The organism is Pseudomonas syringae pv. coryli str. NCPPB 4273, from assembly GCF_000972175.1.
GTDB classification, from domain to species: domain Bacteria; phylum Pseudomonadota; class Gammaproteobacteria; order Pseudomonadales; family Pseudomonadaceae; genus Aquipseudomonas; species Aquipseudomonas syringae.
Map to the genome: position 1 here is coordinate 110,948 of NZ_AWQP01000004.1, position 230,686 is coordinate 341,633.

Annotated in this window: 202 protein-coding genes, 1 tRNA gene, 3 pseudogenes and 2 riboswitches (2 of these 208 cut by a window edge); of the genes and pseudogenes, 102 read left to right on the forward strand and 104 right to left on the reverse strand. The window is 59.8% G+C overall.

Features of this window, described 5'->3' with window-relative positions:
- Both P406_RS29305 and P406_RS02380 read left to right on the forward strand, forming a co-directional pair.
- Window positions 1-103 carry the final stretch of a hypothetical protein gene (locus P406_RS29305; RefSeq protein WP_162234410.1) on the forward strand. Its footprint begins 128 nt before the window's first position, so only the last 103 of its 231 coding nucleotides appear in the window; its start codon lies beyond the left edge, outside the window; the stop codon is at window positions 101-103.
- A 197-nt stretch (window positions 104-300) separates the two neighbouring features.
- On the forward strand, window positions 301-1,539 hold the full coding sequence (locus tag P406_RS02380; RefSeq protein WP_046235213.1) for an acyl-CoA dehydrogenase family protein: 1,239 nt from the start codon (window positions 301-303) through the stop codon (window positions 1,537-1,539).
- 7 nt (window positions 1,540-1,546) lie between these two features.
- Here the strand turns inward: P406_RS02380 and P406_RS02385 are convergent, their stop codons facing one another.
- The 6 genes and pseudogenes from P406_RS02385 to P406_RS30060 all read right to left on the reverse strand — a co-directional run.
- Complete coding sequence (locus P406_RS02385; RefSeq protein ID WP_046235214.1) at window positions 1,547-2,533, reverse strand: ABC transporter permease; 987 nt, start codon at window positions 2,531-2,533, stop codon at window positions 1,547-1,549.
- Window positions 2,530-3,558 (reverse strand): ABC transporter permease, encoded by a 1,029-nt coding sequence (locus tag P406_RS02390; protein WP_046235215.1) that lies wholly within the window; start codon window positions 3,556-3,558, stop codon window positions 2,530-2,532. The genes P406_RS02385 and P406_RS02390 overlap by 4 nt, the downstream gene beginning before the upstream one ends.
- Window positions 3,545-5,116 (reverse strand): sugar ABC transporter ATP-binding protein, encoded by a 1,572-nt coding sequence (locus tag P406_RS02395; protein ID WP_046235216.1) that lies wholly within the window; start codon window positions 5,114-5,116, stop codon window positions 3,545-3,547. Before P406_RS02395 ends, P406_RS02390 begins: the two co-directional genes overlap by 14 nt.
- A 15-nt stretch (window positions 5,117-5,131) precedes the next feature.
- Window positions 5,132-6,136, reverse strand: a complete 1,005-nt coding sequence (locus P406_RS02400) for a sugar ABC transporter substrate-binding protein (protein WP_046235217.1) — start codon at window positions 6,134-6,136, stop codon at window positions 5,132-5,134.
- Window positions 6,137-6,379: 243 nt separating this feature from the next.
- Window positions 6,380-7,558, reverse strand: coding sequence for a methyl-accepting chemotaxis protein (locus P406_RS02405; protein WP_370737584.1), 1,179 nt, complete (start codon window positions 7,556-7,558; stop codon window positions 6,380-6,382).
- Window positions 7,532-8,053, reverse strand: a pseudogene (locus tag P406_RS30060) (MCP four helix bundle domain-containing protein); the annotation flags it as partial. The gene P406_RS02405 and the pseudogene P406_RS30060, both read right to left, overlap by 27 nt.
- A gap of 163 nt (window positions 8,054-8,216) precedes the next feature.
- Between P406_RS30060 and P406_RS02410 the strand changes: the two are divergent.
- Complete coding sequence (locus P406_RS02410) at window positions 8,217-8,645, forward strand: VirK family protein (RefSeq protein ID WP_046235219.1); 429 nt, start codon at window positions 8,217-8,219, stop codon at window positions 8,643-8,645.
- A 123-nt stretch (window positions 8,646-8,768) separates the two neighbouring features.
- Here P406_RS02410 and P406_RS02415 read toward each other — a convergent pair whose 3' ends face one another.
- The gene (locus P406_RS02415; RefSeq protein ID WP_046235220.1) at window positions 8,769-9,215 is read right to left on the reverse strand and encodes a DUF3237 family protein; all 447 of its coding nucleotides are present in this window, start codon (window positions 9,213-9,215) and stop codon (window positions 8,769-8,771) included.
- 178 nt (window positions 9,216-9,393) lie between these two features.
- Window positions 9,394-10,581: a XylR family transcriptional regulator gene (locus P406_RS02420; protein WP_046235221.1), complete on the reverse strand. Its 1,188-nt coding sequence runs from the start codon at window positions 10,579-10,581 to the stop codon at window positions 9,394-9,396.
- A 169-nt stretch (window positions 10,582-10,750) separates the two neighbouring features.
- Here P406_RS02420 and xylA point away from each other — a divergent pair, with 169 nt between their 5' ends.
- The 4 genes from xylA to P406_RS02440 all read left to right on the forward strand — a co-directional run bounded on the left by xylA (window position 10,751) and on the right by P406_RS02440 (window position 15,998).
- Window positions 10,751-12,067 carry a xylose isomerase gene (gene xylA, locus P406_RS02425; RefSeq protein ID WP_046235222.1) on the forward strand — a complete coding sequence of 439 codons (1,317 nt, stop codon included), beginning with the start codon at window positions 10,751-10,753 and terminating at the stop codon, window positions 12,065-12,067.
- 133 nt (window positions 12,068-12,200) lie between these two features.
- Entirely contained in the window at window positions 12,201-13,202 is a 1,002-nt protein-coding gene (gene xylF / locus P406_RS02430) for a D-xylose ABC transporter substrate-binding protein (protein ID WP_046235223.1), read from the forward strand.
- A 102-nt stretch (window positions 13,203-13,304) separates the two neighbouring features.
- Window positions 13,305-14,861 carry a D-xylose ABC transporter ATP-binding protein gene (gene xylG / locus P406_RS02435; RefSeq protein ID WP_046235224.1) on the forward strand — a complete coding sequence of 519 codons (1,557 nt, stop codon included), beginning with the start codon at window positions 13,305-13,307 and terminating at the stop codon, window positions 14,859-14,861.
- Entirely contained in the window at window positions 14,862-15,998 is a 1,137-nt protein-coding gene (locus P406_RS02440; RefSeq protein WP_046235225.1) for a sugar ABC transporter permease, read from the forward strand. It begins immediately after the preceding gene.
- A gap of 33 nt (window positions 15,999-16,031) precedes the next feature.
- Here P406_RS02440 and P406_RS02445 read toward each other — a convergent pair whose 3' ends face one another.
- The 7 genes from P406_RS02445 to P406_RS02475 form a co-directional block, all read right to left on the reverse strand.
- The gene (locus tag P406_RS02445; protein WP_003410837.1) at window positions 16,032-16,466 is read right to left on the reverse strand and encodes a RidA family protein; all 435 of its coding nucleotides are present in this window, start codon (window positions 16,464-16,466) and stop codon (window positions 16,032-16,034) included.
- Window positions 16,467-16,535: 69 nt separating this feature from the next.
- On the reverse strand, window positions 16,536-18,119 hold the full coding sequence (locus tag P406_RS02450; RefSeq protein ID WP_003410838.1) for a flavin monoamine oxidase family protein: 1,584 nt from the start codon (window positions 18,117-18,119) through the stop codon (window positions 16,536-16,538).
- Window positions 18,120-18,141: 22 nt separating this feature from the next.
- A complete protein-coding gene (locus P406_RS02455) occupies window positions 18,142-19,071 on the reverse strand; it encodes an ABC transporter substrate-binding protein (RefSeq protein ID WP_003410842.1) in 930 nt (309 codons plus the stop codon).
- Between the two features lie 28 nt (window positions 19,072-19,099).
- Window positions 19,100-19,885 carry an amino acid ABC transporter ATP-binding protein gene (locus tag P406_RS02460; protein ID WP_003410844.1) on the reverse strand — a complete coding sequence of 262 codons (786 nt, stop codon included), beginning with the start codon at window positions 19,883-19,885 and terminating at the stop codon, window positions 19,100-19,102.
- Window positions 19,878-20,867 carry an amino acid ABC transporter permease gene (locus P406_RS02465; RefSeq protein WP_003410846.1) on the reverse strand — a complete coding sequence of 330 codons (990 nt, stop codon included), beginning with the start codon at window positions 20,865-20,867 and terminating at the stop codon, window positions 19,878-19,880. The genes P406_RS02460 and P406_RS02465 overlap by 8 nt, the downstream gene beginning before the upstream one ends.
- Window positions 20,868-20,909: 42 nt before the next feature.
- Window positions 20,910-23,357, reverse strand: coding sequence for a TonB-dependent receptor plug domain-containing protein (locus tag P406_RS02470; protein ID WP_046235226.1), 2,448 nt, complete (start codon window positions 23,355-23,357; stop codon window positions 20,910-20,912).
- Between the two features lie 571 nt (window positions 23,358-23,928).
- Complete coding sequence (locus P406_RS02475) at window positions 23,929-24,597, reverse strand: DUF3313 domain-containing protein (protein ID WP_046235227.1); 669 nt, start codon at window positions 24,595-24,597, stop codon at window positions 23,929-23,931.
- Between the two features lie 484 nt (window positions 24,598-25,081).
- Between P406_RS02475 and P406_RS02480 the strand changes: the two genes are divergently transcribed.
- A complete protein-coding gene (locus P406_RS02480; RefSeq protein WP_032702917.1) occupies window positions 25,082-25,540 on the forward strand; it encodes a thiol-disulfide oxidoreductase DCC family protein in 459 nt (152 codons plus the stop codon).
- Between the two features lie 92 nt (window positions 25,541-25,632).
- Here the strand turns inward: P406_RS02480 and P406_RS02485 are convergent.
- The 5 genes from P406_RS02485 to P406_RS02505 all read right to left on the reverse strand — a co-directional run bounded on the left by P406_RS02485 (window position 25,633) and on the right by P406_RS02505 (window position 29,322).
- Window positions 25,633-25,708 (reverse strand) — tRNA-Gly (locus tag P406_RS02485).
- A 66-nt stretch (window positions 25,709-25,774) separates the two neighbouring features.
- Entirely contained in the window at window positions 25,775-26,335 is a 561-nt protein-coding gene (pgsA, locus tag P406_RS02490; RefSeq protein WP_003410850.1) for a CDP-diacylglycerol--glycerol-3-phosphate 3-phosphatidyltransferase, read from the reverse strand.
- Between the two features lie 32 nt (window positions 26,336-26,367).
- The gene (uvrC, locus tag P406_RS02495; protein WP_003400849.1) at window positions 26,368-28,191 is read right to left on the reverse strand and encodes an excinuclease ABC subunit UvrC; all 1,824 of its coding nucleotides are present in this window, start codon (window positions 28,189-28,191) and stop codon (window positions 26,368-26,370) included.
- Between the two features lie 2 nt (window positions 28,192-28,193).
- Window positions 28,194-28,838, reverse strand: coding sequence for a response regulator transcription factor GacA (gene gacA, locus P406_RS02500; RefSeq protein WP_002553344.1), 645 nt, complete (start codon window positions 28,836-28,838; stop codon window positions 28,194-28,196).
- 169 nt (window positions 28,839-29,007) lie between these two features.
- Window positions 29,008-29,322: a helix-turn-helix domain-containing protein gene (locus tag P406_RS02505; RefSeq protein ID WP_046235228.1), complete on the reverse strand. Its 315-nt coding sequence runs from the start codon at window positions 29,320-29,322 to the stop codon at window positions 29,008-29,010.
- Between the two features lie 129 nt (window positions 29,323-29,451).
- Here P406_RS02505 and P406_RS02510 point away from each other — a divergent pair, with 129 nt between their 5' ends.
- From P406_RS02510 to P406_RS02540, 7 genes are all read left to right on the forward strand, one after another.
- Complete coding sequence (locus P406_RS02510; RefSeq protein ID WP_032698596.1) at window positions 29,452-29,685, forward strand: DNA-binding protein; 234 nt, start codon at window positions 29,452-29,454, stop codon at window positions 29,683-29,685.
- 750 nt (window positions 29,686-30,435) lie between these two features.
- The gene (locus tag P406_RS02515; protein ID WP_046235229.1) at window positions 30,436-31,518 is read left to right on the forward strand and encodes a 3-deoxy-7-phosphoheptulonate synthase; all 1,083 of its coding nucleotides are present in this window, start codon (window positions 30,436-30,438) and stop codon (window positions 31,516-31,518) included.
- A gap of 81 nt (window positions 31,519-31,599) precedes the next feature.
- Window positions 31,600-31,881: a peptidylprolyl isomerase gene (locus tag P406_RS02520; RefSeq protein WP_046235230.1), complete on the forward strand. Its 282-nt coding sequence runs from the start codon at window positions 31,600-31,602 to the stop codon at window positions 31,879-31,881.
- 234 nt (window positions 31,882-32,115) lie between these two features.
- Entirely contained in the window at window positions 32,116-33,984 is a 1,869-nt protein-coding gene (locus P406_RS02525) for an extracellular solute-binding protein (protein WP_046235231.1), read from the forward strand.
- Window positions 33,985-35,049: a microcin C ABC transporter permease YejB gene (locus tag P406_RS02530; RefSeq protein WP_003364338.1), complete on the forward strand. Its 1,065-nt coding sequence runs from the start codon at window positions 33,985-33,987 to the stop codon at window positions 35,047-35,049.
- Window positions 35,049-36,071 carry an ABC transporter permease gene (locus tag P406_RS02535; protein WP_046235232.1) on the forward strand — a complete coding sequence of 341 codons (1,023 nt, stop codon included), beginning with the start codon at window positions 35,049-35,051 and terminating at the stop codon, window positions 36,069-36,071. Before P406_RS02530 ends, P406_RS02535 begins: the two co-directional genes overlap by 1 nt.
- A gap of 1 nt (window position 36,072) precedes the next feature.
- The gene (locus P406_RS02540; RefSeq protein ID WP_046235233.1) at window positions 36,073-37,650 is read left to right on the forward strand and encodes an ABC transporter ATP-binding protein; all 1,578 of its coding nucleotides are present in this window, start codon (window positions 36,073-36,075) and stop codon (window positions 37,648-37,650) included.
- A 50-nt stretch (window positions 37,651-37,700) separates the two neighbouring features.
- On the opposite strand, the gene P406_RS02545 is transcribed toward P406_RS02540, so the two are convergent.
- Window positions 37,701-38,870, reverse strand: a complete 1,170-nt coding sequence (locus P406_RS02545; RefSeq protein WP_003410864.1) for a PilT/PilU family type 4a pilus ATPase — start codon at window positions 38,868-38,870, stop codon at window positions 37,701-37,703.
- A 123-nt stretch (window positions 38,871-38,993) separates the two neighbouring features.
- Here P406_RS02545 and P406_RS02550 point away from each other — a divergent pair, with 123 nt between their 5' ends.
- Window positions 38,994-39,269 carry a peptidylprolyl isomerase gene (locus P406_RS02550; protein WP_002553334.1) on the forward strand — a complete coding sequence of 92 codons (276 nt, stop codon included), beginning with the start codon at window positions 38,994-38,996 and terminating at the stop codon, window positions 39,267-39,269.
- 74 nt (window positions 39,270-39,343) lie between these two features.
- On the opposite strand, the gene pgm is transcribed toward P406_RS02550, so the two are convergent.
- The 5 genes from pgm to P406_RS02575 all read right to left on the reverse strand — a co-directional run bounded on the left by pgm (window position 39,344) and on the right by P406_RS02575 (window position 48,202).
- Window positions 39,344-40,990, reverse strand: a complete 1,647-nt coding sequence (gene pgm / locus P406_RS02555) for a phosphoglucomutase (alpha-D-glucose-1,6-bisphosphate-dependent) (protein ID WP_046235234.1) — start codon at window positions 40,988-40,990, stop codon at window positions 39,344-39,346.
- A gap of 163 nt (window positions 40,991-41,153) precedes the next feature.
- The gene (locus P406_RS02560; protein ID WP_046235235.1) at window positions 41,154-43,481 is read right to left on the reverse strand and encodes an ATP-dependent DNA helicase; all 2,328 of its coding nucleotides are present in this window, start codon (window positions 43,479-43,481) and stop codon (window positions 41,154-41,156) included.
- A gap of 105 nt (window positions 43,482-43,586) precedes the next feature.
- On the reverse strand, window positions 43,587-44,993 hold the full coding sequence (locus tag P406_RS02565; protein ID WP_046235236.1) for an aminotransferase-like domain-containing protein: 1,407 nt from the start codon (window positions 44,991-44,993) through the stop codon (window positions 43,587-43,589).
- 91 nt (window positions 44,994-45,084) lie between these two features.
- Window positions 45,085-46,587: a hypothetical protein gene (locus P406_RS02570; protein WP_003410869.1), complete on the reverse strand. Its 1,503-nt coding sequence runs from the start codon at window positions 46,585-46,587 to the stop codon at window positions 45,085-45,087.
- 592 nt (window positions 46,588-47,179) lie between these two features.
- Window positions 47,180-48,202 carry a zinc-dependent alcohol dehydrogenase family protein gene (locus tag P406_RS02575; RefSeq protein ID WP_046235237.1) on the reverse strand — a complete coding sequence of 341 codons (1,023 nt, stop codon included), beginning with the start codon at window positions 48,200-48,202 and terminating at the stop codon, window positions 47,180-47,182.
- Window positions 48,203-48,512: 310 nt separating this feature from the next.
- Here P406_RS02575 and P406_RS02580 point away from each other — a divergent pair, with 310 nt between their 5' ends.
- Window positions 48,513-49,427 carry a LysR family transcriptional regulator gene (locus P406_RS02580; RefSeq protein WP_003347707.1) on the forward strand — a complete coding sequence of 305 codons (915 nt, stop codon included), beginning with the start codon at window positions 48,513-48,515 and terminating at the stop codon, window positions 49,425-49,427.
- A 240-nt stretch (window positions 49,428-49,667) separates the two neighbouring features.
- Here the strand turns inward: P406_RS02580 and P406_RS02585 are convergent, their stop codons facing one another.
- Together P406_RS02585 and P406_RS02595 are read right to left on the reverse strand one after the other, a co-directional pair.
- The gene (locus tag P406_RS02585; RefSeq protein ID WP_046235238.1) at window positions 49,668-54,806 is read right to left on the reverse strand and encodes a RecQ family ATP-dependent DNA helicase; all 5,139 of its coding nucleotides are present in this window, start codon (window positions 54,804-54,806) and stop codon (window positions 49,668-49,670) included.
- A 749-nt stretch (window positions 54,807-55,555) separates the two neighbouring features.
- Window positions 55,556-56,500 carry a GlxA family transcriptional regulator gene (locus P406_RS02595; protein WP_046235240.1) on the reverse strand — a complete coding sequence of 315 codons (945 nt, stop codon included), beginning with the start codon at window positions 56,498-56,500 and terminating at the stop codon, window positions 55,556-55,558.
- A gap of 193 nt (window positions 56,501-56,693) precedes the next feature.
- Here P406_RS02595 and P406_RS02600 point away from each other — a divergent pair, with 193 nt between their 5' ends.
- The 8 genes from P406_RS02600 to P406_RS02635 all read left to right on the forward strand — a co-directional run bounded on the left by P406_RS02600 (window position 56,694) and on the right by P406_RS02635 (window position 64,659).
- Window positions 56,694-57,638, forward strand: coding sequence for a choline ABC transporter substrate-binding protein (locus P406_RS02600; RefSeq protein WP_046235241.1), 945 nt, complete (start codon window positions 56,694-56,696; stop codon window positions 57,636-57,638).
- Window positions 57,639-57,711: 73 nt separating this feature from the next.
- Window positions 57,712-58,599 carry a 3-dehydrocarnitine:acetyl-CoA trimethylamine transferase CdhC gene (gene cdhC, locus P406_RS02605; RefSeq protein WP_046235242.1) on the forward strand — a complete coding sequence of 296 codons (888 nt, stop codon included), beginning with the start codon at window positions 57,712-57,714 and terminating at the stop codon, window positions 58,597-58,599.
- A gap of 57 nt (window positions 58,600-58,656) precedes the next feature.
- On the forward strand, window positions 58,657-59,622 hold the full coding sequence (locus P406_RS02610; protein WP_046235243.1) for an L-carnitine dehydrogenase: 966 nt from the start codon (window positions 58,657-58,659) through the stop codon (window positions 59,620-59,622).
- A gap of 107 nt (window positions 59,623-59,729) precedes the next feature.
- The gene (locus P406_RS02615; RefSeq protein WP_003411151.1) at window positions 59,730-60,206 is read left to right on the forward strand and encodes a thioesterase family protein; all 477 of its coding nucleotides are present in this window, start codon (window positions 59,730-59,732) and stop codon (window positions 60,204-60,206) included.
- Between the two features lie 177 nt (window positions 60,207-60,383).
- Window positions 60,384-61,103, forward strand: a complete 720-nt coding sequence (locus P406_RS02620) for a GntR family transcriptional regulator (RefSeq protein ID WP_046235244.1) — start codon at window positions 60,384-60,386, stop codon at window positions 61,101-61,103.
- The gene (locus P406_RS02625) at window positions 61,100-62,113 is read left to right on the forward strand and encodes an ADP-ribosylglycohydrolase family protein (RefSeq protein WP_046235245.1); all 1,014 of its coding nucleotides are present in this window, start codon (window positions 61,100-61,102) and stop codon (window positions 62,111-62,113) included. Before P406_RS02620 ends, P406_RS02625 begins: the two co-directional genes overlap by 4 nt.
- A gap of 160 nt (window positions 62,114-62,273) precedes the next feature.
- Entirely contained in the window at window positions 62,274-63,743 is a 1,470-nt protein-coding gene (locus tag P406_RS02630) for a purine-cytosine permease family protein (protein WP_046235246.1), read from the forward strand.
- Window positions 63,733-64,659, forward strand: a complete 927-nt coding sequence (locus tag P406_RS02635; RefSeq protein WP_046235247.1) for a PfkB family carbohydrate kinase — start codon at window positions 63,733-63,735, stop codon at window positions 64,657-64,659. Before P406_RS02630 ends, P406_RS02635 begins: the two co-directional genes overlap by 11 nt.
- Before the next feature lie 117 nt (window positions 64,660-64,776).
- Here P406_RS02635 and P406_RS02640 read toward each other — a convergent pair whose 3' ends face one another.
- From P406_RS02640 to P406_RS02650, 3 genes are all read right to left on the reverse strand, one after another.
- Complete coding sequence (locus P406_RS02640) at window positions 64,777-66,066, reverse strand: type II toxin-antitoxin system HipA family toxin (RefSeq protein ID WP_046235248.1); 1,290 nt, start codon at window positions 66,064-66,066, stop codon at window positions 64,777-64,779.
- Window positions 66,059-66,376, reverse strand: coding sequence for a helix-turn-helix domain-containing protein (locus P406_RS02645; protein WP_003411168.1), 318 nt, complete (start codon window positions 66,374-66,376; stop codon window positions 66,059-66,061). Before P406_RS02645 ends, P406_RS02640 begins: the two co-directional genes overlap by 8 nt.
- Before the next feature lie 103 nt (window positions 66,377-66,479).
- Window positions 66,480-67,685: an MFS transporter gene (locus P406_RS02650; RefSeq protein WP_046235249.1), complete on the reverse strand. Its 1,206-nt coding sequence runs from the start codon at window positions 67,683-67,685 to the stop codon at window positions 66,480-66,482.
- A 110-nt stretch (window positions 67,686-67,795) separates the two neighbouring features.
- On the opposite strand from P406_RS02650, the gene P406_RS02655 reads away from it, so the two are divergent.
- The 3 genes from P406_RS02655 (at window position 67,796) to P406_RS02665 (ending at window position 71,286) form a co-directional block, all read left to right on the forward strand.
- A complete protein-coding gene (locus tag P406_RS02655) occupies window positions 67,796-68,422 on the forward strand; it encodes a TetR/AcrR family transcriptional regulator (RefSeq protein WP_046235250.1) in 627 nt (208 codons plus the stop codon).
- Between the two features lie 79 nt (window positions 68,423-68,501).
- Window positions 68,502-70,355 carry an ABC transporter ATP-binding protein gene (locus tag P406_RS02660; protein ID WP_046235251.1) on the forward strand — a complete coding sequence of 618 codons (1,854 nt, stop codon included), beginning with the start codon at window positions 68,502-68,504 and terminating at the stop codon, window positions 70,353-70,355.
- A 58-nt stretch (window positions 70,356-70,413) separates the two neighbouring features.
- Window positions 70,414-71,286 (forward strand): LysR family transcriptional regulator, encoded by an 873-nt coding sequence (locus tag P406_RS02665; protein ID WP_046235252.1) that lies wholly within the window; start codon window positions 70,414-70,416, stop codon window positions 71,284-71,286.
- Between the two features lie 54 nt (window positions 71,287-71,340).
- Here the strand turns inward: P406_RS02665 and P406_RS02670 are convergent, their stop codons facing one another.
- The 4 genes from P406_RS02670 to P406_RS02685 all read right to left on the reverse strand — a co-directional run bounded on the left by P406_RS02670 (window position 71,341) and on the right by P406_RS02685 (window position 74,347).
- The gene (locus P406_RS02670) at window positions 71,341-71,766 is read right to left on the reverse strand and encodes a VOC family protein (protein ID WP_003364399.1); all 426 of its coding nucleotides are present in this window, start codon (window positions 71,764-71,766) and stop codon (window positions 71,341-71,343) included.
- A 178-nt stretch (window positions 71,767-71,944) separates the two neighbouring features.
- Entirely contained in the window at window positions 71,945-72,820 is an 876-nt protein-coding gene (locus P406_RS02675) for a nickel/cobalt efflux protein RcnA (protein ID WP_046235253.1), read from the reverse strand.
- 7 nt (window positions 72,821-72,827) lie between these two features.
- Window positions 72,828-73,121 (reverse strand): metal-sensing transcriptional repressor, encoded by a 294-nt coding sequence (locus P406_RS02680; RefSeq protein ID WP_003318923.1) that lies wholly within the window; start codon window positions 73,119-73,121, stop codon window positions 72,828-72,830.
- Between the two features lie 113 nt (window positions 73,122-73,234).
- Window positions 73,235-74,347: an NADH:flavin oxidoreductase gene (locus P406_RS02685; RefSeq protein ID WP_046235254.1), complete on the reverse strand. Its 1,113-nt coding sequence runs from the start codon at window positions 74,345-74,347 to the stop codon at window positions 73,235-73,237.
- Between the two features lie 139 nt (window positions 74,348-74,486).
- Between P406_RS02685 and P406_RS02690 the strand changes: the two genes are divergently transcribed.
- A complete protein-coding gene (locus P406_RS02690; protein WP_046235255.1) occupies window positions 74,487-75,371 on the forward strand; it encodes a LysR family transcriptional regulator in 885 nt (294 codons plus the stop codon).
- A 26-nt stretch (window positions 75,372-75,397) separates the two neighbouring features.
- Here P406_RS02690 and P406_RS02695 read toward each other — a convergent pair whose 3' ends face one another.
- The 7 genes from P406_RS02695 to P406_RS02725 all read right to left on the reverse strand — a co-directional run bounded on the left by P406_RS02695 (window position 75,398) and on the right by P406_RS02725 (window position 85,073).
- A complete protein-coding gene (locus P406_RS02695; protein ID WP_046235256.1) occupies window positions 75,398-76,354 on the reverse strand; it encodes a GGDEF domain-containing response regulator in 957 nt (318 codons plus the stop codon).
- An 18-nt stretch (window positions 76,355-76,372) separates the two neighbouring features.
- The gene (locus P406_RS02700; RefSeq protein ID WP_046235257.1) at window positions 76,373-80,434 is read right to left on the reverse strand and encodes a CHASE domain-containing protein; all 4,062 of its coding nucleotides are present in this window, start codon (window positions 80,432-80,434) and stop codon (window positions 76,373-76,375) included.
- Window positions 80,435-80,930: 496 nt separating this feature from the next.
- On the reverse strand, window positions 80,931-81,755 hold the full coding sequence (locus P406_RS02705) for a transporter substrate-binding domain-containing protein (RefSeq protein ID WP_046235410.1): 825 nt from the start codon (window positions 81,753-81,755) through the stop codon (window positions 80,931-80,933).
- A gap of 44 nt (window positions 81,756-81,799) precedes the next feature.
- Window positions 81,800-82,561, reverse strand: a complete 762-nt coding sequence (locus P406_RS02710; protein WP_046235258.1) for an amino acid ABC transporter ATP-binding protein — start codon at window positions 82,559-82,561, stop codon at window positions 81,800-81,802.
- Window positions 82,558-83,217 (reverse strand): amino acid ABC transporter permease, encoded by a 660-nt coding sequence (locus P406_RS02715; protein WP_011268106.1) that lies wholly within the window; start codon window positions 83,215-83,217, stop codon window positions 82,558-82,560. The genes P406_RS02710 and P406_RS02715 overlap by 4 nt, the downstream gene beginning before the upstream one ends.
- Entirely contained in the window at window positions 83,198-83,863 is a 666-nt protein-coding gene (locus P406_RS02720; protein ID WP_046235259.1) for an amino acid ABC transporter permease, read from the reverse strand. The genes P406_RS02715 and P406_RS02720 overlap by 20 nt, the downstream gene beginning before the upstream one ends.
- A 307-nt stretch (window positions 83,864-84,170) precedes the next feature.
- A complete protein-coding gene (locus P406_RS02725) occupies window positions 84,171-85,073 on the reverse strand; it encodes a LysR family transcriptional regulator (RefSeq protein WP_046235260.1) in 903 nt (300 codons plus the stop codon).
- Between the two features lie 142 nt (window positions 85,074-85,215).
- Here P406_RS02725 and P406_RS02730 point away from each other — a divergent pair, with 142 nt between their 5' ends.
- The 5 genes from P406_RS02730 (at window position 85,216) to P406_RS02750 (ending at window position 88,360) form a co-directional block, all read left to right on the forward strand.
- Entirely contained in the window at window positions 85,216-85,413 is a 198-nt protein-coding gene (locus P406_RS02730; RefSeq protein ID WP_003400770.1) for a tautomerase family protein, read from the forward strand.
- Window positions 85,414-85,499: 86 nt separating this feature from the next.
- The gene (locus P406_RS02735) at window positions 85,500-85,853 is read left to right on the forward strand and encodes a putative quinol monooxygenase (protein WP_003400769.1); all 354 of its coding nucleotides are present in this window, start codon (window positions 85,500-85,502) and stop codon (window positions 85,851-85,853) included.
- A 76-nt stretch (window positions 85,854-85,929) separates the two neighbouring features.
- Entirely contained in the window at window positions 85,930-86,544 is a 615-nt protein-coding gene (locus tag P406_RS02740) for a nitroreductase family protein (RefSeq protein WP_024639536.1), read from the forward strand.
- A gap of 85 nt (window positions 86,545-86,629) precedes the next feature.
- Window positions 86,630-87,214, forward strand: coding sequence for a carboxymuconolactone decarboxylase family protein (locus P406_RS02745; protein WP_046235261.1), 585 nt, complete (start codon window positions 86,630-86,632; stop codon window positions 87,212-87,214).
- Window positions 87,215-87,412: 198 nt separating this feature from the next.
- Entirely contained in the window at window positions 87,413-88,360 is a 948-nt protein-coding gene (locus P406_RS02750) for an alpha/beta fold hydrolase (protein ID WP_046235262.1), read from the forward strand.
- 125 nt (window positions 88,361-88,485) lie between these two features.
- Here the strand turns inward: P406_RS02750 and P406_RS02755 are convergent, their stop codons facing one another.
- Window positions 88,486-89,385 carry a LysR family transcriptional regulator gene (locus P406_RS02755; RefSeq protein ID WP_003400765.1) on the reverse strand — a complete coding sequence of 300 codons (900 nt, stop codon included), beginning with the start codon at window positions 89,383-89,385 and terminating at the stop codon, window positions 88,486-88,488.
- Window positions 89,386-89,495: 110 nt separating this feature from the next.
- Between P406_RS02755 and P406_RS02760 the strand changes: the two genes are divergently transcribed.
- The 14 genes from P406_RS02760 to P406_RS02825 all read left to right on the forward strand — a co-directional run bounded on the left by P406_RS02760 (window position 89,496) and on the right by P406_RS02825 (window position 102,753).
- Entirely contained in the window at window positions 89,496-90,125 is a 630-nt protein-coding gene (locus tag P406_RS02760; RefSeq protein ID WP_046235263.1) for an NADPH-dependent F420 reductase, read from the forward strand.
- A 30-nt stretch (window positions 90,126-90,155) separates the two neighbouring features.
- Window positions 90,156-90,989, forward strand: coding sequence for a DODA-type extradiol aromatic ring-opening family dioxygenase (locus tag P406_RS02765; RefSeq protein WP_046235264.1), 834 nt, complete (start codon window positions 90,156-90,158; stop codon window positions 90,987-90,989).
- Window positions 90,990-90,993: 4 nt separating this feature from the next.
- Window positions 90,994-91,665, forward strand: a complete 672-nt coding sequence (locus P406_RS02770) for an alpha/beta hydrolase (RefSeq protein ID WP_046235265.1) — start codon at window positions 90,994-90,996, stop codon at window positions 91,663-91,665.
- Window positions 91,666-91,698: 33 nt separating this feature from the next.
- The gene (locus tag P406_RS02775) at window positions 91,699-92,100 is read left to right on the forward strand and encodes a DoxX family protein (RefSeq protein WP_046235266.1); all 402 of its coding nucleotides are present in this window, start codon (window positions 91,699-91,701) and stop codon (window positions 92,098-92,100) included.
- Window positions 92,101-92,171: 71 nt separating this feature from the next.
- Entirely contained in the window at window positions 92,172-93,281 is a 1,110-nt protein-coding gene (locus P406_RS02780; protein WP_046235267.1) for an S-(hydroxymethyl)glutathione dehydrogenase/class III alcohol dehydrogenase, read from the forward strand.
- A gap of 70 nt (window positions 93,282-93,351) precedes the next feature.
- The gene (gene gfa / locus P406_RS02785; RefSeq protein WP_003400750.1) at window positions 93,352-93,930 is read left to right on the forward strand and encodes an S-(hydroxymethyl)glutathione synthase; all 579 of its coding nucleotides are present in this window, start codon (window positions 93,352-93,354) and stop codon (window positions 93,928-93,930) included.
- A 373-nt stretch (window positions 93,931-94,303) separates the two neighbouring features.
- On the forward strand, window positions 94,304-95,935 hold the full coding sequence (locus P406_RS02790; RefSeq protein ID WP_046235268.1) for an ABC transporter substrate-binding protein: 1,632 nt from the start codon (window positions 94,304-94,306) through the stop codon (window positions 95,933-95,935).
- On the forward strand, window positions 95,932-96,882 hold the full coding sequence (locus P406_RS02795) for an ABC transporter permease (RefSeq protein WP_046235269.1): 951 nt from the start codon (window positions 95,932-95,934) through the stop codon (window positions 96,880-96,882). Before P406_RS02790 ends, P406_RS02795 begins: the two co-directional genes overlap by 4 nt.
- A 4-nt stretch (window positions 96,883-96,886) precedes the next feature.
- Window positions 96,887-97,819: an ABC transporter permease gene (locus P406_RS02800; RefSeq protein ID WP_082100681.1), complete on the forward strand. Its 933-nt coding sequence runs from the start codon at window positions 96,887-96,889 to the stop codon at window positions 97,817-97,819.
- The gene (locus tag P406_RS02805; RefSeq protein ID WP_046235270.1) at window positions 97,816-99,459 is read left to right on the forward strand and encodes a dipeptide ABC transporter ATP-binding protein; all 1,644 of its coding nucleotides are present in this window, start codon (window positions 97,816-97,818) and stop codon (window positions 99,457-99,459) included. Before P406_RS02800 ends, P406_RS02805 begins: the two co-directional genes overlap by 4 nt.
- 242 nt (window positions 99,460-99,701) lie before the next feature.
- A complete protein-coding gene (gene ehuB, locus P406_RS02810) occupies window positions 99,702-100,574 on the forward strand; it encodes an ectoine/hydroxyectoine ABC transporter substrate-binding protein EhuB (protein WP_046235271.1) in 873 nt (290 codons plus the stop codon).
- Between the two features lie 57 nt (window positions 100,575-100,631).
- Window positions 100,632-101,309 carry an ectoine/hydroxyectoine ABC transporter permease subunit EhuC gene (ehuC, locus tag P406_RS02815; protein WP_003383635.1) on the forward strand — a complete coding sequence of 226 codons (678 nt, stop codon included), beginning with the start codon at window positions 100,632-100,634 and terminating at the stop codon, window positions 101,307-101,309.
- Between the two features lie 3 nt (window positions 101,310-101,312).
- The gene (ehuD, locus tag P406_RS02820; RefSeq protein ID WP_046235272.1) at window positions 101,313-101,963 is read left to right on the forward strand and encodes an ectoine/hydroxyectoine ABC transporter permease subunit EhuD; all 651 of its coding nucleotides are present in this window, start codon (window positions 101,313-101,315) and stop codon (window positions 101,961-101,963) included.
- Window positions 101,956-102,753 carry an amino acid ABC transporter ATP-binding protein gene (locus P406_RS02825; protein ID WP_046235273.1) on the forward strand — a complete coding sequence of 266 codons (798 nt, stop codon included), beginning with the start codon at window positions 101,956-101,958 and terminating at the stop codon, window positions 102,751-102,753. Before ehuD ends, P406_RS02825 begins: the two co-directional genes overlap by 8 nt.
- A gap of 67 nt (window positions 102,754-102,820) precedes the next feature.
- Here the strand turns inward: P406_RS02825 and P406_RS30065 are convergent, their stop codons facing one another.
- Both P406_RS30065 and P406_RS30070 read right to left on the reverse strand, forming a co-directional pair.
- Window positions 102,821-103,693, reverse strand: coding sequence for a methyl-accepting chemotaxis protein (locus P406_RS30065; protein WP_370683546.1), 873 nt, complete (start codon window positions 103,691-103,693; stop codon window positions 102,821-102,823).
- Window positions 103,679-104,749 (reverse strand): annotated as a pseudogene (locus P406_RS30070) (methyl-accepting chemotaxis protein); the annotation flags it as partial. The pseudogene P406_RS30070 and the gene P406_RS30065, both read right to left, overlap by 15 nt.
- 317 nt (window positions 104,750-105,066) lie before the next feature.
- Here P406_RS30070 and mexE point away from each other — a divergent pair.
- The 5 genes from mexE to P406_RS02855 all read left to right on the forward strand — a co-directional run bounded on the left by mexE (window position 105,067) and on the right by P406_RS02855 (window position 112,994).
- Window positions 105,067-106,308 carry a multidrug efflux RND transporter periplasmic adaptor subunit MexE gene (mexE, locus tag P406_RS02835; protein ID WP_046235275.1) on the forward strand — a complete coding sequence of 414 codons (1,242 nt, stop codon included), beginning with the start codon at window positions 105,067-105,069 and terminating at the stop codon, window positions 106,306-106,308.
- Between the two features lie 12 nt (window positions 106,309-106,320).
- The gene (locus tag P406_RS02840) at window positions 106,321-109,512 is read left to right on the forward strand and encodes an efflux RND transporter permease subunit (protein ID WP_046235276.1); all 3,192 of its coding nucleotides are present in this window, start codon (window positions 106,321-106,323) and stop codon (window positions 109,510-109,512) included.
- Complete coding sequence (locus tag P406_RS02845; protein ID WP_046235277.1) at window positions 109,512-110,909, forward strand: efflux transporter outer membrane subunit; 1,398 nt, start codon at window positions 109,512-109,514, stop codon at window positions 110,907-110,909. Before P406_RS02840 ends, P406_RS02845 begins: the two co-directional genes overlap by 1 nt.
- Before the next feature lie 142 nt (window positions 110,910-111,051).
- Window positions 111,052-112,146 (forward strand): tetratricopeptide repeat protein, encoded by a 1,095-nt coding sequence (locus P406_RS02850; protein ID WP_046235278.1) that lies wholly within the window; start codon window positions 111,052-111,054, stop codon window positions 112,144-112,146.
- Window positions 112,147-112,631: 485 nt separating this feature from the next.
- The gene (locus tag P406_RS02855; RefSeq protein ID WP_046235279.1) at window positions 112,632-112,994 is read left to right on the forward strand and encodes a histone-like nucleoid-structuring protein, MvaT/MvaU family; all 363 of its coding nucleotides are present in this window, start codon (window positions 112,632-112,634) and stop codon (window positions 112,992-112,994) included.
- A 473-nt stretch (window positions 112,995-113,467) separates the two neighbouring features.
- Here P406_RS02855 and P406_RS02860 read toward each other — a convergent pair whose 3' ends face one another.
- Window positions 113,468-114,076, reverse strand: coding sequence for a DUF4946 domain-containing protein (locus P406_RS02860; protein WP_003411236.1), 609 nt, complete (start codon window positions 114,074-114,076; stop codon window positions 113,468-113,470).
- A 100-nt stretch (window positions 114,077-114,176) separates the two neighbouring features.
- Between P406_RS02860 and gloA the strand changes: the two genes are divergently transcribed.
- Window positions 114,177-114,698: a lactoylglutathione lyase gene (gene gloA / locus P406_RS02865; protein WP_003411239.1), complete on the forward strand. Its 522-nt coding sequence runs from the start codon at window positions 114,177-114,179 to the stop codon at window positions 114,696-114,698.
- 92 nt (window positions 114,699-114,790) lie between these two features.
- Here gloA and ahpF read toward each other — a convergent pair whose 3' ends face one another.
- From ahpF to P406_RS02880, 3 genes are all read right to left on the reverse strand, one after another.
- On the reverse strand, window positions 114,791-116,353 hold the full coding sequence (gene ahpF / locus P406_RS02870; RefSeq protein ID WP_003315309.1) for an alkyl hydroperoxide reductase subunit F: 1,563 nt from the start codon (window positions 116,351-116,353) through the stop codon (window positions 114,791-114,793).
- Between the two features lie 124 nt (window positions 116,354-116,477).
- Window positions 116,478-117,041, reverse strand: a complete 564-nt coding sequence (gene ahpC, locus P406_RS02875; protein ID WP_002553298.1) for an alkyl hydroperoxide reductase subunit C — start codon at window positions 117,039-117,041, stop codon at window positions 116,478-116,480.
- A gap of 110 nt (window positions 117,042-117,151) precedes the next feature.
- Window positions 117,152-118,111, reverse strand: coding sequence for a site-specific integrase (locus P406_RS02880; protein ID WP_003417284.1), 960 nt, complete (start codon window positions 118,109-118,111; stop codon window positions 117,152-117,154).
- Window positions 118,112-118,287: 176 nt separating this feature from the next.
- Between P406_RS02880 and P406_RS02885 the strand changes: the two genes are divergently transcribed.
- Window positions 118,288-119,298, forward strand: a complete 1,011-nt coding sequence (locus P406_RS02885; protein ID WP_046235280.1) for a DNA-binding protein — start codon at window positions 118,288-118,290, stop codon at window positions 119,296-119,298.
- A 9-nt stretch (window positions 119,299-119,307) separates the two neighbouring features.
- Here the strand turns inward: P406_RS02885 and P406_RS02890 are convergent, their stop codons facing one another.
- From P406_RS02890 to galU, 3 genes are all read right to left on the reverse strand, one after another.
- Window positions 119,308-120,582, reverse strand: a complete 1,275-nt coding sequence (locus P406_RS02890) for a hybrid sensor histidine kinase/response regulator (protein WP_046235281.1) — start codon at window positions 120,580-120,582, stop codon at window positions 119,308-119,310.
- 92 nt (window positions 120,583-120,674) lie between these two features.
- On the reverse strand, window positions 120,675-122,033 hold the full coding sequence (gorA, locus tag P406_RS02895) for a glutathione-disulfide reductase (protein WP_046235282.1): 1,359 nt from the start codon (window positions 122,031-122,033) through the stop codon (window positions 120,675-120,677).
- A 102-nt stretch (window positions 122,034-122,135) separates the two neighbouring features.
- Window positions 122,136-122,975, reverse strand: coding sequence for a UTP--glucose-1-phosphate uridylyltransferase GalU (gene galU, locus P406_RS02900; protein WP_046235283.1), 840 nt, complete (start codon window positions 122,973-122,975; stop codon window positions 122,136-122,138).
- Window positions 122,976-123,349: 374 nt separating this feature from the next.
- On the opposite strand from galU, the gene P406_RS02905 reads away from it, so the two are divergent.
- Complete coding sequence (locus P406_RS02905) at window positions 123,350-123,631, forward strand: hypothetical protein (RefSeq protein WP_003400694.1); 282 nt, start codon at window positions 123,350-123,352, stop codon at window positions 123,629-123,631.
- A gap of 55 nt (window positions 123,632-123,686) precedes the next feature.
- Here the strand turns inward: P406_RS02905 and P406_RS02910 are convergent, their stop codons facing one another.
- Window positions 123,687-124,040 (reverse strand): hypothetical protein, encoded by a 354-nt coding sequence (locus P406_RS02910; RefSeq protein WP_003411257.1) that lies wholly within the window; start codon window positions 124,038-124,040, stop codon window positions 123,687-123,689.
- 167 nt (window positions 124,041-124,207) lie between these two features.
- Between P406_RS02910 and P406_RS02915 the strand changes: the two genes are divergently transcribed.
- The 3 genes from P406_RS02915 to alkB are packed head-to-tail and all read left to right on the forward strand — an operon-like array spanning window position 124,208 to window position 125,421.
- Window positions 124,208-124,513: a DUF1883 domain-containing protein gene (locus P406_RS02915; protein WP_003315318.1), complete on the forward strand. Its 306-nt coding sequence runs from the start codon at window positions 124,208-124,210 to the stop codon at window positions 124,511-124,513.
- Window positions 124,514-124,527: 14 nt separating this feature from the next.
- Window positions 124,528-124,710, forward strand: a complete 183-nt coding sequence (locus tag P406_RS02920; protein WP_003364465.1) for a hypothetical protein — start codon at window positions 124,528-124,530, stop codon at window positions 124,708-124,710.
- Between the two features lie 24 nt (window positions 124,711-124,734).
- Complete coding sequence (gene alkB / locus P406_RS02925) at window positions 124,735-125,421, forward strand: DNA oxidative demethylase AlkB (protein WP_003411258.1); 687 nt, start codon at window positions 124,735-124,737, stop codon at window positions 125,419-125,421.
- Here alkB and P406_RS02930 read toward each other — a convergent pair whose 3' ends face one another.
- The 4 genes from P406_RS02930 to gnd are packed head-to-tail and all read right to left on the reverse strand — an operon-like array spanning window position 125,422 to window position 130,599.
- On the reverse strand, window positions 125,422-127,239 hold the full coding sequence (locus P406_RS02930; protein ID WP_046235284.1) for a glycoside hydrolase family 15 protein: 1,818 nt from the start codon (window positions 127,237-127,239) through the stop codon (window positions 125,422-125,424). It abuts the gene before it with no gap.
- 51 nt (window positions 127,240-127,290) lie between these two features.
- Window positions 127,291-128,100, reverse strand: a complete 810-nt coding sequence (locus tag P406_RS02935) for a Cof-type HAD-IIB family hydrolase (RefSeq protein WP_046235285.1) — start codon at window positions 128,098-128,100, stop codon at window positions 127,291-127,293.
- Window positions 128,093-129,625 (reverse strand): glucose-6-phosphate dehydrogenase, encoded by a 1,533-nt coding sequence (gene zwf / locus P406_RS02940; RefSeq protein WP_046235286.1) that lies wholly within the window; start codon window positions 129,623-129,625, stop codon window positions 128,093-128,095. The genes P406_RS02935 and zwf overlap by 8 nt, the downstream gene beginning before the upstream one ends.
- On the reverse strand, window positions 129,625-130,599 hold the full coding sequence (gene gnd / locus P406_RS02945) for a phosphogluconate dehydrogenase (NAD(+)-dependent, decarboxylating) (protein WP_003417306.1): 975 nt from the start codon (window positions 130,597-130,599) through the stop codon (window positions 129,625-129,627). Before gnd ends, zwf begins: the two co-directional genes overlap by 1 nt.
- A 314-nt stretch (window positions 130,600-130,913) precedes the next feature.
- Between gnd and P406_RS26745 the strand changes: the two genes are divergently transcribed.
- The gene (locus P406_RS26745) at window positions 130,914-131,087 is read left to right on the forward strand and encodes a DUF6026 family protein (RefSeq protein WP_032698693.1); all 174 of its coding nucleotides are present in this window, start codon (window positions 130,914-130,916) and stop codon (window positions 131,085-131,087) included.
- Window positions 131,088-131,247: 160 nt separating this feature from the next.
- Here the strand turns inward: P406_RS26745 and P406_RS02950 are convergent, their stop codons facing one another.
- Complete coding sequence (locus P406_RS02950; RefSeq protein ID WP_032703004.1) at window positions 131,248-131,739, reverse strand: GNAT family N-acetyltransferase; 492 nt, start codon at window positions 131,737-131,739, stop codon at window positions 131,248-131,250.
- 616 nt (window positions 131,740-132,355) lie between these two features.
- Here P406_RS02950 and glgA point away from each other — a divergent pair.
- The 10 genes from glgA (at window position 132,356) to P406_RS03000 (ending at window position 146,434) form a co-directional block, all read left to right on the forward strand.
- A complete protein-coding gene (glgA, locus tag P406_RS02955; RefSeq protein WP_003411269.1) occupies window positions 132,356-133,954 on the forward strand; it encodes a glycogen synthase GlgA in 1,599 nt (532 codons plus the stop codon).
- 16 nt (window positions 133,955-133,970) lie between these two features.
- Window positions 133,971-135,785 carry a malto-oligosyltrehalose trehalohydrolase gene (gene treZ / locus P406_RS02960; protein WP_046235287.1) on the forward strand — a complete coding sequence of 605 codons (1,815 nt, stop codon included), beginning with the start codon at window positions 133,971-133,973 and terminating at the stop codon, window positions 135,783-135,785.
- A complete protein-coding gene (gene malQ, locus P406_RS02965; protein ID WP_046235288.1) occupies window positions 135,775-137,853 on the forward strand; it encodes a 4-alpha-glucanotransferase in 2,079 nt (692 codons plus the stop codon). Before treZ ends, malQ begins: the two co-directional genes overlap by 11 nt.
- Window positions 137,850-140,633, forward strand: a complete 2,784-nt coding sequence (locus tag P406_RS02970) for a malto-oligosyltrehalose synthase (protein WP_046235289.1) — start codon at window positions 137,850-137,852, stop codon at window positions 140,631-140,633. Before malQ ends, P406_RS02970 begins: the two co-directional genes overlap by 4 nt.
- A gap of 17 nt (window positions 140,634-140,650) precedes the next feature.
- The gene (locus tag P406_RS02975; protein ID WP_003364488.1) at window positions 140,651-141,052 is read left to right on the forward strand and encodes a DUF2934 domain-containing protein; all 402 of its coding nucleotides are present in this window, start codon (window positions 140,651-140,653) and stop codon (window positions 141,050-141,052) included.
- A 156-nt stretch (window positions 141,053-141,208) separates the two neighbouring features.
- A complete protein-coding gene (glgX, locus tag P406_RS02980) occupies window positions 141,209-143,392 on the forward strand; it encodes a glycogen debranching protein GlgX (RefSeq protein ID WP_046235290.1) in 2,184 nt (727 codons plus the stop codon).
- Window positions 143,389-144,402 carry an acyl-CoA dehydrogenase family protein gene (locus tag P406_RS02985; RefSeq protein ID WP_046235291.1) on the forward strand — a complete coding sequence of 338 codons (1,014 nt, stop codon included), beginning with the start codon at window positions 143,389-143,391 and terminating at the stop codon, window positions 144,400-144,402. The genes glgX and P406_RS02985 overlap by 4 nt, the downstream gene beginning before the upstream one ends.
- Before the next feature lie 13 nt (window positions 144,403-144,415).
- Complete coding sequence (locus P406_RS02990) at window positions 144,416-145,189, forward strand: PIG-L deacetylase family protein (protein WP_046235292.1); 774 nt, start codon at window positions 144,416-144,418, stop codon at window positions 145,187-145,189.
- A complete protein-coding gene (locus P406_RS02995) occupies window positions 145,186-145,812 on the forward strand; it encodes a class I SAM-dependent methyltransferase (protein ID WP_046235293.1) in 627 nt (208 codons plus the stop codon). Before P406_RS02990 ends, P406_RS02995 begins: the two co-directional genes overlap by 4 nt.
- Window positions 145,781-146,434, forward strand: a complete 654-nt coding sequence (locus P406_RS03000) for a glycosyltransferase family 2 protein (RefSeq protein WP_046235294.1) — start codon at window positions 145,781-145,783, stop codon at window positions 146,432-146,434. The genes P406_RS02995 and P406_RS03000 overlap by 32 nt, the downstream gene beginning before the upstream one ends.
- 9 nt (window positions 146,435-146,443) lie before the next feature.
- Here P406_RS03000 and P406_RS03005 read toward each other — a convergent pair whose 3' ends face one another.
- The 4 genes from P406_RS03005 to pcaD form a co-directional block, all read right to left on the reverse strand.
- The gene (locus P406_RS03005; protein WP_046235412.1) at window positions 146,444-147,484 is read right to left on the reverse strand and encodes an alpha/beta hydrolase family protein; all 1,041 of its coding nucleotides are present in this window, start codon (window positions 147,482-147,484) and stop codon (window positions 146,444-146,446) included.
- A gap of 376 nt (window positions 147,485-147,860) precedes the next feature.
- Complete coding sequence (locus P406_RS03010) at window positions 147,861-148,469, reverse strand: FMN-dependent NADH-azoreductase (protein WP_003417327.1); 609 nt, start codon at window positions 148,467-148,469, stop codon at window positions 147,861-147,863.
- Window positions 148,470-148,543: 74 nt separating this feature from the next.
- Window positions 148,544-149,503 (reverse strand): LysR family transcriptional regulator, encoded by a 960-nt coding sequence (locus tag P406_RS03015; protein ID WP_003411289.1) that lies wholly within the window; start codon window positions 149,501-149,503, stop codon window positions 148,544-148,546.
- Window positions 149,504-149,583: 80 nt separating this feature from the next.
- On the reverse strand, window positions 149,584-150,375 hold the full coding sequence (pcaD, locus tag P406_RS03020) for a 3-oxoadipate enol-lactonase (RefSeq protein WP_046235295.1): 792 nt from the start codon (window positions 150,373-150,375) through the stop codon (window positions 149,584-149,586).
- Between the two features lie 126 nt (window positions 150,376-150,501).
- Here pcaD and P406_RS03025 point away from each other — a divergent pair, with 126 nt between their 5' ends.
- Entirely contained in the window at window positions 150,502-150,870 is a 369-nt protein-coding gene (locus tag P406_RS03025) for an MmcQ/YjbR family DNA-binding protein (RefSeq protein ID WP_046235296.1), read from the forward strand.
- Here the strand turns inward: P406_RS03025 and P406_RS03030 are convergent.
- The gene (locus P406_RS03030; protein WP_046235297.1) at window positions 150,865-151,299 is read right to left on the reverse strand and encodes a DUF1294 domain-containing protein; all 435 of its coding nucleotides are present in this window, start codon (window positions 151,297-151,299) and stop codon (window positions 150,865-150,867) included. The two genes, P406_RS03025 and P406_RS03030, sit on opposite strands and share 6 nt — an antisense overlap.
- Window positions 151,296-152,126: an undecaprenyl-diphosphate phosphatase gene (locus P406_RS03035; protein WP_046235298.1), complete on the reverse strand. Its 831-nt coding sequence runs from the start codon at window positions 152,124-152,126 to the stop codon at window positions 151,296-151,298. The genes P406_RS03030 and P406_RS03035 overlap by 4 nt, the downstream gene beginning before the upstream one ends.
- A 251-nt stretch (window positions 152,127-152,377) precedes the next feature.
- Between P406_RS03035 and pnuC the strand changes: the two genes are divergently transcribed.
- Window positions 152,378-152,941, forward strand: coding sequence for a nicotinamide riboside transporter PnuC (gene pnuC, locus P406_RS03040; RefSeq protein ID WP_046235299.1), 564 nt, complete (start codon window positions 152,378-152,380; stop codon window positions 152,939-152,941).
- Window positions 152,938-153,483 carry an AAA family ATPase gene (locus P406_RS03045; RefSeq protein ID WP_046235300.1) on the forward strand — a complete coding sequence of 182 codons (546 nt, stop codon included), beginning with the start codon at window positions 152,938-152,940 and terminating at the stop codon, window positions 153,481-153,483. Before pnuC ends, P406_RS03045 begins: the two co-directional genes overlap by 4 nt.
- Here the strand turns inward: P406_RS03045 and P406_RS03050 are convergent.
- A complete protein-coding gene (locus tag P406_RS03050) occupies window positions 153,460-154,785 on the reverse strand; it encodes a sigma-54-dependent transcriptional regulator (protein ID WP_046235301.1) in 1,326 nt (441 codons plus the stop codon). The two genes, P406_RS03045 and P406_RS03050, sit on opposite strands and share 24 nt — an antisense overlap.
- 328 nt (window positions 154,786-155,113) lie before the next feature.
- Here P406_RS03050 and P406_RS03055 point away from each other — a divergent pair, with 328 nt between their 5' ends.
- On the forward strand, window positions 155,114-155,380 hold the full coding sequence (locus tag P406_RS03055) for a hypothetical protein (protein WP_046235302.1): 267 nt from the start codon (window positions 155,114-155,116) through the stop codon (window positions 155,378-155,380).
- Between the two features lie 157 nt (window positions 155,381-155,537).
- Here the strand turns inward: P406_RS03055 and P406_RS03060 are convergent, their stop codons facing one another.
- The 4 genes from P406_RS03060 to cobW are packed head-to-tail and all read right to left on the reverse strand — an operon-like array spanning window position 155,538 to window position 162,069.
- Window positions 155,538-156,149: a vWA domain-containing protein gene (locus P406_RS03060; RefSeq protein WP_026175243.1), complete on the reverse strand. Its 612-nt coding sequence runs from the start codon at window positions 156,147-156,149 to the stop codon at window positions 155,538-155,540.
- 53 nt (window positions 156,150-156,202) lie between these two features.
- The gene (locus P406_RS03065) at window positions 156,203-157,237 is read right to left on the reverse strand and encodes a magnesium chelatase ATPase subunit I (protein ID WP_080343771.1); all 1,035 of its coding nucleotides are present in this window, start codon (window positions 157,235-157,237) and stop codon (window positions 156,203-156,205) included.
- Window positions 157,237-161,001 carry a cobaltochelatase subunit CobN gene (gene cobN / locus P406_RS03070; protein WP_046235303.1) on the reverse strand — a complete coding sequence of 1,255 codons (3,765 nt, stop codon included), beginning with the start codon at window positions 160,999-161,001 and terminating at the stop codon, window positions 157,237-157,239. The genes P406_RS03065 and cobN overlap by 1 nt, the downstream gene beginning before the upstream one ends.
- Window positions 161,002-161,004: 3 nt before the next feature.
- Window positions 161,005-162,069, reverse strand: coding sequence for a cobalamin biosynthesis protein CobW (cobW, locus tag P406_RS03075; RefSeq protein ID WP_046235414.1), 1,065 nt, complete (start codon window positions 162,067-162,069; stop codon window positions 161,005-161,007).
- 119 nt (window positions 162,070-162,188) lie between these two features.
- Window positions 162,189-162,412: riboswitch (cobalamin riboswitch) on the reverse strand.
- 58 nt (window positions 162,413-162,470) lie between these two features.
- A riboswitch (cobalamin riboswitch) is annotated at window positions 162,471-162,685 on the forward strand.
- Window positions 162,686-162,784: 99 nt separating this feature from the next.
- Here cobW and P406_RS03080 point away from each other — a divergent pair.
- From P406_RS03080 to cobM, 4 genes are read left to right on the forward strand one after another with little or no spacing between them, the layout of a single operon-like run.
- Window positions 162,785-162,967 (forward strand): CbtB domain-containing protein, encoded by a 183-nt coding sequence (locus tag P406_RS03080; protein ID WP_003342053.1) that lies wholly within the window; start codon window positions 162,785-162,787, stop codon window positions 162,965-162,967.
- 10 nt (window positions 162,968-162,977) lie between these two features.
- Window positions 162,978-163,700 carry a CbtA family protein gene (locus P406_RS03085; protein ID WP_003417353.1) on the forward strand — a complete coding sequence of 241 codons (723 nt, stop codon included), beginning with the start codon at window positions 162,978-162,980 and terminating at the stop codon, window positions 163,698-163,700.
- Window positions 163,678-164,127, forward strand: coding sequence for a cobalamin biosynthesis protein (locus tag P406_RS03090; RefSeq protein ID WP_003394736.1), 450 nt, complete (start codon window positions 163,678-163,680; stop codon window positions 164,125-164,127). The genes P406_RS03085 and P406_RS03090 overlap by 23 nt, the downstream gene beginning before the upstream one ends.
- Before the next feature lie 32 nt (window positions 164,128-164,159).
- The gene (gene cobM / locus P406_RS03095) at window positions 164,160-164,909 is read left to right on the forward strand and encodes a precorrin-4 C(11)-methyltransferase (protein ID WP_046235304.1); all 750 of its coding nucleotides are present in this window, start codon (window positions 164,160-164,162) and stop codon (window positions 164,907-164,909) included.
- A 98-nt stretch (window positions 164,910-165,007) separates the two neighbouring features.
- Here cobM and P406_RS03100 read toward each other — a convergent pair whose 3' ends face one another.
- Window positions 165,008-168,490, reverse strand: a complete 3,483-nt coding sequence (locus P406_RS03100; RefSeq protein WP_046235305.1) for an indolepyruvate ferredoxin oxidoreductase family protein — start codon at window positions 168,488-168,490, stop codon at window positions 165,008-165,010.
- Between the two features lie 173 nt (window positions 168,491-168,663).
- On the opposite strand from P406_RS03100, the gene P406_RS03105 reads away from it, so the two are divergent.
- The 3 genes from P406_RS03105 to P406_RS03115 all read left to right on the forward strand — a co-directional run bounded on the left by P406_RS03105 (window position 168,664) and on the right by P406_RS03115 (window position 171,412).
- Window positions 168,664-169,131 carry an Lrp/AsnC family transcriptional regulator gene (locus P406_RS03105; protein WP_002553253.1) on the forward strand — a complete coding sequence of 156 codons (468 nt, stop codon included), beginning with the start codon at window positions 168,664-168,666 and terminating at the stop codon, window positions 169,129-169,131.
- A 492-nt stretch (window positions 169,132-169,623) separates the two neighbouring features.
- A complete protein-coding gene (locus tag P406_RS03110) occupies window positions 169,624-170,175 on the forward strand; it encodes a DUF4880 domain-containing protein (protein ID WP_046235306.1) in 552 nt (183 codons plus the stop codon).
- A 100-nt stretch (window positions 170,176-170,275) separates the two neighbouring features.
- Window positions 170,276-171,412, forward strand: coding sequence for a M14 family metallopeptidase (locus tag P406_RS03115; RefSeq protein ID WP_046235307.1), 1,137 nt, complete (start codon window positions 170,276-170,278; stop codon window positions 171,410-171,412).
- Between the two features lie 36 nt (window positions 171,413-171,448).
- On the opposite strand, the gene P406_RS03120 is transcribed toward P406_RS03115, so the two are convergent.
- On the reverse strand, window positions 171,449-172,678 hold the full coding sequence (locus P406_RS03120) for an MFS transporter (RefSeq protein ID WP_046235308.1): 1,230 nt from the start codon (window positions 172,676-172,678) through the stop codon (window positions 171,449-171,451).
- Window positions 172,679-172,784: 106 nt separating this feature from the next.
- Here P406_RS03120 and P406_RS03125 point away from each other — a divergent pair, with 106 nt between their 5' ends.
- Together P406_RS03125 and P406_RS03130 are read left to right on the forward strand one after the other, a co-directional pair.
- Window positions 172,785-173,330 carry a TetR/AcrR family transcriptional regulator gene (locus P406_RS03125; protein ID WP_003411332.1) on the forward strand — a complete coding sequence of 182 codons (546 nt, stop codon included), beginning with the start codon at window positions 172,785-172,787 and terminating at the stop codon, window positions 173,328-173,330.
- Window positions 173,331-173,408: 78 nt separating this feature from the next.
- Window positions 173,409-174,713 carry a leucine-rich repeat-containing protein kinase family protein gene (locus P406_RS03130; protein WP_046235309.1) on the forward strand — a complete coding sequence of 435 codons (1,305 nt, stop codon included), beginning with the start codon at window positions 173,409-173,411 and terminating at the stop codon, window positions 174,711-174,713.
- 20 nt (window positions 174,714-174,733) lie between these two features.
- Here P406_RS03130 and P406_RS03135 read toward each other — a convergent pair whose 3' ends face one another.
- Window positions 174,734-175,438, reverse strand: coding sequence for a YebC/PmpR family DNA-binding transcriptional regulator (locus P406_RS03135; RefSeq protein ID WP_003364547.1), 705 nt, complete (start codon window positions 175,436-175,438; stop codon window positions 174,734-174,736).
- A 326-nt stretch (window positions 175,439-175,764) separates the two neighbouring features.
- Between P406_RS03135 and tssI the strand changes: the two genes are divergently transcribed.
- Window positions 175,765-177,387 carry a type VI secretion system tip protein TssI/VgrG gene (gene tssI, locus P406_RS03140; protein WP_046235310.1) on the forward strand — a complete coding sequence of 541 codons (1,623 nt, stop codon included), beginning with the start codon at window positions 175,765-175,767 and terminating at the stop codon, window positions 177,385-177,387.
- On the opposite strand, the gene P406_RS03145 is transcribed toward tssI, so the two are convergent.
- Together P406_RS03145 and P406_RS03150 are read right to left on the reverse strand one after the other, a co-directional pair.
- On the reverse strand, window positions 177,327-178,100 hold the full coding sequence (locus tag P406_RS03145; RefSeq protein WP_046235311.1) for an enoyl-CoA hydratase: 774 nt from the start codon (window positions 178,098-178,100) through the stop codon (window positions 177,327-177,329). The genes tssI and P406_RS03145 overlap by 61 nt on opposite strands.
- A gap of 91 nt (window positions 178,101-178,191) precedes the next feature.
- Entirely contained in the window at window positions 178,192-179,400 is a 1,209-nt protein-coding gene (locus tag P406_RS03150) for an acetyl-CoA C-acyltransferase (RefSeq protein ID WP_046235312.1), read from the reverse strand.
- Between the two features lie 174 nt (window positions 179,401-179,574).
- Here P406_RS03150 and P406_RS03155 point away from each other — a divergent pair, with 174 nt between their 5' ends.
- Window positions 179,575-180,054: an LEA/WHy family protein gene (locus P406_RS03155; protein WP_003411342.1), complete on the forward strand. Its 480-nt coding sequence runs from the start codon at window positions 179,575-179,577 to the stop codon at window positions 180,052-180,054.
- Window positions 180,055-180,243: 189 nt separating this feature from the next.
- A complete protein-coding gene (locus P406_RS03160; protein WP_370737585.1) occupies window positions 180,244-181,062 on the forward strand; it encodes a glycoside hydrolase family protein in 819 nt (272 codons plus the stop codon).
- 37 nt (window positions 181,063-181,099) lie between these two features.
- On the opposite strand, the pseudogene P406_RS29980 reads toward P406_RS03160, so the two are convergent.
- Window positions 181,100-181,396, reverse strand: a pseudogene (locus P406_RS29980) (hypothetical protein); the annotation flags it as partial.
- A 582-nt stretch (window positions 181,397-181,978) separates the two neighbouring features.
- On the opposite strand from P406_RS29980, the gene P406_RS03165 reads away from it, so the two are divergent.
- Both P406_RS03165 and P406_RS03170 read left to right on the forward strand, forming a co-directional pair.
- Window positions 181,979-182,221: a hypothetical protein gene (locus P406_RS03165; protein WP_010409284.1), complete on the forward strand. Its 243-nt coding sequence runs from the start codon at window positions 181,979-181,981 to the stop codon at window positions 182,219-182,221.
- Complete coding sequence (locus tag P406_RS03170; protein WP_046235313.1) at window positions 182,218-184,959, forward strand: glycoside hydrolase family 3 protein; 2,742 nt, start codon at window positions 182,218-182,220, stop codon at window positions 184,957-184,959. The genes P406_RS03165 and P406_RS03170 overlap by 4 nt, the downstream gene beginning before the upstream one ends.
- Before the next feature lie 15 nt (window positions 184,960-184,974).
- Here the strand turns inward: P406_RS03170 and P406_RS03175 are convergent, their stop codons facing one another.
- From P406_RS03175 to P406_RS03185, 3 genes are all read right to left on the reverse strand, one after another.
- A complete protein-coding gene (locus tag P406_RS03175) occupies window positions 184,975-185,625 on the reverse strand; it encodes a TetR/AcrR family transcriptional regulator (protein ID WP_003411350.1) in 651 nt (216 codons plus the stop codon).
- A gap of 22 nt (window positions 185,626-185,647) precedes the next feature.
- Complete coding sequence (locus tag P406_RS03180; RefSeq protein ID WP_003411353.1) at window positions 185,648-187,009, reverse strand: MATE family efflux transporter; 1,362 nt, start codon at window positions 187,007-187,009, stop codon at window positions 185,648-185,650.
- A 104-nt stretch (window positions 187,010-187,113) separates the two neighbouring features.
- Window positions 187,114-187,368, reverse strand: a complete 255-nt coding sequence (locus tag P406_RS03185) for a hypothetical protein (RefSeq protein WP_003315380.1) — start codon at window positions 187,366-187,368, stop codon at window positions 187,114-187,116.
- Window positions 187,369-187,521: 153 nt separating this feature from the next.
- On the opposite strand from P406_RS03185, the gene P406_RS03190 reads away from it, so the two are divergent.
- Window positions 187,522-187,839, forward strand: coding sequence for an ElaB/YgaM/YqjD family protein (locus P406_RS03190; RefSeq protein WP_003400563.1), 318 nt, complete (start codon window positions 187,522-187,524; stop codon window positions 187,837-187,839).
- A gap of 93 nt (window positions 187,840-187,932) precedes the next feature.
- On the opposite strand, the gene P406_RS03195 is transcribed toward P406_RS03190, so the two are convergent.
- Window positions 187,933-188,274, reverse strand: coding sequence for a hypothetical protein (locus P406_RS03195; RefSeq protein ID WP_046235314.1), 342 nt, complete (start codon window positions 188,272-188,274; stop codon window positions 187,933-187,935).
- Window positions 188,275-188,542: 268 nt separating this feature from the next.
- On the opposite strand from P406_RS03195, the gene P406_RS03200 reads away from it, so the two are divergent.
- From P406_RS03200 to P406_RS03230, 7 genes are all read left to right on the forward strand, one after another.
- Window positions 188,543-189,613: a M4 family metallopeptidase gene (locus P406_RS03200; protein WP_003417388.1), complete on the forward strand. Its 1,071-nt coding sequence runs from the start codon at window positions 188,543-188,545 to the stop codon at window positions 189,611-189,613.
- A 30-nt stretch (window positions 189,614-189,643) separates the two neighbouring features.
- Window positions 189,644-189,943 carry a protealysin inhibitor emfourin gene (locus P406_RS03205; RefSeq protein ID WP_003342005.1) on the forward strand — a complete coding sequence of 100 codons (300 nt, stop codon included), beginning with the start codon at window positions 189,644-189,646 and terminating at the stop codon, window positions 189,941-189,943.
- Between the two features lie 265 nt (window positions 189,944-190,208).
- Window positions 190,209-190,838, forward strand: coding sequence for a paraquat-inducible protein A (locus P406_RS03210; RefSeq protein WP_003411359.1), 630 nt, complete (start codon window positions 190,209-190,211; stop codon window positions 190,836-190,838).
- A complete protein-coding gene (locus P406_RS03215; RefSeq protein ID WP_003315385.1) occupies window positions 190,835-191,449 on the forward strand; it encodes a paraquat-inducible protein A in 615 nt (204 codons plus the stop codon). The genes P406_RS03210 and P406_RS03215 overlap by 4 nt, the downstream gene beginning before the upstream one ends.
- Entirely contained in the window at window positions 191,442-193,121 is a 1,680-nt protein-coding gene (locus P406_RS03220; protein WP_032702949.1) for a PqiB family protein, read from the forward strand. The genes P406_RS03215 and P406_RS03220 overlap by 8 nt, the downstream gene beginning before the upstream one ends.
- Window positions 193,118-193,741 (forward strand): PqiC family protein, encoded by a 624-nt coding sequence (locus P406_RS03225; RefSeq protein ID WP_046235315.1) that lies wholly within the window; start codon window positions 193,118-193,120, stop codon window positions 193,739-193,741. Before P406_RS03220 ends, P406_RS03225 begins: the two co-directional genes overlap by 4 nt.
- Before the next feature lie 283 nt (window positions 193,742-194,024).
- Window positions 194,025-194,474 (forward strand): helix-turn-helix domain-containing protein, encoded by a 450-nt coding sequence (locus tag P406_RS03230; RefSeq protein ID WP_046235316.1) that lies wholly within the window; start codon window positions 194,025-194,027, stop codon window positions 194,472-194,474.
- Window positions 194,475-194,504: 30 nt separating this feature from the next.
- Here the strand turns inward: P406_RS03230 and P406_RS03235 are convergent, their stop codons facing one another.
- Window positions 194,505-195,416, reverse strand: coding sequence for a LysR family transcriptional regulator (locus P406_RS03235; protein ID WP_046235317.1), 912 nt, complete (start codon window positions 195,414-195,416; stop codon window positions 194,505-194,507).
- Between the two features lie 112 nt (window positions 195,417-195,528).
- On the opposite strand from P406_RS03235, the gene P406_RS03240 reads away from it, so the two are divergent.
- Window positions 195,529-196,365 carry a pirin family protein gene (locus P406_RS03240; RefSeq protein WP_046235318.1) on the forward strand — a complete coding sequence of 279 codons (837 nt, stop codon included), beginning with the start codon at window positions 195,529-195,531 and terminating at the stop codon, window positions 196,363-196,365.
- A gap of 67 nt (window positions 196,366-196,432) precedes the next feature.
- On the opposite strand, the gene P406_RS03245 is transcribed toward P406_RS03240, so the two are convergent.
- Complete coding sequence (locus P406_RS03245; protein ID WP_003422982.1) at window positions 196,433-197,296, reverse strand: aldo/keto reductase family oxidoreductase; 864 nt, start codon at window positions 197,294-197,296, stop codon at window positions 196,433-196,435.
- A 125-nt stretch (window positions 197,297-197,421) separates the two neighbouring features.
- On the opposite strand from P406_RS03245, the gene P406_RS03250 reads away from it, so the two are divergent.
- Window positions 197,422-198,318 (forward strand): LysR family transcriptional regulator, encoded by an 897-nt coding sequence (locus P406_RS03250; protein WP_046235319.1) that lies wholly within the window; start codon window positions 197,422-197,424, stop codon window positions 198,316-198,318.
- A gap of 24 nt (window positions 198,319-198,342) precedes the next feature.
- On the opposite strand, the gene P406_RS03255 is transcribed toward P406_RS03250, so the two are convergent.
- The 8 genes from P406_RS03255 to P406_RS03290 all read right to left on the reverse strand — a co-directional run bounded on the left by P406_RS03255 (window position 198,343) and on the right by P406_RS03290 (window position 207,591).
- Window positions 198,343-199,872 (reverse strand): sodium:solute symporter family protein, encoded by a 1,530-nt coding sequence (locus P406_RS03255; protein ID WP_032698716.1) that lies wholly within the window; start codon window positions 199,870-199,872, stop codon window positions 198,343-198,345.
- Entirely contained in the window at window positions 199,869-200,129 is a 261-nt protein-coding gene (locus P406_RS03260; RefSeq protein WP_003315392.1) for a hypothetical protein, read from the reverse strand. Before P406_RS03260 ends, P406_RS03255 begins: the two co-directional genes overlap by 4 nt.
- A gap of 146 nt (window positions 200,130-200,275) precedes the next feature.
- Window positions 200,276-201,211, reverse strand: a complete 936-nt coding sequence (locus tag P406_RS03265; protein WP_046235320.1) for a choline kinase family protein — start codon at window positions 201,209-201,211, stop codon at window positions 200,276-200,278.
- On the reverse strand, window positions 201,208-202,161 hold the full coding sequence (locus P406_RS03270) for an aminoglycoside phosphotransferase family protein (protein WP_046235321.1): 954 nt from the start codon (window positions 202,159-202,161) through the stop codon (window positions 201,208-201,210). The genes P406_RS03265 and P406_RS03270 overlap by 4 nt, the downstream gene beginning before the upstream one ends.
- Before the next feature lie 10 nt (window positions 202,162-202,171).
- On the reverse strand, window positions 202,172-203,452 hold the full coding sequence (locus P406_RS03275) for a Zn-dependent hydrolase (protein ID WP_046235322.1): 1,281 nt from the start codon (window positions 203,450-203,452) through the stop codon (window positions 202,172-202,174).
- On the reverse strand, window positions 203,430-204,188 hold the full coding sequence (locus tag P406_RS03280; protein WP_003417444.1) for a DeoR/GlpR family DNA-binding transcription regulator: 759 nt from the start codon (window positions 204,186-204,188) through the stop codon (window positions 203,430-203,432). The genes P406_RS03275 and P406_RS03280 overlap by 23 nt, the downstream gene beginning before the upstream one ends.
- A gap of 80 nt (window positions 204,189-204,268) precedes the next feature.
- Window positions 204,269-205,672: an amidase gene (locus P406_RS03285; protein WP_046235323.1), complete on the reverse strand. Its 1,404-nt coding sequence runs from the start codon at window positions 205,670-205,672 to the stop codon at window positions 204,269-204,271.
- A 311-nt stretch (window positions 205,673-205,983) separates the two neighbouring features.
- A complete protein-coding gene (locus P406_RS03290; RefSeq protein WP_046235324.1) occupies window positions 205,984-207,591 on the reverse strand; it encodes a M10 family metallopeptidase C-terminal domain-containing protein in 1,608 nt (535 codons plus the stop codon).
- A 464-nt stretch (window positions 207,592-208,055) separates the two neighbouring features.
- On the opposite strand from P406_RS03290, the gene P406_RS03295 reads away from it, so the two are divergent.
- Entirely contained in the window at window positions 208,056-209,420 is a 1,365-nt protein-coding gene (locus P406_RS03295) for a sensor histidine kinase (protein ID WP_046235325.1), read from the forward strand.
- A 129-nt stretch (window positions 209,421-209,549) separates the two neighbouring features.
- Here the strand turns inward: P406_RS03295 and P406_RS03300 are convergent, their stop codons facing one another.
- Both P406_RS03300 and P406_RS03305 read right to left on the reverse strand, forming a co-directional pair.
- On the reverse strand, window positions 209,550-210,176 hold the full coding sequence (locus P406_RS03300; RefSeq protein ID WP_046235326.1) for a glutathione S-transferase: 627 nt from the start codon (window positions 210,174-210,176) through the stop codon (window positions 209,550-209,552).
- A 42-nt stretch (window positions 210,177-210,218) separates the two neighbouring features.
- Complete coding sequence (locus P406_RS03305; protein ID WP_003417451.1) at window positions 210,219-211,115, reverse strand: LysR family transcriptional regulator; 897 nt, start codon at window positions 211,113-211,115, stop codon at window positions 210,219-210,221.
- A 157-nt stretch (window positions 211,116-211,272) separates the two neighbouring features.
- Here P406_RS03305 and P406_RS03310 point away from each other — a divergent pair, with 157 nt between their 5' ends.
- The 3 genes from P406_RS03310 to P406_RS03320 all read left to right on the forward strand — a co-directional run bounded on the left by P406_RS03310 (window position 211,273) and on the right by P406_RS03320 (window position 215,073).
- Window positions 211,273-212,838 (forward strand): MFS transporter, encoded by a 1,566-nt coding sequence (locus P406_RS03310; protein WP_024665002.1) that lies wholly within the window; start codon window positions 211,273-211,275, stop codon window positions 212,836-212,838.
- The gene (locus P406_RS03315) at window positions 212,835-213,812 is read left to right on the forward strand and encodes an LLM class oxidoreductase (RefSeq protein WP_017279612.1); all 978 of its coding nucleotides are present in this window, start codon (window positions 212,835-212,837) and stop codon (window positions 213,810-213,812) included. The genes P406_RS03310 and P406_RS03315 overlap by 4 nt, the downstream gene beginning before the upstream one ends.
- A gap of 82 nt (window positions 213,813-213,894) precedes the next feature.
- Window positions 213,895-215,073, forward strand: a complete 1,179-nt coding sequence (locus P406_RS03320; RefSeq protein WP_024650416.1) for an LLM class flavin-dependent oxidoreductase — start codon at window positions 213,895-213,897, stop codon at window positions 215,071-215,073.
- A gap of 50 nt (window positions 215,074-215,123) precedes the next feature.
- Here the strand turns inward: P406_RS03320 and P406_RS03325 are convergent, their stop codons facing one another.
- The 13 genes from P406_RS03325 to P406_RS03385 all read right to left on the reverse strand — a co-directional run.
- The gene (locus tag P406_RS03325) at window positions 215,124-215,981 is read right to left on the reverse strand and encodes a DUF6282 family protein (RefSeq protein ID WP_046235327.1); all 858 of its coding nucleotides are present in this window, start codon (window positions 215,979-215,981) and stop codon (window positions 215,124-215,126) included.
- Window positions 215,978-216,757: a hypothetical protein gene (locus P406_RS03330; RefSeq protein ID WP_046235328.1), complete on the reverse strand. Its 780-nt coding sequence runs from the start codon at window positions 216,755-216,757 to the stop codon at window positions 215,978-215,980. The genes P406_RS03325 and P406_RS03330 overlap by 4 nt, the downstream gene beginning before the upstream one ends.
- Before the next feature lie 86 nt (window positions 216,758-216,843).
- A complete protein-coding gene (locus P406_RS03335) occupies window positions 216,844-217,815 on the reverse strand; it encodes an NAD(P)H-dependent flavin oxidoreductase (RefSeq protein ID WP_003394687.1) in 972 nt (323 codons plus the stop codon).
- A gap of 76 nt (window positions 217,816-217,891) precedes the next feature.
- Window positions 217,892-218,254: an antibiotic biosynthesis monooxygenase gene (locus tag P406_RS03340; RefSeq protein ID WP_003315407.1), complete on the reverse strand. Its 363-nt coding sequence runs from the start codon at window positions 218,252-218,254 to the stop codon at window positions 217,892-217,894.
- A gap of 34 nt (window positions 218,255-218,288) precedes the next feature.
- A complete protein-coding gene (locus tag P406_RS03345; protein WP_003417467.1) occupies window positions 218,289-219,008 on the reverse strand; it encodes an RraA family protein in 720 nt (239 codons plus the stop codon).
- The gene (locus tag P406_RS03350) at window positions 218,992-220,182 is read right to left on the reverse strand and encodes an isocitrate/isopropylmalate dehydrogenase family protein (protein WP_046235329.1); all 1,191 of its coding nucleotides are present in this window, start codon (window positions 220,180-220,182) and stop codon (window positions 218,992-218,994) included. Before P406_RS03350 ends, P406_RS03345 begins: the two co-directional genes overlap by 17 nt.
- On the reverse strand, window positions 220,179-221,201 hold the full coding sequence (locus tag P406_RS03355; RefSeq protein WP_046235330.1) for a hydroxymethylglutaryl-CoA lyase-like TIM-barrel protein: 1,023 nt from the start codon (window positions 221,199-221,201) through the stop codon (window positions 220,179-220,181). Before P406_RS03355 ends, P406_RS03350 begins: the two co-directional genes overlap by 4 nt.
- 277 nt (window positions 221,202-221,478) lie before the next feature.
- Window positions 221,479-222,390 (reverse strand): LysR family transcriptional regulator, encoded by a 912-nt coding sequence (locus P406_RS03360; protein ID WP_082100683.1) that lies wholly within the window; start codon window positions 222,388-222,390, stop codon window positions 221,479-221,481.
- A 458-nt stretch (window positions 222,391-222,848) separates the two neighbouring features.
- Complete coding sequence (locus P406_RS03365) at window positions 222,849-224,090, reverse strand: M20/M25/M40 family metallo-hydrolase (RefSeq protein WP_046235331.1); 1,242 nt, start codon at window positions 224,088-224,090, stop codon at window positions 222,849-222,851.
- A gap of 73 nt (window positions 224,091-224,163) precedes the next feature.
- Window positions 224,164-227,217 carry an efflux RND transporter permease subunit gene (locus P406_RS03370; RefSeq protein ID WP_046235332.1) on the reverse strand — a complete coding sequence of 1,018 codons (3,054 nt, stop codon included), beginning with the start codon at window positions 227,215-227,217 and terminating at the stop codon, window positions 224,164-224,166.
- Window positions 227,214-228,347 carry an efflux RND transporter periplasmic adaptor subunit gene (locus tag P406_RS03375; protein ID WP_046235333.1) on the reverse strand — a complete coding sequence of 378 codons (1,134 nt, stop codon included), beginning with the start codon at window positions 228,345-228,347 and terminating at the stop codon, window positions 227,214-227,216. Before P406_RS03375 ends, P406_RS03370 begins: the two co-directional genes overlap by 4 nt.
- Before the next feature lie 16 nt (window positions 228,348-228,363).
- Window positions 228,364-229,212, reverse strand: a complete 849-nt coding sequence (locus tag P406_RS03380; protein ID WP_003411437.1) for a MipA/OmpV family protein — start codon at window positions 229,210-229,212, stop codon at window positions 228,364-228,366.
- A gap of 19 nt (window positions 229,213-229,231) precedes the next feature.
- Window positions 229,232-230,686 carry the 3' portion of an efflux transporter outer membrane subunit gene (locus tag P406_RS03385; RefSeq protein WP_046235334.1) on the reverse strand. 18 nt of this gene lie beyond the right edge of the window, so only the last 1,455 of its 1,473 coding nucleotides appear in the window; its start codon lies beyond the right edge, outside the window; its stop codon occupies window positions 229,232-229,234.

Consider the following 230,686-nt stretch of genomic DNA (forward strand, 5'->3'; position numbering starts at 1 on the left):
TGGCCGCACCCTGCAGCGCAAAATGTTCGAACGCTGTTGCTGGCCGAACAGCGGCGCACTCGCAGCGCATCCAGCGCAGACACAGGTATTTCAGGGCTCATGAGCTGCCGACGTGGCTGACGACGCGGTGGGATTTGCCAACCAGCGCTCATGCCACTGTTGGCTGACCAACAAGAAAAACATCTCACCAAAAATAAATGATAAAAATCAGCCAGTTACATTCAGGCACAAAGCATGCAAAGAGTCTGACGAACCTTCCACCGGCCCGTGTGCCGATCTCTTCGCGCTCAGGAGTACTGCATGACTCAAACAACCGGCTCAAACCCGCTCTCGCTGGGGACCGATTACGAAACTCTGGCCAACCGATTTCGCCCGATCTTCCGTGAGATCGGCGCTGGCAGCGTCGAACGCGAAAAAGCCCGCGCCCTGCCCCGTGAACCGATTGCCTGGCTGCAGAAAGCCGGTTTCGGCGCTGTGCGTGTACCTATCGAATATGGCGGTGCGGGTGCATCGATCAGCCAGCTGTTTCAACTGCTGATCGAGCTGGCCGAAGCCGACTCGAACATTCCGCAAGCCCTGCGCGCGCACTTCGCTTTCGTCGAAGACCGCCTGAATGCACCACCCGGCGCGGACCGTGACCAGTGGTTTGCGCGCTTTGTGGCCGGGGATCTGGTGGGTAACGGCTGGACCGAAGTCGGCGCGGTGAAAATTGGCGATGTGATTACCAAGGTCAGCCCGCAAGGCGATGGTTTCGTGCTCAACGGCACCAAGTTCTACAGCACCGGCAGCATCTTTGCCGACTGGATCGACGTCTACGCCCAGCGCTCCGATACTGGCGCCGATGTGATCGCGGTCGTCGACGCCAGGCATGCCGGCGTGCGTCACAGTGACGATTGGGACGGGTTCGGCCAGCGCACCACCGGCAGCGGCACCTCGGTCTACGACAACGTACCGCTGCCGGCCACACACGTCATACCGTTCGAGCAACGCTTCAAATACCAGACGGCGTTTTATCAATTGGTGCTGCTGGCGGTGCTGGCCGGTATTGGTCGAGCCGTCGAACGCGACATCGCTCAGGAAGTGCGCGATCGCAAACGCGTCTTCAGCCATGGCAACGCCGGGAGCGTCAGTCAGGACTCACAAGTACAGCAAGTGGTCGGTCAGATCGCCGCCCAGGTCTACGCCGCCGAGGCTGCAACGCTACGCTCCGCCGAGCCGTTGCAGCGTGCGTACGTGGCACGCTTCGGCAATGACCCACAGCGGGAAAAAGACGCCAATATTGCCGCCGAAATCGAGACCGCCAAGGCCCAGGTGATCGTCTCGGAACTGGTGCTGCGCGCTGCCAGCGATCTGTTCAACGCACTGGGCGCTTCAGGTGTCAGCGTCAACAAGGCGCTGGATCGCCACTGGCGTAATGCGCGCACAGCGGCATCGCACAATCCGCTGATCTACAAGGCGCGCATTGTCGGTGACTGGCGCATCAACGGCACCGAGCCGCCTTTTGTCTGGCAGATCGGCAGCGGTAAAGGCAACGCTTGAGGCGCACTTACGCCGTGTTACGCAGCAGTTGGCGACTGGTAAAACTGAACGCCAGCACCAGAAAGATCAGCGCCCCGGTCGCAACCTGCTGCCAATAGAAGTTCCAGCCGATCAGCAACAGGCCATTGGCGATCACGTTGATGAACAGCACCCCCAAAAGTGTACCCGGAATATTCGGACGCCCTTGACGACTGAGCGTCGTACCGATGAACACGGCGCCGATGGCATTGATCAGGTAAGCGTTGCCTGACATCGGCACGTAGGCGTTGACCGTCGAGCTGAGCAGGATACCCGCCACCGCACAGGCCAGCGCGCTGGCGAAAAACACCTGCACGGCAATGCGTCGCGTGGGCAGGCCCGAGTAATACGCCAGTTGCGGCTGCGTGCCCAGCGCAAGGATTTCCCGCCCCAGACGTCCGCGCGCCAGGATCAGCCCGTAAAGCCCTGCCAGCAACCCGACCACCAGCAGCGGCAATGGCACGCCGAGGATCGACACAGCGCTGATCCCCGGTAATACGCCCTGAGCGATATAGATCGGCTGGCCACCGTCGGATAACAACTGTTGCACGCTGGTGCCGATAAACAGCGTACCCAGCGTCGCCAGGAACGGCGAAATGCGCAGCCCGGCGATCAGCATCGCGTTGAACGCCCCGGCGATGCCCCCTGCCAGCATAGCGACGGCAATGGCCGCGCCCAGACCATGACCGCCATTCAGGGTGACGACGAAACCGAGGCTGGCAAAGTCCAGCGCCGTTCCCACCGACAGATCGATACCGCCAGCCGCAACAGCCCAGGTCATGCCGATTGCGACGATGGCCAGCAACACGAAGTTGTTCAGCACCAGACTCGACAGGTTGCCCCAACTCAGAAAGCCCGGTGCATTGATCGCGAAAAACAGCAGGATGATCAGCACCAACAGCGGCAGGACCGCTGGCAAAAGGCGCGGCAGCACCTTGACCAGCGTCGAAGAGGTACTCAGGGTCAGCGTACTCATTGTTCACCCTCCCGGCGGCCGAATGCCCCGGAAAATGCCACCACCAACAGAATCAACACGCCTTGCACGCCGTTGACCCAGAAGCTGGAAATGTTCAGCAATTGAAAACCGTTGATCAGAAAGCCCAGGAGCAGCGTCGCCAACAGCGTGCCGGGAATGTTGGCGGTCAGACGCCGCGAGAACACCACGCCAAGAAAGGCAATGGCCACCACTGACAACAACATGTCGCCGGAACCGGTCGTGCTGCCGCTGAAAAACGCTGCGGAGCAGAATGCAGCCAGTGCAGCGCAGCCACCGGCAATCAGGTAACTGGCAAACACATAGCGCCGCAGATTCAACCCGGCCGCCTCGGCTGCTTGCGGGTATTCGCCAATGGCGTACAGACGCAGGCCGAACGCGCTGTGCTGAATCAACAGCCACAACACTGCCGCGACACTCAGCAGCACCCAGGCTAACGCCGGGACACCCAGCCAGACACCGGACGCCAGGCTGTCGAGCAATGCCGAGTCGGTCGCCAGCACAGTGTTCTGGGTCAGCACCAGTTCCAGGCCGGCAATCAGGTTCATGCTCGCCAAGGTCGCCAGTAACGGCGGCAAGCGTAGAAACACCACCGCCAGGCCGTTGAACGCGCCGACCAACAGGCCGCAGCCGAGCGTCAGGCCAATCGCTTGCCAGGCATCGAACCCGGCATTGTTCAGGCTGCTGTAAACGGCCGCACACAGACCGAGATTGGCCGCCAGCGACAGGTCAAGGCCGCCGCTGACCACATTGGAACCACCACCGATAACCACGCAGGTCAGGCCCAGCGCGAGTATGCCGAGGGTTGCTGACTGGGCGAACACGTTGCTGATGTTGCCGAGGCTGAGGAAGTTAGGCGCACTGACGGCAAAGCCGAGCAGAATCGCCAGAAACACCAGCAACGACCCGCGCTGCGCCAGCTGCACGCGCCAGCGTTGCGCCAGCTGCACGCGCCAGCGTTGCGCTGGATCGCCAGCCTGTGCGATTGATAGATCAAGCGCGGACATAATGGGCCTCCGCAGGGAGTGATTGGCTGTCATGGTCGCTTTCACTGGCGTCCGTGGCGCAGGCCAGCAGCTGGTCGCTGTCAGTGCTCAGTGAGTCGAATTCGCCTGCAATGCGTCCTCTGTGCAGGACCACAATGCGCTGAGTGATGCCGATCAGCTCCGGCAAGTCAGACGACAGCACCAGCACCGCTGCGCCGCCCTCGGCAAGCTTGGCAATCAACCGGTAGATTTCCACCTTGGCGCCGATGTCGACACCCACGCTGGGCTCGTCCAGCAGGTATAACGTCGAATGGCGGCTCAGCCACTTGCCCAGCGCAACCTTCTGCTGGTTGCCACCGCTGAGCGCGTGCACCGGCGCATCATGGCCTGAGGTCTTGATTGCCAGTTCGTCGATCAGGTGTTGGCTTTCCCCGGCTTGCGCCGCAGCGTCGAGCAATCCCCAGCGGCTGAAGCGCCCCAGGCTGGCCAGCGTGATGTTCTCCAGCACCGAAAGCGCCGGTGCCACGCCATGCGTGCGGCGCTCCTCGGGGACCAGTGCGATGCCATGGCGTACTGCGTCACGCGGTGATTTCAGCTGCAACGGCTGACCGTTCAACAACAGTTCGCCGCGATCCGGCTTGAGCAACCCGAACAGGCTCCTGAGCAACTCCTTGGCACCCGAGCCGACCAGCCCGGTCAGGCCCAGCACTTCGCCACGCCGCACGCTCAGGTCAACGCCGTCGTAGAAGCGCCCTGCCCCCAGCCCGCGCAGTTGCAGCACGGGCGTGCCGGGTGATGTCCGGGCACGAAAATATTGCTCGCCGACCTCCCGATTGACCATCAGCCGGGCGATCTGCGCAGTGCTGGTGAGTGCCGGATCGACCACCGCCACATCGCGGCCGTTACGCAACACGGTGACCTGATCACACAGCGATTCGATCTCCTGCAAGTAGTGGGAAATGTAGACAATGGTCAGCCCTTCATCGCGCAGGCGGCGAACGATGTCCAGCAAGCGGTCCACCTCCTGCTTGACCAGTGACACACTCGGCTCGTCGAATACCAGCACCTTCGGCCTGGCCAGCAACGCGCGAGTGATCTGCAGTATCTGTCGCTGGGCGCTGTCCAGATCGCGTACCAGCGCCCCGGCGGGCAGGCGCATGGCAAAGTAATCGTCCAGAAGCCTTGCCGCTTCGCGCTCCTGGGCGCGGCGATCGACGAAGGGACCACGCTTGATTTCCTGCCCGAAAAACAGCGCCTCGCCGACGCTGAAATTGCCTGGCAGCAGTCGCTCCTGATGAATGAAATGCACGCCTGCGGCTTCGACCTGACGCGGTGTGAAACTGTCGAACGGCTGGCCATGAATACTCAAACGGCCGGCATCGGCGCGATGAATACCGGCGAGAACCTTGATCAGGGTCGACTTGCCCGCCCCGTTTTCACCCACCAGCCCGTGAATCGTTCCGGCCTCGACCTTAAGGTTTACGCCATCCAGCGCCTGGGTGGCGCCAAAGCGCTTGCTGATACCCTTCAAGTGCAAGGCCGGTGGCAGCGCCGCAACGTCTGTAATCGCTAATCCCATGATCGATCTCCCGCGTCAGTTATCGCCTCTGAGCTTTTGCACGTCCGGCAGATTGGCGGCCGTGGTCAGCAAGGTGGGCACCTGGGTCTCCTTTGGCAGATCGTGCTGTCCGGCCAGGTAACGGGCGACGTTCTGCACCGCGGTTTTGCCGATCAATGCAGGCTGCTGGGCAACCACGGCACCCACCGGCGAATCGTCGCGGCGCATCAGCTCGAGCACTTCCGGCGTGCCGTCGACGCCGTAGGTCTTGATTTCGGTTCTGCCGGCATCGATCAGTGCCTTGCTGGCGCCCAGTTGCGGGATGTCCCAGGCGGCCCAGATCGCCGAAACACTGCCTTTGGGGTACTTGTTGAGCAACGCCGAGACTTGCGAGTAGGCGTCCTGAACCGTGTTGGGAATGACATCGCGCAACTCGGGCTCGATGATTTTCAGCTGCGGATGATCCTTGAGCGCCAACTTGAGCTGGTCATAACGAATGGCGCAGACCGGCACGCCATAAAAGCCATTGAACACCAGCACGTTACCCTGGCCACCTGCGTCCTTGATCAGTTGCCCGGCCAGTGCCTTGCCGGTGGCCACGTTGTCGGACGTGGTGTTGTTGAGGCTGTATTGCGAGGGCGCATCGATGGTGAACAGCGGAATACCCGCCTTGCTGATGCGCTTGAGCCAAGGGTCGATAACACTGAGGGTGCCGAGGGTCTGGATCACCGCATCGGGCTTTTGCGTGACCACGGTCTGCAATTGATTGACCAGATTCTTGTCGTTGCGACCGGCATCGAGCGTGATGGGCGTGCCGCCCAGGCGCTTGACCTCATCCACCTGCGCCTGGAAGGCCTTGATATCGAAGTAGTGGCTGGTGCCGGTCATGCTGATCGCTATGCGTTTGCCGGCCAGCGAAGGCACATCGCTGTCCTCGGCATACGCGGTTGCGACGAGGCTGGTGGCCAACAGGGTCAGCACCAGAGTGCGCCCTATTGCATGCAGGCGGTTGGTCTTGGGGGTCGGGACGGCATCAGGCATTCGGGTGGCTCCGCTGGCTCAGGAAAACAATCCTGATCAGCAGTGCACAGGTCATGCCCAAAGCCTTGTAGTGCGCCTGGCGATAGCGCGACGCCCGGCGCCAGGCGGTTTCAAGCTGTCGCGCCAGATGGCGTTGTGCGCAGCAACCTGGCTTGGCCTGCGAAAACGCCGGACACTTTGTCGATTCGCTGTTGCCCGGACAACAGCGAATCGATGCGGTAACGGGCCTGCTATCGGCCCGTGTTATCTGAGCTTGAACTGCCCCAGGGTGGTCGTCAGGTCACTCGCCAGCTCGGCCAGTGACTGGCTGGCACTGCCGGTCTGGCTGGTGCGCACTGCCGATTGTGCCGACAAGTCACGGATGCGCACCAGGTTGCGGTCCACTTCCCGCGCAACCAGCGCTTGTTCTTCGGAGGCGCTGGCGATCACCGTGTTGCGCTCATCGATGACCATGACCGAACTGGCGATGCTGGCCAGCACAGCGTTGGCCGACTCGGCCTGTTGTTTGGTACGCTGCGCCTGGTCGGTACTGACTTCAAGCGCGACCAGGGTACTTTTGGTGCCCTGCTGGATGTGCCCGACCATGGTTTCGATCTCGCGAGTCGATTCGCTGGTGCGGTGGGCCAGAGCGCGTACCTCGTCGGCGACCACGGCAAAACCCCGTCCGGCATCGCCCGCGCGTGCCGCTTCGATGGCAGCGTTGAGGGCCAGCAGGTTGGTTTGCTCGGACACTGCGCGAATAACATCCAGAACCTTGGTGATATCCAGCGTGCGGGTCGCCAGCGCCTGCGCCTCGACCGATGCCGTGCCAACATTTCGGGTCAGTTCAAGGATCGACTGGACGGTTTGATTGAGCTCTTCCTGACCTTCACGGGCCGACACCGAAGAGGCTTTGGATTCCACCGAAGTGGTCACCGCATTACGCGCCACTTCATCGACCGCCTGACTCATCTCGGTGACTGCGGTGGCGGCCATTTCGATTTCGCTGTTCTGCACCACCAGATCGGCGTTGCTGTTAACCATCAGGGCGCTCATTTCTTCCGTGGCCGACGCCAACTGGTGAGCGGCATCGCCCACCTGGGTCAGGGTCTGGCTCAAATTGCCGCGCATGCGCTCCATCGATTGCAGCAACAGGGCCGCCTCGTCAGTGCCCTCACGGTTGATTGCGCTGGGACGCAGGTCGCCCGCGGCAATGGTTTCCGAGCTGTGCAGCGCCTGACTGATCGGCACTGCGAGACTTCTGGTCAGACGCCAGGCAAGCAATACGGTCAACAAGACCGTCAGAAACATGACCCCATAAGTGACGATCAGGGCGTTCTCATACACCGACGTCGCTGCAGCGCTGGATTCGGCTTCGGAGTCGTCATTGATCTTTTCCAGCTTGCCCAGGGCTGCTTCGATACTTTCCGCCATGGCCTTCATCTCGCCCCAGACGAGCGCCCTTCCGGCCTCTGCCTGGTTCTCGTTGATCAGCGTATAGACCTTCTCGGCACGCTCGATGTAGCCCTGATAAGTGCTCTTCAGTCCCTCGACGAGTGCGCGCTCGTCATCCTCGGTGATCAGCGGGTCGTAGGCCTCTACGGCCTTTTGGAACCCGGCCTTCTTTTCAAGGAGCTCGGTGTGAGCCAGAGCCACCTGCGCAAGATCATGCGTGGCAAGCATTTTGGCCACGGTGGTGCGGGTTTTCTCGACCGCCAGGGCAATATCGTCACCCAGCGCAATCCCTGGAAGCGCGTCGTTTTCGATTTCAAGCGATTGCTCACGAATACCGTGCAATTGCTGAATGCTGAAAATACCAAGCCCGAACACCAGCACCACCATCAACGCAAAGCAGGCGGAGGTCCGCGCGGCTATTTTCAGCTGTCTCAGCATCTTCAATCCCCTTCCCGTGACCGGTAAATAAATGAGTACCGTCATTCCTATCGGCAGAACAGGAAAAAGGATGAAGATGCTCCGAACAGAGAGGTGCCACTGTTATCAAGGCCCACCCGAATCGAAGCTTATGGTAGGTTTCGCGACGCTCGATAATCGCGAGATGGACGGGTGTTTCCACCCTTCAGACTGACTTCCTGGAGCTGCCATGAAACCTTGCTACGCCGCTGCACTGCTTGCTTTCTCACTGCCTGGCCTCGCTTACGCAGGTGATGCGCTACCCACCTACTCCGCCATCACCCAGGCGTTGAACACCGGAGAGTCGGTCGCTGTGGTGATCGATCTGGGACAATGCAAATCCTCGATCGCCGGTGCCGAGCCGTCCAAAACCAAAGGCGGCAAACGCATTGATGCCTACCGCATCACCCCAGACGGCACCCTGGCATTCTCGGACACCCACTTCAGCCTCGACCGCGATAACAAGCCCATCGAGCAATTCATTCGCTATCAGATACGCTCGAACGGCACCGCCACATTCAGCATGACCACGCTGAATGTTCCTGGTTATCAGCAGGTGGGCACTCCGGTAAGTTATGACTGTGCGGTCGGCAAGGGATTGAGCTTTTTTGCCGGATGAGCTGGCTCATGACCTGACCGCATAAGACACAAAGACGTCGGCGTGGGGGAAAAACCAGCCTCACGCCGTCAGAAATAAAGCTCGATGTGCGCCATCACATCAGCGTTTTGTTTCAGTGTCTGCTTACCGGTCGTTAACCTGAAAAATGCTGACACGCAGGCTGTCATCCCCCGACTTGATGCTCACCCTGCCGACGTACAGATTGCGCTGCAAGTGATCATGCGCACCGGAAGGCACGCTGAACTGCTTGCTGCATGTAAAGCGCGAGTCGGTCACAGGCGCCCGGCCCGTTTCATGCCCTGCCAGGAGTCCCTCGCCCACTACCTCTATGTTTACTCCGTGATCAGTGAACAAGGTGTAGTACAGGCTGACACGCACAAGGTCGTCGCCCTGGGGCACCAGATAAAGACTGCCTCCAGGAAGTACCTGCCCCTGCAATCGCTCGCCACGAAACTCTCCGCCCTGTATTTCACAGCTGCTGCGCTGCATCTTCGAAGGGTCGCAAAGCAATTGCGGCTTATCGATACGCAGGTGAATGGTCAATATTTCATGCAACTGCATCGTCTCTATCCCCTACGTCCCATAGTGCATGTGAAGACTGGTGACTCGTTCATAACTGTACCAAGGTGTATGTTTTAGCCCGGACGCTTGGAAACTGTCAACTTAAGCGAACCATTCGGTACTGTTATAAGGGGTATAGGAAGGAATGCATTCAAAGCCTTTCGCTCACCGCCCAGGCCTCCTGCGTTCATGACGCCGCCGCACCGCCACCCTGCTGGTACTCTCGCGGCGTGCAGCCGAACTCGCGACGAAACACGGTGTGCAGGTATTGCGCAGACCGGAAACCACAATCACGGGCGATCTCGGCAATGGCCAGCCCGGTGTTTTCCAGTCCGTTAGCAGCGGCGGCCAGTTTGAAACGCAGGATCTCGTCATGCACGCTGCAGCCCCTTACGCGGCGAAAGTGTGACTCCAGTGACGAGCGCGAAACGCCCACGTAAGCGGCTACCTGTGCAGTCTTGATGCCTTGGCACGCATACTGCCGGATAAACAGCAGCGCCTGCATGACATAGGGGTCACCCAAGGGCTGATGCAGACTCGAAGCCTGCACGTTGACAGTGTCCGGAGGTATCAGAATGTGTGTACCCGAGGACGGCATGCCGTGCAGCATCTGGTGCAGCAGGCGTGCGGCGGTGCGGCCCATTGTGTCGGTGCCCTGAACGACCGAGCTCAGTGGCACGCGAGTGAGGGTTCTGGTCAACGGATCGTTATCGATGCCGATCAGCGCCACCTGTTCGGGAACGGCGATTCCGGCGGTCAGGCAGGCTTGCAATAGCTGACGGGCGCGGGCGTCGGTCACGGCGATGATGCCGATCGGCTTGGGCAGGCTTTGCAGCCAGGCGATCTGCTGTTCTACGGCGCTGTCCCAGAGCGGCGCGCTGGTGCCCAGGCCACGATAGACCTCGGCGTGCAGGCCGTCGCGTTGCAGCAAGCGGCGAAAGGCCTGCTCGCGCTCCTGGGCCCAGCGATTGGCTTGCGCTTCTGGCAGGCTGAAGCAGGCAAAGCGCGTCAGCCCGGCCTCGATCAGGTGCTCGTAGGCCGCCTTGATCAAGGCGTAATTGTCAGTCGCCACATATGGAATGCCCTTCGGGTAGGCGCGCTCGTCCTGATAGGACCCGCCCACCGCTACCACCGGCAGTTTGATCCCGGCCAATGCCTCGCCGATCAGTGGGTCATCGAAATCGGCAATGATCCCGTCGCCCTGCCAGCGCTCGATGCCTTTCAGGCGACAGAGGAAGTCCTCCTCGAGGAACAGGTCCCAGGACACCCGGGTGCTGCTGAGGTAGTTGCCGATGCCACTGATGATGCCGCGGTCATAAATCTTGCTGCCGTTGAACAACAGCGCGATGCGGTGAACGGGAGGTACGGTTTTCATTGTTTTTATGCCGATTCGATAAGCACGACGCCGTGGGCCACAGACTAGGCCGCTGACCGACGAATCTCAACACTCAAAATCGCACTGTACGTTGACGATTTTCATAATCAGCGGATGCAGGGCCGTTGCTAGTATCCAGACACCGCCAAGAACAATAAGGAAAACGCTCATGCTGTACTTCCCCGACGTCGACAGGGTTCGCTATGAAGGCCCTGACAGCGACTCGCCCCTCGCCTTTCGCCACTATGACGCCGACAAGCTGGTCCTCGGCAAACCCATGCGCGAGCACTTGCGCATGGCGGCCTGCTACTGGCACACCTTCGTATGGCCGGGCGCCGACATGTTCGGTGTCGGCACCTTCAAGCGCCCATGGCAAGGTTCCGGTGACCCGATGGAACTGGCCATCGGCAAAGCCGAAGCGGCGTTCGAGTTCTTCTCCAAGCTCGGCATCGACTACTACAGCTTCCACGACACCGATGTGGCACCGGAAGGCGCCTCACTCAAGGAGTATCGCCACAACTTCGCGCACATGGTCGATCATCTTGAGCGCCATCAGCAACAGAGCGGCATAAAACTGCTGTGGGGCACGGCCAACTGCTTCAGCAATCCACGCTTCGCCGCAGGCGCTGCCAGCAACCCGGACCCGGAAGTCTTTGCCTACGCCGCGACCCAGGTGTTCAGCGCGATGAATGCCACCCAGCGTCTCAAAGGGTCCAACTACGTATTGTGGGGCGGTCGTGAAGGCTACGAAACCCTGCTCAATACGGACCTCAAGCGTGAACGCGAACAACTCGGTCGCTTCATGCGCATGGTGGTCGAGCACAAGCACAAGATCGGTTTCAAGGGTGACTTGCTGATCGAGCCCAAGCCACAGGAGCCGACCAAGCATCAGTACGATTACGACAGCGCCACGGTGTTCGGTTTTCTGCAGCAGTACGGCCTGGAAAACGAGATCAAGGTCAATATCGAGGCCAACCACGCCACGCTGGCCGGACACAGCTTCCACCACGAAATCGCCACAGCGGTCTCGCTGGGGATCTTCGGCAGCATCGACGCCAACCGTGGCGACCCACAGAACGGCTGGGACACGGACCAGTTCCCCAACAGCGTCGAGGAGATGACCCTCGCCACCTACGAGATCCTCAAGGCTGGCGGCTTCACCAATGGCGGTTTCAATTTCGACTCCAAGGTACGTCGCCAGAGCCTCGACGATATCGATCTGTTCCACGGCCACGTCGCCGCGATGGATGTCCTTGCCCTGGCGCTGGAACGTGCCGCCGCAATGGTGCAGAACGATAAACTCCAGCACTTCAAGGATCAGCGCTATGCGGGCTGGCAGCAGCCTTTCGGGCAATCGGTACTGGCGGGCGAATTCAGCCTTGCGTCGCTCGCCGAACACGCCTTCGCCAACGAGTTGAACCCGCAGGCCGTCAGCGGCCGCCAGGAACTGCTCGAAGGTGTGGTCAATCGCTTTATCTACGCCTGACAGGCGTAGCTGGACGTCGCCGTGACATTCAGGCGACAAATCTTCACACGCGACGTCCGGCAACGCTCTACAGTTCTATCGGTATCACCCTCAGTCAAGCAGTGTCTCAAACAACAATAAAAGGACGCACCCTATGAACACCCTGAAACGTACGCTGCTCGCCAGCGCGCTGGCCTTGCTGTCCCTGCCGGTCATGGCTGACTCCGCGCACCCGAAAATAGGTTTTTCCATTGATGACCTGCGTCTGGAGCGCTGGTCACGCGACCGTGATTACTTCGTTGCGGCGGCGGAAAAGCTGAACGCCAAGGTCTTCGTACAATCGGCGGATGCCAATGAGCAGAAACAGATCTCGCAGATAGAAAACCTCATTGCTCGCGGCGTCGATGTGATCGTCATCGTGCCGTTCAACGCCACCGTACTGACCAATGCCGTTGCCGAAGCCAAGAAGGCCGATATCAAGGTAGTGTCGTATGACCGGCTGATCCTCAATGCCGATATCGATGCGTACATTTCCTTCGATAACGAAAAGGTCGGCGAGATGCAGGCCAACGGCGTGCTGAAAGCAGCGCCCAAGGGCAATTACTTCCTGCTGGGCGGCGCGCCCACCGACAACAACGCCAAGATTCTGCGTGAAGGCCAGATGAAAGCGCTGCAACCGGCTATCGACAGAGGTGATATCAAGATCGTCGGCCAGCAATGGGTAAAGGAGTGGAACCCTACCGAAGCCCTGAGCATTGTCGAAAACGCCCTGACGCGTAATAACAACAAGATCGATGGCATCGTCGCCTCCAACGACGCCACTGCCGGCGGCGCGATCCAGGCCCTCGCCGCACAGCAACTGGCCGGCAAAGTCCCTATCTCGGGCCAGGATGCGGACCTCGCGGCGGTCAAGCGGGTCATCGATGGCACCCAGACCATGACCGTCTACAAGCCGCTGAAACTGATTGCCAGCGAAGCCGCCAAGCTTTCAGTGCAACTGGCACGCAACCAGAAACCCGATTTCAGTTCGCAATACGACAATGGCAGCAAGAAAGTCGACACCATCCTGCTGACGCCTACAGCGTTGACCAAGGACAACATCGACCTGCTGGAAAAAGACGGGTTCTACACCAAGGCGCAGATTGACGGGCAATGAGCCTCGATCGTTGATACGTCGCTGAAAGCCAGAGCACGACCCTGCGGTTAGGCAGAGTCGTCGCTCAGGCCAAGCCATCACACCTTCGTAGAGCCCTGCGCCATGTCTGACTACCTGTTGCAAATGAACGGCATCGTCAAATCCTTTGGCGGTGTGAAAGCGCTCAACGGCATCGATATCACAGTGAAGCCCGGCGAATGCGTCGGCCTGTGCGGCGAGAACGGCGCGGGCAAGTCGACATTGATGAAAGTCCTTTCGGCGGTCTATCCCTACGGCACCTGGGAGGGCGAGATTCTGTGGGACGGCCAACCGCTCAAGGCACAATCGATCAGCGAAACGGAAGCGGCCGGGATCGTCATCATCCATCAGGAGCTGACGCTAGTCCCGGACCTGTCAGTGGCCGAAAACATCTTCATGGGTCACGAGCTGACGCTCCCCGGCGGGCGCATGAATTATCCGGCCATGATCCACCGCGCCGAGTCGCTGATGCGGGAACTCAAAGTGCCTGACATGAACGTGGCACTGCCGGTTTCCCAGTATGGCGGCGGCTACCAGCAACTGGTGGAAATCGCCAAGGCGCTGAACAAGAAGGCGCGTCTGTTGATTCTCGATGAGCCCTCCTCGGCCCTGACCCGTTCCGAAATCGAGGTGCTGCTGAACATCATTCGCGACCTGAAGGCTAAAGGGGTCGCGTGCGTGTACATCTCCCACAAGCTCGATGAAGTGGCCGCCGTGTGCGACACCATTTCAGTCATCCGCGACGGCAAACATATCGCAACCACTGCAATGGCGGACATGGACATTCCAAAGATCATCACCCAGATGGTCGGACGCGAAATGAGCAACCTCTATCCCACCGAGCCGCATGATGTCGGCGAGGTGATTTTCGAAGCGCGGCATATCACCTGCCATGACGTCGATAACCCCAAGCGCAAGCGGGTCGACGACGTATCGTTCGTCCTCAGGCGCGGGGAAATCCTCGGCATCGCCGGGCTGGTGGGCGCGGGCCGCACCGAACTGGTATCCGCCCTGTTTGGCGCCTATCCGGGTCGATACAGCGGTGAAGTGTGGCTCGATGGCCAGATGATCGACACGCGCACGCCGCTCAAATCAATCCGCGCCGGTCTGTGCATGGTCCCCGAAGACCGCAAGCGCCAGGGCATCATTCCGGACCTGGGTGTCGGCCAGAACATCACCCTCGCGGTCCTCGACAGTTACTCGAACATGACCCGTATCGACGCCGAGGCAGAGCTGGGCAGTATCGACCGGGAAATCTCGCGCATGCACCTCAAGACCGCCAGCCCGTTTTTGCCGATCACCAGCCTGTCCGGCGGCAATCAGCAGAAAGCCGTGCTGGCGAAGATGCTGCTCACCCGCCCGCGCGTTCTGATTCTCGACGAGCCCACCCGCGGCGTCGATGTCGGTGCCAAGTACGAGATCTACAAGCTGATGGGTGCGCTGGCAGCCGAGGGTGTGTCGATCATCATGGTGTCTTCGGAGCTGGCCGAAGTGTTGGGCGTGTCCGACCGCGTACTGGTGATTGGCGACGGCCAGTTGCGCGGCGACTTCATCAACCATGACCTGACTCAGGAGCAGGTCCTCGCCGCTGCACTCAGCCACTCCGATGCCCCTCACGATAATGCCCGGAAGACCGCGTAGATGAACCAGGTCAAACAGTTCTTTACCCGCTACAAAATGCTCGCGCTGGTAATTGCCATCGCCGTTATCTGGCTGTTCTTCAGTTGGCAGACCGAAGGCGGCTTCCTCACCCCGCGCAACTTGTCCAACCTGCTGCGACAGATGTCCATTACCGGGATTCTGGCCTGCGGCATGGTGCTGGTGATCATCAGCGGCGAGATTGACCTGTCGGTGGGCTCATTGCTTGGCCTGCTCGGTGGCCTGGCGGCGATTCTGGATGTGGTTTACCACGTTCCGCTGCTGGCGAACCTGAGTGTGGTGGCCTTTTGCGGCCTGATGATCGGCCTCGCCAATGGCTACATGACTGCCTACCTGCGGATCCCCTCGTTCATCGTCGGGCTGGGTGGCATGCTGGCGTTTCGCGGCGTTCTGCTGGGGATCACCGGCGGCACGACCATCGCTCCGGTGTCGCCGTCGCTGGTCTATATCGGTCAGGGCTATCTGCCACATGCGGTAGGCACCGGGCTCGGCATCCTGCTGCTGGCGCTGACGCTGTTCCTGACCTGGAAACAACGGCGCAACAGAGCGCTGCACGGGCTGGCGGCACATTCGCTGATTCGTGATGTGTTGCGTGTGTTGTTGATCGGCGCTGTGCTGGGCGGCTTTGTCTATGTGCTCAACAGCTACGACGGAATACCCGTTCCGGTGTTGCTGTTGCTGGTCCTGCTCGGCGTGTTCAGTTATGTCACCAGCCAGACGGTATTCGGGCGCCGCGTCTACGCCGTCGGCAGCAACATGGAAGCCACGCGCCTGTCCGGCATCAACGTACAGGCCGTGAAGCTGTGGATCTTCGGCATCATGGGCGTGATGTGCGCGTTTGCCGGGCTGGTCAACACCGCACGCCTGGCCGCCGGCTCACCCTCGGCCGGCAACATGGGCGAACTCGACGCCATCGCCGCATGCTTCATCGGCGGCACGTCCATGCGTGGCGGTTCAGGCACTGTCTACGGCGCCCTGCTCGGCGCACTGGTCATCACCAGTCTCGACAACGGCATGTCGATGCTCGACGTCGACAGTTACTGGCAGATGATCGTCAAGGGCGGCATTCTGGTATTGGCGGTGTGGGTGGACGTGAGTACCCGCGCCGGGCGGCGCTGATCGCTGCCCGACACGCAAGCTGACAGCGCGCAATCAAGCCGGTCTGGCCGCTATCGCTTCGACCTCGATCAACGCGCCGGGCAATGGCAGCGCTACCACCTGCAACGCCGTGCGCGCGGGTTTGAGAGGTTGTTCCGGCGTGCCGAAAAATTGCGTGTAACCGGCCTGCAACCCGGCAAAATCCAGCTTGCCGGCGGTTTCCTCGGCACCGACCAGAAATACCCGCAACTGTACGATATCGCCCAGATCGAGGTCCTGTTGCTGAAGGATTCTGCGCAGTTTGTTGAATACCGAAACGGTCTGTACTTCGGTGTTGCCATAGGCTGCCGGCGTACCCGACGGAGCCTGCGGGTCGGCGAGGTCAGGCAAGGTGCCGCTGACAAATACCAGGCTGGTCGAGGCTGGCACTGTCACGGTTTGCGAGATCGGAAAATCGCCGACGCTGGTGCGTTGAATGCTGTCGCTCATGGTGTCTCTCCTTCAATGGATATTCAGGAATAAGGGTTACGTAAAACGACGGGGTCGTGCAGTTGCACGTCATGACGCGGCAAGGGTCGAAATCTGCCGCGCTTGCGTCACTCGCTCGGCCAGTTGCGCCACCACATGTCGCGCCGAGTTGGCCGCCGACTCCTGCCAGATGCCGACTCCGCTTTGCACCAGTCCGTCACCGGCGAAGTACACACGACCATGGGGCTCGTCCAGCAACGCACTGGCAGCGGCCGGAAAATGTTCGCGTTGCAACCAAGGGCCTTCGCTGTAAGGGATCTGCTCCCAGGACACGGCCAGCGGGTTGCGCAACTGCCGCGAATACCCCGGATGCAGCAGCTCTACCGCTTCTCTGGAAGCAGCGTATTGTGTGTCGAACGGTCGCGCACCGAACGCAGCGGCCCCCTCCCCGGTGACATAACCCGCCACCAGCAGACCTTCACGGGTGTTCAAATCGTTACTGGGATACCACAACAGCCGCGCCGGATGGTCGATCCAGGACAACCCGCCGTAGATGCGGTAGTCGGTTTCCCAAAAACGCGGAGATTGCCAGGCCACCTTGGTCGCCTGATCGTTGCGGGTGCTGAGCAAGGCCGCCTTGACCGGATCACTGAAATCGGTGTCCAGTCTGGCCAGCAAAGGCAGTGGCAGGGTTGACACCAGATAGTCGGCGCGCACCACATGCTCGCGACCGCTGTATCTGTCGTGATAGGTAACTGCCACGCCGTCTTCCAGTTGACGAATCTGCCGTACCTGCGCGCCCAGTTGCACCTGGTCGGTGAGGCGCTGGTAAAAGGCGTCGGTGATCCGGTCCATGCCACCGACCGGTTGAAACATGGTCGCGGAAAACTCGGGAAACTCGGTGTGTAGCAGTGCGCCCCATAATTCGGGGTGCAGCAAGCGATCCAGCGCCACCGGTTGCGCACTGCTCGGCAAGGCTCCTGGATGAGAAAGCGACGTTTGATGCCCGGAGCGCAGGCTGCCCTCGTAAGCCAGTTCCTGCGAAAGGTCGCCATACACCTGCAAGAACGCCAACAGCCGCTGACGCTCCTCGCCACTCAACACATCGTCCAGCGCGTCGCGCTGCACCGCCCTGGCCAGCAAACCGGAAAGATGGCCGCGAGCGTCATTGATCGCCTGGCCGACAGTGAACGCGGGGCGTTGCAGGTCCGGGCGTACCTGTGCTCCATGGCTGCTGTTGACCAGTACTTCAAGCGGCACACCCAGTTCACTGCAGTAGTCGAGCAACGTCCGATGCTGGCTGGGAATGCGCGCCGGACCGGCATTGAAATACACCCCTGAATCGAAGCTTGCGGTCTGTGAGCGGCCGTCCTTGTACTCCACCCGATCGCCGTTGCGCAGCGTCCAGTTACGGCCACCCACTCGCTCACGGGCTTCCAGCACTTGCACGGCAAAACCTGCGCGCTTCAGTTCCAGTGCCGTGACCAGCCCGGCAATGCCTGCCCCCAGCACCAGCACGCGAGTGCCCTGCCCCAGACCGTCGCCGAGTTTCAGAGGCTGTGGCCGTCGATGTGATGAAGGCCCCAGCCCCAGTACCGCAAGCGCATCCTTGACGGCGGTCTCGCCGCCCACCGCAGCGATACTGGAAAGCGCTTCACGTCGTGTCAGTCCCATATCGTTTGCTCCCTTCAACGCTTCAGTCCGGCAAGCCGGGCGGGTTGATCAACGACCTGTCGACGCGCTCCACATCCAGCCCCCAGCGTTTGAGCACCTGCTCGTACTGGCCGCCGGCAATCGCTCCTTCCAGGGCGGTGTGAATCGGCCTGACCAGGCCGTTGTCCTTGCGCGTGGTCACGGCGATATCCGCCTGCAGCGGCCAGCCGCCATTGACCGTGCCTACCCGCTTGATGCCGCCGGTAATCGCGGCCGAATAGGCATATATCGAATTGGGCCCGAACAGCGCATCACTGCGACCCGACTGAATGGCAAGTTGTGCGGCCGCCTGATCATCGAAGTACTGCAACAGCGCAGGCTTGATACCGGCCTTTTCATTCGCTTCGTTCCACGCCAGCAGAACCTTTTCCTGATTGGTGCCGGAGCCGACGATAATTTTCAGCCCGGCAATGTCCGACGCCTGTTTTATCTCGCTTATTTTGCTGTTGGCTTTCACGTAGAAGCCCAGGACGTCCTGACGGTAAGTGGCGAAATCGAAGCGTTTCTTGCGCGCTTCAGTGACGGTGACATTGCTGATCACCGCGTCGTATTTTCCCGAACTGACGCCCAGCGGCCAGTCCTCCCAACTGGTCTGCACCACGTTCAATTGCAAGCCCAGGCTATCCGCTACCAGTTGCGCGGTATCGGCCTCGCTGCCAATAGTGGTCTTGTCATCATTGGCCAGCAGCGCCAACGGCGGCCCCGCAACACCGGAGACGGCCACGGTGAACTTGCCAGGCTGGGCGAACTTGAAGCCCGCCGGGATCTGTGCGATGGCCGCCTCGTTACGCGGCACATGAATGCGTGGCCGGTCGGGACTCAGATCGACCGGTTGCGCGGTCGAGGCCAAAGTATTGTGGGCGACGCTGACGGCTAGCGTCAGCAAGGCCACACGGGCGATATTGATGAACATCAGCAGTCACTCCTTGATAGCGGGAAAGTCATAGCACCTTGCCGAGAAAGGCAGCCGTGCGAGGATGTCGAGGTTGATGGAACACCTGCTCCGGCGGCCCTTGCTCGATCAGTCGGCCCTCGCAGAGAAACACGACATGGTCTGCCACCTCACGGGCGAAGCCGATTTCATGAGTGACCACCACCAGCGTGACACCCAGTTGCGTCAGGCCCTTGATGACGTCCAGCACCTCGCCGACCAGCTCGGGGTCAAGGGCTGAGGTGGGCTCATCGAACAGCAGGACCTTGGGGTCCAGCGCAAGCGCGCGGGCGATTGCGACACGCTGTTGCTGCCCCCCGGAAAGCTGGCGCGGGTACGCATCTGTCTTGTCTGCCAGACCAACCCTGGCCAGCAGCTCACTTGCCCTGGCCCGGGCCTCGGACTTGCTCCAGCGTTTGTGGGCCAAAGGCGCTTCGGCGATGTTTTCCCAGGCAGTGAGGTGCGCGAACAGGTTGAAATTCTGGAACACGAAGCCGACCTCGATCCGCCGCTTGAGGATCTCGCGCTCCTTGAGTTCATAGAGCAGGTCGCCCTTGCGACGATAGCCAACGTAATCACCGTCGATGGTGATGTACCCGCTGTCGATCTTTTCCAAGTGGTTGATGGTGCGCAGCAGCGTGGACTTGCCGGAACCGGAAGGACCGAGTATCACCGTGACCTTGCCCGGCTCGATGCTCAGGTCGATGTCCTTGAGCACCTGCTGGCTGCCAAAGCGCTTGCCCACGCCCTGAATCTGAATGCGCCCTGCGCGCACTGGCGTGGAGGCCTCACCCATGGTGCTTCTCCCCGGACGCGCTGCCCTTGAGCCAGCCGCGCAGGCGCTGCAAGGGTGTCGGCGGCAGTACACGTGCCGAGCCACGGGCAAAGTGGCGTTCGACGTAATACTGGGCACTGGTCAGCACCGTAGTGATGATCAGGTACCAGACGGTGGCCACGATCAGCAACGGAATCACTGCCTGGGTGCGGTTGTAGATGACCTGCACGGTGTAGAACAGCTCCGGCAAGGCCAGCACGTAAACAATGGATGTTCCCTTGACCAGACCGATGATCTCGTTAAAACCCGAAGGCAGAATCGAGCGCAACGCCTGGGGCAGAATGATCCGGAAAATCCGCCGCGACGCAGGCAGGCCAAGTGCCGCAGCAGCTTCATGCTGACCGGCATCGACACCGATCAGCCCGCCACGAATGATTTCTGCGGTATAGGCCGACTGCATCAGGCTCAAGCCCAGTACCGCAACGGTGAACTGACTGAGCACGTCCACCGTCGACCACTCGGCGAAGACCAGCTGGGTGAACGGCACCCCGAGTACGATGTGGTCGTACAGGTAGGCGAAGTTGTAGAGGATGATCAACACCAACAGCGCAGGCATCGAGCGGAAAAACCAGATGTAGCCCCAGGCCAGTGCCGCCAGCAGCGGCGAACCCGACAGGCGCGCCAACGCCAGCGCCGTGCCGAGAATGATGCTGAACAGCGTGCTGAGCAGCGTCAACAGAAGCGTCTGCGCAAGGCCGCGCAGCACCGATGGCGAGAAGAACCACTGGCCGAAGACGCCCCACTCCCAACGCGGGTTGGTCGCCAGCGAGTGCACAATGACCAGCAGCACCAGCGCCGCGAATATCGACCCGATCCAGCGACCGGGATGCCGGGCGGGGACAATCTGCAATGCCTTTATCGGCGGCGGTGCTACGCGGCCCTGAGCAAGCGGATAATGACGGGCCTCATCAATGAAGTCATAGGGTTTGGCGACAATGGGCATAGTGGTTCCTCGCACGCAATATTGAGTTGTCAGGTGCTGGCCTTAAAAGGCGTAAGTCAGCCGGGTGTAGTAGTAGCCGCCAGTAAAACCGTAGGGCGAATAGGTGCCGTAGCTGCTGACCATGGTGCTGCTGGGAATCCCCTGCTTTTTGGGATAGACGTCGAACAGGTTCTTGGCCCCGACGGCGACGTTGAGGTTTTTGCTGAGGTTGTAGCCAAGGTCCAGATCGGTGATCCACTTGGCGCCGTAAACGCGGTCCAGATCACGATTGGCTGAGGAATTGACCTCCTTGTAAGCGCCGTAGCGGGTCAGCGCCAGCTTCAGGTTGAAGCGCTCGATACTCCAGTCACCGCCCAGAATCAGCTTGGTGCGCGGCTGCACACCGGTGATCAGATTGCGCGCTTCGCGGTCCATCAGTTCATAGGACGTACCGAGAATCGAGGTGGATTCCTTGTAGCTGAGGACCTTCGTCTGGTTCCAGTTGAACGCCGCCGTCCACTTCAATGACCCGTACGGCCCCAGGTCCTGACTGTAATTGCTGACCAGGTCCAGCCCCTTGGTACGGGTGTCGGCACCGTTGATGAAGTACTGGCCACCCGACGTCGAGTCGATGCCATTGTTGAGCAGCACCTGCGTGACCTCATCGCCCAGCAAGGTGCCGGTCAGCGTGATGCGGTCACGCAGATTGATCACGTAGGCGTCGGCGCTCAGCGTGAGGCGCTCGGTCGGTGTGAGCGTGAAGCCGAGGCTGAAGTTGGTCGAGCGCTCCGGTTTGAGGTCCTCGGCACCCAGCGCTTTCGCAGCCCCGGACCCCGTCGGCAACACGCCGTAGTTGATGGACTGATAGACCCCGTCCACCACGCCATACGTGGTCGAGCGCGCACTGAACAGGCTGTTGGCCAGAGACGGTGCACGGAAGCCATTGCTGACAGTGGCACGTACAGCGAATTGGGGAGTGAAATCGTAACGTGTGGTCAGCTTGCCGCTGCGGGTCGCGCCCACGCCCTGATTGTAATGCTCGTAGCGAAATGCGCTGCCAACGTACCAGTCCGGTACAGGGTTGAAGCCCACGTCGACATAACTGGCGACACTGTTGCGCGAGGCGCTGCTTTCTTCGTCAGGGGAAATACCGTTGGTGACTTGCGCTCCGGAAGACGCGCAGTTGCCCGGCGCAATGCAGTAGCCGCCATTGGCATAGGATTCATAGTCACCGGCCTGCACCTCGTACGTCTCACGCCGATGCTCGAGGCCATAGGACACATCCAGAGGCTTTTGCAGACCGATGTCGAAGCCGCGCTTGAAGTCCAGATTGGTGGTCAGTTCGGTGGAGACCCACGTACCGGAAGTAAAGCGATTGGGCGTGGCTTCACCCAGGGACGGGTTCTGATTGTGCGTACTGCCCTGCTCGGCTGCGTTGCGCCCATAAGTGCTGGACAGGTCCCAATCCCATTCGCCAACGGTGCCCTTGCCGCCAAATGCTGCCTGGAAATCGTCTTCATCGATGTACCAGGTCGGCGTGTATCCCGCCGGGTATCCGTTAGGCCCGGTGGTAATGGTATTGGTAATGGTCGGCAGACGAAAATTCTGCCCCTGCTCGGCCTTACGACGTGAATAAGTGGTGAAGGAATACAGGCTCAGACTGTCATCGATGGGCAGTTCGGCGTTGTACCCCAGGGTCAGCAGGTTGGTCTTTGGCGTGCCGTAGCCGCCATACGTGGACTTGCCCGCCAGGTCATAGGCCTGCTCGTAACTGTAACCATTGGCGCTGGCCTTGTTGTCATCATTCTGGCTGCGGGCGTCCAGCGCCAGTTGCACAATGCCCCCGTCGCCGATCTCGAACCCCTTGTTGAGGCTTTGCTGCACAGTCTGCTTCTTGCCGTCATAGCCGAGCCCGGCATTGGTCACCGAGGTACCACTGGTGTCAGCCTTGAGGATGACGTTGATGACCCCTGCAATCGCATCGGAACCGTATTGGGCCGCTGCGCCATCGCGCAGGACTTCAACATGGTCGATGGCGCTGATAGGGATCAGGTCCAGGTCCGCAGGGGCAGCCCCGGTATTGATGCCGTTGATGTTCAGGGTGGCGCTGGTGTGACGGCGTTTGCCATTGACCAGCACCAGCACTTCGGCGGCGCTCAGACCCCGCAAGTTGGGCGCACGGGCAATGCCGCTGGCGTCCCAGCCGGTTTTTTCCGGCAGGGTCAGCGATGGAATCACAGCGCTCAGGGCTTCCATCAGTCCGGGCTTGCCGGTGCTCTGTAATTGTCTGGCGCTGACCACATCGATCGGCACCGGGCTGCTGGTCACCGTACGTTGCTCGGCACCGCGATTACCGGTGACCACCACAGTGGACAAGGTCCGCGGGTCGTCGGTGTTGTTTTCCTGGGCTCTTATGGTCCCTGACAGCAACATGCCCCCTATCGCCAAGGCCAATGGGCAGTAGCCCATTGCAGCAGTCGATACCCGGGCACGTTGTAAGGCTTGTTTCATACCCACTCCAGACATGGCTGTCATAGCAGCCACACATCCAAATCGCGAAATCGGACACTCCCGCTGTCCTGAAGACGGCGCGGCATGCACGGTTTTAAAAGTGATCAACGACATGCAGGAAAACCTGCGGCCGGGTTTGGCACTTAGCGGTCTGAACGAACTAGCTGTGAGGCGAGTAGTCGGTGCGGAGCAGTGGCAAGGCGACGCGCCTGTCAATGACAGGGCGAGAGAAGTAAAGGCAACGGCAGGATTGAACAGGCAACATACGTTGAACTCCCTTCCAACGATTCTGCACCGGGGTCAGCGTTTCAGCGCCCCTGTCACACTGCGCAGGCTGGCGGCATGACACACAGAATCTTGATCACGATTGGTACCATCCGAGGTAAGGGGTAGGCTGTTGAAACCAAACATAACGGAATCAATTTTGAAAATATAATTCTATTTGGTCATAAGCTAATATTATTATTTCTGATCTAAATTAAACCTAATTATTTAAAAATAACATTTTCTGCATGAGAAATTTTCCAGATCGAAAAGCCCGGTTATCAAGCCGGGCTTCACGTCACGTTGCCTACTTCGAGAGCAGAAGCTCGACCAGCTCGTCCGCCCCTCTCGAAATGCCGGCCTGCGCCGCCGACAGACTTCCGAAGGTTGAGCCGATGTCATAGACCTTCGGATACTGCCGGGTGATATAGGACGCCAGCAGTTGCGAGGTGGACGCGTCGTAGATCTCGACGGCATAACTGACGGAGCCGGTAAAAGTCCCCTTACGATCTCGGGCCGCCTGAACCAAGTTATAAGAGCCCATGCCGATATCGAATCTGGAGAACGTCGACAGCCCGGCGACAGTGGTCTCGGCCCCGGTGAGTGTCAGACGAATCCTCAACGTACCGCGCCCCGGCGTGGCGGTGAATCGAAAGTGTCGCCCCAAGGCCTCGGAGAACTTGACCGTCATGTCGTTGGCCAGGGTTATGCGGTCCTTGCGCTCCAGCCCGGAAAACTGGGCATCCACGCCCGTGTAAATCACCACGGGCTCAAGCATGATTTGATCGTATTTATTCCAGTTGACTGCGGTGGTGTATTTAAACGGTATACGCCCGGTACTGTCCTGCTCGTTAGGCCGCATTTCGAGCGAGGACTCTATGCCCGAGTAAGGGGACGGCTCGTGGCTGGCACACCCCGCGACCAGAAATCCCAACAACAGAAGCACGGACACCTTCATCTGTTTAACGTAGTGCATGGGCAATTCTCCAGCGTGATCAGGTTATTGATATTCAAACGCTCACCGTCCATCAGGCACGCCTGCAGGCAACGCGCTTGAACAGCATTGTTTGTAGTGAAAAGCTCTCTGTTACCTGTTGCGGGCTATCCACGAACGGCGATACCGCATTGCACGGCTTTCAATCGTTAGCTATCTGTTGGCACTGCAAATCTTTTCAGATTTGCCGTGGCGTAGCTAAATCGGCAACGCCAAAACTGTACCAAGGTGTATACTTTTAGACGTTTGCAGAGCGCTCGTCAATCTAAAATGTACACATCGGTATACTTTTGATGGCTTCGAGATTATTGACCTGGAAAGACAGGCAGCGTGTCAGGTAAGTGGGGGCTAAACACCCCTTGGATCGGCAGTACTCGAAACCCAAGGCCCGGATGAACGCCACCGCCCATTGTCAGCACGGCCTTTTGAGCATAAGGTGTAAAAAACCTATACAAGACGATTAGTGATGTACAAGAAATTTGAATGGCCGCTGACACTTTACTTTGATGGTGACTGCCCGCTCTGCGCCCGAGAGGTCAGAACCCTGCGCGCCCATGCAAAGCCTGAGCGGCTTTTGTTCGTGGATATTCGTGATGACGCCTTTGACGCCACTTCTCTGGGATTCACACTTGAGGATATGGAGTCGTTACTGCACGCCAGATTCAACGATGGCACGTGGGTCAAGGGTCTGGACGCGACACTCTGGAGTTGGCGAGCGGCCGGCCTGGGTGCGTGGGTCGCGCCGCTGTCGTGGCGATTCATGAGGCCCGTGTTCAACCTGGGCTACCGGCTTTTTTGCCGCTCGCGCCCTTACCTTGCCTGGCTGCCCCACCCTGACGGCAGCCGCCGTTGCAGTAGCAACAGCTGTGCGGTCCCGGACGCAAAACCAGCTTCGGCCAAGCGGAATTCCAGTACGGAAAGGTAAACAAGGACTGCTTACCGCAGAAACGAAAAAAGACGCCTGGGCGTCTTTTTTTGCTGACTCACTAAGCCCGGAGGGTTCAGTAAATCAATATTTGGAGCGGGAAACGAGACTCGAACTCGCGACCCCGACCTTGGCAAGGTCGTGCTCTACCAACTGAGCTATTCCCGCATTGTCTTGATGACGGGCGCTATTCTAGCGATTCAGATAGCGGCGTCAAGCCTTTGATTCAAAAACTTATTTTTTTTCTGCAGTCGTCCTGAGGTGCGGCCATGCGGCCCTCAGGTATTGCACCATGGACCAGAGTGTCAGCCCCGCAGCGATAAGCAGCAGCGCATAGCCGAGAATGACCCAAACGGTGATGGCGGGCGGGTTGCCGAGCAGAATGACCAGCGCGAGCATCTGCGCCGCCGTCTTCCATTTACCCATGTTGGAAACGGCAACCTGCGCACGCGCGCCGATTTCCGCCATCCATTCGCGGAGTGCAGAGATTACGATTTCACGGCCGATGATCACCGCTGCGGGCAGCGTCAGCCATAGATTGGCATGCGCCTGAACCAGCAGCACCAATGCCACGGCCACCATCAGTTTGTCGGCTACCGGATCGAGAAAGGCGCCAAAGGGCGTGCTTTGTTCAAGACGGCGGGCCAGATACCCGTCGAGCCAGTCGGTCGCCGCAGCGAACGCAAAGACTGCACTGGCCGCCATGTAGCTCCAGTGATAAGGCATGTAGAACAACAAAATGAAGATCGGAATCAGTAAAACGCGTAGTACGGTGATCAGATTAGGGATATTCATCGGCACAACTGGCTACGAGGTGAACGAGCATTCTACTCGCTGTGCAGGTTTGCATAAATCGACTCTGCCAGCTTTTTGCTGATTCCGGGTGCTTTTGCTATTTCATCGATGCTGGCACGGGACAATTCCTGCAATCCGCCGAAATGTTTGAGCAGGTCACGACGCCGGGTCGGCCCGACACCCGCCACGCCCTCAAGGGTTGATGTACGCCGGGTCTTGCCGCGGCGGGCACGGTGGCCGGTGATTGCGAAACGGTGTGCCTCGTCGCGAATCTGCTGAATAAGGTGCAGGGCCGGAGAGTCGCCGGGCAGCGTGAATTCATGCGCTGAGTCGTTCAGGTACAACGTCTCGAAACCTGCCTTGCGCGTTGTGCCCTTGGCCACACCGAGCAGGATGAGCTCAGGAACCTGTAATTCATTGAGCACGTCGCGCGCCATGGACATCTGCCCCTTGCCGCCGTCCACCAGCAGCACGTCAGGCAACTTGCCCTCCCCGGCCTTGATGCGGCTGTAACGCCGGGTCAACGCCTGGTGCATGGCGGCATAGTCGTCGCCTGCAGTTACGCCTTCGATATTGAAACGCCGGTAATCGGACTTGATCGGGCCTTCGGGGCCGAACACCACGCACGACGCTACGGTCGCCTCACCACTGGAGTGGCTGATGTCGTAGCACTCCAGACGCATCGGTGGGTCTTCGAGACCCAGTACCTTGGCCAGCGCTTCGAACCGCGACGCAACATGCTGACGGTTGGCCAGCCGCGCGGTCAGTGCCTGCTCGGCATTGGTGACCGCCATTTGCTGCCAGCGCGCCCGGGTGCCGCGCACGCGATGACTGATAACCATCTCGACGCCGCGCAGCTCCTCGACGGCGTCGACGAACGCAGGGAAATCGTCGTTGATGACATTGACGATGACTTCGCCGGGCAGCTCACGGTCGATGCCGCCGAGGAAATACTGAGCCAGGAATGCCGACATTACTTCGCCGACCTCCTCTTCTATGCCCACCTGCGGAAAGAAGTTCTTGCTGCCCAGCACCCGCCCGCCCCGCACGCTGATCAGGTGCACGCAGGCACCGCCAGGGTTGACGAATGCGGCGACCACATCGACATCGCCGGTACCGCCGTCCATGCTTTGCTGATCCTGGACGCGGCGCAACAAGGCCACCTGATCGCGCAACTCGGCTGCACGTTCGAAATCGAGCGCCATCGCGGCTTTTTCCATGGAGGCGTTCAGCTCGTCGCTCAGGGCATTGCTGCGCCCTTCGAGAAACATCACCGAGTGACGTACGTCCTCGGCATACACCTCAGGCTCGACCAGCCCGACACATGGCCCTTTGCAGCGCTTGATCTGATATTGCAGGCAAGGACGTGTGCGGTTCTTGAAGTAGCTGTCCTCGCACTGCCGCACCTGGAAAGTCTTTTGCAGCAGACTGAGGCTCTCGCGAATCGCGCCGGCACTTGGGTAAGGCCCGAAATAACGACCCTTGGCCTTCTTGGTGCCACGATGAATGCTCAGCCGCGGAAAGGCGTTATCGGACAGAAACACATAGGGATAGGACTTATCGTCACGCAGGAGAATGTTGTACGGGGGCCGCCACTCCTTGATGAGGGTCTGCTCCAGCAACAGCGCTTCGGTTTCGTTGCCCGTGATGGTGGTTTCGATCTGGGCGATGCGCGACACCAGCGCTCCGGTCTTGGGCGCGTGTCCGGTCTTGCGGAAGTAGCTGGCAAGACGCTTCTTGAGGTTCTTGGCCTTGCCGACGTAAAGCAGTGTGGCTTCGGCGTCGAACATACGGTAGACGCCGGGGCGACCGCTACAGGTCGCGAGAAATGCACTTGGATCAAATGTCTGGGTCATGTTCAGGCGCTGGCATCAACCATGCCGTGACGTACAGCGAGCAAAGCCAGTTCAACATCACTGCTGATCGAGAGCTTTTCAAAGATACGGTATCGGTAGGTATTAACGGTTTTCGGTGAAAGGCACAGCTTGTCCGAGATGGTCTGGACTTTCTGGCAGCCGACAATCATCAGAGCAATCTGGATCTCGCGCTCGGACAGCAGATCGAACGGCGAATTATTGACTTGCGGCTGGAACGACTTCAACGCCAGCTGCTGGGCAATCTGCGGGCTGATGTAACGCTGACCGGCAAACACCAAGCGAATGGCCTGGACCATTTCGGCAAGCCCGGCACCCTTGGTCATGTAACCGGCAGCGCCAGCCTGCAGCAAACGGGTCGGGAAAGGATCTTCTTCACAGACGGTAACAGCGACGACTTTGATATCAGGGTGGCTGCGCAGCATCTTGCGCGTCGCTTCCAGCCCACCGATGCCCGGCATCTTGACGTCCATCAATACGACGTCAGGCTTGAGCTCGCGCGCTTTCTTCAGGGATTCCTCGCCGGAATCGGCCTGCCCGACAACCTGCAGACCATCAATGTCGGCCAGCATGCGTGTGATGCCTGTCCGGACAAGATCATGGTCATCGACAACTAGCACCTTAATCAAGCAGACACCTCGCGCAACGGTCATAACGAATGCCAATCGCCATAACAAAAACAACGAGTCAGACCTAGCACTGCGAACACCGTCTCACATCAATATGATGGCAAGCGCATGCGGGAGGGCTGCAAAAGTCTTGGCAGGACGGCAGAGCTGTGCGCGTCCCGGTCTTGTATCAGTTGCCCGATGGAAGCTTTGCAGTGCCCGATGATGGCGCCGAAAGCTCGGCAATAGTGGTTGTCAGGCGCCTGATAGCGTCCTGATCTTCCTTGCCCAGCACCCGGTAATTGCCGAGGATCTTTTCTTCGATGAGACTGAGGTTGTCAATCGGCACTGGCGTTCGCGTCCCCGTTAACACATAGAGTACGTCAACACCTTTGGCCGCAACCGCAGCCAGATAATCGGCCTTCGGCGCGCGATCACCATTTTCGTACTTCCCTTGGGCGTTGGCCTCGACCCCTCCTATCTCACCAAATGTACGCTGAGACATCCTCAGGCGCTCTCTTTCCTTTCTCAACCGGCAACCGATTCCACTCATTTGAACCTATGATCCTGTTGTAGCCATCCTAACGAATGTTAGAATCCCGCGGAATTGAATAGATTTGAACGGTTTTGAACTATGCCCGGAATACGCACCGCCGCACAAGCCAGGGCCTGGCTGGATCAACAGGGCAAATCTGTTCAGGAGTTCGCTCGTGAAAACAGCATTGATCCAGCGACCACTTACCAGGTACTGGCAGGACGCAAGAAAGGAAGGCGCGGTGAAGCGCATAAGGTAGCTGTACTGCTGGGCATGAAGATCGGGACGATCCCCGACACGGAAGCCCTGCATGAACAAGCACGTGAAGAATAGCCATTATTGGCTGGCGACAACGCATCCCGGACAAAACGCCAAAGCCGTTGCCTGATGATTAAGGTATACAGGGTTGCGAGTAAAATAGCCCGCCCGGATGCCACATGCCATCAACCGTTGAGCGGTTCGCTGTCGCTACAGAGAATCCACCTGCCTGCCTTCGCAGAAATCGATAATCCCGCTGATTGAATTTTCCAATTGAAGGCGCCTGCTTTCCTGAAGTAAGCTTGCGCTCAATCTATGGAGACCCACCATGCTGCAATCCACTTCACCGCTACTCGACGTTGCTACCGGCATTGCTTGCCGTGCGCGCGCCGTGGCTGTGCAAGCGGCCTCGGTGAGCGCATCCGTTGATTCTTATTATGGGTATTGGTTTAGCCACTGGCGCGCCTGATACCCATCCGGCGCCCATGTTAAGGGGACGCCAACCAGAGAATTCTCTAACCCCCGGTCGGCTTCCCGACCGGGGGTTTTGTTTTTTCAGGGCCACGTATTTCAACGGTCTGTTCCAGAACAGCCGTAAACAATCAATCTGCATTGCATCGAGGATCACGACATGAACTACGCCACTTATTACCGCAACGACATCGATTTTGCCTGGCGATTTAGCCACCTCCGTTCGGGACAGCCTGCCGCCTCCGTTCGGTCACTGCCAGGTGGCAAGCACATACCTCCGGTTCTAGAAAGCCTTTGTCGAACACCCCAGTAGGGTCTGCGCGGGAGCGTCCCGCCAGCCCAGGAAGCCAGAACATGAACTCGTCCGTTGCCGTAACCCCGTCCGACCTGTCCAGCCACGCCGTCAAGCTGGCAGACAACAGCCCCGCCTCGAAACGCCTGCCAGGTACTCTGGAATTGAAGATGCGTCTGCCCCTCGGCGCAGCGCTCACCGAACAGGTTGCCGCCCATCGCCGCGCCGTACGCGCCATCCTTGAAGGTCAAGACTCGCGACTGCTGGTCATCGTCGGCCCCTGCTCGATCCACGACCCTCGATCCGCCCTTGAATACGCTGAGCGACTGGCTGGTCTTGCTGCGCAAGTCAGTGATCAGATGCTGCTGGTAATGCGCGCTTACGTCGAAAAACCGCGCACGACGGTGGGCTGGAAAGGCCTGGCTTACGATCCGCGCCTTGACGGCAGCGACGACATGGCCGAGGGCCTGACGCTGTCGCGGCAATTGATGCTGGAGATGCTGGGCCTGGGCCTGCCGATCGCCACCGAGATACTGCAACCCATGGCGGCGGGCTACTTCGACGATCTGCTCAGTTGGGTCGCGATTGGCGCTCGCACCACCGAATCGCAGATCCATAGGGAAATGGCCAGCGGCCTGCCCATGGCTGTCGGGTTCAAGAACGGTACTGATGGCGGCGTGACGGTGGCCAGCGACGCGATGCGTTCGGCTGCGCATCCACATCGCCACTTTGGCATGGACCGTCATGGCCACCCGGCGATTATCGAGACACAAGGCAATCCGGATACGCACATCGTGCTGCGCGGCGGTCACGGCGGCCCCAATTACGATCACCAGAGTGTGGCCAAGGTACAGGCGAGCCTGAGCAAGAATAATGTCGCGTCGCGAATCATGGTCGATTGCAGCCACGCCAACAGTGGCAAGGACCCGCTGCGTCAGCCAGGCGTGTTCGAGGACGTGCTGGAACAGCGCTTGTCAGGCAACACCTCGCTGATCGGCATGATGATCGAGAGCCACCTGTTCGACGGCTGCCAGGCAGTGGGCGGAACGCTGCAGTACGGCGTTTCGGTCACCGATGGCTGCCTTGGCTGGGAAGGCACCGAACGCCTGCTGCGTCGTGCGGTTGACCGTCTGCGTTACAGATAAACAGAGCGAAGGAACTTTGTCGGGAAATACCGCACTGAATCCGGTAGGCTGTTTCTTTTTTTTCACAGGAGATTATTCCCCATGGCTAAAGCCACTGCCCGTCACATCCTTGTTTCGAGCGAAGACAAATGCAACGAACTCAAGACGCAGATCGAAGGCGGCGCTGATTTCGCTGAAATCGCCAAGGCCAATTCCAGCTGCCCATCGAGCCGTCAAGGCGGTGACCTGGGTTCGTTCGGTCCAGGCCAGATGGTCAAGGAATTCGACACCGTCGTGTTCAGTGCTCCGGTGAACACCGTTCAGGGTCCGGTAAAGACTCAGTTCGGCTATCACCTGCTGGAAGTGACCAGCCGCCAGGACTGATCCTGCCGCGCCGCATGCCAGACGGCTCATCTTCGGATGGGCCGTTTTTGTATGTGGCCGTTTCAACGACACAGTCGCCCAGCCTGCGCGCAGTGGCTTGGCGAAGCGCTCATTTGTCTGTAGAAGATAGCGCGATGCAGAGGCATGAGCTCTGTCATGATTGTTGTCACCGCTGTACAGCCAGTCGCCTTTAACCCTGACATTCGCTTGCGAACGTCAGTCAGGATTCGAGTCATGCGTTTTGTTTTTTCATCGTTGCTCGCCTTGACGCTGACCTTCGTTGGCGCTGCCCAATCGCTGTCCGCAGCCCCGCAACACGCTCTGACCGTTTACGGCGAAGCGCCACGCTATCCCGCCGACTTCAAGCACTTCGATTACGTGAACCCGGACGCGCCCAAAGGCGGCAGCATGCGGCGCTCGGCCATCGAAATCGGCCAGTTCGATCACCTGATGCCGTTCACCGACAAGGGCATGGGCGTTTCGCAGATCAATGGCATGCTCTACTCCCCACTGGCCACGCGCTCGATGGATGAGCCCTACACCGTCTACGGGCTTGTCGCCGAGAAAATGGAGCGTGGCGCGGATGGCCTCTCCCTGCGCTTTTACCTGAACCCGAAGGCACGTTTCGCGGACGGTACGCCGATTACCGCCAGTGACGTGAAGTACACCTACGAGCTGCTGATGACGCAGGGCAACCTGCAATACCGGACCCAGTTTGAAGCGGTCAAGGACGTGGAGGTCGAATCGCCTTTGCAGGTCCGCTTCGACTTCAAGCAGAGCGATAACCGCACCCTGCCCCTCGACCTGGCTTCGTTGCCGGTATTCCCCGAGCACTGGTGGAAAACCCGTGACTTTGCCAGCGGTGCCGGCTTTGAGATTCCGCCGGGCAGCGGGCCCTATCGGATCAGCCATGTGGACCCGGGCCGCACCGTCACCTTCGAGCGCGATCCGGACTGGTGGGGCAAGGACCTGCCGGTCAGCAAAGGCCTGTACAACTTCGACAAATTCGGCATCGAGTACTTCGGCGACATCGATGTCGCACGTACGGTGCTCAAGGGCGGCGCCTACGACTACAACCGCGAGTTTTCGGCCACCGGCTATTCAATCCGCTATGACGGCCCGGCCCTCAGCGACGGACGCCTGCAGAAAGCCCAACTGGCCAGGGGCGCGGTGCAAAGCTCGCAGGGTTTCGTCTTCAACCTGAGCCGCCCCATGTTTCAGGACCGCCGCGTGCGCCAGGCGCTGTCGCTGCTCTGGGACTTTGAATGGACCAACCGGCAGATGATGCGCAACATGTACATCCGCCAGAACAGCTTCTTCTCCAACTCGGAGCTGGCCGCCAGCGAACTGCCCACGCCTGCCGAACTGAAAATCCTCGAGCCACTGCGCGGCAAAGTCCCCGATCAGGTGTTCGACAGCGTGTTCGAGACGCCCAAAACCGATGGCACAGGCTTCATTCGCGACAAGCAGCTGCAAGCGCTGGCCCTCATGAAGGAAGCTGGCTGGACGCCAAAGGGCGATGAATTGGTGAATGCCCAGGGCGAACCGTTCAGCTTCACCTTTCTCAATGCACAAACAGGTTTCGAGCGAATGCTGCTGCCCTATAAACGCACCCTGGCGCAGATCGGTATCCACTTCGACATTCGCCGCATCGATGCCGCGCAATACCTTAACCGCGTCATGGCGCGCGATTACGACATGATTGTCACCGGCTACCCGGTCTCGACATCGCCCGGTGCCGAGCTGTACAGCAGTTTCGGCTCCAAGGTGGCGATGGACCCTGGCTCGAGCAATTACATGGCGCTGCAAGACCCCGCCGTCGATGCGCTGATTGCCGGCCTGCTCAAGGCCGACAACAAGCAGACCATGACCGACTACGCCCATTGCCTGGACCGGGTACTGCAGTGGAACTACTACTGGATTCCCAACTATTATCCGCCAGGCTCTTCAACCGTCTGGTGGAATCGTTTCGGCATCCCGAAAATTCAGGCCAGCAACAATGAGGCCATCGAAACATGGTGGGAAATCAGCCCGACACCGCTGACCAATGAGCAATTCGCTGAAAAACGCGGCGCGTCAGCCATCGTTTCGGAGATGCAGTGAATGCTCGGTTATATTCTGCGGCGCCTGCTGCTGATCATCCCTACCCTGCTGTGCATTCTGCTGGTCAACTTTTTCATCGTGCAGGCCGCACCCGGCGGGCCTGTCGAACAGGCCATCGCTCGCCTGCAAGGGATCGGCGGTGCCACCGTGGGCGCAGGTGCCAGCGAGTCCGCCGGGGCCGGTCACTCCAAGGCGTCGCGGGGGCTGGACCCGGCACTGATCAAGCAGATCGAACGCCAATACGGTTTCGACAAACCGCTGCATGAACGTCTCTGGCTGATGCTGAAAAATTACGCCCGACTGGATTTCGGCAGCAGCTTCTTTCGCGGCGCAACGGTGACCGACTTGATTCTGCAGAAAATGCCGGTGTCGATATCGCTGGGGCTCTGGGCGACATTGCTGACCTACCTGGTGTCGATCCCGCTGGGGATTCGCAAAGCGGTCAAACACGGCAGCCAGTTCGATATCTGGAGCAGCACCGCCATCATCATCGGTTACGCTATGCCAGCCTTTCTGTTCGCCATGCTGCTGGTGGTGGTGTTCTGTGGCGGCACGTCGCTGAACTGGTTTCCGGTACGCGGACTTGTTTCGGACAATTTCGAGCAACTGACCACGATCGGCAAGATCGCTGACTATTTCTGGCACCTGGCGCTGCCGGTCTCGGCGCTGGTCATTGGGGGTTTTGCCACGTTGACCCTGCTGACCAAGCATTCCTTTCTCAACGAAATCACCCGCCAGTACGTGACCACGGCCCGCGCCAAGGGCATGAGCGAGCGACGGGTGCTGTATGGCCATGTGTTTCGCAATGCCATGTTGCTGGTGGTATCGGGCATTCCGCAGGCGTTCATCAGCGTGTTCTTTGCCGGTTCGCTGCTGATCGAGGTGATCTTCTCGCTGGATGGCCTGGGCCGCATGAGCTATGAAGCCGCTGTGTCGCGGGACTATCCGGTGGTGTTCGGCTCGCTGTTCATCTTCACCGTGTTCGGCCTGTTGATAAAACTGATCGGCGATATCTGCTACACACTGGTCGACCCCAGAATCGACTTCAGCGCGAGGAATGCATGATGCGCAGCCTTTCGCCGCTGGCCCGTCGTCGCCTGGAGCGCTTTCGCAGCAATCGCCGCGGCTGGTGGTCGCTGTGGCTGTTCTGCGGACTGTTTGCCCTGACCCTGGGTGGCGAACTGATCGCCAATGACAAGCCGCTGCTGGTCAGCTATCAGCACTCACTCTATTTCCCGGTGTTCAAGCGTTATACCGAGCAGCAATTCGGCGGCGAGCTGCCCTTCCAGCCCGATTACCGCAGCGACTACGTGCGCACGCTGATCAGCAAAGGTGACGGCTGGATGCTGTTCCCGCCCATCCCGTTCAGTGACGACACGCCCAACTATGACCTGAAAACCCCAGCACCCAGCCCGCCGTCTGCAGAAAACTGGCTCGGCACCGATGACCAGGCTCGCGACGTCATGGCGCGGGTGATCTTCGGCGCCCGGGTGTCGATCCTGTTTGCGCTGGCACTGACCTTTATCAACGCGTTGATCGGCATCAGCGCCGGGGCGTTGCAGGGCTATTACGGCGGCTGGGTCGACCTGTTCGGTCAGCGTCTGCTGGAGGTCTGGTCGGGTCTGCCAGTGCTGTACCTGCTGATCATCCTGTCAGGCTTCGTCGAACCCGATTTCTGGTGGCTGCTGGGCATCATGGCGCTGTTCTCCTGGCTGACCCTGGTCGACGTGGTGCGCGCCGAGTTTCTGCGCGGCCGCAACCTCGAGTACGTCAAGGCCGCTCGCGCGCTCGGTCTGGGGGATCGCAAGGTGATCATGCGCCACATCCTGCCCAACGCGATGAATGCGACGCTGAGCTATCTGCCGTTCATTCTTACCGGTGCCATCTCGACCCTCACCGCGCTGGATTTTCTGGGCTTCGGCATGCCTGCCGGCAGCGCGTCGCTGGGCGAACTGATCGCCCAGGGCAAGCAGAACCTGCAGGCGCCCTGGCTGGGGCTGACGGCGTTCTTTGCCCTCGCGTTGATCCTGACGCTGCTGGTATTCATAGGCGAGGCGCTGCGTGACGCCTTCGACCCGAGGTCCTGACATGTCGGAAAACCTGATCGAAATCCGCGACCTGAGCGTCGCCTTCAACGGGCAGAAAGTGGTCAGCAACCTGAGCCTGGATGTGCACCGTGGCGAGTGTCTGGCACTGGTTGGCGAATCCGGTTCCGGCAAGTCCGTCACCGCCCATTCGATCCTGCAATTGCTGCCCCGCAGCGGCACCCTGACCACAGGCAGCATCACCTACCGGGGTCAACAACTGGTGGGTGCCGACGACCGCACCCTTCGCGAGCTGCGTGGCAACCGGATTGCCATGATTTTCCAGGAACCGATGACCTCGCTGAACCCGCTGCACAGCGTAGCCAGGCAAATCGGCGAGACATTGTTGCTGCATCGCGGCATCAGTGGTCGTGAAGCGCAGAAACGCATTGTCGAGCTGCTGGAGCTGGTAGGCATTCAACAGCCGGAGAAACGCCTGAAAGCCTATCCGCACGAGCTGTCCGGGGGCCAGCGCCAGCGGGTGATGATTGCCATGGCACTGGCCTGCGAACCGGAGCTGCTGATTGCCGACGAGCCGACCACTGCGCTGGACGTCACGGTGCAACGCAAGATCCTCCTGCTGCTCAAGGAGCTGCAGCAGCGCCTGAACATGTCGCTGTTGTTGATCAGCCATGACCTGAATCTGGTGCACAGCGTCGCGCAGCGCGTCTGCGTAATGCGCGCCGGCGAAATCGTCGAGCAGTCCGATTGCAAGTCGCTGTTCAAATCACCTCAGCACCCTTACAGCCGCCTGCTGCTGGACGCCGAACCTGCCGGCGAGCCGCTGCCACGCGACACCCGGGAAACGGTGCTGCAAGTCGACAATCTGAAGGTCTGGTTTTCCCTGACCGGTGGCATCCTGCGGCGGCACAAGGAATACCTCAAGGCGGTGGATGACATCAGCCTGAGCATCGAGCGCGGCAAAACCCTCGGCATCGTCGGTGAGTCGGGTTCCGGCAAGTCGACACTGGGCCAGGCGATCCTGCGTCTGCTGGAGTCGCGCGGCAGCATCCGCTTTCGCGGGCAGGCGCTGGACGGTCTGAGTCAGAAACAGATGCGCCCGTGGCGTAAAGAGATGCAAGTGGTCTTTCAGGACCCTTACGGCAGCCTCAGCCCGCGCATGTCAGTGGCGCAGATCATCAGTGAAGGACTGGAGGTGCACAGCCAGTACAACCCGGCGAAATGCGATGCAGAGGTCATTCGGGCCCTGGAAGAAGTCGGCATCGACCCGCAGAGCCGGCACCGCTACCCCCATGAATTTTCCGGTGGTCAGCGTCAGCGCATCGCCATTGCCCGGGCGCTGGTGCTGAAACCCGCATTGATTCTGCTCGATGAGCCGACATCGGCGCTGGACCGCACCGTGCAGAAACAGGTCGTGGCACTGTTGCGCGAACTCCAGGAAAAGCATGGCCTGACGTACCTGTTCATCAGCCATGACCTGGCAGTGGTCAAAGCCCTCGCCCACGACGTGATCGTGGTCAAGGATGGCAAAGTCGTCGAGCGTGGCGCCAGTCATGATGTCTTCGAGGCGCCGCAACATCCCTACACGCAGGAATTGCTGGCGGCCGCGCATCCTGAATGATCTGCCCCACAACGAAGCTTCTGCCCGGAAGGCGTAGGCGCGTCTCCGATTTACGCCTGCGGACCCGGCTCGTCATCATCGACCAGCCCCCACTCGGCGGTGCTTGCCGTGCTGCTGCCGGTCGGGGCCGGCGGCGGTGTGGTCAGGGTCCCGGCGCCGCCTTCACTGTGCAGTTTGAGGCGCAGGCGCACGTTGTTTTGCGAGTCGGCGTTCTTGAGGGCCTCTTCTTCGCTGATCGCACCTTCGACGGCCAGATTGAATAGCGCCGTGTCGAACGTCTGCATACCGAGGCTGCCGGACTTCTCCATGATGCCCTTGAGTTCGGTCAGTTCATTGCGCTGAATCAGGTCGCGAATGGTCGGCGTGCCCATCATCACTTCCACCGCCGCACGACGCTTGCCATCCGGGGTTCTGACCAGTCGCTGAGAGACGAATGCCTTGAGGTTGTTGCCCAGGTCATGCAGCAACTGCGCGCGACGCTCTTCCGGGAAGAAATTGATGATCCGGTCCAGCGCCTGATTGGCGTTGTTGGCGTGCAGTGTCGAGATCGCCAGGTGGCCGGTGTCGGCAAACGCCAGCGCATGCTCCATGGTCTCGCGATCACGAATCTCGCCGATCAGAATCACATCCGGCGCCTGGCGCAGGGTGTTCTTCAGTGCCGCATGGAAGCTGCGGGTATCGACCCCGACTTCGCGCTGGTTGACGATCGATTTCTTGTGGCGATGGATGAACTCGACCGGGTCTTCAATGGTGATGATATGGCCACTGGCGTTGCGGTTACGGTAGTCGATCAGCGCCGCCAGCGAGGTCGATTTGCCCGAACCGGTGGCCCCGACAAACAGCACCAGACCGCGCTTTTCCATTATCACGTCGAGCAGCACGGGCGGCAGGAACAGGTCTTCGAAACGCGGGATGTCCAGCTTGATATTCCGCGCGACGATGGACACCTCGTTGCGCTGCATGAAGATATTGATCCGGAACCGGCCGATGCCCGCCATCGAAACGGCGAGGTTCATCTCCAGTTCGCGCTGAAACTCGAGCTTCTGCTCCTCGTCCATCAGCCCTTGGGCAATGACTGCGACCTCCCCCGGCTTGAAGGTTTCGCTGCCCAGCGGCTTGAGCACACCGTTGAACTTGGCGCACGGTGGCGCTCCGGTGGAGAGGTACAGGTCCGATCCGTCCTGACTGGCCAGAATCTTCAACAGCGCCGGGAAATCCATAATCAATACCGTACAAAATGAAGTAAAAAGACCACGGCCGTCAGGACGGCACGCGTGACGCGCGGGCGTCGCTCAGCAAGAGCAGGCATAATGGCAGCCTTTTGCAGCAGGTGATATTGCGACATGAAAGCCCAAGCCCGCCATATTCTGGTGAAGACCGCCGAAGAGGCCGAACAGCTCAAGCTGCGCATTGCCAAGGGTGAGGCATTTGACGTGCTGGCTAAAAAGCATTCTAGCTGCCCGTCCGGCAAACGTGGCGGCGATCTGGGCGAAGTCAGGCCTGGGCAAATGGTCGGCGCCATCGATCAGGTGATCTTCAAAAAGCCGCTACGCGTTGTGCATGGGCCGATCAAGAGCAAATTCGGCTATCACCTGGTGCAGGTGTTCTATCGCGACTGAAGCACAGGTCAAAAGCTGAAAAACCCCGAACCGAGCGCGGTTCGAGGTTTTTCGGGCATTGACCAGCGCGGCAATCAGTTCGGCGAAATGGCGCCGTCTACCAGCACTTGAGCTTCTGCCACCAGACGCTTGAGGTGATCTTCGCTGATAAAGCTCTCGGCGTAGATCTTGTAGATGTCCTCGGTGCCTGACGGGCGCGCGGCAAACCAGCCATTTTCGGTCATGACCTTCACGCCACCAAACGCCTGATCGTTGCCCGGTGCATTGCTCAGCACCTGCTGAATAGGCTCACCCGCCAGCTCAGTGGAAGTCACCTGCTCCGGCGACAGCTTGCTCAGCAGTGCCTTCTGTTGCGGGTTGGCCTTGGCATCGACGCGGGTCGAGAACGGCTCGCCCAGCTGTTCGGTCATGGTCTTGTAGATCTGGCTTGGATCGCGACCGGTGCGCGCGGTCATTTCCGCAGCCAGCAAGGCCGGAATCAGACCATCCTTGTCGGTGGTCCAGACCGTACCGTCGCGGCGCAGGAACGAGGCGCCGGCACTTTCTTCACCGCCAAAACCCAGCGAGCCTTCAAACAGGCCTTGTGCGAAATACTTGAAGCCGACCGGCACTTCGTACAGGCGACGGCCCAGGCGCTTGGCCACACGATCAATCATGCCGCTGCTGACCACGGTCTTGCCGACCGCTGCATCGGCACGCCACTCAGGACGGTTCTGAAACAGATAGTCGATAGACACGGCGAGGTAGCTGTTGGGCGTCATCAGTCCGCCAGTTGGGGTCACAATGCCATGACGGTCGTGATCCGGATCGCAGGCAAATGCAACCTGATAGCGGTCCTTAAGACCGATCAGGCTTTGCATGGCGTGGCTGGAGGACGGGTCCATGCGAATCTGGCCATCCCAGTCGACGGTCATGAAGCGGAACGTAGGGTCGACAAATTTATTGACCACATCCAGATTCAGGCCGTAATGCTCGCCAATCGCCGACCAGTAATTCACTCCGGCGCCGCCCAGCGGGTCGACACCAAGACGCAGGCCCGAGTTGCGGATGGCGTCCATGTCGATCACGTTTTTCAGGTCGGCCACGTAGGTGTTGAGGTAATCATGGCGGTGCGTGGTATCGGCACGCAGCGCTTTTTCATGGCTGATGCGTAAAACGCCAGTGACTTTCTCGGCCAGCAGTTCGTTGGCCTTGTTCTCGATCCACTTGGTGACATCACTGTCGGCCGGGCCGCCATTGGGCGGGTTGTACTTGAAGCCACCGCTTTGCGGCGGGTTGTGCGACGGCGTAATGACGATGCCGTCCGCCAGCCCGGAAGTACGACCGCGGTTGTAGCAGATGATCGCGTGGGAAACCGCAGGCGTCGGGGTGTATTCGTCACCTTGCGAAATCATCACCTGCACGCCATTGGCGGCCAGCACTTCAAGCGCGGTGGCCGCGGCCGGGGTCGACAGCGCGTGGGTATCGGCCCCCAGAAACAAGGGGCCGTCGATGCCGTTGGCCTTGCGGTACAGGCAGATCGCCTGACTGATAGCCAGCACGTGCCATTCGTTGAAACCCAGGTCAAACGATGTGCCACGATGCCCGGAAGTACCGAACGCAACACGTTGAGTGGGCACCGATGCATCGGGCTGGCCGGTGTAGTAAGCCGTGACCAGTCTCGGAATATCGACCAGTAACTGCGCAGGTGCCAGCTTGCCGGCGAAAGGACTGAGACTCATACAACCTCCACGAAGAAATGAAATACGGAGAAAAAATAAAGACTTGCTGCAGCTGCCAAGATGATCGATGCCGCAGTTTACTGGCAGTTCGACAGCGCTGCTTGAGTATTGATCCCCTGCATTTGCCTCTGTTTCAGCTCAATGGCCAAAACGGCAACCGAACTCAGGCCATCGACGTTTCGGGCCGCCACCACGCTGGAAACAGCTGCTTCACCTTGTGCTCGGCAAAACGGTCATCGATGAGCATGACCACACCGCTGTCACTTTGGCTGCGAATAACCCGTCCGGCTGCCTGTATCACCTTCTGCACGCCAGGGTAAAGGTAGGTGTAGTCGTAACCGGCACCGAACAGCGCGGCCATACGCTGCTTGAACTGTTCGTTGACCGGATTGAGCTGAGGCAGGCCCAGGGTGGCGATGAACGCACCGATCAGGCGTGCGCCCGGCAAGTCGATGCCTTCACCGAACGCGCCGCCCAGCACGGCAAAACCGATGCCCTGACTGCTCAGGGTGAACCGGTCGAGAAAGGCGTGGCGCTCACTCTCGCCCATCCCCCGCGCCTGCTGCCAAAGGCTGATGTGCGGGTGAGTGCGCGCCATCAGCTCGGCGACCTGCTGCAGGTAATCGAAACTGCTGAAAAAAGCCAGGTAATTGCCCGGCCGCGTGTCGAACTGCTCGGCCATCAGTTCGACAATCGGCGCCAGCGAAGCCTGACGATGGGTAAAGCGCGTGGAAATGCGACTGACGATCCGCACGTCGAGCTGATCGTGATGAAACGGCGATTCCACGTCGATCCATGCCGTGTTGACCGGCAACCCCAGCAGGTCCGCGTAATAGTGGCGCGGGTTGAGCGTTGCGGAAAACAGTACCGTGCTGCGCGCAGCGGTCAGGCGCGGGCGGATGAAACGCGCGGGAACGACGTTGCGCAGGCTGAGGCGCGACAGAATGCGCTTGCCGCCCGCCTCGCGCCGGGTGATGTCGAAAATGAAATGCTCATCGAACAGCTCGGCGATGCGCGCAAAACCGATGGCTTCCAGGTAGAACCCCTGCAACGTGCCATCCACGGCCTGCGGGTGCTCGTTGAAATGATCACCGATGGTCGAAATGCACTGGTTGAGGCTGCCGATGAATTTTTCCGGTGCTGCCGAATAAGCCTGATAGGCGCCGGGCTGTACTTTGTGCAGCGCATTCCATTGGCGATCCAGACGCTGCAAGGCTTTTTTCACAGGTTCCGGCGCTGTCTGAATCAAGGCTTTCAGCTGGCTCTGGTCAAGGCTGGCGCTGTACATCTGGCGCGCCCGCTCGACCATGTTGTGGGCTTCATCGACCAGCACCGCAACGCGCCACTGATTGAGCTGACCGAGGCCGAACAGCAGCGCGCTCAGGTCGAAGTAATAGTTGTAGTCCGCGATGACCACGTCAGCCCAGCGCGCCAGCTCCTGGCTCAAGTAATACGGACAGACCTGATGCTGCAAGGCGACATCGCGTACGCCCGCCTGATTCAGCCACGGCGAGGTCAGCGCCGCCGAGCGAGCGGCTGGCAGACGATCATAAAAGCCGCTGGCCAGCGGACAGGAATCACCGTTACAGGCCTTGTCCGGATGCTCACAGGCCTTGTCGCGCGCCACCAGTTCAAGAACCCGCAGCTTCAGCTCCGGCGCGCTGTGATTGATGACTTCCAGCGCATCCAGTGCCAGTCGACGCCCCGGCGTCTTGGCGGTGAGAAAGAAAATCTTGTCGAGCTTCTGGCCGGGCGCGGCCTTGAGCAGCGGAAATAGCGTGCCCACCGTCTTGCCGATACCGGTTGGCGCCTGAGCCATCAGGCAACAGCCGGTACTGACGGCCTTGTACACCGACTCGGCCAGCACCCGCTGCCCGGTGCGGAAAGACGCGTGGGGAAATTTCAGGCTGCCCAGTGTCGTGTGCAGCGCCTGCGTATGCGCCAGCTCCTGCTGCGCCCAGCCGAGGAAAATCGAGCACTGTCGTTCGAAAAACGCTTGCAGTGTGGCCGCACTGAACGGCTCGCGAATCAGGGTTTCCTGCTCGCTGACAATGTTGAAATACACCAGCGCCAGCGTCACGCTCTCAAGCTGCAGGCGCTGGCAAAGCAGCCAGCCGTAGACCTTCACCTGCGCCCAGTGCAACTGACGGTGGTTGGCCGGCATCGCGTCGAGTTCACCGCGATAGGTCTTCACCTCTTCCAGCTGATTGCGACTGGCGTCGTAGCCGTCCGCCCTGCCCCTTACCGTCAGCTCGCGATAATCGCCACTCAACGACAACTCGGCCTGGTAATCGGCGCCGCGCCGCGTGGCGACCGTGCGATGCCCGGCAATGCCTTCCTGAGCCGTGGGTGACGGCGTAAAGCGCAAGTCGAGGTCGCCCACCTTGGCGGTGAACTCACACAACGCGCGCACGGCCACGACATAACGCGCAGGCAGCTCGCTGGCGAGGACAGGCTCGGGATCAGGGTTTACAGGGGCATTCGGGGTCACTGCACTGGGGAGCCGTTGGTTGTGAATACTGGACAGGCGTCCAGTTAACAACCTTGAACCACGTCTGGCAAACACAAATGGATCGACGGCCTGCGACGGCGACGTCTATGGCAGACGAGCCTGGCTCAATGCCTCTCCCAACGCACCCAGCAGCCTGGCGGGTTCACGGGTCCAGTCAGTGGCATAACTGATCCACAGATGTTGCGAGTAGCGGTTCTGCACAGTGAACAGTTCACCGGGGCTGACGACAATCGACCGGGCCAGCAACGCAATGAAGACCTGGCGCAGGTCCACGGGGTATGCACTCTCGGCCCATATGCCGCAGCCGCCCTCGGGCAACTGATAACGCAGCGCCCCGCCGGTGTGTTCATCCAATTGCCGGGTCATCGCCTGCATGCGCCCGGCCAGCGTCTCTCGCAACGCCAGCAGTTGCCTGTCCAGACGCCCGCTGCTGCATAACCTGGCGATGGCCCTTTGCCGAAGCGGCGGCAGTTCGAATGCTCGCAGGCAGAAATACTGCTGCCATCGCGTATCCAGGCTCCTGCACAGCAGGTAAGCATAGGGCGCTTCAGGCCCGAGGCTCTTCTCGAATCCGCCGATGATCACCAGCCGCTGCGGGTCGATCCAGTGGCGCAGCGGAACCTGCCCGGCAGCAAACTGCAGCTCGGCGTGACTGTCGTTTTCCAGCACCCAGACCTGATGACGATTGAGCACTTCGGCGACTGCCTGGCTGTTGCCCTGAGCACGCACGCTGCCTCGCACCGGGTTCAGCAACGAGGGCAACACGGCGAGGCCGATGTCATAGCCGCGCAGCAGGCCGTCGATCCGGGCCGCATCAAGGCAGCCGGTCTCGTCCAGCGGCAGTTCGATAATCCGGATATCGAATGATTGCAGCAGGCGCAGCAACCCCCAGGCACAGGGCGATTCCACCAGTACCGTGCCGCCGCGCAGGCCCAGCGTGCCGAGCACCGCCTTGAATGCGCCATGAAAGTCAGCGGCGACATAGACATTGTCAGCGTGCCAGCAATGCGCTGCATCGCGGGTGTAACGGGCGGCAATTGCCGTGCGAAGTTCCGGCTCACCGAATGGCTGAAAAACCGGGTCCCGCTGACGCGGGTAATGCCTGCTCAGCTCGCGTTCCATTGCTGGCAGCGGACTGTCCTGGACGTGCAAAAGCGCCGGCTCATCGCAGCCCAGCAACGCCATGCCGGGGCGCCGGGCGTTGTCGTACAGGGCCTGCAAAAGATCGCCGTCTGCGTCCGGCACTACGTGACCCTGCGCACTCAAGCTGCGCGCTACCGAGTAATAACCCGATTTGGGCAGCGAATAGACGCGCCCTTCCTTTTCCAGCAGCGAGTAGGCGCTTTGCACCGTCGATATCGATACGTTCAGTCGCTGGGCCAGCTGTCGCAATGACGGCATTTTCAGCGCCGGCTCGCCCTGCTGCTGGTCAACCAGACGCACCAGGTAGCGGTAGACCGCCTGATAGGCGAAATCCGTGTTGTTTTTCATGCAGGTACCCGCCGCTCAACCAGAACAGGCTTCAGAACATCGCTGCATGACCGACGCCGTTTGCAGGCAGCAGCCATGCCTGGCGACCGGATCAGCGTCCCGAGAGCATCTCGGCCACTGCCTGCCCCGTCGCAGGGTCGACGGTCATGATCCGGCGCTTGTCGGGGTCGGCAGCGCGGATTCGGGCGATGATTGACTGCGGGTCGTCGAAGTTCACCCGCTGCTTGCCATAGAGACTTTGCAATGACTTGAGGCTCAAACCGCTGATATCCACCAGCCACTGCATGACTTGGTCCGGCGCCGTCGAACCCGACAGCGCCTTGTGCAGATCCGGCAGCGCCACCAGCATCCCGGGGTGGCAACTGCGCAGAAACGACTCCAGGCCATGGCCATGATCCACGAACGGCGAAAACAGCATGCACACCAGCTGAGTCTCGTTCAGGCCGAAGCCCTCCTGAGCGAAGCTCGACGCCAGCTCGCGGCGCGCCTCGATGCGTGCCCGACCGGCATAAGCGCTGAGTGTCTGGTCGATCAATCGTGGCGGCATCTGCTTTCTGCGCATCAGTGACGTCGCCAGCTCAAGGTATTCGGCGATCCCGTCGGCATAAGTACGCGCTTGCAGGTACTGCGCCGTCAGGCCGCGCATGTGGGCCATCAACAAAGGGTTGGCGCAATCCGATTCACTGAAGCTGAACGACAGATCATCAAAGCGGAAATCGAGGAATTCGGTCAGCAGGTTCCAGTGCTCGTCCGCCTTGCAACTGACCAGATCGGCAATGGTGATGAACGCCGGCGAACTGCTTTTTTCAGGCAGCACCATGGCTCGGCTTGCCGGCGGGCTGTCATCGCCCTCGCCGTACAGCTCGTGATAGTAAGCCTGGCCAATCGTATCGATGACCTTGAGCACGCTGGCCAGCGTCTGCTTGCCCCAACTGCCCGAGTATTGCCCGGTACGCTGGGCCAGACGCATGATCCAGGTCGCGTACTGACGCTGCTCTCTGCGCGAGTCGCCACTGACCACCGCATCAACCCCACTGCCCCAGCTCAGGGCGCGCCCCAGAAACTCCGCCAGCCCGAGGTAACAGGTATTGCAAAACGTGGTGCGGGCGTCGCCTGCGGACAGGTGGCCACCCAGCAGCATGTCCAGACGATTCTGCTCACGCCCCGCGCTGGAAAAAGGCAGGTCCGGCTCGAAGGCCTGGGTGTACTGATTGTCGATCACCAGCATCTCGACACGTGGGTCGTCGTAGAGAAACAACGCTGAATAGGTGCGGTTGATGTTATCCATCACCGCAGGGGTCATGCCCGCGTGACGTCGATTGGCAACGCGCAGGTTGAACGTACCGGGCGAGCGGCAGGCAATACTCAACTGGGCAGCGCGCAGAAAGGCCAGCGTGTAGGCACTGTCCTTGCCACCACCGAACGCCACCAGCACCTTGAAGCCGGAAATCCGCTCGATGCCGCCGGCCGCAACAATCAGGCGCTGGATCAACAACTGCAGCGCGGTGCGCTCTGCACGCGAGAAGTACCCCAACAAGCGTTGCAGCACTTGCTGGTAGACATAATTCATTGCCTGCTCGTGAATAGAACTCATTGTGTGCCACCTGCCTGTCGCTCAAGACATGACACGGTGCAGACAGAACATTGAACATCAAGCTGACAACCAAACTTATAGTCGCGCATGACTCATTCCCTGAGTGGTAATTACCGACGCATTATCAGCATCTTTGAAACAATTACAATAGACAGTTTGACGTTGAAAAACAGTGCAGCCCCGGGCACACTTTCAACTGATTAAACACACTGTTTAATGTGTATCATTGAACGCAGGCGACAAACGATTTTTTTCAACTTAACAGCCTGCAACCCCAACAGCCAGGCCGCTCAGGCTTTACCACAAGCGGCCGAGCACCCGTCGCTGTTAATATTTCATTCTGCCTCGTAGGAAATGATATTTATAATGCCGCCTTCACTGACAGAGCTCATACACTCAAATAAACAATCCTGCCGGCCCTGTTGTCGATTTTATTTTTACCCTTCATTCAAGGTTATGCACTTCTCGGCAAACTGACAGGTGCGTCATTCGACGTCGTTTAATGCCTGGCGTCTCTTTTGCAATATGGAATGCAAAAAGCCTTCCGATCGGAAGGCTTTTCAATAACGAGCGCTGACCAGGAGGTGATGAATCAGACCGCCTCGACTTCCAGCACCGCACGCCCGCCAATCGGGCAGACATCCATGTAACGGTGCGCCTGCACTACCTGCTCGAACGGAAAGCTGCGCGTCTGCAACGGCGCCAATACCTTGTCGGCGGTCATCTGATTAATCTGCTGCAAGGCACGCTGCAGCGCTTCTTGATCCTGGGTAATGCCCAGCTCGGGCTTGCCGGTGAAATTGCCCAGGCAATGCACGTAGAACTGGATGTTCTTCTGGAACGCGGCACAGGCCGGGAACGGCGTCTGATTACCACCTTGCAGGCCATACAGCACCAGACTTCCACGCGGCGCAAGCACATCGCCCATGATCGACATCTGCGGACCGCCAAGGCCATCGAACACGGCATCGACACCACGGTTGTCGGTGTACTTGTTGATCGCCATCAACAAGTCCTGTTCTTCGGTGACCACCACTTTTTCAGCGCCCAGTGACAGCAGGTACTCACGAGCATCCTCGGTCTTGGTCGCGGCGATAACCCGAGCCCCCAGCGCCTTGCCCAACTGCACGAATGCAGGGCCGGAGCAGTGGCTGGCGTCGGTGACCAGTACGGTTTGACCGGACTTGATACGCGCCAGATCAACGTATGCAAAGTACGCCACCAGATACGGCGTGTAATGCACGCTGGCCTGGACCGGCGTCAGTACATCCGGGTAGCAGGTCAATGCCCGGCGCGGCATGACGATGGATTCGCCATAGACCGGGTGCTGATTGGCATCGGCCGCAGGAAAACTGGCGACCTTGTCGCCTACTTGCAGATCATCCACACCGTCGCCCAGCGCGGTAACCACGCCAGCCATCTCATAACCCAGACCGGCAGGCAGCCGGGCTTGGGTAGACGCGAGATTTTGCCGCCAAAGAACGTCGTACCAACTGACACCGATGGCCTGAACACGCACCTGTACCTCGCCGGTGACAGGCGACGCGACAGGATGCTCTTCGACTTTGAGCACCTCGGCCGGGCCAAACTGGTGAAAACGGATCGTGCGGGACATTTAGAACCTCGCCTGGTGAACCTTGATGCCACAAACTTTATCCGGGCATTGCCGGCAACACCATCGGTGGCTATTAATAGTCGACATGCCTGTCATCGATTGTGTCCTGTGCGCTGTACGGCGCAGCCAGACAGCGTCTGGGCGTCGATGCGCGTAATGGCCGCCATTGTTCGCATGTCGACGAAACATTGCAAGCCGTGTGGACATTCAGTAACCCCCACAGTAATTTTCGCTGCCCCCGACCCGCATTTGCTCGTACTATCGCACCCTGCTCACGTCCTCAACCGACAAATGGCCCGAGATATTCCGCATGAACCGCAACGACCTGCGTCGCGTCGACCTCAATTTGCTCATCGTTTTCGAGACCCTGATGCATGAGCGCAGCGTCACGCGTGCGGCGGAAAAGCTGTTTCTCGGTCAGCCGGCAATCAGCGCTGCGCTGTCACGGCTACGCGGCCTGTTCGATGATCCACTGTTCGTGCGCACTGGGCGCAGCATGGAGCCCACCGCCCGAGCGACGGAAATCTTCGCCCTGCTCTCCCCGGCACTCGACTCCATCTCGACAGCGGTCAGCCGCGCCTCGGAGTTCGACCCGGCGACCAGTACCTCGGTGTTCCGCATCGGCCTGTCCGATGACGTCGAGTTCGCGCTGCTGCCCACCCTGCTTAAGCGCTTGCGCTCCGAAGCGCCGGGCATTGTGCTGGTGGTCAGGCGAGTCAATTACATCCTCATGCCGCCCCTGCTCGCCTCCGGGGAGATATCGGTCGGCGTCAGCTACACCCAGGACCTGCCCGCCAACGCCAAGCGCAAAGTCTTGCGCAGGAGCAAGCCGCAACTGCTGCGCGCCGACTCGATACCCGGCCCGTTGAGCCTCGACGACTTCTGCGCCCGCCCCCACGCACTGGTCTCCTTCGCCGGCGACCTGAGCGGCTTCATCGACGAACACCTCGAGAAACTCGACCGCAAACGCCACGTCGTCCTCGCCGTGCCCCAGTTCAACGGCCTGGCCACACTGCTCACCGGCACCGACATCATCGCCACCGTGCCCGATTACGCTGCGCAGGTCCTGACCGCAGCAGGAGGCGTGCGCTCTGAAGACCTGCCGATTGAAACCCGAACGTTCGAACTGCACATGGCCTGGCGCGGCGCGCAGGATAATGATCCGGGGGAGCGTTGGTTGAGGTCGCGGATTCAGATGTTTTTTGGGGATCCGGATAGTCTTTAGGGGGCGTTGGGCAGGCTGTTTAGCTGGTTATTTTTGGCTTTTCATAGGTCATGGAGATGCAGTACTGCGCACGACACCTGGTATCAAAAATACGACAGCTGCACGGCAGCTATTTCCGGGCAGGCGTTGTAAATACGGTATGCGATTTTGGTGTCCTGGCTCCAACCACAGATCAACTCAAATAGCATCGACAGTAGCGCTATTAGCTAAACTACTGCTCGAGGTAGATTAGCGTCAAAGTTATGTATCGCTCATTACGACCCGGCCAGCGATTCTCGGCACGACTAGCTCCCACTCTTGCGAACGATGATAAGCTCGAAACGACTCTTCACACCGGTCAGAACGCCGAACCAAAATAGCCGCCACTTCACACTCCTCAATATCAAGATCTAGGCTGAATGATTTTGCTGTACGGCCAATAACATAACCGTTGGCGTCCTGAATCAGATATCTATCTTCATGAGCTTTAAACGAAAGTATGTCGCCAGGTTCAAGCGCTGCCAATACCTTGTGTATTGATGCCGTAGGGTTCTGACGCCCAGCATAATCAAGATCAATGTCCTTCAAAGAGAGTTGTAGGTAACGCTTCTCCAGCTCCGCAAGGTATTCTCCTTGGAAGGTTCGCGCCATGACCTCTTCCGTAAGTTGGCTGCAGAAAGGATTGCCTTCTGGGTATTCACACAAGGTTAAAGTCTGCTCGGCGCGAGTCATGCCCACGTAGTAGAGTCGACGCTCATCGCTAAGCGTTTCAGGCTGCGTGGACCAGCCGCCGTCAAGCACGACTACGTGGCGGAACTCCAGGCCTTTGGCGGAGTGGACAGTGCCCAGATAGAGACCCTTTCTAGGTTGCTGACGCAGCTCCCGGAAATAGTCATAGAGCCAATCGAGCAGGATCTCAGCACTTAGCGGACATTGTCCGAACTCGGCTGTTAGCTGATCAAAGGCGACGAGTAACATGTCGTACCATTCTGGCCCGAGCTGCCTCTTACCTAGATATGTCCATGTCTCGGAGGCACTCAGCGGTTCGGTAATCTCTCTTAGTATTTCAACAGCCTGCACGAAGCCACGTTGAGCGGTGAGAGGTAAGACACCTTCCTTGTCGGCTGCCAAACAATATGGAACGCCGTGAGCTTCACACCACGCCTGAAGGGGCAGCAGGTTTTGATGGGTGCGGGCTAGCACGGCACACCCATGCCAATCCTCGCTGTCCAAACTGAGCAGGCGCTGCAACTCTGTCATCGCTGCCTGGGCTTGCAGATTAGCCCGTGCGTGGCCCTGAGCGTCTATTTTGAGGCGAAGCACGCGCCCCTCCCGCTCAATGTCGAGGGTTTCCCAGTCACCGCCTTTCGGCATTGCGCGACGAACAGTATCAATCTGAATCGGATGGTCCTTTTTCAGGCGATCTGGGTTACGACCAATAACCCGGTTAGCCGCATCAATGATGCGACCGCTGGAACGGTAGTTGTCGACCAGATAGTTCTTTGTAGCCGAATACTCTTCGCGAAAGCGCTCTATATAGCGGTTATTCGTATCCCGCCAGGCGTAGATGTTCTGATCATCGTCACCGACTGCCAAAATGCACAAGCGCCCTTCTTCTTCAGACTTACGCCCGGCCAGCGCACTTACGAGCCGATACTGCAGGTCATCAATGTCCTGGTATTCATCAACGAGGATGTAGCGGTAGCCTCGCATCAATTGCTCGCGCAGATCGTCCTCCCCTTCTACCTGACGCTTGCCTTCAAGCAACTCAACAGCCTCTCCCATCACCTGGGCTAATCGCCCTTCTTCAAGCGTTTCACCTCGCTCGAAGCGAGTGCCCGTCAGGCGCATGGCCATGCGATGATACGTCATCACGTTGACCCCAAAGGCATCAGCGCCAACCAACTTGATCAGGCGCTGCTTGATCTCATTTGCTGCGTGCCGGTTGAACGTCAAAGCCACGATACAGCGCGCCGGAACGCGACGAACTCGCAACAGGTAAGCGATTCGATGCACGATCACACGCGTTTTGCCGGAGCCGGGCCCAGCCAGAATCAGGCGATTCACATCATCATCATCGGACACGATAATCCGCTGGGCAGCACTAAGCTTCTCAACAATGCTACGCCAAGATTCCTCACTCGTGGCTAGTTTAAGTACCTCCTCGCGATCTACGAAGTAGCGGCGAATGAACTCCTGTTTGGCTAGTGTGAAATAGTGCTGAACGAGATCCAGGGCATAGCCCATCGAGCCAAGCCCAACCTCGGCATACTCGCGCATGACGTGAACCTGAATACGTTTTTCTCGGTAGTGCTCATCAAGACGCTGATAATCATCTTTCAGGAATCCGGTGCGCTTTCCCCCCTCGACTTCAATCGTCATAGCCCGACGCATGACGGTCATGCCGTGGTTCAGCGTAATCACTTCTTGCTTATGCAGGTACAGCAGTACGTGCTCAACGGCCTTGCGGCGCTGCGACTCTGGGATTCTAGTGCGCAGCTCAAGATCCAGATCAATCAGGCCCATAAGTTCGCCGAACGTAGTATCCACTAACAGGTCTTTGTTGCGTGAACCCGGCGGTAATTTGCCAATCAAAAACGTGAGGACGACAGCGGCCAAAGCACGTCGACGCTCTCCCAGCCCTTGAATAGCTCTCCAGTTGTGGCCGCCGCGGATGCGCAACTTGAGGAAATCCTGAGTGATCTGGCGCAGTTCGAAACTGCTGCGCTGCTGGCTATTGCTGTCGTGATCTTGGGCCAGGCTGCGCAGCAGTCGCAACACGTGAAGCGGTATCAGGTCCTTGTTACCAGAAGCTGTTTTGAGCGTCGAGGTCAACAGTGGCACGTTCAGGTCCTGCCATTCCCCACTCTCGGCCTCAGGCGCCAGTTCCTGCAGCAGGTCGAACAAGGCAGACTCGAGCTGTAAGGTGGCTTGCAGACGTTGAGTGGAAGGGAACACGACACCATGTCGGACGTATAAGGTCAGCTTAGAGTCGTTAACCAAAAGCCCCAAGTCCTCCATCTGACGCAGTGTCGCCGTGACTTCTTCGGACGTGAGGCTAGTCAGAGCCATCAAGGCGTCGGTGTTGATTCGCTCGTCGACATTAGCCTCGTACAGATAACTCAAAATAGCCCTGAATTCTTCGAGTCGCCTGGCCGATAAATTAACGGTGGCCAGACGCTTATCGGCCTCCTCCTTAGTCAGCTTCAGGCTTGCCGGAAAGATTTGGGTCTGGTTCTCCTCTCGTTTTAAAAACTGCCCTCGCTCAAGCCAGGACACTGCCGTGACTACCTTGGTTTCAGCATCACGTTCTCCGGCTTCAAAGCTAGTATCAACATGCTCATCCATCAGCACCTCACCGGCAGTGATGACGAGCCTGCTGCCCTTGCGTCGGTCGCTCTCCTTGCGCAACTTGCGCAGGATTTGCTGGATATCACGCAGGGTCAGTTTCGAACCTTCGCACATCCCGAACTGGTTTTCGATGTCCTGAGCGTCATACAGAAGTACGCACCGAGCATGCCCTTGATCGCGACCGGCGCGACCGGCTTCTTGTAAGTAGTTCTCGAGCGACCCCGGAATATCAGCATGTATCACCAAGCGAATATCGGGTTTGTCGACGCCCATGCCAAAAGCGTTGGTGGCCACGATAATCTTCAGTTCCCCGCCCTTGAAGGCGTCCTGAATATCTTTTTTTTCATGTGGCTCCAGCCCAGCGTGGAAGTATTTGCAAGCCCATCCGTGGCCGATCAAAAAGTCTGCAAGCTCTTCAGCGCCTTTTCGGCTTGAAACGAATATCACCGCGCCACCCTTGCTGGTGCCTAGCTCTTCCTCAATTAACGTCTGAGCATGGTGGCGCTTTTCTGAGCGAGAACACGGCAGGACCTCGAAGTGCAGATTGGTACGCTCGTGGGTACCGATAAAGTGCTTGAAGGTTATGCCCAACTGCTCTTTGAAATGCTGTTCGATGTCCTCAAGCACATCAGGTTTGGCCGTAGCCGTAAAGCAGCCAATCGCCGCGAGCGGACCGTCCCCAGAGAACTGCTTGATGAAGCGCGATACATAGAGGTAATCCGGGCGAAAATCTGCGCCCCATTTGGACAAACAATGCGCCTCATCGAAGATCCAGGCGCCGACCTGACGCTGGGAGATCGCGCGGCGAAAAGCCATATTGCGAAACTGCTCGGGGGATACCAGCAAAATGCCCACATCGCCTAATTGGATCTTCTCCAGCACCTCGGCCCGCTCGGGCATGGTCAACAGACCATTCAAAGTTGCAGCGCATTGGACGTTACGAGCCAGTAGGCCGTCGACCTGATCTTTCATCAGCGACTGCAGCGGCGAGATGATGATCGTCAAGCTGCCGTTGCGGTGAAAGCGGTTCAGCGCCGGTAACTGGTAGCACAAGGATTTTCCGCCCCCTGTCGCAAGAATCGCGAGCACGTGCTTGCCCTGCATGCCTGCCAGCACCACGTCATGCTGTAAGGAGCGTCCGTCTGGTTCGGTCCGAAAGTCCTGAATAGGAGCGAAGTAGCGCCTGAGCTCGTGGCGAGGATCATGAGTGGTGCTGCAATAGTCGCAGTGGCTCTCCCCGCAAGGAATATCACGCAGTTCAGCAATCAATTTACCTGTTGCAGGAAATTGATGGCGTACCCAAGGTGCCAGAACCGAGTTGCCGCCTGACACGCGCAGCCAGGCCAGCGCATAAGCAAGTGGCCAACGCTGGCTGTCGTCCATGAGGTCGCGTTGCAACAACTGGTTCAGTCGTTTACTGCAAACCTTGGAAGTGCGCGTCAACGTTGGGTCAGTTTCCCTAAGTAGCTCTGGGATCAGGTGACGAATTTCTTTGAGGGATCTAGGCGCCTGACCAGTTATCGAGGTAAAGAACGCCCCCAGGTCGCTATCTGGCATTGGAGCGAGCAGCGCTTGGTAGCAGAGCAGTTCTGATTGCAGATTAATACTCAGATCTTTGAATGCTCGCCGCTGATCATTGAACAGTGTCAAGGTTGAGCGGCAATCGGACAGTGGTGAGTTGAGGCTGTCACGAATGAGTTTGTAATCTTTGACCAGCCGGTGATACGGGTTTTGTGGAAAGGCCAAAGGCGATAGGCGTAGGGTGTCTATCACCGGCAGCTGGTGTAATGCCAGATGCGCAGCTTGCTCTAGAAGTATGGGTAAATCATGGTCGATAACGTTATGGCCAAGTACAAAGCTAGCGCCCTGCCCTAAGCGATCAAGGGCCTCAAGCACTGCAGGCAAGTCCTTGTTGACCTTATGCTCAAGCTCCTCGTCCTTATCAGGACGCATCGCACCAACCATAAATATGCGGTCAGTTTGATTGGGTTTGCCGGGGACGACTTCCAGGTCAAAAATCAGGCTTTTAGGTTGATCCGGTAAAACCATTTGAACAGCATCCTTGTAATAAACCTCTCGCATACTGGCATTTTAACTTCAACTGGCACAGTGCGGATAGGTACGCGAGATTGCGGTGAAGTTCCAACATGGGCAGGTGGTGTCGAGGATTGGGTTTTATGAAGCAAGCGAACCCGTCTCAGAAGCGTTTACCGAGAAGCTAGAGAGCAGAAATTTTCTCCCAGTCCCCTGTGTCGATGGCCAGTCATTGGGTAATCATTACGATATCCGGGTGTTCGATGTTCAACATATCAAAGTGCTCTAGTTCGATGCGGTGTTCCTCATCGGGCTGGACGAGCTCGTCGAAGCAAAGCAGACGCTGTTCGAGCGGTTCCTACCTATGTGCTTCACCCGTGTGACGACTTATTTCGGCATTGTCTTTCACCAGAAGCTCCCACACAACCTGGAAGATCTCAGACCGTATCTTGAATCGCCATTCATGATCGTTCATGTATGCCGTCTGACTGGGGGAAAAATTGAGGGCATATGAAGATTTTTTCAAACTGAAACTACCGGCCCAGAGCCCAGTAAAAATGTTTTTGGGGAAATCCGGATAGCCTCTAAACGAATTATCTCCCCATCGCCTACACCTCTACAGGCCGCCCGCTAAACGCGCAAACATAATCACTCAAATCGGCGCTCCTGCTTCTATTGCTACCAACACTAGTCGAAGAGTACAGCTATAACCAACACCAAAACCTGCCTACGCAAAGCCCAATCTCGCCCCCTGAAAGTAAAGCTCAACCCCCCTCCCGCCGCCGATCCTCCCTAGGGCATTTCGCAAACCGCGCTCGATAGCTGCGGGTGAAATACGACGGCGATTCGAACCCGCAGGCGATGCTCACTTCCAGCACACTCAGACCGCTTTGCCGCAGCAGTTGCCGGGCTTTCTCCAGGCGCAGGCCCAGATAGAAGTTGCTCGGCGTGTCGTTCAGGTGCAGGCGAAACAAGCGTTCCAGCTGGCGCCGGGTGACGTTGATCGCTTCGGCAAGGGCCAGCGTGCTGAGGGGGCGTTCGGTTTGCTGTTCCATCTCTCCGATCACGTGCACCAACTTCTTGTTGGCGATGCCATAGCGCGTAGCGATCTGCATGCGTTGGTGGTCCTTGCGCGTGCGGATGCGGCCCAGTACGAATTGTTCGGACACTTGAATCGCCAACTCGGGGCCGTGCGCCTGGGCGATCAGGTCGAGCATCAGGTCGATGGACGCTGTGCCCCCTGCGCAGGTGATGCGGCGGCGATCGATCTCGAACAGTTCCTGGGTCACGGTGAGCTGTGGGTAGGACTCCTTGAACGCTTCGATGGCTTCCCAATGCAGGGTCAGGCGATGGCCATCGAGCAAGCCGGTTTCAGCGAGCACGCAGGCGCCAGTGTCGATGGCGCCCAGGGTCACGCCTTCATGATCAAGGCGACGCAGCCATTGCTGCAGGGCCGGCGTGGCGAACTGCAGCGGTTCAAAGCCAGCCACTACCAGCAGGGTCGCGTCTTTTTTCAGCGACTCAAGCGCCGCGTCGGCGTTGACCGACATGCCGTTGCTCGCCTGTACCGCGCCGCCATCGGCGCTCAGGACGTGCCAGCGGTACAGCTCGCCACCAAAGCGGTTGGCCACCCGCAAGGGCTCCAGCGCGGAGATAAAGCCGATGGCCGAGAACCCCGGCATCAGCAAAAAATAGAAATCCTGGGCCATGGTAACGCTCTCCTCGGACCTGCAGCGTGGCACGTTGATACTCCCGTTCATGGGCGCATTCAAGGGGCAGGTCGCCGCAGTGCAAAAGCGGGTCGCTGCAGTGCGCTTGGCCGCCCTCCAGGCAGGGTAATTTGTTTCCACGGTGCACAAAGACGCCGACACCCCACAATAACGATCTGCCGAGGGCCCCACCATGAACCGACTGATTAGTTGCAGCGTGCTTGCACTCAGCGCCAGCGCGCTCTTGAGCAGCAATGTAATGGCGGCTGATGCCGCTTCATGCCAGAACGTGCGCATGGGTGTGGTGAACTGGACCGACGTGATCGCAACCAGCGCCATGACCCAAGTGTTGCTCGACGGCCTGGGTTACAAGACCAAACAGACCAGCGCTTCCCAGCAGATCATTTTCGCCGGCATCCGCGACCAGCGCCTGGATCTCTTTCTGGGCTACTGGAACCCGCTGATGACCCAGACCATCACGCCATTTGTCGAGGCCCGGAAAGTCAAAGTGCTCGACAAACCGAGCCTGGAAGACGCTCGCGCCACCCTCGCCGTGCCGACTTACCTGGCGGACAAGGGCCTGAAGTCCTTTGCCGATATCGCCAGGTTCGAGAAGGAACTGGGCGGCAAAATCTACGGCATCGAGCCTGGTTCAGGCGCCAATACCCAGATCAAGGCAATGATCGCCAAAAACCAGTTCGGCCTGGGCAGGTTCCAGCTGGTGGAGTCCAGCGAAGCCGGCATGCTCGCCGCCGTGGACCGTGCCGTACGCCGCAAGGAAGCCGTGGTGTTTTTCGGCTGGACGCCGCACCCGATGAACGTCAACGTGGCGATGACTTACCTCAATGGCAGCGACGACGCCCTGGGCCCGAACGAGGGCATGGCTACGGTGTGGACGGTCACTTCGCCGACTTATGCCGAACAGTGCCCCAACGTGCATAGATTGCTGACTAACCTGACGTTCACCGCCGCCGACGAGAGCCGGATGATGCAGCCGCTACTGGATCACAAGGATGCTCTTGAGTCCGCCAGACAGTGGCTCAAAGACCATCCTCAAGACCAGGCGCGCTGGCTTGAAGGCGTCACCACCTTCGACGGCAAACCGGCTGCGGCAAACCTTCAATTGAGCAGCCAATAACCTGATTTTGAACGGCCGTTTCGCGATCCTCCAGGGTCGCGAACGGCGTCCTCACGCCTGTAAGGAGCCACCCATGAACCACGACGTCATCATCACCTGCGCACTCACCGGTGCTGGCGACACGACCGCCCGAAGCCCTCACGTACCGGTCACGCCCAAGCAAATCGCGGCCGCCGCGGTTGAGGCCGCCAAAGCCGGTGCCACCGTGGTGCACTGTCATGTGCGCGACCCGCACACCAGTAAGTTCAGCCGCGACGTGGCGCTGTACCGCGAAGTGATGGAGCGTATTCGGGAGGCCGACATTGACATCATCGTCAACCTCACCGCTGGCATGGGTGGCGATCTGGAGATTGGCGGCGGTGAACGCCCGATGGAGTTTGGTGCCAATACCGATCTGGTCGGCCCAATGACACGTCTGGCCCATGTCGAGGAACTGCTGCCGGAAATCTGCACCCTCGACTGCGGCACCCTGAACTTTGGCGACGGCGACACTATTTATGTGTCCACCCCGTCGCAACTGCGTGCCGGCGCCAGACGTATCCAGGCGCTGGGCGTAAAGGCCGAGCTGGAAATTTTCGACACCGGCCACCTGTGGTTCGCCAAACAGATGATCAAGGAAGGTCTGCTCGACAACCCGCTGTTCCAGCTGTGCCTGGGTATTCCATGGGGCGCACCAGCCGACACCACCACCATGAAAGCCATGGTCGATAATCTGCCCGCCGATGCGGTGTGGGCGGGCTTTGGTATTGGCCGCATGCAGATGCCGATGGCCGCGCAAGCGGTGTTGCTGGGCGGCAACGTCCGTGTCGGTCTGGAGGACAACCTGTGGCTGGACAAGGGCGTGCTCGCCAACAACGGTCAATTGGTGGAACGCGCCAGTGAAATTCTCAGCCGCCTGGGCGCACGAGTCATGACCCCGGCAGAAGGCCGCATCAAGATGGGCCTTGCCAAGCGCGACTAATGCCTTCAGGACATAAAACCCTGTGATTGAATCACCGCACTCTTCAGGAGCGTCGCCATGAGCTTTATCACTGAAATCAAAACCTTCGCCGCTCTTGGCAGCGGCGTCATCGGCAGTGGATGGGTATCCCGCGCCCTCGCCCATGGCCTGGATGTGGTCGCCTGGGACCCCGCGCCCGGCGCCGAAGCAGCGTTGCGTAACCGTGTCGCCAATTGCTGGGGTGCGCTGGAACGACAGGGTCTGGTACCCGGTGCATCCCAGAACCGCCTGCGCTTTGTGGCCACCATCGAGGAATGTGTCAGCGACGCCGACTTCATTCAGGAAAGCGCCCCGGAACGCCTGGAACTGAAACTGGATCTGCACGGCAGGATCAGCGCGGCGGCCAGGCCGAATGTGTTAATTGGTTCAAGTACGTCCGGCCTGTTGCCAAGTGACTTCTACGAAGGCTCCGCGCACCCGGAACGCTGTGTAGTCGGTCACCCGTTCAATCCGGTGTACCTGCTGCCGTTAGTGGAAGTGGTGGGCGGCAAAAATACCGCTCCGGCGGCCATACAGGCGGCAATCAAGGTCTATGAATCACTCGGTATGCGCCCGCTGCATGTGCGCAAGGAAGTCCCCGGCTTTATCGCTGACCGCTTGCTCGAAGCGCTATGGCGCGAGGCGCTGCACCTGGTCAATGACGGCGTGGCGACCACCGGTGAAATCGATGATGCGGTTCGCTTCGGCGCCGGACTGCGCTGGTCGTTCATGGGCACCTTTCTCACCTACACATTGGCGGGTGGCGATGCAGGCATGCGCCACTTCATGACTCAGTTCGGCCCGGCGTTGCAGTTGCCGTGGACCTACCTGCCGGCCCCGGAACTGACCGAAAAACTGATCGACGATGTGGTCGACGGCACCACTGACCAGTTGGGTAAACACAGTATTTCGGCATTGGAGCGCTACCGTGACGATTGCTTGCTCGCCGTGCTGGAGGCGGTAAAGACTACCAAGGCCAGGCATGGCATGAGCTTCGCGGAATGAACCTACGGTAGCTGGCTTGCCTCCGGTGGGTGGCTGTGAGTCTTCCATCACCCTGCAAAGCACGCCAGTTACCTCATTTGATCAGAACTGACCCGGAATCCTCCGACATGCCTGCACTGACCACCTACACCACCCGAGTCCAACCCGACTGGGTCGACTACAACGGCCACCTTCGTGACGCGTTCTACCTGCTGATTTTCAGCTACGCCACTGACGGGCTGATGGACGCCCTGGGACTGGATAGCGATAACCGCGAAGCCAGCGGCCACTCGCTGTTCACCCTGGAACTGCACCTCAACTACCTGCACGAAGTGAAACTCGGCGCCGAGGTCGAGGTGCATACCCAACTGATCGCCCACGACGCCAAGCGCGTGCATCTCTATCACAGCCTGCATTTGGCAGGTGATGACATGGAGCTGGCTGGCAATGAGCAAATGCTGTTGCACGTCGACCTAAGCGGCCCGCATGCAACGATGTTTACCGAGGCAACAAAGGAAAGACTTGACGCTATAAGCGCCGGGCAGTCCGATCTGCCAAGGCCCAAACTCCTCGGCCGGGTGATCGGGTTGCACGCTGGAAAATAATCGAAAAAACCCTCCTACTGCCAAAGCCTTGACACACATCGGACTGCCCTGGCTGGCACTGGAAGGTGACTTGTCGAACTGCGAGCATCATTCGCGTAACCCGTTAAACATTGGTGCCTCGCATCTCAATTTGTGCACAAAAACAGCTTGCACTCCAACCCAACATGCAACTATAAAATGTACATGACTAGACAGGTTCGATTCGACAAAAAAACCCAGGTGATCAATGAGCTGATCCGCCGCATCGAAAGCGGCCAGATGAGCTCCGGCGCCCTGCTCCCCGGGGAAAATCTCCTGGCCCAGGAATTCAGCGTCAGCCGCGGCACGCTGCGCGAAGCGTTGTCCGAGCTCAAGCGGCGTAACTTCATTGCCACCCAGACCGGTGTGGGTTCGATTGTCACCTACGACGGCTTCAGCCTGGACCAACGTGCCGGCTGGGCCCAAGCCCTGGCCGACACGGGTGCTGGCGTGCGCACCGAAATCCTGCGCCTGGTAGCGGTGCAACGGCCCGACCTGGAAGTGCGCCTGGGCACTTCCAGCCTGGTGGCCCTGGACCGCCGGCGTATCGCCGCCGATGGCAGTATCGTTTCTCTCGAGCGTGCATTGATCCCGGCGGTTGATGGTCTGGAAAACCTGCCGCAAAACGGTCTGCTGGAGCAGTCACTGACGGTGACCATGGCCGCCCACGGCTTCATCGGCGACAAGGGCGATCAGTGGATCGGCGCAGGGCCTTTGAATCGTGATGACGCCGTGCTGCTGGCACGCGAGCCCGGCACGGTGTTTCTCAAGGCCGTGCGCACGACCTTTGACCGCCGTGAACGTTTTATGGAGCACGTGGAGAGCCTGTTGGACCCCGTGCATTTTCGCCTTCATCTCGCCTTCGGATCGTCCACATGAGCGCAACATTTCTGCAAGACCGAGGCCTGGGCGCCTTTTATGGCCTGGCCTTGGGCGACGCCTTGGGCATGCCGACGCAGTCGCTGCCGCGCGCGTTGATCCTGCAACGCTATGGCCGTATCAGTACGCTGATCGGCGCCGATGCCGACCAGCCGATCGCACCGAACATGCCGGCCGGCGCCATTACCGATGACACCGAGCAAGCCATCCTGGTAGCACAGTTGCTGGTGGCCGGCGGCGGCAGCATCGACCCGACAGCCCTGGCCCACAGCCTGATCGAGTGGGAAGCCGCGATGAAAGCCAAGGGCTCTTACGACCTGCTGGGGCCATCGACCAAGCGCGCGATCGAAATGATCCTTGACGGCCACAGCCCTGAAGAGGCCGGCCGCTTCGGCACCACCAATGGCGCGGCAATGCGCATCACCCCGGTAGGCATCGCGGGCGACGTGAGCAACCGCGAGGCCTTCATGGCGCTGGTGGTGCAAGCCTGTCAGGTGACCCATAACACCACGCTGGGCATCTCCAGCGCGGCGGCGGTCGCGGCCGTGGTGTCCGCCGGGATCAATGGCGCGCCCCTGACCGAAGCTCTGGAGATAGGTACTGAGGTAGCTCTGAGTGCCGAACGCCATGGCCATTGGGTTGCGGGTGGGCGTATCGCCGCGCGCATTCAATGGGCCAAGGCACTGTGCGCCGACTGCACAGACGAACAGCTGGCCGACCGAGTGCACGACGTGATTGGCACCTCGGTCGCCTCGCAGGAATCAGTGGTCGCTGCGTTCACCCTCGCCCACCGCGTGGCGAGCAGCCAGCTCAGTCCGTTCGATGCGGTGTGCATGGCAGCCAGCCTGGGCGGCGACACCGACACGATTGCCGCCATTCTCGGTGCCATGCTGGGTGCCTGCAACGGCATGCACGCCTGGCCGGCGGCGTTGATAGAGCAAATTGATGCGGTCAACGCGCTCCACCTCGCGCCTTTGGTCGAACAGCTGCTGGCCCTGCGCACCGGTTGATGGACCGGACTGTGCTCGCCCACTGTGAACGAGATCACCCTCGCCCTCAGCCTTCCGAGCGGCGATCAGGCTGACCCGATTTCGGAAAAGCCAATTTGCACTGGATTGCACCTGCTGACGTACTGCCACAACCACAATAAAGGCAATAGGAGCAACGCAAATGACTACATCGTCCCCCTCTCAAGGTGCGGGTCAGCTGGAAACCCGCGGCATCGAGCCAGTTCCTGAAAACGAGTGCAACGGCCACCCCCTGCAGTTGTTCTGGGTCTGGTTCGCCGCCAATATCAGCATCCTGGGCTTGCCGCTTGGTGCCACACTGGTAGCGTTCCAGGGGCTGGCCATCTGGCAGGCAATTATCGTCGCCATCCTCGGTGCCGCCGGCTCTTTCGCCGTGGTGGGCGTGATCTCCATTGCCGGGCGCCGCGGGCGGGCCCCGAGCCTGACGCTGTCCCGGGCCATCTTCGGGGTACGAGGCAATATCGGGCCTACGCTGGTTTCGCTGATGTCGCGGCTGGGCTGGGAAACGGTCAACACCACCACTGCCGCGTTCGTACTGTTATCACTGTTCGCGATCCTTTTCGGCACCCCCGTGGAGGCAAAAAACTCGCCCGGCCTGACCCTGGTGTTCATCGCCTTGTTCGTGCTGCTGACTTTGACCGTCTCGGGCCTGGGCCATGCCACCTTGCTGGTCATCCAGAAATGGGCGACTTACCTGTTCGGCGCGCTGAACCTGGTGGTCGGTGGCTTTCTACTCACCCACATCGACTGGAGCCTGGTCTTCGACGCGCCGGCAGCGCCACTGAGTGCGATGATCATCGGCGTCGGCACCATGGCCGCAGGCACCGGTATCGGCTGGGCCAACGCGGGCGCCGACATGTCGCGCTATCAGCACGCCAGCGTCAAGGCCACTCGACTGGTGGCCTCGGCAGCGTTTGGCGCGGGGATACCACTGGTCTTGCTGATCACTCTCGGCGGCCTGTTGTCGGTGGGCAACGATCATCTGGCGTCAGCCACCGACCCGATCATCGCCATTCGCGAAATGTTGCCTACCTGGATGGCCGTGCCCTATCTGATCACTGCCTTCGGCGGCCTGCTGCTGTCCAACAACCTGTCGGTCTACTCGGCCGGCCTGACCACTTTGACCCTCGGCCTGAAGGTCAAGCGAGTACACGCGGTCATCGTCGATATCATCGCGATCTTTGCCGGTTCGATCTATTTCATGCTGATCGCCGACAGCTTCTACGGCCCCTTCATTACGTTCATCTCGATGTTGGCGGTGCCCATTACCGCGTGGGTCGGCATCTTTGTCGTCGACCTGCTGCACCGCCACATCTACTCCCCAAAAGACCTGCTGGACCAGACCTCACGCAGCGCTTACTGGTATCGCGGCGGCGTCGAATGGCGCGCGTTGGGTTCGTGGGCATTGGCAATCGTGCTTGGCTTCAGCTTCACCACCGTGGCCACCACTCCGGAGCATGTGCTGTTCAAAGGCTTCCTCGCCGATTCCTGGCTGGGCCATAACGGCCTGGGCTGGATCGTGACCTTCATTGTCGCCGGTGGCCTGTATGCGCTGCTCGGCGGGGCACGTGATCGCCGCATCTTTACCGAAGAGGCTGCCCATGCCCGCTAAATTGTTCTACACCGGCCAGGTCGTGGTTGACCTGGTCATGGCCATCGACCGCCTGCCGCCGTCGGGCGGAGATGTGCTGGCGACCAGCGCCACGTTCGAGGCCGGAGGCGGCTTCAATGTCATGGCCGCTGCCTGCCGCAATGGTTTGCGCACCGTTTACCTGGGTCGCCATGGCCAGGGCCGCTTCGGCGACCTTGCTCGCCAGGCCATGCGCGACGAAGGTGTGGAGATTGCTACGATGCCTGTTCCCGGTGAGGACACCGGCCTTGCCGTTGCCCTGGTGGAAGCCTCGGCCGAGCGCTCGTTCATCTCCTATGTGGGCGCTGAAGGTGGTTTGTCTGCCGCTGACCTGCACGGCGTGCAGGTCAGCGCCGAAGATTACGTATTTGTCAGCGGCTACAGCCTGGTCCACAAAAACAAGGTGACAGCGCTGCTCGCCTGGCTGGGCGGATTACCTAGCGGCACTGCCGTGGTATTCGACCCAGGCCCATTGGTTGATGCGCTTCATAGCGTCGAGATGCGCGCCGTACTTCCGCTGATCAGCTTATGGTCCAGCAACTGCGAAGAAGCCCTGCGCTTCACGCAAACCCGGACGCCAACCGACGCGCTCCACAGGCTGGCGTCCATTCTGCGCGAAGATGCGCTCATAGTGATTCGTGACGGCCCAGCCGGTTGCTGGATCCACCATGCTGGACAGACGCGGCTCATACCCGGCTTTGCCGTCACGGCAATCGACACCAATGGAGCCGGCGACGCCCACGCGGGTGTGCTGCTGGCCGAGTTGGCCAGAGGCAGCAGTGTCGACCGCGCGGCGCTGCGCGCCAATGCGGCAGCAGCGATTGCGGTCACCCGCCGGGGGCCGGCGACGGCGCCTGGCCGTGAAGAGGTAGATGCGCTGGTGGGGGCCGATTTCTAGGCTGGCTTGAGCCGCGCTGCACCGTGATGGAGACAATGACAGGCAAGTTTGCGGATGCTCAAAGTCTTCCACACGGCCCTGAGCGCTCGAAGCATACGGCAGCATCGTTTATTAAAGTCACCCGTGCCGACCGCCGTCGGCCTGACTGTGGTGTAACCGGGCTACGTTCTGATCAATGCGGCTTTGGATCATGCGCAGGGTGTCTCGAGTAATAACCTGCGGGCACAGGTTCTCGGCGATGGCTGTAAACCGGCTCGCTACATCACACATGCCGTCAATCACTCCAGTTGCAGCGTCCGGGGACATCTCGGCTTCCTCGGCAAGCCGAAGCATTTGCGCACGGGAAATCTCCAGCGCCTCTCCCATCACGTCCATCTGATGGTATCCGCTTGGCCCCTCGCAGAAGGTTACGTCGTAAGCCGGCGACAGTTTCCACTGACCGTCCTGCGCCATGATGTAGGCGAAGTTCTTGGGATGATCGTCTCGGTTGTTGAACGCAACGTTGAAAACGGCACGTTCGAACGCGCGTGCCATCTCTCGCACATCGTTGGTACACATTTGTGTTGCCCGCAAAAAGTTGACGTAGTCCAAGACACCCGGAGACTGGTAATTTGCCCCCGTAAAGGCGGCCAGGCTTTGCATGGGTATCCGTAGACCATCGCGACGGTCAAATCGCTTACTGGCAAACGCTGCCAGGCCATCAGGCAGATTGAAGTGCTGGGTGTCAGGGGTCTCGATACCGCACATGCGCAGGCACTCGGCGTAGACCATTTCGATGGCGCACACTTCTGCGTGTTCTTCTTTGGCCGGAAACTTGATCAACCATGCTTCAAATCCCGGCGTAGCCGCAGTGGTAAACCCGCCAGTTTCAGGATCGCGATAGACGAGAGCCTTGGGCCTTGCACCTTGAGGCGAGCCACCCACCAGCAGCAATGCCTGCAGGAACTCGCCACCGTTTCCACGCAGTACTTGCTTCACATCGGCGGCGAGTTGTTCCAGCGGGATGTGGACGTCAGATTCCTGCCCTTCGGGCGCCACGGGCTCAAACGTCATGGCGCCCATTGCGCTGCTACCGATGTAGGCCAGCCGTTCCAGAGGGCCGATGCGCGCGGTGGTGAGCCCGCGGCGCCTGAAAAGACGGTCCATCAACAACATGCCCCATCCATCCGGCAACGAGTCGTAAACAGGCCCTGGCAAGTACAGCTGATGGTCCGGGAAGTCTCGGCGCAACCTGGCCCCCTCCAGGGGCAGCGTATAGGAGGACAGTTCCAGGCCCCTTTGTCTGGCTTCATTGCTGTATTCGAACACGATCAGCGGGCGACCGGTCAAAGCGGTCGTCGAGACCAGCGTGCCCCACTGCCATCGCTCACCCCAGCCCTCGTAGAAGACGTTAACCTGCTCAAGCATCGCCGGGCTTCCTCTTTGTACGGAGACGATTGGCGCTGTATTCGTAGCGTCGAATGTCTTCGATGCTGTCCAGCTTTGGCAGAAACAGGCCTTCGAGTTCCTTGGTTCGGCCGAGAGCCATAGCCACCCGAACGACGTTCTCGAATCCGACATTGCGTCCGGCTTCGAGGTTGGAGACCGTATTTGTGCCGATGCCGGCACGCCCGGCGAGGTCGGCTTGTGTCATATTCAGCGCCAGACGCTCTGTGCGCAGACGGTCACAAAGGCGCTTAACGATCTCACCGGGCTTGCTGAAGCTTAAATCCAACATAATGTGTATAAAGCCCGATTCAGCCATTTAATTCACAAAATTATAGAATTAACCCCCTACATCAGCAAGCAGCTTGACGTCCATATTACGGGTCTTGAGCAGATCACCCTGCCAGACCACATTCCCGGTCCAGCCGGCTGCCCCGTGCAAAACCATGAGCACCTGCGCGCAGTGCGATCAACAGGCTCAGCAGCAAAAGCATCAACAAGACCCAGGGAAAGGAACCTGCTCCCCAGTGGCCAAGCAACACGCCCCCCAATAACCCTCCGCCTGCGATGGCGCTGTTCCAGACCACGACGTTCATCGAAAGCGCTACATCTGCGCCATCGCCTGCCGCATCGGCGAGCGCGGTTTGCAGCAGCGTGGCGGCACCGCCGAAGGTCAGGCCCCAGATAAAAGCGCCGATGTAAATGGCCGTTGCAGAGCCGGAAAACACGCCGAAGAACACTGACACCGCTGCGAAGGTTGCCAGGCTGGCAAGCACCGTCTTGCGCAGATGGCGATCAACCAACCGTCCCGTAACCCAGATGCCCGCCAGTGCGGCGACCCCGAATGCCAGCAATACCAGGTCCACATCATTCGCCAGCCCCGCCGCGGAAACGAAGGGAGCGACGTAGGTGTAAAGCAGGTTATGAGCCAGCATCCAGGTGAAAACCACGCCCAGCACCGAGCGTACGCCGGGCGTGAAAAAGACCTGACGTAACGCCATGCGCTGTGAGGAGGACTTGCCCGGATAGTCCGGCACTTTGACCAGCACCCAGATGATCAACAGCACGGTCATCCCGGACATCAAGCCAAACGCCATGCGCCAGCCCATGAACCCGCCAAGCCAGGTGCCCAGAGGCACGCCCAGCGACAAGGCGATAGGCGTGCCGACCATCGCTACAGCCAATGCGCGCCCTTGCAGTTGCGGGACCACCATGCGCCGTGCGTAACCGGCGATGAGGCTCCACGCCAGGCCCGCCGAGACGCCTGCGAAAAACCTTGCGATCAGGGTCAGTCCGTAACTGGAAGACAGCGCAGTGACGCTGTTGAAAACCAGAAAGCCGATAATCGTCACCAGCAATACCGTTCTGCGCCGCCAGCTTTGCGTGGCGATCGTCAGTGGAATGGCGGCCAGCAATGAACCCAACGCATAAACAGTCACCATCTGTCCGGCAAACGATGCGGACACTTCCAGCCCGTCGGCGATCTGCGGCAACAAACCCGCCGGCAAAGTCTCGGTGACAATGCAGATGAACCCCGTCATTGCCAGCGCCAGCAACGCCCCCAGCGGGAGTGTTTCGCCCTGCTTTTCATCTGTAGTCATTTTAAAACCCTCACTAATATACTGATCGGTACAAATATAGGCAGATGAAGTGAGGTGGTCAATGACTTATGTATCGATTAGTATTTAATTAATTCCGAAGGAGACTCGATATGGCACAGCTGGGGCGTCCGCGTACATTTGACCGTGATTTAGCGATCACTCAGGCGCTGCATCTGTTTTGGGAGCACGGCTACGATGCAACCTCCCTCAGCCAGCTCAAGGCAACCATCGGTGGCGGCATCACGGCACCGAGCTTCTACGCAGCGTTTGGCTCTAAACAGGCCCTGTTCAATGAAGTGATGGAGCGTTACCTCGACACCTACGGCCGGGTCACCGACAGCCTGTTCGATACGAACCTGCCGCCCAAAGACGCAATTGAACTCACCCTTCGCCGCTCTGCGAAAATGCAGTGCGAGCCAGGGCATCCCACGGGGTGCCTGGTGGCTTTAGGGCTGATGAGCGCCTGCTCGGACGAGAGCAAGGCCATTTCCGAACCTCTTGCGCGGGCCAGGAATCTGAACCGTACAGGTATCGTTGCCTGCATCCAGCGCGCCATTGCAGCAGGCGAGTTACCTGCAACGGTAATGCCGGAAACGCTCGCGGCCGTGTTTGACAGTTTTCTTCTGGGCTTGTCTACACTGGCGCGCGACGGTGTCCCACATGCCACACTGGACGCTGCAGTGACCCAGGTGATGAGGCTGTGGGACAGCCTGGGCAGTGTTGCCGACAATCATTGACCCTGAAACTCAATCTGGATGAGGTTCGGGAGGCGTCGAGGACGCCAGACTCTTTGCACTGATTTTTTTGGAGAACACCATGCTTCGCGCGTTTGAAAAATGGCTTGACCCCTTCCCGCCTGACGAAGTGCCGCCGCCACCTGACGGCCTGGCCCGGTTTCTCTGGGCCTGTACGCGAGGGGCACGCGGTTACATTCTTGCGTTTGCGCTGCTGTGCGCCGGTGTGTCGATTTACGAAGCCTGGTTGTTTTCCTTCCTCGGGCAGGTCGTGGACCTGCTGTCCACCTGGAAGGCTGGCGGCGATACGGCCGCGCAGGAAAGTAGCGTGCTGTGGGGCATCGGCCTGGTATTGCTGAGCAGCATCGTGCTGGTGGCGTTGCGCACAATGGTGCAGCACCAGGTATTGGCAATCAACCTGCCCCTGCGGCTGCGTTGGGACTTCCATCGATTGATGTTGCGGCAAAGCCTGTCTTTCTTCTCCGATGAGTTCTCCGGCCGCGTCACCACCAAGGTGATGCAGACAGCGCTGTCAGTGCGCGAGGTGCTGTTCACCATCGTCGAAATCGTCCTCGGTATCGGCGTCTATTTCATCGCGATCATCGCCCTGGCCGGCGGCTTCGACTTGAAACTGATGCTGCCTTTCCTTGGCTGGCTGATGCTGTTCGGCCTGGCCATGCTGTACTTCGTGCCGCGCCTGGGCAAGGTCGGCCAGGAGCAGGCCAACGCACGCTCATCGATGACCGGACGTGTCTCGGACGCGTACACCAACATCACCACGGTAAAGCTGTTCTCCCACTCCAAGCGTGAAGCGCATTTTGCGCGCGCAGCGATGGAGGACTTCAAGCTCACCGGCCTGGCCCAGATGCGTCTGGTCAGCCAGTTCGAGATCGTCAATCAGGCACTGGTGGTCGCGCTGATCATGGGTGCTGGCGGTTACGCCCTATGGCTGTGGCACCAGGGCCAGGTCGGCACCGGTGCGGTTGCGGCGATCACCGCCATGGCGTTGCGTATCAACGGCATGTCGCACTGGATCATGTGGCAGATGACCTCGTTATTCGAGAACATCGGCACCGTCCAGGACGGCATGGAGACCTTGACCCGCGGCCCCAAGGTTGAGGATGCGCCGGATGCGAAGGCTCTGGTCACCCGCGGTGGCGCGGTCACCTTCGATAACGTGAGCTTCAATTACAACGGCGAACGTCAGGTGCTCGATGCCCTGAGCCTGACCATTCGTCCTGGTGAAAAAATCGGCCTGGTGGGTCGCTCCGGTGCCGGCAAATCCACGCTCATCAACCTGCTGCTGCGCTTTTATGACGTGGACAAGGGCTCGATCAGTATTGATGGGCAAGACATTGCGCACGTTACTCAGGACAGCCTGCGCAGCGCCATCGGCATGGTCACGCAGGACACCTCGTTGCTGCACCGCTCCATTCGCGACAACATCGCCTACGGACGCCCCGACGCGACTGATGAGCAAATCCGCAGCGCTGCGGCGAGTGCGCAAGCCGACGGGTTCATCAGCCAACTGAGCGACAAACAAGGCCACAGTGGCTACGACACGCTGGTGGGTGAGCGCGGTATCAAGCTGTCGGGCGGCCAGCGTCAACGCGTCGCCATCGCCCGGGTGATGCTCAAGAACGCGCCGATCCTGCTGCTCGACGAAGCCACCAGTGCGCTGGACTCGGAAGTCGAAGTGGCGATCCAGGAAAGCCTCGATGAAATGATGCAGGGCAAGACGGTGATTGCCATCGCTCACCGCCTGTCCACGATTGCCGCCATGGACCGGCTGATTGTCATGGATGACGGGCGCATCATCGAACAAGGCACCCACGCCGAACTGCTGGGCAAAAACGGAACCTATGCGCGGCTGTGGCAGCACCAGAGCGGCGGGTTTCTCGGTGAGGATCAGGGTGTGGCCGAGGACATGGGATAGGCAGCAACAACAAAATAAACAAATGTGCTTTCAGTAAAAATACAATTATTCTTTGCCCATGATCAAAGAACTGAAAACGTTTATTGCCGTGGCGAGAGAAGGCACGTTCGCTGCGGCGGGCAGCAAGATCGGGCTCACCCAGGCCGCTGTCAGTGCGCAGATGCAGCGCCTTGAAGCTGAACTGGGCGTCGAGCTGTTCGACCGAAAAGGACGTTCAGCCCAGCTCAACCGCATGGGGCAGCAAGTGTTGCTACAAGGTCAGGATCTGGTGCGCCAGTTCAGCAGCCTGGGCACTACTACGGTCGGATTGCCCGCCAGCGTGCTGGTGACCATCGGCGCAATTGCCTCTGTGCAACGCTCCTTTCTGCCGGAAGCGCTCGCTCGGTTTCATCAGCAATTCCCAGCGTGCAGGACGCGCGTCATTCCCGGCCTGTCCATGGATCTGGTCAATCAGGTGGACGCTGGCGAGATCGACATGGCAGCGATCATCCGCCCGCCCTTCTCACTGCAAAGCGACCTGCGCTGGACGACGCTGGTCCGTGAGCCCTACCGCCTTATCGTGCCTGCCGACATACCGGGGGATGACTGGGCCGAGCTGGTTTCGGCTCATCCCTTCATTCGTTACGATCGATCGTCGTTTGGTGGTCGACAGGTCGACCGGTTCCTGCGCCAGACCCATGTCTCGCTGCGCGAAGTCTGCGAGCTCGATGAACTGGATGCGATTATGAAACTGGTCGCCAACGGCGTCGGCGTAGCCTTGGTTCCGGAAACGGCAACCCTGCAGACATGGCACGCCGGTGTGCGCTCTATCGACTTGAAAGCGCATACCTTCCATCGCGATATCGGCCTGGTACATCGTGCTCGCCGCAGCCTGACCGAACCGGTGAGCACGCTGGTGCAACTGATTAATGACCATGTGCTGACTGGTTAGCGTTGCGCCCACTCAAGCAAGCCTGGCGCGACGTGGTGCGCGCCAGGCCTTTTACTATTTTGCGAACAGCTGACTCATGTCCTTGAACGCCTTGAACTCAAGCGCATTACCGCAGGGATCGAAAAGGAACATGGTGGCCTGTTCCCCCACCTGCCCCTTGAAGCGAATGTAGGGTTCGATGACGAACTCGGTACCGAAGGATTTCAAGCGCTCGGCCAGGGCTTCCCACTGGGCCCATTCCAAAATGATCCCGAAATGCGGAACCGGCACGTCGTGACCGTCTACCGGGTTGCTGTGCACGCTCTCTTGAGAGGCGGTTTTCGGGTGTTCATGAATCACCAACTGGTGCCCGTAGAAATCGAAGTCGACCCACTGGTCGCTGGAGCGCCCTTCGGAAAGACCGAACACTTCACCGTAGAAGGCACGTGTCGCGGCCAGGTCATAAACCGGGATTGCAAGGTGGAAAGGAGAAAGACTCATCAGGACTCCGATTGCAGCTCTTGGTGGCGGGTGAAGCCGGACGACGCGCTCGCTGTCCGGCGACTTCTTCGAGTTCCACTCATGCTAAAGCCGGTCGATACCAATAAAAATCAATATATATTTTTCAGATGCACAAATTATTTTTGTGATAGCTGCTTCGCTCAAGCACCAGTCCAGCTCACGAATGCAGGCTTATCCAGCCGTTGATCCCTACATACATCCCGACACAGATAATCAGGACGCTGGACAGGTAAGGTGCGCGTCGAGCGGCGGCACTGAGCCAGGGAAAACGATTCGAGGCTTTTCGCGCACCGATGGCGGCGGCAGCGCCAACAGTGACCAGCGTAATGGCGAGCCCCACGCTGAAACAGATCACCATCATCGCGCCCAGGGTCACCTGCTGCACCTGCAGACACAGCAGCAGCACGGTGATGGCCGCAGGGCAAGGGATAAGGCCCCCGGTCAAGCCGAACATCAGGATCTGGCCATTGCTGACCTCGCGATGGGTGAAGCGCTTGCGAATGTCGTCGGCATGGGCCTTTTCATGGGCGTCCTGATAGCCTTCGGCGCTCAGGTTCAAGCCGTCCAGATCGCTGTGGTCATGGCTATGGCTGTGACCGTGCTCATGCTCATGGGAGTCCACGTCGTGCTCATGGCCATGGCCTGCATGCCCGTGACTCAGCCGGGCACTTTCGAACTGATACAGCTGCTCGCCACGCCAGGTGCGCCATAGCATCCACAAGGCAATGGCGATGATCACGGCAGATGACGCGAGCTGAAAGTAAGGCTCCGTGGTTTCAGCATCCAGCCCCTGGCCCAGATACATGCCGCCGATGGCCACCAGCCATACAACGGCGGTGTGCGAAACGGTGGCGGCGACACCGAGCATCACGGCCTGTTTAACAGAGCCACGAATGGCCACAATGAACGCCGCCATCATGGTTTTCGAATGCCCGGGCTCTAGCCCGTGCAACGCGCCCAGCAAAATGGCACTGGGAAAATACAGCCAGGCATGCGAACCACCTTGCTGGAGCAACTCGACGAAGTTGGGCATGCGAGACCTAAAGGTATTTGGTGATTTGCTTGAAGGCTTCCAGCGGTGCCCGCTCGCCCCTGGCGAGTGAACCGAGCGTGTCTTCGAGGCAGTGATCGATATGATCCTGAATCAACGTGCGCTTGGCCTGGCACACCGCTTTCTCGACCGCGTGCAGCTGCTGGGCGATGTCCACACACTCGCGCCCTTCTTCGATCATGGTGATGATGCCGCGCAAATGACCGTCGGCCCGTTTCAGGCGCTTGATGACAGCTTCGTGGGACTGGTGCGTATGGCCGTGGGGATGGTCGTGTTCACTCATGGATCGAGCTCCAGTCTGGGTGATTCAGACCGGCACTCTATCCCCCCAGGGGGGATAGAGTCAAAGGTAATGCAGGATTGGAACCGGAAGCGAGCCCACCGGTGAAAACCTGTTCAACTCATCCCGTTGAATGCCAGCTCACTGTCCTTGATATTGGCAATCGGCCCGAGAATGGCTGGATCGAAGTCGCGGAGTGGCGCGCCCTGACGCAACAACTCTGGCAGGTCCGGATTGGCCAGCGCGCCCTTGCCCACCGCGATGATGTCGGCACCGTCGCGAAGCAACTGTTCGGCTTTTTGCGGATCGTGCAGGCCGCCATTGGCGATCAGCGCAACATCCGGCGCGTAACGACGGGCCAGTTCGACCAGGCTGGCTTGACCTTGGGCAAACGCCGGCTGCCATGCTTCGTGTTCGGTCACATGGATGTAATCGACGCCGGCATCGGCCAGCGCAGCGAAAATGACTTCGGCATCGCGTTCGCCCCCTGCCCATTTGTGCTGAAAGTCGTTGACCTTGCCTTGTGAAAGACGCACGCCCACCGGTGCCTGCCCGGCGACTTTTTTCACTGCGGCGATGACCTCGAGCGTCAGTCGCAGACGCTGTCCGACCTCACCGCCCCATTGATCGGTGCGCTGATTGCTGTAGTCGGTCAGAAACTGATCCAGCAGGTAGCCGTTCGCACCATGTATCTCGACACCGTCAAAGCCTGCAGTGCCGATAGCCAGTTGCGCAGCGCGAGCGAACCCGTCAATGGCCTCGGCAATATCCTTGTCACTCATCGCCCGCGGAATCCGGTAGCTGCCCGCGCCGTAATAGAACGCCATCTGTTCGCCCTTGGGACGAATGGCCGAAGGACCCACCGACTCGCTGACGAAGCGATTGGCCTGACTGAGCGCACCGGCGTGCATGAGCTGCGCAATCATGACACTGCCATGCCGGTGCACAGCATCGGTCGTGGCACGCCAGGCCTGAGCCTGCTCGTCATCGGTGAGCCCGGGCTGGAAGCGGTAGCCTTGGGAAGAACTGCGATCGGTGTAGTTGCCCTCGGTAATGATCAGGCCAAAACCGCCTTTGGCGAACCGCTCGTAGTAGCGCGCCATGGTCTGCGTTGCACTGCCCTGCTCGTCCGCGCTCACGCGTGTCATGGGCGCTACCGCAAATCTGTTCTTCAGTTTCAGATGACCTCTATCGAACGGCGCTGTAACGTGTTTGTTTGTCTCGCTCATACTGCAAATCCTCACTGTGCAGACCGGCTGCGAATTGCCCGCAGTCATTGACAGAACCTGCAGCAACGGTAAGGGCTGGCGCAGCCCATTGGAACCCGGCCGTGCAGATAAGGCGCTTTAACGAAAATGGATAGAATCCGTGCAAATATCTGATATAGAGGTGTTCGCCGCCATTGCCTCCAGCAGGAGCCTGTCGGAAGCGGCGCGTCGACTCGGGTTGTCGCCGATGGCAATCTCCAGACGTCTGGCTGCGCTGGAAAACGACCTGGGCGTCAGGCTGGTTCACCGCACCACCCGCTCGGTATCACTGACGCCTGAGGGCGAAGTGTTTCTGCCGCACGCCAAAACCATGCTGCACGCCAGCGAAACCGCCCGTGCAACGCTGAAAGCCGATGCGGGTACGGCCAGTGGCGTATTGCGGGTCACAGCCCCCAGCGTGTTTGGTCAGACCGTCATCATGCCGCTGCTGCCTGCGTTGATGCAGGAGAATCCGGCACTGAGTATCGACCTGACGCTGTCGGACAGCATCGTGGACATCGCCGGGCTGGGCATCGATGTCGCCATTCGGATCGCCACGATACGTGACTCCGCGCTGGTGGCCAGATCGCTGGCGCCCAACCCCCGGGTCGTGTGTGCAAGCCCCGACTACCTGGCGCGGCGCGGCCAGCCATCGGTGCTTGACGAACTTCGTCAACACCCGTGCATCACCTTGCATGCGATGCCTTACTGGCCGTTCATCAGAGAAGGCGAGCCGGTGGCCATTCGCGCGCAGGGGGCGTTCTCGGCCAATAGCGTCGAAGCAGTGCGCACGGCATGCAAACAGGGCCTGGGGCTGGCCATGCTGACCTATTGGGACGTTCAGCAGGAAATCCGTGAAGGCAGCCTTCTGCAGATACACTTCGAGGACGTCATCCCCGAGCAGTTGTCTGTCACGGCCGTATTACCGACCCGCCAGCGCGTCCCTCACCGGGTACGCCTGTTCGTTGACCGCCTTGAGGCAGAGCTCAAGAAGAATGCGGTTTGAAGCAAAATGCCATCGGTATGGCAGACTCAAGAAGCAACCTGTATCGGCTCAAACCGGCTGCAGTTTCGCCCTTCATGCTTGGCCCGGTACAAGGCCCGGTCGGCTTCCGCCAGCAATGCTATTGCAATCGAGTCCGGCGCAGTGCCGGGCGCAAAGTCCGAGCGCGGAATGGGTAGCGCACCAGCCTCCAGACTTGCTACCCCCACGGACACGGTCACCAGGCCGAAGTCACTGGTTTCATGGCGCTTGTTGAGGCCTTGAATGCGCTGCACGATTTCATCCGCGAGCCGACAGGCACCCTCTGCCCCTGTATCCGGCAACAGCACGGCAAACTCTTCGCCACCATAACGGGCCACCAGATCGGTAGACCTGTGCACGGACTTTTTCAAGGCATGGGCAATAGCAATCAGGCACTCATCGCCTTGCAAATGGCCATAGTGATCGTTGTAACGCTTGAAGAAATCGATATCGAGCAACAGCAGCGAAAACGCCCCTTGGTTGCGCCGCACGCGCAGCCATTCGCGCGCGATACTCTCGTCGAGAAAACGCCGGTTGGCCAGCCCCGTCAGCCCATCGGTCTGGGCCAGCAGGTTGAGCTGGTCCATCGCCATTTTCAGGCGCAGGTGGGTCTTTACTCGCGCCGTGACGATCAACGGCTGAATAGGCTTGCCGATGAAATCCACGGCCCCCAGCGCCAGTCCGGCTTCCTCGATACGGGTTTCGGTGTGGCTGGTGATGAAGATGACGGGGACGTCTTCCAGCAATTGATCGGCCTTTAGCGTCTCGCAGACTTCAAACCCGCTCATTCCGGGCATCTCGGCGTCGAGAAGGATAAGGTCAGGACGCATTTCCCGGACCATCTTCAAGGCCTGGGCGCCACCCGTGGCGAAACGAATCTGCCCCAGGCCGTTCAGAATTTTGCTCAACACGCGAATGGCGGAAATATCATCATCGACAATCAGCAGGCTAGGTACAGGTTGCATGGTGGGTGACGCTCCTTTTTATAATTCCGCACGTTCGAGCAGGTGCAGTGCCTGCTCGAACTCGAGCCCTTCAATGGTCTGCCAGAGCTGTTCGACCAGTGCCTGTCCGGCCAGCTCCTGAAGAGCCACAGCAGCCAGCGGAAACTGATCCAGCGCGGCGATATCACGGTTTTCAAGCAATTCACGCAAGGTCGACAACCCCTGCCGGGACGCATCGAGGTCCGCATCGATACGCGGGGCCAGCGGCCTTTCCTCAAGTACCGGCGTGCGCTCCTGCAATGCCCGGAAAGCGGCACTCAGGGCTCGCACAGCCTGCTCCGGGTCCGCAGCGTTGCGCAGCAGGGTTTCCGCCTGCCCGGCATGCAGGCCCACTTGCGTGGCGCCAAGCAGCAGTGCAGAGCCGCGCAACTTGTGCAGGTCAGCCATTGTTTGATCGCGGTTCTGTCGCGCCCGCATCAGAACGTTTTCGCTCTCGCCAAACGCGGCAAATTCACTGAAAAAGCGCCGCAGCGAAGAGAGAAACAAGGGCACATCATTGCCTAGCCGAGCGGCGACCTCCTGGGTATCGATACCTTCGATCACCGGCCATGCAGAGCCTGTCGATGCTTCCTGCAGCAAGGTGCCGACCGCCAGCGGAGCGCCTCGAACACGCTCGACGGCACGCCGTACCGCCCGGATCAGGGCCGCGGGGTCCAGAGGCTTGGTGAGGAAATCATCCATACCCGCGAGTTCGGCCTGCCGCCGCTCTTCTGCCAGAGCGCCTGCGGTCAGCGCCAGCACGGGTAGGCGTGTCAGGCCCAGTTCGTTGCGCAAGCGCCGCGTGGCCTCATAGCCATCCATTTCCGGCATCTGCACATCCATCAGCACCGCGTCGAAGAAATCCGGCGTCTGACGCAGTCGTTCAAGGGCCAGCAGACCATTGCTGCAGGTCTGGACCACTGCGCCCTGTTGCTGCAACAACAGGCTGGCGACCTCAAGGTTGATCTCGCTGTCGTCCACCAGCAGCAGGTGCAATCCACTCAGCCAGAGCGTCATGGAGGTATCCATCCGCGTGGCCTGGATGACCCTTTCAGTACTGCCCTGGTACCTGGCGATGCAAGCGTTGACCGCGTTGAACAAGGCCGAGCTGTCCAGCGGCTTGAGCAATACCTTGTCGACAAGAGAGTACAGTTCTGCCTGGACCTCGGTCGGTGTCACCAGAATGATCGGCAGCGGCGTCGCCTCGATCAGTTGCTGCAGCTCATCAACCTGCGGCTGCTGCCAGTCCACCAACAGTACGTCCGGCAATGCCGCGTTGACTTGATTGCGCTCGCGCAAAGCTGCGTGCAGGGTATGTTCGCCGATCAGACTTGCCACTCGCCATCCCAGGCCGCGACACAGCCGCTGCAGGGCCATGGACGATTGTGCGTCGTCGCTGAGCAGCATGACCTCCAGACTGCTTCCAGGGCCGGACGGCTCAAGGTCGGTATGGCTGATCTGAAACGGCAACTCCACCCAGAACTCGCTGCCTGTGCCGAGTTCGCTCTCCACCCCTATCCGGCCGCCCATCTGCTCGGCCAGCCCGCGCACGACCGACAACCCCAGTCCGGTGCCGCCAAACCGCCGCGTGGTAGAGGCGTCCGCCTGCGTGAACGGCGAAAACAACTGGCCGAGCACATCGCCCGGTATGCCGCAGCCAGTGTCCTGCACAGCGAAGCGCAACCAGCAGGTATCGGCGTGATCGTCTTTACGACTCACCGTCACATCGACACCACCCACGGTGGTGAACTTGAGCGCATTGCCGACCAGATTCATGAGGATCTGGTTGACCCGCAAAGCGTCACCTATCAACTGGCCAGACAGCGGCGTTACAACGTTGATAGAAAAGCGCAGGCCTTTTTCCTGAGCCTGGGGCGTGAACAACTCGCCCAGTTCGTCGAGCAGTTGCCGCGGGCTGAAGGGGTTATGTTCCAGGCGCATCTCTCCCGCTTCGATCTTGGCGATGTCGAGGATATCGTTGATGATCCCCAACAGTGTCCGGCCGGCGATCTGCAATTTGGTCAGCAACTGACGCTGCTGGTCGTTCAAAGCGGTGTTGTGCAGCAGATGGGAGATGCCGATCACGGCATTCATGGGCGTACGGATTTCATGGCTCATGTTGGCCAGAAACAGACTCTTGGCCGCATTGGCAGCCTCGGCGCTGGACTTGGCCGCGTGCAACTCGGCGCTGTGGTGCAGCCGTTCGGTGATGTCCTGAGCAATACCCAGATGACCGATGAGTTCTCCATCGGCGGTGCGGATCGGGGTGATGATCATCAGCACAGGCACCGTCGAGCCGTCCTTGCGCACGTAGGTCCATTGCCGGGTTTCCGAGCCTTCGCGGGACGCCTTGTAGCAAAAGACGTCAATGCCTTTGATCGCAGTGCCGTATTCACGACTCAGCTCCGCGGCGCGTACAGCCACTTCTTCAGGAAGATGAAACACGCCTGGACCGTTGCCACTGAGCATTTCCGCATTGCTGTAGCCCAGCAGCAACTCGGCGCCACGATTGAACACAAAGATCTGCCCCTGGGTATCGGTAGCGATGATCGAAACTTCCGAAGAGGCGTCCAGTACCCCCTGCAGCAAACCCGCCACTCTGGACAGCTCTGCAGTGCGCTCGCTGACCTGCTGTTCAAGCTGTGCGTTGAACTCCATGAGATAGCGTTCGACGCGTTTGCGATCGGTGATGTCGTGCATCATTTTCGCCGCGCCGAGTATGGTGCCGTCAGTCTCGCGGATGAAACTGCAGGTAATGGTCACATCGATCAACTGGCCGTTCTTGTGCAGCCGCCGGGTTTCCAGCGTCGGCCCGCGCTCACCGCGGGCCACCCTTTCCAACAGCTGTTCGTCTTCATGAACCAGCTCTGGCGGAACCAGCAGTGGCGCCAACGGGCAGCCCAGCACTTCGTGCTCGTCATAGCCGAACATCTGCTCGGCAGCCCGGTTCCAGGTGATGATTCGACCGTCCAGGGCTTCACCGATGATCGCGTCGCTGGAGTTTTCGACGATGGTTGCCAGCCTGGCCTGACCGGCAACCACCTGCTGTTTGCGCTGACGGGACAGTAGCAGCGTGCCGACCAGCACCGTCAACATCAGGCTGACCAGCGTGCCGATGATGAACACCCTGCCCGCCGGGACCGGATCGAGAGCCGTGATAAATGCCGGGTGAGCACCTACCTCCATGCGCCATACACGCCCGTAGATTTCTCGCTCGAAGGCGTAAGTCTGCAAGACCTCCTGCTCATGATCGTTTTCCGGAGTCTGGTAGATCAGTTGCCTGCCTTCACTGACGTCATAAAGCTTCAAGTGCAGCCTGTGGTTCAGAGGGTCCAGATTGCTCATCACCTCACGCATGGCCAACGGCGCATAGGTCCAGCCGACCAGGGATGTTTCCCGCTGGGCGATATCGTTGGGGGTTTCAGGGGTGCTGTAAACCGGTAACAGGAACAGAAACGCGCGCATGTGATCATCGTTGTCCTGCAGCAGGGTAATAGGCGCCGACAAGGTTGCAGCGCCGCTGCGCATGGCCTGAAGGGCTGCATCGCGACGATGCTCCTCGGAGGCGATGTCCAGCCCCAGCGCCTGGACATTGCGGTCCAGCGGGTCGATGAATTGAATGATGAAACGGTCTCCCTGCCGGGTGCCCGGCCCACTCAATCGACTGAGACTGAAGTCCGGCCTGCCATCCGCCCTGACACGCCTTACGAACTCGGCCTCATCGCTGGCAGCAACGCGGCGGATAAAACCGAATCCGCGCGCGCCCGGGTACTCCTTCTCGATATCGCGCCCTTTGCTGTAACGACTCATCTGGCTGCTATTGACATGCTCGAGGTCCAGCATGTGAACCGCACCGCGCAGACCTCGAAGGCGGTACTCATAGACCCTGAGCCGTGCCTGCAAGTTATCGCCGATCCCCTCACCGGCCTCTTTGAGAGCCTGGCCTATGCGTGCATCAATCGACCTGCGCTGTTCATGGCTGGCGATAAAGCTGACGCTAAGCCCGGCCAACAGAACCACAGCCATCCAGCCAACGAGCCACGTGAGAGAGCTTTTCTTCATCGATCAGACACTCGTTTTCAATCCTGAATACTGTGAGGTGACCAGAGGACACCATCCGCCTGCCCTGGCGCGTCTCTGCGACCTCAAGCGTAGATTGTCTTCGACCAAGCGCCAGTGACGTCGCCATGGCTGCCGGTTTATCGCGCGCGCGGCCGCACGGCATCTGTCAGCAGCCACCTGCAACTCATGGAATCGACCCAGCAGATGGCTAAATGATAGTTATCCTTTTCTTAAGGAAACCTTAGCGCCTTTATCGACTGAGCACAGGCACGACTTGACAAGCCATCAGTGCCTTATTTATGCGGGTGTGTTCGACAGGTTGCGGTGTACGACGAAGGAAGGAAGTTGATCGGGCCCGGTCATGCTGGCCAGCCCTGCGGTTTCAGCTTGAATCGTAAGCTTGTTCAGCGTAGCCAGTGCGATTGCCGCTCATGCAGTAAAACGAACCGGCATTGAGCCGGTTCGCCATTCGGTCAATACCGTCAGGTCTCTGCCATCAAGGCTTCCAGCTTCCGCCTTCGACGATGACCGCGTTGGGGTCTGTGCCCTCGGCCAGTTCCGGGCGTACATACTGGTCGTAGAGCTTGAGCAGGTATTTCTCTTCGCCCAGCCTGGCCAGTTCGGTGTTCACCCAGTCGCGCAGTTCGATATTGCCTTTTTTGACGGCAGGAGCAATTGGCGCTTCGTCACCGAGTTTCTGCTCCAGCACGCGATAGCCGGGGTTTTTCTTCGCCCAGCTGAACAGCACCAGATTGTCCTGCGCATAGGCATCACCGCGACCATTGGCCAGCGCTTGCAGCGACTCGGAGTTTTTCTCGAACTTCAGCACTTTCCAGTCAGGATGATTTTTCGTCAGCCAGAGATCAGCCGTGGTGCCGGTGGTGACGATGGTGGTCTTGCTCGCCAGATCGTCCAGCGTCTTGACCGGACTGGCTTGCGGCACCAGCGCCTGAACTGCAACACGCAAATTCGGGTTGGTGAAATCCACTGCCTCTCGACGTTCCGGCGTAACCGTCATGTTGGCCAGAATCAAATCTACCTTGTCGCTCTGCAGAAACGGTATGCGGCTGGCAGGTTCGACTACTACGAACTCGATCTTCTTCTCGTCGCCCAACAGGTCCTTGGCGAAACGCTTGCCCAGGTCAGTGTCGAAACCGACGTACTGGCCCTGCTCGTTGACGAAGCCAAAAGGCGGTTTATCGCTGAACACACCGACAATCAGCTTGTCGCGAGCCTTGATGGTTTCCAGGTAACTGCTGGACGGTAAAGGGGCAGCCTTGGCCACGGGCTTCTGCTCGGCAGGCTTGTCGCAACCCGCCATCAGGGTGAAGGCAATCAACGGTAATACGAGGGCAGTTTTGAAGCTCACGATGCTTTCCTTTTTGGCATGTTTTCCACGTAGGAGAACCTCTCCAGGAACTGCTGCGCGCGTGCGGTCTGCGGGGCGCTGAAGAAAGTTTCGGGGTCGTTCTGTTCCGCGATCCGGCCGCGGTCCATGAACAGGATTCGGTCGGCCACCGCTCGGGCGAAGGCCATTTCATGAGTGACGATGAGCATGGTCATGCCGCCTTGGGCGAGGTCGAGGATCACTTCCAGCACTTCCTTGACCATCTCCGGATCGAGGGCTGCGGTCACTTCATCGAACAGCATGACTTTTGGGTTCATGCACAGCGCGCGCACGATAGCGATACGCTGCTGCTGGCCACCGGACAGCTCGCGCGGATAGGCGTCACGCTTGTCCGTCAGGCCCACCCGCTGCAGTAACGCCTCGGCCTGCTGACGAGCCCCGGCTGCACTTCGTTTTTGCACGCGCAACGGGCCGAGCAGAATGTTGTCGAGTACGGTCATGTGCGGAAACAGGTGATAGCTCTGAAAAACCATGCCGATTTGTTGCCTGACCAGCCGCCAGTCGGCGTTGGCGGGCAGCGCCTTGCCGGCAAAGTGCAGGCTGCCGGCATGACCGAGCTCGAGGCCGTTGAGGCAGCGCAGCAAGGTGCTCTTGCCACACCCGCTGGGGCCGAGAATCACCACGACTTCGCCCTCTTTCACGCTCAGGTCGATGTCTCGGAGCACCGCGGTGTCACCAAAGTTTTTGCTGAAGCCGGACAGTTCGATCAATGTGCTCATGCATGATTCCAGCGCCGTTCAAGCACACGCGAGGCGGCCGACAGCGGATAACAGACGATAAAAAAGAATAGAAACAGAAAGCCGTAGATCAGCACCGACTCGTACGTGCGCTCGATGATCTGCTGGCCGACCTTGGTCACGTCCACGACTCCGATCAGGACGGCGAGCGAGCTGGTCTTGATCAGCCGCGTATAGACATTGATCACCGGCGGCGTCAGTCGCTTGAGTGCCTGTGGCAGCAGCACGCGACCATACAACTGGCCGAGACCAAGGCCGATTGCCAGGCCTGCTTCGCGTTGCCCGCGAGGAATCGAACGCAACCCGCCGCGCACCACCTCACCGACCTCGCTGGCCCCCCACAAAGAAAGCACCAGCACTGCGCACCAGAACGCTGGAATACTCACGCCAAGGAAAATCGGCAACCCGAAGAAGAACAAGTACAGCCAGACCAGTACCGGAATCGCCCGGAACAGCTCCAGATAGATCCGCAACGGCACCTCCAGCCAGCGTTTGCCAAGGCTGCGCAGCACGCCGTAACCCACGCCGCCAATACTGCTGAAGACAATTGCCAACAGTGAAATCCCTAATGTGCGCCCTGCCCCCGTGATCAACTGCGGCGCAGACACCCACAACAACTCAAGACCCGAACTGGCCATGCTGGAGCCTCCTTTCCAGAAGACCGAGCAACAAAGACAACGGCAGGAACAGCAACACACACAGACCGGTCATCACCGCGAGCATCTCGTAGGTTTTGTAATACAGGGCAATGTAGCTCTTGGTGGTGTAGAGAATTTCCGGCACCGCGACAGCCGAGACCACGGTGGTTTCCTTGAGCAGAAAGACGAAATTGGCGAACAGTGCCGGCAGGCTGAGGATGCCCGCCTGCGGCAGAATCACGTGGCGCAGTAACTGCCAGCGGGACAGGCCGATGGACAACCCCGACTCGATCTGTGTCTTGGGCACGGCCTCTATGCCGGCGCGCAGAATCTCGGTCAGGTAAGCACCGCCGAGAAAGGTCATGGCAATCACTGCCGACGCGAAACCCGACACGCGAATCCCCAGCGTCGGCAAGGCGAAATAGATGAAGAACAGTTGAATAAGCAACGGCGTGTTGCGTGCCAACTCAACATAAACCGGCACCAGACGGTGCAGGACCGGCACCTTGAATGTAGCAATCGCCGCGTTGACAACCGCCACCATCAGTGAGGTCAGAATTGCAATCAGCCCCACCTGGAGGGTGACACCAATGGCTTTGAGGAAAGCAGGCAGCGTGGAAATGGCAAATGCGTAATCGAAGGTCATTGCTGGCCTTCCACATCGGGATAAACGGACAGAAAACACATCAGGCGGGGCCTTGAACTTACGTATTGATATATAGCTTAACCTTCTGTTTTACATAAAATTAATACCTTTTTAGCATAAGCATAGCGCGAAAAAGGTGCCTGCCTGGGCGCCCCATACGCGTCACGTGCCAGTATCAAGTGGAATGAACACTTGCCCAATCAGTATGTGTGGGGCTCCATGAATTGGCGGTAGCGGGTTCTGCAAAACCGGATTGGTCTGAGGTGATGCAGGGCGTCTGCCTGGCTGGAATGTCTTCGCGATGACGCTACTGCCAGTGCTCACACAACCGCACCAGCTCATCAACCACATACCTCACCTTGGGCCGCAAGTGAGAAACCCTGGGCCATACGGCATGTACTTCAACGGGCTCTGGTTCATAGCCTGCAAGCACCTCAACCAGTCGGCCCGCGTCAATGTCGTCCTTGAACAGGCAGCGCGGCATCTGGCACAGGCCGGCGCCGGCGACGGCTGCCAGGATCATGGCCTCGCCATCGCCGATCTGATGTGCGGAAGGTGGCGCGTAGCGAACGGTTTCCTGACCTTCATTGACTCGCCAGGAGAGTGGTTGGCCCCGTCGATGGCCGACGATGCAATGGTGACGATTCATATCTTCCAGGGTGTCAGGTACGCCAAAACGGGCCAGATAACTCGGCGCGGCGCAAATAGCCCAGCGTTGTCGCGCAAGCCGGCGAGCAACAAGGCCGCTGGTATCCTTGAGTTTTCCAAAACGAACCAGCAGGTCGATCCCCTCTTCAATCGGATCGACCAAGTGGTCAGAAAAAGTCATATTCAACTGCAGCGCGGGATACTTGTTAGCGATCTCAAATAACAACGGGGCGACAACCCGGCGCCCGAATGCCACGGGTATATCGATGCGCAATCGTCCGGACGGTTCGCGGGTTCCCGGAGCCAATCCGCTTTCAGCCGCACCGATTTCTTCGAGCGCGTTCGAGCAGGCGATGAAATAGGCATCGCCATCAGCAGTCAGAGATATTCGACGGGTAGAGCGATGAAACAGCTGGACGCCCAGTCGCCCTTCCAGGCGGGCTATGGATTTGCCGACGGCCGATTTCGAAATACCCAGTCGCCCGGCTGCCTCGGTAAAGCTATTCGAACGCGCTGCCACCACAAAGGTGATGACGCCTTGGAACGAGTCTATGGGAATCATAACCGCCCTGAAAAGTAGACAATAACTCTACCCACTTTAGAGTTTCAGGCAGTTTATCGCCAGACACTTCTACCCTAGCATGGCGGTATGTCTCTGGCTGATCACATCAGACCGAGTTTTCAATCCCAAACAGGAATACATCATGCCCGTCGTACGCGTCAGCTGGTTCGAAGGTAAAGAGCATGCTCAGAAAGCCGCCGTAGCTGCTGAAATCACCGAAAGCATCGTCAAAAACACGGGGACTCCCGCCGAATACATCTACGTCATTTTCGAAGACGTAGCACCGTCGGATTGGGCAGGTGCGGGCAAATTGTTCGGTGAAACTCCCGCCACGCCCTGAACCTGCACACTGCATAGATGCAACGACTGGATCAGCGTTGCATCCTCACCTGCCCCCCTTGGGGGCCGACCGTGGAAGAGATCACCATGCATCCACATATTTCCTGCTTATTCTCGCTTGCAATCAAACCCGGCGACTTTGCCGAGTTCAAAGCGCTGATCGCCCAGGTCGTTGCCGCCACCCGGAAAGAGCCCGGCACCCTGGTTTACGAGTACAGCGTGAATGAAGATCAAAGCGTTGCGCATATCCTTGAGCGCTATAACGTCGAATCCGTTGTCAGCCACGTAGACATCACCTTCGCCCCATTCGGCAAGCGCTTCCTCGAACTGTGCACCATCACCAGTCTGGTTGTGTACGGCACACCAGATGCCGAGATCCGTAAACGCTTGGATCCGTTCGGTGCTGTGTACATGACGCCGTTCGACGGCTTCAGCCGCTAACCGATTTGATCTGCGCAGACTCGACTGCAAAAAACCGGGGCTGCACTTGTTTCCCCCTTACGGCATAGAGAGCACCATGTCTATTATCGCTGACCTCATCAAGTCCCGAATTTCCGCCAACAACTACGACACTGAGCGCAAACTCTCAGATCAAGCGATCACTGATCTGATTGATCTGGCCACCCATGCGCCGTCCGCCTTCAACCTTCAAAACTGGCGTTTCGTAGCCATACGCAGTGAAGAAGCAAAAGCACGTTTGCTGCCGTTGGCCTATGGACAAAAGAAGGTGGTGGATTCAGCCGTGACATTTATTGTGTGTGGCACCCTGAATCCGCATCAAACGATTGCAGCATCGCTGAAGCCTTCGATGGATGCCGGGGTCATCGACAAGGCCATTTATGACATGTGGGTGGGCGCCGTTCAGGGTATGTACGCTGAAAATCCACAACTGCAGCGCGATGAAGCCATCCGTTCAGGCTCGCTGGCCGCCATGACGCTGATGCTTGCAGCTAAAGGCCAAGGCCTTGATTCAACCCCCATGATCGGCTTCGACCCAGCGGCGGTTGCAGAAGCATTCAATCTTTCAGCTACTGAAATCCCCGTGATGCTGGTGACCGTCGGTTATCCAGGCGAGAGCAACTGGCCGCAAAAGCCGCGTAAAGCCGTTCGCGAAGTGCTTGAGTTTATTTAGCACACAAAGTGCGGACGACGCATCGCTTAAGCAACCCTGTCAAACCCGACATCACGACGACCAGATCACTCTGAAGGAGCGTCCCATGGCCAACCCGACCGGCCCGCATGACAACATCAGTTCCAAAGTTGAAATCGAGTATCCCGATTTTACAAAACTGCCTGATCAGGTACGGGAAAAATTCGAGAAGCTTCCAACGAAGGTCAACTTCTTTCGAATGCTGGGTTACAGCCCCGGAGCATTTATTCCTGTCATCGACCTGACCAACGCAATATTCAGGGACCTCACCCTCTCCGACTATCATAAGGAGATGATGGTATTGCTGCTGGCTGCGCATGAGAACGTCGCCTATGAGTGGGAGCAGCATGTTTCCATCGCTCAAGTTGCGGGGGTTCGTCCTGATCAGTTCGTCGCCATCGCAGAAGGCTGCCTGGAGGATGCCACAGCGTTCAAAGAGGACGAGCGCGTCCTGCTTCGGTTTGGCCAGGCCATTATCGACAAAGGCAAGGCCCCGGGTGTGCTGTTCAAGCATACCTTGCAGCACTTCTCGCTCCATGAGCTGAGCGATGCCATTCTCGTCATTGGTTTTTATCGGATGTTGTCAGGCTACATTCAGACCTTCGATATCGCCGTTGATGCCCAGTCGAATGGCAACTGGATCAAAGGCTGATACCGACGCATGCCTGCTTCCTGAAGCATGGATCGATGGCTGTACCGCCATCGACTCACCTCCTCCTTTCAACGGTCGCGGCACGCTGAATGATCGAGCCTGGTCTGCGTGGGCAACGATCAACCCGTACGGCCTGCCAAAGGCCTGGGGCGATGCCAGGACCTGTCCATCACCCTTTTTAATTGCAGGTGTTCCTTCTTGAAATACCCATTAAAAGCCATAGCGCTCAACGCATTGCTTGATGAAGATTTCTACTTTCCCCATGAGATCATTGGTCAGCCCTTTCGTACCTCAGACTTTACTGATCTGAAGATAAGCAGCTTCACCACCAGCGACGGCGTTAATCTCGGCTATTGGGAAGCCGGCGCCGGGCAACCGTTGATCTTCATCCCCGGCTGGTCGGCCAACGGCGCAATGTACTTTCACCTGATGCACATCCTGAGCGAGCACTACCATGTGTATGTGCTGGACGTGAGAAATCAGGGCCTTTCCGAGCGCGTCGACTTCGGTAATCGCATTTCACGGTACGCTATGGACGTGAAGGAGTTCGCCGGCCATTTGGGCGTTTCGCAGGCCGACTACTGCGGCTGGTCCATGGGCGCATCGGTGATGTGGGCCTACATCGATCTGTTTGGCACGCAAGGCATTCGCACCCTGAGCATCATTGACCAGGCACCCTCGATTTATTGCCACGCCGACTGGACGGAGCAAGAACGGCTCGAGGCCGGGGCGTTCACCACGTCGCCCGAGCGAATGATTGCATCCTATGCGCAAGGCATCGCCACCAACAGGCTGGTTTCCGCAAGCCGGGTTGTCGAGCGAGCGATGGCGATGGACTCGCCCTACTTCCATAACGTCATCAGCCTCGTGCAAGAGGTGATTAAAGATGACATGGCATTTACCAGGCAGGTGCTTTTCGATCACACAACCAACGACTGGCGAGACGTCATTCGGTCAAAGATCAATGTGCCGACCGCAATCTTCACCGGTGAGTACAGCGACTGGCTGGAGAGTCAGCACTGGATGAGCTCGGTTATCCGGGACTCGGTGCTTCATGTGTACACCAAAGCCGAGCAAGGCGATCACTTCCTGGCGTTCAAGAATCCAGTGAAATTTGCGGCAGACCTGCGCAGCTTTTTGCAGTAACGGCGATTCGATGGGTGGCCGTACTTCCGGGTTTCTGCGGATACGGACGCTCCTGATACAGCGCTCCTTTTATCCGGCTGATACCTTCACTGCCCCTTATATCAGCCGGTTTTTCCAAAGGTCTGTCACCGCTCCCATACTGGATGGGCGAATCGCTCAACCAGAAAGTTGATCAGCGATCTTACCTTCGCGGGTAAATGTTTACGGGTTGGATACACCACGTAGATCCCCAACTCGACCGATTGATACTCGGGAAGTATTTCGACCAGATCGCCTCGGCGTAGATCCTGCGCCACCATAAAACTCGGCTGCAACGAAATGCCACCACCGGCCAATGTGATGGCGCGGCAGGTATCCCCGTTATTACATCGAACCACCGAGCGCGTGTGCACGCTTTCACTGCCTTCGGGCCCCTCGAATTGCCATTCAGTACCGCTGGCAAAGTTGCTGTAGGCCACTACCCCGTGCTCTGCCACATCCGATAGTTTTTCAATGGGTGCGTGGCTGGCCAGATACGCAGGCGACGCACACAGGCACATCCGGGTACTGGCCAGGCGTCTGCCCACCAACGACGAATTATCCATGCGTGCGATACGCACCGCTGCATCAATACCTTCGTCAACCAGATCCACCAGACGATCGCTCAAGCTGATTTCCAGCTCGACCTTGGGGTAGGCGCTCATGAAATCGGCCCAGATCGGAGCCAGGTGCAGCACGCCAAAACTGACCGGGGCGTTGACTCGAAGCACTCCGCTGGCCTCCGGCGAAGCAGACGATACAGCCTTCTCTGCCTCATCCATCATGGCCAGCACCTCACGGGCCTGGTGATAGAACTGACGCCCCTCATCCGTCAAGGAAAGCCGCCGAGTCGTGCGGTGCAACAACCGCGCGCCGAGACGCTCCTCCAGCGTGCTCACGTAACGCGAGATGGCTGCCTTGGACATGCCGAGTGGCTCGGCTGCCCCGACAAAACTGCCCTTATCAACAACGGTGCAGAAGACCTGCATTTCCAGTGCACGATCCATGATTGGCTCACTTAGTGGAACTATTCATCACATTCAGCCCGATTTATCCCTGCCTGGCAATCTATAAACTGGGCCCATCGAAACGCAACTCAACTCAGAGAGAGGCAGTCATGAAAATCACAGTAATCGGTACCGGCAACATGGGCTCAGCCTTTGCGAAACAGCTTTCTGCCGCAGGGCACAGCGTCCGCATCACTGGCCGTGACATCAGCAATGCGCAGGCCCTGGCCGACCAGCACGCGAATGTCAGCGCTTATGTAGCGTCCGACGCGTTGGGTGACAGCGAAGTGATCGTGGTGGCCACCGCCTATGCCGATGCGACCGCTGCACTGCAAAGCCTGGGTGACCTGACCGGTAAAGTGGTGATCGATATCACCAACCCGCTGAGCGCCGACTACATGTCATTGACCGTCGGCCACGTCACCAGCGCCTCGGAAGAAATCGCCAGGGCTGTGCCGCAAGCCAACGTTGTGAAAGCGTTCAACACCCTGTTCGCTCAAGTGCTCGCCGATGGTCCGAAGTTCGCCAACGACCAGACCGGCAGCGTATTTGTCGCCAGCGACAGTGAGCGCGCCAAGCAAACCGCTATCGCGCTGGCTCGCAGCCTGGGCTGGAACACCGTGGACGCTGGCGGCCTGGTTAACGCTCGCTATCTGGAGCCACTGGCGGGTTTCAACATCTACCTCGGTTACGGCGCGGGTCTGGGCACTTCGGTCGCTCCGGTCTGGCTGAGCAAGTAAGCAATACATCATCAATCAGGAGCAGTCACCATGAACACTTCATTCCCCCTGCTGTTTGTGTCTCATGGTGCTCCCACGTTCGCCATCGAGCCCGGCCTGGCAGGCCCGAGACTGGCCAGGCTCGGTCGTGAGCTGCCAAAACCTGATGCCATCGTGGTTGTCTCGCCGCACTGGATGACCCGTGGCGAAGTCAGGGTTACGTCAAGCACAGCACCTGAAACCATTCATGACTTTGGTGGTTTTCCGGGCGCTTTGTATACGTTGTCCTACCCGGCTCCGGGCGCACCAGCGTTAGCGAGTCATATTGTTGATCTGCTGCAGACGGCGGGCTGGCAATCGCGGCTCGATTCCGCCCGCGGCCTGGATCACGGTGCCTGGATACCACTTATGTATCTGGCACCCGACGCAGACATACCGGTCGTTCAGGTGTCCATGCCCGCCACGCTTGATACACGCAGCGCCTGGCAGCTCGGCGCAGCACTCAAGCCACTGCGTGAGATGAACGTATTGATCGTGGCGTCAGGCAGCCTCACCCACAACCTGTACGAGTTCCGCGGCGCAACAAGCCACGGCGCCGACTACGTCAAACAGTTCGCAGCATGGACCGCCCTGACCCTGCAGGCAGGAAACATTGATCAGTTGCTCGACTACAAGCAGTACGCACCTTCAGCCGAACGTGCACATCCGACCGATGAGCATTTCCTGCCGCTGTTTATTGCGCTCGGGGCAGCTGGTCACGGTTATCAGACACAGGTAATGGACGGCGGTATTACCCACGGCGTTCTGGCGATGGACAGCTACCTGTTTATCTCAATTGATAGCGAACGATTCGAGTCAGCTCAAACCGTTCAAGGTGTGAAATAACCTCATGCAAAACATCAACTTCTCTGAACCCGCACGCGAGTCCGAGTCGGGTATTTTCTTCCGTAAGGCATGTAGCACTGTCAACCCAAAGGCACGGTTGCTACTGCTTCACGGAGTAGGATCGAACGAAGCCAATCTCGCCAGTCTGGCCGCGTCGCTGCCCGAAGAGATCGAAATTCTGTTGCTCCGCGGCCCGCAGCAATTGGGTCCTCAAGGCTTCGCCTGGTACCAGGTCAACTTCACCAGCGATGGACCTTCTTTCAACCAGGAGCAGGCTGAGTCCAGCCGCCAGTTATTGATCCGGTTTATTCAGGCGCTTCCCCCGCTGCCCACTGTGATCGCCGGGTTCAGCCAGGGCGGCATCATGAGCTCAAGCGTCGGCGTCACAAGACCTGAGCTAGTGGCAGGTTTTGCGCTGCTGAGCGGGCGGATGCTGCGAGAAATCGAGCCAAAGATTGCGCCACGTGATCAGTTGCAAGGCGTCTCAGCCTTCATTGCTCACGGCCAGCAGGACAACGTACTGCCGATTGACTGGGCACATGAAGCTGACGCCTGGCTCAGCCGGATCGGTGTGCAGCACCAGACTCATTTTTACGACATGGCCCACGAGATCATTCCGCAGGAACTGGCTGACTTCTCGCAATGGCTGGATCGGACACTTTTGCTTTTCAACTGAACCCCACTGCTTATTTAACACAAGGAATTTTCCATGATCGATTCACGCACCGCACCTTACGCCGCTTTTGTATTGCGTCTGGCACTGGGCCTCATGTTCATCGCCCACGGCCTGACCAAAGTATTGGTCTTTACTCCGGCAGGTACTGCTGGCTTTTTCGAATCCATTGGCTTTCCAGGCTTCCTTGCCTATCCGGTTATGGCCTTCGAAGTGATCGGCGGTTTGATGCTGGTACTGGGGGTCTACGCCCGCTGGGTTGCTGCAATCGCTGTTGTTCAACTGTTTGCCGCCGCCACCGTGCATTTCGGCAACGGCTGGAGCTTCACCAATGCTAACGGTGGCTGGGAATATCCGATCTATCTGTCCGTCACAGCGCTGGTCCTCGCTCTGCTGGGTGATGGTGCTTTTGCTGTGAAATCTTCCAGAACGCAGTGACAGGCACCTCTCGATGCTCGGCCCAAAGACAACGATCCAAGGGTCGAGCATCATCAATTGGAGAAAATCACATGAAGTCTCGTGCTGCAGTTGCATTTGAACCTGGCAAGCCGCTCCAGATCGTCGAGATCGACGTCGAGCCGCCACGCAAGGGCGAAGTGCTGATCAAGATCACTGATACCGGTGTATGCCATACGGATGCTTTCACACTTTCGGGCGATGATCCGGAAGGCCTGTTCCCGGTAGTACTGGGCCATGAAGGCGCCGGCATCGTCATCGAAGTAGGCGAAGGCGTGACCAGCGTGAAAGTCGGTGACCACGTCATTCCGCTGTACACCGCCGAATGCGGCGAGTGCCTGTTCTGTAAATCGGGCAAAACCAACCTGTGCACCGCTGTGCGCGCCACTCAGGGCAAAGGCGTGATGCCGGACGGCACTTCACGCTTCTCCTACAACGGCCAACCCCTGTACCACTACATGGGTTGCTCGACCTTCAGCGAGTACACTGTTGTCGCTGAAGTTTCTGTCGCGAAGATCAATCCAGACGCCAACCCCGAGCACGTCTGCCTGCTCGGCTGCGGCGTGACTACCGGCATTGGCGCGGTGCACAACACGGCCAAAGTCCAGCCTGGCGACACAGTCGCGGTATTTGGCCTGGGCGGCATCGGTCTGGCGGCGATTCAGGGTGCGCGTCAGGCCAAGGCAGGACGCATCATCGCTATCGACACCAACCCTGCCAAGTTCGAACTGGCCCGTTCGTTTGGCGCTACCGACTGTGTGAATCCAAAAGATCACGAACAGCCGATCCAGCAGGTGATCATTGAGATGACTGGCTGGGGTGTCGACCACTCCTTCGAATGTATCGGTAACGTGCATGTGATGCGCGCTGCGCTCGAATGTGCCCACCGCGGCTGGGGCCAATCGATCGTCATTGGTGTCGCCGGTGCCGGTCAGGAAATCTCGACACGTCCCTTCCAGCTGGTCACCGGCCGTACCTGGAAAGGCTCAGCGTTTGGCGGCGTAAAAGGCCGCAGCCAACTGCCGAAGATGGTTGAAGACGCGATGAAAGGCGAGATCGAGCTGGCACCTTTTGTCACTCACACCATGGGCCTGGAGCGCATCAATGAAGCGTTTGACTTGATGCACGAAGGCAAGTCGATCCGCACCGTCATCAAATACTGATGTCGTCCACTGTTCCGGGGCAGTTGCCATAGAACCTGTTCCAAGTCACCCCTATAGCTGGAGGTACACTGTGAGCGATGTAAAACTTCACCCTGCGCTGGATAACGGCATCAAATCCGCTGCTACCGACTTTGCAGGCGGCACTCTGCAGTGCCTTTGCCCGACCGACAAGGTTGAGGTCAAAGTCGATGCTCAAACACTGCATAACCACGCCTGCGGTTGCAGTAAATGCTGGAAACCAGCGGGCGCCAGGTTTGCCGTCATCGCGGTAGTCAATCGCGACAAAGTCAGCGTTACCGTCAACGCAGCCAAACTGACCATCATTGATGCAAGCGCTACCATCCAGCGTCACGCCTGCAAAGAATGTGGTGCCCACATGTATGGTCGCATCGAAAACCAGAACCACGCGTTCCACGGTCTGGATTTCGTGCACACCGAACTGTCTCCTCAGACAGGCTGGGCTGCGCCCGGCTTTGCCGCGTTCGTCTCGTCGGTCATTGAAACGGGTACGCCGCCAGCTGAAATGGACGGCATTCGCGAACGTTTCAACACGATGGGTTTGCCAACCTACGACTGTCTTTCCCCGGCACTGATGGATGCCTTGGCAGCACACGTAGCGAAGCAAAATGGCGTTCTTCAGGCGAGCTGAGATAATCCCTGGCGGGCATCACCCACCTTACCAAGCGTGGTGATGGCTTATCCGGAACGCATGCACTGAACCATACAGCACTCACAAAGCCCTCCTGACTCGAGGGCTTTGTCGTTTCCGGGGCGCGCTGCAGACCCGTTACAGAAATTGGCCATGCACCATAAAATACCAATAGAGCATAATTAATAACTTTATAAATCATAAAAACCTATATTAGCTTAGAACAAAAAAGAATTTTACAGCGCATAACCATAAGAATACGGTCTTAATAAATCAGTGCTGAAGCACTGTGCTCGACTTGAAGAGGACCTTCCATGCGCCGTACACCACCTTCGACTTTCTCAGATGGATTCGTGACTCGGAGCACAATGCGATGACCCGGCGCCCGCTCCTCTCGCGCCTGCTGTTTACCGCCGTCACAGCCATTACCCTGCTCGGCTGCTCACCTTCCGGCCAGGACGGCCAGGCAGCCAAAACCCTCAAAGTGGGGTTCTTCAGAGACAACACCACGCTGGTCAGCCTTGACCCCTTTCAGGTTTACTGGCTGGAGCATCGGGTGGTGCTGCGCAATATTGCCGAGTCCCTGACCGATCAGGACCCGCAGACCGGCAAGATCATTCCCTGGCTGGCGGAGCGCTGGGAAATCAGTGACAACGCGCTGGAGTACACCTTTCACTTGCGCAAGGACGTGACCTTCAGCAACGGCACGCGTTTCGACGCTCAAGCGGTGAAGACGGCCTACGACGCGGACAAGTCGTTCGCCGCACAATTGCCAGCCACCTTCGGCGCCACTTACCTCAAAGGCTACGACCACGCCGAGGTACTGGACGACTTCACCATCAAACTGGTGCTGGCCCAACCCAATGCAGGCTTTCTGCAAGCCACCTCAACCACCAATCTCGCCATTCTTGCTCCAGAGTCCTACGCGCTCAGCGTTAAGCAGCGCTCGCTGGGTGCAATCATCGGCACCGGGCCATTCGTGCTGGAGCGCTACACGCCTGAAAGCGGTTTGCGCCTGACCAAACGCAAGGGCTATGCCTGGCCATCGGCCAATGCGCAGAATAAGGGCGAGGCGCATCTGGACGCGGTCGAGGTCAGCTACGTGCCGGAAGAAAGCGTACGTAACGGCCAGTTCGTTCAGGGGCATGTCGATATTCTCTGGCCACGCAATCCGTTCTCCGAGGTGGACCTCAACCTGTTCAAGTCCAAGGGCGCGACCATTCAGAGCCGTTCGCTGCCAGGGCCTGCGCTGAACCTGTACCCCAACACGCGCGGCAATCGCATTCTTGCCGAACGCAACGTGCGCCTGGCCCTGCAGAAGGCAATCGACCGCAAGACCTACGCAGCCACCGTTTATAACCCGCAATTCCCGGTGGTCTCCGGCATCTACGACGTCACCACGCCGTTTTATGAAAACCAGGCCGACAAACTGGCCTACGACCCTCAAGGTGCAGAGCGCCTGCTCGACGCTGCGGGCTGGCAGAAAAACGCCGACGGCTATCGTTATAAAGAAGGCAAGCGACTGAAGCTGGCCTACAACCTGTCCCCCGCCGAAACCGCTGGCGATGTGCTGATTCAGGATCAGCTGCGCAAGGTGGGTATCGAGCTCAAGCTCAACGTGGTGACCACCGCCGAATGGGCTGCGGCCAATGCGGCAGGCAATTATGACCTGACGTCCACCTACATGACCCGTGCCGACCCGATCATTCTGCAGACCATCATCGACCCGCGCAGCGCCAATAGCTCGACACTGGCGACCAACCTTTACGCGCCGGAAACACTGCCCAAAGCCCTTGCGCTGTTCGACGCCGGGCTGACCGCCACGCAAAGCGAACAGCGCGCCCGGGCCTATGGCGAGTTGCAGGACTTGCTGGTCGACGAAGGTTCGGCGTTCCCGGTCTACGAGCGGGTCTGGCAAGCCGCCACAGCGAAAAACGTACGCAATTTCCACTGGACGGCGGAAGGCTTTGCGCTGTTAAACGACATCGAGTTGGCAACGACATGAGCCGCTATGTCCTCAGTCGCATCGCGCAAGCGCTGCTGGTACTTTGGGGTGCCTACAGCGTCACCTATTTCATTCTGTACCTGCTGCCCGGTGACACGCTGTCGATCATGCTCAGCGCCTCGGGTGTCGAAATCGACTCACTGTCCGCGCAGGACCTCGCCAAGGCCAAGCTCTATTACGGACTGGACCGGGGCATCTTCGAGCAATACGTCGATTTGCTATGGGGAGCAATACATGGCGACTTCGGCAACTCGCTGACGCTCAATCGCCCGGTGTCGGAATTGCTGATCGAACGCCTGCCTCAAACCCTGAGCCTCGCGGGGCTGGCCATTGTTCTGTCACTGATCGGCGGGATCGGTCTGGCGTATCTCACTGCCTACGTACGCTGGCAGCCCTTGAAAGTCGCCTTGTCACGCCTGCCGTCGCTGGGCTTCTCGGTGCCGGTCTTCTGGATGGGCCTGCTGTTCATTCAACTGTTCGCGTTCACCCTTGGCTGGTTCCCGGCGACCGGCAATCAGGGATTTTCCAGCCTGATATTGCCCGCCGTCACGCTGGCGATCCCCAGCGCTGCGGTGTACACCCAGGTTTTGCAACGTGGCTTTCAGGGCGTCTGGAAAGAGCCCTACATCATCACCGCTTACGCCAAGGGCCTGACCCGCGGGCAGGTTCAGGCCCGCCATGCGTTCAAGAATGCTGCCCTGCCGCTGCTGACACTGATCGGCCTGCAGGTCGGCAACACAGTGTCCGGCGCGGTGCTGGTGGAAACCATTTTCGCGCGCGCCGGGGTCGGTCGACTTGCCCAGGAAGCCGTGCTGCGCCAGGACATCCCGGTGGTACTGGCCATCGTTGCGGTCTCCGCAGCTGCGTTCGTCGTGGTCAATCTGATCGTTGACCTGCTGTATCCCGCGCTGGATCCGCGCATCGCCCATATGCCAAAGGTCTCCTGAAGCCATGACTATCTTCGACAACCGCCTTGCGCGCCTGGCTCGCCTGGTTGCTTCCAGTGAAACCATTTCCGGGAAAACCGCACCTGAAGCGCAGTGGCGGCGGCGCAGCAGCCTGAGTCGGACCATGCAAGCTGCCAGGCCGTTGTTGCGGCGCCCGGGTTTTCTGCTGGCCGTGGCAATCGTCGCCTTTGCGCTGCTGGCCGCGATGGCACCCAATCTGCTGAGCAGCTACGCACCTTATGCCACCTCGCCTGCCGACAAGCTCACCGCCCCCAATGCCGCGCACTGGTTCGGCACCGACGAGCTGGGCCGTGATCTTTATACCCGCGTTGTGCATGGCTCCAGCCTGTCGGTACAGGCGGCATTGCTGGCGGTTGGCATCGCCATGGCCGGCGGTCTGAGCCTGGGGGTGATTTCCGGTTTCGCAGGCGGGCGCATCGATGCGGTGATCATGCGCGTGATCGATGTATTGCTGGCCCTGCCCGGCCTGTTACTGGCGCTGGCGATTGTCACCGCTATCGGTTTCGGCACCCTTCCGGTGGCCATTGCGGTCGGTGTGGGAATCATCCCCGGCTTCGCACGCACCACCCGCGCCGAAGTATTGCGCGTCAAGACCCTGCCTTACGTCGAAGCCGCGCGTCTGGGCGGTGCAAGCTGGACGCGAACCCTGCTGCGCCACATCCTGCCGAACGCCTGGGGCCCGGTGGCGGTGCTCGCCACGCTGGACTTCGGCGCGGCGATTCTGGCCACTGCCGGGCTGAGTTTTCTGGGTTTCGGCGCCGAACCACCGGCCGCCGAATGGGGCACGCTGATTGCCAACGGTCGTCATTTTCTGATGACTGCACCCTGGGTGTCACTGTTGCCGGGGCTGTTCGTGGTCGGCGTGGTGTTCAGCTTCAACCACATCGCCCGCACGCTGGAGGAGACTCAACGATGACCGACACCGCTCAACTGATCGACATTCGTCATCTGAGTGTCGCCTACCGCTTCGATGGCCAGATCAACCAGGCCGTGCGTAACGTATCCTTTCAGGTCGCCCGAGGTGAAACCGTGGCGATTGTCGGCGAATCCGGGTCCGGCAAGTCGACGATGGCCAACGCCATACTCGGCCTGTTGCCGGACAACGCGTCCATAACCAGCGGCGAGCTGCACGTCGATGGACAGGATCTTGGCCATGCCGGCGAACGCGAGAAGCGGCGAATTCGCGGCGGCACCATTGGTCTGGTACCGCAGGACCCGATGGTCAGCCTCAACCCTACCCTGCGCATTGGCCGGCAAATCGCCGAAGCATTGATTCAGGCCCACGGCCGACGTTATCCGGCAGTCGATGCCGATGTGCTGGAATTGCTGCAGCAGGTCGGTCTGGACAAGCCGGTATTGCGTGCTCGTCAGTACCCGCACGAACTGTCCGGCGGCATGCGCCAGCGCGTGTTGATCGCCATCGCCCTGGCCGGCAATCCACGCCTGATCATCGCCGACGAGCCCACCAGCGCTCTGGACGTGACGGTACAACGCAAGATCCTCGATCATCTGCAACGTTTGGTGGCCGAGCGTGGTATTTCCCTGCTGATCATCACCCACGATCTGGGCGTGGCGGCCGACCGGGCCGATCGAGTGCTGGTGATGAACAAGGGCGAGCTGGTCGAACAAGGCCCCCCGCAACAGATACTCATCGCGCCTCGCCATGCCTACACACGTGCGCTGATCGCAGCAGCACCGGCGTTCGGGCAACGCAAGAGCCCGGCAACACCGCGCCCGGTGTCGAGTAACGACCGGCCACTGCTGACCTTGAGCAACATCGGCAAGACCTATCGCCTGCCCTACGTGAAAGGCGAGGACGCCGACTTCCAGGCGCTGCAGGACGTCAACTTCAAGGTGTATCCCGGCCAGACACTGGCCATCGTCGGCGAGTCCGGCTCGGGTAAAAGCACCGCACTGCGCATTGCGTTGGGTCTGGAGAAGCCCACCCACGGACGAGTTTTACTGGACGACCAGGATGTCACCGACCTGGGCTGGCGCGAATTCAGACCGCTGCGACGGCGTATCCAGTTAGTGCAGCAAAACCCGTTCGCGGCCCTTGACCCACGCTTCACGTTATTTGAAAGCATCGTCGAACCCCTGGTCTCGTTCGGCCTGTTCAAAGGCCGCGAACTGGAACAGATCGCACGCCGGTTGATAGAGCGAGTGCAGTTGCCCGTGGCCTATCTGGACCGCCTGCCGCGCGAGCTTTCCGGTGGACAGCGTCAGCGGGTTGCCATTGCCAGAGCGCTGGCTCTGCAGCCCGATCTGCTACTGCTCGATGAGCCGGTCTCGGCACTGGACGTGTCAGTGCAGGCACAGATTCTCGACCTGCTGGTCGAGCTGCAGGCTGAATCGGGCATCGCCTACGTGCTGGTCTCTCACGACCTTGCAGTGGTCGCCAGCGTTGCTCATCAGGTGCTGGTGCTCAAGCATGGCAAGACCGTCGAGTACGGGCTGGCCGAGGATGTTTTTGCCAGACCTGAAGCGGCCTACACCCAGGAGTTGATTGCCGCGATACCTGGCCGGCGTCTGGAGTTGCGAACAGGGACGCACTGACAAATACCTGGTCTTGCATCAATAGGTCGCACGACGCTTGGCATCCATAACGGCGGCGACTGCGTATATGCATATTCCTTATCGATATTTAAATTATTTTTTTAATAGCTATAGAGTTGCATCTTATGCAGCAAATGTTGCCGAAGCAGGACGCAGGCAAGACCAAGCTAACTTGCGCACCTGACCCGCATGTTCAGGCCGCATCAGCAAGAAGCCCTATTCCCCCACTTCGAGCACCCGCAATGAAAGGCATCAACCCCCTGTCGTTCCCAGCCCTGATGGGTTCAGCGCTGCTGCTGAATGCCGTCATTTCATTCCCTGCCCTGGCCGGACTGCTGGAAAAAGGTCGCGCTGACGGCCTGACCGCTGGCATCGCCAATGAACAGCCCTATGCCTACATCGGCACCGATGGCAAAGCCACCGGGGCCAACGTCGAGATACTGCGGGCGATTCTCGAACCGCTGGGCATCAAGCAGATCGAGACGCCTATCACTGACTTCGGTTCGCTGGTGCCCGGCCTTGCAGCCGGTCGTTTCGACTTGATCGGTGCAGGCCTGTTCATCAATCCGAATCGCTGCAAGGTCATCGCGTTCTCCAACCCGGTGACACGCTCCGGCGGTGCGTTCATTGTCAAAACCGGCAACCCTTTGAACCTGCACAGCCTCAAGGACGTCGCCAGCAACGCCAAGGTGCGCCTGGCCACGCAACCTGGCAGCAATCAGGTTCAGGAAGCCAAAGACAGCGGTATCGCCAACGGCAACGTGGTGTTGTTCGACAAGGACACCGAGGCATTGGCCGCCTTGCAGGCGGGGCGCGTGGACGTGGTGTACTTTCCGGACGCCGAAGTCATCAGTCTGGTCAAAAAAGCCAACAGTCCGGACATCGAGCGCGCCTTGCCTTTCGAGCAGATTCCGGACGCCAGTGGCAAACCGGGCTGGAATTACCACGCCTACGGCCTGCCAAAAAACGATCCGGCTTTTGAACAGGCTTTCAACGAACAACTGGCCAAACTCCGGGCGTCGGGCGAGCTGCTGAAAATTCTGCAGAAGTACGGCTACACCGAAAACGAACTGGCTGACCCGGCCATCACCGCCGCCCAACGCTGCAACCCATGACCTGCCCCGCCCCGCAAGGGCGCGCAGTAAACGGCCCTGACCCACACGAGTACGGCCATGCCTGTTGATGCTGCAACACTGGAAACCGCAGGTTTCATTGCCAGGCAACTGGCCCACGGCGCCTGGATCACCCTGCAGATCACTGTGCTTGCCGAACTGCTGGTGCTGGTGCTCTCGTTTGTAATCGCCCTGATGCGCCTGTCGCCATTTCGGGCGTTACGCTGGTTCGCCACGGTATATGTCGAGGTGCTGCGTGGCATCTCTGCATTGGTGCTGCTGTTTTATCTGTTCTTCATTCTGCCGCTGTTCGGCATTCGTCTGTCACCCATGACCACGGGCGTGCTGGGGCTGGGCCTGACGTTTTCGGCGTATGGCGCGGAAATCATTCGCTCGGCACTGATCAACGTCAGCCAGGGTCAACGTGACGCTGTGCGTGCGCTGGACTTCGGGCCGATAAGCGCATTTCGGCGAATCATTCTGCCGCAGGCCCTGCCGTTCATGATCCCGCCGATGGGTAATCAATTGGTCGAGCTGCTGAAAACCACGTCACTGGTCTCGCTCATCACCCTCACCGACCTGACCTTTACCGGCAGTCAATTGATCACCACGCTGGGCCAGCAAACGCTGATCTGGAGCATCGTGCTGGTGTGCTATTTCGTGATGGCCTGGCCACTGAGCTGGCTGGTCAAGCGTTATGAGCAGCACGCCACCGCTTGGCGCACGGCCAGGGGATGAACGATGGAGTTTGATATCGCATTCGCCTGGTCGATTCTGCCGGAGCTGTTTCAGGGCTTGCTGGTGACCGTGCAGGTCGTGGTACTGGGCTTCCTGCTCGCGGTTTTGCTCGGTCTGATCCTGGCCATGACACTGCGCTCGCAGATAACCGTCGTGCATCGCCTGAGCAAAGGCTACCTGAGCTTTTTCCGCAATACGCCGCTGATGGTCCAGTTGTATGTACTGTTCTTCGCGCTGCCGCTGGCGGGCATCACCTTTCCGGCGATCACCACCGGTGTGATCGGCCTTGGCTGCTATTACGCGGCCTACATTGCCGAAGCGTATCGCGGTGCCATTGACGACATCCCGGCCGGACAGTGGGAAGCCGCACGCGCCCTGGATTTCACTCGTGGCGACACCTGGCGGCGCATCATCCTGCCGCAGGCGTTGAAACCCATGCTGCCGGTGCTCGGCAATTACCTGATCGGCATGTTCAAGGAAACGCCGCTTCTGGCGGTGATTACCATCCCTGAACTGTTTCAGGCGGCCAAACAGATCGCCGGCATGACCTATCGTTACAACGAACCGTATACAGTGATGGCGCTGATGTTTCTGGCGATCAGTGTGCCGACCTCGTTGCTGTTCAAATACCTGGAAAGGCGCAGCCATGTCTGATCTCGCACACACCGCAATCCCGTCCGTCACCACTGCGCAGATACAGCTGAAACACGTGGTCAAGGACTTCGGCCGCAACCGGATCATCGACCATCTGGACCTGAGCATTCCTCAAGGTCAGAAAGTCGCCTTGATCGGCCCCAGTGGCTCGGGTAAATCAACGGTATTGCGCCTTATCAAGGGCCTGGAAAACTACCAGCAAGGCAGCATAGAAGTCGCAGGCGAAGCAGTGCCCGCGCGCGCATCCGGATGGCGCTGGCCTGGCGCACGCAAGGCTCCGGTGGAGCATCGGGTAGGCATGGTGTTCCAGCAGTTCAACCTGTTCCCGCACCTCACCGTGCAGGAAAATGTCACCGAAGCGCCGTTACGGGTACTCAGACTGACTCGCGAAGAGGCCCTTGAGCGCGCGCATCAATACCTCGGGCTGGTCGGACTTGCTCACAAGGCCGATGCCTATCCGAGCCAGCTTTCCGGTGGTCAGCAACAACGCGTAGCGATTGCCAGAGCGCTGGCCATGCGTCCGCAGGTCATGTTGTTCGATGAAGTCACGTCGGCGCTCGACCCCGAGCTGGTCGGCGAGGTACTGGCGGTAATTCGCTCGATTGCCCACGAATTTCAGATGACCATGCTACTGGTGACCCACGAGATGAAATTCGCTCAGGACATCGCTGACCGGGTGCTGTTCATGGAGGGAGGCCGCATCGTGGCGGACGGCACCCCGAGCGAAATTCTGCTGAATCCGCAAAACGAGCGGACCCGAAGGTTTCTGCAGCGGGTGGAGCAGCGCTGATTGCCAGCGCCGCTCTTTTTGCAGGGTGAGACGTTTGAACTTCGCAACGATTTGAAAGTGGCGACCATCAGATCCGGAAGCGCGCAACCATGTCCTGCAGGTTGCTGCCCAGGCGCGCCAGTTCCACGGTAGACGCTGCGCTCTGCTCAGTGGCCGTGGCCGACTGATCGGCAATATCGCGTACGCTGATGACACTGCGATTGATTTCGTCGGTCACGGCGCTCTGCTCTTCAGCGGCAGCAGAGATCTGTTGACTCATCTGCTCGATGGTCACGATCGAATGAGTGATTTCAAGCAGCGATTCTTCGGCCTGGCGCGCCAGCGCCACGGTGCCTTCAGTACGTTGACGGCTGGCATTCATCAGCTCCGATGCCGCGCCGGTGCCATCCTGCAAGGACTTTATCAGCGCCTCGATTTCAGTCGTGGATGACTGTGTACGCTGAGCCAGCGAGCGCACCTCATCGGCCACCACGGCAAAGCCACGGCCCTGCTCACCGGCACGTGCAGCTTCGATCGCGGCATTGAGGGCCAGCAGGTTGGTTTGTTCTGCCACCGCCTTGATCACATCGATGACGCCGCCAATCTTGTCACTGTCCTGAATCAGGCGCTGCATGGCCTCGCCCAGTTGCCCCACTTCACCGGCAAGCTGGCTGATTTCACGCGTGGCGTGTTGCACCACGCTGCTGCCGTGGGCTGCACGATCACTGGCCTGTCTGGCGGCCTGCGATGCATCTTCAGTGTTCTGCGCTACTTCCTGGACAGTGGACGCCATCTGGTTCATGGCGGTCGCCACCTGATCGACTTCCAGTTTCTGCTGAGTGACACCCGCGCTGGTCTGCTCGCTGACCGCTGAAAGCTCCTCGGCTGCCGTGGCAATTTGTGTCACGCCATTGCTGATACCGCCAATCAGGGTCCGCAGCGATACGGTCATGTGTTGCATGGTGTTTTGCAGCAGGCCCAGTTCATCCTGGCGAGTGGTGCTGAGGTCGTTGGTCAGATCGCCGTCGGCAATCCGACGCGCCGCGATCACAGTCGAATCGAGCGGACGGGTGATCTGACGGGTAATCAGGATCGCCGCGAAGATGCCCAGCAGCAATACGATCACCGCCACCGTGAGCAGCTGGGTTACTGCACTGTCTTTTTCTTTATTGGCACTGACCACCTGACCCGCCATCAGCTTTTCGGTACTGGTGACAATGTCCACTGACTGCTGGCGAAGACTGTCACGAATCTGATCACTCTGTTGCATCAGTTGCGAGATGGAGACCATCAACGACTTGTACTGTTGCAGCGCCGCAAGCGCCTCATCTACTGCCGGGGCTGCCTTGTTCGGCAATTGATTGCGCGCGCTGCTTACCTGAGCGATCAGAGAGTCGGCAGCGTCGAAGGTAATCTGCCTGTTTTCAGCGGTCGGGATACTGATATAACGGCGAAACACCAGGCGAAAGTTGGTCATGCCATTGCGCAGGTCGCCGGCAATCTTCACCTGGTCGATACCGCTTTGATCCAGCGATCGGGAAACGTCGTCCAAGGTCTTTTGCAGGAGTGTCTCAAAGCTTCCGCTCACTTGTTCGGAAATGGTGATCAGCGGCTGCATGGCCTGATCAATTTGCCGATTGTTATCGACCAATTGACTGAACGTTTGTCTCAAGCCACCCGCCTGATCGCGAATACCTCTGAGGATATCGGCGTTGGCCGGAACGGTCAGAATCTTCAGGCCTTCCTCGATGGTCTTGCCCAGATTGTCCAGGGCGGCCGTGTAGCCCTGCGAATTACTCGCGTCAGGCTTGGCGGTATAGGCCTGCGCAGCGATCCTGAGGCTCAGCGCATCGGCCTTCACCTCAGAAACCCTGGCTGCCTTGCCCAGCCGCTCGATCAGCAGGTTGGTGCTGAGGTAACCGATCGCGGTGACCGTCAGCACACCCAGCAGTATCAGACCGAAGCCTACACTCAGCTTTTTGCTGACCTTCAAATTGTCCAGCCATGTCGACTTCATCAAACTTTTCCTCGGGATTTATCGTAACAACCAAGGATCGACTGTCCGCTGGCGAACTTGATAGCCGCGGCGATTGCAAAGACTGATCGAAGAGATAGCAATATGACATGAGCTTTTTTGGCTCACCATAAGGGGAGCATTCTCAGCCCCGAATGCCTGGCCGCTATCCACCCTGCGGGTCACCCGGCTGCAGCTTTTCGAAGACCTATGGGTACTCATCATTGCCAGTGATAGTAACCTTCGGTTTATTCGATTCGTTAATAACACCCCGTGCGCAACAGAATCCGCCCCATTCTTCACTATTGGCGGAACTTCCCATGCACCAGACAATCAGCCATCTGCGCTACCCTCTCACCGCCCTCGCCTTGATCGTCATCAGTGCCTGCGGCCGTGCGCCGGAAGCCACCAGTGCGCCTGGCGCAGCCAAAGTCAGTGTGGCCAAGGTACTGGAACAGCCAGTCAACGAGTGGGATGAATTTACCGGTCGTCTCGAAGCACCTGAAACGGTCGAAGTTCGCCCAAGAGTCTCCGGTCAGATCGATCAGGTAGCCTTCACCGACGGCTCGCTGGTCAAGAAAGGCGACCTGCTGTTCCAGATCGACCCTCGCCCCTTCCAGTCGGAAGTCCGCCGCCTCGAAGCCCAGTTGCAACAGGCCCGCGCAGTCGCTTCGCGCAGTGACAGCGAAGCCCAGCGTGGCGAGCGTCTGCGCAGCAACAACGCGATTTCCGCCGAGCTGGCCGAATCGCGTACCACCTCGGCGCAGGAAGCCAAGGCCGGTGTCGCGGCCATTCAGGCGCAACTGGACCTGGCTAGACTGAACCTCAGTTTCACCCGCGTCACCGCACCGATTTCAGGCCGCGTAAGTCGTGCCGAAATCACTGCCGGCAACATTGTCACCGCCGATGTCACCGCCCTGACCAGCGTGGTTTCCACCGACAAGGTCTACGCCTACTTCGACGCAGACGAGCGCGTGTTCCTCAAGTACACCGAACTGGCTCGCAAAGGCCAGCGCGGTCAGAGCACGCCGGTGTATCTGGGACTGTCCAACGAACCTGGCAACCCGCACCTGGGCCAGATGAACTTTGTCGACAACCAGGTCAACCCGAGGACCGGCACCATTCGTGGCCGCGCCGTGTTCGATAACGCCGACGGTGCGTTTACCCCCGGCCTGTATGCGCGCCTGAAACTGGTGGGCAGCGGCACTTACTCGGCCGTGCTGATCAACGACGAAGCGGTGGGCACCGACCTGGGCAAGAAGTTCGTGCTGGTCATGGACAAGGGCAACAAGCCCGCCTACCGCGCTGTCGAGCTGGGGCCGAAAATCGAAGGCCTGCGCATTGTGCGCAATGGTCTGGCCAAGGATGACACCATCGTCGTCAAAGGCCTGCAGCGCGTTCGTCCCGGCCAGCCTGTGGACCCTGAAGTCACTCCGATGGCCAGCGCCGACACCCTCGCCGCACTGCTCAAACAACGCCAGGCCCTCGAAGCCAGCAACCTGCCACAAGTGGCGCCCAAAGCGGCCGTCAAAATCGCCAGCGCTGCCGCGCCGCGCGGCTAAGGGACTCGTCCGATGAACTTCTCCAAATTCTTTATTTCACGGCCGATCTTCGCCGCAGTGCTGTCGCTGCTGATCCTGATCGCCGGTGCCATCTCGCTGTTCCAGCTACCGATCAGTGAATATCCGGAAGTCGTGCCGCCAACCGTGGTGGTACGCGCCAACTTCCCCGGCGCCAACCCCAAGGTGATCGGCGAAACCGTGGCCTCGCCACTGGAACAGGCGATTACCGGTGTCGAAGGCATGCTCTACATGTCCTCGCAGGCTACCGCCGATGGCAAGCTGACCCTCACCATCACCTTCGCACTGGGGACCGACCTGGACAACGCGCAGGTGCAGGTGCAGAACCGCGTGACCCGCAGCGAGCCGAAGCTGCCTGAAGAAGTGACACGCATCGGCATCACCGTGGACAAGGCCTCCCCCGACCTGACCATGGTTGTGCACTTGACCTCGCCGGACAAACGCTACGACATGCTGTACCTGTCCAACTACGCCGTGCTCAACATCAAGGATGAGCTGGCGCGACTGGGCGGCGTCGGTGACGTGCAACTGTTCGGCATGGGCGACTATTCACTGCGGGTCTGGCTTGATCCGAACAAGACCGCCTCACGCAACCTGACCGCCACTGATGTGGTCAATGCGATTCGCGAGCAGAACCGTCAGGTCGCCGCTGGCCAGCTGGGTTCACCGCCCTCCCCGAATGCCACCAGCTTTCAGATGTCGATCAATACTCAGGGCCGTCTGGTCAGTGAGGAAGAGTTCGAAAACGTGGTCGTGCGCGCCGGTGCCGATGGCGAAATCACTCGCCTCAAGGACATTGCACGCATCGAACTGGGCTCCAGCCAGTACGCGTTGCGCTCGTTGCTCAATAATCAGCCTGCGGTAGCCATCCCGATCTTCCAGCGTCCCGGCTCCAACGCCATCGACATCTCCAACGATGTACGGGCACGGATGGCCGAGCTCAAGAAAAGCTTCCCGGAAGGCATGGACTACAGCATCGTCTATGACCCGACGATCTTCGTCCGCGGCTCCATCGAGGCAGTGATTCACACGCTGTTCGAAGCACTGATCCTGGTGGTGCTGGTGGTGATCCTGTTCCTGCAGACCTGGCGCGCATCGATCATCCCGTTGGTGGCCGTACCGGTCTCGCTGATCGGCACCTTTGCGGTCATGCACATGTTCGGTTTCTCGCTGAACGCGCTGTCCTTGTTCGGCCTGGTGCTGGCAATCGGTATCGTGGTCGACGATGCCATCGTGGTGGTGGAGAACGTCGAACGGAACATCGAACTGGGCCTGGAACCGGTCGCCGCCACGCACAAGGCCATGGCCGAAGTGACGGGGCCGATCATCGCGACGGCGCTGGTGCTGTGCGCCGTATTCGTGCCTGCGGCATTCATTTCCGGGCTTAGCGGGCAGTTCTATAAGCAGTTCGCGCTGACCATCGCCATTTCGACGGTCATTTCCGCCTTCAACTCGCTGACCCTGTCGCCTGCACTGGCGGCGGTATTGCTCAAAGGTCATGACGCGCCCAAGGATCGCTTCTCACGCTTCCTCGACAGAATGCTCGGCAGCTGGCTGTTCCGCCCGTTCAACCGCTTCTTCGAGAAAGCCAGCCACGGCTATGTCGGCACGGTCGCCAGGGTCATTCGCAGCAGCGGCATTGCCTTGCTGGTCTATGCGGGCCTGATGGTTTTGACCTGGATGGGTTTCGCCAGCACGCCGACCGGTTTCGTTCCGAGCCAGGACAAGCAATACCTGGTTGCATTTGCCCAACTGCCGGACGCCGCGAGCCTGGACCGTACCGAAGATGTCATCAAACGCATGTCGGAACTGGCCCTCAAGCAGCCTGGCGTACAAGACGCCATTGCCTTCCCGGGCCTGTCGATCAACGGCTTCACCAACAGCCCGAATAACGGCGTGGTGTTCGTGACCCTCAAGCCGTTCGACGAGCGCAAGGACCCGAGCCTCTCGGCCAACGCGATTGCCGGTGCGCTGAACGGCCAGTTCGCCTCGATTCAGGAAGCCTACATGGCGATCTTCCCGCCACCACCGGTACAAGGCCTGGGCACCATCGGCGGCTTCCGTCTGCAGATCGAGGACCGTGGCAACCTGGGCTATGACGAGCTGTACAAGGAAACCCAGAACATCATCGCCAAAAGCCGCAGCGTGCCGGAACTGGCCGGGCTGTTTACCAGCTATACGGTGAACGTACCGCAAGTCGATGCCGCGATTGACCGAGAGAAAGCCAAGACGCACGGCGTGGCAGTCAGCGATATTTTCGACACGTTGCAGGTGTATCTGGGTTCACTGTATGCCAACGACTTCAACCGCTTCGGCCGCACCTATCAGGTCAATGTCCAGGCTGAGCAGCAGTTCCGTCAGGATTCCGACCAGATCGGTCAGCTCAAGGTGCGCAATAACCTGGGCGAGATGATCCCGCTGGCGACCTTCGTCAAGGTCAGCGACACCGCCGGCCCCGACCGCGTCATGCACTACAACGGCTTCATCACTGCTGAAATCAACGGTGCAGCGGCACCGGGCTACAGCTCTGGCCAGGCTCAGGCAGCGGTCGAGAAACTGCTTCGCGAGGAGCTGCCCACCGGCATGATCTACGAATGGACCGACCTGACCTATCAGCAGATCCTTTCGGGCAATACCGCACTGTTCGTGTTCCCGCTCTGTGTGCTGCTGGCGTTTCTGGTACTGGCGGCTCAATACGAAAGCTGGAGCCTGCCCCTGGCGGTGATCCTGATCGTACCGATGACCCTGCTCTCGGCGATTGCCGGGGTGATGATCGCCGGCAGTGACAACAACATCTTCACTCAGATCGGCCTGATCGTACTGGTAGGCCTGGCGTGCAAGAACGCGATTCTGATCGTCGAGTTCGCCAAGGACAAACAGGCCGAAGGGATGAGCCCGCTGGATGCGGTACTGGAAGCCTGCCGCCTGCGTCTGCGGCCGATTCTGATGACCTCGTTCGCCTTCATCATGGGGGTCGTGCCGCTGGTGCTGTCCAGCGGTGCGGGTGCCGAGATGCGCCATGCCATGGGTGTCGCCGTGTTCTCCGGGATGCTGGGTGTGACTTTCTTCGGCCTGCTGCTGACGCCGGTGTTCTACGTGCTTATCCGTAATTACGTCGAGCGCCAGGAGGCCCGCAAGGCCGCCAGGGTAAACAGCCAGCAAAACCTGCCTGCGGAGATGCATTGATGAGCGCGTACAAAGTCTTCATCCCGAGCCTGCTGGTCATGGCACTGGCGGCCTGCGCCGTCGGCCCGGACTACCAGGCACCGGTCACGGCGCCAGCGAAACTGGCGTCCGCCGCCCAGGGCAGCTATGACCGCAGCAAAGTGGACAGAGCCTGGTGGCAGCAGTTCGAGGACCCGACCCTCAATAAACTGGTAGCCAGGTCACTGGACGGCAACCGCGATCTGCGCGTCGCCTTCGCCCGGCTCAAGTCGGCGCGAGCCATTCGCGATGACGTCGCCAACGATGTGATGCCAGTGGTGACCAGCCGCGCCAGCAGTGACATCGGCAAGGGTCAGCAGCCCGGTATCACCGAGCGCCGAGTCAACAGCGAGCGCTACGACCTGGGCCTGGACATGGCCTGGGAAGTGGACTTGTTCGGGCGCATCCAGCGCCAGCTGGAAGCCAGCGACGCCGATCAGGAAGCTGCAGAGGCCAACCTCTATCAGCTTCAGGTCACCCTGATTGCCGAGGTGGTCGACGCCTACGGCCAACTGCGCGGCGCACAACTGCGTGAAGCCATTGCCCGCGACAACCTGAAAAATCAGCAGAGTTCTCAGGACGTAACTACGCAGCTGCGGGATGCGGGCGTGGGCAACGAGCTGGATGTGGTGCGTGCAGAGGCACGACTGGCCGCTGTCGAAGCGACCGTTCCGCAGTTGCAGGCCGAGCAGGCTCGCCAACGCAACCGGATCGCCACGTTACTGGGCGAGCGTCCGGAAAACCTCAGCGTCGACTTGAGCCCTAGCAAACTGCCGGCCATCGCCAAGGCCTTGCCGATTGGCGACCCTACGCAAGTGTTGCGCAATCGTCCCGACATCCGCGCAGCCGAGCGACAACTCGCTGCATCGACCGCACGTATCGGCGTTGCGACTGCCGATCTGTTCCCAAGGGTCAGCCTGAGCGGTTTTCTGGGCTTTACCGCCGGACGTGGCTCGCAGATCGGTTCGTCAGCGGCCAGAGCCTGGTCGCTGGGCCCGAGCATCACCTGGGCAGCCTTCGATCTGGGCAGTGTCCGGGCGCAGATTCGCAGTGCCGACGCTGACGCCGAGGGCGCACTGGCCAACTATGAGCAGCAAGTGCTGCTCGCGCTGGAAGAGTCGGAGAACGCGTTCAGCGATTACGACAAACGCCAGCAGCGGCTGGTCTCGCTGATGCGCCAGAGCGATGCGAGTCGCTCGGCGGCCAGACTGGCCTCGGTGCAATATCGTGAAGGCACGGCGGACTTTCTGGTCCTGCTGGATGCCGAGCGCGAGCGTCTGGCGGCCGAGGACGCTCAGGCGCAGGCAGAAATCGAGCTGTACCATGGCATTGTGGCTATCTACAAGGCACTGGGTGGTGGCTGGCAGCCTCAGGCCTGAACCTGAAAAGCCGGTAAATCCGCCCCGCGCCCGATCAGGCCGCGGGGCTTTTTTTGCCTGAAACCCGGCTGCATCATGATTGCCGTTTGACAGCTGCCAGCCACTCCCCGAAGCTGCAACCCGTCAAGCATTGGAAATCGATATGCCCAGACTTTCTACCACGGGGTTATCGCCTCAACCCACTTCTCGACGTCGCTGGCTGATCAGCGCAGCGGCTGCAGCGCTGCTGGTGCTTTCGCTGGTTTTCTGGTGGTGGCGCATGCCCGTCCAGACCGCTCCGGCCAAGCTGAGTCATACCTATGCCCAGGCGCTGGAGCAGGCACAAGACGGCAAACCGGGTGCCGCGCGCGTGCTGTATCAACAGCTGGCACGCACTGACCTGTCTGACACGCAACGCATCAGCCTGCTCGCCGAACTGAGCGACTATCCCAGCCCCCAGGCCCTCAAGTTGCTCGACGCTGCGTTGAGTAACCCGTCCGCTCAAGTGCGCGAAGCGGCCATCGATGTCAGCGTCAGGCTGGTCTCCAACAGCCAGCGCAGTCTGTTGCTCGGCCCGCTGCTGGATGACGCCGAACAATCCGTCAGGTTTCGCGCCACCAGCGCCCTGCTCGGTCTCTCACCCGATGAGCTGGGCCTGTACTTTGCCGTTCTGCAGCAAAGTGCCGAGGCGTTTCAGGAGTCACTCAAGAGCCAGCCGCAAAGCGCACAAAACCAGTTGCAACTGGCCAGGCTGTATCTGCAGACCGGCGATCTGGAACCCGCGCTCGCGGCGCTACAGCGGGCCACCGCGCTGGACCCGGGCAATATCGAAGCAGCGCTGGCGCACATTGAATTGCTGGACCGCAAGGGCCAGGCCGAGCAGGCGCGCGGCCTTTTCGCACAGTTGCTGGAACACAACCCGGGCTCGTCCCTGCTCCAGCACGCGCTGGGCATGTGGCTGCTGAACCATGGCCAGGCGGAGTTCGCCGTGCTCAGCCTGGCCAAGGCCACGGAACTGGCACCCGATAACAACGACTATCGCTATGACCTGGCGGTTGCCCTGCACTCGTTGAGCGAGCTCGAAGCGGCACAGCGCCAGTTGACCCAGATCGTTCAGAACCAGCCCGCCAATCGCAAGGCCAGGGTGCTGCTGATCCAGTACTGGAAAGAGACCGGTCAGTTGCAGAACGTGCAGATTCTGCTGGCCGAGCTCGAGCAGCAGAACCCGGATGACCCGGTGCTGCAACAGGGACTGTAGGGTCACAAACGCAACGCTGAAACGGGCGAAAGGCCATCTTTGCGTGGTCTACGCGCCTTTCAGCACGTGGCCTTCAGACATTCCCGCCATTTCCTCACCCGACACTCCTTTTGCCTGTCGGATATTTCTTTTTCTAAGCCATTCACTCTCTCATGGCACGTTTTCCATCCGTGGCTAATATCGGAAATAACTTACAACGCCCCTCTGCCTACAACACGGACATCATCCCCTATATCCAACATCGTCTCCCTGCGCCATTTAACGAATTTGAGAAAGGCTATTTTCTAACTGGAAAAAAAAGTGCATCATTTGCGGGCGACTGAGTTATAAATACGCTCTATCTGCGCAACGACAAGCCGCAAAGGCCAAGTTTCAGCATAGAAACCGCAGTATCGGGCACCCTCGAGTGAGCGAATCGACCTATCAGTTTTGTCTCATCGCTTTATAGGGCTGACAACAGCCATTACATTGTTGGAGTATATTAATTGTCCAGACTTGCCGAGTTTCGAGCAGCAGAGAAAGCCCTTCAGGAACAGCTTGCACAGCTGGAATCGTTGAAGAATGACGCGGGATTGAAGAAGGAGATCGAATTCGAGCAAAAGCTCCAGGACCTGATGGGCACCTACGGCAAAAGCCTGCGTGACATCATCGCAATCCTTGATCCTTCGAGTGCTACCTCGCTGGTCGCACCCGCAGGGCCAAAGCGTCGCCGTGCACGCGTGGTCAAGGTTTACCAGAACCCGCACACAGGCGAGCTGATTGAAACCAAGGGCGGCAACCATCGCGGCCTCAAGGTGTGGAAAGAGCAATACGGTGTAGACACTGTTGATTCATGGCTGCGTGCCTGATTGCAAGTTGTCACTTGAAGCCCTGCACTTGCAGGGCTTTTTTATCTCCGGCGCTGCAGGTCTTCACCTGCGCACTGCAGCGCTGTGCTCAGGCGTCATCACACAGTGCCTGTCGATTCGCAACGGGAATTCATATACATGATTAGGTGAACTGACCGGTTCGTATACTTCAATGCACCGGGTAAATGCCGCGAGAATAATGACGCCAATAAATCCGGATTATGCGATTCAGCACACAGTTACAAACCTGAACAGTTCCTGAAGTGTGTAGAGTAATTATTCAGTTTCACTGCGTGATGAGATACACCATTATTTGTTTCTCAATGAGTCGGCGCGCTGAAAAGCATCGACAGCGCAGCACAGCGGAGCTTCACACTTTTTTCACATGAACTCTCGGATGATGAAGACCGCTAAAGGAATAGCGCCCCATGCCCGCCTCGGCGGGCTTCTTTTTGTCTGCGAAAAGGCAGATGTCACTGCGTAACGTCCAGGCGCAGACTCTCGCGAATACGCAGTGCCTCATCCTTGTTGCTCGCATAGCCGTCTGCCGATCCCGCGTAGGACAACGACCAGGCCAGCTCCTTGCTGGCGGCCGCGACCAGTGTCTGGGTCAGCACATGCACGCCATTCTGGGTAATGGTGCAGGTGGTTTCGAGTGCGGGCACCACGCTAAGCCGACTTTCACGGACATGCGTGCAGGCGCTCTGCAATCCGCTGCGCGCAAAATTAACCTGAACCGACTTGCGCATTTCCAGCAGAACGCCCTGGACATTGACTTCATGCCCTGGCGTAAGACGCGTCTGGGTGAGCTCCATGACCATCAGCGGATTTCCACTTTGATCGTTTTTCACCGCGCGCTGTCTGACCTGCACGGACGGTTGAACGGGCTCGCCCGACTCGGTCGGTATCGACTCGACCTCCCAGCCTGCGGGCCAGACGATCATTGCATCGGCGGCATGGACCTGTGCAGTGCCCAGCAGCAGGAACAGGCACAGGCCTGGCACGGAACGTCGGTGGTGCGAAAGGATCATGATCGGGTCGCCAAAACGGTTGACCGGAAATTCTGAGCCTGTTGTCGGCATCGAGCAAGGCCGACGCGACGTTATCCGCGCCGGGTTTGGCACTGCGCGCCCTGCCCCGTATCATTTGGCATTATTTGTACATTCTGTTGGAGACACATCGATGAGCTTGCACGAACTCAACACACTACCGGGCGTCACAGCCAATCCTGAAGCGGCCACCCGGCAGTTTGTGTTCAACCACACCATGCTGCGCGTCAAGGACATCACCAAATCGCTGGATTTCTATACCCGCGTACTGGGCTTCAGCCTGGTGGAGAAGCGTGATTTCCCGGAAGCCGAATTCAGCCTGTACTTCCTGGCGCTGGTCGACAAGGCACAGATCCCGGAAGGCGACGCTGCCCGCAACGAATGGATGAAGTCGATCCCCGGCATTCTGGAGCTGACCCATAACCACGGTACCGAAAGCGATGCCACAGCCTCGTACCACAACGGTAACAGCGACCCGCGCGGCTTTGGCCATATCTGCGTGTCGGTACCGGATGTGAAAGTCGCCTGCGAGCGATTCGAAAGCCTGGGCGTCGACTTTCAGAAGCGCCTGTCCGATGGCCGCATGAACAGCCTGGCCTTTATCAAGGACCCGGACGGCTACTGGGTAGAGATCATCCAGCCAACGCCGCTCTGAGCCTGCGCTGATCGCTCCGGCAAGGAACGATCAACGTAGAAAGCAAAAAGCCCCGTGATCGCTCACGGGGCTTTTTGTTTACCGCTGTCCGATCAGGCCGGTGCGGAGGTACGGATCAGGTGGTCAAAGGCGCTCAGGGAGGCCTTGGCACCTTCGCCCAGGGCGATGATGATCTGCTTGTACGGGGCAACCGTTACGTCACCGGCAGCGAAGATACCCGGCACCGAGGTTTCACCACGGGAATCGACCACGATCTCGCCACGCGGCGAAAGCTCGATGGCGCCTTTGAGCCATTCGCTGTTAGGCAGCAGGCCGATCTGCACGAAGATACCTTCGAGCGGCACGGTGATCTCTTCGCCGGTGGTGCGGTTCTTGTAGCGCAGGCCGTTGACCTTCTGCTCATCACCGGTCACTTCAGTGGTTTGCGCACTGGTGATCACAGTCACGTTCGGCAGGCTGTGCAACTTGCGCTGCAGCACCGCGTCGGCACGCAACTGCACGTCGAACTCCAGCAATGTCACGTGCGACACGATACCCGCCAGGTCGATTGCCGCCTCGACACCCGAGTTACCGCCACCGATGACAGCGACGCGCTTGCCTTTGAACAGCGGACCGTCGCAGTGCGGGCAATAAGCCACACCCTTGTTACGGTACTGCTGCTCACCCGGCACGTTCATCTCCCTCCAGCGTGCGCCAGTGGCAAGGATCAGCGTCTTGGCCTTGAGGCTGGCACCGCTGGCAAACTTCACTTCGTGCAACTCGCCAGCTGCGCCAGGAATCAGCTTGTCGGCACGCTGCAGGTTCATGATGTCGACTTCGTACTGCTTGACGTGCTCTTCAAGCGCCACGGCCAGCTTCGGCCCCTCGGTATGCTGTACCGAGATGAAGTTCTCGATGGCCATGGTGTCCAGCACCTGACCGCCGAAACGCTCGGCGGCAACACCGGTGCGGATGCCTTTGCGGGCAGCGTAGACGGCCGCCGCAGAGCCAGCCGGACCACCGCCCACGACCAGCACATCGAAAGCCTGCTTGGCGTTGAGTTTTTCCGCCTGACGCGCACCGGCGCCGGTGTCGATCTTGGCCAGAATCTCTTCCAGCCCCATGCGGCCCTGACCGAACAGCTCACCGTTCAGATAGATGCTTGGTACCGACATAATCTTGCGATCGGTCACTTCGTCCTGGAATAGCGCACCGTCGATAGCGACGTGCTTGATACCAGGGTTCAGCACTGCCATCAGGTTCAGTGCCTGGACGACGTCCGGGCAGTTCTGGCAGGACTGCGAGAAATAGGTTTCGAAATGGAATTCGCCCTCAAGTGCGCGAACCTGTTCGATGGTTTCCGCACTGACCTTGGGTGGATAGCCGCCGACTTGCAGCAGCGCCAGGACCAGCGAGGTGAATTCGTGACCCATGGGGATACCAGCAAAACGCAGGCTGATATCGTGGCCAGGGCTGCTCAGCGAGAACGACGGCGTACGGGCGTCGGTGCCGCTGTCATTCAGGGTGACGTCCTTGGAAACGCTGATCACATCATTGAGCAGTGCAAGCATTTCCTGAGACTTCGCGCCGTCATCAAGGGACGCGACGATCTCGATGGGGCGAGTAACCCGCTCCAGATAGGATTTCAACTGGGCTTTAAGATTGGCGTCCAACATGTGGCGGCTTCCTGTTTACAAAGGGTAGAAATAACAACGCCCAGGCGATGACCGCCCGGGCGTTTTTTGGGGCGATGCGGTTTACTTGCTCAAGAGCTCAACGCCCCCAGCCGATTCATGCGACTCAGATCTTGCCAACCAGGTCCAGGGACGGAGCCAGAGTAGCTTCGCCTTCTTTCCACTTGGCTGGGCAGACTTCGCCCGGGTGAGCAGCAACGTACTGAGCAGCCTTGATCTTGCGCAGCAGCTCGGAAGCGTCACGGCCAACACCGCCGTCGTTCAGCTCGACGATTTTGATCTGACCTTCAGGGTTGATCACGAAAGTACCGCGATCCGCCAGACCGGCTTCTTCGATCAGCACGTCGAAGTTGCGGGAGATGGTCAGGGTCGGGTCACCGATCATGGTGTACTGGATCTTGCCGATCGCTGGCGAAGTGTTGTGCCATGCAGCGTGGGCGAAGTGGGTGTCAGTCGAAACGCTGTAGATTTCAACGCCCAGCTTCTTGAACTCTTCGTAGTTGTCAGCCAGGTCTTCCAGCTCGGTCGGGCATACGAAGGTGAAGTCGGCCGGGTAGAAGAATACGACAGACCACTTGCCTTTGAAGTCAGCGTCCGAGACGTCAACGAAAGCGCCGTTCTTGAATGCGGTAGCCTTGAACGGTTTTACCTGGCTGTTGATGATAGGCATCGGTATATCTCCTGATGGGTTGGATGGGTTGTGAATTCGATGGATTGAAGCTTACGCATGATCGATGACAATCGCTCATTGGCAAACCTGATGTCACTGATTGCTTTTCACTATGAAGGCAGCTTATTGATAGAAGAAACCTTCGGACCGCTCCCCGCCTCCGATGGGCTCAGGAACGGAGCGGCATCAATGTAGCGCATCGCCGACTTGATGTCCCTCCAGCCTACATAGGACATCAGTGACTTGAGGTCCCAGCCGTTACTGTGCGCCCAGCTTGCAAAACCGCGACGCAACGAGTGGCTGGTGTAGCGCTCGGCGGCGATGCCTGCACGCTGGAGCGCCTGACGCAGCAACGGGATGACGCTGTTGGCGTGCAGCCCCTCCTCTTTAAGGTTACCCCAGCGGTCCACTGCCCGAAAGACCGGACCGCGTATCAGCGCAGCACAGTTGATCCACTCTATATAGGCCTGCACCGGGCACAGCCGCTGCAAGGCCGGTGTCTGGTAGGTGCGGCCCAGGTTGTCGCGATCGCCTTTGCTGCGTGGCAGATAAAGGCTGATTCCCGAGTTGGCGATGGCCTTGACGTCCTGTACCTGCAGGCGGCAAAGCTCGTCGCTGCGAAACCCGCGCCAGAACCCCAGCAGGATCAGCGCCGAATCACGTCGGCCGCGCAACAGACGCGGCTGATCGTGTTGTGCGCTCGCTTCGCGTATTTCGATCTCCAGCCAGGCGATGACTTTTTCCAGATCCTGCAACTGCAAAGGCTCGGCCTGCTTTTCCTGCGCCGGGTGCAGCGCGCGAATGCCCTTGATGACCTTGCGCACCATCGGTGCCTTGGTGGGATCGACAAAACCCTGACTGACGTGCCACTGGGCCAGCGCTGACAAGCGCAGCTTCAGGGTATTGACCGACAGCGTTCCCGCGTGGCTGGCCAGGTAACGCGCCACGCTTTCGCTGGTCGCCGGCAGAAAGCCGCCCCATGTCACCTCGAAATGCTCGATGGCAGCCCGATAGCTGCGGCGCGTGTTGTCGCGGGTCGCCGCTTCGATATAGCGATCAACGTCATTCATGGCTCAAACCTGCTGGGTGTACCGGTAAAGGCGCCGTAAAGGTAGCTGACAGCGCCTGACACGGGATAATACGCCAATATCCCGTGTTAATTAATTCAAAAAATAGCTAATTATTTCAAAACATATAGTATGTAATTACAGAGTACATACCACAGTACGAAATCGTAGGAGACAGCATGGCCCGCGGCGGTGTAAACAAGGCATTAGTGCAGAAAGCAAGGGCTTCCCTGCTGTCCCGAGGCGAAAACCCGAGCATCGATGCGGTACGTATCGAAATGGGTAATACGGGCTCGAAAACCACCATTCACCGCTATCTGAAGGAGCTCGAATCCACGCAAGCCCCGGCGCCGGATATCAACGAGGAGTTGAGCGATCTGGTGGCTCATCTGGCCCAGAGGCTTCAGGAGCAGGCACAGGAACGTATTGATCAGGCGCACGATCAGCATCATGCCGAGCGCGACATCCTTCAGCGGCAACTTGCGGCGACTCAGGAGCAGATCGGCCAACTGGAAAAACACGCACGGCAGCGTGAAGAGGCGCTGGAACAGCAGGCTGCCGCCCTGCTCCACACGCAAGGCACACTGCAGAATGTGCAGACAGAACACGCCCGGTTGCTTCAGGCCAATCAGGACCTGGAGGCTCGTCTGCACGACAAGGACGGGCAGATCCACTCCCTGGAAGAAAAGCATCAGCATGCCCGCGAAGCGCTGGAGCACTATCGCAACTCGATCAGAGAACAACGCGAGCAGGAGCAACGACGCCACGAAAGCCAGGTTCAGCAGTTGCAAATGGAACTGCGACAGGCGCAGCAAGGCCTGGCCATCCACCAGGAAAACATCACACAGCTCAATCGAGACAACGAAAGACTGCTGGCTGAAAATCGCACCACCCTGCGCGAACTGCACAGCCAGACCGACCAGCTGAAGCAAGCCAATACACAGAATGTCGCCTTCGCAGACCAACAGCAGCACGCCCACACCCAATGCGCACTGCTGGAAGAAAGATTACGCAGCGCGCAGGACGAAAACGCCGCGCTCAAACAAGGCATGACCGATGCGCAGCAACAGAGCCGCATGCTGGAACTGTTGCTGACCAAGAAGGAAGCAGCACTGGAAAACCTGCAGATCAGGCTGGATCAGCTGGATAAACCCAAAACCGCCAAGAAGAAGCCATCAGACGAGCCATGACCAGAAGCCTCAGGCAAGCGCGGCTTCGCCGCACGGCAGATGCAGATCAACCCGCGTCCCCTGACCTTCAGTGCTGTCTATACACACGTGCCCACCAGTCTGCCGGGTAAAGCCATAGACCATCGACAAACCCAGCCCGGTCCCCTGACCTACCGGTTTGGTGGTGAAAAACGGATCGAACACCTGATCGATAACGTCCTGAGCAATGCCGCAGCCGTTATCTTCGACACTCAGCAGTACATAGTCGCCAGGCAGCAGACCGTCTTTCTGCGTCGCCAGCGTTAGCGAGCGGCTGCGCACGCACAGTTTCCCTCCGACAGGTACAGCGTCGCGAGCGTTGATGACCAGATTCAACAGGGCATTTTCCAGTTGGTGCTCATCAGTGCGTACCGCACTCAACCCCTCCTCCAGTTCGATGTGCAGATGCGCATGGGTGCCGACCGTACCTCGCAACAACTCTTCCATCGAGCGGACCATGCAATTGACATCCACCACGGTGACGTTGAGCGACTGCCGGCGGGCAAATGCCAGCAGCCTGCGGGTCAGTGCAGCAGCCCGATTTGCCGAGCTTGCTGCGGCATCCAGGTAGCGCTCGACCTCACCGATCCTCCCGGCTTCCACACGCAGCCTGATCATGTCCAGTGCGCCAATCACGCCGGAAAGCACATTGTTGAAGTCATGGGCGATGCCCCCGGTCAACTGACCGATCGCATCCATTTTTTGCGCGTGACGCAAGACCTCTTCAGCCATCGCCCGCTCGGCAATTTCGGCCTGCAATAACTCATTGGTGGTTTTCAGCTCGCGCGTGCGCTCGGCGACGCGCAATTCAAGACTCTCGTTGAGTTCGCGTAACGCTTCTTCTGCATTGACCTGTGCGGTGATATCGGTGTGAGTACCCAGCCAGTGGGTGATGTGGCCCCGTGCATCGCGCAGGGGTAGCGCGCGTGACAGGAACCAGTTGAATGCGCCGTCCTTGCCACGTATCGGGAAGGTATCTTCCCAGATCGAGCCAGTGGAAAAGCAGTATTGCAAACGCGCCATCACGCGCTCGCGATGTTCGGGATGCAGAACCGAGCGCCAACCCAAGGCCGTCATGGCCTCAAGCGAGGCGCCGGTATACGCATGCCAACGCTCGTTGTACCAGTGGACCTGCCCTCGGGGGCTGGCAGTCCAGGCCAGTTGGCTCATGTTGTCAGCCAGTGTTCTGAACTGACGCTCGCTTTCACGCAAGGCATCGATGTACTGCGCGACTTCGCGGTCCTGCTCAGCCGAATGCAATGGCATTCTGGCCGGTGGTTGTTCTCTATTCACGTCGGGATCCATCCTCTTCAAGCCTTTACCCCGGAGCTCTTCCTGAACTCCGGGTGCTGCGTGACTTAACGTTTGACAGGCGTACGCATGGTGACGAACTCTTCTGCCGCGGTCGGGTGTACCCCAATAGTATCGTCAAATACCTGCTTGGTCGCGCCAGCCTTGATGGCAATGGCCAGGCTCTGGACGATTTCGCCAGCATCCGGCCCGACCATATGGCAGCCCAGCACGCGGTCAGTTTTCGCATCGACGACCAACTTCATCAATGTGCGCTCCTGATCATCGGTCAGGGTCAGCTTCATCGGCCTGAAACGACTCTCGAAAATCTGCACATCGTGACCGGCCTTGATTGCATCTTCTTCGGTCAGACCGACCGTACCAATGTTCGGCAGACTGAAAACCGCCGTCGGGATGTGATTGTAGTCTACCGGGCGATACTGCTCGGGTTTGAACAGTCGGCGCGCGACCGCCATGCCTTCAGCCAGCGCGACCGGGGTCAGTTGCACACCTCCGATGACGTCGCCGATGGCCAGGATGGAAGGCTCGCTGCTCTGGTAATGCTCATCGACCTTGATGTAACCGTGCTCGTCCAGCTTGACGTCGACACTGTCCAGACCAAGATTGTCGAGCATCGGCCGACGCCCTGTTGCGTAGAACACGCAATCGGTCTCGAGCGTGCCGCCGCCTTTCATGGACAGCAGCAGGCTGCCGTCGGCCTGCTTGTCGATGCGCTCGATATCGCTGTTGAAGCGAATCGTCATGTCGCGCTTGAGCAGCTCTTCGTGGAGATGGGTACGAACACTGCCATCAAACCCACGCAGAAACAGTTCGCGACGGTAGACCAGCGTGGTGTCGGCGCCCAGGCCGTTGAAGATCGAAGCGAACTCCACGGCAATATAGCCACCGCCCACAACCACTACGCGCTTTGGCAGCGTCTTGAGATGAAACGCCTCGTTGGACGTAATGGCATGCTCGCGTCCTGGCACATCAGGCACCTGCGGCCAGCCACCGGTGGCGATCAGAATGCGCTCGACGCTGTAGGTCTGGCCGTTGATTTCGACCTGCTGCGGCCCGACGATCTTTGCGTGGCCTTCGAGCAGAGTAACGCCGCTGTCGACCAGCAATTTACGATAGATGCCGTTGAGGCGGGTGATCTCACTGTCCTTGTTGGCAATCAGCGTGGACCAGTCAAAACTGGCCTCGCCCAATGACCAGCCAAATCCTTTGGCGTGATCGAAATCCTCGGAAAAATGCGCTCCGTACACCAACAACTTCTTGGGCACGCACCCGACGTTGACGCAGGTCCCACCCAGATAGCGGCTCTCGGCCACAGCGACCTTCGCGCCGAAACCGGCAGCAAAACGCGCCGCCCTGACGCCGCCCGAGCCGGCGCCAATTACAAACAGATCAAAATCAAAGACCATCGATATCTCCTTGGCAGAGGCACAGCATAGCCGCTTGGCGGCCAGTCAGAAATGACAAAGCCACCCGAAGGTGGCTTTGTCCCGGACGTCATCAATCAGAGATCAATGCGCTTTGCCGGTTTTGTAGAAATGCTCGAAGCAGAAGTTTGTCGCCTCGATATAGCCTTCAGCGCCACCGCAGTCGAAACGCGTGCCCTTGAATTTATAGGCAAGCACGTTGCCTTCTGCAGCCTGCTTCATCAAGGCGTCGGTGATCTGAATCTCACCACCCTTGCCCGGCTCGGTCTGTTCGATTTTCTCGAAAATGTCCGGGGTCAGAATGTAGCGGCCGATGATCGCCAGGTTCGACGGCGCATCTTCAGGCTTCGGCTTTTCAACCATGTTGGTCACGCGGAACAGGCCCGGCTTGATCTCTTCGCCAGCGATCACGCCGTACTTGTTGGTTTCCTGCGGATCGACTTCCTGGATGGCGATGATCGAGCAGCCATAATGCTTGTGCAGCTTGACCATCTGCGCCAACACGCCATCACCATCAGGGTTGACGCACAGGTCATCTGCCAGAACCACGGCGAACGCTTCGTTGCCGATCAGCGGGCGACCGCTGAGGATGGCGTGGCCCAGGCCCTTCATTTCGGTCTGACGAGTGTACGAGAAGCTGCATTCGTCGATCAGCTTGCGAATACCGACCAGGTACTTTTCCTTGTCAGTACCCTTGATCTGGTGCTCGAGTTCGTAGCTGATGTCGAAGTGGTCTTCAAGAGCGCGCTTGCCACGACCGGTCACGATGGAAATTTCGGTCAGGCCTGCAGCGAGGGCTTCCTCAACACCGTATTGGATCAGTGGCTTGTTGACCACCGGCAGCATTTCCTTGGGCATGGCCTTGGTCGCTGGCAGGAAGCGAGTGCCGTAACCGGCTGCTGGGAACAAGCATTTCTTGATCATAAAAGTCCTTGGTAAGGGCTGTTGGTGTTAACGGCGCAGTCTAATGATGAGGCAGGCACCTTACAATGCCCTGCCTTTGGCCGTCCGATGCCATGATAGAGGAATACTCGTACAGATAGTTCCGCACTTTCTGGATATTGCCTGTATATAAATGCAGCGCAGGACACCGTCAAAACACCCTCACGACCAGCGCAGCCGGACCTCAATGCCGTTTCTCGACGGCGGCGGCAGTTACACCACGCTTCGCGAATGGCAGGCAGCGACAAGCGGGAGGCAGGCAGTTTATGATGCAAAACATGGCGGAACGATGGCACCCGTTATCAGTCCAACGCTCGCATTTGTTAATTCCCTGGCCTTATCTCGAAGCGAAAAACATGATCAGAATTTTGTCCATTATTGCTGTGCTGGGCCTTACCGGCTGCGCAACCGCCTCCAATACCTACCTGAAAAACGGCAAACAGGGCTTGAGCATCGACTGCTCCGGCGAGGCGATGTCCTGGGCAAGCTGCTACGAAAAAGCGGATGCGTCCTGTGCAGGCACAGGCTATGAAATTGTCGGTACAGATGGCACCCCACAGCCTGCCGAAAGCGACAAGACGCTGGGCGTGGACGTTGGCAACTACAAAAGTCGCAGCGTGCTTGTGGTCTGCAAATAATCAGGCCTGCCGCCCTGCCCGCAACGGGCAGGGCCAGCTGACCGAGCCTGACCTATCAGCCTGAAATGCACGCTTCGGCAGCGTTCTGCACATCCCTGAAACGAATAGGCACATTGGAAAGTCGTTCGTAGACCTTGATCGTACTACCGCCCGAACGGCTTTCGATATCCACTACTGCCGCGGGTGACTTGCTGAGTTTCTGCGCGACGATGACCCGCAGGCCGTCATGGCGAGGCTCGATCAGAGGCGGCTTGCGACTGCTGCTGATCTTGCCAGCGAAGCAATCGGCGTATTCCTGAGGATTCTTGCCCGACATCACGTTCATGGTGGGGGGTGTATGCTCAATGTCGTTCACTGTGGCACAGCCAGTCATTGCCAGAGCCAGGACTACTACAGCAGCCAGTTTCATACAAAGCCTCCAAATAAAGGTCCTACGACAAGCCCCAGCGCAATTAAATCCCGACTAAGGCATTTTTTCCCGGAAACACGGCAAATTAATGTTCACCGACGTCAAATTGCGGGCGTCGCATGCTATCGTTTTGATTTTTCAGAAAAACCCCCATTTCGGAGCCCGTCATGAAATTCGTACACCAGCGTGAGCATCTCAACGAGGACGACCTTGTCGTCATCGAGTGCTCTCAGACCTGCAATATTCGCCTGATGAACGATGCGAATTTTCGCAGCTTCAAAAATGGTGGTCGGCACACCTATCATGGCGGCGCGTTTGACAGATTTCCGGCCAAGATCGCCGCACCAAGCACCGGTTTCTGGAACATCACCATCGATACCGCAGGCCGCAAGGCAGATACCAACGCCGGACGCAAACTGCCTTTCACTCACAAGATCAAGATCGTCCGGCGCTCGACCACTCGCCTGGGATGATGCAAGGAGTCACCGTGAACAATCCAGCCCCGCGCACGACCAAATTCGCTGTCAGCTACAAGCTCAATGGCGAACGCCGTTTCGAATTCGCCCAATTGCAATCGGCATCCACCGAGGAAGCCGAGGCCGCCTTGAAGAAAATGCACGGCGAGAGCGACGACCTTATCACCGACGTCAAGGTCAGCAAGGCTCTCTGATACTCACCGGAGCTCGATCCGATCATGCAACGCAAAGGTGACACTCCCGCCACGCTGGACCTGTTCGCAGACCAGACGGCCCAGCCTCGAAGCGATGAGCGGATCGGGCCTGGGTCATGGCTGTTCAGAGGCTTTGCGCTGAGCACCATGGCGCAGCTGCTGCCCGCCCTTGAACAAACACTGGGCCTTTCCCCGTTCCGGCACATGCAGACGCCCAGCGGGCTGAGCATGTCTGCAGCGCTGAGCAGTTGCGGACAACTGGGCTGGATAACCGATCGTCACGGTTACCGGTACAGCGCAACCGACCCACAAACAGGACAGGCCTGGCCGGCGATGCCGGATGCCTTCATGCAACTGGCGCAGGACGCCGCACTCGCAGCCGGCTATGTCGGGTTCGTGCCTGACGCCTGTCTGATCAATCGCTATATCCCGGGCGCCAAGATGTCCCTGCATCAGGACCGAAACGAACACGACCATCGCTGGCCAGTGGTGTCGGTATCACTGGGCATACCGGCGATATTTCAGTTCGGCGGCTTGCTGCGCAGCGACAAGACTCAACGTATCTCCCTGTTTCATGGCGACGTGGTGGTCTGGGGTGGAGAGGACAGGTTGCGCTTCCACGGCATTTTGCCCATCAAGCAGGCCGAGCATCCGCAACTGGGTGAGCAACGGATCAACCTGACCTTTCGCAAGGCTGGCCGCGACAGCTGATCAGGCCTCTTCAAGCGCGCCGGAAGTCCTGGCCAGCGCCGGACATACCGCCCGGTGCAGGTTGAGTGCCGTATTGATGATGCCGATGTGGCTGAATGCCTGCGGGAAATTGCCCAGCATGCGCCCGCCCTTCGGATCGTACTGCTCGGCCAGCAGGCCAACGTCATTGCAAAGACCCACCAACCGTTCGAACAGCCGCGCGGCATCATCGGCCCGGCCCAGCAAGACATAGGCATCGGCCAGCCAGAACGAACAGACCAGAAACGTCCCTTCACGACCGGCAACGCCATCAACACTGCGCTCGTTGTCGTAGCGCAGCAGCAGACCATCCTGCATCAGCGTGCGCTCGATCTGCGCTACGGTACCGATAACTCGCGGGTCTTCAGGCGCAAGAAAACCGGTCAGCACAATCTGCAGCAGGCTGGCGTCCACCTCTGTCGAGCCATAAGTCTGCACGAAGCTGCCAAGCTGGGCATCGAAACCGTGGCGACAGACATCGGCATGGATCTCGTCCGCCACTTTCCGATAGTGCACTGCCAGCGCACGATCCTCATCGCTCTCGGCAGCCTGGGCAATCTGCGTGGCGTTACGGTCAAAGGCCACCCAGGCCATGACTTTCGAATGTGTAAAGTGACGCGGCTCGGAGCGTATCTCCCAGATGCCCGCATCCGGCAGGTGCCAGATCTTCTCCAGATAAGGCATGACCACCTTGGAAATCGCCACGCTGCGCGGATGCTGCGCCATACCGCCGCGCAGCGCCTGGATCAGCGCATCGGCCACCTCCCCGTAGACGTCCAGCTGAACCTGCGTCGCCGCACCATTACCGACACGCACCGGCAGCGAGTTCTCGTAGCCACTTAGCCAGGGCAGCTCGTACTCCTGCAAACGCCGCTCGCCGCCTACGCCGTACATGATCTGGATCTGTTCCGGGTTACCGGCAACCGAGCGCAACAGCCAGTCCCGCCAGGCCTGGGCTTCCTCGAAATAGCCCAGATTCATGAATGCCAGAAGGGTCATGGTGGCGTCACGCAGCCAGCAATAGCGGTAATCCCAATTGCGCTCGCCGCCCAACTGCTCGGGCAATGAGGTGGTCACGGCGGCGACAATGCCGCCGGTGGGCGCGTAGGTCATGGCTTTGAGCGTAATCAGCGAGCGCTTTACCTGCGCCGTCCACGGCCCGACGTCAGGGCAGCGATCAGAAAATTCGCGCCAATAGGCTGCGGTGCTCTCCAAGGCCAGGTCGGCATCGATCTGGTCAAGCAAGGGCGAAAAGGATGCCTGATAGGCCAGCGTGAAGACCTTGCGCTCGCCTTCATCAACGTGAAAACGGCTGACGGTGTGATGATCCTGTGGGTGCAGGGCGACAGGGCTGCGCAAAACCAGCATTTCCGGCCCGGCCACTGCCGTCAGCGTATGAGCATCCTTTCGCTCGACCCAGGGCACACTGCTGCCGTAATCGAAACGGATGGCGAGGTCCACAGCGAATTCGACCTGACCGGACAGCCCGACCACCATGCGCACCACGTGGCCGGAGGTCTTCATGGGCATGAAATCGACCAGCATGGCGCGACCGTCACGGGTTTCGAAAACCGTTTCGAGAATCAGGGTGCCGTCGCGATAGCGGCGCTCGACCGCGATAACCTCGGCAGTTGGCGCGATCTTCCAGCGGCCGTGCTCATCACCGCCCAGCAGCGCGGCGAAACAGGCCGTCGAGTCGAAGCGAGGGAAACACAGCCAGTCCAGCGAACCATCACGGGCGACCAGCGCCGCCGTCTCGCAGTTGCCCAGCAATGCGTAGTCTTCGATCAGTGCAGCCATTCAGAAATGCCCGTCGTGATGATGATTCGTTAACGTGGGTATGCAGCTCGATCAGGCGTTCAGGATGTAACGCTCAATGGCGTTGGCCACTCCGTCCTGCTCATTGCTATCAGTAACATGGTCAGCCTGTCCCTTGACTGTCTGCTCGCCCTGCCCCATGGCAATCGACAACCCTGCCTTATGGAACATCGCCACGTCGTTACCGCCGTCGCCTATGGCCGCCGTACGCGACAGGTCGACGCCCAGATAGTCCGCCAGCGCGACCAGAGCGGAACCCTTGTTGGCCTCCAGCGCAGTCACATCCAGGTAGTATTTTTGCGAACGGGCCGCCAGCGCGAGCCCTTCGATCTGCGGATTGAGCTGCGCCTCAAGGGTCTTGAGCAACTCGAAATCACCGCTGGCCGCGACGATCTTGTCGACGCGATCCAGATACGGCTCGAAACTCTCGACCTGAACATAGTCATAGCCCAGTGCATCGAGCTCATGATCGACGTAATCGGCGTCGGGATCGATCAGCAGCCACTGATCATCGGCAAACACCCAGATGGCAACGTTCTGCCCGGCAAACAGCTCCAGACAGATGCGAACGGCGCGCGGGTCAATGCGATGAGCCACCAGCAGGCTGCCATCGGGATGAGTGATGGTGCCGCCATTGAATGCCACGGTGGGCAGGTCGACATCCAGCGCCTCGATCACCTGGCGCATGGCCCTGGGCGGTCGACTGCTGGCCAGCGTGAAGTGAACGCCGGCCTTACGCAGGCGCTTGATCGCGTCGATATTGGCTTGGCTAAGGCTGTGATCACGGCGCAGTAACGTGCCGTCGATGTCGGACAACAGGAACTGTACAGGCAGTTCAGACATTCAATTCTCTCCATTCCCGACCGTCACGACTCAGCAGCTCTTCACCCGCTTGCGGGCCATCCTTGCCAGCCTCGTAAAGCTGAACTTCCGGCTGTGCGGCCCAGGCGTCGAGAAACGGCTGCACGGCACGCCAGCCGTTCTCGATGTTGTCGGCCCGCTGGAAGAGCGTCTGATCACCGGTCAGGCAGTCATAAATGAGGGTTTCGTACCCGGTGGAGGGCTGCATCTCGAAGAAGTCCTTGTAGGCGAAGCCCAACGCGATATCTTCCATTTCCAGTCTCGGGCCCGGACGCTTGGCAAACAGGTCGAACCACATGCCTTCGTTGGGCTGGATCTGGATCCGCAGGTAGTTGGGCTTGAGCCGGTCGACTTCGGTATCGCGGAACTGCGCGTAAGGAGCAGGCTTGAAGCAGATGGCGATTTCTGTGCTGCGAGCGCTCATGCGCTTACCGGTGCGCAGGTAGAACGGCACCCCCACCCAACGCCAGTTGTCGACCATTACCTTGAGCGCAACGTAGGTCTCGGTGCTGCTGTCCGGCTCCACGCGATCTTCCTGGCGATAACCGACGACCTCCTTGTCGCCCATCACGCCCTTCGCATACTGGCCACGCACCGAATTGGCCAGGGCTTCCTCCTGGCTCCACGGCCGGATCGCGCCGACCACCTTGGCTTTCTCACCGCGAACGGCATCGGCGCCGAAAGCGGCAGGTGGCTCCATCGCCACCATCGCCAGCAGCTGGAACAGATGGTTGGGGACCATGTCGCGCAAGGCACCGGTATGCTCGTAAAAGCTGCCACGGGTTTCCACGCCTACGGTTTCCGCCGCCGTGATCTGTACGTGATCGATGTAGTGATTGTTCCAGAACGACTCGAACAGGCCATTGGAGAAACGGCTGACCAGGATGTTCTGCACCGTCTCCTTGCCCAGGTAATGGTCGATCCGGTAAATCTGCTTCTCGCTCATGACTTTCAGCAGACAGCCATTGAGCTCCACCGCACTGGCCAGATCGGAGCCGAACGGCTTCTCGATCACGACACGACGGAAGCCGTCTTCGGTTTCCTGCAACAAACCTGACGAGCCCAGCCGCTGGGCGACCTCACTGAAAAATCGCGGCGCGGTGGCCAGATAGAACACCGCGTTTGCGGTACCGGTGCTCTCGATCTTGCTGGCGATGTCCTGATAGGTGGAATCGTCGAGGAAGTCGCCCTGCACATAACTGATGCGCTCGGCCAGCTTGCTCCACAGCGCAGGATCGAGCGGATCCTTGCCGCCGCCGGCAACCTTGCCGGCGGCTTCATCACGAATGAAGTTCTCGAGCTTTTTCGCAAAGTCGGCATCGCTGATCGCATTGTGATCGACGCCGACGATATGCAGCCCTTCATCCACCAGACCGTCGCGTGACAGGTTGTAAAGCGCCGGCATCAACAGGCGCTTGACCAGGTCTCCATGGGCACCGAACAGAAACAGGGTCGTGGATGGGGCTACCTCGGTTTTTTGCTCGGCACTGCCACGCGACAGGCCCATTACTTGGGTTCCTTGTGGCCACCAAATCCAAAGCGCATGGCGGACAGCATCTTGTCTGCATACGAGCTTGTCTGGCGGGAACGGAAACGCGCAAAGAGGGCGCTGGACAGCACAGGAACCGGTACCGCCTGCTCGATGGCCGCTTCGATGGTCCAGCGACCTTCGCCGCTGTCGGCAACCGAACCGGAGAACGCATCCAGGTGCGGGTCGGTGGCCAGGGCGTCGGCGGTCAGGTCCAGCAGCCAGGACGACACCACACTGCCACGACGCCAGACTTCGGCAATATCCGCCGTGTTCAGGTCGAAACGCTGTTCAGGCGGCAGGAGTTCGGAGTTTTTCTGCTTGAGAAGATCGAAGCCCTCGGCGAAGGCCTGCATCATTCCGTATTCGATGCCGTTATGGATCATCTTCACGAAATGCCCGGAGCCCGCAGGGCCGGAGTGGATATAGCCACGTTCGGCGCGATCGTCGGTCGAGGTGCGGTCACGGGTGCGCTCGATCGAGCCAAGACCCGGAGCCAGTGTCGCGAACAGCGGATCGAGGCGCTCGACAACGGCGGCCTCGCCTCCGATCATCATGCAGTAGCCGCGCTCGAGGCCCCAGACGCCGCCTGACGTGCCGACATCGACATAATGCAGGCCCTTCGCGGTCAGTTCCTGGGCGCGACGGATATCGTCCTTGTAGAACGTATTACCGCCGTCGATGATCACGTCATCGGCGTCAAGCAACTCACTGAGGGTCTGGATGGTGTCTTCGGTCGGCGCACCGGCCGGGAGCATTACCCAGACAGCACGGGGCTTGGCGAGCGTGCTGACCAGTTCCTTCAGATCTGCGACCGCAGTCGAACCGTCATTGGCCAGGGCGTTGCGCGATGCTTCATCACGGTCGTACACCACAGTCGTATGACCATTCAGCATCAGACGGCGTGCGATGTTGCCGCCCATGCGGCCCAGTCCAATAATCCCAAGTTGCATGAAGGTGCTCCTTAAATCGTAAAAAGGTGCCTCGATTGCCGTCCAGCGCATCGACGGTTTGCGAGCATGCTGTTTAGTCAAGCGAGGCGGAACGTCGGTTCCCTTGCGAGAAGATGAAGACGCGAGCGCCCTCCTGTGGTGCATTTTGTCGCGATTAAGAGACATTCGCGACAATTAAAAATAAAAAAGTTCCAAAATCATGCAAAAGAAATCAGAATCGGTGCCGATAGAGAGGGTAAGCAGCGGCGGTCAGGGATTGAAAGTCATTGCCACGGACCTCTCTGAGGTTGAATCCGCCATTTGCGAGGTGAGCAATGGGCACTGTACTACCAGCACTTGCACCACAAACCCTGTATGTCACTATCCGTCGTGACGAACTGCGCACATTAAAAGAAGAGCGCGAGCAGTTGCAGAAAAAAGTGGCTCATTTGAGCTCGATACTGCAGCAATCGCAGTTATCCGCCCCCGGTAAGATGCTTCAGGCCTGACCGCAACTGTATCATTCTTCAAAACGCCTCAGGGCAAGACCGATAATCCGGCTTGCCCACCTGACCTGCCCCCCTCTGCTGATCCCGCCATCTGTTCCGTCGTCCGCTCAGCCCGGCTTGCACCTGAACGATCAAAAAAGACGTTTGGCGAACAGGTCCTCTACAGCGGCTTCTGCCAGAACATGGCACGCCCCATTTCAGGGCTCAACTGATAATTGTCAAAACCGAGCTTTCTGTAGGCCCCTTGTGCAACCTCGTTGCCCTCCAGAACCTCAAGCGTCAGCTTGCAGCAGCCACGCTGGCGCGCAATCTCTTCGACCTTGAGCAGCATTTTCTGGCTGATACCGAGGCCACGGTGTTGCGAAAGCACTGCGACGTCATGAATATTGACCAACGGACGACAGGCAAAGGTTGAAAACCCCTCGAAGCAATTGACCAGTCCTACCGGCTCTCCCGAGATGAATGCCAGCACGCTGAACGCATACGGACGCTTTGCGAGTTCGATTGCCAACTGCTGACGGGTATCGCTCGACAGAGGCCGCCCTGTCCCCATGGCATCCATCGAATACTCATTCAAAACAAACCCTATCGCGTCTGCATGCACAGGATTGGTGTAACTCGCTTGCAGTACCAGTACCTCGGGGGCTTCCATTTCCATCCTCGTCAATTCAATCAGAGTGATTCAGTGAAATCAGTCAAAGGGTAATGCCTCAGGCCAGTATCAAGGCCGGGGCTTGTGGCCCGATTCTATCCTGCCCTGCGCCAAAATGTTCCAACGCAGATGTAAGGATTTTCTCGTAGCGCCCGCAGATTGACCGCTGCACGCCTCCGGAAAAGGCGTTATGCACCGTTACGGCTCGTCACGATCTGGTACCAACGGGATTTAGTGATGAAAACCAAGCGCCTGGACTGGATTGTCCAACGATCCGACGGCCGGTAATGCTCCCTCCGGACGCAGAAAAAAGCCTTGAAAAAGCGCAGCGACAACCGGGCTGCCACCTGCAGCCTGTCATCATGTGGCGCGTCGAAGCCCATGCCAGACATCCGCAAATAAAAAAGTCGAAACTTCTCCAAAACCGCCGGGTCAGCTGATTAGAGCATCTATGCTATTGGCTGACATCCGGTAATGGCGACATCACACCGCTTTGTCACTATGCATGGTCCAAACGGGTATCGATCTTGCGTAGTGCACGTATGTGTACCCGGCCATAGGAAATGGCCAATAAAAATCAAGTGATGCACCAAGACTGTTTTAAGGGGAAAAATTGATGATTAGCGCCGCTGTGAAAACCCAGAAGGGAGAGAGTTTTAACCAGCCTGTCGGCGAGCTGACTCATCTGCCGGTGTTCTCTAACAAGAGCGTTCCTGTGCTGCAAATGCCAACGTCGACTGTTCAGCCTCAGCCGACCATGTCTCAGGTCAATAGACGCAAAGTGTTGTTCGTGACCTCCGAACTGGCCGATCTGGTGAAAACCGGCGGGCTGGGCGATGTGTCTGCCGCACTGCCGCGAGCCATGCGCCACCTGCACGACGTTCGCGTACTGATTCCAGGTTATCCGCAGGTCATCAACAGCGGTAATCCGATCCATATCATCAGCCAGCTGGGCGGGCATGCAGCGCTGCCGCCTTGCAAGGTGGGTCGCATGGACATGAAAGACGGTCTGGTGATCTACGTACTGATCTGCCCGGAACTTTACGAGCGCGAAGGCACCCCTTACGCCGACAGTAATGGCCGCGACTGGTCCGATAACCATATTCGCTTCGCCCGTCTGGGCCTGGCAGCCGCCGAGTTCGCCGCTGGCGAAGTCAAGAGCCAGTGGTGCCCCGAGCTGGTTCATGCCCATGACTGGCCAGCCGGGCTGGCGCCTGCATACATGCGCTGGCGCGGGCAGTCCACGCCAAGCATCTTCACTGTTCACAACCTCGCCTATCAGGGCACGGTCAGCACTGCCTCAAGCCGTGAGCTGGGCATCCCGGACTCCGCCATTACCCCTGAAGGCATGGAGTTCTACGGTCAGCTGTCGTTCATCAAGGCAGGCATGGCCTTCGCCAGCCACATCACCACCGTCAGCGCCACCTACGCTCGGGAAATCACCACGCCGGAGTTCGGCTGCGGCCTTGAGGGTTTTCTGCAAAGCAAGGCCAACAAGGGCCAGCTCAGCGGCATCCCCAACGGCATTGACGAAAGCTGGGATGCGGCCACTGACGAACACTTGATTTGCCACTTTGCGCCCAACGAGTGGACGCGCAAGGAAATCAACGCTGACTACGTGCGTGAACTGTTCGAGCTGGATGCTTCCACCGGGCCGCTGTTCGCGGTGGTGTCGCGCCTTGTGTATCAGAAAGGCCTGGACCTGACGATCGGCGTTGCCGAACACATCGTCAACAATGGCGGACAGATCGCAATCATCGGCCGCGGCGAGCCCGAGGAAGAACAGGCCATGCGCGAGTTGGCGGAACGTTTCCCAGGCCGCATCGGCGTGCGCATCGGCTTCAACGAAACAGATGCACGACGCATGTTCGCCGGCAGCGATTTCCTGTTGATGCCTTCCCGCTATGAACCTTGCGGGCTGAGCCAGATGTACGCGCAACGCTTCGGCTCGCTGCCTGTCGCCCGCAATACCGGTGGCCTGGCAGATACGATCGAAGACGGCGTTACCGGCTTCCTGTTCAACGAGTCGACGGTCGAAAGCTACACCGAGGCCCTGAATCGCACCTTTCAGGTCTTCGCCCATCCGGAGCTGCTCAACGCCATGCGCTGCCGCGCAATGGCGGCTCCCTTCAACTGGCATCAGGCGGTAGAGCCCTACGCAGATCTCTATCGCGATCTGTTGAAGAAAAACGTGAGTATTTCCAGCAACTACTAGGTTAAGGATTTAATGGATGCCCCTGCGTACAGACGATAACTGGCGCCACGGCGCCGTTTTGTTGGACCCTGAACACACCCGGTTTGCCCTCTGGGCACCGGATGCCTCCTTCGTAAATGTCGAACTGCAGGATGGCCAGTCACTGGCCATGCTGCCTCAGTCCGACGGCTGGTTCGTCCTCGAGGCCCGCTGCAAGGCGGGTACTCGCTACCGCTTCAGGATCGACCACGAGCTGGACGTTCCTGACCCCGCTTCCCGCGCGCAAGTCGATGACGTTCACTCTGAAAGCCTCGTCGTCGACCCTGACGCTTATTCATGGCAAAACACTGCGTGGAACGGGCGTCCCTGGCATGAAGCGGTTATCTACGAACTGCACGTGGGCGCCATGGGTGGCTACGCTGGCGTGGAAAAGCACCTGCCGCGACTCGCCAAACTGGGCGTGACCGCAATCGAACTGATGCCGCTCGCGCAGTTCCCCGGTGATCGCAACTGGGGCTACGATGGCGTTCTGCATTACGCTCCGCAATCCTCCTACGGCACGCCGGAACAGCTCAAGCAGCTGATCGACACCGCCCACGGTCTTGGCCTGATGGTGATTCTCGATGTGGTGTACAACCACTTCGGTCCGGACGGCAACTACCTGGGCAGTTACGCCAAGGAGTTTTTCCGCAGCGACCTGCACACCCCATGGGGCGATGCGATCGACTTCAGACGCCCGCAAGTGCGCGACTTTTTTGTCGATAACGCCCTGATGTGGCTGCTCGAGTACCGCTTCGACGGCCTGCGCATGGACGCTGTTCATGCCATTCGCGACGAGACCTTCCTGCCGGAGTTCGCAGAGCGGGTTCGTGGCCGCATTGAACCAGGCCGCCAAGTGTGGCTGAACCTTGAGAATGAGTTCAACCAGGCCGGTCTTCTGGAAAAGGGCTTCGATGCTCAATGGGACGACGACGGGCACAACACCCTCCACGTGCTGTTGACCGGTGAAACCGACGCCTACTATTCCGACTTCGCCAAAGAGCCCACGCAAAAGCTTGCGCGCCTGCTCAGCGAAGGGTTTGTCTATCAAGGCGAACCGACGCGTCACGGGCACACGCGAGGCGAGCCCAGCGCGCACCTGTCGCCGTCGGCTTTTGTGTTGTTTCTGCAGAACCACGATCAGATCGGCAACCGCGCCCTCGGTGAACGCCTGCCGCAACTCTGCGCGCCTGCGGCATTGAAAGCCGCCACTGCCCTGCTGCTGCTTTCACCGATGATCCCGCTGATGTTCATGGGCGATGAATGGGCGGCCAGCGAACCGTTTCTGTTCTTCACCAGCCACCACGGCGAGCTGGCCGATGCGGTACGTGAAGGACGTCGCAAGGAGTTTGCTGATTTCGCCGCATTCGCCGATCCGGAAAAGCGCGAGCACATTCCTGATCCAAACGACATCAAGACTTTCGAAGCGTCACGCCCGGCGTTTGCCGCGGTCGATCTCGACACCGACACAGGCCTCGATCATCGCAGCTGGCTGGAGTTCTACACGCAGTTGCTGGCCTTGCGGCACCAGGAAATCATGCCGCGCCTGCAGGGCGCACGCTTCCTGAAGACCGATATTCTCGGCGACAAGGCGGTCAGTGCACGCTGGACACTGGGTGATGGCAGCGAGCTGCGTATTGACCTCAATCTAAGCGAGCACGCGGTTGACGCACCGCCACAAACGGGCGCCCGCGAGATATTCTCCAGCGCCGAGAAATCGTCCGAACTTTCCCCACGCGGCATCCTCAATGCTTACACGGCCATTGTCAGCCTGACAGCAAGTGATGTTCTGGAGGAACAGGATGAACAATGAGCAATTGGAGAGGCTTGCGACCGAGGCAGGCTTGTCGGTGCACTGGGTCGATGCCAACGCTCGACCACAGACCGTCAGCCCTGATGTGCTGCGCAAGGTATTGGAGGCGCTGGGCTATCCTGCTGAAAACGGCGAGGCTATCGATGCCAGCCTGCTGCGCCTGCAAAAAGCCAGTCACGGCACCACTGCCCCGCCACTGCTGACGGTCGATGTGGAAAGCAATCTGGACCTGTCGCAGTGGTTCGCGCCACAAACGCCGTTCACGCTACACCTCGAAGACGGCTCTTCACTGGATGCCAGGCTGACCTCGAACGCAGAGCTTCCGGCGCTGGCCCCGCCGGGCTACCAGCAGCTGGAAATTGCCGGCCAGCACCTGACCATCGCGGTCGCGCCGAAAACCTGCTTCAGCATGGCAATGGCCACCGAGACCTCGAAGCCGCACGGCTGGGGCCTGACCGCTCAGCTTTACAGCTTGCGGCGTGAAGGTGATGGCGGTTTTGGTGACACCGAGGCACTGGAGAAGGTCTTGCGCTCGGCTGGCGAGCGAGGGGCCGACGCGCTAGGCATCAGCCCGATCCACGCCATGTTCGCCAACGACCCTCACCGTTACAGCCCTTATTCACCTTCCAGCAGGCTGTTCCTCAACAGCCTGTACGCATCGCCGGGTGCGATTCTCGGTGAAAGTGCGTGGCGTCAGGCCATCGAAGACGCGCGCGTCGGCGACGAGATGAAGCGCCTTGAAGCACAGACTTTGATCGACTGGCCAGCCGCGGCCAACGCCAAATGGAAAGCGCTGCACGCGCTTTATGCAGGCTTCAGTGCGGGTGATCACCCGCTGCACGAAGACTTCAACAGCTTCCGCCACAGCGGTGGCGAAGCGCTGGAAAATCACTGCCGCTTCGAAGCGCTGTGTGCCGAGTCAGAAACGCTGAACATCGGCAGCAATTGGCATGAATGGCCTGAGCAGTTCAAAGACCCTCGCGGCGACGCCGTCGCCGAATTTGCCAAAAGCCATCGCGAGCAAATCAGTTTTCATGCGTTCGCCCAATGGCTGATAGCCCGTGGTCTGGAGCGTGCACAGGTTGCAGCACGCAGCAGCGGCATGCGCGTCGGCCTGATCGCTGACCTGGCAGTGGGTGCCGATGGCGCCGGAAGCCAGGCCTGGAGTCGCCAGGACGAGTTGCTGTCGGCCCTGACCGTCGGCGCGCCTCCTGACATTCTCAACCGTGCCGGCCAGAGCTGGGGGATTTCCGCCTTTTCACCGGACGGCCTCAAACGTAATGGCTTTCGCGCGTTCATAGAGATGCTGCGGGCCAACTTCGCCCATGCCGGCGGGTTGCGTATCGACCATGTCATGGGCTTGCAGCGCCTGTGGGTCATCCCGCAGGGGGCGCCTCCCAGCGAAGGCGCGTATCTGAATTTCCCGCTGGACGACATGCTTCGCCTGCTGAGCCTGGAATCCTGGCGGCACAAGGCAATCGTGCTGGGTGAAGACCTTGGTACGGTGCCTGAAGGCCTGAGCGAAAAACTCAGTGCCAGGGCGATTCTTGGCATGCGCGTACTGCTGTTCGAACAGAACAACGGTCAGTTCAAACCGATTCTCGACTGGTCCGATCAAGCGTTGGCGACCACCAGTACCCACGACCTGCCTACCCTCGCAGGCTGGCTAAGCGAACTGGATATCGAGTGGAACGCGCGCCTCGGTCACATTGACGATCAGCATGAATCGCAGTGGCGCGAAGAGCGCACGCGGGAATATGAAAGCCTGCGGCGTGCCTTGAGTCAGAACATCGACAGTATGCCCTCCGGTACTGAAGACCCGGCGCAGATCATCGACGCGAGTATCAGCTACCTTGGCCATACACGTGCGCCATTGGTCTTGCTGCCGATAGAAGACGCGCTGGGTGTCGAAGAGCAGGCCAACCTGCCCGGCACCATTGACAGTCACCCCAACTGGCGCAGACGTCTTCCCGGCGATGCGGCCTCTCTGCTTGATAACCCGAATGCTGCTCGACGACTGGAATTGCTTTCCCGATCCCGGCTGCAGGCTACGGAGCGTGATCAATGACCCGTCCATTACAGCCTTTGCGCGCCACCCAGCGCCTGCAATTCCACAAGGACTTCACCCTCGACGACGCCGTGCCACTGGTGCCCTACTTCGCCAGCCTGGGTATCAGCCACGTCTACGCGTCACCGCTGCTCAAGGCCCGTGCCGGCTCGATGCACGGCTATGACGTGGTCGACCCGACAGTTATCAACCCGGAACTGGGCGGCGAACCTGGCCTGCTGCGCCTGGTCGAGACCTTGCGCGAGCACGGCATGGGCCTGATTCTCGATATCGTGTCCAACCACATGGCGGTCGGCGGTGCCGACAATCCGTGGTGGCTGGACCTGCTGGAATGGGGCCGTCGCAGCCCGTATGCAGAGTTCTTCGACATTCAGTGGAATTCGCCGGACCCGCTGCTGGAAGGCCAGCTGTTGCTGCCGTTCCTGAGCAGCGATTACGGCACGGTATTGCAGGCCGGTGAAATTCCGCTGCGCTTCGATGCCGAGCATGGCGCGTTCTACATCGAGCACTATCAGCATCACTTTCCGATCTGCCCACTGACTTACGACTCGCTGTTGGCGGCCGTGGATCAGCCGCAACTGAAGGACATGGCCCAGCGTTTCAGCGCACTGGCGCAATTCCCGCAGGCCTATGAGCGCGCACGCCAGGCCAAGGCCGAGTTAGCCGAGCTGGCCAAGGACCCGCAGGTGCTCAAGGGTATCGAGCAGATCCTCGCGCATTTCGATTCGAGCAAACCGCAAGGCTTTCAGCGCCTGCACCAGTTGCTGGAGCGTCAGCACTATCGTCTGGCCAGTTGGCGCACCGCTGGCGATGACATCAACTGGCGGCGTTTCTTCGACATCAACGAGCTGGGTGGCCTGCGTGTCGAGCGGCCACAGGTGTTCGAAGCCACCCACGGCAAGATATTCCAGCTGATCGCCGATGGTCTGGTCGACGGGCTGCGTATCGACCATATCGATGGCCTGGCTGATCCGCGCGGCTACGGTCGCAAGTTGCATCGCCGGGTCAAAAGCCTGCTCAAACTGCGCCCCGAGCACGCGCAGATCGATCATCTGCCGATCTTCGTCGAGAAAATCCTCGGCCCCGACGAGCCGCTGCGTGAAGACTGGAGCGTTGACGGCACGACCGGTTACGAGTTCATGAATCAGGTGTCATTGCTGCAACACGACCCCAAGGGCGAAGAGCCTCTGGGTGAGCTGTGGAGCCGCCTGACAGAACGTACCGCCGACTTCGATCAGGAAGTACTGGTGGCCCGCGATCTGGTCCTGCACGGCACCCTGGCGGGCGATTTCGAGAACGTCGCTCAATCGTTGTTGCAGGTTGCTCGCAGCGACCTGATGAGCCGCGACCTGACCCTGGGTGCGATTCGCCGTGCCCTGCTCGCGCTGATCGTCAACTTCCCGATCTATCGCACCTATATCTCGGTGTGCGGCCGCTCGGCGCAAGACGACAAGTATTTCCAGCAGGCCATGGAAGGCGCGCGTGCGACGCTTAACGAAGGCGACTGGCCGGTGCTGGATTACCTGGCACGCTGGCTGGGTGGCGAACCGTGGCGCAAACTGCCGCGCGGGCCGCTGCGCAAGCTTTACAAGAATGCCTGCGTACGCTTCCAGCAACTGACCTCCCCGGTTGCCGCCAAGTCGGTCGAAGACACCTCGTTCTACCGCTCTGCCGTGCTGCTCTCGCGCAACGATGTGGGTTTCCATCCGCAGCACTTCAGTGCGCCGGTAGCGGACTTCCATCAGGTTTGCCTGCAGCGTCTGGAGAAGTTTCCAGACAATTTGCTGACCACCGCAACGCACGATCACAAGCGTGGCGAAGATACGCGTACGCGCCTCGCGGTCCTGAGTGAATGCGCCCCGTGGTACGCCGAACAGGTGGAGCGCTGGAGACAGCTGGCAATGCCGCTCAAAGGTGACGAGCCGACGATCAGTGCCGGCGACGAGCTGATGCTTTATCAGGCCTTGCTGGGCAGCTGGCCGTTGAGCCTGGAGGGCGAACAAGCTCACCAGGAATACGCGAAGCGCATGGTCCAGTGGCAGGAGAAAGCCCTGCGCGAAGCCAAGCTGCAAAGTAGCTGGAGCGCACCGAATCAGCCCTACGAAACCGCTTGCCGCGAATTTCTCGAGCGTTTGCTACTGGCACCGGAAGCCCTGGCGCTGCGTCAATCCCTCAGTGCGACAGCCAACCGTATTGCCACCGCTGGCGCGCTCAACAGTCTGGCGCAAACCTTGCTACGCTTGAGCGTACCCGGTGTTCCCGATTTGTATCAGGGCACCGAGTTCTGGGATTTCAGCCTGGTGGACCCGGACAACCGCCGCCCGGTTGACTACGCTGCACGGAAACAGGCCCTGGCCGAATACGCAAGCGTTACCGAGCTGCTGACTGACTGGAAGGACGGGCGCATCAAGCAGGCGCTGATCGCGAAGGTCTTGAACCTGCGCGCCGAACATCCGGGACTGTTCAGCGAGGGCAGTTATCAACCTCTGGACATAAAGGGCAGCCACGCCGAGCAGGTGATGGCCTTTGCCCGGGAGACGCAAGGAGTGCGCGCTATCATCGTAGTACCACGCACATGCAGTGAACTATTGGGTACTGCGCAAACTCCATTGATTAATGCTGCCAATTGGGGCGACACACGGATCATGTTGCCGTTTGCCGACTCCGGTTCTGACTGGAAGGGACTCTTTTCTGACGTTGTCGTGACGAGTGATCGGGAAGTACCGCTCAGTGCAGCGCTTGAAAGATTTTCCGTCAATCTGCTTATTCAAACTATGTAATAGCTGGGAGTCTCAAGATGAGTGCCGACGAAAAAAGAATTCGCGACTTTGCTTACCAAATCTGGGAATCGGAGGGTAAACCTTCCGGTCACGATGAGCGTCACTGGGAAATGGCGCGCAAGCTGGCCGAGGCCGAAGCGCTGGCGCCGAACAAGTCCAGTGTGCGCAAATCGACCAAGCCCAAGCTGCCTGAGGTAGACAGCGCCAAGGCGCCTGCCAAGGGCGCAGCCAAGCCGGCCGCAAAATCGGCGCCTGCGCCAAAGCCTGCTGGTGAAGCCAAGCCCAAGCCTGCTCCCAAGGCGGCTGCAAAACCTGCGCCCAAGGCCAAGCCCGCTGCAGCCGCTGCAACCGACGCTCCTGCCAAAGAGGCGCCTGCCAAACCTGCTCCGAAGAAGCCACGCAAGCCGTCGAATTCTTGAAACTCTTCTGGCCGCGCACCGGTCAGTTATTGCAGGTCTCGCTCTGACCAGAGATGAGGCCTGCTACACCCCCTTACATTATCGTCAGTATCGGAGCCTGCGGCTTCGATAGCGGCCTTGGCCGCTCAGAAAATCATTCGACGTCAGGAAGTCATCATGAATACGAAGTCCACTACACCGGCAGAAGATGATTCAGCCCCGCTAGACAACCCTGGCAGTATCCCGTCTCGCATTCGTGAAGGACTTCCCTTTCCTCTCGGTGCAAGCTGGGATGGCCTGGGCGTCAACTTCGCCCTGTTCTCGGCCAACGCCACCAAGGTAGAGCTGTGCCTGTTCGACTCCACTGGCGAAATCGAACTGGAACGCATCGAACTTCCGGAATACACCGACGAGATTTACCACGGCTACCTGCCGGACGCGCACCCGGGCCAGATCTATGGCTATCGTGTATACGGTCCTTACGATCCAAAGAATGGTCATCGTTTCAACCACAACAAGCTGCTGATCGACCCGTACGCCAAGCAACTGGTCGGCGAACTGAAGTGGTCGGAAGCACTGTTCGGTTACACCATCGGCCATCCTGATGGCGACCTGAGCTTCGACGAACGCGACAGCGCCCCTTTCGTACCGAAAAGCAAAGTGATCGACGAGGCCTATACCTGGGGTCGTGATCAGCGCGTCGGTACGCCTTGGGACAAGACGATTTTCTACGAAACCCACGTACGCGGCATCACCATGCGTCACCCTGAGGTGGCCGAAGAGCTGCGCGGCACGTTCGCCGGTCTCGGATCAGCGCCGGTCGTCGAGCACATTCGCAAGCTGGGTGTGACCTCCGTCGAGCTGCTGCCGATTCATGCCTTCGTCAACGACCAGCATTTGCTGCAAAAGGGCATGACCAACTATTGGGGCTACAACAGCATCGCGTTCTTCGCCCCGGACCCGCGTTACCTGGCGAGCGGCAAGATTGCCGAATTCAAGGAAATGGTTGCGCATCTGCACCACGCCGGTCTCGAGGTCATCCTCGATGTGGTCTACAACCACACCGCCGAAGGCAATGAGCTGGGCCCTACCCTGTCGATGCGCGGTATCGACAACGCCTCGTACTACCGCCTGATGCCGGACGACAAGCGCTACTACATCAACGACTCGGGCACCGGCAACACCCTCGACCTGAGCCACCCTTGCGTATTGCAAATGGTCACCGACTCCCTGCGTTACTGGGCTTCGGAAATGCACGTCGACGGCTTCCGCTTCGACCTGGCGACCATTCTGGGCCGCTACCACGACGGTTTCGACGAGCGCCACAGCTTCCTGGTCGCCTGCCGTCAGGACCCGGTGCTGCGTCAGGTCAAACTGGTCGCCGAGCCATGGGACTGCGGTCCGGGCGGCTACCAGGTGGGCGGTTTCCCACCAGGCTGGATGGAATGGAACGACAAGTTCCGCGACACGGTTCGTGCCTTCTGGAAAGGCGACGAAGCTCAACTGGCTGACTTCGCTGCGCGCATGACCGCGTCCGGCAACATGTTCAACCAGCGCGGCCGTCGTCCGCAGGCGTCCGTGAACTTCATCACCGCGCACGATGGCTTCACGCTGCACGACCTGGTGTCGTACAACGACAAGCACAACGAAGCCAACGACGAAAACAACCAGGACGGCAGCAACAACAACCTGTCCTGGAACCACGGCGTTGAAGGTCCGACCGAAGATCCGGAAATCAACAGCCTGCGTCTGCGCCAGATGCGCAACTTGTTCGCCACCCTGCTGCTGGCACAAGGCACGCCGATGATTGTGGCGGGCGATGAGTTCGCGCGTACTCAGCACGGCAACAACAATGCCTACTGCCAGGACAGCGAGATTGGCTGGATCAACTGGGATCTGGACGAAGATGGCGAAGCGCTGCTCAAGTTCGTCACCCGCGTGATCAAGCTGCGTCAGACCTATCCGATCCTGCGTCGCAGCCGCTTCCTGGTAGGCGACTATAACGAAGAGATCGGCGTCAAGGACGTCACTTGGCTCGCTCCGGATGGCAACGAGATGAGCGTCGAGCAGTGGCACGATGCCAATGGCCGTTGCCTGGGCATGCTGATGGATGGTCGCGCACAGGAAACCGGTATCCGCCGCGCGGGTGCCGACGCCACGCTGCTGCTGGTGGTCAACGCGCATCATGACGGCGTCAACTTCACCCTGCCGGAAGTGCCTGAAGGTACCCATTACGAGTGCCTGATCGACACCAATCAGGATGATGCACGCAGCAAGGAGCACTTCGCGTTCGGTTCGCAATACACCGTAACGCCGCGTTCGCTGCTGCTGTTCGAACTGAAGCGTGAAGACCAGCAATGATTGATGCCTTGAGTGAGTTTCTCGACTGGCGCAAGCACGGTTATGCCGATACGCGTGCGCTGGGCGAGTGCTTGCAGGCATTGGTCAATGAAGGTCTGGATCAGCTTCCCCTGCCTGCCCGCGGTCAGACAATTGAGCGCTGGCGGGCGCTGGCCTGCGTTGCAGGCCACGACCTGGGGTTGTGCAAGTTGTACGAGGGGCACACAGACGCCTTGGCGATCATGGCGGAACTGGGTGCCCCGCCCCCCGAACAATTCAGCACCTGGGGCATGTGGGCGGCAGAGCCGCCGCAGGCACGGGTGAATATCAGCGGCACAGGCGATGCACTTCGCCTGCACGGCCGCAAGGCATGGTGCTCAGGCGCTTCGGCGTTGAGCCATGCATTGATCACGGCATGGGACGCCGAACATCGGCAGCAGCTGGTCGCGGTACGCCTTAACCAGCCCGGCGTACACATGACCGGCGACGGTTGGCGCGCAGTGGGCATGGGTGCGACCGGCAGCATCGACGTGGTGTTCGACAACGCCATCGGTCAGGCAATCGGGGCGCCGGGTGGCTATCTCGACAGACCCGGCTTCTGGCAGGGCGGCATCGGCATTGCGGCCTGCTGGTACGGCGCATCACGCGCCATCGCGCAGCGCCTGCTGGCCCATGTCGGCAAGCGCGAAGAGCCGCACGCCCTTGCGCACCTTGGCGCTGCGGACGTCGCACTGCATGCCGCAATCGATGTGTTGCGCGCCGCTGCCGCGCACCTCGATCAGGCGCCAGCCGAGAATGCCGAGATGCTTGCCAGACGTTGCCGTGCTTATGTCGAACAAGCCGCCGACCTGGTGATTCAGCATGTGGGTCGTGCCGTCGGGGCCGGTCCCTATTGCAAGGACCCGCACTTTGCCCGGCTGATCACCGACCTGCCGGTTTTCCTGCGTCAGAGCCACGCCGAACAGGACCTTGCGGCATTGGGCCAGTTGTCCGGCAAGGCGTTGCCCGCTGCACGCACGTGGTCACTATGAGAGCGTATAGAGCATGAGTGAAGGGTTCGTAGTGAGTGATGACGAGTCCGGCCAGGGCACTTCCCTCGCCGCCTGGAACGCTTCGACCAGGCTGCACGGCCTGCCTGTGATTACCGCTGACTTGCTGGTGCCGACCAATTGCCGAGCCGTGATTATCGCCCCGCACCCGGATGATGAAGTACTGGCCTGTGGCGGTCTGATGAGCCAACTGGCGCAACTGCAACGCAACCTGTTGCTGATCTCGGTCACCGATGGTACAGCCAGCCATCCGGGCTCAACGCTTTGGCCCGTCGATCGTCTGTGCAAAGTCCGACCTGAGGAAAGTGCCGAAGCCTTGAATCGCCTCGGTATACCTGCAGAGCGCCTTGAGTGGTTGCGTTGCGGCCTTCAGGACGGCGCCGTGGCCGACGCGGAAGATCAACTGGTGGCCTTTCTTGAACAGCATCTGGGCCCTGCCGACGTGGTATTCGCCACCTGGGCAGAAGATGGCCACGGCGATCATGAGGCGGTCGGCAGAGCCAGTGCCAAGGCCTGCACGACCACCGGAGCACAGTTCCACGAGGTGCCGGTCTGGGCCTGGCACTGGGCTGATCCCGAAGACCAACGTCTGCCGTGGGACAGAGCGCGCAAGCTGCTGCTCGATCCGGTGACGCTGGCCCATAAGCGCAACGCTGCTCAGGCATTCACCAGCCAGTTGCAGGGTGATCCGGCAATCGGTCTGTCCCCGGTTTTGCCGGACGCAGTGCTGGAAAGGCTGCTGCAGCCCTTTGAAGTGGTGTTCACATGAGCGTCGAGGACAGTTATTTCAATGAGCTGTTTCTCAACAATGATGACCCGTGGGCATTCAAGCAACGCTGGTACGAACGGCGCAAGCGCGCCCTGACCCTGGCCGCCCTGCCCCGCGAACGCTACCGCTCGATATTCGAGCCTGGCTGTGCCAACGGTGAACTCAGTGCCGATCTTGCCGGGCGCTGCGATTCGCTGGTGTGCTGCGACACCTCGAACCTGGCTGCGGACCTGGCACGCAAGCGTCTGGCCGGCGTGCCCCATGCCAGAGTGTTGCAGGCGCGTCTGCCGCAGCAATGGCCGCAGGGCGAATTTGACCTGATCGTCTTCAGCGAGATGGGTTATTACCTGGACGCCGAAGACCTGCACGGCCTGATCGACCGCGCACTGGCGGCCCTCGCACCGGATGGCCAGTTGCTCGCCTGTCACTGGCGGCCTGATATCGAAGGCTGCCCGCTGAACGCCCAGACGGTTCACGACATCCTTGCTGCACGCTTGTCCATGCACCGACTTTTCAGTCATCACGAACAGGATTTCCTGCTGGACCTGTGGAGTCGTGATGGAACCTCCGTAGCAGAACAGGAATTCTCCGATGATCGGCATACTGATCCCGGTGCACAATGAAGAGCAGTTACTCGACTTGTGTCTCGAAACGATAAAGCAGGCGGCTGCACACCCCGACCTCAAGGGCGAATGCGTGGAAGTGCTGGTGGTTCTCGACAGCTGCACTGATCGCTCGGCGGAGATCGCGCGTGCCCATGGCGTGATGATTCTCGAAGTGTGTGCGCGCAACGTGGGGCAGGCTCGAGCACAGGGCGCGGAGTTTCTTCTCGACCGGGGTGCACGCTGGCTGGCGTGTACCGATGGCGACAGTACCGTGGCCAACGACTGGCTCGCCGAACAGCTGGCGCTGGATGCCGACGCGGTGTGCGGCACGGTCACGCCCGGCGACTGGAGCAAGGACATTTCGGCCGCCGCGCAGGCCGCTTACCTGCAGCATTACCAGCACCGTGACGGTCACCGACACATTCATGGTGCCAACCTGGGCGTCAGCTCGATTGCGTATATCAGCGCCGGTGGATTTCCGGCCCTGACCTGTCACGAGGACGTGCACCTGGTTCGACAACTGGAATTGATCGGTGCGCGGATCGCCTGGAGCTGCCGCCCCAGGGTCACGACCAGTACCCGCCTCGACTCGAAAGCCAGGGGCGGGTTTGGTGATTTTCTGAGTTCGCTGAACGCCTGAACGGCGAGCTTACTGATGATGCGCCGTCTGCATGCCTGAACGGTCATCGTCGGCGGAATTGAGCGCGGCACTGAAGAAGCGCACCGCTTCGGCACTCAGGTTACGGTGGATATCCTCGCGGTCGACTCCGTCAGGGTCGTTACACAGCAACGGCGCACTCGCGCGTTGTTCATCACTGCACGGTGCCATGAACACGAAATGCCCTGCCCCGGCCAGTAGCTTGTAGTCGGGCGGCTGCGGCAGCTTGCGCGCCAGTGCCTCTGCGTTTCGGTCGATCGCCAGCAACTGATCGTCATCCCCCGCGTACATCAGCACCGGCACGTGCACATCACCCAGCGTGTGACGGCCGAACATCAGGCTCAACGGGGCCATCAACATCAATGCGCCAACCCGCGGGTCAGCCTGAGCGTGAAGGTCATCACGGTCTGCGACCAGTTCGCCCTGCGTCTTGCAGGCGTCGCGGTCTGTCGGGCGCTCGGCGCAGTACTGACGCAGACGCTGCAGATCAGGCTGCGCGCCAGCGAGAATCAGCGCGGTTTCGCCACCGGCCGAATAACCGATCACGCCCACTTGCCGGGCATTGAGATAGGGGGCCAGCAAGGGGTCGAGCAAGGCCGTACTGATCGCTTCGGAAATCTGCAGCGGGCGGCCATACAGGTTACTCAGGCTGCCGAGACGGCTGTGATCGCGATCATTGTCGCCAGGATGGACCACGGCAACCACCACAAACCCCTGCCGCGCCAGCGAAGTGGCCAGGTCATGCAGCGCCAGCGGGGTGCCGGTATTGCCGTGCGACAGCAACAGCAAGGGGAAACGGCCCATTGCGATAGGCGCCTCTTCACCGGCCTCGACGCGATAGCCATGCAGGGTGCTCACTTGCTCGGCGGCGGTCGACGGGTAAAAGGCGATGGCCTCAACCGGCTGGGAATCCAGCGGATCAGGGAAACTCAACGGGTGATAGCCCGCGCTCCAGGACTCATCCGCCTGAGCGTGCACCGAAACAAGGCTATCGAGCAGGAAAACCAGCATCACTGCACAAAGACGTACCATGGCAAGGCCCAACCTTTGCAAATCCGGAACTTCGTCCAGACAATCCATCAAGCGCTTGTGTCGAGCTTCATGCTCCAGCGCGCCGTTCCCACCCAGATATGAGTGTTGAAAACAGAAATAGTGCACAAGCCGGGCCATAAACTGCCCGTTGTTTTTTCGCGAGGGCAGATATTTCCGCCAGCCTGACAAGGCAGTGCTCGAAAAGGCTAGTCTAGTCCCGTAAGAATCCCGCTGCCTGTAAGAAAGCTGTCAAGGTTGTCTCCCGTCAGCGCGCCGTTCAGCGCAGCCCATCGCCCTGCATCAGAAACAAAAAAACTCCACAACCCGGCAGGAAAACCCCGCGCAGGTTGTAGAGTTTCGTGAAGACGGCTTTTGATCAGGCCGCGAACAGCTCGTTCTGGATGTATTGCTGAGCAGCGCTCATGGCGCTGGCACGCGGCTCTTCGCCATACGCCAGGCCGTGGGCACGGACGAATTGCAGGTCGGTGATACCTATGAAGGCGAACAGCGTCTTGAGCAGCTCTTCGTGACCGGTGCCACTAGGTTGCCCGGCGTGCAGACCGCCTGAGGTAGAGACGATAATGACTTTCTTGCCGCCACACAGGCCTTCAGGGCCTGCTTCGGAATAACGGAAGGTGCGACCCGCGATCAGAATCCGGTCAAACCAGGCTTTCAGCTGAGTCGGAATGGTGAAGTTGTACATGGGTGCGCCGATGACCAGCACGTCCGAATCGAGAAACTGCTGCAAAGTGGCTTCGTTGCCTGCCACTTCCTGCTGCTGGGCGGCATCACGGACGTCTACCGGCGTGCCCGCTGCGGCGAGGCTGGCGGCAGAGAAATGCCCAAGCGCATCGCTGGCCAGATCGCGGTAGGTGACCTGGCTGTCGGCGTGAGCATTCAGGTAGGCCTGGACAACCTCATGGGTCAGCTGACGCGAAGCAGAGTGGTCGCCGAGGATGCTGGAGTCGAGGTGCAATAGATTCATAACGTAGCTCCCATAAGAAAATCGCCACAGGGCGATGAAGTGGCGAGCATCCTATCCTTGATTGCAATAGATGATTAGTGGTCTTGAATGCGACTGTTCGTTCTATTAAGAGAACAATAAAGCGAGTCAGGACTGAGGCTCAGTTCCTTGAATGAGGTTTCGAACACATCCAGCAGGCCCCTGACCGCTGGAAGCAGCCCTCGGCGCGAGGCGAACACAGCATGCACGATGCCGCACTTGGGCCGGTGCTCACTGAACAGCTCTACCAGGCGTCCGTCCTGCAGGGCTTCCCTGACAATCAGCTCGGGAAGCTGCGCCACGCCGACACCCTGCAAGGCAGCCTGCAGCATCATGTCCAGGTCCGAACTGATGAGCCGGGGCGTGTGGCGTATTTCGGCATACTGGCCGGGCTGCGTCTCCAGCAACCAGCGGTGCTCGTGATTCGAAGACGGCATGTCGAGGCTGGGCAGTGTCGACAGCGCGTCGAGAGAAGGCGTCGCCGACAGCCTGGCCGCCAGGTCCGCGCGCGCCACCAGACGCTGGGCACTGTGCCCGAGCTTCTTGACCACCAGCCCGTCGTCCTCCAGCGGTGGAAAGCGCACACGCAGCGCAATGTCGATGTTCTCGGTCAGCGGGTCGACGCGTCGGTTGGTACTTTCGACCTGGATCTGAACCTTGGGGTGCTCGGCCGCGAAACGGGCGATGGTCTCGTTGAAGCCCATCGCTGCCAACGCCGGAGGACAACTGATCACCACCCTGCCCTGCGGTTCGGATTTGGAACGCAGGATGGCCTCTTCGGCAGCCTCGGCCTCGACCAGCATCGCCACGCAATGCGCGTAATAGTCACGCCCGCTTTCGGTCACCGCGAAGGTACGGGTCGAGCGGTGAATCAGGCGCACACCCAGGCGCTCCTCGAGCCCGGCAATGCGCCGGCTGAGCTTGGACTTGGGGATCCCCAGCTTGCGGCTTGCCGGCGCAAAGCCGAGGCACTCCACCACCTGGACGAAATAAAACAGATCGTTGAGATCAAACACCCGGCCACCTCGTTTTCAGAGCCGGGAGTATGCAGCGCCGTGCCCCGTGTCTCAAGGCCGCGAATGAGGATCGCGTCGGGTCATTCGGCAGTCAGAAATGCCAGCACCGGGCCGGTAAATGCCGCACCCGCCTCGACGCTGGACAGGTGCGCCGCGTGCAGCTCGATGATCTGCGAACCCTGAATCCGCTCGACCATGAAACGCCCGTCTGCCGGGGTCGTTACAGCATCCTGCGTGCCACAGACCACCAGCACCGGCAGCTCGATGGACGCGATCTGCTCACGGAAATCCGCATCGCGCACAGCCGCGCAATTGGCCGCGTAACCCTGTGGCGAGGTGCGTGCCAGCATGCCGACAACCGTGTCGACCGCAGCGGGCTCGGCGTCCGCGAAGGAAGGTGTGAACCAGCGCGCGATCGAGGCATCGCGCAACGCGACCATGGCCGACTGGCCGTCACGCAGAACGGTTTCGATACGAGGATTCCAGACATCGGGGTTGCCGATTTTGGCGGCCGTATTGCACAGCACGACCTTGTGCAGGCGCTGCGGCGCATTGATTGCCAGCCATTGGCCGATCAGGCCACCCATGGACAGGCCGCAGAAAAAAGCCTTGTCGATGTCCAGCGCGTCGAGCAGCGCCAACACATCGCGAGCGTTTTGCTCGATGCTGTAACTGCCCTCGCTGACCAGCGATTTGCCATGGCCGCGCGTGTCGTAACGCAATACCTGAAAGTGCCGGCTGAAGGCAGGTACCTGGTTGTCCCACATGTGCAGATCAGTGCCCAGGGAATTGGACAACACCAGCACCGGCGCGCCCGCCGGACCTTCGAGCAGGTAGTTCAGTTGACCATCAGCGAGTTGCACGGCAGACATTCGAGACTCCGGAGAAAGGCAAAGCTGCACACTAATCAGTGTCGCAGCAGCATACAATCGGCGGATCGAATATCCGTGCGGCTATCGAACAGCTTACCGTGCGCCGTCAGAACCCAGGGAGCATCCATGCCAAAGAGCCCGCAAAAGACCCTGCACAAGGAAGACATCGCCAGATTCTGTCTCGACCTGCCGGGCGCGCGTGAAGACTACAAGTGGGGCGGCATACGGGTTTTTTCCGTCGCCGAAAAGAAAATGTTCGCGGTCATGGATCTGGTCGGCGAGGACCTTGCGTTCAAGGTCCACCCGGAATTGTTTCTGGGTTATGTGGATCGACCCGGCATACGACCTGCACCCTACCTGGCGCGTGCGCACTGGATAAGCGTGGCCGACCTGCAGACGCTGAGCGCCGATGAGGTGCGCGATTTGCTGACCCGCTCGCACCAGTTGGTGGTCGGCAAGCTGCCGAAACGGCAGCAGATCGGCATGAAACTATAACGGCAGCAGTTGCAAAAGCTGCTTACCCAAAAACAGCCAGTCAATCCACAGCGCCTGATGCACCAGCACGATCAGCCAGAACACGACCTGAAAAGACACCTTGCGGGTCTTGTGCCGGAACACCTGCTGCGCCAGCAGCGCGCCGGGCCAGCCGCCGAGCAGCTCGACGCCATGCAGGACGTTCTCCGGCGTGCGCTGGCCCGCGTTGCCGGCCTGTCGCTTGTCATGCCGGTAAAGCAAGAACGCCAGCAGACTCATGACGATCAGGACCAGCGCCGGAATCGGCGTGACTTGCCTCAGCCACAGCGACGCCGTGCCGTAGACCGGTAACGCACACAGCAGCAACAGTACCAGTACCTTCAAGCGCAGTTGCCGGACCGGCGGCCTGCCACGGCTGGCTATCCGTGACGACTCGCGATTCGCTGTCATGCCTTGGCCGATGCCCAGTCGATCCAGCCAAACTGCCAGGTCGCCAGAATCAGCAGGCCGAAGGCGATGCGATACCAGGCGAACACCGCATAACTGTGAGTGGCGATGAACTTGAGCAAACCGCGCACTGCGATCATCGCGAAGATGAACGAGGTAATGAAGCCGATGGCAAACACCGCGAAGTCGTCCGGGCGAAACATGTCACGGTACTTGTAGCCTGAATACACCGCGGCACCGACCATGGTCGGCATGGCCAGGAAGAACGAGAATTCGGTCGCCGCCTTGCGGGACAGGCCGAACAGCAGGCCGCCAATGATCGTCGAACCCGAACGCGAGGTGCCGGGGATCATCGCCAGGCACTGTACCAAGCCTATTTTGAGCGCATCGCTCCAGCTCATGTCATCGACGGTTTCGGTGCGCACGGTGTGCTCGCGGCGCTCGGCCCAAAGCATGATCACCCCACCGATGACCAGCGCCGTGGCCACGGTAATGGCATTGAACAGGTAGTGGTGAATGGTATCGGCGAAAATCACGCCCAGCACCACGGCAGGCATGAAGGCGATCAGCAGGTTGAGGGTGAAACGCTGCGCTTGTTGCTGTTTGGGCAGACCCACGACGACGTCGAGGATCTTGCGCCGAAACTCCCAGACTACTGCCAGAATCGCCCCCAACTGAATGATGATGTTGAAGACCATGGCGCGCTCGCCGCCAAAATCGATCAGGTCGGCGACGATGATCTGATGCCCGGTACTGGAGATCGGCAGGAACTCCGTCAGCCCTTCTACAACACCCAATATCAACGCCTGAGCAGCGGTCCAAAGATCCATCATTCCCCCATGAAGCGATGCCGCAGGCTCGCTGTTTAATGTTGTCGTGTAAAAAATGCTTGCCACTATGCCGCCACATGCCTGAACGAAGCTTGAAGAAACTCGCGCAAATGCAAGGCGCGGAATGCTAGCAGACCTGCAGGCACAAAGCCTGCTGACGTAAGCTCTGGCGCAACACAAGCTGCACGCCGCGCGCAGAAGCGCATACAATCGCCGGCCCCGCCCCTCACTACCCTCACCAAGGAGCCGCCATGTCCGGGCTTGAACTCTTCGCTGCCGCCATCGGCGTTATCGCGGTCTGGCTGACAGTGAAGCAGAATCCCTGGTGCTGGCCAATCGGCCTGGTCATGGTGGTGATTTACATCTGGATATTCTTCGACGTGAAGTTGTATTCGGACATGCTCCTGCAGGTCATCTACGCAGGCCTGCAGGTGTATGGCTGGCTGCAATGGACGCGGCACGGTGCCGGCCTGCCGGTCAAAGCCGTGACCACGTTGCAGAACGGTTCGGTGCTCAAGGGGCTGGCGATCGGCGCACTCATCAGCGTCGCACTGGGTGCCGGCATGGCGCATTTCACCGATGCGGCACAACCCTGGCTGGACGCCGCGCTGACCGGGTTCAGTCTGGTGGCGCAGGTCTGGATGGCGCAAAAACGCGTTCAGTGCTGGCCGCTGTGGATCCTGCTCGATGTGATTTTCGTCGGTCTGTTCATCTACAAGGACCTTTACCTGACGGCTGCGCTGTATGGCTTGTTCACCCTGCTGGCGGTGCAGGGCTGGCGCGAGTGGCGCAACGATCTGGCGCTGGCGCGATGAAAGTTCTGGTCCTCACCGGCCCCGAGTCCAGTGGCAAGAGCTGGCTGTCGGCGGAGATACAGCATAGGTTCGGCGGCCTGCTGGTCGGCGAATATGTGCGGTATTTCATCGATCAGCAGGGCCGCGATACCGATTACGCCGATATTCCGGCCATCGCCCAGGGCCAACTGGCCTGGGAGGACGCGGCGCGCGCCGCCGAGCCGCACCTGCTGATACTCGACACGCACCTGTTGAGCAACATGCTCTGGAGCCGCACGCTGTTCGGCGACTGCCCTGCGTGGATCGAACAGCAACTGCTGAGCCGCGCCTATGACCTGCACCTGTTGCTGTCGCCCGAGGGCGTTGACTGGATCAGCGACGGCCAGCGCTGCCAGCCGCAGCTGGGTGAACGCCAGGCCTTTTTCGGCGCCAGCCGGGAATGGCTGGACCACCACCGGCAGGCTTACCGGGTAGTGGGCGGTAACTGGGAGCAGCGCCGCGAACAGGCGCTGAGCGCTGTCTCGCAGTTGCTGGGCGACTCAGCGGATCTGGTGCTTGTGTAACAGCCGATAAAACGTCGGTCGCGAAATACCCAGCACTCTGGCCGCCACACTCAGATTGTCACTGTGGCGCGTCAACACATCGCACAACGCCTGGCGCTCGGCCCGGGACTTGTAATCCTCCAGCGTGCCCATGTTGCCGATGCTGTCCTCTTCGCCCAGCAGGCCCAGATTTGCCGCTTCTATCTGCCTGCCTTCGGCCAGCACCAGCCCGCGCCGAACGCGACCGGCCAGCTCGCGCACATTGCCCGGCCAATCGTGCTTGCCCAGCGCCACCAGCGCATCCTGACTGAAACTGCGCGCCCGCCTGCCGGTTTCCTGACTGTACACATGGGCGAAATGGTTAGCCAGCAAGGCCAGATCGCCATGGCGCTCGCGCAGCGGCGCTACGCCGACCTGCAGCACATTGAGCTGGTAATACAGATCCTCGCGAAAGCGCTTTTTGCGTACCGCCGTTTCAAGATCCTCCCGAGTGGCGGCCAGCACCCGCACATCCACTGCAATCGGTTCGCCGCCGTCCGCGCGCTCGATCTGCCGGTCTTCGAGAAAGCGCAGCAGGCTCGCCTGGGTATCCAGCGGGAGCTCACCGACCTCGTCGAGCAACAGCGTGCCGCCGTCTGCGGCTTCAAGCAGTCCGACCCTACGCTCCTGAGCATCGTCAAACGCGCCGTCCTCATGACCGAACAGCACGGTGTGGATCGACTGCCCGTCAGGCGCTGCGCAATCAACCACGATAAAGGGTTTGTCGCGTCGCAAGGACTGAGCATGCAGGCTGCGGGCGATCAGTTCCTTGCCCGTGCCCCGCTCGCCCCTGATCAGTACCGGCGAATCGGTGGGCGCCAGTTTGCTCAGCAGCCTGCGCAATTCACGGACAGGCCGACTGTCGCCGAGCAACTCGGGTTCCGCGCTGAACGGCGATGGCGAGCCCTGCACTGGCGGGCGTCCGGCAATAAACGCTCTATCGAGCGAGGCATACAGCCGACCGGCATCGAAAGGCAGCGTATGAAAGTCGAAAAACCAGCGGCAGACAAAATCGCCGATTTTCTCGCGCCGCAAATCACTGGCTGACAGCACTGCAATCCAGCGCACCGGGCTGTTAACGAACAGCGCCTCGAGCCTGGGCAAGTGTTCAAAATGATCGGACGTCAGGTGAATCAGGCCTACATCACAATCAGAAATGATTGCCGAACCCGATGGGCTTTCCTGCACCGTCCAGCCGGCTTCGATCAGAACAGGGATCAATGGATGACAGTCGTCACCGCCGTCGAGCATTAACAGACGTCGTGTTGGGGCCGATCCATGCATGAAGTTTCCTTGGCGCCCGGCGTATGGAGGGATTTTGAAAAGCTTTTATAAACAGTCTGTTGGCGAGCCCAATCATCACCCTAGCAAATATTTGACGCAGCGTTGTACCGTTTGGGTCTAACGCTCATAACCTGAAGTCATTAACGCGCCGCCTGCCCGACCCTTTTTGCCCGGGACATCCATGCGCGCGCCCGTCGAAAATAATTCGCAACTATTTTCAGTGAACAGTGTGACTCATGACCCCTTGTCGTTCATCAACACAAGTAACCAGCCGGACGGTTAGCCCGCCGCCGTGACTGAATTGATATGGGCACTTGAGGAAACGACCATGAACGCCCCACTGCGCTTCAACGATGCACTTCTGATCGCTGGACACGCTTTTGAACCCTTCCAGTGTGTTGCCTGGGCACCACAGGACGGTAACGGCGAACTGAGCCTGACGGTGATCGACCGCACCAGCAACCGTATTGGTCGCAAGCAGATCCCGAGCAGCACTTATTCCGACAAGCGCCAGCTGGCCAGCGCTCTGGAACAGGCCCGTGCAGAAATCAGCAACGAAGGCTACGACCTTGAGCCGTGGACCATGCCGACTTGATGGCTGACTGAGCGGACTCCCCGCTTCGCGTAATGGAAAACCTGTGGGATCGCCGCACTCGCCGCGCCCACAGGAATGTGTTCTCAGCGCCATGCTCTGCGCGCGCCAACCCTGCAGAGCATCGGCAAGAGAGCCGGGCCTGACGGGTTCCCCACCCTCAGACCCGCTTCAACTCATCGATGTGCCGGTACTCAGCCCCCAGACTCGATGCCAGTTCCCGCGCCCTTCCCAGGCGGATCGGGCCTTTCTCGATATCGATCAGCAAACTGGCGCAGTCGAACGCAGGCAGTGCCGGTAACGACTTGATCCGACCATCGGTCAGCACCAGAACCCGCTGCTGTTCGGCCGGATAGCGTTTTTGCCGTTGCGCCAGCCATTCAGCCGCCTGTTGCAGCGCTTCCGGCAACGGCGTACCACCACCAGCCCCCAGTGCATCCAGCCAGGGTGTCAATGCAGACGAGGCTTTCAGCCCTTGATGCTGCCAGCGTGGCGCAGTGCCGCTGGCGGTCAGCAAGGCCAGCCGAGCCCGGCGTCGATAGGCATCGTCGAACATCTGCGACAGTAGGCCTTTGGCCTGACTCAACGCCTGATGGCGGCGGGTAGACGCCGAGGCATCGACAATCACCAGCAATAACTCGCTGGGCCGGCTGCTACGCGGCTGACGCACTAGGTCCTTGTGGCTCTTCGGCTGACCGCGCAAAAAGGTCGGCAACCATTGCACCGGTCCATCAGCCCCGACACGCACAGCGCCCTGCCTGCCGCTGGCCAGTCGACCGGGACGGGGAATGGCATCCGCCCCCTGTGTGGTGCGGGGACGGATGCCTAGGGCTTTTTTGGCCAGCTCGGCACTTCGCGGCGTGATCCGGTCGTAACTGCCTGGGCGGGCAACTCACCCCAACTGCCCTGCCCGCTTTCAGGCTCGGCCTGTTTGCTGGACGAGCCTGGTGGCGGTGGCGGCGCCTCGGAATTCTGCGGCGGCGGAGAGGGCTCGCGGCGCCGGTGACGCAAGGCAAATTCGGCAACCGCTTCGATGTCCTGCTCTTCAATGTGCCCCGCACCGCGCCACGCCGCATGCGCGCGCGCAGCCCGCAGCCAGACCAGATCGGCACGCATGCCGTCGACACCTGCGGCAAAGCAGCGCTCGGTAATCATTGCCAGGGACTGGTCATCCAGTTCGATGCCCGCCAACAACTGACGTGCCTGCTCACAACGCCGCTTCAAGGCATCCTGCTGCGTTTGCCAGTGCTGGCAGAAGCTCTGCGGATCGCTGTCGAAATCCAGACGGCGACGGATGATCTGACTGCGCTCGGCAGGCAGCGTATGGCCGCTCAGGGCCACATTGAGGCCAAAGCGATCCAGCAACTGCGGGCGCAATTCGCCTTCTTCGGGGTTCATGGTGCCGATCAGTACGAAACGCGCAGCATGACGATGGGAGATACCGTCGCGCTCGACCAGGTTGACGCCGCTGGCCGCGACGTCCAGCAGCAGGTCGACCAGATGGTCGGCAAGCAGGTTGACCTCATCGACATACAGCACGCCACCGTCGGCCTTGGCCAGCACGCCTGGAGAGAAGCGCGCGCGACCCTCGCTCAGCGCGGCGTCAAGGTCCAGCGTGCCGACCAGACGCTCTTCGGTAGCGCCCAACGGCAAGGTGACGAACTGACCGCTGGCCAGCACATCGGCCAAACCACGGGCCAGCGTCGATTTAGCCATGCCTCTCGGCCCTTCGATCAACACGCCGCCGATGCGCGGATCAATGGCAGTCAGGCATAACGCCAGTTTCAGGTCATCGGCACCCACCACAGCGGCCAGTGGAAAATGCGGAGTTTCGCTCATCGTTGAATCAGACACGGTCATCAGTTCTCTTCTATGTCCAGGAGCAGGTCTTCCAGCGCCTGCTGATACTCGCCAGGCTCCTGCCAGAGGCCGCGCTGCTGGGCTTCAAGCATGCGCTCGGTCATGTCGCGCAAAGCATCAGGGTTGTGCTGGGCGATGAAGTCGCGAGTCACCGGGTCCAGCAGATAGGCGTCGGCGAGCAGCGCGTACTGGTGATCATCGATCAGCTCGGTGGTCGCATCGAACGCGAACAGGAAATCCACGGTCGCGGCCATTTCGAAAGCACCTTTGTAACCATGGCGCTTGGCCCCTTCGATCCATTTCGGATTCGCTGCGCGCGAGCGTATCACCCGGTTCAGCTCTTCCTTGAGGGTGCGGATTTTCGGCAGGTCGGGCTGGCTATGATCGCCATGGTAACTGGCGGTCTTCTGCCCGCTGAGGGTTTCAGAAGCGGCGAGCATGCCGCCCTGAAACTGGTAGTAGTCATTTGAGTCGAGCAGGTCGTGCTCGCGATTGTCCTGATTCTGTAGCACCGCCTGCACCTGAGAAAGCCGTTGGGCAAAGCGCTGGCGCGCGGGCGTACCTTCATCGGCAGCGCCATAGGCGTAACCGCCCCAATTGAGGTAAACCTCGGCAAGGTCGTCGCGGCTCTGCCACAGTCGGCCATCGATCGCGCCCTGTACGCCAGCGCCATAGGCACCGGGTTTGGCACCGAATATCCGCCAGCCGGCCTGACGCGCCGCCTCGTCTTCATTCAGGCCTTCTGCTATGAAGCCTTGCCGTTCTTCACGGACCCTGGCCGCCAGCGGGTTCATGTCGTCGGGCTCGTCAAGCGCCGCGACGGCCTGCACCGCAGCGTCGAACAGCTTGATGAGGTTGGCGAAGGCATCGCGGAAGAAACCGGAGACCCGCAGTGTCACGTCCACTCGCGGGCGGTCGAGCAGGCTGATCGGCAGAATCTCGAAGTCGTCGACCCGCTGACTGCCCGTCGCCCACACCGGACGCACGCCCATCAGCGCCATGGCCTGGGCGATGTCGTCACCGCCGGTACGCATGGTCGCCGTGCCCCACACCGACAGGCCCAGCTGGCGCAGGTGATCGCCATGGTCCTGCAGGTGTCGTTCCAGCAACAGGTTGGCGGACTGGAAGCCGATTCGCCAGGCCGTGGTGGTCGGCAGGTTGCGCACGTCCACGGTAAAAAAGTTGCGGCCAGTGGGCAGCACATCCAGGCGCCCCCGGCTCGGCGCGCCGCTGGGACCTGCCGGCACGAAACGACCACTCAGGGCGTCAAGCATGCCCTGCATTTCGCCGGGGCCGCAGGCATCCAGACGCGGCGCGACGACGTCACGCAGGCTGTCGAGAATCTGGGCCAGATCATCGTGCGCCGGCAAGTCGGTCAACGCTTCGCCCTGCGTGACGCGTTCGATAAGGCTGGCGGCGTAAAGCTCCAGCCGCTCGCGCGCATCACCCGCACTGCGCCAGGGGTCGCTGCTCAGGGCCTGCAACGCAGCGGGGCGCGGGCCGGTCCAGGGTTCGGCCAGCTCGCAGTTCAGCGGGTCGAAGTCCAGCTCGAAAGCCTTGCTCAACGCGCGCAACAGACTGGACTGCGCGCCACGCCCGTCACCGCGCGGAATACGCAGCAGGGCCAGCAAGGTGTCGATGCGCAGGCGACCTTGCGGCGATTGACCGAAGATATGCAGACCATCGCGAATCTGCGATTCCTTCAGGTCACACAGGTAAGTGTCCAGACGTGGCAGCCAGAGCGCCGCGTCGGCATCGCTGTCGAGGTTCTCGCCCAGCGCCAGTTCGCGGTCGATATGGGTTTCACGGACCAGTTCGAGAATGTCACGCTGCAGCTCGCGTGCGCGGCGCGGATCGAGCATTTGCGCTTCGTAGAATTCGTCGGCGAGCAGTTCCAGATTACGCAACGGGCCGTAGGTCTCCGCGCGGGTCAGCGGCGGCATCAAGTGATCGATGATGACCGCCTGAGTGCGCCGTTTGGCCTGTGCGCCCTCGCCCGGGTCGTTGACGATGAACGGATAGATGTTCGGCATAGCCCCCAGCACCGCGTCCGGCCAGCAGGTTCGCGACAGCCCCACGCCCTTGCCGGGCAGCCACTCGAGGTTGCCGTGCTTGCCGACATGCACCACCGCATGCGCGCCGTAGGCTTTGCGCAGCCAGAAGTAGAACGCCAGATAGCCATGGGGTGGAACCAGATCCGGGTCGTGATACACCGCGCTCGGGTCAACCTGATAACCCCGCGCCGGTTGAATGCCGATGAACGTGAGGCCAAAGCGCAGTCCGGCGATCATCATCCGGCCGCTGCGAAACATCGGATCGGTGTCCGGCGTGCCCCAACGGGCGTTCACCGCATCGCGATTTTCCTGCGGCAGTTCGTTGAACGCTGCCAGGTATTCCTCCAGCGCCATGCTCTGCTGACACGGGCGTTGGTCGATACTGTCCAGATCATTGGTCACGCCGCCCAGCAGTTGCTGGATCAGTTCGGTGCCAGTGTCCGGCAACGGCGCCAGCGGATAGCCCTCGGCCTGCATGGCGCGCAGGATATTCAGCGCCGCAGCAGGCGTATCGAGCCCCACACCATTGCCGATCCTACCGTCGCGAGTCGGGTAGTTGGCGAGGATCAGCGCCACGCGCTTTTCGCCATTGGGCAGGCGCGCAAGCTCGATCCAGCGCCGCGCCAGTTGCGCGACGAAATCCATCCGGTCCGGCTGGGCGCGGTAGCAGACCACGTCTGACTGGCTGCGCTCACTGCGCCAGGCCAGGTCCTTGAAGCTGATCGGCCGACTGATGATGCGTCCGTCCAGCTCCGGCAAGGCAATGTGCATCGCCAGATCTCGAGCGCCAAGGCCCTGTTCGCTGGCCTGCCAGGCAGGCTCGTTGTCCTGCGCACAGATGGCCTGAATGACCGGTACGTTGCGCCGGAACGGACGCAGATGCGGCGCTTCCGGACTCGACTGAGCGAAACCGGTGGTATTGAGAAGCAGCTCGGTTTCAGCCTCATCCAGCCAGTCCTCCACCTGAGTGAAACAGCCGGGTTCCTTGAGGCTGGCCACGGCAATGGGCAGCGGGTTGATGCCTTGCGCCTGCAAGCGCACACAGAACTCGTCGATGAAACCGGTATTGGCGGCCTGCAGGTGCGAGCGATAGAACAGCAGCGCCACCACTGGCTGCTCGGCAAGCCAGTCTGCCTGCCAATCGGCAAGCTGCGCGCTTGCCAGGCGAGGATGGTAGATGGCTGTGCGCGGCAGCGGCGCGGGCTCGGCCCAGGAATAATCGCGGTCCAACCAGCGACTGGCCATGCAGTTGTACAACTGCAGCGCGTTCTGCAGGCCACCCTGACGCAGAAACTGCCAGAGTCGGTCGCGTTCTACGGCAGGCACGGTGCTCAGATCACTCAGTTCCGGATCAGGACGGTCATCACCGGGCACCAGAATGACCTGAACGCCGCGTGCCGCGAGCTCCATCAGCCGCTCGACGCCGTAGCGCCAGTAGCCGATACCGCCGTGCAAAGAAATCAGAATGACCTTTGCGTGACGCAGCACTTCATCGACGTACAGGTCGACAGAGGCGTGATTCTGGACCTGCATCGGGTTGGCCAGACGCAGGCTGGGGTAGTCGTCGGGGAGCTGCCGGGCGGCTTCGGCCAGCAGCGCCAGACTGGAGTCGCCGCTGCAGAGAATCACCAGCTCGGCCGGGGTCTGGCCCAGATCGGCAATATTGTCGTCAGGTACGAAACCGCCGGGCTGGGTTCTCAGTAAATGCATGGGTCAGCCGACAATCGCAGCATTGAGTTGCGCTTGCAGGGCTGCGGCATCCAGCTCCTGACCAATCAGCACCAGGTGCGTGGCACGCTCTTCATCGGTACGCCAGGCGCGGTCGAAGTGCTTGTCGAAACGCGTGCCGACACCTTGAATCAGCAGGCGCATCGGCTTGCCGGGAATGGCCGCGAAGCCCTTCACACGCAGAATGCCGTGCTGCACCACCAGTTGATTCAGTGCATCGAGCAGGACTTTCTCATCGGCTTGCGGCAGTGTCAGGGAAATCGAATCGAACGCGTCGTGATCGTGGTCATCATGATCGTCATCGTCATGGTGATCATGGTGGGTCTTGCGAGCATCGATATGCAGTTCGGACTCGGCACCGACACCCAGCAGCACGCTGATCGGCAGGCGACCACTGCTGGCTTCGATCACCTTGACCGCAGGCGGCAGCTCCTCGGCAACTTCGGCACGCACCGTCGCCAGACCTTCGGCGTCGATCATGTCGGCCTTGTTGAGGATCACCAGATCGGCGCTGGCCAACTGATCGGCAAACAGTTCGTGCAGGGGCGACTCGTGGTCCAGGTTCGGATCGAGTTTGCGCTGCGCATCGACTTGATCCGGGAAGGCAGCAAAAGTACCAGCCAGTACCGCCGGGCTGTCGACCACCGTGATCACCGCATCGACCGTGCAGGCGTTGCGGATTTCCGGCCACTGAAAAGCCTGGACCAGCGGCTTGGGCAGCGCGAGCCCCGAGGTTTCGATCAGGATATGGTCCAGATCACCACGGCGCGCGACCAGTTCGCGCATGACCGGGAAGAACTCTTCCTGCACGGTACAGCACAGGCAGCCATTGGCCAGTTCGTACACTCGGCCGTTGGCTTCTTCTTCGGTGCAGCCGATCGTGCACTGCTTGAGGATTTCTCCGTCGATGCCCAGCTCGCCGAACTCATTGACGATGACCGCAATGCGCCGCCCTTCGGCGTTGTCGAGCATGTGCCGCAACAGGGTGGTCTTGCCCGAGCCGAGGAAGCCGGTGACGATGGTGACGGGAAGCTTGGCCAGTGTTTTCATCAGGTGCCCTTTGGCAATGCGGCGGGCAAACAGGACGAGAGCCGCATGCAGGACACGCAGATCGGATCGCCACCGGATCACCCCGCCCGGTTGTAGTGAGAATTCTCCAGGGCCGCAGCACGTGTGGCCCGTTCGAGGCAGGTCTCCTGGCTCACGGCGGCGTGCGGCAGGCAGTGAATAATGTGCCGACACGCATTCATCGCGCCTTCCCGCCGCAGCAGTGGCTGTGCAATGAACATGACCGTTTACAGTTGCGGGGGCAGCTGCGGCTTATACCGCATTCCCGTCTTAGCTCCACTGGGTGATGTTTTACCCGGGGAGAACCTCGAATCAGCAAGGCTACGCAGTGACTGCAGAGAGGTCAATCGTTCAGATTGACGCTGCCCCGCCGCCCATGCTCTCCTGTGCGCCTTGTTTCGGGTGCCCCTCACGGGGTGAAACGGGAAACCGGTACGCTCGCGTTGTCGAGCAAGTCCGGTGCTGCCCCCGCAACGGTAAGCGAGAGTAGGTCTGATCCACTGTGCCGCTGGCATGGGAAGGTGACCTTGCAGGCTTTGACGCACTGACGTCCTGGCCCCTCGCGAGCCCGGAGACCGGCCCGATATGCTTGCAATGACAAACCCGCGGTGGGCGGGCGCAGTTGAAACCTCCGGCGTCTGCCGGCAGGTTCTTTTGCGCGTGGCCCACTTGCCGATTACCAACAAGAGGGAACGCCATGTCGACCATCAGCAGCCACGCCGCCGCGCCCAGCTCTACACGCACTCAACGCCTGACAGCCGCCATCAGCGCTGCGCTTCTCGGCGCCTGCCTGGTGTACTTCGCCGGTTTCTCGCACATCGCGGCCGTGCACAACGCGGCACACGATACCCGTCACAGCGCTGCCTTTCCTTGCCATTGAGGGCCACACAATGTTCAAGCGAATTGCCTACACCGCAGGTTTCACCGGCCTGCTCGCCGCCCTGTTGCTGACCCTGCTGCAAAGCCTGTGGGTGGTGCCGCTGATCCAGCAGGCCGAGACCTACGAAAACGCACCTGCCGAGCAACTGCATCAGCACGCGGACGGCGCGATGGCCGAACACAGCCATGCCCATGAAGAAGCGGCCTGGGAGCCCGAAAACGGCTGGCAGCGTGTGCTGTCCACCACCGGCGGTAACCTGGTGGTCGCGGTGGGCTTCGCCCTGATGCTTGCCGGGCTTTACACCCTGCGGGCGCCGGGGCGCACCGTGCAAGGCGCATGGTGGGGGTTGGCCGGTTTTGCCGTGTTCGTGCTGGCCCCGACCCTTGGGCTGCCACCCGAACTGCCAGGCACAGCCGCCGCCGAGCTGAGTCAGCGGCAACTGTGGTGGCTCGGCGCTGCCGCGTCGACTGCCGCCGGGCTGGCCTTGCTGGTGTTCGGTCAGAACTGGCTGCTCAAAGCACTGGGTGTGGCGATTCTGCTGGTCCCGCATGTGCTTGGCGCGCCACAGCCGCTGGTCCATGAAAGCCTGGCTCCCGAGGCTCTGGAATCGCAGTTCATGATTGCCTCGCTGCTGACCAACGCGCTGTTCTGGGTCGCGCTGGGATTGATCAGTGCCTGGCTGTTCCGCAGAAACGATGTGCACACCGACAATGTCGACCTGCATCAGGCCTGATCCAGCGACCCTTCAACCTGGCGCACCTCTGGTCGCCGGGCTGGGCTGTCGGCGCGGCTGCTCGGCTGCGCTGTTGCGCGATCTGCTTGAGCAGAGCCTGCAGGCACTTGAGCTGGACATTGGTCGGGTGACCGCACTGGCGTCCATCGACCTGAAAGAAACCGAGCCCGGCCTGCTTGAGCTGGCCGGGCAACTGGCAGTGCCACTGGTGTGCTTCAACGCCGCGCAACTGGTGGCGTGGGAACTGCACCTCACGCACCGTTCTGCGCAGGTGTTCCAGAACACGGGCTGTCATGGCGTCGCCGAGGGCTCGGCCCTGGCACTGGCGGCACAACTGGGAGACGGTACGGCCACCCTGCTGATCGAACGGCAGAAAAGCGCGCAGGCCACATTTGCCTTGGCAATCAGCCCTGCGCACAGCGGATAATCTCCCCGCGCTCACTCACCCCGGAGAATTCATTGACTGTCTATTTCATCGGTGCAGGCCCTGGCGATCCGGAGCTGATCACCGTCAAGGGCCAACGCCTGATTCGCAGCTGCCCGGTCATTATCTACGCAGGCTCGCTGGTGCCCCTCGCCGTGCTGCAAGGTCATCAGGCCGTGCAGGTGACCAACAGCGCCGAACTGCATCTGGAGCAGATCATCGAGCTGATCAAGCATGCACACGCACAGGGCCAGGATGTGGCGCGCGTGCATTCCGGAGACCCTAGCCTGTATGGCGCTATCGGCGAGCAGATCCGTTACCTGCGCGAACTCGACATTCCGTTCGAAATCATTCCGGGGGTGACCGCGACCGCTGCCTGCGCTGCATTGCTGGGCGTCGAGCTGACCCTGCCGGACGTTTCGCAGAGCGTGATTCTGACCCGCTATGCCGACAAGACCTCAATGCCCAGCGGCGAGGAACTGGCCAGTCTGGCCAGCCATCGGGCAACCATGGCGATTCATCTGGGGGTGAACAACCTGCAACGGATCGTCGAGGAGCTCATGCCACATTACGGCGCCGACTGCCCGATTGCCGTGGTGCACCGCGCCAGCTGGCCGGATCAGGACTGGGCCGTTGGCACGCTGGCGGATATTGAGGAAAAGGTACAGGCCAAGGGCTTTCGCCGCACGGCACTGATTCTGGTCGGACGTGTACTTGCCGATGACACCTTCAGCGAGTCCTCGCTGTACCGCGCCGGGCATGCCCACTTGTTCAGGCCGAAGTAGTCAGTACCGCCATGATGATCGCAGTAACGAGCGGCGACGCATGGCGTGATGAACAGCGTGCCAACGCTGGGCTGGCACGCTGATCGGTATTGCCCTCCTCAGGCAGCCGCCTCATACAGCTTCGGCGCGGCCACTTCGCCGCTTTCCAGGCTCTTGCGCAGAATATCGGCCTGCACGGCAGCCGCTTTCATGGCGCTTTCCTTGATGTAGCCATAACCGCGAATGCGTTCCGGCAGGCGTGCCAGACTCAAGGCGGTGTGGCGATTCTGCGTCTGAAGGTGCTGCAGGATCAATTCGACATCGCTGACATAGCGGTCAATCAGCGCCCTCTCCTGCTGACGCTCAAGGCTGCGCCCGAACGGATCGAGCGCCGTGCCACGGAGGAATTTGAACGTCGCCAGCACATCGAACGCGCGCAGCATCCACGGGCCAAAACTACGTTTGCGCGGCAGGCCAGTGTGCGGATCGCGCTTGGCCAGCCACGACGGTGCCAGATGAAACTCCAGCCGGTAGTCGCCTTCGAACTGCGCTTGCAACTGGCGGGTGAAATCGCCGTTGCTGTACAGTCGCGCCACTTCGTATTCGTCCTTGTAGGCCAGCAATTTGAAGTAATTGAACGCCACAGCCTCGGTCAGCGTCGGCTGCTGACCGGGAAACGCCCGCGATTCGCTTTCGCGTACGCGCTGTACCAACGCCAGATAGCGCTTGGCGTAGGCCGCGTTCTGGTACTGCTTCAACGCGTCGACATTGCTCTGGATGCGCTGATCAAGGTCCATCGGTTGCGGCTCGCTGACCTTGTCTTGTGGGTTGACGAAAGCCTCCACAGCGGCGGGATCATGCGCGGTACGACGCCCCCAGAGAAACGCCTGCTGATTCAGGTTGACCGCTACGCCGTTGAGTTCGATGGCCTTCTCGATGGCCGCCGAGGTCAATGGAATCAGGCCTAGCTGGAAGGCATAGCCGAGCATGAACAGGTTGCTGGCGATACTGTCACCCATCAGCCGGGTGGCCAGTGATGTGGCTTCGACAAAGTGGGTCTTCGCCGCGCCGACCGCCTCGATGATGGTCTGCCTCATGGCTTCGGCCGGAAACACGGCATCCGGATTGCGCGTGAACTCGGCGGTCGGTGTTTGCTGACTGTTGACCACCGCATGGGAAATCTTGCTATCGAGCTTGGCGATCGCGTCCGGGCCGGCAGCCACCAGCAAGTCACAGCCGAGCAGCAGGTGCGCTTCACCGGCGGCGATACGCACGGCGAACAGATCCTCCTGGCGCGCGGCAATGCGGATATGGCTGACCACCGGACCGAATTTCTGTGCCAGACCAGCCTGATCGAGCACGCTGCAGCCCTTGCCTTCCAGATTCGCGGCATAGCCCAGCATCGCGCCGACGGTGGTCACCCCTGTGCCGCCGACACCCGGCAGGAGAATATTGAACGGCCTGTCGAGCGACGGCAGTACCGGTTCCGGCAGACGCGCGAATGCTTCGACCTGCGTGGGCAACGCAGGCTTGCGCAGTTTGCCGCCATGCACGGTGACGAAGCTCGGGCAGAAACCCTCGACGCAGCTGAAATCCTTGTTGCACGCGCTCTGATCGATTTCGCGCTTGCGCCCCTGCGCCGTTTCCTTGGGCAGCACAGACAGGCACCCGGATTTGACCCCGCAATCGCCGCAGCCCTCGCACACCGCCGGGTTGATCAACGCGCGCTTTTCCAGATCGGGCATGGTGCCGCGTTTGCGACGGCGGCGCTTTTCAGTGGCGCAGGTCTGGTCGTAGATGATGACCGACACGCCTTTGAACTCGCGCAATTCGCGCTGCACGCTGTCCAGATCACGCCGATGATGAAAGGTGGTAATCGGCGCGAAGTCCTCACGACTCGGGTATTTGTCCGGCTCGTCGGAAACCAGCGCGATGCGCTGCACGCCTTCGTTGAACACCTGACGGCTCAGTTGATCGACGCGCAGCACGCCGTCGATCGGCTGGCCACCGGTCATGGCCACCGCATCGTTGTAGAGAATCTTGTAAGTAATGTTGACCTTGGAGGCCACCGCCGCACGCAGCGCCAGGTGCCCCGAGTGAAAATAGGTGCCGTCGCCCAGGTTCTGGAAAACGTGCGGGGTTTCGGTGAACGGTGCCTGACCGATCCAGGTCACGCCCTCGCCGCCCATCTGGGTGAACGTGTCGGTTTCGCGGTCCATCCAGATGGTCATGTAATGGCAGCCGATCCCGGCCAGGGCGCGACTGCCCTCCGGCACCTTTGTCGAAGTGTTATGCGGGCAGCCGGAGCAGAAATGCGGGGTGCGCTGGGTAGTAAACAGCGGCGCCTGCAGCGCTTGCTCCTTGTCGCTGAGAAACTGCAGGCGCGCTTCGATCTGCGGGCTGCTGTAGAACGGCGCGAGGCGTTTGGCGATCACCCTGGCAATCATCGCCGGGGTCAGCTCGCTGAGGTTCGGCAGCAGTGAGCGGCCCTGCTCATCGAACTCGCCGACCACCACTGGCCGGCGCTCCACAGGCCAGTTGTAGAGCTGACCGGTCAACTGGTCTTCAATGACACTGCGTTTTTCCTCGACCACCAGAATTTCGTCGAGCCCTTCGGCAAAATCGTGCACCGACACCGGCTCCAGCGGCCAGCTCATGCCGACCTTGAGCACGCGAATCCCGACCTTCTCGCACAGCTCCTGATCGATACCCAGCTCTTCGAGAGCCTGACGCACGTCCAGGTAGGACTTGCCGGTGGTGATGATGCCCAGCCGCGGTTGCGCAGAATCGATCACCACCTTGTTCAGCTGATTGGCACGGGCGAAGGCCCTGGCCGCGTAGATCTTGTAGGTATTGAGTCGCGCCTCCTGGGCCAGCGGCGGGTCCGGCCAGCGGATGTGCAAACCGCCTTCGGGTATATCGAAGTCGTCAGGGATACGGGTTTTGATCCGCAATGGATCGACTTCGACCACCGCAGAAGAGTCGACGTTCTCGGCAATGGTCTTCATCGCCACCCAGCAACCGCTGTAGCGCGACAGCTCCCAGCCAATGATGCCGTAGTCGAGAATCTCCTGAACATTACTGGGGTTGAGCACGGGGATCATCGAGGCGATGAACGCATGCTCACTCTGGTGAGCGATGGTCGATGATTTGCAGCCGTGGTCGTCGCCCGCCAGGATCAGCACACCACCATTGGCCGCAACACCGGCTGAGTTGCCGTGCTTGAAGACATCACCGCAGCGATCCACACCCGGTCCCTTGCCGTACCAGAGAGCGAACACGCCATCGTACTTGCCATGCGGGAACAGGTTGACCTGTTGACTGCCCCAGACCGCCGTGGCGGCCAGTTCTTCGTTGATGCCCGGCTGAAAATGGATGGCGTTTTGTTGCAGGTAGTCCTTGGCGTCCCAAAGGCTCTTGTCCAGATTACCCAGCGGCGAGCCGCGGTAGCCAGAGATAAACCCGGCAGTGTTCAGGCCCTGCGCCTCATCGCGCTGCTTTTGCAGCATCGGCAGGCGGGTCAGGGCCTGCGTGCCGGTCAGGTACAGATTGCCGGTGGCAAGCCGGTATTTATCATCCAGACGAATATCAGCCAGGGACATGCGAATACCTCTCTTGTTCTTATAAGGTCAGGTCTTGTACGCCGGGACGGTCCTGCCCGGCAGCCTTGCAACTAGACTGCCAGCAGCAAAGAGGCTTTTTCTTTCTAAATGCGCGCAAATCTGCTGATATTCAGCATGCTTTTTTCGGCCAGAACAAAAAACAAGGTCAATTCATGCAGCCAAAATTGAGCCCCATCGATCGCAAGATTCTTCGTCTGCTGCAACATGACGCCAGCCTGTCGGCCGCGGAAATCGCCGAACGGGTCGAGCTGTCGCAATCGCCCTGCTGGAGGCGTATTCACCGGCTTCAGGAAGACGGGGTGATCGAACGCACGGTCGCCCTGCTCAGTACCCAGAAGCTGGGGCTGAGCATGACGGTGTTCGTCGAGGTCAAGCTGTCAGGCCATGGTCGCCGCTATCTGGCCGAGTTCGAGGAGGCAATCATCGGCCACCCGGAGGTGCTGGAGTGCTACACGATGGCCGGGGGGATGGACTTCATGCTCAAGGTGGTGGCTCAGGACATCGCCAGCTACGAACGCTTTCTACGCGATCATTTGCTGCAATTGCCCCACGTCCACGAGGCCCATTCGAACATCGCGATGAGCACGGTGAAGCGCACCACGGAGCTGCCGCTGGACTAGACGATATCGGGGAGAATCGAGAAAAGAAAATCCGCCGAGCGAGCGCTGGCGGATTATCGGTATCAATGAGGGCAATAAAAACATTTGACTTGCAAATGATAATGATTATTATTGCATCAGCGGGTCGCGAGACTCGCTGGATAACCCGGAAGTCTTAGGTCGGCTTCCTGATTATCTCCTCATCAGGCTAATCACGGTTTTTGACCCGGCTTATCGCCGGGTCTTTTTTTGGTTCTTTCTTTATGGTTTCGCTGCTTCAGGCTAATGAAGTCTGGGTGTTGCGCGGTGTGTTGCAATGCCGTGGATCATAGCAAAGGCGCCTCGATCAAGGCCATGCTTTTAGGGCAAAAACGCCTGGATGCGGCAGATAAAACGTAAATGCTGGGACTTTTCACTTGAGAATGATTCTCGTATTCACTAGTCTACGCTTGTCACGGACGCTACCCGACACCGCAAGGAAGACTCCCATGGACGACCAGCGAGCGATACATCATGAGTAATCAGCTCTCGTCTCTACTGCACCTCCCCGCCCGCCTGCCCGAGCCGCAACCCACGCTGCAGGCGATCGAACTCGGCCACCGACTGGGCAAGCTCTCGCGCCGGACCCGGCAGATATTCCTGCTCAGCCGACTCGACGGCCTGGCCTATGCCGACATTGCAGCCTTCATGAGCGTCGACATCGCGCGGGTAGAGCGTGCGATGCTTCGCGCGCTTGGCAAGGCCTATGTGCCAGGCGCGGCAGACACCACAAGCCCTGCCATTCAGGCCGCTATTCAGGATCAGGCCAGCCGCTGGTATGTGCACTTGCAGAGCCCTGCGGCAACCGCCAGCGAACGCATCGAATTTCGCCACTGGCTGGACGCCGATGCCGCGCACCTTTCGGCCTTCCAGAACAGCGAGCGTTTGTGGCGTCAGTTGCAGGCACCCGCCTCGTTGCTCGGCGCATCCGGCTGGCATCGACGCAAGCGCCGCGTGTATCTGGTCTGGTGCCTGCTGACCGCCTTCATCTGCAGCCTGATGGTCACAGCCGAGGCCATGTCCTGACGCGCAGATGACCGTTGCAGTGAAGTTTACGTCGCAGGACGCGATGTCGATCGGTGTACAGTAGCGGCCTGAAAAGGCATCTACGCAGCAGGCATCTATCTTGACTCTCACTATCGGTTCAGATTTCGACAGCGGCAACATTCAGGTTCTCGACGCAAGTGACCCGGCGCATATCCGGCTGGCGATTCGGCCCGACACGAAAAGCGCGCATTTCCAGTGGTTTCATTTCCAGGCAGACGGCCTGAACGTTGGCCAGACCTATGGCTTCAGCCTGACCAATGCCAGCGAATCCACCTTCAACCGTGCCTGGACCGGCTACAACGCCGTGGCGTCTTACGACCATCAGAACTGGTTTCGGGTAGCGTCGGATTTCGACGGCAAGACGCTGAATTTCAGCCTGGCCGCGGAGCAGCCGCAGGTCTGGTTTGCGTACTTCGAACCCTACAGCCGTGAACGCCATGACTGGCTGATCGAACAGGCGCAGGAAAAAGCCGGTGCACAGTTGCTGGCTGTCGGCAAAAGCGTCGAGGGCCGGGATATTCAGCTGCTTCGCAAGGGTGACGGTGCCGAGGGCAAACGCAAGATCTGGATGATTGCCCAGCAGCACCCTGGCGAACACATGGCCGAATGGTTCATGGAAGGCGTGATCGAACGCCTCCAGCAAAAGGATGACGCCGTGCTGCAGCAACTGCTGGCAGAGGCGGATGTGTATCTGGTACCCAACGTCAACCCGGACGGGGCCTTTCATGGCCACTTGCGCACCAACGCCAACGGCAAGGACCTCAATCGTGCCTGGCAGGACAGCACCGAAGCGCTAAGCCCGGAAGTGTCCTTCATCAGGCAGCAGATGGAAAAATACGGCGTGGACATGTTCCTCGACGTGCACGGTGACGAGGAGATCCCCTACGTATTCACCGCCGCCTGCGAAGGCAATCCGGGGTATACCGCACAGCAACGCCAGCTTGAAGAGCGCTTTCGCAGCCGCCTGTGCGAGGTCAGCGACAACTTCCAGACGGTTCATGGCTACCCGCGCGGCGCACCCGGTCAGGCCAACATGAACCTGGCCGCCAATGCAGTGGGCGAACGCTACAAGTGCCTGTCATTGACCCTGGAAATGCCATTCAAGGATCACGACAACGCGCCAGACCCGGTCACCGGCTGGTCAGGCAAGCGCTCTGCGCAACTGGCCGGGGAAATACTGACCGTGCTGTCCGAGATGGTAAAAGAGCTTCGCTAAGGGCACTGCTGCCTTCAGGCAAACCGAAATGCCCACCTACGCGTGGGCATTTTTGTTCGCGCGGGCGGCACGGCGTACGATCAGACTGGCCAGCGCGATCAGCGCCAGCGTGATCACCACGGCCCCGTAGACATTGCTGGTCATCACCAGGCCCGCCGAGTGGGCGAAGTATCCGGCGACCAGTGCCGGTATGCAGAAGGCCAGGTAGCTGAGCACCAGAAAAGCCGACATCAGCCCGCCCCGCTCGTGGGCATGCGCCAGGGGCATGAGCATGCGCAGGGCGCCCAGAAAGCTCGATCCAAACCCCACACCTGCGACCACTGCGCCGACGAAAAACAGCCACAGCAAACCGAGGTTGATCGAAAGCAGTATCACCGCGACACCCAGCGGCAAAAAGCTCGCACCTACCCACAAACCGAGCACCGGCTCGCGCTGACGCAGCGTCAGAATCGCCGCCGCGCCGCTGAGGGTCAGCGCCGCAACCGCCAGGCCGCCATTGAGCGGTGAAGTGGAGCCGGTCGCCGCCACCAGCAAGGACGGGCTCAACGACAGAAAGAAGCCACCCAGTGCCCACGCGGCGATGTCCACCGGCAGAACCAGCCACAGCATGCGCCGTGCCTGTTGCGGTACATGCAACGAGGGCTTGAGGGATTGCCAGACACCGGGCTGGCGACTGACGGTTTCCTCGACGCGTCCCAGGTAAAGGGCCTGACTCAGGAATGCGGCCAGCAACAAGCAGTAACCCAGCATCAGCGGCATCGGCGCGAACTGCGCCAGCAGTGCCGTACCCAGAGCGCCAACGGCCATGCCGAGCATAGGCGAAATACTGTTGATCAACGGCCCTTTGACCGAATCATTGTCCAGCAAGGCCGCGCCCAGTGCGCTGGCAGCCAGCCCTGTCGCAAAACCCTGCAGCAGGCGCGCGGCCACCAGCCAGCTGACATCACTGGCCAGAATGAACAGCAGCATCGAGACGCTTTGCAGCAGCAACGCGCCGAAAATCACCGGGCGCCGCCCCAGATAGTCAGACAGCGACCCGCCCATCAGCAAGGCAGCCAGCAGGCTGAATGCATACACTGCAAAAATCAGGGTAAGCACGCCCGCCGAGAATCCCCATGCCTCCTGGTACAGGTGATAGAGCGGCGTGGGCGTGCTGGACGCGGCAAAAAAGCATAACGTGGTAAACGCCAGAAACCCGAGATGGTTTCGTGCCCGACCGTCAGACTTCACGTCTGGCGACGTCGAATCGTTTGAAGAAAGGGACATGGATACGCTCTCCGCCAATGCAACCTGTTAAAGCCATAAATTAGCTTTTGCGGAGTGTGCGACGTGATAGCGCTTAAAGCAAATACTTTGTGTTAAGGTCCGCCGTATGGCTATTAAAGAAGCAATTCGCACCGGAGGCCGCAGTGCCCGGGTGCAGGAATCCATCCACCGCGCGGTCCGCGACTTGTTGCAGGAGCACGATCGCTCAGCACTCAGCGTGCCGATGATCGCGACCCGCGCAGGCGTTACGCCGTCGACCATTTATCGCCGCTGGGGTGATCTGACCACGTTGCTGGCGGACGCTGCGCTGGAGCGTCTGCGCCCTGACGTGCCAATCGATCAGGGCAGTCTGCATCAGGACCTGCTGACCTGGAGTGAAATGTATCTGGACGAAATGTCATCGGCACCTGGCCGGGCATTGATGCGCGATGTGGCCGCCAGCACGTCCGGCTGTGTGGGCAAGTGTGCAGCGATGGTTCGCGAGCAGCTGCAGGTCATGATCGATCGCGCCATGGCTCGCGGGGAGGTTTCCCCCAGTGCCGACGACATGATCGATGCCGTCATTGCGCCGATGATTTACCGGATTCTGTATGCCGAATCGGCGCCGACGCCCGAACGCGTGCGTCAATGGGTCGACCGCTGCCTGGGCTGAGCCGCTTTGCAGGGAGTCAGCGGCGGCAACTCCCGTTATCATGCGCACCTCGTCCGACACCAATGACCGAACCTATTCATGCACACCCTCGCAGATCTACGCGCCGGCAAGCTGGCAGGCATCAAACGGCTTGACCTCTCCTGTGGCCTGAGCGAATTCCCGGTCGAAATCTTCGACCTGGCCGACACGCTGGAAGTCTTGAATCTCAGCGGCAACAGGCTGACCTCGCTGCCCGACGACCTGTGTCGCCTGACCCGCCTGCGCGTGCTGTTCGTATCAGACAACGCCTTTACGCACCTGCCGGAAAGCATTGGCCGATGCCAGCAGTTGCAGATTGTCGGCCTCAAGGCCAATCGCATAGAGCAAGTCAGCGCCGCGGCACTGCCGCCGCGCCTGCGCTGGCTGATCCTCACCGACAACCGCATCGAGTCGCTGCCCGACGAACTGGGCTGCCGCCCGGACCTGCAAAAGCTGATGCTCGCCGGCAATCGCCTGCGCACCCTGCCCGCGACCCTCGCGCAGTGTCACAAGCTGGAGCTGATCCGCATTGCGGCCAATCGTCTGACCGAGTTGCCGGACTGGCTGCTGAGCCTGCCTGCCCTGGCATGGCTCGCCTTCGCCGACAACCCGCTGTGCGCAGAGCGTCCCAGCGCGCCGATCCGGGAAATCCCCTGGCAACATCTCAGCCTTCATCAACGCCTGGGCGAAGGTGCGTCGGGGATCATTCAACAGGCGGTCTGGCACGACGCCGGCGAGGAGCGCATGGCAGCGGTCAAGCTGTACAAGGGCGCGGTCACCAGCGATGGATCGCCGCTCAATGAAATGGCGGCCTGCATCGCCGCAGGCCGCCACGCACAGCTGATCGAGGTGCTTGGACAGATCAGCGGGCATCCCGAGCAGCAGCGCGGCCTGGTCATGGCGCTGATAGCCCCCGATTTCGGCAATCTCGCCGGTCCGCCGAGCCTGGAATCCTGTAGCCGCGATGTCTACGCCAACGGCACGCGCTTTTCCCTGCCGGTGCTGCTGCGCCTCGCTGAAGGCATCGCATCGGTCACCGCGCACCTGCACGCCCACGGGATCACGCATGGCGACCTTTATGGCCACAACATTCTTGTGCAGGAGGATGGCAATTGCCTGCTGAGCGACTTCGGCGCGGCGTCCTTTCACCCGTCAGCCGGGCTGGGTGAGGCGCTGGAGCGCATCGAAACGCGGGCATTCGGTATCTTGCTGGGGGAATTGCTGGAGCGTTGCGAGGCAGATCCGCAGGATCAGAACGTCGTGGCGGGTCTACAGGCGCTGCAGGCAAGCTGCGTTCAGCCTGATTGCCAGCAACGACCGTCGCTGGCAGAGATTCTTCTACAGATCAAAACATGGAGCGCGTAAAGCGCTCCATTGCGCAGTGATCAGCCTGCCAGGCCCACGTAAACGTTCTGCACGTCATCATGGTTGTCGATGGCTTCGAGAAACGCTTCGACTTCGGCCATCTGCTCATCGGTCAGGCCGTCCACGGTGCTTTTCGGGCGGTAGCCCAGTTGCGCGGACTGAACGGTGAAACCGAATTCCGGGAGCGCCTTGCAGACCGCGTCCATGTCGGTGGATTCGGTCAGGAACAGCGTCGCGCCCTCTTCACCGGGCTCGAAATCCTGGGCGCCGGCCTCGATTGCCGCCAGCTCCGGGTCGGCATCTGCTGCTGCAGGAACAGCCTCGATCATGCCCTGATACAAAAAGTCCCACGAAACTGAACCCGCAGCGCCCAACTGGCCCTTGCGGAACAGCACGCGAATTTCCGAGACCGTCCGATTGATGTTGTCGGTCAGGCACTCGACGATCACCGGCACGCGGTGTGGCGCAAAACCTTCGTAGGTCAGACGCTCGAAGTTGACGCTCTCACCCAGCAGGCCTGCGCCTTTCTTGATGGCACGCTCCAGCGTCTCACGCGGCATCGAGGCCTTCTTGGCCTGCTCGACCACCAGCCGCAGACGCGAGTTCATGTCCGGGTCTGCGCCAGCACGAGCCGCGATCATGATCTCCTTGGACAGCTTGCCAAACGTACGTCCCTTGGCATTGGCTGCCGCTTCTTTATGCTTGACCTTCCACTGTGCGCCCATGTCTGCTCTCTTGATTCGCTAGGCACCTCGCCGCCTGCGCCTGCATGACTCACAGAACGCGACGCTGGCAAGGCGCTGAAAAAGGGTCACCGGCAAATACCCTGTCCGGCGCGGCGCATTTTATACGCGATCACGGCAGATGAAACCCCCGACAGGCAGATTGCCCTCATGAACTCGCCAAGATGACTGCCAATCCGGCCAACGGCAATCATCGTCTTTCCATCAACGCTTGTAGGTTCTTTCCGAAAAACCTCGCAGCAATGCTTTTGTAACCCTGTATTCCGTAACCTTCGCGGCCCCGTTTTTGAAGCTAGAGAGCCCCGCGGATGCGCAAGGACCTGCAAGTGCCCTTCATGCTGGCGATCACCGACTGCCAGCCGGATCTGCATATCATCAGCTTCGCCGGCCATGAAGCCCTCAATGAAACGTATCGCTTCGACATCTGGATGATCGGCAGCGACCCGCAACTGGATGTGCGCAGCCTGCTGCATCGCGAAGCGTTTCTAAGCTTCGGCGAATCCGGCAGCGGCAGGCATGGCCGTATCGACCATGCGGCGCGGCTCCACAGCGGGGCTCGCGTGAGTCTCTACCACCTGATTCTGGTGCCTGATCTGCAACGGCTGGTGCAACATCGACAACGCCGTACCTATCAGGACCTTGCGATTCCTCAACTGATCGTGCAGTTGCTTGAAGCGCACAGTATCGGCGCGAACGCATACCGATTCGAGCACTTGAATGGTCTTTATCCTGCCAGGCCGCTGCACATCCAGTACGACGAAAGCGATCTGCACCTTTTGCAGCGCCTGTGCGAGGAAGAAGGCATGCATTTCCGTTTCGAGCATCGCCAGAGCGGTCACCGGCTGGTGTTCTCGGACGACCCTGCGAGCTTTCCGGCGCAGCCATTGCCGGTGCGCTTCAAGCACCCGCAGACGTCAGGCGCGTTGCGAGAGACACTGTCGCACCTGGCCGAGCGACTGGCGTTTCCGCACGTTTCAAGACAACCCGCCGACCACCCGCAACCTGCACACGCACCCTCTTCGCCGCACGATGCACACCCTCTGACGATGGCGGCCAATCATGCCTTTCAACCGCCAGGCTTTCGTGGAGCAATCAGCCCCCAGGAGGCCCTGAGCCGGCAGCGTGGCAGTCGCAGGCTGGAGCGCCTGCGTTGCGAACGGCGCGATGTCAGAGGACGAAGCACCGACACCGCCTTGCAGTGCGGTGAAGTCATTCAGGTGCTCGATCATCCGGAACCCTTGCTCAACGACCAATGGTTAGTGGCCGAAGTGGTTCACGCGGGCAGGCAGTTACAGGTGCTGAAAGGTGCCGCCGCCCATGATGCGCTGGCAATCCTGCGTATCCTCGTCGAAGCGAAGCGTTCGTCACCCGACGCTGAACAGTTGCAAGGCAACGGTTACTGCAACAGCTTCAGGGTCATTCCGTGGGCGACGCCGTTTCGCCCGTCGAACAACCACCCGAGACCCGCGGTCACTGGTGAGCATTTCGCCACCTTGCAGCGCAACGACATACGGCCAGACCCACCCGGATACCGTTCAATCCGCTTCGACTGGCACGTGCAAAGCCTGGAAGACCAACCCGCACGACGCTGGCCGATGGCCGAGGTCGCCTGCCCGGAGGTTCATCGGCTAGCACCGGGCGCACGAGTGCGGGTCCGCTTTCTCGACAATCATCCCGAACGGCCGGTAATTTGCGCAGTACTGTCACCGGGTCATGAGCTGGACGGGATGACGGCACAATCGGCTGGCTGTATTCGAGTGGCGAGCGGTGAGCACTTGCACGTCAATGCCCACGACGGATTGCTGGTACGCGGGCAAGCCGCGACGCTGCACGTTGACGCGCAGCGTATCCTGATCGTGGGCCATAAGGATCAGCAGTCCTTGAAATCGGGCTGGCGCTTGTCGATAAAGGCGCGCATGCCCTCCTTCTGATCCTGGCTGGCGAAGGCGGCGTGAAAGACCCGGCGTTCGAAGCGGATGCCTTCGGCCAGGCTGACCTCGAATGCGCGGTTGACGCTCTCCTTGACCATCATCGCCACTGGCAGGGATTTACTCGCGATGACCGCTGCCACTGCCAGCGTTTCCGGCAGCAACTGCTCGAGCGGCAGCACGCGGGCCACCAGACCGGCGCGCTCGGCCTCTTGAGCATCGATCAACCGGCCGGTCAGGCACATTTCCATGGCCTTGGCCTTGCCCACCGCGCGGGTCAGACGCTGCGTACCGCCCATGCCCGGCAACACGCCGAGATTGATCTCGGGCTGTCCAAACCTGGCATTTTCGGCGGCCAGAATGAAATCGCACATCAATGCCAGTTCACAGCCGCCACCCAAGGCGAAACCGGCTACCGCAGCCACCAGGGGTTTGCGTCGGGCGGCGACCCGGTCGCTTTCACGAAACAGGTCATCAAGGTAGATCTGCGGGTAGGACAGGTCGACCATTTCCTTGATATCCGCGCCGGCGGCAAAGGCTTTTTCCGAACCGGTCAGCACGATGCAGCCGATCGCACTGTCCGCCTCGAACTGGTCGAGGGCATGGTTCAATTCGTTGATCAGGCGCGCATTCAAGGCGTTCAACGCCTTGGGCCGGTTCAGTCTGATCAGACCTACACCATCTATAACCTCTATGAGAAGCGTCTCGTAAAGCATTGATAAATATCCTTTTTATTTGATTATGAAATCAACAGCCTTTTATAGAATCAACATTCGATTATTAGATCAAGCCGTTGATTAATAACGTTTAATCAAAAATTTCGACAGCTATTGCGGTAGCTTCACCGCCGCCGATGCAGATTGCCGCAATACCACGCTTGAGTTGTCGATGCTGCAAGGCCGCCAGCAGCGTCACGATGATCCGCGCACCCGAGGCGCCGATCGGATGACCGAGCGCGCAGGCACCGCCATTGACATTGACCTTATCGCGCGGGATGTCCAGCTCGCGCATTGCCACCAGCGGCACCACGGCAAAGGCCTCATTGATCTCGAACAGATCGACGTCGCCCAGAGTCCAGCCTGTATTGCCCAAAAGGCGCTGAATGGCGCCTATCGGCGCTGTTGGAAACAGGCCCGGCTGATCGGCGAACGCAGCATGCGCATGTAACACCGCCAGAGGCTTCAAGCCACGCCGCTGAGCCTCGGACTGACGCATCAACAGCAGCGCTGCTGCGCCATCAGAGATAGAACTGGAGTTGGCCGCGGTGACCGTGCCGCCCTCGCGAAAAGCGGGTTTGAGCGTGGGAATCTTGTCCGGACGCGCCTTGGGTGGCTGCTCATCGTGAGTGATTTGCCTCGACTCCTTGCCCACGGTGACTTGCACTGGCACGATCTCGGCGTCGAAATGGCCTCCGGCAATCGCCTGTTGCGCGCGAGCCAGTGAGGCCAGGGCAAACGCATCCTGTGCCTCGCGACTGAAACCGTTGAGCAAGGCGCAGTCCTCGGCGAAGGTGCCCATCAACCGGCCTGGCTCATAGGCATCCTCAAGGCCGTCGAGAAACATGTGATCGAGCACCTTGCCGTGCCCCATGCGATAACCGCTGCGCGCGCGGTCCAGCAGATAGGGCGCATTGGACATGCTCTCCATACCGCCAGCCACCACCACCGCAGTACTGTCTGCCAGCAACAGGTCATGGGCCATGATTGCGGTCTGCATGCCGGAACCGCACATCTTGTTGACCGTGCTGCACAGCGTCGCATGGCTCAGCCCGGCACCCAGCGCCGCCTGCCGAGCGGGTGCCTGACCGAGGCCTGCCGGCAGTACACAACCAAACAGTACGTGCTCCACGTCTGCAGGCTCGATACCTGCGCGCTCGACAGCGGCACGGATGGCGATCGATCCCAGCGCGGTGGCACTGAGGCTCTGCAGGTCGCCCTGAAAACCGCCCATGGGCGTGCGCACGGCACTGACAATGACCACGGGGTCTTGATGAGGGGGTGTCCTTTCGATGGACATGGCTATCTCCAGTCTTGTTTTTATAGATACGGGGGAATCATCAACCTGCTGTCTTGCAGACGCAATGGTTGAGGCAGGCAGATTAGCCGCTATCCCGGCATCGTGCCCGGCGCGCCGAATCTCTCATCACCGGCGAGGTCTGAAGATCACTGAACCTGACGCTGGAGCACACGAATGTCGCTACGCCTGATCCGCGCCCTGCTCTCGGGGCTGCTCATCCTCGGCTTGAGCGCCTGTGCGCTGATTCCCCATCGAGACCCGCTGACGATCAGCGTCGTGGGTATCGAACCCATCCCCGGCCAGGGTCTGGAACTGCGCATGGCGGTGACGTTGCGGGTGCAGAATCCGAACGAAACCGAGATCAACTACAACGGCGTCGCGCTGGACCTCGACGTGAACGACAGGCTGCTGGCCTCCGGGGTCAGCAACCAGAAAGGCACTGTAGGACGCTTCTCCGAAGCGGTGCTGGTGGTGCCGGTCAGCGTGTCGGCATTCGCTGCCTTGCGCCAGGCACTGGGGCTCAGCCAGAGCCAGCGTCTGGACAATCTGCCCTACACGCTTCGCGGCAAGCTGGCTGGCGGCCTGTTCGGCACGATGCGCTTCAGTGACAGCGGCACGCTGGATTTGCGCCAGGCAGAGGGAGATCCCTGGTAACAAGTCATTACGGGTGGTAATGCCTGTCGGGGTTTGGCAGGGTAAACGGGACGATACAGGTGGCATGTTTTCTGCTGCCTGACTGCAGCGCATGCTCTGCACCTCCCCACCCTCAAGGAAGATTTGCCAATGACTCCGCAGAACCCGTCAGCACGTTTTTTCCCGACTTTTCTGGCCCTTGTGACGCTGATGCTCAGCCTGTGCATGGCACCGGCATGGGCTGCAGAAAAAAGCGCCAAGCGTGGAATTGCCTACGACATCGCCCTGCCCGCCGACCTCAGTGCGTTATCTGCTGGCGTGAGCTGGTGGTACAACTGGAGCCCCAGACCCCATGACCGTCTGGCGTCTTACGATTATGCCTCGATGTACGGTGTGGATTTCATCCCGATGGTGTGGAACGGCAACGTTGACGACGGGCAGTTGAAGCAATACCTGCTGGCTCACTCAGCCATCCGCTATCTGCTGGTGATCAATGAGCCGAATCTGCTCGATCAGGCCAACATGACACCCGAAGCGGCGGCCAGCTTCTGGCCGAGGCTGGAACAGATCGCCGCCCAGACCGGTGTAAAGCTGGTGGGGCCAGCGATGAACTGGGGAACCATGCCAGGCTACGGCGACCCGGTCGTGTGGCTCGATGCCTTCTACACGGCCTATCGGTCGATGAATCAGAATCGGGACCCGCGCATCGATTACCTCGCTTTTCACTGGTACGACTATGGCTTGCCGGGGATGCTCGACCGTCTGTCAAAGTACGGAAAACCCTTCTGGGTCACCGAGTTCGCCAATTGGCACGCCCCGGATGACGGAGCGCAGATTGATTCAGTCGACAAGCAGAAACGCCAGATGGCGGAAATGGTCGCTACCCTCGAGCAGCGCCAGGACGTGTTCAGATACGCCTGGTTCACGGGCCGGATGAACCCTGACCCGCACTTTTCAAGCTTGCTGGACGCTGAAGGCAAGCTGACCGAACTGGGCCAGTATTACCTGTCGCTGCCACACAGCGAGTAACCCCGCGCGGCTCGGTCAACACATCTTCGCAGCCTCTCAGCGAGGCTGCGCCGATCTCGGTCAGACCGCTGATGATGTGCTGGGTGTAGGGAAATGACTGATCGGGTTCAAGGACTCTTGTCGAGATCAACAGCCCTTCCCTGACCAGCGTGTCGACCGTTGCGACACACACGTGGATCGCCGGGGCGCTTGAATAAGCACGCACCAGCTCCCTGTAGATCTGGCCAAAGGTCAGTTTTTGCGGTTTGCTGAAGCACAGGCGACCGACGATGCTCAACACCGCGAGGTCTAACCGCTGTTTTCCGTCACTCACCACTATTGCCTTTAACGTAATAAAAACTGACGCGCCGTCGGCTGATTATTCCTATCACCCTTGCACCCTCTGCACACGGCAATGGCCGATCGGTAATGCACACTTTCACGTCCAGTTTCAATGGAATAAAAATTAAAGACGTCGTTGACTAATGTGCACTTCAAGTGCCTGGAAATTTCTTTAAGCGTTCATTAATTCACGCTTACACCCCGATACTTACTCTTATGGAGCCGGCCTTTGAAACGCGCAGGAACCACGAGAATGCAAAGCTTACCAGCCGCTAAACCTAACGACAATTAGGTTTATTAAAAAACAATAAAAACCTAAAATAATGTAGATTTTTGGCTTTTAATGGCTGCATTAAGGCAAATTTACCGATTTTATTCTTTAAATACTGTCTAAATCCTTCGACCTCATCTGACAAAATCAGATGATGGCCAGGTGGCATCATTTATTAAAGTCTCCATTACTCATACTTTAGCGACCTGTGAACTGTTTACTGTCGCGCTGGACTGAGTGTTCAGCCGAGCCCTGCGCCATTGCAACAGCCGTCCGTTTTTATCCTGCAAACCATCAATCGAGATTCAATCGATGAATAGATCAATGCTGTCTGTTTTCAGTGCAGTACTTCTGTGCGCGCAAAGTGCCTTAACTTTCGCCGCAGACTCAACTTCCAGCACACCTGCCACCGGGTCCGATCAACAGATCCGGACGCAGGTGGAAGCCAAGCGCGACCAGTTGTCAGGCGCCGACAAGATCAACCCGGCCCAACAGCAGAGTTCGTCGTCCCTGCTCGACGCGCCGGTGGACACCGACGACGCCCCTGCCCAGGCACAACGACCATGAACAACCTCAATCAACCGATCACATCGACCGGAAGGACACTTGCCTTGTCAGCCTTCAAACAGACGCTGGGCCTGAGTCTGCTGACGTTCAGCGTCATGCAGGCCAACCTGGCACTCGCCGCCGTGACCCCGGCGACCGGCAACGAAGTCGAGGCGCGCGTCAGCTCGATTCTCGACAACATGAGCCAGTCGGAAAAGATCAACTTCACCCGCGTTAACGACGGTCACATGATCCCGTCCCTGCTCAAGTGGGGCATCAAGGGCACCGTGGCGTATGACTCGTCCATGGGCGTGCACGTCAACAACGCCACATTCGGCGCTCAATATCCGTCGCAGTCTGCGCTGGCAGCGACCTGGAGCATCAACCGGGCCAAGGAATTCGGCCTGGCCATCGCTTATGAAACGCGCATTTCCGGCGGTCAGCAGATGCTCTCGCCAGGCGTGAACCTGTACCGGACACCCTACAACGGCCGCTCGGCAGAATACGTCAGCGGTGAAGACCCGTTCCTCGGCGCCGTGCTTGCACCCGCTATCGTCAACGGCATTCAGGCTCAGGGGATCCAGGCCAGCGGCAAGCACTACCTGGCCAACGAACAGGAAGCCAATCGTCAGGCGGTCGACGTCAAGGTCGATGAGCGCACCCTGCGCGAACTGTATCTGCCAGGCTTCGAGTCGATGGTGAAGAACGCCAATGTCGCTTCGATCATGTGTGGCTTCAACAAGGTCAACGGCGACTACGCCTGTGAAAACCATCACTTGATCACCGAAGTGCTCAAGGGCGAATGGGGCTATCAGGGCATGGTCATCAGTGACTTCAACGCCATTCATGATGCCTTCAAGGGCGCGTGGGCCGGTACGGACATCGACATGCCCTCCGGCCTGCAGTTTACCGAAGCCAATCTCCTGCCCTACCTGTGGAGCGGGCAGCTGACCCAGAACGTGATCGACGACAAGGTCAAACGCAACCTGCGTGGCATCGTCAGCTACGACCTGCAGAACAACCTCAACACTGCCAAGACCCTTGAGCATCCGGAATACGGCATGCGTGCTGCGCTGAATACCGCGCGCGAATCCATCGTGCTGCTGCGCAACGAGAACACCGCTGCCGGCAAACCGCTGCTGCCGCTGGAGCGCTCAGCGAAAATCGCCGTGATCGGTAACTGGGCGCACGACGTACCGGCATCGCCTTTCGGCACGGCCAATTCACCGCCCAACAGCTACGTGACCGAGCTGAGCGGTTTGCAGCAACTGGCATCCAGCAGCAGCGATGTCACGTATCTGTCAGAGATGAGCCTGAATCCGGCGAGCTCGGTGTGGTATCAGCCAGCAACCGGCGACAACGGGATCAGCAACGCCGGGGTAAAAGCCGAATACTTCTCCAACACCAGCTTTTCCGGTGACCCGGTGCTGACACGTGTGGAACCCGGCGTGAACCTGAACTGGACCACCGGCAGCAACGTAACCAACGCAGGCAGCACTGCGGTATCTGGCTTCAGCCCGACAGCCGGCGCCTTCTCGGCACGTTTCACCACCACCATCAAGCCCACCATCTCGGGTGCTCAGGCGTTCAAGGTGCGTGCGGATGGCCCGTACAAACTCTGGGTCAACGATGAACTCATCGTGCAGAGCGACGGCGTGCCTTACTCGGGCGATGTGGTGAATGCGCTGACAACGTCGGGTAAAACTGCGGCACTGTCGGCCGGCAAGACCTATACCGTGAAACTGGAATACCAGCGCGTACAGGGCAATTTCATTCCCGCACTGGGCGGCCTGACCGGCGTACAGATGAGCTGGGCTGCGTTGCGTCCGCCGAAGGACCTGTCGAAATACGATGCGGTGGTGGTTGCGGCCGGCACCACGTCTGAAAACGAAGGCGAAGGTTCCGACCACGGCTTCGATCTGCCAGACCAACAGGCTGAACTGATCAGCTTCGTCGCCAAGGCCAACCCCAACACCATCGTGGTCATGCACGGCGGTGGCGTGGCCAACATGCAGCCATGGGCGAACAAGGTCGGCGCCACGCTGCAAGCGTGGTTCCCGGGTCAGCAAGGCGGTCAGGCACTGGCCGAGATTCTCTACGGCAAGGTCAACCCGTCGGGCAAGTTGCCGGTCACGATCGACAAGAACATCGAGGATAACCCGAGCTATGCCTCTTATCCGGACCCGGCGGCCTACCGCGGCAGCAACCCGCTGACCGAAATGACCTACAGCGAAGGCCTGTACATGGGTTATCGCGGCTATGACAAGAAACACGCCAAGCCGCTTTATCCATTCGGCTATGGCCTGTCTTACACCACGTTCAGCTACAGCGACCTGAAGCTGTCGACCAACGTGCTGACCCCAGGCTCGACGATCGACGTGAAATTCACGGTGACCAATACCGGTGACAAGGCAGGCTTCGAGGTGGCGCAGCTGTATGTGCAGCCGGTCAAACCTGCTGTGGACCGTCCGGAGAAAGAGCTCAAGGGCTTCACCAAGGTGTACCTGCAGCCGGGCGAGAGCAAGACCGTCAGCGTACCGATAGACTCACGCTCGCTGGCTTACTACGTCGACAAGACGGCAAGCTGGGACGTCGATGCCGGGAAATTCAAGATCCTCGTCGGTGCGGATTCGGAGAACCTCACGCTCAACAGGACGCTGATCACCCTGTACCCGGAAAAACTGACCACGCGTGACAGCAACCCGCTGCCATTGCCACTGCGCAAGGCAGTCCAGGTCAGCGCAGCACAGACCTACTGATGCACCCGTCAAGGCTCATGGATGAGCCTTGATATCCCTTCCCAATCGCTGCACGTAGATATCGAAAACCGCCATGACATCCACGTCCTGAGGGCTTCGCAGCCACTGAATCTGCAAGCCGTCCATGACCGAGAAGATCTCCTGGGCCAGGGCTTTGACATTGATATCGCCGCGCACCTCCCCCGCCTCTATCAACGCCTGCAAATGCCCGCGTGCGTGTTCGTGGGTCAGCTGGAATCGCTCAAGGTGCCAGGCCCAGGCCGGGTGCGCCTTCGACAGGCTCTCGGTATTCATCAGCAGTGCGGCCTGACACTCCTCGGCATTCTCGATACTGAAACTCATGCTCAGCTTGAGAAACTTCAGAAACCCTTCAAGCGTCGGCTCGGTGACCAGATCCTGAAAGCGCGAGGTGACCCGCTGGTCCCTGCGTTCCAGCAAGGCGGCGAGCAGTGCTTCCTTGTTGGGGAAATGGTGCAGCAACCCCACCGTGGTGATACCGGCAAGCAGTGCGACCTCGCGCATCGACGCGCTCGAATAGCCGTCTCTGGCAAAAACAACGGTCGCGGCGTCCAGCAAGGCCTTTCTGCGCATGTCTCCCTTGGGCGCGCGACGACGCTTGGGTGGGGCCGTTTCTGCGGATTCATTCCCTGATTCTTCGATGACCATAAAAACCTGATAACGCCTTGATTCAATGTGCCCCGATGCTCATGACCGGGGCCCTGCTGGTAAAAAACCGTTTCGCCGTCAGCGACGCCGTGGTGATGGAGATCAGCGCGATAAGCGCATTGCCGGTAAACATGCCGGGCAAGGCACCGCTGCTGCCGAACCAGTGGGTCCCGGCGAAGACGAACGGCACTGTACCCGCCGTTGCCCTGAGCCAGGCAAACACCGCGACCCACCACGACCTGTTCATGGTCAGGAATACCGCGATGGCGACGAAATCCAGACCAATCAGAACCCAGAGACCGCCGCCCCACAAACAAAAGGCCATGAACACGGCACGGGCTTCGTCCCCCAATTGGTAGAGGTCGGCAATCATGCCACCACAAAGCAGCAGCACCAGCCACACCGCCAGCCCATAGCAGACCACCAGCCGCCGGGTAAAAATGACCGCAGAACGCACGCGATCATCGCGGCTCGCACCAATGTTCTGACCCAGCACCGGGGCAAGCGCGCCAGGCAGGGCAAAAAAAGCGCAGTACGAAAACTGTATGACCCGATCCAGCACCGTCATCGCGGCCAGAGCGGAAGTGCCAAATGCCGATAGCGAGGCGACAAGATAAGCCAAACCGACCGGCGTCGCCAGATTTGCCGCCATCGCCGGGAGCGCCAGCCTGAAGGTATGCCGCGCATGCAGACGTAACAGTTTCAGATGGCGGGTGAACACCATGCCTATTCGGCTGCGCACCCAATACAGCCCGATGGACGCGGAAACTGCTGCGGATACGGCAAACGCGATCCCCGCACCGTCGAGCCCCAGGCCGAGCCCGAAGATGAAAAACGGGTCCGCCACTGCCAGCGTGGCGGCAGCGGACAGCACGACGCCCATCGCCCGGCGGTTGTCACCAATGGTTCTGAGCATCTGCGCCGACATCTGCATCACCGCCTGCAACGCGGTAAAAGGCAGGGTCAGCCAGATAAAACTGCGCGCAGCCTCGTAAGTGGCCGCCTCGGCACCCAGCCATCGCATGATTGGCACGATGAAGGTCAACTGCGCGGCGGCTGCCAGACCGCTGACCGTGATCACCATGAGCATCAGGCTGCCGGTGAGCCTGGGTATCGATCTGGCCGCCCGATGGCCGATGCGCGCGGAAAGTACCGAGGCTCCGGCGATGATCAGGCCGGTTGCCAGCGCGCCGTTGAAAAACATCAGGACCTTGGCAATGCCGACAGCCGCCAGAAGCACGGGGTCATGCAGCATCGATACGTAGACCAGCGTGAGAATGTCGACCAGAAAGACGGCGAACAGGCTCAAGGCGCTGGCACTGGCGGTGACGACGATATGACGCGCTACGCTGCCTTGGGTAAATCTTGCACTGGCTTGGGCCATCAACGTTCTCAAAGGGCCTGACGGGTCAGAAAGGCAAGACACCCTCACGCCGAAGCGTCAAGAGCGATCAGCGCTGGAGTGTCGGGTCGCTGTCAGATGTGCTGCTACCTGCTCGCCGCCATCAGACGATTCACTTCACTGCGGACCATGTTGGCGTATTCCGGCGGACTCATGGTATCCAGCTCGGAACGAACCCACTCAGACCACTTGCCCTTGCGCTTGGCGCGCTCGCCCATCAGGCGTGCTGCCTCGCCCTTGGCCTTGCCCAGATTGCTCTGCCACAGTTCGAACAGACGGGATTTTTCGTCTTCGAGAGCGGTACGCTCAGGGAGCGGCCGATTGGCCAGATTGAAACTCATCACAGTCACCTACGGCTAAAAACGGCTGCATCTTACACCTGTAAGGGGCATTGCTTGCAGAGTCTTGCGTCGGGTGATTCAAGCAATTGCAACTTTTCAGGATGCGCGAGACTCCATTGAACACTGTTGCCACCACTTGAAAGGAATACACCCATGGCTCGTAAGACCCCTGCTCAACAAGCTGCCGATCAAATCAAGGATCAGGCATTCAGTGACCTGCAGGCACTGATCGAAGAATCCGACAAACTGCTCAAGGAAAGTGCTGCACTGGTGGGCGAAGAAGCAGAGACATTGCGTGCGCAGTTGAGCGTCAAACTCAAGCAGGCACTGGATTCGATGGCCAGCGTTCGCGACCGCACCAAGCCGGTTGTCGAAGCGACCGAAACCTACATCGGTGGTCATCCATGGCAGACCGTGGCTATTTCTGCGGGCTTTGGCCTGGTAGTTGGCCTGCTGCTGGGTCGTCGTTGATCGACTGATGAACGGCATCGCGGGCCAGGTTGCTGGCCCGTGGTGCTGATGCAGTGAAGTGTGATGAAGCAAATGTAAACCTGGCGAACGCCCTTAGCGGGTGTGCTGTACCACCGACGGCTCGGCAAAACGGTGCGACTTGGTCACCTTCGCCTGTAACGTCACGCGCTCTTCCTCGGCCTTGGCCTGGCTTTCATAAGGCCCTATCAATACCTGCTGTTTCCCGTCCACGTCCACGATGATCGGGGCATAACTGCGCTCGAGCAACCAGGCGCTGGAATCGCTGACCGCCTCCCGCGAGTTCATCTGAATGAACCACTGCGGCGTAGCGACCGGAGCAGTCACTGCCGTCCCCTGGACTTTATCCCTGGCGGGCCCGCCTCCATCGCATCCGGCCAGAGCCAGTACCGCTATCATCATTACCGTCTTGCGCACGTAGGTCTGCTCCTCGTCTGAAGTGGCGCGAGTCTAACATTGCCGCGCGGCCCGTTGATCGCCTGTGTCGAGGTGTCGCATGGCCACTGGAATGACGTGAAGTACCCGCAATACGGGGCTATCGCCCCATCAGTCAGTTTCGGCCACCATCGCCGATCATGTAATCAGATATTTCGTTGCATATAAACGCGACACGAGGGTGTCAAACGACTGCGACCATGTTGATCGATGGCTTGCCGCCATCGATGCATTAGTACAGGAGTTCATCATGTGCGACGACCGAAATCCGCTGCATTGCTTCATTCCGCCTTACATGCTCGAGCGTATGGCGCAGTCCCCCAAGAATCTGGTCAGCGCCCGGGCCATTGCCAACCTGACGAGCAGCTCGGCATTCCTCGCTTCCCGTCTCTCTGCGCGCACCATGCCATCCATGCACGCGATCAAATCGCCAGACGGACGAAAGCACCGTGTTATTCATGATGCCAAGGGCACTGACGATCTCCCCGGCGCGGTGGTGCGCAAGGAAGGCCAGGCAGCGACGGGCGACAAGGCAACCGATGAAGCCTACGATGGCTCAGGCGACGTCTATGACTTCTATGCGCAACTGTTCGAACGCAACTCGCTGGACGACAGTGGCATGTCGCTGGTCTCGACCGTGCACGTCGCCGAAGTGGATTTCAACGGCGAGCATGTGCCGCTGAGCAATGCCTATTGGAATGGCAGTCAGATGGCTTACGGCGATGGTGATGACCTGGTCTTCAAGCGCTTTACCGGGAGCCTTGAGGTGATTGGTCATGAACTCACCCACGGCGTGCAGAGCTTCACCTCGAACCTGGACTACCGCGGGCAATCCGGGGCCTTGAACGAGCACTTTGCCGATGTATTCGGCATGCTGGTGCGCCAGTGGAAACAAGGCACCAGCGCAGCCGAGTCGGACTGGGTGGTGGGCAAGGAGTTACTGGTGCCCGCGCCGACGCGACGAGGCATTCGCGATATGGAAAAACCCGGCACCGCGTATTCCAACGATCCGGATCTGGGTGATGATCCGCAACCGGCGACGATGGCCGACCTGTATACCGGTGCCAAGGATCGCGGCGGCGTGCACATCAACTCCGGCATTCCGAACCGGGCATTCGTGCTGGTGGCCAAGGCGCTGGGCGGAAATGCCTGGGAAGTGGCGGGCAGAATCTGGTATGAAACGATGCTGGAGCTGGCCTCGGACAGTCAATTCATCGATTGTGCCAAGGCCAGCATAAAAGTAGCCTCGGACCCACGTTTTGGCCCCAAAGCCAAGAAAGCCGTGCAGGCGGCCTGGAAAGAGGTCGGTCTCAAGGTATAGCCAAAGCATAAACACCAAAAGGTGCTTGAAATGAAGGTCTGTCTAGTGCAATCCGGCGGTTTTGCAGGTGCAGTCAAACGCTGTGAAGTCGATACAGCCACCCTTGAGCAGCCCGAAGCCGAGCAATTGCAGAGGCTGGTGAGCGACAGCGGCCTGAATCAGTCCAGCAGTGCCTTCAACGATGAAGCGCGGGACCTGAATCAGTACGAAATCACCATCGAGGATGACGCCAAGGCAATCTGCCTGACGTTCGACGAACACAACGTGCCTGCGTCTGCCCGTCAGTTGCTCGGCTTTCTCAAGCAACGCGTCAAACCCGGCAAGCTCTGAGACAGGCCTTTGCCAAAGGACTCTGGCCGCAACGATGCCCTTTCGTCGACAGATGGAGGGCATCGCTGCTGCCGCGTTCGCCACCATTCTCCGCGCATGGAATAATGGCGCAGTGACATGTGAACCACCCGACACCCTGGCGGTCAATGCTTTGTACCAGTCCGCTAGCGCTGACCGTACAAAAAAAACGCTTCACACTGCCATTAACGAGGTATCTTTTCGTGCTGCGCGTTCTTACCTCCTTACCTCCGCATCAATGGCGTCGATGAGCACTGTGCATTCTATCGAACACTCTTCCGGCCTGATCATCTGCGAGCACTGCGACTCGCTCTACGAAGCCCATCCTCTGCAGCCCGGCGAGGCGGCATTCTGCCTTCGCTGCGAAGCACTGCTCGGTCGCGGCCATCGGGTGACCATAGAACAGCTACTGGCATTGACCATCGCTGCAGCGATGCTGTTCGTATTCGCCAATCTGTTCCCGGTCATCAGCATCAATATGAAGGGCCTCTCCAACGAAGTGACGCTCTGGCAATCAGTTGAAGCCCTTGCTCAAGGACGAATCACGATCATTGCGCTGGTGGCCGGGCTGTCGATCATTTTTGCGCCGCTGCTGCAAATCGTCCTGCTGTTCTGGGTGCTGGTACATGCACACAAGGGCATCGTGGCGCCCGGCTTCAGAACCTGCATGCGCGCGCTGGAGCACTTGCGCCCATGGAGCATGCTCGAAGTGTGCATGCTTGGCATTCTGGTGGCGATCATCAAACTGTCCGGGATGCTCGACGTACACCCCGGCGTCGGGCTCTGGGCCATGGCAATGCTCATGGTGCTGATCCTGCTGATCGCCAACAAGGATATCCGCCGGTTGTGGGACGAACTGGGAGTGCAGCCGCAATGAACGGCATCCCTTTCGCCCACGAACACAAGCTGTGCCTGTGCCACACCTGCGGTTATGCCTGCCAGGAGGACGCTACGCGCTGTCCGCGCTGTGATTCGCCGGTGCACAAACGCAAACCCAACAGCATCAGCCGTACCTGGGCCTATCTGATTGCCGCCCTGATTTTCTATATCCCGGCCAACGTGCTGCCGGTGATGTACACCAACCTGCTGGGCAACCGCAGCGAAAGCACCATCATGAGCGGCGTCATCGAGTTTTTCGAAAGCGGCTCGTGGGACATCGCCATCCTGATTTTCGTCGCCAGTGTTCTGGTGCCATGCATCAAGTTTCTGGTGCTGGGCATGCTGTTGATCACCTGCCAGCGTCGCAGCACCTGGGCGATGCGCGAGCGCGCGCGCCTGTATCGCTTCATTGAACTGATCGGCTACTGGTCGATGCTCGATGTGCTGGTTGTAGCCCTTGTGGCGTCTCTTGTTCAGTTTCGCGAGCTCAGCACTATCGAGCCGCGAATCGGTATTCTGTTTTTTGGCTTGGTAGTGGTGATGACGATGTTCGCCGCCATGAGTTTCGATCCCCGGCTTATCTGGGACGCAGAGGTTGAAGATGTCTGACAGTACCCTCCCCCCGCCAGCTTCAGTGCCACGCCCTGAAGTCAAACGTCGTCGCCTGCGTGTCTCGCTGATCTGGCTGGTGCCCATCGTTGCCGCGATCATTGGCATATCCATGGCCTTGCATGACTGGATGAACATCGGTCCCAGAATCACTGTCAGCTTTCTGACAGCCGAAGGTCTGGAAGCCAACAAGACTCAGGTCAAATACAAGAACGTGGTCATCGGCATGGTCACGGATATCAGCCTCAGTGAAGACCGCACGCATGTGCTGGCCAACATCGAGCTGAACACCAGCGCTGCTCCGTTCACACGGGTCGACAGCCAGTTCTGGGTGGTGCGCCCACGCATCGGCGCACATGGGGTTTCGGGTGTAGACACGCTGCTTTCGGGAGCCTTCATCGGCGCCGACGCAGGCAGCGCCGAGGAAACCAAGAGCAGCTTCACCGGCCTGGAAACGCCGCCGCCGGTGACCTTCGGCGAAAAAGGCAAGCGCTTCACCCTGCACACCGACGACCTGGGCTCGCTGGACATCGGCTCTCCGATCTACTTCCGACGCATTCAGGTCGGTCAAGTCGTGGCCTACGATCTGTCCAAGGACGGCCGCGGCGTCGACATTCAGATTTTCATCAACGCACCGAACGATCAGTACATCACCACTGACACACGCTTCTGGAACGCCAGCGGTGTCGACATCACCGTCGGCGCGTCAGGGGTCAAGGTCAATACGCAGTCGCTGACCTCGATCATTTCCGGCGGGATCGCGTTTCGTGAGCCGAACTGGAGCCCGGACTCGAAGCCGGCGGACGAGAACGCAGAATTCAAGATATTCGATGACCAGACCACGGCGATGGCACCTCCCGACGGCGAGCCACGCTACATCCGCATGCGCTTCAATCAATCGCTTCGCGGTCTGACGGTTAACGCGGCGGTGGACTTCCTCGGGGTCAATATCGGCAAGGTGGTATCGGTCGATCTGGATTACGATCCGGCCACCAAGACCTTCCCCGGCATCGTTGGCGCAGTGATCTATCCCAAGCGCCTGGGGGCGGCCGAGTCCAAGCTCAAGGAACTCGGCGGTTCGGGTGATGAAGAAGAACAGTCTGCCCGGGTATTGGGTGCCTTCGTGGCCAATGGTCTTCGCGCTCAGGTGCGTAACGGCAACCTGCTGACCGGCCAGCTGTACATCGCCATGGAGTTCGATCCAAAGGCGCCAAAGGTCGCGTTCAACGCCAAGGCCCGACCGCTGGAGATTCCGACCGTGCCGGGCAGCTTCGACAAGCTGCAGGAGCAACTGCAGGCATTCGTCGAGAAACTCAGCAACTTGCCGATCGACCAGCTGGCAGGCAACCTCAACGGCACCCTCAGCGAATTGCAGAAAACCCTCAAGCAGGTCAACAGCAGCGTGTTGCCGCAGATGCGTGGCACCTTGCAGCAGGCCGAGAAAACCCTGGGGACTGCCAACGACTCGTTTGCCGAAGATTCACCCGCGCGTCAGCAACTGGGCCAGGCCATGGATGAAGTGCAACGTACCGCGCGTTCGGTGCGGGTCCTCACCGACTTCCTCAGCCGCCATCCGGAATCGCTGATTCGTGGCCGCACGGGCGACGCAGCGCCACGTTCGTTCAACGCCCCGTCCTCGTCCCGAGCCATTGATCCGGAGCCAAAACAATGACCTTGCGCCTGAAACTGATGGTACTTGCCGCAGCAGTGGGCCTGGGTGCCTGCACATCGACCCAGACCCACTACTACACGCTGATCGCGCCGATGAGCGCGACGAGCACGGCCGCCAGCAAACCCATGCCGTTCCAGTTCGAGATGCTGCCGGTGATCATGCCGGTGCAGGTCGACCAGCCGCCGCTGGTGGTTCGTCAGGGTAACGGCAGCCTGGCCATTCTGGACACCGAACGCTGGGGATCACCGCTGGGCGACGAGTTTCACGATGCGCTGACCCCGCAGCTGGAGCACCGCTTCGGCAGCCGCGACATGGCCGGTTTGCCGAAAAACAGTGATCAGCCGACGCTGTCGATCCGCACCGACGTGCGGCGTTTCGAGTCGATGCCCGGCAACTACGCCCTCATTGATGTGGTGTGGACACTCGGGCTTCGCGATGCTGGCGCCACCGCGGGCAGTAAACGGCGGAGCCTGACCTGCAGCAGTGTGATCCGCGAGCAGGCAGGTGAAGGCATGGAAAATCTCATCATTGCCCACCAGAAAGCAGTTGCCCGGCTGGCAGACAAGATCGCTGCAACGGCCACGAACTGGACAGCACAGCCCTCCTCGCGCTGCCTGTAAACCTTACGGGAGGTCTACGCAAAAGACCTCCCGATTTCGTCCCCTTCAGCCTGAAACCCTTGTGCCAGCCGCATGGACGCCGCTGCTCAAAGCGTTCAATTCGGTACAAAAATGTATCACCCTTCCGGATTCCTACGTACACTCTGCCATCTGTCTGGTACGTTAGTACCTGATTGGACCGAACACGCAATTCCTCGTCCTAGCAGGGATGTCTGATCAGTCGACGCCAGAAACGCTTGTTAACCCTGACTGTAGCGGTGCACAGTTTATCGAGGACAAACGGATGACAGGGATCGGACCACGACTTAGAAAGGAACGTTTGCGCCTCAAGCTTTCGCAAAGTGCACTGGGCGCGATAGGTGGCGTGGAAACCAATGCCCAGGGCAACTACGAAAATGGCGTCCGCTCTCCCCGTGCAGATTATCTGTCCAGCATTTCGAATGCCGGAGTTGACGTTGCCTATGTGGTGACCGGCCTCAGCGCTACGCGTAACGTCCCCGCTGTGATAACGGCGGACAGTCAGAGCAGCGCCCCGCTCAACCGCGTCGTCGAACGCTTGCACGGCAACCTGCACGACGTGACCCAGAACCTTTACCTGTTCACCCGCCTGATCGAATCGAACGCAGGCGTTGGCAATGTGGACAGCAATCAGCTGGAAAACATCAAGAACGACGCCGAAGCGATCACCGTCGCCACCGTTCGGCTGATCTACATGACGTCACGAATCAAGTAACGCGCAAGTATCGCGTGCCGCCAAGGCTGTTCAGCGCGCCGGAAACGCCTTGTCCCTGAGTTTGTCCATCACCAACGCAATGAATGCCGACACCGCCGGCGGCAGATGCTGTCGGCTGGGATAAAGCACATGCAGACCATGGCTGGTGCGCTGGTACTGCGCCAGTACCGGCACCAGCCGGCCATCCCGCAGATCCGAACGGATCAGCGTCGCAGGCAACAACGCGATACCGAGCCCGGCAAGGGTCGCCTTGCGCAACGCCTGCGCGGTGTTGGCATTGAACCGGCTGGCAATGCGCACCTCATGCATCTTCGCGTCCGGCCCGAGAAACCGCCATGCTGTGACGCCACCGCGATGCGCTGCACTGACACAATAATGGCTGTGCAGGCTCTGCAGGGAATCAGGCATGCCGTAAGCGGCAATATAAGCCGGACTGGCGACCATCGTGTCATGGCCTTCATCGATCAGTTGCCGCCCTACGTATCCCGAGTCCTGCAAGGTGCCGCCGCGAAAGGCGATGTCCAGCCGGTCAGCGATCAGGTCGGCGTGATCATCACTGAGCACGAACTCCAGTTGAACGCGCGGGTAGCGGGCAAGAAAACCGGCCACCCAGTCCATCGAGAAAAAGTCGAAGAAATCAGCCATCGCTGCGATACGTACCAGACCACCCGGCTCATCACGCCCTGAAGCAAGCTGTTCTGCGGCCTCCATCACTCCGTCGACCGCACCGACGCAGCGGCCGTAGAAATCCTCTCCAGCCTGAGTGAGCACCAGCTTGCGCGTCGATCGCTGCAACAGGCGCGTGTCCAGCTGCATTTCCAGTTGCTGAACCCTGCGGCTGATCGTATTGGACGGCATGCCCAACTGCCGTGCTGCCTGGGCAAAACTGCCGCTGCGTACCACTTGCACGAACAGGGCAACATCGTTGAGATCGAACGCCACGCCCGGATTCCTCGTATTTATGGATCAGTCCAAGCCAACTATACCGGCTAATCAAGCAATCCATTGACGCTTATTCTTTGCGCTCAGGCATCAAGGCCCAGAGGAGAACGCCATGAACAGCATCGTCAGCATTCGGCCACGCGCCATCGTCCATCGCACTACCGGCAGAACCCGCGGGCCGATCACCCGACTGGTGAGCCCGGGCGATCTGGGTCAATTGTTGAAGCCTTTCGTATTTCTGGATCGAATCGGCTTCACGTCCGAGCCGGGGAAAACGGGATTCGGCATGCACCCGCATTCGGGTATCGCGACGCTGACCTACATGATCGAAGGCGAACTCACCTATGAAGACACCACCGGCAAATCCGGAGTACTGCTCAGCGGCGGTGTGGAATGGATGAGCGCCGGCAATGGCGTCTGGCATGACGCCCAGCCAGTAAACGGTTCGGCTGTGAGGGGCTTTCAGCTATGGGTCGCACTGCCCGCCGCGCAGGAAAATGGCCCGGCACAAAGTGTGTACCTGTCGGCAGCGCAGGTTGCGCAACAAGGCCCGGCAAACGTGCTGCTGGGACGCTATGGCAGCGCGAAAAGCAGCCTGCCAGCACCGGAAGGCATGAATTATCTGGCAGTACAGCTCAAGGATGGCGAGCACTGGCGCTACACACCACCCGCAGGTCATAGCGTGGGCTGGCTGGCAGTCAACACCGGACAGCTCGACGCAGGCAGTCCGGTCGGCGCGGGTGAACTGGTGATTTTCGAGGAATCGGATCGCCCCATCGACATCGTCGCCAAGGGTGATACCCACTTCGTGCTGGGATCGGCAGTCGAGCACCCGCACGACCTGGTCACAGGCTACTACTCGGTACACACCAGCAAAGCCGCGCTGATTCAGGGCGAGCTGGAGATAGACCGCATCGGCGCACTGTTGCGCGAGGAAGGCAGGCTCTGATTGAGCAGCAGCCTTTAAAACAGACCCACCCGAAAGCATTCAGGTGGGTTGCTCAATAGCTATCCCTCTAAGCAACACTATCGAGTTCGGCGAGCAATTCCGGCGCAATCACCAGCTCACTGGCGGCAAGGTTTTCGCGCAAATGAGCGATGGATGAGGTGCCCGGAATCAGCAGAATATTGGGCGCACGTCGCAGCAACCAGGCCAGAGCAACACACAACGGCGAGGCATTCAGCCCAGCGGCTACTCGGCTCAGGGTTTCCGATTGCAGGGGTGAAAATCCGCCCATCGGGAAGAACGGGACATACGCAATGCCCTGCTCGCCCAGTTCTGCAATCAGCGGCTCGTCATGGCGATGCGAAAGGTTGTAGTGATTCTGCACGCAGACAATCTCGGCAATCCCCTGCGCCTGCCTGACTTGCCGGGCAGTGACGTTACTGACCCCGAGATGACGGATCAGACCCTGGCGCTGCAACTCGGCCAGCACCGTCAACGGTTCCTCGATCGAGGCTTCTGCGGGTGAATGCTGCTCGCCCCATGCCCGGAAGTTGACCACATCGAGCACCTCCAGCCCGAGGTTCTTCAGGTTGTCGTGAACCGCCGCGGTCAATTGCGCCGGGCTGGATGCAGGATTCCATGAAGCATCCGCGCCACGCACTGCGCCGACTTTGGTGACGATCAGCAAGTCATCCGCGTAAGGATGCAGCGCTTCGCGAATCAGCGTATTGGTGACATGCGGGCCGTAGAAGTCTGCGGTATCGATATGGTTGACCCCCAGGGCGAGGGCTTCACGCAATACCGCGATGGCGCCCTGCGGATCTTTTGCAGGACCGAACACGCCAGGCCCGGCCAGTTGCATCGCCCCATAGCCCATGCGATTGACGCGATGGCTGCCCAACAGGAACGTACCTGCCTTGTTTGCATGATTCATTTCGTGCCCCTTGATTCGATGTGTGTTCCTCACTATAGGCACTGAGCACTGTATTGATAATCATGCGTAATCGGCACAACCTGTACGCCTGAGCGAACACTGAACAGAGCAACGGGGCCACGACAATGACTACCGATATTCAGGACCTGCTGGCCTTCGTCGCCGTGGTCAATGCCAGAGGCTTTCGCGAGGCAGCGCGGCTCAGCGGCAAATCCGCCTCCGGCCTCAGCGACGCCATTCGCCGCATGGAAGCGCGGCTTGGGGTGCGGCTGCTGAATCGCACCACTCGCAGCGTGGCTCCGACAGAGGCTGGCGCCAGGCTTATGGAGCGTATTGTGCCCGCACTGGGCGAAGTGGAGTCGGCCCTGGATGTGGTCAATGACTTTCGCGATCGCCCGTCAGGCACTCTGAGGCTGAACGTTCCGGTCAGCGCCGCCAGGCTGGTGCTGCCTTCGATCATCACACCGTTCCTGCAGACCTACCCCGACATCCGCCTGGAGGTGGTCACCGAAGAAAGCTTCGTCGACATGCTTGCAGCCGGATGCGATGCCGGCATTCGCTACGACGAACGCCTGGAGCAGGACATGATCGCGGTGCCCATAGGCCCGAGGTTCCAGCGTTTTGCAACGGCTGCGTCACCGGCCTATCTGCAGGCCAGAGGACGCCCCGAGCACCCGCGAGATCTGCTCGCGCATGCCTGTCTGCGAGGAAAATTCCCCAGCGGGGTCATACCGCTGTGGGAATACGAGCGGGACGGCGATATCGTCAAGGTTGACCCCACAGGCCCTCTCACCGTCAGGATAGGCGGAGCGTTCGATCTGACTGTACAGGCCGCCATCGACGGGTTGGGCGTTGTCCATCTGTTCGAGGACTGGCTACGCCCTCACCTGGACAGCGGCGCACTGGAACCGATACTCGAACCCTGGTGGCAGCGCTTTACCGGGCCGTATCGGTACTACCCGGGGCGCCGCTACCTGCCCTCGCCGCTGAGGGCTTCCATCGACTTTATCAATCCGCGCTGAGCCACAGTCAGAACACAGGCGGCGTCAGCTCATCGCCACAACCGGACCCACGCCACGACGCGCTGGCGCAGCCATGGCGAACAACTCATCGACGCGTCTGACTTCATCCGCACTCGGTTTGATGGCAACGGCACAGGCAACAAAAATGCCCGCATTGAAAATCAGACCGACGATGCCACTGGTCAACGAGCCCAACGCCGGAATGTCATCCGGGTAGATGGTGGTCAGCACGATGGCGATCACGATCCCCACCAGCATGCCGGCAATCGCGCCCTGCTTGTTGCCATGACGACTGAAGACGCCGAAGAACAGCGGCACGGCCAACTGGATGATGCCCTGATAGGAAATCTGCGCCAGCAATTGCAGGCGGGCGTAGTCGAAGGTCAGGTAGGCCAGCAATGAGGCCGCAGCAATGAACACCACCATGCCGACCTTGGCGAGAATGGTCTTCTCGCGATCACTGCGTGGCTTGCTCCAGGTCGCCAGGTCATTGGCAAACTGCGTACCGCACACCTGCACGCAGCCGTCGACATGGCCGATACTGGCGGCCAGTACGATCATGATTGCCACGCCAAGCAGCCATGGCCCACCGATGTCGAACAGCGACAGGAACCAGCCGTGTTGCGGATGAGCCGCGACATTCGGGTCCTGGCTGATTGCTGCGGCGAAGAGCATCAGAATGCCGTAGAAGCCGCCGACCAGCAGGATGGTCAGCAGCGTGCCCTTCTTTACCGAGCGCACGCCGCTGGCGGTATAGATGCGTTGAAAGCTCATCGGCCAGCACATCGAGCCGATCACGCCGGTAAAGATCAGGCTGAACATGTACATCGGGCCATAGGTACTGCCTGCTCCGCCCGGGATTACCAGCATGCTGGCGGGCAGCTGCGACAGGTTGCTGAACGAGGCCTGCGCGCCGAACAGCAGGAAGATGCACAGCGCGGCGCACAGCACATAGGCGATCAGCCCCTGATACATGTCGGTCATGATCAGGCCGCGCATGCCCATGCTCACCGTCCAGTACTGACGAATCAGGATCACCGCCACGCCGACCAACAGGCAGGTGGTCACGCCCCAACGACCGAAGCTGGCGAACTGGAAAAGCGTCGCGAGGGCCTGAATCCCCATCACCACCCAGGGGAATACCGAGATGATGCCGATGATCGAAGCAATGCGTTTGACCACGGGACTGTTGAAGCGCATGCCCAGCAAATCCGGTTGGGTGGTCAGGTTGAAGCGCTTGCCCCAGGTCCAGGCACGATTGGCCATCAGGTACATCGCGGTCACGCCCAGCGTGGCGTAGACCATGCCGTAAAAGCCCAGCGCACCTCCAACCGACAAGGCGAAAAACGCCGTGAACGTTGCGCCCGGCCACCAGGAGTTGGTGTAACACATGGCGATGAACCACGGCCCGTAAGAGCGACCACCCACCGCGTAATCGGAAAAGCTCTCGCTCTTGCGGTTCGTCGCGTACAGCACTGCAATCATGCCCGCCAGAAATACACCGATCAGGCCGAAGGTGATGTAAAGATCCGAAACCATAGTCGTACTGATCATTGCCCGTCCCCCTCTTGTGGAATTTCACCCAGCAGCGACTCGACCACGTAGAGCATCCACAGGCCCAGCCCCATGAGCACCGCGATCAGAATCCAGTAGAAGATCGGCAGCGGAATGCCCAGCACCAGCACGGCGCTGCCGCTGACCTTGAGGTAAAACGGCGGAAACAGCGCCATCATCAACAGCGCGAAGAAGTACAGGCCAAACACCAGATTCTTCAGGCGGCCGGGGGTAGAAAGGGACGGAACGTTACTCATGGAGTGCTCCTTGAATTTCAGGATCTGGCTATGGATAAGTGATCGGATAAAACTCAAGCAGTGAAAGAAACACGCGGTTACCCGCTACTTTTTTATTATTGAAGTACTTGTTTTACGTGTTCGAAGGCTCACAGGACGAGATCGACTCAGACCTGCCGCAGCCAGGTTTCCCATTGCGAATCATTGATGATGCTGCGCGCCCGCATGTGCTTCCAGGTGCCGTACTTGTAGAAGTCGAAGTCCAGTTGCGACACCGCGTGCTGCACCATCGCCCAGGTCGACCATTTGATGTCGGCCAAGGCTTTGTTGAGCTTGATCCGCGCGACGGTTTGCGCGCTGACCTGGCCGAAGTAATCCTCGATCAGCGCCAGCTCCATGTCGTCGCTGAAAAACATCTCGCCGAACCACAGCGCCAATTCATAATGGCGATCGTTGTTGGAGGCGTACTCGAAATCCACCAGACGAATCTGGCGATCCGCGTTGAGCATGAAGTTGCCTGCCAGCGTGTCGTTCATGCACGGCGCAAGATCGATCCCGGAAGCTTGCAGCGCAGCTTTTGCGCGCTGGTATTGCAGGCACAACCAATCGTCATCCTGAGGCTTGATGCCCTTCAGTTCCGCCACCTGGCTCTGATGCTCGGCGATCATGTCGAATACGGTCTTGGTCTGTTGCAGCAGCGGTTGATCGTTGAATGCCTTGAGCCCGTGCAGGGCACTGTGGCGTATGTCGCGCTGCAGAAAGTCATGGTTGGACGACGCCCGCCAGCCCTCCATGAACTCGAACACCTCGACACCAAAGGCTTCGAGGAAGGCGAAAACCGGTGCGCCATAACCGGTTTGCGCAGCCTTCACACTGGCCTCGTGGGCGGTGTGACGGTCGATGAACATCTCTGTACCGACGCCTGGCACCTTGAAGAAGTAAGCCGTGTCGGCGCCCTCGACCTCGACCCGCCAGTTGGTGTTGGAGATGCCGCCACTGACAGGCTCATAATCAACGCGGCGACCCTGCCAGCCCTCAATGCTGCGCACGGCGGCTTCCAGTTGTCGCTCCTGGGTACTGACCGACTGCCCTAACGTTTTCATGCTCTACCCTCCTGAACCTGACGCATCCAGCCTTCCAGCCGCGGGTCCTGAACGCATTGTCGGCAACGCAACAGCGTCCATTGCCCAACCTTGGAAAACTCCAGTGGCCGCGAGGACGTGGTACCGGCCCAAAGCCCCCACAATGTCCAGTACCAGTCGTTGATCAATGCATACAGACGGCACACGGCGTAGTCGATTTCCAGGCATTGTCCGGCCCACGCGCTGATCCCTTCGCGCCACTGGCGCTCGAACGAATAAAGCTCATTGAGGGTCATCGCCACGTCGTACCACGGGTCCATGCAGCCACCGTAGTCAAAATCCACCAGACGCAACTGGCCTTCGCTGGACACCATGACGTTGCTCGACACACCGTCGCCGTGCAGCGGAGCCGCTTGCACGGAGCGGCTCTGCAGCGCCTGCCAGGCCATGTCGACGCAACGGTCGATCCATTGATGCTCGGCAGGCAGCGCAACGTTATCGTGCTCGCACAGTGTGCGCAGGCGCTGGATATCCGCCATCGGTGAACGCACCACATCAGGCACAGGTCCGGCATGCACCTGCCGCTTGAGTGCCCACAGCGCTTGAAGCCGGCCGGGTGCGAGCAGATCGTCGAGCCGCGCAGCTCGCCAGTCGACACCCAGGTCCTCGAAGATCAGCACGCCATTGGCCTGGTCTGCGCCAAGGAGCCGCGGTGCAGCAGCGCTACGGCCGGCACATTCGCTGGCCTGGGCTACGTTATCGAAATCGATCACTGGCGCCATGTCGGCATGCAGAACCTTGACGTAGCAAGCGCCCTGCGCGCTGCTGACCCGAAAGCCGGCCCACTCGGTCGACAATCTCGAGGGCGAAGCCACGCCCTGGGTAACGTTCTCGATCTCGGCGTCTGCCGCGAACCCGCAGGATGTCAATGCGCTGCGCAGGCGTGTGGTCAAGTCGTCGGCATATGACATGGTCAGCCCCTCAACCAAATGACGCAGATGAGGTGCAAGCCCGATGCAACAGACCGGTCAGCATGCGCAAACCGTTGTGCATGTCCTGATCGCTGGTGTACTCGGCCTCGTTATGGGAAACGCCATTGCTGCTGGGGATGAACAGCAGGCACACGGGATAGCGCCTGTTCAGACTGATCGCATCGTGACCGGCCACGGTCATGCTGTCGGTGGTCGACAAACCCAGCTCGGCGCCTACGTCATGCGCCAGTCCAGCGAACCCGTCATGCAGCCTGGCAGGTGAGCGCAACACGCTGCTTTCCACTTCAAACGATGTCATGGTCTTGTCAGCGATCGCGCTCAGCGTTGCATCCAGGCGTTCCGAGGCAGCGCTCAGCAGATCGACATCGCGGGAGCGGTACTCGATCAGCAGCGACACCCGCGAAGGCACCACGTTGGGCGAATTGGGGTAGACCTCGATACGCCCTACCGAACTGTGCATCTGCACGCCGTGCTGCAAGGCTTCGTCATACACCGCAGTGATGGTGTGTGCGGCGGCCAGCAACGCATCCCGGCGCGCGGCCATGGGCGTGGGGCCGGTGTGATTCTGTTCGCCGTCGAAACGTACCCGCCTTTTCAGGGCAGCCCAGGTCTCGCGCACAACGCCGATGGCGGTCTGGCTGCTTTCCAGGCCAGCGCCCTGCTCGACATGAATTTCAACATACCCGGCAATGTTCAAATCAACCCGGTCGTTGCCCAGATAACCGATGGCCTGCAGGGCGTCCTTGAGCCGGATGCCGTCGCCATCGCGGCTTTCCCAGGCGTTATCCAGCGTCAAGGCCCCGGTGAACACACCGCTGCCGATCAGGCTCGGCTGAAAGCGCGCGCCCTCTTCGTTGGTCCAGTTGACGACCGCCAGATTGCAGCGCGGGACATTGCCACGTTCACGCAATTGCCGCGCCAGACTGGACACCGCCACGGCACCGGCAAGCACGCCGTATACGCCATCGAAACGCCCGGCACTCGGTTGGCTGTCCAGGTGTGAACCGCAGAGCAGATAAGGCGCATCGGGATCAAAGGTCATGAGGCCGAACAGGTTGCCCACCGCATCGATGCGAACTTCGAAGCCGTGCGCGTCGAGCCAGCCCCGAAACAGGTCACGTACCTGTCCGTCTTCAGCCGAGGCCGCCAGCCGATGCAGGCCACCGGCCGGTGTCGCACCGATAGCCGAGCTTTGCCGAAACAAGGCTTCGAACGCTGCCAGATCAGTTGCGCTCGGCTCGATCAGCTCAGGAATAGAGGGTGTCGACATGATCTTTCTCCAGGCGTGTCGCAAACTCGTCGGATAGCGCGCGATTGGTGACCAGGGTCGTGATCGCGGCAAATGGCAGTGTGTTGATAAAGGTGCGATGACCGAACTTGCCATCGTCGGCCAGCACCACACTGCGCGTGCAATGCCTGACCAGGGTCCTGCGCAACATGGCTTCCGGCTCCTGGTAATCCATAAGGCCGAAGTCCAGGTCAATGCCACCGATGCCCATGAAGGCAATGTCGTAGTGAAACTGCCGGGCGAACTCCAGTGTATGGGGGCCTATCAAGGCGTTGTCGGTGCGCCGCACATCGCCAGGCGCAACCAGAACCTGATTGTCGCTCTGGTGCGATATCAGCTGGGCGATGTCCAGCGAATTGGTGATGATCTTCAACTGACTGAACCGGGTCAGTTGCTGGGCCAGCGCCAGCGTCGAGGTACCGGTGTCGAGAAAGATCGCCATGCCTTCACTGACCAACTGCGCAGCACGCACGGCGATGCTCGCCTTGGCGCGAGGCTTGAGCCTGCTGCGCTCCTGCAACGGCAATTCTTCGCTGGACCTGGGCAGAATGGCACCGCCGTGAATTCGCCTTAACCTGCCCTCCTCCTCCAGATGCTTGAAGTCGCGGCGGATGGTCTCTTCGGAGACGAACAGCAATTGTGCAAGGTCCGACGCCTTGACCCGCTGTTGTTGAACGAGCAGGCGCATGATTTCGTCCAGACGCGGCTGATTGAGCATGGGGGTGACATTCCGTTGCAAAGTGATGACTCCAGTGTCCGGGCCCTTGGGCCGCTGATCTGCGTGCAAGAGCGACATGTCTATTGCCCCGAAACCGGTGGCAGGTGCTGATCCCAGGGCGCAATGGCTTCTACCGCAGCACAGAACTGCAGCACCTGGGCATCGGCAAAGCGTGGGCCGACGACCTGCAGACCGATCGGCAGTCCTGCGCTGCTCCGCCCACAAGGCAGATTGGCCGCAGGGTTGCCCGTGATGTTGAAAGGGTAAGTGAACGGCGTCCAGCGCGCCCAAGGCACAGCGCCGTCCTGCCCGGCATAGCCCACAGGGGCGACATCGTCTGCGGCAAACGGCAGGATCGGCAGGGTGGGCATGAGCAGCAGATCGTAATCGTCAAACAGCGCGTGCACCTGATTGGCGAAGGCCGCTCGCTGTTGCAGGGCCTGCAGATAATCACTCAGGCTGTACTGGGCAGAGCGCTTGATCAGATCGGCAAAGCCCGGATCGAGCTGGTCCAGTTTCTGCGCAAGCGCCTTGCCATAGGCAATACCGCGCCCGGCGACCCACAGGGTTTCGAAGGTTGCCAACGGGTCCTGCCAATCCGGCTTGAGCGTGCTGACTGTAACGGGCAGCGACCTGGCGATATTGCCCACGGCGGCGTCAACCGCTGCGGCGACTTGCGCATCGACCGGCGTGTCGAACAGCGTCGGGCAGAAACCGATGCGCAAGGGTTTCAGCGGCTGGTCGCACCGGACCAGAAAGGATTCGTCGGGGGCTGGCAGCGCCTGATGATCGAGTGGATCGGGGCCTGACAGAATGTCGAACAGCAACGCGCTGTCGCGCACGCTTCGGGTGATCGGCCCGGCATGACTGAGCATTTCGGTGGCCGACCAGGGCCAGGTGGGAATACGCCCCAATGTGCCCTTGAGGGCAAATGCGCCACAGAACGAGCCCGGTATGCGTACCGAGCCGCCGCCGTCCGAGCCCAGGGCCGCAGGAACCATGCGCGCCGCCACGGCAATGGCTGAACCGGAGCTGGAGCCGCCGCTGGTGAGGCTCGGGTCCCAGGGGTTGCGCCCATTGCCGAACACCCGTGACGTACTGGCGCCCGTCCAGCCGAACTCGGTGGTCGCGGTCTTGCCGAGAATAATCGCGCCAGCGTTTTTGAGACGACGGATGATGGGTGCGTCATGAACCGGCACCGACTCCAGCGCAGTCAACGACCCCCGTGTGGTGCGTAGCCCGGCAGTGGAAAAGAGATCCTTGATGCCAAAGGGTATGCCGTGCAGCGGCCCGCGTACCTCACCGCGTTGCAGTTCGGCTGTCATGCTTGCGGCCTGTTCAAGCGCGGCCTCGGCATACACATCACCGAATGCATTCAATGTGGAATTGTGGATTTCGATCGCTGCCAGGCACAACTCGGTCAAACGTATCGGCGTCAGGCCCCCTTCGCGAACAAGCTTGGCAGCTTCAATCACGTTAGGCATGGAAGATGGCTTGGACTCAATCAAAGCAGATACCTCTCAGACACTTATGCGCAATGCACGGCACCAACGACTGTCGGGGCATTACATTCAGCAGCCCCTGACGAGTCAAGTGGGTTTTGTTGGATATATTGAATTTGTGGTTTTAAATTTTGTAACAGCACCGTCACGGTGCCAAAAAACGCGCAAAAAGACGCGTCGCACAATTGCGGTGCGCGATTGAAACCAGAAAAGAAGGGGGAAAGTCGGCGAGAAAGGACTGCGCCTGTCAGCGGCGCAGTCCTGTCATTGAGATCGGTCTTTCAGGTCAGCGATCAGACCACCAGATCGTGGGCATGGAACTCGCTGACGCCGACCAGCTGGATTTCAAAGTCCGCATGCAGATCGCCATTGACGTTGCCGGACAGCACATGGTCAGCGAAACGCAGCTGGCCAGCGCCGGTGAACTCGCCGCTGCCGATGAAGCTGAAAGCATCGAGGGCTTTGGTGTCCACGTTGGCATCCATCTTCAAGAAGCTCAGTTTGTCGCCTTGCTGGCTATTGAAGTCGGTAATCACGTCACTGTTGTGGCCTTTGCCCATTTCCGACAGGTCGTTGAACACGAAACGGTCAGCGCCGCTACCGCCAGTCATGATATCGGCGCCCTGACCGCCCACCAGTTTGTCATTGCCGGCGCCGCCGAACAGAACGTTGTCCGCGTCATTGCCGGTCAGGGTGTTGTTGCGATCATTGCCCAGCACGGTGAACGCACCCTCACCTTTGAGGTGGACATTCTCGAAGTTAGCCAACGTCCCGGCATTGAGGTTGATCACCTGTGCAATGGGCGAGGTATTGTCGTAGGTGATCTTCAGCGTATCGATGCCCTGATCGGCCTTTTCCTGAACCAGGTCCAGTTCGCCTGCCTGATCGATGACGTAGGTATCGTTGCCCAGCCCGCCGATCATGGTATCCAGACCGCCGCGGCCATTGAGCACGTTATCCAGTTCGTTGCCGATCAGCGTGTCATTGAAAGCGGAACCTATGGCGTTTTCGATGTGCGCCCCGTAGGCGATCGCCAGACCGGAATTCATCGACGTCGGTGCATCAGGGTTCGCGTTGTAATCGAGAAACGCCTTGCCGATGGTGCTGAACTCACCCTCGTTGAGGTTGATTTTCACCGATGTTTCCTGATTGCTGGCATCAATGGTGTCTTTGCCGCCAGCGTCCCAGATGGTCTCGAATACCGACTGCCCAGGTGCCCATTTGTAGACGTCGTCGCCGGTGTGATAGTGGGTGTTGGCACCGTATATGAACTGCATGGCCGCGACATCGAGCAGCATCGGCGTGGTGGGCTTGAAGCTGTAGTTGTTGGTGTAGCTCATGATGGTGTAACGCGCATCTTCGAATTTGGCATCCAGCAGAACATCGTTGTACTGCGAGGCTTCGAACGAATGCTTCAAGCCCAGTGCATGACCGGTTTCATGCATGAACGTGAGGTAATCATCCGTGCCCTTGGCAGGATCGGCCGCGTTGACGTTCGGCCCGATCCAGACATCGCCGGAGCGACCCAGCGTACCTGGCGCATAAGCCTGGCCAAACTCGGTGCCTTGCAACCCCTTGAAGCCACCGAAACGGATGTCTCCGACATTATCGGGGGTGTCCTGCACTTCGGTGAACTTGATATCTGCCACTGCACTCCAGGCATCCAGTGCGCTTTTTGCGGCTGCCGCCTGGGCGTCGGTCAGCGAATAGGCATCGCCCGGTTCCTGAGAGCGACTGTAGTCAGTGGCATAGACAGAGTCGGCCTTATGAAAACTGTAAGTCAAATGGGTGCCGGACGAATCCCCGAGCCAGAATGGCCCCCATAGCAGACTGGTGACTCGATCGTCGGGAGCTCCCTCGGGCAGAAGTTCGGCAGGACTTGATTCATTTGGGCCGGGCATTGGCGTTGCTCCAGAAGAATACGGACGTTATTAATGGGCTCACGATCTTTGCCAAGGCAAAAACCGGACGGCAGTTTATTACACAGCACGTACAATATGGACATAATAAGTTACAAATGCCGCATTCAGAAAGGCCCGCTCGTTACTCTCGACACCTGCAAACTTCTTATATCGAGCGAACTTTAATTTTTATTACGAGCGTCATTTAATATCACCTCGATATATAGGATTGAAAGAGTCGGCGCCAACAGTAAGAAGTGACTGTTGCGAGGGTATTCGAGCCCGATCATGACGCCCTGCGAACTGCGCCCGATTGCCTCACTGTATGTCGACCGAGTAGCCCGAATAAGGGGGACACCGCTCAAACCTGCGCACGCCGAGCTGATTTATGCGGTGTATACCTTGCTGCGCTCTATGGATCATAGGCATCATAAGACCTATTTCATCCGATCGCGGTGCGCCCCATGACCCACCACCCTGCGCCACTTCCCGCCAGCGAGGAAGAACGTGTCCTGTCCCTTGAGCATCTCAAGATACTGGACAGTGCTCCCGAGCAAGACTTCGACGACATTGTGCTGCTCGCCACAACACTGTGCGACGCGCCCATTGCGCTGGTCTCGCTGGTTGACCGAGAACGCCAGTGGTTCAAGGCCTGCATCGGCCTGGACGTGCAGGAGACGCATCGCGACCTGGCATTCTGCGCCCACGCCATCCTGCAGCCTTCCGATGTGCTGGTGGTTGAAGACGCGACCACCGATCCTCGCTTCAGAGAGAGCCCGCTGGTGCTGGGGCCTCCCTACATCCGCTTTTATGCAGGTGCGCCGATTCGTACCGAGGCCGGCCATGCACTGGGCACCGTCTGCGTGATCGATATCTGGCCGCGCGTACTGAGCGACCAGCAACGTCGTGCCCTGCTGGCACTGGCGCGGCAAACCGCAGCCCTGATGCAATACCGCCTGGTTTCGGAGCAGCGTGACCAGCACGCCGCCGAACTGGCGCTGGGGCTCGAAAGCTCACAGAGCCAAAGCCTGGCGCTGGGGCTCGAAAGCTCACAGAGCCAAAGCCTGGCGCTGGAGCGCAACCTGCGCCAGTCGCAACGGGTGTCGTCGCTGGGCATGCTCACCGCTAGCATCGCTCATGACTTCAACAACCTGCTCCAGGCACTGAGCGCCAGCCTGCAACTGATTCGCATGCGCTCACGCCGTCCGACCGACGTCGAGACGCTCAGCGATACCGGACTGCGAGCGGTGGATCACGGTCGCCAACTGGTGACTCGCCTGCTCAACAGCGTTCGCCAGGACGGTTCCGAACTGATCTGCATCGATGTCAGCGAACGGATCGATGCCGCGCGTGATCTTCTGTTGCGTTCGGCGGGCGACACGCTGGAGCTGTCATTCGACCTATCCGCCCGAGGCTGGGGCGTGTTGTGCGCCGAAGCGCAATTGCATACCACCTTGTTGAATCTGCTGAGCAATGCGCGTGATGCAATTTCAGGCCCCGGCAAGGTGCATATCTCGACCCGGCTGGAGTCCGTCAAGGACGACCCGCAATTCCCGGAAGGCGATTATCTGGTACTCAGCGTGAAAGATAACGGTCCTGGCATGACCGCCGAGCTCAAGGAGCAGATGTTCGAACCCTTCTTCACAACCCGAAGTTCGGACCCGGGTGCCGGGCTTGGCCTTGTTCAGGTGCAGGAGTTTGCGGTAAATGCCGGCGGAGGCGCACGCGTCGAAACAGCACTTGGAAGCGGCACTACCGTGCATCTCTACTTGAGAATACTGGGCCCGATCAGTGCAACGAACGCACCAGCCCATATAACCGAACAATAACAACGGCTCATCGCCGGCGAGGCGTGGTTACTTCAGATACCCGTTAAATACCCGTTAAATAAAAATGGCCGAACATTCACTGTTCGGCTTTTTTATTTTCTAACCCGCTTCATCCTGTCGCCGGGTGCCTCAAGGCCAATGGCGTCGTATGACCGCGTTGACCACTGGCTCAGCGTCAACCTTTAGCAACAGCGCATGAAAATCCGCCCGGGTGTTACGCAGGTGCTCGCGCGCGCCACTCCATCGCGTCACGACAGAGGCCAGAATCTCCACTGCGCCGGGCGCATTGCAACGCCAGATCCCGGCATCACCAAACAGGTCGGCAAACGTCTCCCAGTGTTCATGCAACCGCGTCCGGGCGCCCGCTTCGAGCAGCCTCTCCAGATCATCGTCGGAACCTGCCAGCCAGCGCTGCGGGTAATCAATGATCCCGATGGCGGCGTAGCAATTGGCTGCAATGTAAACCAGCGCGCGTAGCGCTTGAGCACGCTGCGCGGACTTGCCAGGCAGAAGTCCGGAGTCGGGGTGCTCCAGGCCCAGATGAATCAGGATCGCAGCACTTTCAGTGAGTACCGTGCCATCGGCCAGCAACAGCGTGGGGACCTGCATCAACGGGTTGACCCGCCTCAACGCCTCCTTGCCAGGCCCCTCTTCCCACCCACAGGCTTCGCTCAGGGTAAAAGGCACCGAGCAACGCCGAAGCGCTATCTCGATCGCAGCCGAACCCGAACCTTGCGTGCCGAAAAGCGTGTACATAGCAGTGCTCCTTGCCAGGTGCTGCAGGCTCGCTCCGCGCAGTCATACTGACGGAGGAGCGAACAAATGGGCGTGCATGAAATCAATGAAGACTCGCAGTCGCAGCGAAAGATGCTTGCTGGACGGCCAGAGCAATCTGAACGTTCCGGTATGCACCGTGTAGTCATCCAGGACAGGTATCAGCTCGCCGTTGCGAATGGCCGATAAAATCATGAAGTCCGGCAGACAGGCAATTCCCAACCCGGCCCGCGCGACGTCCACCAGAATCTCGGTGGTATTACACACCATGGCCTGGGGTAACTCGAGATCGTCGACGCCTGCCTCACGGCGCAGCGGCCAGTGTTCAAACCTTCCAGTGGAAGGAAACTTGTGCAACAGGCAGGCGTGCTGACTCAGGTCCCCAGGATGCCGGGGTATACCGTGCCGGGCAAAATAGTCCGGAGCGCCGACAACGCGCAATTGGAAACTGCCCATCCGCTTCGACATCAGCCCCGAGTCACCGGGATCGCCGGTGCGTAACACGATATCGAAGCCCTCCTCGATGATATCGACCATGCGGTCGGAGAAATCGATGTCCAGTTCGATATCGGGATAGGTACGCATGAAGTCGATGATCACCGGCATCACCAGTCCGCTGACCAATGGCAAACTGATCCGCAACCTGCCCTTGGGCAAGTCTCTGGCATTGCTCAACTCCATTTCCGCCGCTTCCAGCTCCGACAGAATCCGCCGGCAACGCTCCAGGAATATCGAGCCTTCCAGCGTCAGGGCGATACTGCGCGTACTGCGATGAAAAAGGCGGACGCCGAGGCTCTCCTCCAGACGGCCAATACTCTTGCCGATCCCCGACGAAGAGATGCCCAGGCGTTTTCCGGCCTGGGTAAAACTCCGCGTTTCAGCAACCAGAACGAACACGGCGATGCTTCCGAGCGATTCCAATACCCACTCCTATTCAGGACAACCCTGTCCTATACGTTCGGAACATAAGCCTGTTTTTGTTTGCGGGCGCAACCCCTAATCTCGCGTCAGGGCGATCGCTCTTGGATAAGCGCGTGCACCACGGCAAAACCGGGCACGCTTCACAGGGACATTGCACATGACCACAGCACACAGGGTTCAAACACAGCCCACTGCAGGACGATGGGGGCAACTGCTCGCCGCTTGCCTGACCGGCATTCTGATCCCGTTATGCTTCACGGGCCCTGCCGTGGTTCTGCCTTCGATAAACCAGGCACTGGGCGGATCAGCCGTCGAGCTGACCTGGGTCATCAACGCCTACATCCTGACCTACGGCAGCGCGATGATGGCCGCCGGGAGCCTGACGGATATCTACGGCAGAAAACGCGTCTGGCTGATCGGGCTGGCGATATTCGTGCTCTCCACCTTCGCCATTCCGGCAGCCTCCTCCGTCGTCCAGATCGACCTGCTGAGACTGGTTCAAGGCCTGGGCGGTGCAGCAGCGTTCGCCGGGGCGATGTCGTCGCTTGCCCAGACCTTTCATGGCGCCGAGCGCACCCGAGTCTTCAGCCTGCTGGGCACCACCTTCGGTATAGGTCTGGCCTTCGGCCCTCTCGCAGCCGGCTCGCTGGTGGATTCGGCAGGCTGGAAATGGTCATTCCATGCGACTGCACTCATCGGCGTCGCGGGGTTCCTGCTGGTGCTGTTCAGCGCCACCGAGTCAAAGGATCCCGACGCAACAGGTATGGACTGGCCGGGCGCAATCAGTTTTACCGCAGCATTGACCCTGTTCACTTATGCCATTCTGCTCGCCCCTGAAGAGGGTTGGACCGATCCATTGGTGATGGGTGGCATCATCGGCTCACTGCTGCTGTTCTGGGTATTCATTGCGGTGGAGCGGCGCGTCGCCCGTCCCATGCTGGATCTCTCGTTGTTCAAGAGCGCGCGCTTTGTCGGCGTGCAGATTCTTGCAGCCACTCCCGCATTTTTCTTCGTCGTGCTGATCATCATGCTGCCAGCGCGCTTCATCGGCATCGACGGCCTCAGCGCCTTGGAAACCGGGCAGATGATGACTGCCCTGGCTGCGCCCCTGCTGATCGTGCCCCTGCTTGCCGCGCAGCTGGCACGTCGTTTCACGTCAGGACTGCTGTCCGGCGTCGGGCTGCTGCTGGTGGCGGCCGGCCTGTTATGGCTGGCGCTGGCACTGGACAGTGGCGCGATCAGGACAGCGTTGCTGCCGATGGCCTTGATCGGTATCGGTATCGGCCTGCCCTGGGGGCTGATGGATGGCATGGCGATCAGTGTCGTCGAAAAGGAACGCGCCGGTATGGCCACCGGCATCTTCAATGCGGTACGCGTTTCGGCAGACGGGATCGCTATCGCAATCGCCGGCGCCCTGCTTGCAACGTTCATTCAATGGGGACTTTTCGACGCACTCAAGGGTGTCTCACCTGAGGTGGTCACCGAAGCGGCCAACCGCGCCGCCCTGGGCGACTTGCACAATGCGACCAGCCTGCTGTCCGGCCAGGCAGCGTTGCTGCATCAAGAGTACGTCAGTGCCTTCCGCAACCTGCTGTTCATTCTAAGCGCCGCCACCGTGCTGACGGCCGTGGCGGTCTTTGCGCTGCTTGGTCGCGTACGCGCTCATGAAGAGCCACCCGTAGAGCCCTCCAACACGCTTGAACTGGCGGGCGAAACCAAGTGAGTCCCTATGAAATACCAGGCGCAAAGCGGCATCCCGCCTTTGCAAAGGTGTTCGCGCCGGGTCATCTCACGTTCGGGCTGATTGCGCCACTGGAGGGCTACCCCGACTCCGCAGCACCGACCATGAAAGACCATCTGGCACTCGCCATTCAGGCCGACAAGGCCGGTTTCGCCGCGCTGTGGCTGCGCGACGTACCGCTTCTTGATCCGGGGTTCGGCGACGCCGGTCAAGTGTTCGACCCTTTTGTCTACGCCGCGCTGCTGTCTGCCGTCACCCGGCAAATCTGCATCGGCACGGCAGGCATCATATTGACGTTGCGCAATCCGCTGATGGTGGCCAAACAGGCGTGCAGCGTCGACGTGTTGCTTGAAGGACGCTTCCTGCTGGGTTTGTCTACAGGGGACAGGCCAGGCGAATATCCCGCGTTCGGCGAGCATTTCGACACCCGCGCGGAACGCTTCAGGGACGGCGTCGAACTGCTGCACGCGGTGACCGAGCAGTCTTTTCCAGTGTTCAGATCGCGCCATTACGGACAACTCAATGGCGCGCTGGACCTACTGCCGAAACCGGTTTTCGGGCGGCTGCCGATGCTTGCCATCGGCCGCTGTCAGCAGGACATCAAATGGCTGGCCAATCACATGGATGGCTGGATATGGCATCAGAGCGGCTTCGACACCCTGCCTGAAGTGATCAATCATTGGCGCAGTGCCAATGAGCAAAGGCACTTCAAGCCCTACGGCTATGCGACGTTCTTCGATCTGGACGAGAACAAGGACGCGCCGATGAAAGTCGGCCGCGGAATCAGTACCGGGCGCAACGCCCTCATCGCCCTGTGGCAGCGTCAGCGGGAACAGGGGGTTTCGCATGTGGCGCTGAACCTCAAGCCCCTGAGGCGTCCGGCCACAGAAGTGTTGCAAGAGCTGGAAGAGTATGTGCTGCCGTACTTCCCGACCCGCCGGGGTGATCATGCCTGACCGAATACTTGGTCGGCACGGCCACCGCAGGTTCAGGATTTAGCAAGGACGAACGATCCAACTACCGACCTGGGAGGTCACGATGCGCGCTGAAAAATCCTATCCGATAAAAACCAACCCGATGCGCAGCAGCCCGAACAAGATACAGCTGGGTGTTTTCTCCACCAATACCGAGGGTGGCTGCACCGTCACCAATGCGCCTGAACGCCTGCGCGGAGACGATTGGGCTGGCAACCTGGAAATCGCCCGGATTGCCGACGATGCGGGGTTTGAGGCCTTCATACCGGTAGGCCGCTGGAAAGGTTTCGGCGGTACCAACAATACCGGCGGTGTCTGTTTCGAAACCTATACCTGGGCTGCCGGGATTGCAGCCCTGACCAGTCAGATCGCCGTGTTCACCACCTCGCACCTGCCCACCGTGCACCCGCTGTTCGCGGCCAAACAGGCGGTGACCATCGACCACATCAGCGGCGGGCGCTTCGGGCTGAATATCCTCTGCGGCTGGTATGGCGCGGAAATGCGCATGTTCAGCGGCCACATGATGGAGCACGACAAACGCTACGACTACGCGGAAGAGTGGCTGCACATTGCAAAAAATGCCTGGGAGCAGCAGACCCCGTTCGACTTCAAAGGCGAGTATTTCAACATCTGCGGCGCAATCTCGCAGCCACAACCCCTGAATAAACCCTACCTGATCAATGCCGGAGGGTCGCCGCGCGGCAAACTGTTCTGTGCAGAACATTGCGATGCCGCGTTCCTGATCGTCAAACATCTGGACGGCGAACAGGCCGTGCGTGAGCAGATTGCGTCCTACAAGGACCTGGCGAAACAGAAGTTCGGCCGTGACATAAAGATATGGTGTTATGGCTACGTGGTGCAGAAGGACACGCAAGAGGAAGCAGACGCTTACCTGGACTATTACGCCAACCAGGTGGGTGACGATGAGGGCTGCGACATCATTACCGGCGAGCTGGGTATCCAGACCGGCATTTTCACCCCCGAAGACGCCGTGCGTTTCCGTTTCCACTTCAAGGCCGGATTCGCCGGGGTGCCACTGGTGGGCACACCCGAGAAGATCGTGGAGCTGTTCAGGAAATACTCTGACTGGGGGATCGACGGCATTGCCCTGACGTGGCTCGATTACCACGAGGGTATAAAGGACTTCGTGAGAGAAACACTGCCACTGATGGAAGACGCGGGCCTGCGTGAATCCAGAGGTGTGGAGGCGATTGCTTCGAAGGTGTCCGCAGAAGTAGCCTGATGGCCAGGCCGCCCTGGCAGTGCTGGCCAGGGCGGCCTTATCCGGACAGTTTAAAGGGCCAACATGCGTTGCGGATTCAACAGAGTCACCTCGGTGCGGCGCTCGCCGCTCAAGCCGAACGCGTCGAACCACTGCCCGCTCAGCGACAGCCACTGGTGGACATCGATCTGACTGGTCTGCCCCAGGTCCGAGCTGTAGACCACATTGCCGACATGACTCAACACATCGCTGAAATCCTGCCGGTCCTGATAGCCCAGCAGGTACGTCAGTGCGGTCTGCTCGATGTAGACCGATGGCTCTGTGCCCATCAGCGCAAGCTCGGCCGCGTCTAGACCGGTCAACGGATTGGCAGGCTGATTGAGCATCAACCTTGGCACACCGATCCGCAGCGCTTCGTCGATCAACGTCCTGACTTCATTGGCGTCAGCATGCCCGGTCGAGATCACCAGCGGATAGTCGCGCGCCATTCTCAGAATATCCAGCGCCTGTGGTGTCAGGCGGCCGTTCTCCGATGTCACTCTGGCAGGCTTGATGGGCTTGTCCCGCAACAGCGGATGACTCAGGTTGCGGGCCAGCGTGCTGGCATGCGTCCTGCCGGTCACGGTTGGCAAGTGAACCAGGAAACGCCCCGGCTCATCGCCACGCAAACAGAGGCTGCGCTCGACCACACGGTAGTCGATGCCGCCGGCAATCTCGTTCAGCACCACTGAGCCACTGACCGGAAAACCCTGATCGCGCGCTTCCCACGCCTGGGCTGCCGTACACCCCAGATGATTCTTCAGCACCACCCTGCCCTGTGCCCGCGCGTAGCACCTGCCCGCCTCGATCGCACCATGACGACGAATGAACGCGTCAGGATTGGCGTGGTAATGCACATCGATGAAGTTCAGCGCGTCGACCTGGCTCATTGCACACACTCCTGGCGGGTCATCAGGAACGCGTCGATGCTGTCCAGCACCTGCTGCAAGTCATCCGCCAGCGGACGCATCCCGCCCCCCTCCACGCACAGCGAGCGTTGCTTCCGGCCACGGGTACGCAGCACATTGCGCACGCCCACCAACTGCGACTTTTCGCCGAACACGCTCAACACACGCCCCTGGTAATCGAGCAGGCATTCACTGAGATCCACACCAGCCAGCAACCGGAAACCCACTGTCAGGCGCTGCCCCTGCATCGAAAGCGTCGCGTCACTCTCGTGGCCGGCTGGGTCCGCTCGTTCATGGACCTGCCCGTCAGGCAATACCAGATTGTCCAACAGATGCCTGGCTTGCTCGACATGCCCCTGTTCGGTCAGGTATGCCATATGTCCCAGCCTGGAATCGAGTAACCCGTCGGCCTTGGCTGGGGAAGACAGCAGCAGCAAGGCAGGTGTCGACTGCAGAAATGAAGTGCCTGCCAGTGCCTGCACCAATGCACCACCCAGGGCAACGCCGACCAGTACATCCGGCACACCCCACGGCTCGAGCGCGCAGGCCCAGCGCTCGGCAAATGCGCCAAAACCCTCACCCGGCACGACGGGCAGCGACAGGGAATCAAACACCGTGACCTGAAAACCGGCCGCGGTGAAATGCTCGATCAGCGGTTGGGCAAAACCACCCTCGTCCCAGACCGGCATCACCGGTGACAAAATAAAGACGCGCGAATGCCCGACACCAAAGGTCCGACAGGTCATGCAATGACTCATGGCTTTTGCTCCTGCAAAAAGGACAAGACCCGCCTTGTCGAGCGGGTCCGGTCGTTGCTCCATCGTGAGGGCTCAATCGTGACGGATCAGCGGGTCGTGCGAAGGCGTTCGACACTGGCGGCATACCCGCGCAAGGTCGACTCGACAATCAGTTGTGCGGGCAGCACCTCCTTGATCAGGTCCGCGACTTCGCCTGCCCAGATGGCCCGGATACTGACATCGTCGGCCGCCAGCGCGGCTTCATAGTCCAGACGCAGTTGACCGGCTGAGGCAGCGAAAGCCTGCTCCTCACCCACCCAGCTAGCGGAAAAGTCATTGCCGATCACACGCCCGCTGTAGCCCTCAGGCCAATCGATGCCGCGTACCTGATCGAAGATCCGGGTTCGCACCGTATCGCTCGCGACCGCCTGCAGCAGTCGCTGTTTTACCCGTTCGGAAGGCAGTGCCTCCTGCGAAGCCAGAAAGCGCGTGCCCATCATCACGCCGTCCATGCCCAGCGCCAGCGCAGCAGCCATGCCACGCCCATCGGCGATCCCGCCGGCACCGATCAGCACGACATGCTCACCCACCGCGTCGCGGACCGCCGGAAACAGCGGCAATGAAGCGCGGCGCAAACTGTGACCACCCGCCTCGGCACCTTGCACGATCAGCGCATCGGCACCGGCGTCCAGCGCTTCAAGCGCCTGGTCGACGTCATGCACCTGAACGATGACTTTGGCATTGGCCTGGTGGATGGGCCTGACGAAAGGACGTACATCACCAAACGACAGGGCAACCACCGCCGGACGATACTCCAGCGCCAGAAGAAGCAATTCGAACTGTTTGGCCACGGTAAACATCACCAGGCCGACGCCCCAGGGTTGCTGCACCTCTCGCATCATCTCCAGTTCACGCGCCATCCATTGCGGGTCGCCGTAACTGGCACCCACCAGGCCAAGGCCACCGGCACGGGAAACCGCAGCCGCCAGACGCCCGCCGGAAGCGCCGCCCATGGGCGCCAGAATCAGCGGGTGGTCAATGCCCAGAAGTGAGGTCAGTGCTGTATTGATCGTGGTCATCGCATAATCCCTGTGCAATCCGAGTGAATATCAGACGAAGGCGGCCTGTGCGCCGCCCTCTTCTGCCGGTCGTGGCTCAGCCAGCCTTCTGTAAGGCAATTTCAGGGGTGATGTACTCGGCCACGTTGTACAGGTGATATTCCCAAGTGCCGGTTTCTTTCAACCGGGAGTAGCGCGACAGAAACTCTGCGTCGGTAAACAGCGACTCGAACTGGCTGCGATCGCTCCATTGCGCCTGATTGATGACGGTCTTGCCGTCGATGCTTTTCATCAATCGGCTCCATTTGAAGGCACTGTAAGTGCGTGCCACGTAACTGACCGTCTCTTCAAGAATCTGAATGGCCAGATCCTGAGCCCCCTCATTCACCTGTACGACATTGATCAGATAAACCGCGTTGTCATCGGTGACGGATTGAGCGTCGAACAATTCCATTTTCATCATCATTTCCATTCAAGTGGGAAGGCAGATCGGTTCACGCCTGCGAAGGCATCGCGACGCTGATTTTTTCAGCGTCAGTCAGCCAAGGCTGGTCGTAGCGATAGGTGCTGCGGGCTTTTTCCAGCGTCCAGCCGGCTGATATGGCTTCGATGATGCTGCGCTCCGTCTGCTCGACCGCCTGGGCACGGCGTACGACCTCGACAGCCAGTTGCTGGGGAATCACAACACAGCCGCTGCCATCACACACCAGAAGGTCGCCGGGCCGGACTGTTACGCCATCGATGAGCAGAGGCACTTGTACAGCCTGGAGTTGAGCGCGGTTCTTTGCCGACTGCATGAAACGCCCGCGACTGAACAATGGGTAACTGCACTCGATGACCGTATCGATATCGCGTGCCACGCCATCGATCACGGTGCCCTTGATACCGTTTGCCAGCGCGAAGTGGGTCATGATGTCGCCCCATACCGTGCAGTCCTGGCGTCCGTTGTTTGAGGAAACAATCACCGCACCGGCCGGTACATGATCGATATAGTTGGCAGCACCCTTGAAGACCGCAGATGCATCGACCGGCTCGTACTGCACGGTAAAGGCGATGCCCACGCAACGAGTGCCAGGGACTTGCGAGGCAATACCCGAAAGCCCGCCGTCGATCCCCAGGCTGTCCAGCGCGTCAGACAAGGACGCAGTGTCGAGATGTTCACATGCCTCCAGCACGGCTTGCGCAATGGGTACAGCTTCAAAGTGCGCTGACATGACGTTCTCCCTGTGCTGCAACCTGTTCGTTGCCATACCCGAACGTGCGGGACTGCAACTCGATGCACTGCTGAACGATCGCTTCGCCCACTTGAGCCGTGGTATGGGAACCGCCAAGGTCATACGTGCGTGTGGATGTGCGAGAAACCAGGCTGACGGCCTGGCTGATACACGCCGACTCGGCCGGGAACCCCAAATGCTCCAGCATCAGCGCGATGGCCATGAACATCGCGCCGGGGTTGGCCTTGTTCAACCCCGCATGGGCAGGCGCGCTGCCGTGTACCGGTTCGAAATAAGCCCCTGAATTGCCGAAGTTGCCACTGGGCGCAAACCCCAGACCTCCCATGACTCCGGCGCCGAGATCGGAAAGAATATCGCCGAACATGTTCTCGGCAACGATCACCCCGAAGCGCTCGGGACGCTGCACCATCCACAGGGCAACCGCATCGACATTCTCGATGACCCCGGTCACGTCCGGATACCGCTGAGCTGTTGCTTCGAAGATGCCCCGTGCAAAGGCGCTGCTGTGCCGCAGGACCATGGGTTTGTCGACAAACGTGACCCGCGTGAAATGGTTCTTGCGGGCATACTCGAAGGCGTATTCGAAAATACGCGTCAGGCCACTTCGCGTCTGCAGGCGCAACGTCACGGTTGCATCGTCCTGCCCTTCTCGCTGCCATGCCGCGCCGAGGGCTTCCCGCTCTTCGAGCAGCGGCACCAGTGCATCCGGGATACAACCGAAGTCCAGCCCCGCATAAAGCCCTTCGGTGTTTTCCCTGATCACGACAAAGCGAAATCTGTTTTCGCCAGTCATGTCAGTGACCGGGCGGACATTGGCGTACAGGTCGAGATTCTGCCTGAGCTGAATGACCGGACTGACATAGCGGCGGTTCTGGCCCTGAAGCGCCAGTGGCAACTCTGCTTCGGCCTCTGCCAGAGGTTTGCTGGTGATTGCGCCAAGCAATGTCGCATCGCAACTGGCCATGATCTCCCAGGTCCGGGCCGGAACGGTTTCCCCCTCGGCCCTCCAGCACTCCCAACCGATGTCCGCCGCAATCAGATCGAACGGCAGGTTCAACGCCGCAATCACCGGCAGCGCCGCCTCCATGACCTCAATGCCGATCCCGTCACCGGGCAAGACACAGATGCGCTTTCTGAGCGTTTGAGTGGTCATAGCGCGACTCCTTTTGCGCTGTTCGACAGGCCGCTGGTCGACAACACCGCTCGCGGCGCAAGGCGCGCCACCTTGTCTTGCTGATACATGACCTCGATCGCTCGGTACTCGGAGGTCAGCTGAAAGCGCTCGAGGGTGTCCCGCACGCGTTGACTGCTGTCATAGGGGAAGTTGTAAGTGCCCAGAATGACATCCATCAGCGGGCTGGGCATATTGTTGTGCGGTACCGCGCGGGCCGTGGCTTCCGACAGTTCCATCACTTTCACCAGGTCATAACCATGACTGACGCCCGTACGCTCCAGGTAGGCAACCAGCATACTCAGGTGAAGATTGCCGGCCCCTTTGCCCATGCCGCATATGGACGTGTCGATGTATTCAGCGCCGGCTTCTATAGCGGCCGCTGCATTGGCCAGCGCCAACGACAGATTGTTATGCGCGTGAAAGCCCAGCGGCACCAACAGCCGGCTTGAGAGGCGACTGAACAGTCGATCTACATCGGCTGGCAACATGTGACCATTGGAATCCGCACAGCAAACGATATCTGCGCCGGCCCCCTCCGCGCGCACTGCCGTATCAAGCACGCTGCCTGGCGTCTGCGAGGTGACATGCGTCACATTGGCGCTGACACTGAAGCCGTAATCGCGAGCCAGCGACAAGGTCACAAGCCCCTCATCCAGTTGATCGCGCCTCAAACAGACGCGGATCATCGAAACGCCCTGCTCCTTGAGCATGGCGAAGTCATCCGTGGTGATGTTTCTGGGGTGAACCATGACGGCCAGTTCGATACGGCCGTTGGCCGCCTGCGCAATCTTTTCAATGAAGCCTGCGCCTACATCACTGGTCAGACCGTGCTCGCCTTTCGGGACGAAGGACCCTTTGCAATAACCAATTTCGCAGAGGTCGACACCCGCACTGGCCAAGCCAGCGACCACTATCTGCGCCTGATCTTCTGTGAAGTTGAAGTTGTTACGATAACCACCGTCACGCAAGGTAACGTCGAGAATTTTTACGTCGGCCATGAGAATCTCCGGCTGTCCTTAGGGTGTCACCAGGGTGCTTGAGATGATCTTGCCACTGCATGAGTTTTTATAATTATCCAACAGCGCGCCATCTAACAAACCTTGCCGAGCCGACACCTTAACGTCTCGGAGTTTCGAGTCATGAACTGCTCCACTCAACATTGATCCTCGTCAAAACAGCCGAACTTGTAAACTGTCGATATTTGATGAGGGGATGGGAATTTTTTCACCGCAAGACTGTTTACCGTCAACATGACCAGCGCGAACTCAGGCCTGGCTAGCGATAACAGCTTTCCACATAGTTCATGGCAGCCTGGATGGAAGCCACCGCGCGCAGGTCTTCATGCACGCCCAGCCAGACATCAACTTCCAGCGGAGCCGATAACTCCACCCGGCACAGACGATCATTGTCCTCTACGGCAAAACTGGGCAGTAACGCGATGCCCACACCGGTTTCGGCAGCACGAATTTGCAACTCCACTGTTTTGGCCTCCAGCACAAAGGGTCGATGACCGACGATATCCCTCAACCAACCGTTCTGACTGTCACTCATCAGTTCATTGTCATAAGCAATAAACTCGTAATGCTCCGGAGGGCGCTGCTCCAGATAAAAACGTGCGCAATAAAATGAAAAGGAAGCCGTGCCAATGCGCCGCGCGACGATGCCGTTTTCAACGGGTTTGGAAAACCGTATGCACAGGTCAGACTGGCAACTGGATAACGACGAATACTGGTGATCGCCCAACAAGCGCAACACAATGCCGGGATGCATCGCCCGAAACGCCCCCAATTGTGGCACCAGCTTCTCGACCGCCACCGACGGCGGCGCACTGATGGTCACTTCCACACCCTGCACCACCTGAGCCGCAACCGCGAGACGGCCAACGGCCTGGGTCTGCGCCTCGATCTGTCGCCCGATCGCCGCTACACGCCGTCCCTCATCAGTCAGTTCATACAAACGCTTGCGACGGTCGACAAGCTTTACATTCAGAGACTTCTCCAGCGAAGCGATACGGCGCGAAACAGTGGCGTGCTCCACACCCAGCATCCTTGCAGCGCCACTCAGGGAACTGACCGTGGAAAACATTACGAAGTAACGCAGGTCCTCCCAGTCAAAACAGATCCTGGGTTTTCTGAACAGGTTGTTAACCTCGAAGGTAGCCGATCCATCCACTGGAGTCATTGTCATCCAAGCCTTATCCTTATGCGGTTCGTGCGAATAGGTAGTTCTGTTATGTTTTAAACCGAGCATTGGCAGGTGCGTAGAACGATAAGGATAAGGCTGACAACTTCCTCAGGCCCGGACAGCGAGCGGGTGCCGCTGGGTAGTTTAGTTTATTGAGGGGTGGGTATTGCGGAGTGGGGTTCGGATGATTTGGGACGGGGGTGTCCGGAGTGGGGTTGCTACGGATAACAAGTGACGAAATTAAAAACAAGCCGTCTGCCAGAACAGGAAAATGCTGTCTATACGTATTGACTGATCAAGGAAATATTTATTTGATGCCCCTGCTATAAATCAAAAATGAGCCTGTAAACTGCATGTTTATCCCCAACTCTTTTTATCGAGTTATCGACATTAAATGCATCAACGCCGAAAAATCAATTCACCCTAAAGCCTCCCGCGCCACGCACGGGAGGCTTGTAGAATCACTGTTGCCCGGACAACTTCATGATCATTCGCGACAGCAAGTAGATCCGCGGCGCCACGCTGCCCACTTCGGCATACTCTTCGGGCGTATGGATATTGCCGCCGACAATCCCGAAGCCGTCCAGCGTCGGTGTACCCACGCTGGCAGACAGACTTGAATCCGCCGCCCCGCCGCTGCCCTCGATGGTCAGGGTGCGACCCAGTTCGCCGTATATGCCTTGCGCCATCGCGACCAATGCATCGGACTGCGCGGTTTGTGACATTGGTGGCAGGCCACGGACCAGGCTGGTCTTGACCTCGGTATCAGGCACCAGCTTGTTGGCCGACACCCTGGCCAGATCCTGCTCGACGCGGTCGAACTCCTCCGGTACGGCAGCACGCACATCAGCCTTGGCGCTGGCCTGATCGGGAATCACGTTGGTGCGATCCCCTGCCTTGAGCACGGTAAAGTTGATGGTGGTTTTCTTCTCCTCGTCACCCAGCTTGCCGAGTTGCAGGATCTGATGGGCAACTTCGGTCGCGGCGTTACGTCCCAGCTCAGGCGCAACGCCTGCATGCGAGGCCTTGCCTTTGACTTCGACCAGCGCGGTTGCCGAGCCTTTGCGCCACACCACCAGACCGTCGGCCGGACGACCCGGCTCGAGGTTGAGGGTGACGTCATGCTCCTTCGCGGTTTTCTTGATCAGCTCGGTAGCGACGCCTGAGCCGGTCTCCTCGCTGGCGTCGAGCAACACCGTGATCTGTGCGTAGTCGGTGAACTTCAGGTTGTGCAGCACCTTCAGCGCATAGATAGCCGCAACGATGCCGCCTTTGTCATCCATCACCCCTGGGCCGTAGGCACGCCCGTCTTTGATATGAAACGGTCGCTCGGCCGCGGAGCCTTCCTTGAACACGGTGTCCATGTGCGCCATCAGCAGAATCTTCGCCTTGCCGGTGCCTTTCAGGGTGGCGATGACGTGGTTGCTGGCTTCTGGCGTATTTGGAACGAGCTCGATGGTGGCACCGAGCTTTTTCAGTTCTTCTATCGCGATGTCGCTGACCTTGGTCAGGCCCGGTACATACCCGGAACCCGAGTCGATGTTCACCAGACGCTCCAGCAGCTTCAAGGCTTCGTCCTTGTATTGCTCGGCATCGGCCTGGATGGCCTTATGCGGTTCGGCCATGGCCGCCGGTGCCAGAGCTGTCAACGCAAGCGCCAGAGCGAGATGGGCGGCCAGTGGCGAGCGGGAAAATGAGCGCATGTGTTTCATCCTTGTGTTCGATCATCGAGGTTTTTTCAGGACCATACCCTACACACGTACCGGCCGTCATGGTTCAGCTCGCCTTGCGCCAGCGCTCGAAGCGGTCGAACAGCAGCGCATAGAGGATCGGAATCAGGCCCAGTGTCACCAGCGTACCCAACGCCAGGCCACCCATGATGGTGATCGCCATGCCCTCCCAGAGCGGACCGGCAAACAGCATCAGCGGCACCAGCCCGATGATGCAGGTCAGTTTGGTCATCACGATCGGCCGCAAGCGCTTGATCGCGGCATGGACCACTGCGTCGCGCACCGCCAGGCCGTGCTCGCGTTCAACCTCGATACGTTCGAGCAGCAGCACGGCGTTGTTGACGATGATGCCGGCCAGCGACAGCAGCCCGAAAGTGGCCATGAAGCCGAACGGATAGCCGGTGAGCACCAATGCCAGCGCCACACCGATCAGCACGAAGGGTACGCTGGAGATGACGATCAGCAGCTTGCGGAACGAATTGAACTGCCAGACGAACAACAGCAGCATCGCGACCAGCGCGTGTGGCATGTACTGCAACAGCGCCTGATTGGCCTCGGCCGAGTCTTCTATTTCGCCACCCGGTTCGATGTGGTAACCCGCCGGCAGGCTGATTGCAGCTATCTGCGGTGCCAACTGCTCGACGATCGAGGTCGCTGTCATTGACGGATTGTGTCCGACCACCGTGATCGCGCGTTGCAGATTACGCCGCTGGAGGGTCGATGCCTCGGCCCTGGGCTCGACATTGGCAATGGCCGACAACATCAACGGCGCGCCCCCGGAAGCCGGATAAATCAATGTGCTGTCCAGATCATTGCCCGGTTTGCTCAGCGTGCTCTGCTCGCGTGCCACAATGGCGACAGCAGTATCGCCATCCTGCAGCGACGACACGGACAGCCCGCTGTTTCTCAGTTGCAGGGCCTGGGCGATGTCCTGAGTGGCGACACCGGCCTGCAGGGCCTTGTACGGATCGACGACAACGTCGTAACGCAGCAATCGGGTCCGCCAGTCATCGTGCACGTCCAGGGTTCCAGGCAACGCCGACAACGCCTGCTCGATCTGTCGGGCAATACCGCGCAACACTTCCTCATCAAGACCGATGACCCGGTAGACCGCAATCCCCGCCTCGGTGGTGCCCATCGAGAATCGTTTGGGCTGCGCTTCGATTTCGGGGTGCTGCGCGAGGATAAACTGCCGTGTGCGCTCGATCACCGCATCGAGGTCGGCACCCTCGCGCACGCTGACAGTGAAATAGGCGATATTCGGCGCCGGCAACGGGGGATTGAGTCCAAGCACGATCCGCGGCCCGCCACTGGCGACATAGCCAATACTGTGTTCCACATCCTGATCGCTGCTCAGCCACTGGCTGATATCACGCACCGCTCGCGACGTGTCTCGCGAGCTGCTGCCGGGCTCCAGCACCAGCGGAATCTGGAACTGCATGCGGTCTGACTTCGGCAGAAAATCGTACGGCACCCGGGTCAGCACCACGACCGCCAACGCCAGCAAACCCATCATGCAGGCGATGAAGAGCAGCGAGTGATTCAGCAACCCCTCGATGACCTTGCGATAGCCACGGTAGAACACCGAGGCATACTCATCGGCCTCATCCGCCGACGCTTTGACGGCCGGCACTCTGGCGAAGTGAAAGCACAACAGAGGCGTCACCGTGACGCTGAGCAGCCAGGAGCTGATTAGCGTCGTGGCGAGCACAACCGCCAGCGAACGCAGGTATTCGTTGGTGCTGGTCTGCCCCAGAAAGAAGGGCGAAAACGCCAGCACGATGACCAGTGAAGAAGTCAGCAGAGGGATCATCAAGGTGCGCCCTGCTTCCTCACAGGCACTTCGCCGATCCTCCCCCGCATGCAGGCGCCGCTCGATGTCTTCGGCGATGACAATGCCGTTGTCCACCAGCAAGCCCAGCGCCAGGATGATCGCGGCAATCGACACCGTCTGCAGCTCGATCCCCAGTGCGCGCATGACCAGCAGCGTACTGAGGATGGTCAAGGGCACAATCACCCCGACCACCAGGCCGGTGCGCCAGCCCAGAAATAGCATGACCACGCACATCACGATCACCACCGTCTCGGCCATGACGTGATACATCTTGCTCATCTCGTGCTCGACCACGCTGGACTGGAAGGTCACCACGTGCAAGGTAAAGCCCGTCGGAAGTTGCTGCTCCAGCTCACCGAGTCGCTTGCGCAAGGCTTCACCGAAGGTTTGCACATTGAGGCCTGGCTGCATCGAAACCGCCAGTACCACAGCATCCTGTCCCTGGTAGATCGCTTCGGTTTCCGGCGGATCGACAGGGCTCACCGATACCCGGCTCAGGTTCTGCAACGCGACCTTCTGACCATTGGGCAACTGCACCGGGAACTGCCGAAGCTGCTCCAGCGAAAGCACCTCGCCACTGATCGAAAGCGTGGTGCTCTGCTGCCCGATGACCGGGTTGCCTCCTGTCGCGATCAGGTTGCGGGCTTGCAGTTGCTGAAGCAGCTGTTGCGGGGAAAGTCCGGCGGCGGCCAGCGTCTGGTGCTCGACATCGAGGTAGATACGTTCATCCTGCAGACCATATAGCTGGACCTGATCGACGCCCTTGAGCGCATAAAGCTGATTGCGCAAGCGTTTGATCGGGCCGCGCATCTCGCTCATGGTGAAACCCGGTGCGGTCAGCGCGACCGAAGCCACGGCCACGCGACCGAAATCATCATCGACAAACGGCCCTTGGGTGCCAAGCGGAAAACCACCGCTCGTTTCGCTCACCTTCGCCCGGAGCCGTTGCCACAGCAGCCCAAGATCCTTGACGTTGTCATACGCCGTGACCTGCACGATCACTCGGCCAGGCTGGACCGTGGTGAGCACGTTCTTGATCTCGGCCAGTTCACGGATACGCTCTTCGAGCGGCCTGGCGAGCAGTTCCTCGGTGCGCTCTGCGGACAGCCCTTCCAGAGACACACTGACCAGTGCGTCGCGAACGGTCACCGACGGCTCTTCCTGAGAAGGAAAGCTCAAAAAAGTCGCGACACCGGCCAGCAAAATCAGCAAGGCGGCAAACAGGGTCAGGCGGCTTGCGCCCATGGCGCGGGAAGTAAGGTTCATTGCGCGGCACCGCTCAGGCGAGTGTCTGAATGAAATAGCGTGACGGGCTGACCGTCCTGCAGAAAAGCAGCGCCGGCAGTGACCACTTGCTCACCAGCGGTTAGCCCGCTGACGACCACTGCCCGTCCTTCTCTGACCGTACCCAGCGTGACAGAGCGGACGGCGACTGTTCCTCCCGACTGGTAGACGAAGACTTCGGCAAGGTGGCTGCTGGTCCCCATCCATAACGCTTGCACCGGGACCGACAGTGCTTGTGCGTCGGCAGCGGGATGCATTTGCACAAGCAGCGTGACGCCACTGGGCAGCCTGCCGGCAGGTCGCAGCACTCGGAACACAGCCGTTCTGACCAGCCCGTCATCAGCTCGGGGCGAAATGCCTTCCAGGGCGAGATCAAACCCTACCGTACCGTCTGCGCTGCTGGAGGCGCTGGCGAGGTCGCCCGGCTCAAGCGACTCGGCAAGTGCCAACGGAACAGCCGCCACCACTTGTTGCTCTGCGGCGGATTCGATATCCAGCAGCACCTGCCCGGCGGGCAACAAGCTCTGCGGTTGTGCATGACGGGCCACCACGCGCCCGGCAAAGGGTGCGATCAACCGGGTGCGATCCAGTTCGCGACGGGCCAGGTCCAGCTCGGCTTGCGTGCGGATCAGCTCGGCGCTGGCTTGTTCACTGGACGACTGGGCCGACTCGACCACGCTCTGGGCGACACTGCCAGCTGCGAGCAGGTTTTGCTGACGCTGGTAGTTACGCTGGCGCTCCAGCGCCTGAGCCCGAGCCAGCCGCAAGGCGGCCTGCGCCTCCTGCAGGCGCAACTGCGCAGGCTGCGGATCAAGGCGGGCGAGCACCTGGCCCGGCTTGACGCTATCGCCAATGTCGACCCGCAGCTCTGTCAGGGTGCCTGCCGATTCAAACGCCAGACTGGCGCGCTCCTGCTGTCGAACGGTGCCGATGAAGCGCAGCGCAGCGCCCTCTCCCGCCCGCACCGTCTCAACCTTGACTGCCCGGACAGGCGGAGCACTGGCCGTCTGTTTATCACCGCAGCCACCGATCATCAGGGTGATCAGCACGACGCCGCAAGCGCGTGACACACACCGCCGTAGAGCCAGAAACGCATCAGGATTCAATCGCATGGCAGGCTTCAACCCTTCAGAAAGCGTAATTCAAGGCAATCAGGCCACTGCCTTCGGCATCGGTCTCGACCAGTGGGCTGCCACGGGTCTGATCGGTGTAGTGCGTCACCCCGACGCTGGCGACGGTTGACCAGTGGGCGTCGAAGGTATGCTGCCAGGCGAGCGCCGCCGAGTACGCATAAATGCCGCTGTCTGCGTTGAAACGGGAGAAGCCGGTGCGCTGACTCTGGATCGGGCTCACGCCGAAATAGGTCTGGTTGTAACGACCGTCACCGGCGTGCGCATCGATGTCGAGGGTCACCGTATCGGTCTGGCTGTGATAAGCGATGCCCTCGAAGCCCAACCGATAGCGATTGCCACGTTGTTCGCCAGCCACCCGCAGTTCGGCCTCGGCACTGACGGACAGCCACGGCATGAGTTGCTGAGAAACCATGAAGTCGCCAACGGTCGCGCCCTTGACGGTGCCCATCCCTCTCAGCTCGTTGGAACCAGGCCGATTCGTGCTGTTTTTCTCGGTACGACCGAAATCGTAATTGAGTGCAGCGCTGGCGCCGAACCCGGAATCCGACTGCCATTGCAGCCCCAGACCGCGTGTGGTGTCGGCGAAGAAGATGCCGCGCTGGACCGTCAGCATGGGCACCACCTGACTGCGGTATTCATCGGCCCCCATGTAGCGCGGCAGCACGGCCATGCCGAGCCCGAAATTGACGTTGAACCGGTCACCCAGCATCGACTGGCTTTCAGCGGTGCTGTCCTGGGCACAGGCCTGACCGGCCAGGGTCATGGCCGCAGAGGTGATCAACACGGTCAGCACAGGTTTAAGCAGCGCAGACCGCAGGTGAGTACGAGAGATTGCAGGGCTCATGGGGATACTCCGGTTTCATTCAGGATTGGGGTGGGGTTGTCGGTTCTGCTCCGTGCAGCACTCGAAACAGATCGACGCGGTTTTGCTGCAGCGCGTCGAGAGACTTGCGAGCGGCTGCGTCGGCTTCGGCAATACGGAGAGTGGAAACCAGCAATGCAGTACGCTCGACGGCGCCCGCATTGAGTTCAAAGGACAGGCGCCGCACTTTTTCCTGGACCAGCGCAACCCGCTCGACCTCGTTGCGGACATGGTTCAGGGCCTGCTGACGGCGGGTCAGCACGGCGGACATTTCACGGAAAGCGTTCTGCACGGCCTTTTCATACTCGGCCACTGCGATCTGCTGACGCACCTTGGCAAGATCCAGGTTGGCCTGATTACGCCCGCCGTCGAACAGCGGCAGATTCAATTGCGGGGTGAACAGCCAGGCACCGCTGCCGTTGCTGAACAAGGTGCGCAGGCTGTCGCTCTGCAAGCCCACGCCGGTACTGAGTTTTATCGACGGAAAGAACGCCGCACGGGCAGCACCGATGTTGGCATTGCTGGCCTTGAGGGCTTCTTCGCGCTGACGGATGTCAAAACGCTCCAGCAGGCGCTGAGACGGCAGATTAGACAGCCAGGCCGGCGTCTCGACCAGCGCGGCGCTCAGCGCAGGGGTATCTGGCTTAGTCGCGGGCAACGCTGTCGAATAGCCGGTGAGCAACAACAAGGCCTGCGACGCGTTGGCGTGATCGCTTGCCGCATCCTGTACCTGCTGTTGCGCGCTCAGGGTGTCGAGGCGCTGTGCCATCAGATCGTCCAGCGAAAGCGCACCTTGACGCTGCTGCTCTTCGCCCGCCTTGACCAGCATCAGCCGTGCCTCGTGAACCGCCTGCGCATCCTGCTGCACGGCAGCGGCCAGACGCTCGGCCAGCCAGGCGCGGGCGACTTCCGCAATCAGTGCACTGCGTGCCGCCTGCTGGCCGTAGGTGCTGGCCAGATAATCGTGCCGCGCCGCCTCCGACAGGCTGCGCACGCGCCCGAAGAAATCCAGTTCGAAGTCAGAGACGCCCACCGACGCGATGGAAATGTCCTGGCCATAACGCTCGTCGGCGGCCGCATTATCGAAGTGCTGACGATCGCGCTCGACACCTGCGGCAAGGGTCGGAAAGCGATCGGCGCGGGTAATGCCGCGCATTGCCCTGGCCTCCTCCACACGCAGCACCGCCACACGAAAATCGCGATTGAACGCCAGCGCCGATTGCAGCAGACCGCGCAGCTCGCCCTTCGGCGATAACTCGCCAGCCAGCGCTTCTTCGTCGGCACTGAGCACGACGACTGTGGAGGTATTCGCAGCCGCGACCACAGCAGACACCTGATCGACAGGGACCGGCAACGCTGGACGCTGATAGGCCGGTATCAACGAGCAGCCCGAAAGAACCAGGCTCGCCAGCATGGCCAGGCAATACCGGCGGCGGTTGCGGATACGCTTGGACAG

Bases quoted from the DNA above. Each gene is read 5' to 3' on its own strand.
- P406_RS03035 (WP_046235298.1), bottom strand. From the start codon at position 152,126: ATGGATCTTTGGACCGCTGCTCAGGCGTTGATATTGGGTGTTGTAGAA.
- P406_RS02445 (WP_003410837.1), bottom strand. From the start codon at position 16,466: ATGAGCGACAGCATTCAACGCACCAGCGTCGGCGATTTTCCGATCTCG.
- P406_RS03150 (WP_046235312.1), bottom strand. From the start codon at position 179,400: ATGTCCATCGAAAGGACACCCCCTCATCAAGACCCCGTGGTCATTGTC.
- P406_RS02745 (WP_046235261.1), top strand. From the start codon at position 86,630: ATGGCCAACCCGACCGGCCCGCATGACAACATCAGTTCCAAAGTTGAA.
- P406_RS02565 (WP_046235236.1), bottom strand. From the start codon at position 44,993: ATGAAAAACAACACGGATTTCGCCTATCAGGCGGTCTACCGCTACCTG.
- P406_RS03285 (WP_046235323.1), bottom strand. From the start codon at position 205,672: ATGCCTAACGTGATTGAAGCTGCCAAGCTTGTTCGCGAAGGGGGCCTG.
- P406_RS02570 (WP_003410869.1), bottom strand. From the start codon at position 46,587: ATGAGTTCTATTCACGAGCAGGCAATGAATTATGTCTACCAGCAAGTG.
- P406_RS02505 (WP_046235228.1), bottom strand. From the start codon at position 29,322: ATGTCTCAGCGTACATTTGGTGAGATAGGAGGGGTCGAGGCCAACGCC.
- P406_RS03260 (WP_003315392.1), bottom strand. From the start codon at position 200,129: ATGAGTAACGTTCCGTCCCTTTCTACCCCCGGCCGCCTGAAGAATCTG.
- P406_RS03100 (WP_046235305.1), bottom strand. From the start codon at position 168,490: ATGTCCCTGGCTGATATTCGTCTGGATGATAAATACCGGCTTGCCACC.
- cobW (WP_046235414.1), bottom strand. From the start codon at position 162,069: ATGAAAACACTGGCCAAGCTTCCCGTCACCATCGTCACCGGCTTCCTC.
- P406_RS03330 (WP_046235328.1), bottom strand. From the start codon at position 216,757: ATGAGTCATTGCATGACCTGTCGGACCTTTGGTGTCGGGCATTCGCGC.
- ehuB (WP_046235271.1), top strand. From the start codon at position 99,702: ATGAAAGGCATCAACCCCCTGTCGTTCCCAGCCCTGATGGGTTCAGCG.
- P406_RS03130 (WP_046235309.1), top strand. From the start codon at position 173,409: ATGCACACCCTCGCAGATCTACGCGCCGGCAAGCTGGCAGGCATCAAA.
- P406_RS02710 (WP_046235258.1), bottom strand. From the start codon at position 82,561: ATGAGCACATTGATCGAACTGTCCGGCTTCAGCAAAAACTTTGGTGAC.
- P406_RS02595 (WP_046235240.1), bottom strand. From the start codon at position 56,500: ATGGCCCAGGATTTCTATTTTTTGCTGATGCCGGGGTTCTCGGCCATC.
- P406_RS02465 (WP_003410846.1), bottom strand. From the start codon at position 20,867: ATGCCCATTGTCGCCAAACCCTATGACTTCATTGATGAGGCCCGTCAT.
- pnuC (WP_046235299.1), top strand. From the start codon at position 152,378: ATGTCCGGGCTTGAACTCTTCGCTGCCGCCATCGGCGTTATCGCGGTC.
- P406_RS02685 (WP_046235254.1), bottom strand. From the start codon at position 74,347: ATGAGCGAGACAAACAAACACGTTACAGCGCCGTTCGATAGAGGTCAT.
- P406_RS02625 (WP_046235245.1), top strand. From the start codon at position 61,100: ATGAGCGCAACATTTCTGCAAGACCGAGGCCTGGGCGCCTTTTATGGC.
- P406_RS02540 (WP_046235233.1), top strand. From the start codon at position 36,073: ATGTCGGAAAACCTGATCGAAATCCGCGACCTGAGCGTCGCCTTCAAC.
- P406_RS02510 (WP_032698596.1), top strand. From the start codon at position 29,452: ATGCCCGGAATACGCACCGCCGCACAAGCCAGGGCCTGGCTGGATCAA.
- P406_RS02880 (WP_003417284.1), bottom strand. From the start codon at position 118,111: ATGAATGACGTTGATCGCTATATCGAAGCGGCGACCCGCGACAACACG.
- P406_RS03295 (WP_046235325.1), top strand. From the start codon at position 208,056: ATGACCCACCACCCTGCGCCACTTCCCGCCAGCGAGGAAGAACGTGTC.
- xylG (WP_046235224.1), top strand. From the start codon at position 13,305: ATGTCTGACTACCTGTTGCAAATGAACGGCATCGTCAAATCCTTTGGC.
- gorA (WP_046235282.1), bottom strand. From the start codon at position 122,033: ATGGTCTTTGATTTTGATCTGTTTGTAATTGGCGCCGGCTCGGGCGGC.
- malQ (WP_046235288.1), top strand. From the start codon at position 135,775: ATGAACAATGAGCAATTGGAGAGGCTTGCGACCGAGGCAGGCTTGTCG.
- P406_RS03225 (WP_046235315.1), top strand. From the start codon at position 193,118: ATGACCTTGCGCCTGAAACTGATGGTACTTGCCGCAGCAGTGGGCCTG.
- P406_RS02670 (WP_003364399.1), bottom strand. From the start codon at position 71,766: ATGAGTCTTTCTCCTTTCCACCTTGCAATCCCGGTTTATGACCTGGCC.
- P406_RS03360 (WP_082100683.1), bottom strand. From the start codon at position 222,390: ATGACAATGACTCCAGTGGATGGATCGGCTACCTTCGAGGTTAACAAC.
- P406_RS03205 (WP_003342005.1), top strand. From the start codon at position 189,644: ATGAAGGTCTGTCTAGTGCAATCCGGCGGTTTTGCAGGTGCAGTCAAA.
- P406_RS03275 (WP_046235322.1), bottom strand. From the start codon at position 203,452: ATGTCGACACCCTCTATTCCTGAGCTGATCGAGCCGAGCGCAACTGAT.
- P406_RS03170 (WP_046235313.1), top strand. From the start codon at position 182,218: ATGAACAACCTCAATCAACCGATCACATCGACCGGAAGGACACTTGCC.
- P406_RS03180 (WP_003411353.1), bottom strand. From the start codon at position 187,009: ATGGCCCAAGCCAGTGCAAGATTTACCCAAGGCAGCGTAGCGCGTCAT.
- P406_RS02545 (WP_003410864.1), bottom strand. From the start codon at position 38,870: ATGGATTTCCCGGCGCTGTTGAAGATTCTGGCCAGTCAGGACGGATCG.
- P406_RS03375 (WP_046235333.1), bottom strand. From the start codon at position 228,347: ATGCGATTGAATCCTGATGCGTTTCTGGCTCTACGGCGGTGTGTGTCA.
- P406_RS02675 (WP_046235253.1), bottom strand. From the start codon at position 72,820: ATGCCCAACTTCGTCGAGTTGCTCCAGCAAGGTGGTTCGCATGCCTGG.
- P406_RS02720 (WP_046235259.1), bottom strand. From the start codon at position 83,863: ATGACCTTCGATTACGCATTTGCCATTTCCACGCTGCCTGCTTTCCTC.
- pgsA (WP_003410850.1), bottom strand. From the start codon at position 26,335: ATGAATATCCCTAATCTGATCACCGTACTACGCGTTTTACTGATTCCG.
- P406_RS02525 (WP_046235231.1), top strand. From the start codon at position 32,116: ATGCGTTTTGTTTTTTCATCGTTGCTCGCCTTGACGCTGACCTTCGTT.
- P406_RS02575 (WP_046235237.1), bottom strand. From the start codon at position 48,202: ATGTCCCGCACGATCCGTTTTCACCAGTTTGGCCCGGCCGAGGTGCTC.
- P406_RS03030 (WP_046235297.1), bottom strand. From the start codon at position 151,299: ATGACAGCGAATCGCGAGTCGTCACGGATAGCCAGCCGTGGCAGGCCG.
- P406_RS02530 (WP_003364338.1), top strand. From the start codon at position 33,985: ATGCTCGGTTATATTCTGCGGCGCCTGCTGCTGATCATCCCTACCCTG.
- P406_RS03135 (WP_003364547.1), bottom strand. From the start codon at position 175,438: ATGGGCGCACAGTGGAAGGTCAAGCATAAAGAAGCGGCAGCCAATGCC.
- P406_RS02460 (WP_003410844.1), bottom strand. From the start codon at position 19,885: ATGGGTGAGGCCTCCACGCCAGTGCGCGCAGGGCGCATTCAGATTCAG.
- P406_RS02655 (WP_046235250.1), top strand. From the start codon at position 67,796: ATGGCACAGCTGGGGCGTCCGCGTACATTTGACCGTGATTTAGCGATC.
- gloA (WP_003411239.1), top strand. From the start codon at position 114,177: ATGAGCTTGCACGAACTCAACACACTACCGGGCGTCACAGCCAATCCT.
- P406_RS03200 (WP_003417388.1), top strand. From the start codon at position 188,543: ATGTGCGACGACCGAAATCCGCTGCATTGCTTCATTCCGCCTTACATG.
- P406_RS26745 (WP_032698693.1), top strand. From the start codon at position 130,914: ATGGGCACTGTACTACCAGCACTTGCACCACAAACCCTGTATGTCACT.
- P406_RS03310 (WP_024665002.1), top strand. From the start codon at position 211,273: ATGACCACAGCACACAGGGTTCAAACACAGCCCACTGCAGGACGATGG.
- P406_RS02985 (WP_046235291.1), top strand. From the start codon at position 143,389: ATGATTGATGCCTTGAGTGAGTTTCTCGACTGGCGCAAGCACGGTTAT.
- P406_RS02680 (WP_003318923.1), bottom strand. From the start codon at position 73,121: ATGAGTGAACACGACCATCCCCACGGCCATACGCACCAGTCCCACGAA.
- pcaD (WP_046235295.1), bottom strand. From the start codon at position 150,375: ATGTCTGCCGTGCAACTCGCTGATGGTCAACTGAACTACCTGCTCGAA.
- P406_RS03080 (WP_003342053.1), top strand. From the start codon at position 162,785: ATGTCGACCATCAGCAGCCACGCCGCCGCGCCCAGCTCTACACGCACT.
- P406_RS02705 (WP_046235410.1), bottom strand. From the start codon at position 81,755: ATGGCGGGTTGCGACAAGCCTGCCGAGCAGAAGCCCGTGGCCAAGGCT.
- galU (WP_046235283.1), bottom strand. From the start codon at position 122,975: ATGATCAAGAAATGCTTGTTCCCAGCAGCCGGTTACGGCACTCGCTTC.
- P406_RS02455 (WP_003410842.1), bottom strand. From the start codon at position 19,071: ATGTTCATCAATATCGCCCGTGTGGCCTTGCTGACGCTAGCCGTCAGC.
- P406_RS02645 (WP_003411168.1), bottom strand. From the start codon at position 66,376: ATGTTGGATTTAAGCTTCAGCAAGCCCGGTGAGATCGTTAAGCGCCTT.
- pgm (WP_046235234.1), bottom strand. From the start codon at position 40,990: ATGAGTCTCAGTCCTTTCGCCGGCAAGCTGGCACCTGCGCAGTTACTG.
- P406_RS02825 (WP_046235273.1), top strand. From the start codon at position 101,956: ATGTCTGATCTCGCACACACCGCAATCCCGTCCGTCACCACTGCGCAG.
- P406_RS03380 (WP_003411437.1), bottom strand. From the start codon at position 229,212: ATGAGCCCTGCAATCTCTCGTACTCACCTGCGGTCTGCGCTGCTTAAA.
- ahpF (WP_003315309.1), bottom strand. From the start codon at position 116,353: ATGTTGGACGCCAATCTTAAAGCCCAGTTGAAATCCTATCTGGAGCGG.
- P406_RS02715 (WP_011268106.1), bottom strand. From the start codon at position 83,217: ATGGCCAGTTCGGGTCTTGAGTTGTTGTGGGTGTCTGCGCCGCAGTTG.
- P406_RS03265 (WP_046235320.1), bottom strand. From the start codon at position 201,211: ATGAAAACGTTAGGGCAGTCGGTCAGTACCCAGGAGCGACAACTGGAA.
- P406_RS02730 (WP_003400770.1), top strand. From the start codon at position 85,216: ATGCCCGTCGTACGCGTCAGCTGGTTCGAAGGTAAAGAGCATGCTCAG.
- P406_RS02930 (WP_046235284.1), bottom strand. From the start codon at position 127,239: ATGGCTGCACTGATCGAAGACTACGCATTGCTGGGCAACTGCGAGACG.
- P406_RS03210 (WP_003411359.1), top strand. From the start codon at position 190,209: ATGAGCACTGTGCATTCTATCGAACACTCTTCCGGCCTGATCATCTGC.
- P406_RS02410 (WP_046235219.1), top strand. From the start codon at position 8,217: ATGAAACCTTGCTACGCCGCTGCACTGCTTGCTTTCTCACTGCCTGGC.
- P406_RS02990 (WP_046235292.1), top strand. From the start codon at position 144,416: ATGAGTGAAGGGTTCGTAGTGAGTGATGACGAGTCCGGCCAGGGCACT.
- P406_RS03355 (WP_046235330.1), bottom strand. From the start codon at position 221,201: ATGGCCGACGTAAAAATTCTCGACGTTACCTTGCGTGACGGTGGTTAT.
- P406_RS02790 (WP_046235268.1), top strand. From the start codon at position 94,304: ATGACCCGGCGCCCGCTCCTCTCGCGCCTGCTGTTTACCGCCGTCACA.
- ehuD (WP_046235272.1), top strand. From the start codon at position 101,313: ATGGAGTTTGATATCGCATTCGCCTGGTCGATTCTGCCGGAGCTGTTT.
- P406_RS02440 (WP_046235225.1), top strand. From the start codon at position 14,862: ATGAACCAGGTCAAACAGTTCTTTACCCGCTACAAAATGCTCGCGCTG.
- P406_RS02695 (WP_046235256.1), bottom strand. From the start codon at position 76,354: ATGCAACCTGTACCTAGCCTGCTGATTGTCGATGATGATATTTCCGCC.
- P406_RS03250 (WP_046235319.1), top strand. From the start codon at position 197,422: ATGACTACCGATATTCAGGACCTGCTGGCCTTCGTCGCCGTGGTCAAT.
- P406_RS03215 (WP_003315385.1), top strand. From the start codon at position 190,835: ATGAACGGCATCCCTTTCGCCCACGAACACAAGCTGTGCCTGTGCCAC.
- P406_RS02640 (WP_046235248.1), bottom strand. From the start codon at position 66,066: ATGCTTGAGCAGGTTAACGTCTTCTACGAGGGCTGGGGTGAGCGATGG.
- P406_RS03025 (WP_046235296.1), top strand. From the start codon at position 150,502: ATGCCAAAGAGCCCGCAAAAGACCCTGCACAAGGAAGACATCGCCAGA.
- P406_RS02650 (WP_046235249.1), bottom strand. From the start codon at position 67,685: ATGACTACAGATGAAAAGCAGGGCGAAACACTCCCGCTGGGGGCGTTG.
- P406_RS02515 (WP_046235229.1), top strand. From the start codon at position 30,436: ATGAACTCGTCCGTTGCCGTAACCCCGTCCGACCTGTCCAGCCACGCC.
- P406_RS30065 (WP_370683546.1), bottom strand. From the start codon at position 103,693: ATGCAACACATGACCGTATCGCTGCGGACCCTGATTGGCGGTATCAGC.
- P406_RS03255 (WP_032698716.1), bottom strand. From the start codon at position 199,872: ATGATCAGTACGACTATGGTTTCGGATCTTTACATCACCTTCGGCCTG.
- xylA (WP_046235222.1), top strand. From the start codon at position 10,751: ATGCTGTACTTCCCCGACGTCGACAGGGTTCGCTATGAAGGCCCTGAC.
- P406_RS02480 (WP_032702917.1), top strand. From the start codon at position 25,082: ATGTACAAGAAATTTGAATGGCCGCTGACACTTTACTTTGATGGTGAC.
- P406_RS02805 (WP_046235270.1), top strand. From the start codon at position 97,816: ATGACCGACACCGCTCAACTGATCGACATTCGTCATCTGAGTGTCGCC.
- P406_RS03010 (WP_003417327.1), bottom strand. From the start codon at position 148,469: ATGAATCTATTGCACCTCGACTCCAGCATCCTCGGCGACCACTCTGCT.
- P406_RS02885 (WP_046235280.1), top strand. From the start codon at position 118,288: ATGGCCCGCGGCGGTGTAAACAAGGCATTAGTGCAGAAAGCAAGGGCT.
- P406_RS02420 (WP_046235221.1), bottom strand. From the start codon at position 10,581: ATGAAAACCGTACCTCCCGTTCACCGCATCGCGCTGTTGTTCAACGGC.
- P406_RS03105 (WP_002553253.1), top strand. From the start codon at position 168,664: ATGCAGCCAAAATTGAGCCCCATCGATCGCAAGATTCTTCGTCTGCTG.
- P406_RS03050 (WP_046235301.1), bottom strand. From the start codon at position 154,785: ATGCATGGATCGGCCCCAACACGACGTCTGTTAATGCTCGACGGCGGT.
- P406_RS02520 (WP_046235230.1), top strand. From the start codon at position 31,600: ATGGCTAAAGCCACTGCCCGTCACATCCTTGTTTCGAGCGAAGACAAA.
- P406_RS03335 (WP_003394687.1), bottom strand. From the start codon at position 217,815: ATGACCACGATCAATACAGCACTGACCTCACTTCTGGGCATTGACCAC.
- alkB (WP_003411258.1), top strand. From the start codon at position 124,735: ATGCAACGCAAAGGTGACACTCCCGCCACGCTGGACCTGTTCGCAGAC.
- P406_RS03125 (WP_003411332.1), top strand. From the start codon at position 172,785: ATGGCTATTAAAGAAGCAATTCGCACCGGAGGCCGCAGTGCCCGGGTG.
- P406_RS02615 (WP_003411151.1), top strand. From the start codon at position 59,730: ATGCCTGCACTGACCACCTACACCACCCGAGTCCAACCCGACTGGGTC.
- P406_RS02995 (WP_046235293.1), top strand. From the start codon at position 145,186: ATGAGCGTCGAGGACAGTTATTTCAATGAGCTGTTTCTCAACAATGAT.
- P406_RS02765 (WP_046235264.1), top strand. From the start codon at position 90,156: ATGAACACTTCATTCCCCCTGCTGTTTGTGTCTCATGGTGCTCCCACG.
- P406_RS02740 (WP_024639536.1), top strand. From the start codon at position 85,930: ATGTCTATTATCGCTGACCTCATCAAGTCCCGAATTTCCGCCAACAAC.
- P406_RS02910 (WP_003411257.1), bottom strand. From the start codon at position 124,040: ATGAAACTGGCTGCTGTAGTAGTCCTGGCTCTGGCAATGACTGGCTGT.
- P406_RS02780 (WP_046235267.1), top strand. From the start codon at position 92,172: ATGAAGTCTCGTGCTGCAGTTGCATTTGAACCTGGCAAGCCGCTCCAG.
- tssI (WP_046235310.1), top strand. From the start codon at position 175,765: ATGCGCAAGGACCTGCAAGTGCCCTTCATGCTGGCGATCACCGACTGC.
- zwf (WP_046235286.1), bottom strand. From the start codon at position 129,625: ATGGGCCTGTCGCGTGGCAGTGCCGAGCAAAAAACCGAGGTAGCCCCA.
- P406_RS03005 (WP_046235412.1), bottom strand. From the start codon at position 147,484: ATGGTACGTCTTTGTGCAGTGATGCTGGTTTTCCTGCTCGATAGCCTT.
- P406_RS03245 (WP_003422982.1), bottom strand. From the start codon at position 197,296: ATGAATCATGCAAACAAGGCAGGTACGTTCCTGTTGGGCAGCCATCGC.
- P406_RS03240 (WP_046235318.1), top strand. From the start codon at position 195,529: ATGAACAGCATCGTCAGCATTCGGCCACGCGCCATCGTCCATCGCACT.
- P406_RS02915 (WP_003315318.1), top strand. From the start codon at position 124,208: ATGAAATTCGTACACCAGCGTGAGCATCTCAACGAGGACGACCTTGTC.
- uvrC (WP_003400849.1), bottom strand. From the start codon at position 28,191: ATGACCCAGACATTTGATCCAAGTGCATTTCTCGCGACCTGTAGCGGT.
- P406_RS02470 (WP_046235226.1), bottom strand. From the start codon at position 23,357: ATGAAACAAGCCTTACAACGTGCCCGGGTATCGACTGCTGCAATGGGC.
- P406_RS02775 (WP_046235266.1), top strand. From the start codon at position 91,699: ATGATCGATTCACGCACCGCACCTTACGCCGCTTTTGTATTGCGTCTG.
- P406_RS03165 (WP_010409284.1), top strand. From the start codon at position 181,979: ATGCTGTCTGTTTTCAGTGCAGTACTTCTGTGCGCGCAAAGTGCCTTA.
- P406_RS03175 (WP_003411350.1), bottom strand. From the start codon at position 185,625: ATGGTCATCGAAGAATCAGGGAATGAATCCGCAGAAACGGCCCCACCC.
- P406_RS03340 (WP_003315407.1), bottom strand. From the start codon at position 218,254: ATGAAAATGGAATTGTTCGACGCTCAATCCGTCACCGATGACAACGCG.
- P406_RS03365 (WP_046235331.1), bottom strand. From the start codon at position 224,090: ATGCGCTCATTTTCCCGCTCGCCACTGGCCGCCCATCTCGCTCTGGCG.
- P406_RS02630 (WP_046235246.1), top strand. From the start codon at position 62,274: ATGACTACATCGTCCCCCTCTCAAGGTGCGGGTCAGCTGGAAACCCGC.
- P406_RS02890 (WP_046235281.1), bottom strand. From the start codon at position 120,582: ATGCCATTGCATTCGGCTGAGCAGGACCGCGAAGTCGCGCAGTACATC.
- P406_RS02795 (WP_046235269.1), top strand. From the start codon at position 95,932: ATGAGCCGCTATGTCCTCAGTCGCATCGCGCAAGCGCTGCTGGTACTT.
- P406_RS02585 (WP_046235238.1), bottom strand. From the start codon at position 54,806: ATGGTTTTACCGGATCAACCTAAAAGCCTGATTTTTGACCTGGAAGTC.
- P406_RS02850 (WP_046235278.1), top strand. From the start codon at position 111,052: ATGCCCAGACTTTCTACCACGGGGTTATCGCCTCAACCCACTTCTCGA.
- xylF (WP_046235223.1), top strand. From the start codon at position 12,201: ATGAACACCCTGAAACGTACGCTGCTCGCCAGCGCGCTGGCCTTGCTG.
- P406_RS03370 (WP_046235332.1), bottom strand. From the start codon at position 227,217: ATGAACCTTACTTCCCGCGCCATGGGCGCAAGCCGCCTGACCCTGTTT.
- P406_RS03300 (WP_046235326.1), bottom strand. From the start codon at position 210,176: ATGTACACGCTTTTCGGCACGCAAGGTTCGGGTTCGGCTGCGATCGAG.
- P406_RS03120 (WP_046235308.1), bottom strand. From the start codon at position 172,678: ATGTCCCTTTCTTCAAACGATTCGACGTCGCCAGACGTGAAGTCTGAC.
- P406_RS03345 (WP_003417467.1), bottom strand. From the start codon at position 219,008: ATGTCAGCGCACTTTGAAGCTGTACCCATTGCGCAAGCCGTGCTGGAG.
- glgX (WP_046235290.1), top strand. From the start codon at position 141,209: ATGAATACGAAGTCCACTACACCGGCAGAAGATGATTCAGCCCCGCTA.
- P406_RS02845 (WP_046235277.1), top strand. From the start codon at position 109,512: ATGAGCGCGTACAAAGTCTTCATCCCGAGCCTGCTGGTCATGGCACTG.
- P406_RS02535 (WP_046235232.1), top strand. From the start codon at position 35,049: ATGCGCAGCCTTTCGCCGCTGGCCCGTCGTCGCCTGGAGCGCTTTCGC.
- P406_RS03045 (WP_046235300.1), top strand. From the start codon at position 152,938: ATGAAAGTTCTGGTCCTCACCGGCCCCGAGTCCAGTGGCAAGAGCTGG.
- P406_RS03145 (WP_046235311.1), bottom strand. From the start codon at position 178,100: ATGCTTTACGAGACGCTTCTCATAGAGGTTATAGATGGTGTAGGTCTG.
- P406_RS03280 (WP_003417444.1), bottom strand. From the start codon at position 204,188: ATGCTCAATCAGCCGCGTCTGGACGAAATCATGCGCCTGCTCGTTCAA.
- P406_RS02580 (WP_003347707.1), top strand. From the start codon at position 48,513: ATGAACCGCAACGACCTGCGTCGCGTCGACCTCAATTTGCTCATCGTT.
- P406_RS02905 (WP_003400694.1), top strand. From the start codon at position 123,350: ATGATCAGAATTTTGTCCATTATTGCTGTGCTGGGCCTTACCGGCTGC.
- P406_RS03160 (WP_370737585.1), top strand. From the start codon at position 180,244: ATGCTCAGCCTGTGCATGGCACCGGCATGGGCTGCAGAAAAAAGCGCC.
- P406_RS02660 (WP_046235251.1), top strand. From the start codon at position 68,502: ATGCTTCGCGCGTTTGAAAAATGGCTTGACCCCTTCCCGCCTGACGAA.
- mexE (WP_046235275.1), top strand. From the start codon at position 105,067: ATGCACCAGACAATCAGCCATCTGCGCTACCCTCTCACCGCCCTCGCC.
- ehuC (WP_003383635.1), top strand. From the start codon at position 100,632: ATGCCTGTTGATGCTGCAACACTGGAAACCGCAGGTTTCATTGCCAGG.
- P406_RS02550 (WP_002553334.1), top strand. From the start codon at position 38,994: ATGAAAGCCCAAGCCCGCCATATTCTGGTGAAGACCGCCGAAGAGGCC.
- P406_RS02840 (WP_046235276.1), top strand. From the start codon at position 106,321: ATGAACTTCTCCAAATTCTTTATTTCACGGCCGATCTTCGCCGCAGTG.
- P406_RS02735 (WP_003400769.1), top strand. From the start codon at position 85,500: ATGCATCCACATATTTCCTGCTTATTCTCGCTTGCAATCAAACCCGGC.
- P406_RS03320 (WP_024650416.1), top strand. From the start codon at position 213,895: ATGCGCGCTGAAAAATCCTATCCGATAAAAACCAACCCGATGCGCAGC.
- P406_RS02620 (WP_046235244.1), top strand. From the start codon at position 60,384: ATGTACATGACTAGACAGGTTCGATTCGACAAAAAAACCCAGGTGATC.
- glgA (WP_003411269.1), top strand. From the start codon at position 132,356: ATGATTAGCGCCGCTGTGAAAACCCAGAAGGGAGAGAGTTTTAACCAG.
- P406_RS02400 (WP_046235217.1), bottom strand. From the start codon at position 6,136: ATGCCTGATGCCGTCCCGACCCCCAAGACCAACCGCCTGCATGCAATA.
- P406_RS03270 (WP_046235321.1), bottom strand. From the start codon at position 202,161: ATGTCATATGCCGACGACTTGACCACACGCCTGCGCAGCGCATTGACA.
- P406_RS02935 (WP_046235285.1), bottom strand. From the start codon at position 128,100: ATGTCTGAACTGCCTGTACAGTTCCTGTTGTCCGACATCGACGGCACG.
- P406_RS02725 (WP_046235260.1), bottom strand. From the start codon at position 85,073: ATGATTCCCATAGACTCGTTCCAAGGCGTCATCACCTTTGTGGTGGCA.
- P406_RS02800 (WP_082100681.1), top strand. From the start codon at position 96,887: ATGACTATCTTCGACAACCGCCTTGCGCGCCTGGCTCGCCTGGTTGCT.
- P406_RS02405 (WP_370737584.1), bottom strand. From the start codon at position 7,558: ATGAAGGCCATGGCGGAAAGTATCGAAGCAGCCCTGGGCAAGCTGGAA.
- P406_RS03000 (WP_046235294.1), top strand. From the start codon at position 145,781: ATGATCGGCATACTGATCCCGGTGCACAATGAAGAGCAGTTACTCGAC.
- P406_RS02635 (WP_046235247.1), top strand. From the start codon at position 63,733: ATGCCCGCTAAATTGTTCTACACCGGCCAGGTCGTGGTTGACCTGGTC.
- P406_RS03230 (WP_046235316.1), top strand. From the start codon at position 194,025: ATGACAGGGATCGGACCACGACTTAGAAAGGAACGTTTGCGCCTCAAG.
- P406_RS02395 (WP_046235216.1), bottom strand. From the start codon at position 5,116: ATGGGATTAGCGATTACAGACGTTGCGGCGCTGCCACCGGCCTTGCAC.
- P406_RS03190 (WP_003400563.1), top strand. From the start codon at position 187,522: ATGGCTCGTAAGACCCCTGCTCAACAAGCTGCCGATCAAATCAAGGAT.
- gnd (WP_003417306.1), bottom strand. From the start codon at position 130,599: ATGCAACTTGGGATTATTGGACTGGGCCGCATGGGCGGCAACATCGCA.
- P406_RS03055 (WP_046235302.1), top strand. From the start codon at position 155,114: ATGAACGCCCCACTGCGCTTCAACGATGCACTTCTGATCGCTGGACAC.
- P406_RS02385 (WP_046235214.1), bottom strand. From the start codon at position 2,533: ATGAGTACGCTGACCCTGAGTACCTCTTCGACGCTGGTCAAGGTGCTG.
- P406_RS02950 (WP_032703004.1), bottom strand. From the start codon at position 131,739: ATGGAAGCCCCCGAGGTACTGGTACTGCAAGCGAGTTACACCAATCCT.
- P406_RS02390 (WP_046235215.1), bottom strand. From the start codon at position 3,558: ATGTCCGCGCTTGATCTATCAATCGCACAGGCTGGCGATCCAGCGCAA.
- cdhC (WP_046235242.1), top strand. From the start codon at position 57,712: ATGAACCACGACGTCATCATCACCTGCGCACTCACCGGTGCTGGCGAC.
- P406_RS03325 (WP_046235327.1), bottom strand. From the start codon at position 215,981: ATGAGCCAGGTCGACGCGCTGAACTTCATCGATGTGCATTACCACGCC.
- P406_RS03290 (WP_046235324.1), bottom strand. From the start codon at position 207,591: ATGCCCGGCCCAAATGAATCAAGTCCTGCCGAACTTCTGCCCGAGGGA.
- P406_RS02450 (WP_003410838.1), bottom strand. From the start codon at position 18,119: ATGGGACTGACACGACGTGAAGCGCTTTCCAGTATCGCTGCGGTGGGC.
- P406_RS02700 (WP_046235257.1), bottom strand. From the start codon at position 80,434: ATGAAGAAAAGCTCTCTCACGTGGCTCGTTGGCTGGATGGCTGTGGTT.
- P406_RS02975 (WP_003364488.1), top strand. From the start codon at position 140,651: ATGAGTGCCGACGAAAAAAGAATTCGCGACTTTGCTTACCAAATCTGG.
- P406_RS02380 (WP_046235213.1), top strand. From the start codon at position 301: ATGACTCAAACAACCGGCTCAAACCCGCTCTCGCTGGGGACCGATTAC.
- P406_RS03065 (WP_080343771.1), bottom strand. From the start codon at position 157,237: ATGACCGTGTCTGATTCAACGATGAGCGAAACTCCGCATTTTCCACTG.
- P406_RS03110 (WP_046235306.1), top strand. From the start codon at position 169,624: ATGAGTAATCAGCTCTCGTCTCTACTGCACCTCCCCGCCCGCCTGCCC.
- P406_RS02610 (WP_046235243.1), top strand. From the start codon at position 58,657: ATGAGCTTTATCACTGAAATCAAAACCTTCGCCGCTCTTGGCAGCGGC.
- P406_RS03085 (WP_003417353.1), top strand. From the start codon at position 162,978: ATGTTCAAGCGAATTGCCTACACCGCAGGTTTCACCGGCCTGCTCGCC.
- ahpC (WP_002553298.1), bottom strand. From the start codon at position 117,041: ATGCCTATCATCAACAGCCAGGTAAAACCGTTCAAGGCTACCGCATTC.
- P406_RS02860 (WP_003411236.1), bottom strand. From the start codon at position 114,076: ATGCCGACAACAGGCTCAGAATTTCCGGTCAACCGTTTTGGCGACCCG.
- P406_RS02665 (WP_046235252.1), top strand. From the start codon at position 70,414: ATGATCAAAGAACTGAAAACGTTTATTGCCGTGGCGAGAGAAGGCACG.
- P406_RS02760 (WP_046235263.1), top strand. From the start codon at position 89,496: ATGAAAATCACAGTAATCGGTACCGGCAACATGGGCTCAGCCTTTGCG.
- P406_RS02475 (WP_046235227.1), bottom strand. From the start codon at position 24,597: ATGCACTACGTTAAACAGATGAAGGTGTCCGTGCTTCTGTTGTTGGGA.
- P406_RS02600 (WP_046235241.1), top strand. From the start codon at position 56,694: ATGAACCGACTGATTAGTTGCAGCGTGCTTGCACTCAGCGCCAGCGCG.
- P406_RS03090 (WP_003394736.1), top strand. From the start codon at position 163,678: ATGTCGACCTGCATCAGGCCTGATCCAGCGACCCTTCAACCTGGCGCA.
- P406_RS02755 (WP_003400765.1), bottom strand. From the start codon at position 89,385: ATGGATCGTGCACTGGAAATGCAGGTCTTCTGCACCGTTGTTGATAAG.
- cobN (WP_046235303.1), bottom strand. From the start codon at position 161,001: ATGCATTTACTGAGAACCCAGCCCGGCGGTTTCGTACCTGACGACAAT.
- P406_RS03350 (WP_046235329.1), bottom strand. From the start codon at position 220,182: ATGACCACTCAAACGCTCAGAAAGCGCATCTGTGTCTTGCCCGGTGAC.
- P406_RS03155 (WP_003411342.1), top strand. From the start codon at position 179,575: ATGTCGCTACGCCTGATCCGCGCCCTGCTCTCGGGGCTGCTCATCCTC.
- P406_RS03185 (WP_003315380.1), bottom strand. From the start codon at position 187,368: ATGAGTTTCAATCTGGCCAATCGGCCGCTCCCTGAGCGTACCGCTCTC.
- P406_RS02970 (WP_046235289.1), top strand. From the start codon at position 137,850: ATGACCCGTCCATTACAGCCTTTGCGCGCCACCCAGCGCCTGCAATTC.
- treZ (WP_046235287.1), top strand. From the start codon at position 133,971: ATGCCCCTGCGTACAGACGATAACTGGCGCCACGGCGCCGTTTTGTTG.
- P406_RS03220 (WP_032702949.1), top strand. From the start codon at position 191,442: ATGTCTGACAGTACCCTCCCCCCGCCAGCTTCAGTGCCACGCCCTGAA.
- P406_RS02770 (WP_046235265.1), top strand. From the start codon at position 90,994: ATGCAAAACATCAACTTCTCTGAACCCGCACGCGAGTCCGAGTCGGGT.